Annotated in this window: 214 protein-coding genes, 4 tRNA genes and 1 other RNA gene (1 of these 219 only partly in view); 114 read left to right on the top strand and 105 right to left on the bottom strand. The window is 71.0% G+C overall.

Annotation, left to right across the window (positions count from 1 at the left end):
• The 3 genes from BLW09_RS11280 to BLW09_RS11270 form a co-directional block, all read left to right on the top strand.
• A protein-coding gene (locus BLW09_RS11280) for an aldehyde dehydrogenase family protein (protein WP_089912497.1) crosses the window boundary here: on the top strand, positions 1-1,053 show its 3' portion. The gene continues 453 nt to the left of window position 1, outside the view; only the last 1,053 of its 1,506 coding nucleotides appear in the window; its start codon lies beyond the left edge, outside the window; the stop codon is at positions 1,051-1,053.
• Positions 1,050-1,910 (top strand): aldehyde dehydrogenase family protein, encoded by an 861-nt coding sequence (locus tag BLW09_RS11275; RefSeq protein WP_089912494.1) that lies wholly within the window; start codon positions 1,050-1,052, stop codon positions 1,908-1,910. The genes BLW09_RS11280 and BLW09_RS11275 overlap by 4 nt, the downstream gene beginning before the upstream one ends.
• An 87-nt stretch (positions 1,911-1,997) precedes the next feature.
• On the top strand, positions 1,998-2,591 hold the full coding sequence (locus BLW09_RS11270) for an SGNH/GDSL hydrolase family protein (protein WP_089912491.1): 594 nt from the start codon (positions 1,998-2,000) through the stop codon (positions 2,589-2,591).
• Between the two features lie 106 nt (positions 2,592-2,697).
• On the opposite strand, the gene BLW09_RS11265 is transcribed toward BLW09_RS11270, so the two are convergent.
• The 9 genes from BLW09_RS11265 to BLW09_RS11225 all read right to left on the bottom strand — a co-directional run bounded on the left by BLW09_RS11265 (position 2,698) and on the right by BLW09_RS11225 (position 12,866).
• Complete coding sequence (locus BLW09_RS11265) at positions 2,698-4,212, bottom strand: PucR family transcriptional regulator (RefSeq protein WP_089912489.1); 1,515 nt, start codon at positions 4,210-4,212, stop codon at positions 2,698-2,700.
• The gene (locus BLW09_RS11260) at positions 4,209-5,237 is read right to left on the bottom strand and encodes a DUF917 domain-containing protein (RefSeq protein ID WP_089912486.1); all 1,029 of its coding nucleotides are present in this window, start codon (positions 5,235-5,237) and stop codon (positions 4,209-4,211) included. Before BLW09_RS11260 ends, BLW09_RS11265 begins: the two co-directional genes overlap by 4 nt.
• Positions 5,238-5,272: 35 nt before the next feature.
• Positions 5,273-6,424, bottom strand: coding sequence for a DUF917 domain-containing protein (locus tag BLW09_RS11255; RefSeq protein ID WP_089912483.1), 1,152 nt, complete (start codon positions 6,422-6,424; stop codon positions 5,273-5,275).
• Complete coding sequence (locus tag BLW09_RS11250; RefSeq protein ID WP_089912481.1) at positions 6,421-7,515, bottom strand: DUF917 domain-containing protein; 1,095 nt, start codon at positions 7,513-7,515, stop codon at positions 6,421-6,423. The genes BLW09_RS11255 and BLW09_RS11250 overlap by 4 nt, the downstream gene beginning before the upstream one ends.
• Complete coding sequence (locus BLW09_RS11245) at positions 7,512-9,065, bottom strand: hydantoinase/oxoprolinase N-terminal domain-containing protein (RefSeq protein ID WP_089912478.1); 1,554 nt, start codon at positions 9,063-9,065, stop codon at positions 7,512-7,514. Before BLW09_RS11245 ends, BLW09_RS11250 begins: the two co-directional genes overlap by 4 nt.
• A 44-nt stretch (positions 9,066-9,109) precedes the next feature.
• Positions 9,110-10,495, bottom strand: coding sequence for a purine-cytosine permease family protein (locus BLW09_RS11240; protein ID WP_089912476.1), 1,386 nt, complete (start codon positions 10,493-10,495; stop codon positions 9,110-9,112).
• 215 nt (positions 10,496-10,710) lie between these two features.
• On the bottom strand, positions 10,711-11,985 hold the full coding sequence (locus tag BLW09_RS11235; RefSeq protein WP_089916822.1) for a M20/M25/M40 family metallo-hydrolase: 1,275 nt from the start codon (positions 11,983-11,985) through the stop codon (positions 10,711-10,713).
• A gap of 56 nt (positions 11,986-12,041) precedes the next feature.
• A complete protein-coding gene (locus tag BLW09_RS11230; protein WP_089912473.1) occupies positions 12,042-12,578 on the bottom strand; it encodes an O-acetyl-ADP-ribose deacetylase in 537 nt (178 codons plus the stop codon).
• A 9-nt stretch (positions 12,579-12,587) separates the two neighbouring features.
• Positions 12,588-12,866 carry a metal-sensitive transcriptional regulator gene (locus tag BLW09_RS11225; protein ID WP_018190392.1) on the bottom strand — a complete coding sequence of 93 codons (279 nt, stop codon included), beginning with the start codon at positions 12,864-12,866 and terminating at the stop codon, positions 12,588-12,590.
• 194 nt (positions 12,867-13,060) lie between these two features.
• Between BLW09_RS11225 and BLW09_RS11220 the strand changes: the two genes are divergently transcribed.
• The 3 genes from BLW09_RS11220 to BLW09_RS11210 all read left to right on the top strand — a co-directional run bounded on the left by BLW09_RS11220 (position 13,061) and on the right by BLW09_RS11210 (position 16,280).
• On the top strand, positions 13,061-13,489 hold the full coding sequence (locus BLW09_RS11220) for an RbsD/FucU domain-containing protein (protein ID WP_089912470.1): 429 nt from the start codon (positions 13,061-13,063) through the stop codon (positions 13,487-13,489).
• 113 nt (positions 13,490-13,602) lie between these two features.
• Positions 13,603-13,950, top strand: a complete 348-nt coding sequence (locus BLW09_RS11215; RefSeq protein WP_089912466.1) for a DUF6804 family protein — start codon at positions 13,603-13,605, stop codon at positions 13,948-13,950.
• Between the two features lie 170 nt (positions 13,951-14,120).
• On the top strand, positions 14,121-16,280 hold the full coding sequence (locus BLW09_RS11210) for a DEAD/DEAH box helicase (protein WP_089912463.1): 2,160 nt from the start codon (positions 14,121-14,123) through the stop codon (positions 16,278-16,280).
• An 85-nt stretch (positions 16,281-16,365) separates the two neighbouring features.
• Here the strand turns inward: BLW09_RS11210 and BLW09_RS11205 are convergent, their stop codons facing one another.
• Both BLW09_RS11205 and BLW09_RS11200 read right to left on the bottom strand, forming a co-directional pair.
• Entirely contained in the window at positions 16,366-16,566 is a 201-nt protein-coding gene (locus BLW09_RS11205; RefSeq protein WP_089912459.1) for a hypothetical protein, read from the bottom strand.
• A 43-nt stretch (positions 16,567-16,609) separates the two neighbouring features.
• Positions 16,610-17,002 (bottom strand): DUF3224 domain-containing protein, encoded by a 393-nt coding sequence (locus BLW09_RS11200; RefSeq protein ID WP_089912456.1) that lies wholly within the window; start codon positions 17,000-17,002, stop codon positions 16,610-16,612.
• Positions 17,003-17,078: 76 nt separating this feature from the next.
• Here BLW09_RS11200 and BLW09_RS11195 point away from each other — a divergent pair, with 76 nt between their 5' ends.
• The 4 genes from BLW09_RS11195 (at position 17,079) to BLW09_RS11180 (ending at position 20,273) form a co-directional block, all read left to right on the top strand.
• The gene (locus tag BLW09_RS11195; protein WP_089912454.1) at positions 17,079-17,693 is read left to right on the top strand and encodes a CYTH domain-containing protein; all 615 of its coding nucleotides are present in this window, start codon (positions 17,079-17,081) and stop codon (positions 17,691-17,693) included.
• A gap of 118 nt (positions 17,694-17,811) precedes the next feature.
• On the top strand, positions 17,812-18,840 hold the full coding sequence (locus tag BLW09_RS11190) for a 6-phosphofructokinase (protein ID WP_089912452.1): 1,029 nt from the start codon (positions 17,812-17,814) through the stop codon (positions 18,838-18,840).
• A gap of 86 nt (positions 18,841-18,926) precedes the next feature.
• Positions 18,927-19,850 (top strand): NADP-dependent oxidoreductase, encoded by a 924-nt coding sequence (locus BLW09_RS11185; RefSeq protein WP_089912449.1) that lies wholly within the window; start codon positions 18,927-18,929, stop codon positions 19,848-19,850.
• Positions 19,851-19,865: 15 nt separating this feature from the next.
• Positions 19,866-20,273, top strand: a complete 408-nt coding sequence (locus BLW09_RS11180) for a hypothetical protein (protein WP_089912446.1) — start codon at positions 19,866-19,868, stop codon at positions 20,271-20,273.
• Here the strand turns inward: BLW09_RS11180 and BLW09_RS11175 are convergent.
• The 3 genes from BLW09_RS11175 to BLW09_RS11165 form a co-directional block, all read right to left on the bottom strand.
• Positions 20,270-20,749, bottom strand: coding sequence for an acetyltransferase (locus tag BLW09_RS11175; RefSeq protein ID WP_089912444.1), 480 nt, complete (start codon positions 20,747-20,749; stop codon positions 20,270-20,272). The two genes, BLW09_RS11180 and BLW09_RS11175, sit on opposite strands and share 4 nt — an antisense overlap.
• A 34-nt stretch (positions 20,750-20,783) precedes the next feature.
• Positions 20,784-22,082: an alpha-hydroxy-acid oxidizing protein gene (locus BLW09_RS11170; protein WP_089912441.1), complete on the bottom strand. Its 1,299-nt coding sequence runs from the start codon at positions 22,080-22,082 to the stop codon at positions 20,784-20,786.
• A gap of 95 nt (positions 22,083-22,177) precedes the next feature.
• Positions 22,178-22,831: a LysR family transcriptional regulator substrate-binding protein gene (locus BLW09_RS11165; protein WP_089912438.1), complete on the bottom strand. Its 654-nt coding sequence runs from the start codon at positions 22,829-22,831 to the stop codon at positions 22,178-22,180.
• A gap of 33 nt (positions 22,832-22,864) precedes the next feature.
• Here BLW09_RS11165 and BLW09_RS11160 point away from each other — a divergent pair, with 33 nt between their 5' ends.
• Positions 22,865-23,257, top strand: coding sequence for a DUF5997 family protein (locus BLW09_RS11160; RefSeq protein WP_089912435.1), 393 nt, complete (start codon positions 22,865-22,867; stop codon positions 23,255-23,257).
• Between the two features lie 6 nt (positions 23,258-23,263).
• Here BLW09_RS11160 and BLW09_RS11155 read toward each other — a convergent pair whose 3' ends face one another.
• Entirely contained in the window at positions 23,264-23,689 is a 426-nt protein-coding gene (locus tag BLW09_RS11155; RefSeq protein ID WP_089912433.1) for a DUF1622 domain-containing protein, read from the bottom strand.
• A gap of 29 nt (positions 23,690-23,718) precedes the next feature.
• On the opposite strand from BLW09_RS11155, the gene BLW09_RS11150 reads away from it, so the two are divergent.
• Positions 23,719-25,221, top strand: a complete 1,503-nt coding sequence (locus BLW09_RS11150; RefSeq protein ID WP_089912430.1) for an SDR family oxidoreductase — start codon at positions 23,719-23,721, stop codon at positions 25,219-25,221.
• A gap of 40 nt (positions 25,222-25,261) precedes the next feature.
• Positions 25,262-27,337 carry an amino acid transporter gene (locus tag BLW09_RS11145; RefSeq protein ID WP_231946794.1) on the top strand — a complete coding sequence of 692 codons (2,076 nt, stop codon included), beginning with the start codon at positions 25,262-25,264 and terminating at the stop codon, positions 27,335-27,337.
• A 186-nt stretch (positions 27,338-27,523) separates the two neighbouring features.
• Here the strand turns inward: BLW09_RS11145 and BLW09_RS11140 are convergent, their stop codons facing one another.
• The 3 genes from BLW09_RS11140 to BLW09_RS11130 are packed head-to-tail and all read right to left on the bottom strand — an operon-like array spanning position 27,524 to position 29,144.
• Positions 27,524-27,790, bottom strand: a complete 267-nt coding sequence (locus BLW09_RS11140; protein WP_089912426.1) for a DUF6510 family protein — start codon at positions 27,788-27,790, stop codon at positions 27,524-27,526.
• Positions 27,787-28,536, bottom strand: coding sequence for an FAD-binding oxidoreductase (locus tag BLW09_RS11135; protein ID WP_089912422.1), 750 nt, complete (start codon positions 28,534-28,536; stop codon positions 27,787-27,789). Before BLW09_RS11135 ends, BLW09_RS11140 begins: the two co-directional genes overlap by 4 nt.
• Positions 28,537-28,550: 14 nt before the next feature.
• Positions 28,551-29,144, bottom strand: a complete 594-nt coding sequence (locus BLW09_RS11130) for a sulfite oxidase-like oxidoreductase (RefSeq protein WP_172824200.1) — start codon at positions 29,142-29,144, stop codon at positions 28,551-28,553.
• Between the two features lie 79 nt (positions 29,145-29,223).
• On the opposite strand from BLW09_RS11130, the gene moaA reads away from it, so the two are divergent.
• Both moaA and BLW09_RS11120 read left to right on the top strand, forming a co-directional pair.
• Positions 29,224-30,315 carry a GTP 3',8-cyclase MoaA gene (gene moaA, locus BLW09_RS11125; RefSeq protein ID WP_089912419.1) on the top strand — a complete coding sequence of 364 codons (1,092 nt, stop codon included), beginning with the start codon at positions 29,224-29,226 and terminating at the stop codon, positions 30,313-30,315.
• Positions 30,308-30,553 (top strand): MoaD/ThiS family protein, encoded by a 246-nt coding sequence (locus tag BLW09_RS11120; protein WP_089912416.1) that lies wholly within the window; start codon positions 30,308-30,310, stop codon positions 30,551-30,553. Before moaA ends, BLW09_RS11120 begins: the two co-directional genes overlap by 8 nt.
• A gap of 81 nt (positions 30,554-30,634) precedes the next feature.
• Here BLW09_RS11120 and BLW09_RS11115 read toward each other — a convergent pair whose 3' ends face one another.
• The 9 genes from BLW09_RS11115 to BLW09_RS11075 all read right to left on the bottom strand — a co-directional run bounded on the left by BLW09_RS11115 (position 30,635) and on the right by BLW09_RS11075 (position 39,237).
• Complete coding sequence (locus BLW09_RS11115; RefSeq protein WP_089912413.1) at positions 30,635-31,690, bottom strand: sulfate/molybdate ABC transporter ATP-binding protein; 1,056 nt, start codon at positions 31,688-31,690, stop codon at positions 30,635-30,637.
• Positions 31,687-32,502 carry an ABC transporter permease gene (locus tag BLW09_RS11110; RefSeq protein ID WP_089912410.1) on the bottom strand — a complete coding sequence of 272 codons (816 nt, stop codon included), beginning with the start codon at positions 32,500-32,502 and terminating at the stop codon, positions 31,687-31,689. Before BLW09_RS11110 ends, BLW09_RS11115 begins: the two co-directional genes overlap by 4 nt.
• Before the next feature lie 19 nt (positions 32,503-32,521).
• A complete protein-coding gene (modA, locus tag BLW09_RS11105) occupies positions 32,522-33,352 on the bottom strand; it encodes a molybdate ABC transporter substrate-binding protein (protein ID WP_089912407.1) in 831 nt (276 codons plus the stop codon).
• Entirely contained in the window at positions 33,349-33,753 is a 405-nt protein-coding gene (locus tag BLW09_RS11100; RefSeq protein ID WP_089912404.1) for a TOBE domain-containing protein, read from the bottom strand. Before BLW09_RS11100 ends, modA begins: the two co-directional genes overlap by 4 nt.
• A 35-nt stretch (positions 33,754-33,788) precedes the next feature.
• Positions 33,789-34,202, bottom strand: coding sequence for a molybdenum cofactor biosynthesis protein MoaE (locus BLW09_RS11095; RefSeq protein WP_089912402.1), 414 nt, complete (start codon positions 34,200-34,202; stop codon positions 33,789-33,791).
• Positions 34,199-35,221 (bottom strand): bifunctional molybdenum cofactor biosynthesis protein MoaC/MoaB, encoded by a 1,023-nt coding sequence (gene moaCB, locus BLW09_RS11090; protein WP_089912399.1) that lies wholly within the window; start codon positions 35,219-35,221, stop codon positions 34,199-34,201. The genes BLW09_RS11095 and moaCB overlap by 4 nt, the downstream gene beginning before the upstream one ends.
• On the bottom strand, positions 35,218-36,447 hold the full coding sequence (locus tag BLW09_RS11085) for a molybdopterin molybdotransferase MoeA (RefSeq protein WP_089912397.1): 1,230 nt from the start codon (positions 36,445-36,447) through the stop codon (positions 35,218-35,220). Before BLW09_RS11085 ends, moaCB begins: the two co-directional genes overlap by 4 nt.
• A gap of 90 nt (positions 36,448-36,537) precedes the next feature.
• The gene (locus BLW09_RS11080; RefSeq protein WP_089912394.1) at positions 36,538-37,668 is read right to left on the bottom strand and encodes a ThiF family adenylyltransferase; all 1,131 of its coding nucleotides are present in this window, start codon (positions 37,666-37,668) and stop codon (positions 36,538-36,540) included.
• A gap of 42 nt (positions 37,669-37,710) precedes the next feature.
• On the bottom strand, positions 37,711-39,237 hold the full coding sequence (locus tag BLW09_RS11075; protein WP_089912392.1) for a molybdopterin-dependent oxidoreductase: 1,527 nt from the start codon (positions 39,235-39,237) through the stop codon (positions 37,711-37,713).
• Between the two features lie 72 nt (positions 39,238-39,309).
• Between BLW09_RS11075 and BLW09_RS11070 the strand changes: the two genes are divergently transcribed.
• From BLW09_RS11070 to BLW09_RS11060, 3 genes are all read left to right on the top strand, one after another.
• Positions 39,310-41,913 carry a DEAD/DEAH box helicase gene (locus BLW09_RS11070; protein WP_089912390.1) on the top strand — a complete coding sequence of 868 codons (2,604 nt, stop codon included), beginning with the start codon at positions 39,310-39,312 and terminating at the stop codon, positions 41,911-41,913.
• Between the two features lie 158 nt (positions 41,914-42,071).
• Positions 42,072-43,286 carry an inorganic phosphate transporter gene (locus BLW09_RS11065; protein WP_089912388.1) on the top strand — a complete coding sequence of 405 codons (1,215 nt, stop codon included), beginning with the start codon at positions 42,072-42,074 and terminating at the stop codon, positions 43,284-43,286.
• Positions 43,283-43,615, top strand: a complete 333-nt coding sequence (locus tag BLW09_RS11060; RefSeq protein ID WP_089912386.1) for a peptidase — start codon at positions 43,283-43,285, stop codon at positions 43,613-43,615. The genes BLW09_RS11065 and BLW09_RS11060 overlap by 4 nt, the downstream gene beginning before the upstream one ends.
• 22 nt (positions 43,616-43,637) lie before the next feature.
• On the opposite strand, the gene BLW09_RS11055 is transcribed toward BLW09_RS11060, so the two are convergent.
• Entirely contained in the window at positions 43,638-44,915 is a 1,278-nt protein-coding gene (locus BLW09_RS11055; protein ID WP_089912384.1) for a uracil-xanthine permease family protein, read from the bottom strand.
• Positions 44,916-45,120: 205 nt separating this feature from the next.
• Here BLW09_RS11055 and BLW09_RS11050 point away from each other — a divergent pair, with 205 nt between their 5' ends.
• The 6 genes from BLW09_RS11050 (at position 45,121) to BLW09_RS11025 (ending at position 51,226) form a co-directional block, all read left to right on the top strand.
• On the top strand, positions 45,121-46,476 hold the full coding sequence (locus BLW09_RS11050) for an NCS2 family permease (protein WP_089912380.1): 1,356 nt from the start codon (positions 45,121-45,123) through the stop codon (positions 46,474-46,476).
• 94 nt (positions 46,477-46,570) lie between these two features.
• Positions 46,571-46,858, top strand: coding sequence for a hypothetical protein (locus tag BLW09_RS11045; protein ID WP_089912375.1), 288 nt, complete (start codon positions 46,571-46,573; stop codon positions 46,856-46,858).
• A gap of 22 nt (positions 46,859-46,880) precedes the next feature.
• A complete protein-coding gene (gene trmB, locus BLW09_RS11040; RefSeq protein ID WP_089912372.1) occupies positions 46,881-47,564 on the top strand; it encodes a tRNA (guanosine(46)-N7)-methyltransferase TrmB in 684 nt (227 codons plus the stop codon).
• Positions 47,565-47,616: 52 nt separating this feature from the next.
• Positions 47,617-48,999 carry an aldehyde dehydrogenase family protein gene (locus tag BLW09_RS11035; RefSeq protein ID WP_089912369.1) on the top strand — a complete coding sequence of 461 codons (1,383 nt, stop codon included), beginning with the start codon at positions 47,617-47,619 and terminating at the stop codon, positions 48,997-48,999.
• A gap of 189 nt (positions 49,000-49,188) precedes the next feature.
• Positions 49,189-50,754 carry an aspartate ammonia-lyase gene (locus BLW09_RS11030; protein WP_089912365.1) on the top strand — a complete coding sequence of 522 codons (1,566 nt, stop codon included), beginning with the start codon at positions 49,189-49,191 and terminating at the stop codon, positions 50,752-50,754.
• 118 nt (positions 50,755-50,872) lie between these two features.
• Positions 50,873-51,226, top strand: a complete 354-nt coding sequence (locus BLW09_RS11025; RefSeq protein ID WP_089912362.1) for an ABC transporter substrate-binding protein — start codon at positions 50,873-50,875, stop codon at positions 51,224-51,226.
• Here the strand turns inward: BLW09_RS11025 and BLW09_RS11020 are convergent.
• The 7 genes from BLW09_RS11020 to BLW09_RS10990 form a co-directional block, all read right to left on the bottom strand.
• Positions 51,178-51,411 (bottom strand): hypothetical protein, encoded by a 234-nt coding sequence (locus BLW09_RS11020; RefSeq protein WP_157696933.1) that lies wholly within the window; start codon positions 51,409-51,411, stop codon positions 51,178-51,180. The two genes, BLW09_RS11025 and BLW09_RS11020, sit on opposite strands and share 49 nt — an antisense overlap.
• 213 nt (positions 51,412-51,624) lie before the next feature.
• Positions 51,625-51,909, bottom strand: coding sequence for a hypothetical protein (locus BLW09_RS11015; protein WP_089912357.1), 285 nt, complete (start codon positions 51,907-51,909; stop codon positions 51,625-51,627).
• 116 nt (positions 51,910-52,025) lie between these two features.
• Positions 52,026-52,238 carry a hypothetical protein gene (locus BLW09_RS11010; RefSeq protein ID WP_089912354.1) on the bottom strand — a complete coding sequence of 71 codons (213 nt, stop codon included), beginning with the start codon at positions 52,236-52,238 and terminating at the stop codon, positions 52,026-52,028.
• A gap of 104 nt (positions 52,239-52,342) precedes the next feature.
• Positions 52,343-53,260, bottom strand: coding sequence for an alpha/beta fold hydrolase (locus BLW09_RS11005; protein ID WP_089912351.1), 918 nt, complete (start codon positions 53,258-53,260; stop codon positions 52,343-52,345).
• 30 nt (positions 53,261-53,290) lie between these two features.
• Positions 53,291-54,166: a fumarylacetoacetate hydrolase family protein gene (locus tag BLW09_RS11000; RefSeq protein WP_089912348.1), complete on the bottom strand. Its 876-nt coding sequence runs from the start codon at positions 54,164-54,166 to the stop codon at positions 53,291-53,293.
• 18 nt (positions 54,167-54,184) lie between these two features.
• Positions 54,185-54,949 (bottom strand): glycosyltransferase family 2 protein, encoded by a 765-nt coding sequence (locus tag BLW09_RS10995; protein WP_089912345.1) that lies wholly within the window; start codon positions 54,947-54,949, stop codon positions 54,185-54,187.
• 48 nt (positions 54,950-54,997) lie between these two features.
• Positions 54,998-56,563 (bottom strand): DNA-3-methyladenine glycosylase 2, encoded by a 1,566-nt coding sequence (locus BLW09_RS10990; RefSeq protein WP_089912343.1) that lies wholly within the window; start codon positions 56,561-56,563, stop codon positions 54,998-55,000.
• A gap of 63 nt (positions 56,564-56,626) precedes the next feature.
• Between BLW09_RS10990 and BLW09_RS10985 the strand changes: the two genes are divergently transcribed.
• A complete protein-coding gene (locus BLW09_RS10985) occupies positions 56,627-58,024 on the top strand; it encodes an FAD-binding oxidoreductase (RefSeq protein ID WP_089912341.1) in 1,398 nt (465 codons plus the stop codon).
• A gap of 183 nt (positions 58,025-58,207) precedes the next feature.
• Entirely contained in the window at positions 58,208-58,582 is a 375-nt protein-coding gene (locus tag BLW09_RS10980; RefSeq protein ID WP_089912339.1) for an FKBP-type peptidyl-prolyl cis-trans isomerase, read from the top strand.
• Positions 58,583-58,711: 129 nt separating this feature from the next.
• On the opposite strand, the gene BLW09_RS10975 is transcribed toward BLW09_RS10980, so the two are convergent.
• On the bottom strand, positions 58,712-59,152 hold the full coding sequence (locus BLW09_RS10975) for a carboxymuconolactone decarboxylase family protein (protein ID WP_089916815.1): 441 nt from the start codon (positions 59,150-59,152) through the stop codon (positions 58,712-58,714).
• A gap of 41 nt (positions 59,153-59,193) precedes the next feature.
• On the opposite strand from BLW09_RS10975, the gene pdxR reads away from it, so the two are divergent.
• The 4 genes from pdxR to rpsO all read left to right on the top strand — a co-directional run bounded on the left by pdxR (position 59,194) and on the right by rpsO (position 62,569).
• Positions 59,194-60,717, top strand: a complete 1,524-nt coding sequence (pdxR, locus tag BLW09_RS10970) for a MocR-like pyridoxine biosynthesis transcription factor PdxR (RefSeq protein ID WP_442911292.1) — start codon at positions 59,194-59,196, stop codon at positions 60,715-60,717.
• A gap of 7 nt (positions 60,718-60,724) precedes the next feature.
• Entirely contained in the window at positions 60,725-61,321 is a 597-nt protein-coding gene (locus BLW09_RS10965; protein WP_089912333.1) for an acyl-CoA-like ligand-binding transcription factor, read from the top strand.
• Between the two features lie 77 nt (positions 61,322-61,398).
• Positions 61,399-62,166: a VOC family protein gene (locus BLW09_RS10960; RefSeq protein ID WP_089912330.1), complete on the top strand. Its 768-nt coding sequence runs from the start codon at positions 61,399-61,401 to the stop codon at positions 62,164-62,166.
• 133 nt (positions 62,167-62,299) lie between these two features.
• On the top strand, positions 62,300-62,569 hold the full coding sequence (gene rpsO, locus BLW09_RS10955) for a 30S ribosomal protein S15 (RefSeq protein WP_018190446.1): 270 nt from the start codon (positions 62,300-62,302) through the stop codon (positions 62,567-62,569).
• 128 nt (positions 62,570-62,697) lie between these two features.
• Here the strand turns inward: rpsO and BLW09_RS18935 are convergent, their stop codons facing one another.
• Together BLW09_RS18935 and BLW09_RS10950 are read right to left on the bottom strand one after the other, a co-directional pair.
• On the bottom strand, positions 62,698-62,865 hold the full coding sequence (locus BLW09_RS18935; RefSeq protein WP_157696932.1) for a multidrug transporter: 168 nt from the start codon (positions 62,863-62,865) through the stop codon (positions 62,698-62,700).
• 118 nt (positions 62,866-62,983) lie between these two features.
• Positions 62,984-64,177 carry a low temperature requirement protein A gene (locus BLW09_RS10950; protein ID WP_231946792.1) on the bottom strand — a complete coding sequence of 398 codons (1,194 nt, stop codon included), beginning with the start codon at positions 64,175-64,177 and terminating at the stop codon, positions 62,984-62,986.
• A gap of 18 nt (positions 64,178-64,195) precedes the next feature.
• On the opposite strand from BLW09_RS10950, the gene BLW09_RS10945 reads away from it, so the two are divergent.
• The 3 genes from BLW09_RS10945 (at position 64,196) to BLW09_RS10935 (ending at position 67,997) form a co-directional block, all read left to right on the top strand.
• Entirely contained in the window at positions 64,196-64,630 is a 435-nt protein-coding gene (locus tag BLW09_RS10945) for a VanZ family protein (RefSeq protein WP_089912325.1), read from the top strand.
• Positions 64,627-65,385 (top strand): fructosamine kinase family protein, encoded by a 759-nt coding sequence (locus BLW09_RS10940; protein ID WP_089916811.1) that lies wholly within the window; start codon positions 64,627-64,629, stop codon positions 65,383-65,385. The genes BLW09_RS10945 and BLW09_RS10940 overlap by 4 nt, the downstream gene beginning before the upstream one ends.
• Before the next feature lie 323 nt (positions 65,386-65,708).
• Positions 65,709-67,997, top strand: coding sequence for a polyribonucleotide nucleotidyltransferase (locus BLW09_RS10935; RefSeq protein WP_089912322.1), 2,289 nt, complete (start codon positions 65,709-65,711; stop codon positions 67,995-67,997).
• Positions 67,998-68,187: 190 nt separating this feature from the next.
• On the opposite strand, the gene BLW09_RS10930 is transcribed toward BLW09_RS10935, so the two are convergent.
• On the bottom strand, positions 68,188-68,652 hold the full coding sequence (locus BLW09_RS10930; protein WP_089912319.1) for an Lrp/AsnC family transcriptional regulator: 465 nt from the start codon (positions 68,650-68,652) through the stop codon (positions 68,188-68,190).
• A 184-nt stretch (positions 68,653-68,836) separates the two neighbouring features.
• Between BLW09_RS10930 and pdhA the strand changes: the two genes are divergently transcribed.
• Genes pdhA through BLW09_RS10915 form a run of 3 tightly spaced genes read left to right on the top strand, consistent with a single transcriptional unit; the run spans position 68,837 to position 72,377 of the window.
• On the top strand, positions 68,837-70,012 hold the full coding sequence (pdhA, locus tag BLW09_RS10925; protein WP_089912316.1) for a pyruvate dehydrogenase (acetyl-transferring) E1 component subunit alpha: 1,176 nt from the start codon (positions 68,837-68,839) through the stop codon (positions 70,010-70,012).
• Positions 70,009-71,019: an alpha-ketoacid dehydrogenase subunit beta gene (locus BLW09_RS10920; RefSeq protein WP_089912313.1), complete on the top strand. Its 1,011-nt coding sequence runs from the start codon at positions 70,009-70,011 to the stop codon at positions 71,017-71,019. Before pdhA ends, BLW09_RS10920 begins: the two co-directional genes overlap by 4 nt.
• Positions 71,019-72,377: a dihydrolipoamide acetyltransferase family protein gene (locus tag BLW09_RS10915; RefSeq protein ID WP_089912310.1), complete on the top strand. Its 1,359-nt coding sequence runs from the start codon at positions 71,019-71,021 to the stop codon at positions 72,375-72,377. Before BLW09_RS10920 ends, BLW09_RS10915 begins: the two co-directional genes overlap by 1 nt.
• A gap of 86 nt (positions 72,378-72,463) precedes the next feature.
• Here the strand turns inward: BLW09_RS10915 and dapD are convergent, their stop codons facing one another.
• Positions 72,464-73,474, bottom strand: a complete 1,011-nt coding sequence (gene dapD, locus BLW09_RS10910) for a 2,3,4,5-tetrahydropyridine-2,6-dicarboxylate N-succinyltransferase (RefSeq protein ID WP_089912307.1) — start codon at positions 73,472-73,474, stop codon at positions 72,464-72,466.
• A 17-nt stretch (positions 73,475-73,491) separates the two neighbouring features.
• Between dapD and dapE the strand changes: the two genes are divergently transcribed.
• From dapE to BLW09_RS10895, 3 genes are all read left to right on the top strand, one after another.
• A complete protein-coding gene (gene dapE / locus BLW09_RS10905) occupies positions 73,492-74,589 on the top strand; it encodes a succinyl-diaminopimelate desuccinylase (protein WP_089912304.1) in 1,098 nt (365 codons plus the stop codon).
• Positions 74,558-75,823 (top strand): hypothetical protein, encoded by a 1,266-nt coding sequence (locus BLW09_RS10900; protein ID WP_089912301.1) that lies wholly within the window; start codon positions 74,558-74,560, stop codon positions 75,821-75,823. The genes dapE and BLW09_RS10900 overlap by 32 nt, the downstream gene beginning before the upstream one ends.
• 68 nt (positions 75,824-75,891) lie before the next feature.
• Positions 75,892-76,065, top strand: a complete 174-nt coding sequence (locus BLW09_RS10895) for a DUF3117 domain-containing protein (protein ID WP_018190460.1) — start codon at positions 75,892-75,894, stop codon at positions 76,063-76,065.
• A gap of 64 nt (positions 76,066-76,129) precedes the next feature.
• On the opposite strand, the gene BLW09_RS10890 is transcribed toward BLW09_RS10895, so the two are convergent.
• Complete coding sequence (locus BLW09_RS10890; RefSeq protein ID WP_089912297.1) at positions 76,130-76,762, bottom strand: O-methyltransferase; 633 nt, start codon at positions 76,760-76,762, stop codon at positions 76,130-76,132.
• 97 nt (positions 76,763-76,859) lie between these two features.
• On the opposite strand from BLW09_RS10890, the gene BLW09_RS10885 reads away from it, so the two are divergent.
• From BLW09_RS10885 to BLW09_RS10875, 3 genes are read left to right on the top strand one after another with little or no spacing between them, the layout of a single operon-like run.
• On the top strand, positions 76,860-77,222 hold the full coding sequence (locus BLW09_RS10885) for a twin-arginine translocase TatA/TatE family subunit (protein ID WP_089912294.1): 363 nt from the start codon (positions 76,860-76,862) through the stop codon (positions 77,220-77,222).
• A gap of 46 nt (positions 77,223-77,268) precedes the next feature.
• Complete coding sequence (locus BLW09_RS10880) at positions 77,269-78,642, top strand: MFS transporter (protein ID WP_089912291.1); 1,374 nt, start codon at positions 77,269-77,271, stop codon at positions 78,640-78,642.
• A complete protein-coding gene (locus tag BLW09_RS10875) occupies positions 78,629-80,128 on the top strand; it encodes a pyridoxal phosphate-dependent decarboxylase family protein (protein ID WP_089912288.1) in 1,500 nt (499 codons plus the stop codon). The genes BLW09_RS10880 and BLW09_RS10875 overlap by 14 nt, the downstream gene beginning before the upstream one ends.
• Positions 80,129-80,228: 100 nt before the next feature.
• Here the strand turns inward: BLW09_RS10875 and BLW09_RS10870 are convergent, their stop codons facing one another.
• Genes BLW09_RS10870 through BLW09_RS10860 form a run of 3 tightly spaced genes read right to left on the bottom strand, consistent with a single transcriptional unit; the run spans position 80,229 to position 83,212 of the window.
• On the bottom strand, positions 80,229-81,389 hold the full coding sequence (locus tag BLW09_RS10870) for an Mrp/NBP35 family ATP-binding protein (RefSeq protein WP_089912285.1): 1,161 nt from the start codon (positions 81,387-81,389) through the stop codon (positions 80,229-80,231).
• Positions 81,382-81,903, bottom strand: a complete 522-nt coding sequence (locus BLW09_RS10865) for a DUF1003 domain-containing protein (protein ID WP_089912281.1) — start codon at positions 81,901-81,903, stop codon at positions 81,382-81,384. The genes BLW09_RS10870 and BLW09_RS10865 overlap by 8 nt, the downstream gene beginning before the upstream one ends.
• On the bottom strand, positions 81,890-83,212 hold the full coding sequence (locus tag BLW09_RS10860) for a magnesium transporter MgtE N-terminal domain-containing protein (protein ID WP_089912278.1): 1,323 nt from the start codon (positions 83,210-83,212) through the stop codon (positions 81,890-81,892). Before BLW09_RS10860 ends, BLW09_RS10865 begins: the two co-directional genes overlap by 14 nt.
• Before the next feature lie 77 nt (positions 83,213-83,289).
• Here BLW09_RS10860 and BLW09_RS10855 point away from each other — a divergent pair, with 77 nt between their 5' ends.
• Positions 83,290-83,952 carry a general stress protein gene (locus BLW09_RS10855; protein WP_089912274.1) on the top strand — a complete coding sequence of 221 codons (663 nt, stop codon included), beginning with the start codon at positions 83,290-83,292 and terminating at the stop codon, positions 83,950-83,952.
• Positions 83,953-84,001: 49 nt separating this feature from the next.
• Here BLW09_RS10855 and BLW09_RS10850 read toward each other — a convergent pair whose 3' ends face one another.
• Entirely contained in the window at positions 84,002-85,609 is a 1,608-nt protein-coding gene (locus BLW09_RS10850; RefSeq protein ID WP_442911270.1) for an aminopeptidase P family protein, read from the bottom strand.
• A gap of 68 nt (positions 85,610-85,677) precedes the next feature.
• Here BLW09_RS10850 and BLW09_RS10845 point away from each other — a divergent pair, with 68 nt between their 5' ends.
• Together BLW09_RS10845 and BLW09_RS10840 are read left to right on the top strand one after the other, a co-directional pair.
• Entirely contained in the window at positions 85,678-86,550 is an 873-nt protein-coding gene (locus BLW09_RS10845) for a PHP domain-containing protein (protein WP_089912268.1), read from the top strand.
• 61 nt (positions 86,551-86,611) lie between these two features.
• A complete protein-coding gene (locus BLW09_RS10840) occupies positions 86,612-87,739 on the top strand; it encodes a hypothetical protein (protein ID WP_089912267.1) in 1,128 nt (375 codons plus the stop codon).
• A 132-nt stretch (positions 87,740-87,871) separates the two neighbouring features.
• Here the strand turns inward: BLW09_RS10840 and BLW09_RS10835 are convergent, their stop codons facing one another.
• Entirely contained in the window at positions 87,872-89,344 is a 1,473-nt protein-coding gene (locus BLW09_RS10835; protein WP_089912264.1) for a DEAD/DEAH box helicase, read from the bottom strand.
• Positions 89,345-89,469: 125 nt separating this feature from the next.
• Here BLW09_RS10835 and BLW09_RS10830 point away from each other — a divergent pair, with 125 nt between their 5' ends.
• Entirely contained in the window at positions 89,470-90,186 is a 717-nt protein-coding gene (locus tag BLW09_RS10830; protein ID WP_089912260.1) for a ferritin-like fold-containing protein, read from the top strand.
• 172 nt (positions 90,187-90,358) lie between these two features.
• Here BLW09_RS10830 and BLW09_RS10825 read toward each other — a convergent pair whose 3' ends face one another.
• A complete protein-coding gene (locus tag BLW09_RS10825; RefSeq protein ID WP_089912257.1) occupies positions 90,359-90,661 on the bottom strand; it encodes a hypothetical protein in 303 nt (100 codons plus the stop codon).
• Between the two features lie 10 nt (positions 90,662-90,671).
• Complete coding sequence (locus tag BLW09_RS10820; protein ID WP_089912254.1) at positions 90,672-90,896, bottom strand: DUF3107 domain-containing protein; 225 nt, start codon at positions 90,894-90,896, stop codon at positions 90,672-90,674.
• A 107-nt stretch (positions 90,897-91,003) separates the two neighbouring features.
• Here BLW09_RS10820 and BLW09_RS10815 point away from each other — a divergent pair, with 107 nt between their 5' ends.
• Together BLW09_RS10815 and BLW09_RS10810 are read left to right on the top strand one after the other, a co-directional pair.
• Positions 91,004-94,201, top strand: coding sequence for a UrvD/REP family ATP-dependent DNA helicase (locus BLW09_RS10815; protein ID WP_089912251.1), 3,198 nt, complete (start codon positions 91,004-91,006; stop codon positions 94,199-94,201).
• Positions 94,198-97,557, top strand: coding sequence for an ATP-dependent DNA helicase (locus tag BLW09_RS10810; RefSeq protein WP_089912248.1), 3,360 nt, complete (start codon positions 94,198-94,200; stop codon positions 97,555-97,557). The genes BLW09_RS10815 and BLW09_RS10810 overlap by 4 nt, the downstream gene beginning before the upstream one ends.
• Here the strand turns inward: BLW09_RS10810 and BLW09_RS10805 are convergent.
• Positions 97,488-98,567 carry a phosphotransferase gene (locus BLW09_RS10805; protein WP_089912245.1) on the bottom strand — a complete coding sequence of 360 codons (1,080 nt, stop codon included), beginning with the start codon at positions 98,565-98,567 and terminating at the stop codon, positions 97,488-97,490. The genes BLW09_RS10810 and BLW09_RS10805 overlap by 70 nt on opposite strands.
• A 60-nt stretch (positions 98,568-98,627) precedes the next feature.
• Between BLW09_RS10805 and nudC the strand changes: the two genes are divergently transcribed.
• Both nudC and BLW09_RS10795 read left to right on the top strand, forming a co-directional pair.
• A complete protein-coding gene (nudC, locus tag BLW09_RS10800; RefSeq protein WP_089912242.1) occupies positions 98,628-99,647 on the top strand; it encodes an NAD(+) diphosphatase in 1,020 nt (339 codons plus the stop codon).
• On the top strand, positions 99,644-101,410 hold the full coding sequence (locus BLW09_RS10795; RefSeq protein WP_089912238.1) for an ATP-dependent helicase: 1,767 nt from the start codon (positions 99,644-99,646) through the stop codon (positions 101,408-101,410). Before nudC ends, BLW09_RS10795 begins: the two co-directional genes overlap by 4 nt.
• Here the strand turns inward: BLW09_RS10795 and BLW09_RS10790 are convergent.
• Positions 101,355-102,191: a hypothetical protein gene (locus BLW09_RS10790; protein ID WP_089912234.1), complete on the bottom strand. Its 837-nt coding sequence runs from the start codon at positions 102,189-102,191 to the stop codon at positions 101,355-101,357. The two genes, BLW09_RS10795 and BLW09_RS10790, sit on opposite strands and share 56 nt — an antisense overlap.
• A gap of 78 nt (positions 102,192-102,269) precedes the next feature.
• Positions 102,270-103,619, bottom strand: coding sequence for a zinc-dependent metalloprotease (locus tag BLW09_RS10785; RefSeq protein ID WP_089912231.1), 1,350 nt, complete (start codon positions 103,617-103,619; stop codon positions 102,270-102,272).
• A gap of 204 nt (positions 103,620-103,823) precedes the next feature.
• Between BLW09_RS10785 and BLW09_RS10780 the strand changes: the two genes are divergently transcribed.
• The 4 genes from BLW09_RS10780 to BLW09_RS10765 all read left to right on the top strand — a co-directional run bounded on the left by BLW09_RS10780 (position 103,824) and on the right by BLW09_RS10765 (position 109,874).
• Positions 103,824-104,963, top strand: a complete 1,140-nt coding sequence (locus BLW09_RS10780; protein WP_089912228.1) for a YlbL family protein — start codon at positions 103,824-103,826, stop codon at positions 104,961-104,963.
• Positions 104,964-105,049: 86 nt separating this feature from the next.
• A complete protein-coding gene (locus tag BLW09_RS10775; RefSeq protein ID WP_231946791.1) occupies positions 105,050-107,989 on the top strand; it encodes a UPF0182 family membrane protein in 2,940 nt (979 codons plus the stop codon).
• A 218-nt stretch (positions 107,990-108,207) separates the two neighbouring features.
• Complete coding sequence (locus BLW09_RS10770; protein WP_089912221.1) at positions 108,208-109,401, top strand: ROK family transcriptional regulator; 1,194 nt, start codon at positions 108,208-108,210, stop codon at positions 109,399-109,401.
• On the top strand, positions 109,401-109,874 hold the full coding sequence (locus BLW09_RS10765) for a hypothetical protein (RefSeq protein ID WP_089912219.1): 474 nt from the start codon (positions 109,401-109,403) through the stop codon (positions 109,872-109,874). Before BLW09_RS10770 ends, BLW09_RS10765 begins: the two co-directional genes overlap by 1 nt.
• Positions 109,875-109,890: 16 nt before the next feature.
• On the opposite strand, the gene BLW09_RS10760 is transcribed toward BLW09_RS10765, so the two are convergent.
• Positions 109,891-111,030, bottom strand: coding sequence for an ROK family transcriptional regulator (locus BLW09_RS10760; RefSeq protein ID WP_089912216.1), 1,140 nt, complete (start codon positions 111,028-111,030; stop codon positions 109,891-109,893).
• Between the two features lie 128 nt (positions 111,031-111,158).
• On the opposite strand from BLW09_RS10760, the gene BLW09_RS10755 reads away from it, so the two are divergent.
• On the top strand, positions 111,159-113,495 hold the full coding sequence (locus tag BLW09_RS10755; RefSeq protein WP_231946790.1) for a S1/P1 Nuclease: 2,337 nt from the start codon (positions 111,159-111,161) through the stop codon (positions 113,493-113,495).
• A 32-nt stretch (positions 113,496-113,527) separates the two neighbouring features.
• On the opposite strand, the gene BLW09_RS10750 is transcribed toward BLW09_RS10755, so the two are convergent.
• Positions 113,528-113,601: transfer RNA gene (locus tag BLW09_RS10750), tRNA-Met, on the bottom strand.
• A gap of 119 nt (positions 113,602-113,720) precedes the next feature.
• Between BLW09_RS10750 and BLW09_RS10745 the strand changes: the two genes are divergently transcribed.
• Genes BLW09_RS10745 through BLW09_RS10710 form a run of 8 tightly spaced genes read left to right on the top strand, consistent with a single transcriptional unit; the run spans position 113,721 to position 120,150 of the window.
• Positions 113,721-114,803 (top strand): response regulator, encoded by a 1,083-nt coding sequence (locus BLW09_RS10745; protein WP_089912213.1) that lies wholly within the window; start codon positions 113,721-113,723, stop codon positions 114,801-114,803.
• The gene (locus tag BLW09_RS10740) at positions 114,800-115,813 is read left to right on the top strand and encodes an ATP-grasp domain-containing protein (RefSeq protein ID WP_089912210.1); all 1,014 of its coding nucleotides are present in this window, start codon (positions 114,800-114,802) and stop codon (positions 115,811-115,813) included. The genes BLW09_RS10745 and BLW09_RS10740 overlap by 4 nt, the downstream gene beginning before the upstream one ends.
• A complete protein-coding gene (locus BLW09_RS10735) occupies positions 115,810-116,598 on the top strand; it encodes a PHP domain-containing protein (RefSeq protein WP_089912207.1) in 789 nt (262 codons plus the stop codon). Before BLW09_RS10740 ends, BLW09_RS10735 begins: the two co-directional genes overlap by 4 nt.
• On the top strand, positions 116,595-116,777 hold the full coding sequence (locus tag BLW09_RS10730; RefSeq protein WP_089912204.1) for a hypothetical protein: 183 nt from the start codon (positions 116,595-116,597) through the stop codon (positions 116,775-116,777). The genes BLW09_RS10735 and BLW09_RS10730 overlap by 4 nt, the downstream gene beginning before the upstream one ends.
• Entirely contained in the window at positions 116,770-117,162 is a 393-nt protein-coding gene (locus BLW09_RS10725; RefSeq protein WP_089912201.1) for a response regulator, read from the top strand. The genes BLW09_RS10730 and BLW09_RS10725 overlap by 8 nt, the downstream gene beginning before the upstream one ends.
• A complete protein-coding gene (locus tag BLW09_RS10720) occupies positions 117,159-118,937 on the top strand; it encodes a sensor histidine kinase (RefSeq protein WP_089912198.1) in 1,779 nt (592 codons plus the stop codon). Before BLW09_RS10725 ends, BLW09_RS10720 begins: the two co-directional genes overlap by 4 nt.
• Complete coding sequence (locus BLW09_RS10715) at positions 118,934-119,770, top strand: carbon-nitrogen hydrolase family protein (RefSeq protein ID WP_089912196.1); 837 nt, start codon at positions 118,934-118,936, stop codon at positions 119,768-119,770. The genes BLW09_RS10720 and BLW09_RS10715 overlap by 4 nt, the downstream gene beginning before the upstream one ends.
• The gene (locus tag BLW09_RS10710; protein ID WP_089912193.1) at positions 119,770-120,150 is read left to right on the top strand and encodes a hypothetical protein; all 381 of its coding nucleotides are present in this window, start codon (positions 119,770-119,772) and stop codon (positions 120,148-120,150) included. The genes BLW09_RS10715 and BLW09_RS10710 overlap by 1 nt, the downstream gene beginning before the upstream one ends.
• 54 nt (positions 120,151-120,204) lie before the next feature.
• On the opposite strand, the gene BLW09_RS10705 is transcribed toward BLW09_RS10710, so the two are convergent.
• Positions 120,205-121,401, bottom strand: coding sequence for a pyridoxal phosphate-dependent aminotransferase (locus BLW09_RS10705; protein WP_089912190.1), 1,197 nt, complete (start codon positions 121,399-121,401; stop codon positions 120,205-120,207).
• A gap of 147 nt (positions 121,402-121,548) precedes the next feature.
• Here BLW09_RS10705 and BLW09_RS10700 point away from each other — a divergent pair, with 147 nt between their 5' ends.
• The 4 genes from BLW09_RS10700 (at position 121,549) to BLW09_RS10685 (ending at position 126,160) form a co-directional block, all read left to right on the top strand.
• Complete coding sequence (locus BLW09_RS10700; RefSeq protein ID WP_089912188.1) at positions 121,549-123,294, top strand: trypsin-like peptidase domain-containing protein; 1,746 nt, start codon at positions 121,549-121,551, stop codon at positions 123,292-123,294.
• 124 nt (positions 123,295-123,418) lie between these two features.
• Positions 123,419-124,462, top strand: a complete 1,044-nt coding sequence (locus tag BLW09_RS10695) for a glycosyltransferase family 2 protein (RefSeq protein ID WP_089912185.1) — start codon at positions 123,419-123,421, stop codon at positions 124,460-124,462.
• A gap of 2 nt (positions 124,463-124,464) precedes the next feature.
• A complete protein-coding gene (locus BLW09_RS10690) occupies positions 124,465-125,283 on the top strand; it encodes a CDP-alcohol phosphatidyltransferase family protein (RefSeq protein ID WP_089912183.1) in 819 nt (272 codons plus the stop codon).
• A complete protein-coding gene (locus BLW09_RS10685) occupies positions 125,276-126,160 on the top strand; it encodes a glycosyltransferase family 2 protein (RefSeq protein WP_089912181.1) in 885 nt (294 codons plus the stop codon). The genes BLW09_RS10690 and BLW09_RS10685 overlap by 8 nt, the downstream gene beginning before the upstream one ends.
• A gap of 26 nt (positions 126,161-126,186) precedes the next feature.
• Here the strand turns inward: BLW09_RS10685 and BLW09_RS10680 are convergent, their stop codons facing one another.
• The 6 genes from BLW09_RS10680 to BLW09_RS10655 all read right to left on the bottom strand — a co-directional run bounded on the left by BLW09_RS10680 (position 126,187) and on the right by BLW09_RS10655 (position 130,478).
• Positions 126,187-127,185, bottom strand: a complete 999-nt coding sequence (locus BLW09_RS10680; protein ID WP_231946787.1) for a hypothetical protein — start codon at positions 127,183-127,185, stop codon at positions 126,187-126,189.
• Between the two features lie 27 nt (positions 127,186-127,212).
• Positions 127,213-127,521: a helix-turn-helix domain-containing protein gene (locus BLW09_RS10675; RefSeq protein WP_089912178.1), complete on the bottom strand. Its 309-nt coding sequence runs from the start codon at positions 127,519-127,521 to the stop codon at positions 127,213-127,215.
• Positions 127,522-127,669: 148 nt separating this feature from the next.
• A complete protein-coding gene (locus BLW09_RS10670) occupies positions 127,670-127,987 on the bottom strand; it encodes a hypothetical protein (protein WP_231946785.1) in 318 nt (105 codons plus the stop codon).
• Positions 127,988-128,113: 126 nt separating this feature from the next.
• On the bottom strand, positions 128,114-128,848 hold the full coding sequence (locus tag BLW09_RS10665; protein WP_089912175.1) for an ABC transporter ATP-binding protein: 735 nt from the start codon (positions 128,846-128,848) through the stop codon (positions 128,114-128,116).
• Positions 128,849-129,712, bottom strand: a complete 864-nt coding sequence (locus BLW09_RS10660) for an ABC transporter permease (protein ID WP_089912172.1) — start codon at positions 129,710-129,712, stop codon at positions 128,849-128,851.
• 73 nt (positions 129,713-129,785) lie between these two features.
• Positions 129,786-130,478 carry a phosphocholine cytidylyltransferase family protein gene (locus BLW09_RS10655; protein ID WP_089912169.1) on the bottom strand — a complete coding sequence of 231 codons (693 nt, stop codon included), beginning with the start codon at positions 130,476-130,478 and terminating at the stop codon, positions 129,786-129,788.
• Between the two features lie 383 nt (positions 130,479-130,861).
• On the opposite strand from BLW09_RS10655, the gene BLW09_RS10650 reads away from it, so the two are divergent.
• From BLW09_RS10650 to BLW09_RS10640, 3 genes are read left to right on the top strand one after another with little or no spacing between them, the layout of a single operon-like run.
• Positions 130,862-131,860 (top strand): ABC transporter ATP-binding protein, encoded by a 999-nt coding sequence (locus tag BLW09_RS10650; protein WP_089912167.1) that lies wholly within the window; start codon positions 130,862-130,864, stop codon positions 131,858-131,860.
• Positions 131,836-133,413, top strand: a complete 1,578-nt coding sequence (locus tag BLW09_RS10645; protein ID WP_231946784.1) for a hypothetical protein — start codon at positions 131,836-131,838, stop codon at positions 133,411-133,413. Before BLW09_RS10650 ends, BLW09_RS10645 begins: the two co-directional genes overlap by 25 nt.
• A 57-nt stretch (positions 133,414-133,470) precedes the next feature.
• Positions 133,471-133,749 (top strand): DUF3039 domain-containing protein, encoded by a 279-nt coding sequence (locus BLW09_RS10640; RefSeq protein WP_018190512.1) that lies wholly within the window; start codon positions 133,471-133,473, stop codon positions 133,747-133,749.
• Between the two features lie 24 nt (positions 133,750-133,773).
• Here the strand turns inward: BLW09_RS10640 and BLW09_RS10635 are convergent, their stop codons facing one another.
• Entirely contained in the window at positions 133,774-135,090 is a 1,317-nt protein-coding gene (locus BLW09_RS10635) for a nicotinate phosphoribosyltransferase (RefSeq protein ID WP_089912160.1), read from the bottom strand.
• A 71-nt stretch (positions 135,091-135,161) separates the two neighbouring features.
• Between BLW09_RS10635 and murI the strand changes: the two genes are divergently transcribed.
• From murI to BLW09_RS10615, 4 genes are all read left to right on the top strand, one after another.
• Positions 135,162-135,980, top strand: coding sequence for a glutamate racemase (murI, locus tag BLW09_RS10630; protein ID WP_089912157.1), 819 nt, complete (start codon positions 135,162-135,164; stop codon positions 135,978-135,980).
• Positions 135,981-136,008: 28 nt separating this feature from the next.
• Positions 136,009-136,764: a ribonuclease PH gene (rph, locus tag BLW09_RS10625; protein WP_089912154.1), complete on the top strand. Its 756-nt coding sequence runs from the start codon at positions 136,009-136,011 to the stop codon at positions 136,762-136,764.
• Positions 136,765-136,766: 2 nt separating this feature from the next.
• On the top strand, positions 136,767-137,360 hold the full coding sequence (gene rdgB, locus BLW09_RS10620; protein WP_089912151.1) for an RdgB/HAM1 family non-canonical purine NTP pyrophosphatase: 594 nt from the start codon (positions 136,767-136,769) through the stop codon (positions 137,358-137,360).
• Between the two features lie 72 nt (positions 137,361-137,432).
• On the top strand, positions 137,433-138,335 hold the full coding sequence (locus BLW09_RS10615) for a cation diffusion facilitator family transporter (RefSeq protein ID WP_089912149.1): 903 nt from the start codon (positions 137,433-137,435) through the stop codon (positions 138,333-138,335).
• 44 nt (positions 138,336-138,379) lie between these two features.
• On the opposite strand, the gene BLW09_RS10610 is transcribed toward BLW09_RS10615, so the two are convergent.
• From BLW09_RS10610 to BLW09_RS10595, 4 genes are all read right to left on the bottom strand, one after another.
• Positions 138,380-139,156 (bottom strand): DedA family protein, encoded by a 777-nt coding sequence (locus tag BLW09_RS10610; protein WP_231946783.1) that lies wholly within the window; start codon positions 139,154-139,156, stop codon positions 138,380-138,382.
• Between the two features lie 68 nt (positions 139,157-139,224).
• Positions 139,225-139,306 (bottom strand) — tRNA-Leu (locus BLW09_RS10605).
• Between the two features lie 16 nt (positions 139,307-139,322).
• A complete protein-coding gene (locus BLW09_RS10600; RefSeq protein ID WP_089912142.1) occupies positions 139,323-140,360 on the bottom strand; it encodes an LLM class flavin-dependent oxidoreductase in 1,038 nt (345 codons plus the stop codon).
• Positions 140,361-140,422: 62 nt separating this feature from the next.
• Positions 140,423-141,688: an MFS transporter gene (locus tag BLW09_RS10595; protein ID WP_089912139.1), complete on the bottom strand. Its 1,266-nt coding sequence runs from the start codon at positions 141,686-141,688 to the stop codon at positions 140,423-140,425.
• 67 nt (positions 141,689-141,755) lie between these two features.
• On the opposite strand from BLW09_RS10595, the gene prfB reads away from it, so the two are divergent.
• From prfB to BLW09_RS10565, 6 genes are all read left to right on the top strand, one after another.
• Complete coding sequence (gene prfB, locus BLW09_RS10590) at positions 141,756-142,868, top strand: peptide chain release factor 2 (RefSeq protein WP_089912136.1); 1,113 nt, start codon at positions 141,756-141,758, stop codon at positions 142,866-142,868.
• A 100-nt stretch (positions 142,869-142,968) separates the two neighbouring features.
• Complete coding sequence (gene ftsE / locus BLW09_RS10585; protein WP_089912133.1) at positions 142,969-144,051, top strand: cell division ATP-binding protein FtsE; 1,083 nt, start codon at positions 142,969-142,971, stop codon at positions 144,049-144,051.
• Positions 144,048-144,953 (top strand): permease-like cell division protein FtsX, encoded by a 906-nt coding sequence (gene ftsX, locus BLW09_RS10580; RefSeq protein ID WP_089912130.1) that lies wholly within the window; start codon positions 144,048-144,050, stop codon positions 144,951-144,953. The genes ftsE and ftsX overlap by 4 nt, the downstream gene beginning before the upstream one ends.
• Positions 144,954-145,043: 90 nt before the next feature.
• Complete coding sequence (gene smpB / locus BLW09_RS10575; protein ID WP_089912127.1) at positions 145,044-145,520, top strand: SsrA-binding protein SmpB; 477 nt, start codon at positions 145,044-145,046, stop codon at positions 145,518-145,520.
• 29 nt (positions 145,521-145,549) lie between these two features.
• Positions 145,550-146,290 (top strand): tyrosine-protein phosphatase, encoded by a 741-nt coding sequence (locus BLW09_RS10570; RefSeq protein ID WP_089912124.1) that lies wholly within the window; start codon positions 145,550-145,552, stop codon positions 146,288-146,290.
• A gap of 82 nt (positions 146,291-146,372) precedes the next feature.
• Complete coding sequence (locus tag BLW09_RS10565) at positions 146,373-147,053, top strand: DUF5666 domain-containing protein (protein ID WP_231946782.1); 681 nt, start codon at positions 146,373-146,375, stop codon at positions 147,051-147,053.
• Positions 147,054-147,083: 30 nt separating this feature from the next.
• Here the strand turns inward: BLW09_RS10565 and BLW09_RS10560 are convergent, their stop codons facing one another.
• Positions 147,084-147,752 carry an SIMPL domain-containing protein gene (locus BLW09_RS10560; RefSeq protein ID WP_089912117.1) on the bottom strand — a complete coding sequence of 223 codons (669 nt, stop codon included), beginning with the start codon at positions 147,750-147,752 and terminating at the stop codon, positions 147,084-147,086.
• Between the two features lie 128 nt (positions 147,753-147,880).
• Between BLW09_RS10560 and ssrA the strand changes: the two genes are divergently transcribed.
• Positions 147,881-148,275: a transfer-messenger RNA gene (gene ssrA, locus BLW09_RS10555) on the top strand.
• Positions 148,276-148,521: 246 nt separating this feature from the next.
• Positions 148,522-149,112 carry an RNA polymerase sigma factor gene (locus BLW09_RS10550; RefSeq protein WP_089912114.1) on the top strand — a complete coding sequence of 197 codons (591 nt, stop codon included), beginning with the start codon at positions 148,522-148,524 and terminating at the stop codon, positions 149,110-149,112.
• 799 nt (positions 149,113-149,911) lie between these two features.
• On the opposite strand, the gene BLW09_RS10545 is transcribed toward BLW09_RS10550, so the two are convergent.
• From BLW09_RS10545 to BLW09_RS10525, 5 genes are all read right to left on the bottom strand, one after another.
• Positions 149,912-152,254 carry an arylsulfatase gene (locus BLW09_RS10545; RefSeq protein WP_089912111.1) on the bottom strand — a complete coding sequence of 781 codons (2,343 nt, stop codon included), beginning with the start codon at positions 152,252-152,254 and terminating at the stop codon, positions 149,912-149,914.
• Positions 152,255-152,333: 79 nt separating this feature from the next.
• Entirely contained in the window at positions 152,334-153,263 is a 930-nt protein-coding gene (locus BLW09_RS10540) for an HAD family hydrolase (RefSeq protein ID WP_089912109.1), read from the bottom strand.
• A 65-nt stretch (positions 153,264-153,328) separates the two neighbouring features.
• On the bottom strand, positions 153,329-154,711 hold the full coding sequence (locus BLW09_RS10535) for a DUF2252 domain-containing protein (protein ID WP_231946781.1): 1,383 nt from the start codon (positions 154,709-154,711) through the stop codon (positions 153,329-153,331).
• A gap of 16 nt (positions 154,712-154,727) precedes the next feature.
• Positions 154,728-155,093, bottom strand: coding sequence for an META domain-containing protein (locus tag BLW09_RS10530; RefSeq protein ID WP_089912104.1), 366 nt, complete (start codon positions 155,091-155,093; stop codon positions 154,728-154,730).
• A 63-nt stretch (positions 155,094-155,156) separates the two neighbouring features.
• Positions 155,157-156,152, bottom strand: a complete 996-nt coding sequence (locus BLW09_RS10525) for a hypothetical protein (RefSeq protein ID WP_089912101.1) — start codon at positions 156,150-156,152, stop codon at positions 155,157-155,159.
• 303 nt (positions 156,153-156,455) lie between these two features.
• Here BLW09_RS10525 and BLW09_RS10520 point away from each other — a divergent pair, with 303 nt between their 5' ends.
• From BLW09_RS10520 to BLW09_RS10515, 3 genes are read left to right on the top strand one after another with little or no spacing between them, the layout of a single operon-like run.
• Complete coding sequence (locus BLW09_RS10520) at positions 156,456-156,956, top strand: DUF6325 family protein (RefSeq protein ID WP_089912098.1); 501 nt, start codon at positions 156,456-156,458, stop codon at positions 156,954-156,956.
• Between the two features lies 1 nt (position 156,957).
• Positions 156,958-157,113 carry a hypothetical protein gene (locus BLW09_RS19070; protein ID WP_172824199.1) on the top strand — a complete coding sequence of 52 codons (156 nt, stop codon included), beginning with the start codon at positions 156,958-156,960 and terminating at the stop codon, positions 157,111-157,113.
• 11 nt (positions 157,114-157,124) lie between these two features.
• Complete coding sequence (locus tag BLW09_RS10515) at positions 157,125-159,491, top strand: arylsulfatase (protein ID WP_089912095.1); 2,367 nt, start codon at positions 157,125-157,127, stop codon at positions 159,489-159,491.
• Positions 159,492-159,554: 63 nt separating this feature from the next.
• On the opposite strand, the gene BLW09_RS10510 is transcribed toward BLW09_RS10515, so the two are convergent.
• From BLW09_RS10510 to BLW09_RS10490, 5 genes are all read right to left on the bottom strand, one after another.
• Complete coding sequence (locus BLW09_RS10510; protein WP_089912092.1) at positions 159,555-160,223, bottom strand: copper resistance CopC family protein; 669 nt, start codon at positions 160,221-160,223, stop codon at positions 159,555-159,557.
• Positions 160,224-160,227: 4 nt separating this feature from the next.
• Positions 160,228-160,962 carry a YcnI family copper-binding membrane protein gene (locus tag BLW09_RS10505; RefSeq protein WP_089912089.1) on the bottom strand — a complete coding sequence of 245 codons (735 nt, stop codon included), beginning with the start codon at positions 160,960-160,962 and terminating at the stop codon, positions 160,228-160,230.
• Positions 160,963-161,063: 101 nt separating this feature from the next.
• On the bottom strand, positions 161,064-161,681 hold the full coding sequence (locus BLW09_RS10500; protein ID WP_231946780.1) for a hypothetical protein: 618 nt from the start codon (positions 161,679-161,681) through the stop codon (positions 161,064-161,066).
• 81 nt (positions 161,682-161,762) lie between these two features.
• On the bottom strand, positions 161,763-162,593 hold the full coding sequence (locus BLW09_RS10495; protein WP_089912085.1) for an alpha/beta fold hydrolase: 831 nt from the start codon (positions 162,591-162,593) through the stop codon (positions 161,763-161,765).
• Positions 162,590-163,606: an adenosine deaminase gene (locus tag BLW09_RS10490; protein WP_089912083.1), complete on the bottom strand. Its 1,017-nt coding sequence runs from the start codon at positions 163,604-163,606 to the stop codon at positions 162,590-162,592. The genes BLW09_RS10495 and BLW09_RS10490 overlap by 4 nt, the downstream gene beginning before the upstream one ends.
• A gap of 80 nt (positions 163,607-163,686) precedes the next feature.
• Between BLW09_RS10490 and BLW09_RS10485 the strand changes: the two genes are divergently transcribed.
• A complete protein-coding gene (locus BLW09_RS10485) occupies positions 163,687-164,142 on the top strand; it encodes a ribosomal maturation YjgA family protein (protein ID WP_089912081.1) in 456 nt (151 codons plus the stop codon).
• Here BLW09_RS10485 and BLW09_RS10480 read toward each other — a convergent pair.
• From BLW09_RS10480 to hisN, 4 genes are read right to left on the bottom strand one after another with little or no spacing between them, the layout of a single operon-like run.
• The gene (locus BLW09_RS10480) at positions 164,045-165,025 is read right to left on the bottom strand and encodes an NAD(P)H-quinone oxidoreductase (protein ID WP_089912078.1); all 981 of its coding nucleotides are present in this window, start codon (positions 165,023-165,025) and stop codon (positions 164,045-164,047) included. The two genes, BLW09_RS10485 and BLW09_RS10480, sit on opposite strands and share 98 nt — an antisense overlap.
• A complete protein-coding gene (locus tag BLW09_RS10475) occupies positions 165,025-166,281 on the bottom strand; it encodes an ABC transporter permease (RefSeq protein ID WP_089912075.1) in 1,257 nt (418 codons plus the stop codon). Before BLW09_RS10475 ends, BLW09_RS10480 begins: the two co-directional genes overlap by 1 nt.
• A gap of 3 nt (positions 166,282-166,284) precedes the next feature.
• Positions 166,285-167,220, bottom strand: coding sequence for an ABC transporter ATP-binding protein (locus tag BLW09_RS10470; protein WP_089912072.1), 936 nt, complete (start codon positions 167,218-167,220; stop codon positions 166,285-166,287).
• 10 nt (positions 167,221-167,230) lie between these two features.
• Positions 167,231-168,046, bottom strand: coding sequence for a histidinol-phosphatase (hisN, locus tag BLW09_RS10465; RefSeq protein ID WP_089912069.1), 816 nt, complete (start codon positions 168,044-168,046; stop codon positions 167,231-167,233).
• Positions 168,047-168,105: 59 nt separating this feature from the next.
• Between hisN and BLW09_RS10460 the strand changes: the two genes are divergently transcribed.
• The 3 genes from BLW09_RS10460 to BLW09_RS10450 all read left to right on the top strand — a co-directional run bounded on the left by BLW09_RS10460 (position 168,106) and on the right by BLW09_RS10450 (position 169,810).
• Complete coding sequence (locus BLW09_RS10460) at positions 168,106-168,462, top strand: hypothetical protein (protein ID WP_089912066.1); 357 nt, start codon at positions 168,106-168,108, stop codon at positions 168,460-168,462.
• Positions 168,463-168,580: 118 nt separating this feature from the next.
• Entirely contained in the window at positions 168,581-169,657 is a 1,077-nt protein-coding gene (locus BLW09_RS10455) for an AI-2E family transporter (RefSeq protein ID WP_231946779.1), read from the top strand.
• Positions 169,658-169,734: 77 nt separating this feature from the next.
• Positions 169,735-169,810: transfer RNA gene (locus BLW09_RS10450), tRNA-Lys, on the top strand.
• Between the two features lie 760 nt (positions 169,811-170,570).
• Here BLW09_RS10450 and BLW09_RS10445 read toward each other — a convergent pair.
• The 6 genes from BLW09_RS10445 to BLW09_RS10425 form a co-directional block, all read right to left on the bottom strand.
• The gene (locus tag BLW09_RS10445; protein WP_089912060.1) at positions 170,571-171,692 is read right to left on the bottom strand and encodes a fatty acid desaturase family protein; all 1,122 of its coding nucleotides are present in this window, start codon (positions 171,690-171,692) and stop codon (positions 170,571-170,573) included.
• A 99-nt stretch (positions 171,693-171,791) separates the two neighbouring features.
• On the bottom strand, positions 171,792-171,962 hold the full coding sequence (locus tag BLW09_RS19065) for a hypothetical protein (protein WP_172824198.1): 171 nt from the start codon (positions 171,960-171,962) through the stop codon (positions 171,792-171,794).
• Between the two features lie 57 nt (positions 171,963-172,019).
• Complete coding sequence (locus BLW09_RS10440; RefSeq protein ID WP_089912056.1) at positions 172,020-172,862, bottom strand: NAD(P)-dependent oxidoreductase; 843 nt, start codon at positions 172,860-172,862, stop codon at positions 172,020-172,022.
• A 58-nt stretch (positions 172,863-172,920) separates the two neighbouring features.
• Complete coding sequence (locus BLW09_RS10435) at positions 172,921-174,219, bottom strand: RNA polymerase sigma factor (RefSeq protein WP_089912053.1); 1,299 nt, start codon at positions 174,217-174,219, stop codon at positions 172,921-172,923.
• Between the two features lie 14 nt (positions 174,220-174,233).
• Positions 174,234-174,575, bottom strand: coding sequence for a YciI family protein (locus BLW09_RS10430; RefSeq protein ID WP_089912050.1), 342 nt, complete (start codon positions 174,573-174,575; stop codon positions 174,234-174,236).
• 101 nt (positions 174,576-174,676) lie between these two features.
• Positions 174,677-176,074 (bottom strand): MFS transporter, encoded by a 1,398-nt coding sequence (locus tag BLW09_RS10425; RefSeq protein ID WP_089912047.1) that lies wholly within the window; start codon positions 176,072-176,074, stop codon positions 174,677-174,679.
• 151 nt (positions 176,075-176,225) lie between these two features.
• On the opposite strand from BLW09_RS10425, the gene BLW09_RS10420 reads away from it, so the two are divergent.
• The gene (locus BLW09_RS10420) at positions 176,226-178,106 is read left to right on the top strand and encodes a glycoside hydrolase family 15 protein (protein ID WP_089912045.1); all 1,881 of its coding nucleotides are present in this window, start codon (positions 176,226-176,228) and stop codon (positions 178,104-178,106) included.
• On the opposite strand, the gene BLW09_RS10415 is transcribed toward BLW09_RS10420, so the two are convergent.
• The gene (locus BLW09_RS10415; RefSeq protein ID WP_089912042.1) at positions 178,027-179,160 is read right to left on the bottom strand and encodes a hypothetical protein; all 1,134 of its coding nucleotides are present in this window, start codon (positions 179,158-179,160) and stop codon (positions 178,027-178,029) included. The two genes, BLW09_RS10420 and BLW09_RS10415, sit on opposite strands and share 80 nt — an antisense overlap.
• A 341-nt stretch (positions 179,161-179,501) precedes the next feature.
• Here BLW09_RS10415 and BLW09_RS10410 point away from each other — a divergent pair, with 341 nt between their 5' ends.
• Positions 179,502-179,735, top strand: coding sequence for a hypothetical protein (locus tag BLW09_RS10410; RefSeq protein ID WP_157696931.1), 234 nt, complete (start codon positions 179,502-179,504; stop codon positions 179,733-179,735).
• A 115-nt stretch (positions 179,736-179,850) separates the two neighbouring features.
• Here BLW09_RS10410 and BLW09_RS10405 read toward each other — a convergent pair whose 3' ends face one another.
• Genes BLW09_RS10405 through BLW09_RS10375 form a run of 7 tightly spaced genes read right to left on the bottom strand, consistent with a single transcriptional unit; the run spans position 179,851 to position 188,323 of the window.
• The gene (locus BLW09_RS10405) at positions 179,851-180,912 is read right to left on the bottom strand and encodes a glycoside hydrolase family 130 protein (RefSeq protein ID WP_089912036.1); all 1,062 of its coding nucleotides are present in this window, start codon (positions 180,910-180,912) and stop codon (positions 179,851-179,853) included.
• Positions 180,909-181,934, bottom strand: a complete 1,026-nt coding sequence (locus BLW09_RS10400; RefSeq protein ID WP_089912033.1) for a hypothetical protein — start codon at positions 181,932-181,934, stop codon at positions 180,909-180,911. The genes BLW09_RS10405 and BLW09_RS10400 overlap by 4 nt, the downstream gene beginning before the upstream one ends.
• 41 nt (positions 181,935-181,975) lie before the next feature.
• The gene (locus BLW09_RS10395) at positions 181,976-182,899 is read right to left on the bottom strand and encodes a carbohydrate ABC transporter permease (RefSeq protein ID WP_089912031.1); all 924 of its coding nucleotides are present in this window, start codon (positions 182,897-182,899) and stop codon (positions 181,976-181,978) included.
• A complete protein-coding gene (locus tag BLW09_RS10390) occupies positions 182,896-183,873 on the bottom strand; it encodes a carbohydrate ABC transporter permease (protein ID WP_089912028.1) in 978 nt (325 codons plus the stop codon). The genes BLW09_RS10395 and BLW09_RS10390 overlap by 4 nt, the downstream gene beginning before the upstream one ends.
• A gap of 2 nt (positions 183,874-183,875) precedes the next feature.
• A complete protein-coding gene (locus BLW09_RS10385; RefSeq protein WP_089912024.1) occupies positions 183,876-185,168 on the bottom strand; it encodes an ABC transporter substrate-binding protein in 1,293 nt (430 codons plus the stop codon).
• A gap of 37 nt (positions 185,169-185,205) precedes the next feature.
• The gene (locus tag BLW09_RS10380) at positions 185,206-186,228 is read right to left on the bottom strand and encodes a LacI family DNA-binding transcriptional regulator (RefSeq protein ID WP_089912019.1); all 1,023 of its coding nucleotides are present in this window, start codon (positions 186,226-186,228) and stop codon (positions 185,206-185,208) included.
• Positions 186,229-186,235: 7 nt separating this feature from the next.
• The gene (locus BLW09_RS10375; RefSeq protein ID WP_089912016.1) at positions 186,236-188,323 is read right to left on the bottom strand and encodes a hypothetical protein; all 2,088 of its coding nucleotides are present in this window, start codon (positions 188,321-188,323) and stop codon (positions 186,236-186,238) included.
• A gap of 184 nt (positions 188,324-188,507) precedes the next feature.
• On the opposite strand from BLW09_RS10375, the gene BLW09_RS10370 reads away from it, so the two are divergent.
• On the top strand, positions 188,508-189,629 hold the full coding sequence (locus tag BLW09_RS10370; protein ID WP_089912013.1) for a baeRF8 domain-containing protein: 1,122 nt from the start codon (positions 188,508-188,510) through the stop codon (positions 189,627-189,629).
• A 236-nt stretch (positions 189,630-189,865) separates the two neighbouring features.
• Here BLW09_RS10370 and BLW09_RS10365 read toward each other — a convergent pair whose 3' ends face one another.
• Genes BLW09_RS10365 through BLW09_RS10355 form a run of 3 tightly spaced genes read right to left on the bottom strand, consistent with a single transcriptional unit; the run spans position 189,866 to position 192,431 of the window.
• Positions 189,866-190,372 (bottom strand): DUF2017 family protein, encoded by a 507-nt coding sequence (locus BLW09_RS10365; protein WP_089912011.1) that lies wholly within the window; start codon positions 190,370-190,372, stop codon positions 189,866-189,868.
• Positions 190,369-190,659 carry an ATP-dependent Clp protease adapter ClpS gene (gene clpS / locus BLW09_RS10360; RefSeq protein WP_089912007.1) on the bottom strand — a complete coding sequence of 97 codons (291 nt, stop codon included), beginning with the start codon at positions 190,657-190,659 and terminating at the stop codon, positions 190,369-190,371. The genes BLW09_RS10365 and clpS overlap by 4 nt, the downstream gene beginning before the upstream one ends.
• Positions 190,656-192,431 (bottom strand): glycoside hydrolase family 15 protein, encoded by a 1,776-nt coding sequence (locus tag BLW09_RS10355; RefSeq protein ID WP_089912005.1) that lies wholly within the window; start codon positions 192,429-192,431, stop codon positions 190,656-190,658. The genes clpS and BLW09_RS10355 overlap by 4 nt, the downstream gene beginning before the upstream one ends.
• Positions 192,432-192,460: 29 nt before the next feature.
• Between BLW09_RS10355 and BLW09_RS10350 the strand changes: the two genes are divergently transcribed.
• A complete protein-coding gene (locus tag BLW09_RS10350) occupies positions 192,461-193,837 on the top strand; it encodes a glucose-6-phosphate dehydrogenase (protein WP_197682022.1) in 1,377 nt (458 codons plus the stop codon).
• Between the two features lie 37 nt (positions 193,838-193,874).
• Here BLW09_RS10350 and BLW09_RS10345 read toward each other — a convergent pair whose 3' ends face one another.
• On the bottom strand, positions 193,875-194,297 hold the full coding sequence (locus tag BLW09_RS10345) for a hypothetical protein (protein ID WP_231946777.1): 423 nt from the start codon (positions 194,295-194,297) through the stop codon (positions 193,875-193,877).
• A gap of 180 nt (positions 194,298-194,477) precedes the next feature.
• Positions 194,478-194,696 carry a hypothetical protein gene (locus tag BLW09_RS10340; RefSeq protein WP_089911998.1) on the bottom strand — a complete coding sequence of 73 codons (219 nt, stop codon included), beginning with the start codon at positions 194,694-194,696 and terminating at the stop codon, positions 194,478-194,480.
• Positions 194,697-194,758: 62 nt separating this feature from the next.
• On the opposite strand from BLW09_RS10340, the gene BLW09_RS10335 reads away from it, so the two are divergent.
• Positions 194,759-195,913: an SLC13 family permease gene (locus BLW09_RS10335; RefSeq protein ID WP_089911995.1), complete on the top strand. Its 1,155-nt coding sequence runs from the start codon at positions 194,759-194,761 to the stop codon at positions 195,911-195,913.
• Between the two features lie 83 nt (positions 195,914-195,996).
• Here the strand turns inward: BLW09_RS10335 and BLW09_RS10330 are convergent, their stop codons facing one another.
• Positions 195,997-197,874, bottom strand: coding sequence for a YhgE/Pip family protein (locus BLW09_RS10330; RefSeq protein WP_089911992.1), 1,878 nt, complete (start codon positions 197,872-197,874; stop codon positions 195,997-195,999).
• Positions 197,871-200,792, bottom strand: coding sequence for an MMPL family transporter (locus BLW09_RS10325; RefSeq protein ID WP_089911990.1), 2,922 nt, complete (start codon positions 200,790-200,792; stop codon positions 197,871-197,873). Before BLW09_RS10325 ends, BLW09_RS10330 begins: the two co-directional genes overlap by 4 nt.
• Before the next feature lie 118 nt (positions 200,793-200,910).
• Here BLW09_RS10325 and BLW09_RS10320 point away from each other — a divergent pair, with 118 nt between their 5' ends.
• The 9 genes from BLW09_RS10320 (at position 200,911) to BLW09_RS10280 (ending at position 211,094) form a co-directional block, all read left to right on the top strand.
• Positions 200,911-201,597 carry a TetR/AcrR family transcriptional regulator gene (locus BLW09_RS10320; protein ID WP_089911986.1) on the top strand — a complete coding sequence of 229 codons (687 nt, stop codon included), beginning with the start codon at positions 200,911-200,913 and terminating at the stop codon, positions 201,595-201,597.
• Positions 201,598-201,632: 35 nt separating this feature from the next.
• The gene (locus BLW09_RS10315) at positions 201,633-202,550 is read left to right on the top strand and encodes an SGNH/GDSL hydrolase family protein (RefSeq protein WP_089911983.1); all 918 of its coding nucleotides are present in this window, start codon (positions 201,633-201,635) and stop codon (positions 202,548-202,550) included.
• A 158-nt stretch (positions 202,551-202,708) separates the two neighbouring features.
• Positions 202,709-204,181: an alpha,alpha-trehalose-phosphate synthase (UDP-forming) gene (gene otsA / locus BLW09_RS10310; protein ID WP_089911980.1), complete on the top strand. Its 1,473-nt coding sequence runs from the start codon at positions 202,709-202,711 to the stop codon at positions 204,179-204,181.
• Between the two features lie 34 nt (positions 204,182-204,215).
• Entirely contained in the window at positions 204,216-205,040 is an 825-nt protein-coding gene (gene otsB / locus BLW09_RS10305) for a trehalose-phosphatase (RefSeq protein ID WP_089911976.1), read from the top strand.
• A 72-nt stretch (positions 205,041-205,112) separates the two neighbouring features.
• Positions 205,113-206,807 (top strand): dihydroxy-acid dehydratase, encoded by a 1,695-nt coding sequence (ilvD, locus tag BLW09_RS10300; protein ID WP_089911974.1) that lies wholly within the window; start codon positions 205,113-205,115, stop codon positions 206,805-206,807.
• 53 nt (positions 206,808-206,860) lie between these two features.
• The gene (locus BLW09_RS10295) at positions 206,861-208,666 is read left to right on the top strand and encodes an acetolactate synthase large subunit (RefSeq protein WP_089911971.1); all 1,806 of its coding nucleotides are present in this window, start codon (positions 206,861-206,863) and stop codon (positions 208,664-208,666) included.
• A gap of 2 nt (positions 208,667-208,668) precedes the next feature.
• A complete protein-coding gene (ilvN, locus tag BLW09_RS10290) occupies positions 208,669-209,178 on the top strand; it encodes an acetolactate synthase small subunit (RefSeq protein ID WP_026307135.1) in 510 nt (169 codons plus the stop codon).
• A 72-nt stretch (positions 209,179-209,250) separates the two neighbouring features.
• Complete coding sequence (gene ilvC, locus BLW09_RS10285) at positions 209,251-210,279, top strand: ketol-acid reductoisomerase (RefSeq protein WP_018190579.1); 1,029 nt, start codon at positions 209,251-209,253, stop codon at positions 210,277-210,279.
• Between the two features lie 86 nt (positions 210,280-210,365).
• Positions 210,366-211,094 carry a copper homeostasis protein CutC gene (locus BLW09_RS10280; RefSeq protein ID WP_089911970.1) on the top strand — a complete coding sequence of 243 codons (729 nt, stop codon included), beginning with the start codon at positions 210,366-210,368 and terminating at the stop codon, positions 211,092-211,094.
• 13 nt (positions 211,095-211,107) lie between these two features.
• Here the strand turns inward: BLW09_RS10280 and BLW09_RS10275 are convergent, their stop codons facing one another.
• Positions 211,108-211,488: a DoxX family protein gene (locus BLW09_RS10275; protein ID WP_089911967.1), complete on the bottom strand. Its 381-nt coding sequence runs from the start codon at positions 211,486-211,488 to the stop codon at positions 211,108-211,110.
• A 149-nt stretch (positions 211,489-211,637) separates the two neighbouring features.
• On the opposite strand from BLW09_RS10275, the gene serA reads away from it, so the two are divergent.
• The gene (serA, locus tag BLW09_RS10270; RefSeq protein WP_089911963.1) at positions 211,638-213,230 is read left to right on the top strand and encodes a phosphoglycerate dehydrogenase; all 1,593 of its coding nucleotides are present in this window, start codon (positions 211,638-211,640) and stop codon (positions 213,228-213,230) included.
• A gap of 313 nt (positions 213,231-213,543) precedes the next feature.
• Here serA and BLW09_RS10265 read toward each other — a convergent pair whose 3' ends face one another.
• Complete coding sequence (locus tag BLW09_RS10265) at positions 213,544-214,185, bottom strand: TetR/AcrR family transcriptional regulator (RefSeq protein ID WP_231946775.1); 642 nt, start codon at positions 214,183-214,185, stop codon at positions 213,544-213,546.
• Between the two features lie 58 nt (positions 214,186-214,243).
• Between BLW09_RS10265 and BLW09_RS10260 the strand changes: the two genes are divergently transcribed.
• The 8 genes from BLW09_RS10260 (at position 214,244) to BLW09_RS10225 (ending at position 222,452) form a co-directional block, all read left to right on the top strand.
• Complete coding sequence (locus BLW09_RS10260) at positions 214,244-215,770, top strand: MFS transporter (RefSeq protein ID WP_089911960.1); 1,527 nt, start codon at positions 214,244-214,246, stop codon at positions 215,768-215,770.
• A gap of 73 nt (positions 215,771-215,843) precedes the next feature.
• The gene (locus tag BLW09_RS10255) at positions 215,844-216,899 is read left to right on the top strand and encodes a 3-isopropylmalate dehydrogenase (RefSeq protein WP_089911958.1); all 1,056 of its coding nucleotides are present in this window, start codon (positions 215,844-215,846) and stop codon (positions 216,897-216,899) included.
• A gap of 25 nt (positions 216,900-216,924) precedes the next feature.
• A complete protein-coding gene (locus tag BLW09_RS10250; protein ID WP_089911953.1) occupies positions 216,925-218,055 on the top strand; it encodes a branched-chain amino acid aminotransferase in 1,131 nt (376 codons plus the stop codon).
• A gap of 92 nt (positions 218,056-218,147) precedes the next feature.
• Positions 218,148-219,029, top strand: coding sequence for a ketopantoate reductase family protein (locus tag BLW09_RS10245; protein ID WP_089911950.1), 882 nt, complete (start codon positions 218,148-218,150; stop codon positions 219,027-219,029).
• Complete coding sequence (locus tag BLW09_RS10240) at positions 219,026-219,811, top strand: fumarylacetoacetate hydrolase family protein (protein ID WP_089911947.1); 786 nt, start codon at positions 219,026-219,028, stop codon at positions 219,809-219,811. Before BLW09_RS10245 ends, BLW09_RS10240 begins: the two co-directional genes overlap by 4 nt.
• Before the next feature lie 24 nt (positions 219,812-219,835).
• Positions 219,836-221,353, top strand: coding sequence for a glutamate--tRNA ligase (gene gltX, locus BLW09_RS10235; protein ID WP_089911944.1), 1,518 nt, complete (start codon positions 219,836-219,838; stop codon positions 221,351-221,353).
• A gap of 4 nt (positions 221,354-221,357) precedes the next feature.
• Positions 221,358-222,323: an NAD(P)/FAD-dependent oxidoreductase gene (locus BLW09_RS10230; protein WP_089911941.1), complete on the top strand. Its 966-nt coding sequence runs from the start codon at positions 221,358-221,360 to the stop codon at positions 222,321-222,323.
• A 57-nt stretch (positions 222,324-222,380) separates the two neighbouring features.
• Positions 222,381-222,452 (top strand) — tRNA-Gln (locus BLW09_RS10225).
• A gap of 43 nt (positions 222,453-222,495) precedes the next feature.
• On the opposite strand, the gene BLW09_RS10220 is transcribed toward BLW09_RS10225, so the two are convergent.
• Positions 222,496-222,825, bottom strand: a complete 330-nt coding sequence (locus BLW09_RS10220) for a ferritin family protein (protein ID WP_089911938.1) — start codon at positions 222,823-222,825, stop codon at positions 222,496-222,498.
• A 125-nt stretch (positions 222,826-222,950) separates the two neighbouring features.
• Between BLW09_RS10220 and BLW09_RS10215 the strand changes: the two genes are divergently transcribed.
• Positions 222,951-224,078: an FAD-dependent oxidoreductase gene (locus BLW09_RS10215; RefSeq protein ID WP_089911935.1), complete on the top strand. Its 1,128-nt coding sequence runs from the start codon at positions 222,951-222,953 to the stop codon at positions 224,076-224,078.
• Between the two features lie 114 nt (positions 224,079-224,192).
• Positions 224,193-224,582, top strand: coding sequence for a VOC family protein (locus tag BLW09_RS10210; RefSeq protein WP_089911933.1), 390 nt, complete (start codon positions 224,193-224,195; stop codon positions 224,580-224,582).
• Between the two features lie 7 nt (positions 224,583-224,589).
• Here the strand turns inward: BLW09_RS10210 and BLW09_RS10205 are convergent, their stop codons facing one another.
• Positions 224,590-225,198, bottom strand: coding sequence for a DUF1349 domain-containing protein (locus BLW09_RS10205; protein ID WP_089911930.1), 609 nt, complete (start codon positions 225,196-225,198; stop codon positions 224,590-224,592).
• Positions 225,199-225,237 lie beyond the last annotated feature (39 nt).

Raw genomic sequence — 225,237 nt, 5'->3', positions numbered from 1 at the left:
GTGGCCGCGCAGGTGATCCCGTGGAACTTCCCGCTGCTGATGCTGGCGTGGAAGATCGCCCCGGCCCTCGCCGCAGGCAACACGGTCGTGCTGAAGCCCGCCGAGACGACGCCGCTCACGGCGCTGCTGTTCGCCGAGATCGTGCAGCAGGCCGACCTGCCCGCCGGTGTCGTGAACATCGTCACCGGCGCGGGGGAGACCGGGCGCGACCTGGTCGCCCACCCGGATGTGGACAAGGTCGCGTTCACCGGCTCCACGGCCGTCGGGCGCGAGATCGCGCGCACCGTCGCCGGCACCTCCAAGAAGCTGACCCTGGAGCTCGGCGGCAAGGCCGCCAACATCGTCTTCGACGACGCTCCCATCGACCAGGCCGTCGAGGGCATCGTCAACGGCATCTTCTTCAACCAGGGCCACGTCTGCTGTGCCGGAAGCCGCCTGCTGGTGCAGGAGAGCATCCACGACGAGGTCGTCGAGCGGCTGAAGAGCCGCCTGTCGACATTGCGTCTCGGCGACCCGCTCGACAAGAACACCGACATCGGCGCGATCAACAGCGCGGAGCAGCTGCAGCGCATCCGCGAGCTGTCGGACATCGGCGAGGCGGAGGGCGCGGAGCGCTGGACGGCCGAGTGCGAGATCCCGGAGAACGGGTTCTGGTTCGCGCCGACGATCTTCGACAACGTGTCGACCAGCCACCGCATCGCCCGCGAGGAGATCTTCGGCCCTGTGCTGTCGGTGCTGACCTTCCGCACTCCGGCCGAGGCGATCGCGAAGGCCAACAACACCCCGTACGGGCTGTCGGCCGGCATCTGGTCGGAGAAGGGCAGCCGCATCCTGGCCGTCGCCGACAAGCTGCGCGCCGGTGTCGTCTGGGCCAACACCTTCAACCGCTTCGACCCCGCCAGCCCGTTCGGCGGGTACAAGGAGTCCGGCTACGGCCGCGAGGGCGGCCGTCACGGTCTCGGCGCGTACCTCGTGCCCGGCCGTTCGCTGCCCGCCGCCTCCGGCCTCCGCATCCCCGCCGTTCGCCCGACCCGCAAGGGAGCCTCCAAATGAGCCGCCTGGCCGTCCCCAAGACCTACAAGCTCTACATCGGCGGGAAGTTCCCGCGCAGCGAGTCCGGCCGCACCTACGAGGTCGTCTCGTCGAAGGGGGCGTTCCTGGCGAACGCGGCCAAGGCGTCCCGCAAGGACGCCCGCGACGCCGTCGTCGCTGCGCGCGCCGCCGTCTCCGGCTGGTCGGGCGCCACGGCGTACAACCGCGGCCAGGTGCTGTACCGGATCGCGGAGCTGATGGAGGGGCGTCGTGCCCAGTTCGTCGACGAGATCCAGAAGTCCGAGGGCGTCTCGGCGTCCGTCGCGACCGCGCAGGTCGACGAGGCGATCGACCGCTGGGTCTGGTACGCGGGATGGGCGGACAAGTTCGCGCAGGTCGCGGGCAACGCCAACCCGGTCGCCGGCCCGTACTTCAACATCTCCGTGCCGGAGCCGACCGGCGTCGTCGCCATCGTGGCGCCGCAGGACTCCAGCCTACTCGGCTTCACCAGTGCGGTCGCCCCGGCCCTGGTCGCGGGCAACACGGTCGTGGTGATCGCGAGCGAGCGCTTCCCGCTGTCGGCGATCAGCCTCAGCGAGGTGCTCGCGACGAGCGATGTGCCGGGCGGCGTCGTGAACATCCTGACCGGCTCGCCTGCCGAGATCGCGCCGTGGCTGGCCTCGCACGCCGACGTCAACGCGCTCGATCTGGTCGGCGCGGGCGAGCTCGACTGGGTGGACCTGCAGATCGCCGCGGCGGACACCCTCAAGCGCGTGCTGACGCCCGAGAACGGGCCCGATGCCGCCGCGCCGTCGCTCGACCGCATCGCCTTCTTCACCGAGACGAAGACGGTCTGGCACACCAAGTCGCTGCTGTAGGCGCCGCGCGCGGCGGGACCCCGGCCCGCATTCCTTCCCCTTGTCGCGGATGTGAGGGAGGATGGGGGCGAGGAACGGGGACACGGTATGACGGATGAGTGGAGACCCGAACGCGGTGAGCTGGCCCTCGTCGGCGACAGCCTGACGCAGGGCGGCGACTGGGATGCGCTGCTTCCCGGTGAGGCGGTTCGCAACTTCGGGATGGCCGGCGACACCACCGACGACGTCCTCGCGCGGCTCGGGGACGTGATCGACGCGCGGCCCGCGCTGATCGCCCTCCTCGTCGGCACCAACGACCTGGCCTGGCGCCGCTCGGTGGAGCACGTCGTCCGCAACGTCGAGACCATGCTGGTGACGCTCCGCAAGGAGCTGCCGGAGACGCGCATCCTGGCCCAATCGGTGATGCCGCGAGGGCACGAGTTCGCCGACCAGATCCGCGACATCAACCGGCACCTGTGGCAGTTCGCCCCGACCGTGCACGCCGGCTGGCTCGACCTGTGGCCGGCCATGGCGCTGGAGGACGGCGAGCTGAACCCCGCGTACACCGAGGACCGCCTGCACCTCAATGCCGAGGGCTACCGCGTGTGGGCCGGCGAGCTCATCCCCGCACTGGAGCGCCTCCGCGAGCTGCCGCCGTCGAGCCGCGCCATCACCCTCCCCGACCTCGGCGGCGCCGCCTAGCCCCCCACCCTCCTCACCCCGCCGTCGAGTCCGCGATCTTTGCACGCGACGCGCCGTGCGGGCGTGCAAAGTTTGCGGACTCGACGGTGGGGGGCAGGCGGACGGGTCAGCGGCGGAGCGCGCGGCAGGCGAGGTGCACGGCGAGGCGCGTCTCGGGGTCGGCGAGGTCGAGACCGAGCAGCTCCTGAGCGCGCGCGACGCGCGTGGAGACGGTGTTGCGGTGCAGACCGAGCGCCTCGGCGGTCGCCGCGATGCCCGACTCGTGGTCCAGGTACGCGGCGAGGGTCTCCACGAGCTCCGGCCCGCGGGCGAGAAGCGGGGCGAGCAGGGATTCCGCCGCGGGGACGAACGTGTCGCTCTCGGTCCACGACAGCAGCAGCTGCTCCAGTCCGAGTGCGTCGATCCGCACGAAGTAGCCCGTCGCCGACCGTCCGGCAGCGATGCGCGCGGCGTCCGAGGCTCCGTCGATCGTGGCGACGAGTCCCGCAGCGCCGCCCTCCAGCGTCCCGACCCCTGTCGCGACGTTGAACACGCGGCGGGCGGCCGTGTGCATCGCGAGCAGCGCCCGCACGCTCTCCTCGACCCGGCTCGGCGACGGCGGAGTGGCGAAGCTGAGCCAGCCCGTCACCCCGCGACCGCTCGTGGCGGCGTGCGAGTCGACGGGCAGCGCCGTCAGCTCCCGGGCCACCAGGCGCAGCAGCTGGAGGGTGTCGACGCGGGAGCGCCCGACCAGACGGAACCCCAGATGGTATCCGGTCGTCCGCCAGCCGCGCTCGAGCATCCGCTGCTCCAGCTCGGAGTCGCGGCTGTCGCGCAGCTCCAGGAAGTCGCGCAGCAGGCCGGAGGCGACCGCCGCATCGTTCACGTCGGCCACCTCGTCGATGAGGATGCGTGCGGCGACCGCGGGCATGGCCACCTCCGCTGCGACCGCCAGGGCGCTCAGCTGCGCGGCGCCGAGGCCCCGGCCGAAGACCGCCAGCCGGAGGCCGGCGCGGCTCGGGCTGTCCACCCGGACGGAGGCGGCGGACCCCTCCGGGAGTTCGACGGTGCTGATCCAGGGGCCGAAGTCGATCGCGGCGTGGACGGAGGCGGGCAGCGCTTCCCCCGCCTCCAGCAGCACGCCTTCGCCGTCGATCAGGGCGACGCCATGGCCCACGCTGGCGGAGAGGTGCCGAAGCAGATCCGCGAGGTTGTCCGCGTGGTACTCGATCGACTGCGCGACGCGCCGGACGTACCCGAGAGTGAGCGCGTCCCGTCCTTCGCGCAGCTCCCACCCGGCGCGGGCGAGCGCCATCGGGTCGGCCGCGCCGAGGAGCGCCAGCCCGAGGCGCTCCGCGAGGGAGCGGGTGCCCGCACCGAACCCCTCCGCCTCGGGGAGCACCAGCCCGCGGTAGCCGCGGTCGCGGACGCGGCGCACCAGCGCATCCTGCTGCCACGGCGTCGCCGGCGGCGGGACCGTGAGCACGGCGAGTCGTCCGTCTCCCTCGTCCGGCAGCCCGGACTCGTCCGCGGCGACGACGAGTTCACGCCACACGACGGACGGCTGCGCCCCCGCGATGGCGCGCAGTCCGCCGTTCGCGGGATGCGCGAACAGGGCCGCGAGGTCGAGTCCGTCGCTCACGCGTGCACCTCCAGTCCGCGCAGGCCGAAACCGGCGGGCGTGATGTGCCGCTCGCGGTCGGGGGAGGCGGTCCACCAGGCCGGGGCCGCCAGCGCGAGCACGATCACGTTGCGGGCGAGGGTGATCTCGTCGACCTGCAGCACGTCGCCCGAGACGGAGTCGAGCGCGACGATGATCTCCGGGCTCGCGGCGGTGGTCAGGCCGTCGCGCACGACGGCCAGCAGCTCCGATCGCGCCACGAGCCGCAGCAGGGCGCCGTCGTCGCCGTCGAGCTGGATGGCGCTGACGTACGGGTCCTCGACCGAGGCCTGGACGCCGCTCACCCGTCCCGTCGCGAGGAGCCGGGCGTCGATGGCCTCCGCGAGGGCGGAGGGGGCGAGGGTCCGGTCGGCGCTGCCGAGGCCGAGACGGAGGGCGCGCCCGGCCGTGCCGACCACCCCGTGCTCGACGAGATCGCCGACGGTGAAGCCGGCGACGAGCACGGCACCGGCGCCTCCCGCCTGGACGATGGCGGCGCGCACCTGACTCTCGACGTCCGCCGGCCGGGCGGTGTCGATCACGACGACGCCGCCTCCGGTGTCGCAGACCGCGACCACGCCGGGGACGGCGTCCACCAGCAGCGAGATCTGGTCGAGCCGGGGGAGCGCCCGGCCCATCAGGTCGGCGTCGACGAGGTCGAGGCGGTCGGCGAGGAGCAGCGGGCTGAGCCCGTTCATCCCGGCGCCCTCGAGCCCGCACACCGCGCTGGCGCGCACCCCGGTCCAGCGCTCGGCGGCCGCCAGCAGCGGCCCGAACGCGTCCGCCGCCGGGAGGCGCTCGGTCAGCAGGTAGGTCGACCCGGCGAACGCGACGGCGACGCACGGAGTGGCCGGGTCGAACGCGTCCGGCTCCCGCAGCACGATCGGCCAGATGGGGGCGTCCTGCACCATCAGCTCCAGCATCGTCGTGGCGCCGCCGCCCCCGGAGCCGAGCAGCGAGAAGCCCCGGGCGAGAGCCGGCAGGCTCTCCTGGCCGAGAGTTCTCATGTCCTCCAGCGTAGGCGGCGACGGCCGCGACGGCGTCAGACCAGCGCCCGCGCCGACTCGACCGGGACGAAGTCCTCGGTCAGCCCGAAGGCGCGCGGGCCGAACGCGGCGAGCGCTGCCGGCGTCCGCATCATCTCCGGGGTCGAGATGCCGAGCACCCGGACGCGCTGCCCGTACCGCAGCCCCTCCGTGGTGATCGGCTCTCCCGACTCGATGTCGGTGACGCAGATCAGGTCGGGGACGATCGCGACGAGCTCGCCGTCGCGGTGCGCCGTGAGGTTCTCGTTCTGGAAGCGGATCTCGAGCGTGCCGCCGGCGGCGCCCGCGCTGCCCGCGCCGCCCGACCCTGTGCCGTCCAGGGCGGAGATGGTCGCGCGTCCCTTCGCGAACCCCTCGGTGGTGCGGCGTTCCACGTCCGTGACCTTGCCGGCGAACAGCTCCCGGACCTCCGGATAGAGGGTCGTCGAGAGGGTGTGCGCGATCGCCTCGAACGGCGACCGGTGCTCCTCCCGCGCAACGCGGATGGCCCGCCCGAGGGCGAGCGCCATCGAAAGGGTGCGCGGGACGGCGGTGCGCTTCACGTCCGCACCGCTCATCGCGTACTCCGCGATGTGCCCGACACCGCCGAGCCGGATGGTGACGCCGCGCGCCAGCCACTCCATCTGCCGGTCGTCGTCGCCGGTGTCGATGATCACCGTCTCGCCGCGCTCGCCGGCCAGCGCCAGCGGGGAGCCGTGCACGCCGTAGACGGCGAAGGTCTCCATCGAGAGCTCGGGGAAGGCGCGGCCCATGCCGTCCGCATCCACGACGGGAAGACCGGTCTCGGCGGCGACGATGAGCGGGATCATCGAGTTGATCCCGCCGCACTCGATCGGCATGGTCGCGTCGGCGGAGCGCCCGAGGTGGGCCTCGAGCGTCCGCAGGGCGAGCGTCGGCTCGGTGCCGGCCGGGATCTTCTCGATCATCACGGTCGGCGCGCCCATCTGGGCGGTGGGGATGACGAACGTGTCGTCGGCCAGGTCGTCCGGATCCAGGATGGTGATGCCGCGGCCTCCGATGCCCCGCTCGCTCAGCACACGGGCGACGAGCATCTGGCCGATGTAGGGGTCGCCGCCTCCGCCGGTGCCGAGGAGGGTCGCCCCGCGGGCCAGGTCGGGGAGGTCGGCCGCGGTCAGCGTCCAGCTCACGCGGTCACCCCCTCGAGCACGCGCTCGGCCGTCCCGTCGAAGCGGTGCGAGGGCAGGTCGTAGCCGAAGTATCCGGGGCCGACCATGGCCAGCGCCTCGGCGCTGTGCCAGCGCGGGTCGCTCGGTGCGGCGATCACGCGAACGCGCTGCCCGTACCGCAGGCCCTCGGTGGTGATCGGCTCTCCGCTCTCGGCGTCGAGCACGATGATCAGGTCCGGCGTCGTCACGAAGACCTCGTCGCCGGACCGCGCGATCAGGTGCTCGTTCTGGAAGGCGAGGTCGAGCGAGGAGTCCGCGCCATCGATGCGGGCGCGTCCCCGGGCGAACCCGGCCGTGGTGCCGCGCTCCACATCCACCACCTTGCCGGAGAAGAACTCGCGCCCGCCGAGCAGCTCGACGGTCGCCGCGACCGCGTCGGTCTTCGCGGCACGCGCGGCGGTGATCCCGGAGCCGATGGCGAGGCAGTGCGCCAGCGAACCCGGCACCAGTGCCTGCCGGGCCACGGACCCGCTCATCGGGAAGCCGGAGATCATGATCGAGCAGCCCATCTCGACGCACGCCACCCGGGCGATGCGCTCGGTCCAGTGGTTGTCGGCGGTGTTCAGGACGCCGACGTTGCCCTTCTCATCGCCGAAGGCGAGCGGGGACGCCGTGACGCCGTACAGGGTCGGAAGCACCATCTGCAGTTCGGGGAAGGCGCGGCCCATGCCGTCCGCGTCGACCAGCGGCAGACCGAGCGCGGCGGCAGCGGCGACCGGGATGGTGGAGTTGACTCCGCCGATCTCGGCGCACGCCACGTGGGTCACCGGGCGGCCGAGGTAGGTGCCGAGCGCGTGGACGGGCGCGATCACCTCCTCGAGGCTGGGCAGCTTCTCGACCATGACCGTCGGGGCGCCCATCATCGCCACCGTGAGCACCAGGGCGTCGTCGGGCACCTCGTCGAGCGAGACGACCGTCACCGGGCCGTGCTCGGCGAGCGCCTGCGCGGCCAGCAGCGACCCGATGTAGGGGTCGCCGCCTCCTCCGGTCCCGAGCACGGCCGCGCCGCGCGCGAGCTCGCCGATCCGGTCGGCGGTCAGCGTCCAGCTCATACCCGCACCTCCATCGCCAGATCGCCGACGGCCTTGACCCGGATGCGCGTCGCGTTGCCGGGAAGGTAGGGGATGGGCACCTCGTCGAAGTCGACGATCGCGACCGACGTGGGGGAGGCGCCGGCCGCGATCGCCTTATCCACCGCCTCCGCCCGAACGGCGGCAATGGCCTCATCGCGGCGGCCGGGCTCGACGGCGTACACCTTGTCGATCTCGCCCCCGACCTGTGCGATGGATGCGCCGATCGCGTTCGCGACGGCGTAGTTGTCGGGCCGGTGCACGGCGCCGAAGATGGGCAGCTCCTCCGGCAGCAGGATGGACCCGCCGCCCACCGCCACGACGGGGATGGGGTCGGGCGAGGTGCGCATCCGGTCGACGGCCTCCGCGACGCGCTCGGCGATGCGGTCGAGCACGCGCTGCACGAATGCAGGATCGAGGTGGGCGACCTTCGCCGGGTCGCCGATGACGGCGCGGCCCGCCGCGACGGCGACGTCCGTCGCCGTCAGAGTGGACCCGCCGAAGACGAGGGCCTCGGAGGTCAGCCGGTAGCCGACGGACTCCGGACCGACCTCGGCCGTCTCGGTGTCGACGATGGACCCGCCGCCGATGCCGATCGAGAGCACATCCGGCATCCGGAAGTTGGTGCGGACACCGGCGACTTTGACCTCGTTCGCGGTCTCGCGCGGGAAGCCGTTGACCAGCAGGCCAATGTCGGCCGTGGTGCCGCCGATGTCGACGACCGCGCAGGTCGAGAGACCACTGGTCAGGGCGGCTCCGCGCATCGAGTTGGTGGGGCCGGAGGCGAACGTGGCGACCGGGTAGAGGCGCACGTAGTCCTCGTCCATCAGCGTCCCGTCGTTCTGGCTGAGGAAGATGGGCGCGTCGATGCCCTGCGCGCGGACGGCCGAGGTGAGGCCGTCGACGATCTCGGAGGCGAGCTCCCGCAGTGCCGCGTTGATGATGGTGGCGTTCTCGCGTTCGAGGAGCCCGATCCGGCCGATCTCGTGCGACAGCGAGATCGCGACGCCGTCGCCCAGCTCGTCGGCAAGGATCGCCGCGGCCTGCGTCTCCACGTCGTGGTTCACGGGCGAGAAGACGGAGGAGATGGCCACCGACCGCACCCCGTTCGCCGCCATGTCCGCCGCGATGCCCTTGAGCTCCGCGACGTCGATCGGCGAGATCGGACGGCCGTCGAACTCGTAGCCGCCGTGCGCGAGGTAGCTGCGGCCGCCGATGGCGCCGATGAGCGACTCCGGCCAGTCCACCAGCGGAGGCAGGGCACGGGTCGCGGGCAGGCCGAGGCGAAGCGCGGCGGTGGGCGCCAGGCGCTTCGCCTCGACGAGCGCGTTGATGAAGTGCGTCGTGCCGATCATCACCGCCTGGATGTCGTCGCCCCGGAAGTCCCGCGCCGCCCTCAGCGCTTCGATCGCGCTCACGATGCCGCTGGTGACATCCGGGCTCGTCGAGTTCTTCACGCCGGCCAGGGTGGTCCGGCCGTCCATGAGCACTGCGTCGGTGTTGGTGCCGCCGACGTCGATGCCGATATGCATGTTGTGTCGCTTTCTGTGGTGATGGGCGGTGCGGGAGCCGGAGCTCAGTTGGAGGCGATGGCCTCGGGGCCGGACGGGGAGTCGGCCGCGGGGACCGTCGCCGCGTCCTGCGTGCCGGCAGGCGCCTGGATCGTGGTCGCGCGGCCGACGCCGCGCACCCAGCCGAGCTTGCCGGCGACCGTGTAGAGCACGATCGAGAGCAGCAGCGACCAGATGGCCGGGATGCCCCAGGTCACGAAGTACCCGACCAGCGAGGAGACCAGCCACACCAGGAGGGTGACGGGGACGATCCGCGGTGCGTACTGGGGGAGGCGCCCGGTCGCGCGGGTCTCGTCGAGGTCGCCGCGCCAGCGCCGCACGAAGAAGTACTCGGCGACCATGATGCCGGCGATCGGCGGGAAGGCGACGCCGAGGATCGTGAGGAAGCCGGTGAACTGGGCGAGGATGCCCGCGGCCGCGAGCACCGAGCCGACGATGCCGAGCACGATCGTGGTGGTCACACGGTGCAGGTTCTTCGAGAACGCGGTGGAGATGAAGTTCACCAGTCCGAGCGTGGACGAGTAGAGGTTCCAGTCGTTGATCTTGAGCGTTCCGGTGATGACGATGATCAGACCGACGAAGCCGATCGACGACGTCACGATCGCGACGATGTCGCCGCTGGCCGCCGCGTGGGCGAGGAGGACGCCCGCCAGGCCGATCACGAACTCGCCGAGTGTGACGCCCAGCACGGTCTGCTTCACGACGTCTGCCCGGCTGCGGTTGAAGCGCGTCATGTCGGCGGTGATGATCGCGCCGACGATGAGGCCGCCCGCGACGATGCCCGTGCCCTGCCAGACCGACATCGTCGGCCCGGGCGCCGGCGATGTCATCAGCTCGCCGATGGAGTGCTTGCTCAGCTCGCTGATGATCGACCAGCCGACGAGGATGAGGAAGAGCGGGACGGTGATGTTCGCCAGCCACTGCATCCCGACGAAGCCGTACGCGACGATGGCGGTGACGGCCAGGCCGAACAGCAGGCTCCACACCCACACCGGCATGACGCCGGGCATGAGCACGTTCAGGGACTGGGCCGAGATGGCGGACTGGATGCCGAACCAGCCGATCAGGCTGATGCCGATCGCCAGGCCGACGAGGGAGGCGCCGATCTCGCCGAAGCCGGTCCAGCGCGCCAGGAGGGCCGTGTTGAGGCCCTCCTTCTGGCCGATGATGCCGACGATGCACATGATCACCTCGAGGATGATCGAGCCGAGGAGCAGGGCGAGCGCCGCCTCCCCGAAGGTCATCGAGTAGCCCAGGGTCGCCCCGAGCAGGAACTGCGAGAGAGCCGAGACCTGGCCGAAGCGCTGCACCGCGATCCCGAACCACGGCTTGCGCGCGTCGGGGGTCACACGGGAGAGGGCGAAGTCGTCGGCATGAGCTGTGCGTGCCATTGGGAGTCCTTCATACGGGTGGGAGGGGGACGGTTGCCCGAAACCGTAGTAACCGCGTCCCCCTCGACGGAATGTGCAACCCGCACGACTTCGCCGCCCACCTGTGCACCTCGCACACCCCCTCCCTCCATCCGCCCCACCGTCGAGTCCGCGATCTTTGTACGCGAAACGCCGCGGGAGCGTGCAAAGTTTGCGGACTCGACGGTGGGGTGAGGTCAGGAGGCGCGGAGGAGGGCGGTGTAGACGGCGATGCCGCGTTGCCAGGTGGCGACGTGGATCCGCTCGTCGCGCGCGTGCAGCGCGCCCCGCTCCTCGGCGCTCAGCTCGAACGGGGTGAACCGGTAGACCGCGTCGCAGATGCCGGTGAAGTGCCGCCCGTCGCTCGCGCCGAGCATGATGTACGGCGTCACGACGGCCCGCGGATGCACAGCGCCGATGGCGGCGGCGAGACGGTCCCACTCCGGCCCGTCGGCGGGGGAGACGGGCGACGGCTCGCTCGCATCCACGGCCTCCACGCGCACGGCGTCGTCGCGGATGGCCCTCCGGATGTGCTCCAGCGTCTCGGCGACGGAGGATCCGACGGCGATCCGCGTGTTCACGACCGCCTCCGCCGTCTCGGGCAGGGCGTTCGCGGCGAGGCTGCCGCGCAGCTGCGTCACCGCGGTCGTGGTCCGCACGATCGCACGCGTCTCGTCGCTCAGCCGCCCGAACACGACACGCAGCAGCGGCTGCAGGCGTCGGGCGCGCGTGAAGACCGCGCGAAGGGGTCCGGTCGCGTGCGCGCCGAGCGTCTCCACCATCCGCAGATTGGTCTCGGTCAGCCGAGCGGGGAACGGGCGGGCGTCGAGCCGGGTGATGGCACGTGCGAGACGGACCGTCGCGGTCGTCCTCGGGGGAGTGGATGCGTGCCCGCCGTGCTGCTCGACGGTGAGCCGGACGCTGGTGATGCCCTTCTCGCTCACGCCGACCACCGCGATGGGCGCCGTGACGCCGGGGAAGATGCGCTCGACGACCGCTCCACCCTCGTCGAGCACGAGCGCAGGGCGGATGCCGCGCTCGGCGAGCGCCGCGGCGATGGTCCGTGCGCCGGAGCCGACCGTCTCCTCATCGTGGCCGAAGCTGAGGTAGACGTCGTGCTCGGGCCGGAAGCCCTCCCGCACCAGCGCCTCCACCGCCTCCAGGATCGCGACGAGCGACCCCTTGTCGTCGATCGCGCCCCGCGCCCACAGCAGCTGCTGCTCTCCGGAGCCCGTCAGCTCAGCGCCGAACGGGGGATGCGTCCAGCCCTCGTCGGTCGCGGGGACGACGTCGTAGTGCGCCATCAGCACCGTCGGCGCTCCATCCTCCCGCCCGCGCCAGCGGTAGAGCAGGGAATGTCCGTGGCGCTCCTGTTCGAGCGCCGCGTGGAGCGCCGGGTACAGCTCGGGCAGGGCGGCGACGAACCGGTCGAACGCCGGCCAGTCGGTCTCCTCGACGGCGTTGCGCGACATCGTCGGGATGCGCAGCAGGGTGCGGAAGCGCTCCAGTGCCGCGGTGTCGGCCGCCGTCACTCGCCGGCCGCTTCCAGGAAGGCGTCGAACGCCTCGTCCGAGAACAGCACGAATCGGACGTGCTCGACCGATCCGACGCCGGAGGACAGCACGGCGCGGACGGTGCTGACGGCGATGCGCGCCGCGTCGTCCATCGGCCAGCCGTAGACGCCGGCCGAGATCGCGGGGAAGGCGAGAGTGCGGGCTCCGAGTTCGCGGGCGACGCGGAGGGAGGAGCGGTACGCGTTCTGGAGCAGCGGCGTGCGGTCTTCGCTGCCCGACCAGACGGGTCCGACCGCGTGGATGATCCACCTCGCCGCGAGGTCGCCCGCGGTCGTCGCGACGGCCTGACCGGTGGGCAGTCCGTCGGGGAGGGTCGTGGCGCGGAGTTCGCGCGTCGCCTCCAGGATGGCGGGGCCGCCGCGGCGGTGGATGGCGCCGTCGACGCCTCCGCCGCCGAGCAGCGAGCTGTTGGCGGCGTTGACGATCGCATCGACGGTCTCGTCGGTGATGTCGCCGCGCACGATGCGGATGAGCTCTTCGCGGTCCGTCATGGCTGCGTCTCAGCCGCGGTTGTTGGAGAGCTCGTAGACCTTGAGGAGCTCGACGATCGCGTCGTCGCGGGCGCTTCCGCCCTCCTCGAACATCTCCGAGACGTGGGTGCGGAGGTGATTCTCGACCAGGAGCTTGTTGAGCGACCCGAGCGACTTCTGGATGGCGAGGGACTGCGTGATGATGTCGATGCAGTAGTCCTCGTTCTCGATCATCTTCTCGAGGCCCCGGAGCTGGCCTTCGAGGATGCGCGTGCGGTGCAGCGCCCGCTTCTTGATGTCTGCGATCACCCCCTCAGGATAGTGCCGCAGGCGGCATACCCGGCGGGGGTACGAGGGGGTGTTCGCGCAGGGCATTCCGCCCTCACCTGCGCCCGGCGGACCGGCAGGTATCCCCCTAATGGGGGGGTGGGGGTGGACATACCGACGGGTCTATCCTCCACGTAGGGGTTGAGAAATATTCGTTTAACAGGAAAGGCCCGACTTTGCTGAAGAACCTCAGCCCGCTGCTGTCCGGTGCGCTCTTGAGTGCGCTCGACGCGATGCACGATGGCGCGACGCTTACCCTCGTCGGCAGCGGCTACCCGGAAGACCAGATGACCACACCCGTCGTCCACCTCGGTGACGACGTCACGACGGAGGCCGCCGCCGAGGCGATCCTCTCCGTGTTCCCGCTCGACCAGGAGAGTGCCTCGCCGATCGTGTTCCTCGATCTCGCCGACGAACCCTACGACGTGCCCGACGTCGCGTTCGCGGTGAACGGGATCGCGTCCGATGCAGAACTCCGCCGAGTCCCGATGACCCGCCTCGAACTCGAACCGTTCCTCGAGCTCGCCCGAAACTCCAGCGTCATGGTCCGCGTCGGATCCGACGCCCCGCCCTGCGCATTCCTGTTCCGCCGCGGAGTGCTGTAGCCAACAGCATCCCCGCACAGCACACAGCGTCGCCCGCCCGGCCGGAGAGAACGTCTCCGCACCCGGGCGGGCGCACCACGTCCGGCGCGCCGACTGCGTAGAGTGGACTCCCGATGCCCGCACCACACACTCCGCAGCAGCCCGCATACAACCGCGCCGCGCTGGTCCCCGGCCTGCTCGGGGCGATCGTGCTCCTCGCGGGTCTGGCCCTCATCGGCGGGGACTGGTACCTCTACGTGCGGTACGCCGTCAGCATCCTCGCGCTCATCCTGTGCGTGTTCGCCGGACAGGCGCGGATGTGGTGGTGGTTCGCGGGGCTCGTCCCGCTCGCCGTGGTCTGGAATCCGGTCTGGCCGCTGCCGCTCGGCGGTGTCGCGCTCCAGGGGCTCTCGATCGCGGGAGCCGTGGTTTTCGTCGCAGCAGCGGTCACGATCAAGATCCCCGCAGACACGCGTCGCTGAACGGCCGCGCATCCGGTAAAATGGGTTCTGCGCGGCCATCCTGCGTCGCGCTCCCGGCGTCACTCGCGGCGAATACGGTCCACTCGGCACCCGACCTCCCCGCCCCGCCGGCCTCACGCCAACACGGCGTCGCACCCTCCGGCAGCGCGCGACGCCTCTCCTGGAGGACCATGTCTCGTTCCGGTCAGCGCACCAGCCCGACCAGGCCGCAGCAGCGGAAGAACCGGCACGCCAACAACGACGGACTCATCCCCGTCCTCGCCCGCAAGGTGCGCGAGGTCGAGGCGAAGGCCGCCGACGGCAAGAAGCTCGGGCCGACGAACCGCACCAAGTTCCAGGTGATCGCGTTCCTGATGCGCGAGGAGCGCGCCAGGGCGAAGTCCGACCCGGAGCTCAGCGACGCCGCCCGCGCAGAACAGCTGAAGCGCCTCGACGGCATCGCGACCATCCTGGCCAAGACGGCGGCGCGCGACACGTCGCTGATCTCGCTGCTCGAGAGCGAGTCGCCGTCGACCGCCACCGCGCAGAAGATGCGCCGCGACTGGCTGCTCGAGTCCGGCACGGAGCTCTCGCCCGACGACCTGATCATCACGATCGAGCGGCCCGTGACCAAGCAGGACAGCGTCATCCCGCCGGAGCTGGCGGAGAAGCAGGTCGTCCCGCCCTCGGTCAAGGCGCGCCAGCTGTCCAACCCCTTCCTCGCGCCCGACTTCTCCCGGCTCAGCCCGGCCGCGCCGACCCCGCGCCGCCGCCTCGACTCGTGGGAGCTGCTCGGCCCGTTGTTCAAGTCGTTCGAGTACGGCGCGGGCGGTCAGGCGGCCAGCATGGACCTGCCGCCCGCTCCGCCGATCGACCGCTACTCGCCTCAGGGCCTGGAGCTGATGCACCACCAGTCGCGCTTCATCGAGAGCGTGCGCCTGGGGCACCGCAGCTTCCTGCTCGCCGACGAGCCGGGTCTCGGGAAGACGGCGCAGTCCGTCCTCGCCGCCTCCGTCGCCGGGGCGTACCCGCTTCTGGCTGTCGTGCCCAACGTCGTCAAGATGAACTGGGCGCGCGAGGTGGAGCGCTGGACGCCGCATCGCCGTGCCACGGTCATCCACGGCGACGGGGAGGGCCTCGACGCGTTCGCCGACATCGTCATCGTCAACTACGAGGTGCTCGATCGCCACCTCTCGTGGCTGAGCACCCTCGGCTTCAAGGGCATGGTCGTCGACGAGGCGCACTTCATCAAGAACCTGCACTCGCAGCGTTCGCGCCTGGTGCTGGGGCTGGCGGACGCCATCCGCTCGACGACCCCGGACCCGCTGATGATCGCGCTGACCGGAACGCCGCTGATCAACGACATCGACGACTTCAAGGCCATCTGGCAGTTCCTCGGCTGGATCGACGGCAACAAGCCGACCGCGACGCTGATGGAGCACCTGGAGGAGACCGGGCTGACCCCGGCCGACTTCGGCTTCTATGCCGCGGCCCGCGAGGCCGTGATCGACATGGGGATCGTGCGCCGGCGCAAGCTGGACGTGGCCTCCGATCTGCCGAGCCGTCGCGTCGTCGACCTGCCCGTCGAGCTCGACGACGAGCTGGGCCGCTCCATCCGCCAGGCGGAGAAGGAGCTCGCCGCCCGGCTGGTCACGCGCTACCAGCGCGCGGCGGCCGCCGGCCGTCCCGCCGGTTTCGAGGGCGACGACGACGCGCACAGGAAGCACCTCATCCGGCTCGTCGCGCAGTCCGAGCTGGAGGAGTCGAAGTCGGCGAAGTCCGGCGAGAACGTCTTCACCATGGTCCGGCGGATCGGTCAGGCGAAGGCCGGCCTGGCGTCGGACTACACGGCCCAGCTCGCCCGCTCGGTCGGCAAGGTGGTGTTCTTCGCCAAGCACATCGACGTGATGGATGCGGCGGAGGAGGCGTTCGCCGCCCGCGACCTGAAGACGATCTCGATCCGCGGCGACCAGTCCGCGCTGTCCCGGCAGAAGGAGATCGACGCGTTCAACAACGACCCGGAGGTCGCGGTCGCCGTCTGCTCGCTCACCGCGGCGGGCGTCGGCCTGAACCTGCAGGCGGCGTCGAACGTCGTGCTCGCCGAGCTGTCGTGGACCGCCGCCGAGCAGACGCAGGCGATCGACCGCGTGCACCGCATCGGTCAGGAGGAGCCGGTCACGGCGTGGCGGATCATCGCAGCGCAGACGATCGACTCGAAGATCGCCGAGCTCATCGACGCGAAGCAGGGGCTCGCCGCGCGGGCCCTCGACGGCAGCGATGTCGAGGTCGGCTCGGCCGACTCCGTGCAGCTCGACGCCCTCATCCACCTGCTCGAGGACGCCCTCGCCTGACCCGAGTCCCGCCCCTCACACCGACAGCTCCTGAGTTTTTCGCGTTCCGGACGCCGAATCCGCGGAAAAACTCAGGAGCTGTCGGCTAGGCGATCTCGGCGTCGTCGGGGTCGATGGGAACCGGACGGTCGTCGTCGGGGAGCAGCTCGTCGTCCTCGTCGTCGACGACCGGCACATCCTCCGGGTCGTGGATGACGGGCTCCGGCTCGTAGTCGGTCTCCTGCGCCTCGCGGAAGTCGTCGAGGTCCTCGTCGTCTCGGTGCTCACGTCCTCTGGGGTCGCTCATGCCCCAACGGTACCGCCGGGCGGTGCGGGCGTGAAGGGCGGTCTCAGTCGAGCTCGAAGACGAAGAACGCCCCGCGGTCGTCGTGCTCGATCCGCGCCCGTCCGCGGAACCCCGCGAAGTCGTCCGTCCCGGTGCCCGGCACGATGTTCCCGAACGCGGAGCTGTCGTCGGGATGCTGCAGCGCGCCGTGGTGCACGGTGAACGACCCGGACCTCCCGTCGTCGAGCCGGCCGGTGATCCGCTCGGCGGCGAGGTAGCCGCGGCCGCCCTCCTCGGTGCCGGACGAGACGAAGTGCGCGACCGACTCGCCGACCAGTCCCTCGGTGTAGGTCTTCCGCATGACGACGGCGCCCACCCAGTCGCCGTCGATGCCCGCTAGGTCGGCCGGCTCCCATCCGGTCACGTCGAAGCGGGCGGTGATCGTCTCTGAGGTCATGCGTCCACCGTAGGCGACGCAGCGGGCTGTCCTCTTGTAATTTCGCGACAGACGAATTGTGGGCTAGACAGGGGATATGCCCCACCACTCCCAGACAGAGATCGAGCGGAAGTACGACGTCGACGCCGAGGCGCGGCATCCTCTGCTCGTGGGCGTCGGCGCGGTCGCGGTCCAGGGCGAGCCCGAGCGGCACGAGCTGGTGGCCACCTACTTCGACACGGCCGACCTCGCCCTCGCTCAGCACCGGACCGCCGTGCGCGTCCGCCGCGGCGGCCACGACGCCGGCTGGCACGTCAAGCTGCCGGCCGACGAGGGCCGGACCGAGCTGCACTGGGAGCTGACGGACGGCGACGAGCCTCCGGCCGAGCTGCGCGCGTACCTCCGCGAGGTCATCGGCGACGAGCCGCTCATCCCGATCGCCCGGGTCACCAATCAGCGCGACAGCGTCCTGCTGCAGGATGCGGCGGGCTTCGAGGTGGCGGAGCTCACCGACGACCACGTGCACAGCGAGAACCTCCGCACCGGCGGGGCGCAGGAGTGGCGCGAGTGGGAGGTGGAGCTGCTGAGCGGCGCCCCCGACACCCGGCAGCGCCGCACCGCGCTCCTCGACGAGATCGAGGAGCGCCTGCTCGCCGCGGGCGCGCGTCCATCGGCGAGCTCGTCGAAGCTGCAGCGCGCGCTCGGACTCTGAGACGCGACGGTCTACCCCGGGGCCGTTTACCACCCGCCGCAGCCGGCGTCCAGTGCGATTTTGTGCAGCCCGCCGGGTCCGGGCATGATTCAGGGGACGCCTTGAGAAACGGAGCAGCATGAAGATCGGCATCCTCACCAGCGGCGGCGACTGCCCGGGCCTGAACGCGGTCATCCGCGGCGCGGTCCTGAAGGGCGACCGCGTGTACCGCTCCGAGTTCGCCGGCTTCCGCTACGGCTGGCGCGGTGTGGTCGACGGCGACATCATGCCGCTCGACCGGCACAGCGTCCGCGGCCTGTCCCGCCAGGGCGGCACCATCCTCGGCTCCAGCCGCACCAACCCGTTCGAGGGCGACAAGGGCGGCCCGGAGAACATCCAGCGGATGATGGACGAGAACGGCATCGACGCGATCATCGCCATCGGCGGGGAGGGCACCCTGACCGCGGCTCGCCGTCTCACCGACGCGGGTCTCAAGATCGTCGGCGTCCCGAAGACGATCGACAACGACCTCGCCGCCACCGACTACTCCTTCGGCTTCGACACGGCCGTCGAGATCGCCACCGAGGCGATCGACCGCCTGCGCACGACGGCCGAGTCGCACCAGCGCTGCATGGTCGTCGAGGTCATGGGCCGTCACGTCGGCTGGATCGCGCTCCATTCGGGCATGGCGGGCGGCGCCCACGCCATCCTCATCCCCGAGCAGCCGCAGTCCATCGAGCAGATCTGCGAGTGGGTCGAGTCCGTCCGCGACCGCGGCCGCGCGCCCGTCATCGTCGTCTCCGAGGGATTCCACCTCGACACGATGGAGGAGGCGCACTCGCACAAGGGACTGGACGCGTTCAACCGACCACGCCTCGGCGGCATCGGCGAGATGCTCGCACCGCTGATCGAGGAGCGCACCGGCATCGAGTCGCGCGCCACGGTGCTCGGCCACATGCAGCGCGGCGGCGTCCCGAGCGCCTACGACCGCGTGCTCGCCACGCGCCTCGGCATGGCGGCGGTGGATGCGGTGTACGAGGGCCGCTGGGGCTCGATGGTGTCGCTGCGCGGCACCGATGTCGTCAACGTCTCGATCGCCGACGCGACCGGTGGTCTGAAGACCGTTCCGGCGGCCCGCTACGAAGAGGCCGCCATCCTCTTCGGCTGAGTGCTCGCTGCACCCGCACCCCGCTCTCTGCTGTTCCGGGGGAGTCGGGGCTAGGCTCCGTGCTACCAGAGGGAAGGAGCCCGACCGTGCCGCGTTTCGTCCAGTTCGATGAGTTCGGCTCCCGCGACTACCTGCAGGTGGTCGAGCGGGAGAGACCGTGGGCCGGTCCGGGCCAGGTGCTGGTGCGCGTGATGGCCGCCGGGCTCAACCCGATGGACGTGAAGGCGTATCGCGACGAGCGGTCCGCCGCGCGGATGGGCGTCACACTGCCGAGCGGGATCGGCCAGGACTTCGCCGGGTTCGTCGAGGAGGTCGGCGATGGCGTGACGCACTTCGAGCTCGGCCAGGCCGTGCTCGGCACGGCGCCGTTCGCCGCCATCGCCGACTTCGTCGTGGTGGCGGAGGACGGCCAGGTGATCCCCAAGCCGGACCCTCTCACCTTCGAGGTGGCCGGCTCCCTCGGCGTCGTCGGCCGGACGGCCATGGCGAGCGTGCGCTCGCTGGGCATCCGCGAGCGCGACACGGTGCTGGTGAGCGCTGCCGCGGGCGGGGTCGGCGTTCTCGCCGCCCAGCTCGTCGTCCGCGCCGGCGCGACCGTGATCGGCACGGCGAGCGAGGAGAACCACGAGTTCCTCGAGTCTCTCGGCGTCATCCCGGTGACCTACGGCGACGGCCTCGCCCAGCGGGTGCGCGAGGCGCTCGACGACGACCGCGTCACCGCGGTGCTGGACAACCACGGTGCGGACACCATCGAGGCGGCGCTGGAGCTCGGCGTCCCGATCGAGCGCGTCAACTCCATCGCGGCGTTCGGACCGGCCGCGCACGGCGCGCAGAACGTCGGAGGCTCCGCCGGCACCAACGACGACCTCGCCGAACTGGCCGATCTGCTCGCCGAGAACGAGCTGGTGCTGCCGATCGACTCGATCTATCCCATCGAGCGGACCGTCGAGGCGTACGGCAGGCTCGAGGCCGGCCACGTGCGCGGCAAGATCGTCATCGTCACCGACTGAGCGTAAGGAGCATCCATGATCGCAGAGGACATCGCCCGGCAGCTTCGTGCCGCGGGCCTGCGCTGGCAGCCGGTGTCGGGCGACACGTTCGCCATCGACCGTCCCGGCATGGAGGGCGAGCGCTTCACCGTCAGCGAGATGACGATCGAGCCGCACCACTTCGACACGGGGACGATCCTCGGCTTCAACGGCACCACCGAGTGGGCGCTCGACTCGCTCGCGGTGGAGGACGCCCTGTGGATCCCGCGCGAGGACCAGCTGCGCGAGCTGCTCGGCGGCACGTTCCGGCACCTGGCGCGCACACCCGACGGCTACCGGGTTACCGTGGTGATCGAGGGGGAGGAGCGGTACTTCGAGCACGACGACGCCGCCACCGCGTACGCGCAGGCACTGCTGTCGCTGATCGGCGCGTCAGTCTCCTAGCGATGCAGGCTCGGCCGTGCGAGCCCGAGATGGAGCAGCGGATACGGACGCCCCGCCTCATCGGTCGCGCTCCGGCCGACGACCTCGAACCCGCGGGAGAGGTAGAAGCCGGCAGCCGACCCGTTCTGCTCGTTGACGTCGACGCGGACGACGCCCTGGTCGCGGATGGCGTGGTCGAGGAGCGCCTTGCCGATCCCTCCGCCGCGCTCGGCCGCATCGACGAACAGCATCTCCAGGGTGCCGTCGAGCACGCCGGAGAAGCCGACCGGTCGGCCGTCGCGCTCGGCGACCGACAGCGTCACGGCGGGGAAGTAGTCGGACGCCAGCCGTGCCTCGATCTCGTCGCGGTCCGCGGCGGAGAGGAAGTCGTGGGTCGCATCAACGGCTCGGCGCCAGATCGCCACGAGAGCCGGGTACTCGGCTGGCCCGGCGGAGGGCCGGATGCGGGCGGGCACACCGGTGGATGCGGACACCATGCGGGCTCCCTTCGGCGGATATCGGCCTTCCAGCTTACGGAATGACCGGCGCAGCAGCCGGAGCCAGGATTCCCGCATCCAGCTCGGCGACGCTGCGGACGCCGGCGAGGCCGAGCGTGATGTCGAGCTCGGCGATGATGTTGCGCAGCAGCTCCCGGACGCCGGCCTCGCCCGCGACCGCGAGCGCATAGGCGTACGGCCGGCCGATCGCGACCGCCCGCGCGCCGAGGGCCAGAGCGATCACCGCGTCCGCGCCTCCGCGGATGCCGCTGTCGAAGAGCACAGGTGCACGTCCGTCGATCGCCGCGACGACTCCGCGCAGCGCGTCGAGCGCCGCGATCTCCCCGTCGATCTGGCGGCCGCCGTGGTTCGAGACCTGCACCGCGTCCACTCCTGCGTCGAGCGCGCGACGGGCGTCGTCGGGATGGAGCACGCCCTTCAGCACGATCGGCAGCCGGGTGCGCTCGCGCAGGAAGGCCAGGTCGTCCCACGTCAGGGACGGGTCCGCGAACACATCGAGGAACGTCTCGACCGCAGCGAGCGGCTCGCCCGACCGCAGCTTCTCGCGCAGCGGTCCCGGATGGTGGCGCAGGATGCCGGCGAAGGCCGCGAGCGCCGCGGGCGTCGGCGTGGCGCGCGGTCGGACGGCCACCGCCGCCCGCTCCCGCACCAGCTGCCGGAAGACCGGATCGCTGGTGTACTGCGCGATCCCCAGCCCGCGGCTGAACGGCAGGTACCCGAGGGTCAGGTCGCGGGGCCGCCAGCCCAGGACGTGCGTGTCGAGGGTGACGACGATGGCCTCGCAGCCGGAGCGCTCCGCCCGCTCGACCAGGCTCGCCACGAGGTCGCGCGACGAGCTCCAGTACAGCTGGAACCAGCGGGAGGCGCCGCGCGCCGCGTCGTCCATGGCGGCGGCGACCTCCTCCATCGGCTGCGATGCCTGCGTGGAGAGCACGGCAGGGACGCCGAGGGCCGCTGCGGCGCGCGCGGCGGCCGCATCCCCTCCGCGCCGGGCGAGTTCCAGCACGCCGATCGGCGCGAGCAGCAGCGGCGTCGGGCGGCGGACGCCGAACAGCTCGACGGAGAGGTCGCGGGCGGACACGTCGCGCAGCACGCGCGGAACGATGCGTCGCCGCAGGAACGCCTCGGCGTTGGCGTCCGCCGTGCGTTCGAGCCCGGCGGACCCGGCGATGTACGCGAACGCCGCACGGCTCAGCCGGCGCTGCGCCGCCCGTTCCAACTGCGGGTACCCCACCGGGATGCGCGGGCGATGGCCGGCGACGCCGTCGCGGTAGATCTCGGACTGGGCGTCGCGCCCGGCGCTGGAGCTCATGGCTCCTATCCTCCATGAATCCGGTTGACGCAACACGCCCTCGGTAGGCGCGGCCGGACGGCGTGTCGTGCCCACTGGACCGGCGGAGAGGCGCGTCAGCGGCGGCGCGGGCGCTTGCGCGGAGTGGACGAGCGCGGCCCCGAGGGCGCACGGCCGCCGGACGGCGTGCGCGGGCTCCCCGCCTTGCGGCCGTCGGCCGCCTCGCGTGCCGCGATCTCCGGGTTGCGCGAGCTGTGGGCCGTGCGGCCCCGGACGATCCCGATGAAGTCGTCCACCAGTGGATGCTGCCCCTCCCGCGGCCAGGTCAGGCCGATGCGGCTCTGCGAGGCGTCCTCGAGGGGCAGCGCCACCACGTCCTTGCGACGGAGCGCCTTCGCGACCGACGCGGGCAGCAGGGCGATGCCGTCCCCCGCGGCGACGCTGCGCATGAGCGCCTCCGACGGCTCGCCCGTGACCCGCGGCTCGCCGTCGAGGTCGGCGATCCGGAGGTGCTCCTCCAGGGTGAGCAGGTGCTCGTGGTGCGCGACGACCACCACATCCTCGGCGTAGAGCGGGATGAGGTGGCGATCGTCGTCCGCCTCGGCGTCACGGGCGAACACCATGTCCGCGTCCCCGGCCGCGAGCACGGCGAGGGGATCGTCGCTCGGCCGCACCACGAGCTCCACGTCGGGGAGGCGCTGCTCGAACGCGCGCGTCCACTTGCCGACGGTGACACCGAGCGGGAAGGCGATCGCGAAGCGGGAGGGCACCTGACGAGGGTAGCGAACGGTAGCCTGGAGAACATGAAGGCGCAGACGATGAAACCGGCCACAGCGGCCAAGAAGCTCGGCATCTACCTGCCGGCGGCGCCCGACGACTTCCGCGACCGCGAGATCAGCCGGACCGAGCTGGATGCGCTGACCGCCGAGCCGCCGGAGTGGCTGAAGACGCTGCGCGCCGACGGGCCGCATCCCCGCGACGTCGTGGCCCGCAAGCTCGGTGTCTCCAACTCGGGCCTCGCCCGCGGAGGGGTGACCGAGGCGCTCACCACCGCTCAGATCAAGGACCTGCTGGCCGACCCGCCGCAGTGGCTGGTCGACGAGCGGGCGACGCAGGCGGCCGTCCGCGCCGAGAACGCGCGCGTCAAGCAGCGCGATGCCGAGCGCGCGGCGCGCTGGGCGGCCGAAGAGGAGTAGGCGGCCTCACGCCCCGCCGGGCTCCGGGCTGCCGTCCGGTGTGCGGGTCGCCGACCGCGCGGCCCGCGCGATCGTCTGCGGCCCCGTCACCAGAGCCCGCCGCCAGGGCGCGACGCCGTCGATCTCGACCTGCAGCGAGAAGCTCAGGATGGTGCGGATGAGGACGATGATCCCGAGCACCACCGCATCCGTCAGCGACGGCGTCGACGTCACGGTCTTCACCAGGTCGGCCGCGACGAGGATCTCGAGGCCGAGCAGGATGACGCCGCCGAAGCTCTCGCGCAGGGTCCGGAACGCCGCGGCCCCGCTGCGCTGACGCCGCCAGGCGACCAGCGACAGGCCGATCGCGACGAGGAGGCCGATGGCCATCGCGGCGACGCCGGCGAACTCGAACGCCGTACCGGTCGCCTCGAACAACGCGTGCGCATCCATGTGCTCATGGTGCCACGTAGAATTCTCCGGTGCCTCCCGAAACCCCGGCGTCCTCCGGCCTCGACCCCGATGAGCTCGCCGTCACCCTCCGCGTCCTCGGACAGCTGCATGAGCTGGACCAGGAGCACCCCGACTATGTGACCGTGCGCCGCGCGACCGCCCACATGTTCAAGGCGTCGAAGCAGGCCAGGAAGCGGCAGCTCCGCGAGCAGGTGCAGGCGGCCGACCGCGCCGTCATCGCCGCGACCGCCACCGGCGCGCCCGACCGCATCGACGACGAGACCCGTGGCCGCGAGCTGACCTCCGGCACGACGGCGTCGCACACCGCAGGCACGCTCATCACGCCGCGCGCCTGCTACATCTGCAAGCAGGACTACACCCAGGTCGACTGGTTCTACCACCAGCTGTGCCCGTCGTGCGCGGCGTTCAGCCACGCGAAGCGCAACGCGCGCACCGACCTCACCGGCAGGCGCGCGCTGCTCACCGGCGGCCGCGCGAAGATCGGCATGCACATCGCCCTGCGGCTGCTGCGCGACGGCGCGCACCTGACGATCACCACCCGGTTCCCGCGGGATGCGGTGCGCCGGTTCTCGCAGCTGCCGGACGCCGGCCGCTGGATCGACCGACTCCGGGTCGTGGGCATCGACCTGCGCGACCCCGCCCAGGTCATCGCCCTGGCGGACTCCGTCGCCGAGCGCGGGAGCCTCGACATCCTGATCAACAACGCCGCGCAGACCGTGCGGCGCTCGCCCGGAGCGTACTCGCTGCTCGCCGAGGCGGAGACGCAGCCCCTGCCCGACGGTCCGCTGCCCGAGCTCGAGACGTTCGGCCACACCGCCGATCCGCATCCCCTCGCCCTGGAGCGCTCGGTCGCGGCGCACCCGCTGCTGTCGGCGGCGGACGTCCGCGGGACGATCGCGGAGGTCGCCGGCGCCGCGGCGCTCACCGCCGACGACCTCGCGGCCGTCGCGATGGCCGCCGGCTCGTCGTCGCTCGAGAAGCACGCCGACGGCACCGCCATCGACGCGGGCGGACTGGTGCCGGATGTTGCGCACGTGAACAGCTGGACGCAGACGATCGGAGCGATCGACGCGCTTGAGCTGCTCGAGGTCCAGCTGTGCAACCAGACCGCTCCCTTCATCCTGATCGACCGGCTCCGCCCGTCCCTCGCCGCCGCCGGCCGCTCGTACATCGTCAACGTGTCGGCGATGGAGGGCGTCTTCGGCCGCCGCTACAAAGGCCCCGGCCACCCGCACACCAACATGTCGAAGGCGGCGCTCAACATGCTGACGCGCACGAGCGCGGCCGAGCTGTTCGAGACCGACGGCATCCTGATGACGGCCGTGGACACCGGATGGATCACCGACGAGCGTCCGCACCACACGAAGGTGCGGCTCGCGGAGGAGGGCTTCCACGCCCCGCTCGACCTCGTCGACGGCGCGGCCCGCGTCTACGACCCGATCGTGCGGGGAGAGGCGGGCGAGGACGTCTACGGTGTCTTCCTCAAGGACTACCGTGCCTCGGCCTGGTGAGCGCTACGCTGACGACGAAGGCATGAGCGGAAGGACGCCGATGTCGAGCACTCCGGGCCAGCAGACCCCCAGCAGCGGGGCGACCTCGGGCGACGCGACCTCGGGCGACGGCGCCCCGGTGCCGGTCCCGCGGGTCACGCCCCGCAGCGCCGTGCCCGTCCCGGGGCAGGCCCGCCCCGTCCCGGCGCAGGCGAAGGGCGGCAGGCTCCGCCACTGGCTGCTCACCGGCCTGGTGGATGAGCGCGGCACCCAGCAGGGTCCGCACGGCCGCAACCCCGAGCGCACGCACCCGTGGTGGCAGGTCATGTGCCTCACCGGCGTCGACTACTTCTCGACCCTCGGCTACCAGCCGGCCATCGCCGCGCTCGCCGCCGGCCTCATCTCGCCGTTCGCGACCCTGGTGCTCGTCGCCCTCACCCTGCTCGGGGCGCTGCCGGTGTACCGCCGGGTGGCGCGCGAGAGCTTCAAGGGCTCCGGCTCGATCGCCATGCTGGAGCGTCTGCTGCCCTGGTGGGCCGGCAAGCTGCTGGTGCTCGTCCTGCTCGGGTTCGCGGCGACCGACTTCATGATCACGATCACGCTGTCGGCGGCGGACGCCTCCGCGCACGCGATCGAGAACCCGTACACGCCGGAGTGGTTCCACGGCAACAACGTGCTGATCACACTGTTCCTGCTCGCGCTCCTCGGCGCCGTCTTCCTCAAGGGGTTCAAGGAGGCGATCGGCATCGCGGTGGTGCTCGTCGCGGTCTACTTGGCGCTGAACGTGGTCGTGGTGACCACCTCCATCGTGGAGGTGTTCCAGCACCCCACCGCCGTCGACGACTGGTGGAGTGCGCTGTTCCGGCAGAACGGCGACCCGCTCGTCGTGGTCGGCATCGCGCTGATCGTGTTCCCGCGCCTGGCCCTCGGCCTCTCCGGCTTCGAGACCGGCGTCGCCGTCATGCCGCAGATCAAGGGCCGTCCGGACGACGACCCGGCCTACCCGAAGGGCCGCATCCGCGGCGCGGGCCGGCTGCTCACGACGGCGGCGATCATCATGAGCGTCTTCCTCATCACGTCGAGCTTCACGACGACGCTGCTCATCCCGCAGAAGGACTTCCAGCCCGGCGGCCCCGCGAACGGACGTGCGCTGGCGTACCTCGCGCACGAGTACCTCGGCAACGGGTTCGGCACGGTCTACGACATCAGCACGATCCTCATCCTGTGGTTCGCCGGAGCATCGGCCATGGCCGGTCTGCTCAACCTCGTTCCGCGCTACCTGCCCCGCTACGGGATGGCGCCGCAGTGGGCGCGCGCGGTGCGTCCGCTCGTCTTGGTGTTCACGGCCATCGCGTTCCTCATCACCCTGGTGTTCGAGGCGAGCGTGGATGCGCAGGGCGGCGCCTACGCGACGGGCGTCCTGGTGCTGATCACCTCCGCATCCCTCGCGGTGACGCTGTCGGCCCGGCGGAAGCGGCAGCACAAGCGCATGGTCGCGTTCGGCGTGATCACGGCGATCTTCGTCTACACGACGGTGGACAACATCATCGAGCGGCCGGACGGCCTGCGGATCGCGACGCTCTTCATCCTCGCGATCCTGGTCGTGTCCATCGTGTCGCGGATCGGCCGGTCGTTCCAGCTGCGCGCCACGTCCGTCACCTTCGACGTGACGGCGCTCGACTTCATCCTCGAAGACGCCGAGGAGGGCGAGATCCGCATCATCTCGCACGAGCCGGACGTCGACACGGACAAGGAGTACGCGCAGAAGAACAAGGACGAGCGGAAGTTCAGCCACATCCCGCAGCGGTCGCGCACCATCTTCCTGGAAGTGCTGCCGTCGGACTCCTCCGACTTCGAGGAGGACCTGGAGGTGCAGGGTGTCGTCAAGCACGGCTACCGGGTGCTGCAGGTGCGCAGCGGCAACGTGCCGAACACGATCGCTGCCGTGCTGCTCGAGATGCGCGACATCACCGGGGTGGTGCCGGCGATCTACTTCGAGTGGACGGAGGGCAACCCGATCTCGAACATGTTCCGCTACCTGATCACCGGCGTCGGCGAGGTCGCCCCGGTGACCCGCGAGGTGCTGCGGGAGGCCGAGAAGGACGTCAAGCGCCGGCCGCTCGTCCACGTGTCCTGAGCCCGCGATTCGTCACGAACGGCGACCATTCGTCACGAATGGTCGCCGTTCGTGACGAATCGCGGGCTCAGGACACGTGCGCCCGAGCTAGCGACTCGTCACGAACGGCGGTCATTCGTCACGAATGGTCGCCATTCGTGGAGAATGGCGGCGGGTGGGGGCGAGAGAGGGAGAGCGGGAGCGCGGCTACTCGACCGCGAACTCCAGCCAGGCCAGGCCCCGCAGGTCGAGGCAGAGCCGTCCGGCGCGCTCCGCGGCGACCGCGAGCACGTCGCCGCAGACAGAACAGCGGACGACCAGCCCGTGCTCGTCCAGGTAGACGCGGCCACGGGCGACGACCGACTCGTCGCCGCAGTTGCCGCAGCAGCCGACCGCGGTGGTGACGTCGGCCGCGAAGACCTCCGACAACATCCCGGCCGCGGCGTTCCCGTCGAGGAAGTCCTGTTCCGTCATGGCGTGCCTCCGATGCCGCCGTAGCGCTCGGTGCGGATGCGCGCCGCCTCGTGACCCGCGTCGACGAGCCAGCCCGAGACCGCCTCGACGAACGGCGTGGAGCCGCAGATGAAGAAGGTGGGGGAGTCGGAGGCCGGGAGGGTGCGCTGCATCAGGCCTTCGGCGGTCAAGCGGGCGGGCGCGGGTGCGCCCTCCGGTGCCTGCCGCGTGTAGACGTAGTCGAGCTGGAGGGGCGCCGCGGTGTCGGCGGCCAGCGCTGCGAGCTCGTCCGGGTAGTACCCGGAGGCGGGGGAGCGCAGCGAGTAGAGCATCCGGAACGGGGCAGTGCTTCCGGCGGCCGCGTGCGCCCGCGCCATCGACATGAGCGGGACGACGCCGGAGCCGCCCGCGATCAGCTGCACGGGGGAGGTGTCGCCGTCGCGCCAGACGAACCAGCCGCCGACCGGACCGCGCACCTCCAGCTGGTCGCCGTCGGCGAGCCCGCGCACCAGGTAGGGGGAGACCTCGCCGTCGGCGAGCTCCTCCACGGTCAGCTCCAGCTCGTCGTCCGGAAGCTCACGCGGTTCGAGCGCTCCCCGTCCACCGCCGGAGGCGATCGAGTACGACCGCACCGCCTGGTATCCGTCGGGCGCCGTCAACCGGATGTCGACGTGCTGTCCCGCGAGGTGGCCGTGCAATCCGGGGATGCGCAGCCGGATGGTGCGGGCCGTCGGGGTCTCCATCCGCGTGGCGACGACGTCGGCCACCCGCCATACGCTGCTCACCAGTAGCGCTGTTCCTTCCAGGGGTCGCCGTGCATGTTGTAGCCGTTCTGCTCCCAGAAGCCGGGCTGGTCCTGCGGGAGCATCTGCAGCCCGTTGACCCACTTGGCGCTCTTCCAGAAGTACAGGTGCGGAACGAGCAGCCGGGCCGGACCGCCGTGCTCGGGGTCGAGGTCCTTGCCGTCGAAGCTGTGCGCGACCCACGCCTTGCCGCCGAGCAGGTCGGCCAGCGGCACGTTGGTCGTGTAGCCGCCGTAGCTGTGCGCCATCGTGTACTCGAACGAGGTGTCGACATCGGCGAACAGCGTGTCGAGGGCGACGCCCCGCCAGGAGGTGCCGAGCTTCGACCAGCTGGTCACGCAGTGGATGTCGGTGCTCACGTCCTCCTGCGGGAGCGCGAGGAACTCGTCCCAGCTCCAGCGGTGAACCTGGCCCTTCTCGGTGGTGATGGTGAACGCCCAGTCATCCTTGGCGATGCGGGGCGTCGGCCCGGCCGAGAGCACCGGGAAGCCCTCGGTCAGGTACTGACCGGGTGGCAGGCGGGGGTCGTCGGACCTGCGACGGCCCAGAAAGCCGGAGGAGATGATTCCCATGGGGGCAGCTTATTGCCGTGCGTGCCTCCGGGTCTACGACGGGCTCGGTGTTGCCGGGCGGGCGGTCTAGGGTGAAGTCATGACCGCCGTCAACCTGGGGCTCCCGCTGAGCGCGCAGCGCCAGGCCGCGCCGCCGACGGTCCCCGACACCGCGGGGCGGCCCGAGCATCCCGGCCTCCTCGACCGGTTCGGGCGTGTCGCCCGCGATCTGCGCGTCTCGGTGACCGAGAAGTGCTCGCTGCGCTGCACGTACTGCATGCCGGCGGAAGGTCTGCCCGCGATCCCGCGCGACGACCTGCTCAGCGCGACCGAGATCGCACGGCTGGTCGGCATCGGGGTCCGCGACCTGGGCGTTCGAGAGGTGCGGTTCACCGGCGGGGAGCCGCTGATGCGCGCCGACCTCGCCGAGATCATCGGCCGCTCGGCGGCGGTCGCCCCCGGGGTGGACCTGTCGATCACGACCAACGGCATCGGGCTGGACCACCGCATCCGGTCGCTGGTCGACGCCGGACTCACGCGCGTCAACGTCTCGCTCGACACCGTCGACCGCGAGCACTTCGCCCGCCTCACCCGGCGCGACCGGCTTCCGGCGGTGCTCGCGGGCATCCACGCCGCGCACGCGGCGGGACTCACTCCGCTGAAGCTCAACGCCGTGATGATGCGCGACACGCTCGACGATGCGGCCGACCTCCTCGCCTGGGCGCTGGAGAACGAGTGCCGGCTGCGGTTCATCGAGCAGATGCCGCTCGACGCGGACCGGTCATGGCTTCGCGAGAACATGGTGTCGGCCGAGGAGCTGCTCTCGGTGCTCGGCGAGCGCTTCACCCTCATCGAGGCGGGTCGCGACGACCCGCACGCCCCCGCCGAGGAGTGGCTCGTCGACGGCTGGGCGGTGGATGGGCTCCCCGCCACGGTCGGGATCATCGCGTCGGTGACGCGCTCCTTCTGCTCGGCCTGCGACCGCACCAGGATCACCGCGGAGGGCACCGTCCGCTCGTGCCTGTTCGGAGACGACGAGACCGACCTCCGCGGACTGCTCCGCGGCGGTGCCGACGACGCCGAGATCGCCCGGTGGTGGCGAGCGGCGATGTGGGGCAAGCAGGCCGGTCACGGGATGGACGCGGCCGGGTTCGCCCCGCCGGTGCGGAGCATGGGGGCGATCGGTGGCTGAGGTGCTCGTGCGCTACTTCGCCGCGGCCGAGGAGGCCGCCGGTCGACCGGAGGAGCGCGTCGAGGTCGCGGATGCGACGGTCGGAGGGCTGCAGGCCGAGCTCGTCGCCCGTTACGGCGAGCCGATGGAGCGCGTCGTGCGCTCCGGCTCGTTCCTGGTCGGCGGGGTCGTCTCGCGCGACCCGTCCCGCGAGCTCACGGCCACCGTCGACGTCCTCCCCCCGTTCGCCGGCGGCTGACCCCCTCCCACCGTCGAGTCCGCGATCTTTGCACGGTTTCGGGCGCCCGAGCGTGCAAAGATCGCGGACTCGACGGTGGGGTCAGGCGGGGTAGACGGTCACGGCGGAGGGCGGGACGTCGAGGGTCACGCGGTCGCCGATGCGCAGGCGGAGGTCGGCCACGTCGGCGGGCGGCACCAGCGCGTCGAGGCGGTCGGTGCGGACCCGGACGAGGTCGGCCTGCGGCTCGAGGCCGGTGACGATCGCGGGGATGCGGTCGGGGCGGTCCGCCTCCGTGAGGCGGGTCGACCCTGCGCCGGCCAGCACGCGAACGGCGGACGGGCGCACCGCCGCCAGCGCCGGAGCACTCACCGGAACGGCCGCGACGGCGGTGGCGCGCAGCCGCATCCCGTCGCCCGTCTCGATGCCCTCGGCCGTCCGGGCGCCCGTCAGCAGCGTCAGCCCGGAGAGCTCGGCGGTGAAGGGATGCCGTGGCCGCTCGAGCACCTGCCGCATCGGTCCCTGCTCCACCACGCGGCCCGCGTGCATGACCGCGACGCGGTCGGCGAGGAGGTAGGCGTCCAGCGCGTCGTGGGTGACGAGGACCGTCGTGCGTCCGGCCAGCACGCCGGCCAGCGTTCCCCTGAGTTCGGCGGCGACCCCCACATCCAGCGCCGACAGCGGCTCGTCGAGCAGCAGCAGCCGGGGCTCAGCGGCGAGCGCCCGCGCGACGGCGACCCGCTGCGCCTGGCCCCCGGAGAGCTCGGAAGGGCGCCGGTCGGCGAACTCCGCGGTGGCCGTCCTCCGCATCCACTCGTCCGCCCGGTCCGCCGCCTCGGCGCGGGAGGCGCCCGCCGACCGCGGCCCGAAGGCCACGTTCTCGCGGACGCTGAGGTGCGGGAAGAGCAGCGCGTCCTGCGCGAGCAGCGCGACGCCGCGGAGGTGCGGCGGCCGCCAGTCTCCCGGGAGGTCGAACAGGGTCTCGTCGCCGAGCGTCGCCCGGCCGTCGTCGGCGCGGAGCAGGCCGGCCAGCATGCCGAGCACCGTCGACTTCCCCGCGCCGTTGGGGCCGAGGAGAGCGAGGGTCTCGCCGTCGGCGACGGAGAGCTCGACCGCGACGTCCCGTGCCGCGAGGGATGCGGCCAGCCGGAGGCTCATGCCGTCCGCTGCCGGGCGTCGGCGCCGGTGCCCGCCCGGCGCGGGCGGAGGCCCTCGCCGGCCCCGTGGGCGACGGCCACGACGGCGATCGCGACGGCCAACAGGACGAGCGAGAGCGCGACGGCCGCATCCGGATCGGTCTCGCGCTGCAGGTAGATCTCCAGCGGCAGCGTCCTGGTCACCCCCTGCAGGCTGCCGGCGAAGGTCAGGGTCGCGCCGAACTCGCCGAGCGCCCGCGCGAACGAGAGGATCGACCCGGAGACGATCGCCGGCAGCACCAGCGGCAGCGTCACCCGGAACAGGACGGTGGACGGCCGGGCGCCGAGCGTCGCCGCCACCGCCTCGTAGCGCTCGCCGGCCGAGCGCAGTGCGCCCTCCAGGCTCAGCACGAGGAAGGGGAGCGCGACGAACGTCTGCGCGATCACCACGGCGGGCGTCGAGAAGGCGACAGCGATGGCGCCGCCGAGCAGGCCGCGGCGGCCGTACAGCGCGAGCAGCGCCAGGCCGCCGACGACCGGCGGCAGCACGAGCGGCAGCAGGACGACGGCGCGCACGACGCGGCGCCCGGCGAACGGCACCCGGGCGAGCACGACCGCTATCGGGACGCCGAGCACCAGGCAGCCGGCCGTGGCCAGCAGCGAGGTCCGCAGGCTGAGGAGCAGCGCATCCACCGACGACGGCGACGTGATGAGCGGGAGGAAGTGCGCCCAGTCGACGCGCGCAGCCATCGCGACCAGCGGGAGGACGATGAACAGGCCGCCGAGGGCGGCGACCACCACGATCCACCGCGGAACGCCCAGGCGCGTGCTCATCGCGTCGGCACCGCCGCGGTCACGGTGCGCCGAATCCGGCGGCGGAGAGCACCCGGCGCCCCTCGGGTCCGGTGACGAAGGCGACGAACGCCTTCGCCCCCGGGGCGTTCGGTGCGTGCGCCACCGCGGTGATCGGGTAGACGTTGACCGTCTTCGCCGCCTCCGGGAACGGTACGGACCCCACGGCCGAGCCTGCGCCCTTCACGTCGGTGGCGTAGACGATCCCGGCGTCCGCCTCTCCCGAGGTCACCTTGCCGAGGACGTCCGTCACCGAGGACTCCTGGCTCACCGGCGTCAGGGTCACGCCGGCCGATGCCTCGACCCTCGCGGTGGCGGCGCCGCACGGCACCTGGGGCGCGCAGACCACCGTCTTGACGCCGGGGGAGGCGAGGTCGGCGAAGCCGGTGATGTGAGCCGGATTGCCGCGCGGCACGGCGATGGCGAGCACGTTCGTGGCGAAGTCGGCGGGGGAGCCGCTGACGACCTGCGCATCCACCGCCTTGGCCATGTTCGCCTCGTCGGCCGAGGCGAACACGTCCGCCGGGGCGCCCGCGGCCAGCTGCGAGACCAGGTCGGAGGAGCCGGCGAACGAGAAGGTCACGGTCGTTCCGGGATGCGCCGCCTCGAACCGTCTGCCGAGCTCGGTGAACGTCTTCGTGAGCGAGGCGGCGGCGAAGACCGTCACGGTGCCGGTCACGTCCGCGGACGAAGGCGTGGAGGACGGGAGGGATGCGGCCGGGCCGCTGCAGCCGGAGAGTGTTAGGGCGCCGGTGGCCAGGACGGCGGCGGTCACCGCCGTCACGCGGGCGCGGCAGGCGCGACGCCCGGAGCGGGGCGGGCGCGCCGTCATCGGGCGACCGCCGGAGCCTCGACGATGACGTTCGTCGCCTTGATGACGGCCACCGCGACCGATCCGGGTTCGAGGCCCAGCTCGCGCACCGCTTCGCTGCTGATGAGCGAGACGACCCGGTGCGGGCCGCACTGCAGCTCGACCTGGGCCATCACGCGGTCCATCACGATGTCGGTGACGAGCCCGACGAAGCGGTTGCGCGCCGACCCCGCGACGCCCGACGGGTCGCCCGGCAGCACGGCGTTCTGCTTGGCGAGCTGCGCGAGCTCCAGGCCGTCGACGACCGTGCGGCCCGACTCGTCCTTCGCGCTTCCGAGCACGCCTCCGTCGATCCAGCGGCGCACGGTGTCGTCGCTCACACCGAGGTAGAGCGCGGCGTCTTTGATCCGAATCTGCGGCATGGATCTCATCCTATGACCGCAGATGCGGAAGCGGGCTACAGGCCGACCCACTCCGAATCGCCGTCGGTGAAGTGCTGACGCTTCCAGATGGGCACGCGGGCCTTGATGATCTCGACCAGTTCGGCGCAGGCGGCGAAGGCCTCGGCCCGGTGCGGGGCGGCGACCGCGGCGATCAGCGCGAGGTCGCCGATGGTGAGCGACCCGACGCGATGCTGCGCGGCGACCCGCAGTCCCGTGGTCCGCGCGACCTCCTCGCAGCACTCGCGGAGGAACGTCTCCGCCTCGGGATGCGCGCGGTAATCGAGCGAGACGACGCCCTTCCCGCCGTCGTGGTCGCGCACGATGCCCTGGAACGACACGACGGCACCGGCGTCGGAACGCCACACGAACTCCTCGACGGTCGAGGGGTCGAGGGGGTCGCCCGTGACGGCGGCCAGGATGTCGCTCATCCGTGATCCCCTCCCCGCAGCTGGTCGAGCAGGTGAGGAAGCAGGTCGTCCAGCACCGCGAGCCCGTCGGAGACGCCGCCGCGCGAGCCGGGCAGGTTGACGACGAGCGTTGACCCCGCGACGCCGACGACCCCGCGGCTGAGCGCGGCGAGCGGCGTGGCGGCCGCTCCGCGCGCGCGGAGCGCCTCGGCGACGCCGGGCAGCTGCCGGTCGAGCAGGGCCGCGGTCGCCTCCGGCGTCCGGTCGGTGGGGGAGACCCCGGTTCCGCCCGTCGTGATGACCACGCGCGGGCGCTCGGCGACCGCTTGGCGCAGGGCCGCATCCACGTCGGCGTCCGCGACGACGCGCACGTCGGCGGGCAGCCGGCGCTCGGCCAGCCAGGCGGAGATCGCCGGCCCGGTCGTGTCCTCGGAGACCCCGGCCGCGGCCCGGGTGGAGGCGACGAGCACGATGGCCGGTGCGGTGGCGGCGGGTGCAGCGGCGGCCGGTGCAGTGGCGGCCGGTGCGGTGGATGCGGGAGCGCCCGGTGCGTCCGCCTCCTCGCCGTCGCGCCTCCACTCGCCGCGCTTTCCGCCGCTCTTGGCGACCAGCCGGATGTCGGTGAGGGTGGCGGCCGGATCCACCGCCTTCACCATGTCGTGCAGGGTGAGTCCGGCGACCGCGACGGCCGTGAGCGCCTCCATCTCGACGCCCGTCCGCCCGCGCGTCCGGGTGACGACCTCGATGTCGATCGCTCCTGCCTCCGGGTCGAGCTCGAAGTCGACCCGGACGCTGTTCAGCGGCAGGGGGTGGCAGAGCGGGATGAGCTCGCTCGTGCGCTTCGCGCCGCCGATGCCCGCGATGCGCGCGGTGGCCAGCACATCCGCCTTGGGGAGGTCGTCGGCGGCCACCAGACGGATGACCTCCGGCGTCGTCAGGAACCGGCCGCGGGCCACCGCCTCACGGTCCGTCTCCGGCTTGCCGCCGACATCGACCATGCGGGCGCGGCCGTCGGAATCGAGGTGGGTGAGCTGCGTCATAGTGTCCAGACTGTCACGGCCGCGCCGGCGTCGAGCGCGTCGGCCTCGGCGGGCACATCGATGAGCACGTCGGCGCGGGCCATGCCGGCGACCAGGTGCGAGGACGGCCCGGAGACCGGCGACACCGCCCCCGAGGGGTCGAGACTGCCGCGGAGGAACTGCCGCTTTCCCGGCACCGACCGCAGGCCGTCGGCGAGCGTGGCCTCGACCGGGGGGACCGCGGGCAGTCCCGCCGCCGCGCGCAGCGGGTCGCGCAGGAACACGACGAACGACACCTGGGTGCTGACCGGGTTGCCCGGGAAGGCGAAGACCGGGACACCGCCGACGACGGCCGTCGCCTGCGGGGCGCCGGGCTGCATGGCCACGGTGGTGACGTCGGCGCCGTGGGGGAGCAGCACCTCGCGGACGACCTCGTACGCTCCGCGCGAGATCCCGCCGGAGGTGATGACGAGGTCGCTGCGGTGGATGGCGTCCTCGAGGATGCGCTCGAACGCGGCAGGGTCGTCGTCGCTGCTGGCGCGCACCGACACGACGGCGCCCGCCTCCTCGACCAGGGCGGCGAGGGCGATGCCGTTCGCGTCGAACACCTGGCCGAACTCCGGGGTGCCGGACCCGACGAGCTCTGTGCCGGTCGTGAGCACCGCCACGCGGAGCCGTGCCCGCACGCGGACGTTCGCGATTCCCGCTGCGGCGAGCGCCGCGAGGTGCCGCGGGCCGAGCCGCGTGCCGGCCGGGACGAGCACATCCCCGCGGCGCACATCGCTGCCGCGTTCGCGGACGTACTCGCCGACGGCGCGCGACCGGCGGATCTCGACGATCGCCCCGGCCAGATCGTCGTCGCGGCCGAGCACCAGCTCCGTGTCCTCCACCGGCACGATGGTGTCGGCTCCGGACGGGACGGGCGCTCCCGTCATGATGCGCAGCGCGGTCCCGGCGATCAACGTCATGGGGCTGGTGTGCCCGGCCGGGATGTCGCCGGACACCTCGAGCGCGACGGGGACCGACCGGATGTCGGCCGCGCGCACCGCGTACCCGTCCATCTGGGAGTTGCGGAACAGCGGGAGGTCGACCTCCGATCGCACCTCGTCTGCTGTCACGCGGCCGAGGGCGGCCTCGAGCGGGACGGTCTCGGCGGCCGGCTCTTCGGAGAGCGGCGCGAGCATCCGCGCGATGAGGCCGGCGTGGTCGTCGACGCTGCGCGGGTTCGCGGAGGGGTCGCGTGTCATGCGTTCAGTATCCCCCGTCCGTCCGCCGCGGATTCGTGCCGAATGTGCGGTCAGGGTCGCCCTTTCCGCACATTCGTGCCGAATCGCGGGTCAGTAGCGCGGCATCCCGGGGTCGACGTCGCGCGCCCACGCGTCGATGCCGCCGGCGAGCACCAGCCCCGGCATCCCGGCCTCGGCGAGCAGCCGACGCGCGGTCTCTGCACGGATGCCGTGGTGGCAGACGATGACCAGGGGACCGTCGGGCAGGCGTCCCGCCACGCCGGCCGGGTCGCGCTCGACCACGCCGAGCGGCACCAGCAGCGAGCCGGGCAGCTCGACGATGTCGGCCTCCCATGGCTCCCGTACGTCGAGCAGCGTGTGCGGCTCGCCCGCCCCCAGCCGCGCGTGCAGCTCGGCGGGCGACATCGTGTCGGTCACACCGCAGAACAGGTCGTAGTCGATCAGCTCCGTGATCGGGGCGGCCTGCGGGTCGCGCTCGTAGGCGAGCTCGCGGAACGTCCCGCGCAGGCCGTCGTGGATGACGACCCGGCCGAGCAGCGGCTCACCCGTCCCTGTGGCCAGTTTGATCGCCTCGCTGACCATCAGCCCGCCGATGACACCGCACACCGACGGAAGCGCACCCGCCTCGGCGCAACTGGCGACGCTGCCCGGCGCGGGCGGCACCGGGAAGAGGTCGCGGTAGGTCGGCCCGTGCGCCGCCCAGCTGAGGCCCGCCTGGCCGCCGGTCTGGTGCACGGCGCCCCACACGACGGGGATGCCGGCGAGCGTCGCCGCGTCGTCCACCAGATACCGGGTCGGGAAGTTGTCGCTGCCGTCGAGCACCAGGTCGAAACCGGCGAGGATGCCGGGGGCGTTCTGCGAGGTCAGCCGCTCGGCGTAGAGGCGCAGCTCCACCTCGTCGTCCAGCGCGCGCACGGCGTCGGCTGCGGAGTCCACCTTGGGCCGCCCGACGTCGCCGGGCGTGTGGATGGCCTGCCGCGGCAGGTTGCTCGGCTCCACCCGGTCGTCGTCGACGATCCCGATCGTTCCGAAGCCCGCCGAGGCGAGCAGGGGGAGCACCGCGGAGCCGAGACCCCCCGCGCCGACGACGAGCACGCGCGTGGCTCGGAGCCGGCGCTGGGCGACCGGCCCGAAGCCGGGCAGCTGCGCGGTGCGGGCGTAGCGGGCGGTCCGCTCGGGGGACAGCTCTGGGCCGGGTTCGACCAGGGGCGGGAGGGCCATGACCTCAGCCAATCACATCCCGGGCCGGCGTGGTCTCCGCTGTCACACCACGGTGACGCGCACGGTGTGCAACCCCGTCGCGCCGTCGGGGACGACGTCCCGCACGGCCGCCGTCTGCACCTTCCCGTTCGCGTCCGTCGCCCGCACCCGGAGGGTGTGAGCGCCGGGCGTCGCCTCCCACGCGAAGCGCCACTGCCGCCACGTGTCGGCGGAGATCGCGTCGGCGAGGGTCGCCTGCTGCCAGGGGCCGTCGTCCACCTTCACCTGCACAGCGCTGACGCCGACGTGCTGCGACCACGCCACCCCGGCGACCGCGACGGTCCCGGCCTTCACCTGCCGGCCCGCGGCGGGCACGTCGATCCGCGACGACAGCTTCACCGGCCCGCGCTCCGACCAGCCGCGCTCCGTCCAGTAGGCGGTGTGCCGGTCGAACCGGGTGACCTCGAGCGACACGACCCACTTCGTGGCCGACACGTAGCCGTACAGGCCCGGCACCACCATCCGCACGGGGTAGCCGTGCTCCAGGGGCAGCGGGCGGCCGTTCATCCCGACGGCGAGGATGGCGTTGCGCTCGTCGGTCAGCGCCTCGATCGGGGTGCTCGCGGTCCAGCCGTCCTGGCTGGTCGACAGCACCATGTCGGCGTCGGCCGACGGCTTCGCGCGGGCGAGCAGGTGCCGGATCGGGTAGCCGAGCCAGGTCGCGTTGCCGATCAGGTCGCCGCCGACCTCGTTGGAGACGCAGGTGAGCGTCGTCGTCGACTCCTCCAGCGGCAGTGCGAGGAGCTGGGCGAACGTCAGTTCGACCTCGTCCTCGACCATCCCGGTGATCCGCAGCTTCCAGTCGTCCGGCTGGATGCCGGGGATCTGCAGCGCGGTGTCGATCCGGTAGAAGTCGGCGTTCGGCGTGATGATCGGGGAGAGCCCCGGGATGTCGAACGACGCCCCCGGCGGGACGGGCGGGGCCGTCCGCGCCGGAGCGGGCAGCCGGATCGCGGCCCGCGTGGCGGAGGCCGCCCGGAAACCGCCGGCGATGACCTGGCCGGCGATCAGCGCCACCGCCCCGCCCGCGGCGGTCGCGGCGGTCGAGCCGACGAACCGGCGGCGCGTGACCCGCCCGTCCGGCGCGACGCGGGTCGGCTCGGTGTCGCGCAGCATCCGGATCAGCCATCCGAGAAGCAGGATGGCGACCCCGGCCGCGAGCACCGACGGCAGCGCGTCCACGACGCTGTTTCCGGACCGCGTGACCGCTGCCAGCACGCCGACAGAGCCGCCGACCCCGATCAGGATGCGCCCCAGCGGCGGCCGCACGCGCTCCAGCCAGCCCGCGAAGCCTGCGCCGGCCACGACGACGACCGCCAGCGACACGATGAGGAACGCCTTGTCGCCGGTGCCGAACAGCCCGATGACGCCTTCCTTCAGCCAGGCGGGCGCCAGGTCGATGAGGAGCGCTCCGACCGTGAGGACCGGGCTGCCGTTCTGCACGACGACGGCGCTCACCAGCTCGGCGGCGCCGACGCCCGCGACGACGCTCGCGACACCGGCCCCGGCGGGCCGCCAGAAGTCGGACATGGAGTAAACCTAAGACCGCCGCCTGAGCGCGCGCCACGTGTGCGCGCCACGACGTGGGAGGCTGGGGGCATCATGTCCGATGCCTCGCCGTCCTCCTCCGCACGCCAGAGCCCCCGGCGACTCCGCCTCGAGGACATCCCCGGGTGGGCGGGGCCGGGCTCCGTCACCGAGGACGCCGTGTACGACACGTTCGTCGCCTGGGTGGAGGAGAGCGGCATCCGGCTGTACCCGGCCCAGGACGAGTCGGTGATCGAGGTCGTGGGCGGCGCCAACCTCATCCTGAGCACACCCACAGGCACCGGCAAGTCGCTGGTGGCCGTCGGCGCCCACTTCGCCGCCCTCGCCCGCGGCGAGCGCACCTACTACACCGCGCCGATCAAGGCGCTGGTCTCGGAGAAATTCTTCGCGCTCGCCGACATCTTCGGCGCGGAGAACGTCGGCATGACGACCGGCGACTCCGCGGTGAACCCGGATGCGCCCATCGTCTGCGCGACGGCGGAGATCCTGGCGAACCTCGCGCTCCGCCACGGGGACGAGACGCCGGTGGGGCAGGTCGTCATGGATGAGTTCCACTTCTACTCGGACCCCGACCGCGGCTGGGCCTGGCAGGTTCCGCTGCTGACCCTCCCGCACACGCAGTTCGTGCTGATGTCGGCCACCCTCGGCGACGTCACCGCTTTGGCCGACGACCTCGAGCGTCGCACCGGCCGCGCCACCGCGACCGTGACGGGCGTCGAGCGGCCCGTGCCACTGCACTACTACTACGAGGTCACGCCCGTCCACGAGACGATCGAGGACCTGCTGAGCACCGGTCAGGCTCCTGTCTACGTCGTGCACTTCTCGCAGCTCGCGGCGCTCGAACGCGCGCAGTCGCTCTCCAGCGCGAAGATCGCGACGCGGGAGCAGCGGGATGCGATCGCCGCGCTGATCGGCGAGTTCCGCTTCACGACGAGCTTCGGCAAGACGCTGTCACGCCTGCTGCGGCAGGGGATCGGGGTGCACCACGCGGGAATGCTGCCCAAGTACCGCCGGCTGGTCGAGCAGCTCGCCCAGCGGGGGATGCTGCGGGTCATCTGCGGGACGGACACGCTCGGCGTCGGCATCAACGTGCCCATCCGCACCGTGCTCCTCACGGCGCTCACGAAGTTCGACGGCACGCGGATGCGCCAGCTCAACGCCCGCGAGTTCCACCAGATCGCCGGGCGGGCGGGCCGCGCCGGGTACGACACGGCCGGCACCGTGGTCGCTCAGGCGCCCGAGCACGAGTCCGAGAACCTCAAGGCGCTGGAGAAGGCCGGCGACGACCCGAAGAAGCGCCGCAAGATCGTGCGCAAGAAGGCGCCGGAGGGCTTCGTCTCGTGGGGGGAGCCGTCGTTCCGGCGCCTGATCGAGGCGGAGCCGGAGACGCTGACCTCCTCCATGCAGATCACCAGCGCCATGCTGATCAACGTCATCGGCCGCGGCGGCGACGTCTACGGGCACGTGCGAGCACTGGTCTTCGACAACCACGAGCCGTGGAAGCGACAGCTGGCCCTGGCGCGGCGCGCGATCGAGCTCTACCGCTCGCTGCTGACCGCTGGCGTCGTCGAGGCGGTCAGGACCGCCGACGGCGTGGAGATCCGGCTCACCGTCGACCTGCAGCCCAATTTCGCCCTCAACCAGCCGCTCTCGCCGTTCGCACTCGCCGCGTTCGAGCTGTTCGACCGGGAGTCGCCCTCGTACGCGCTCGACATCGTCTCCGTGGTGGAGGCGACGCTCGACGATCCCCGGCCGGTGCTCTCCGCCCAGCAGTTCCAGGCGCGCGGGGAGGCCGTCGCCGCCATGAAGGCCGACGGCGTGGAGTACGAGGAGCGGATGGAGGCGCTGGAGGAGGTGACGCATCCCAAGCCCCACGACGTGCTGCTGCACGAGGCGTTCGCGACCTACGCGTCGAGCCAGCCCTGGGTCGCCGACTTTGCGCTCAGCCCCAAGTCGGTGGTGCGCGACCTCTACGAACGGGCGATGACGTTCGGCGAGTTCATCGCGTTCTACAAGCTCGCCCGGTCGGAGGGCGTCGTGCTCCGCTACCTCTCCGACGCCTACCGCGCGCTCAACCAGACCGTCCCGCTCGAGGCCCGCACCGAGGACCTGCGCGACATCGTCGAGTGGCTGGGCGAGCTGGTGCGCCAGGTCGACTCCAGCCTCCTGGACGAGTGGGAGGAGCTGGTGCACCCGGATGCCGCGAAGCACGCCGCCGAATCGGCCGAGCTGGCGCCTCCCGCCCCGCGGAACGTCACCACCAACCGCCGCGCGTTCTTCGTGCTGGTGCGCAACGAGCTGTTCCGCCGCATCCAGCTCGCCGCCCTCGATCGCGTGCCCGACCTCGGCGCGCTGGAGGTGGAGGCGGCCGCCCTCGCCGGCGGCGCTCCGCCGTTCACCGAGGCTCAGTGGGATGCGGCGCTCGAGGCCTACTACGCGGAGCACGACGAGATCCTCACCGATGCCTCCGCACGCTCGGCTCAGATGATCCTGGTCGACGAGAAGCCCGAGGGAGCCGACGGGATCTGGCGGGTCCGCCAGATCATCGCCGACCCCGAGGGCGACCACGACTGGGGCATCACCGCGGACGTCCCGCTCGAGGACTCCGCGCGCGAGGGCGTCGCGGTGATCCGGGTCACGGGAGTCGGGCGGTTCTAGCCCCGGGCACGGGGCCGCGGCGGGTTTGACCTGGCCCAGGCGTCATGTGAGTATCGTCACGGTGTCGAAACGCGCCAGGTCCCTTGCATGAACCTCCGATGAACGTTCGCGTCTGATCGTTCGCGTCGGGGGAGGCATCCCACACGAGAAAGAGAACGGTGGACCTCACCCTCATCGTCGTGCTGGTCATCGCGCTGGCGCTCTTCTTCGACTTCACGAACGGCTTCCACGACACGGCCAACGCGATGGCGACCCCCATCGCCACCGGCGCCATGCGGCCGAAGGTCGCCGTGGCCCTCGCCGCCGTGCTGAACCTCATCGGAGCATTCCTCTCGACGGAGGTCGCCAAGACCATCTCCGGCGGCATCATCAAGGAGGGCGACGGCGGTGTGCAGATCACCCCGGTGCTCATCTTCGCCGGGCTCGTCGGGGCGATCGTCTGGAACATGGTGACCTGGCTGTACGGCCTCCCGTCGTCGTCCAGCCACGCGCTGTTCGGCGGCCTGATCGGCGCAGCGATCGTCGGCGCCGGACTGCAATCGGTCGACTTCGTGGTGGTGCTCGACAAGGTCATCCTGCCCGCGATCATCGCCCCGTTCACGGCCGGTGTCGTCGCGTGGAGCGCCACCAGGCTGGCGTACTGGATCACCCGGCGCTACGACGGCCGGCCGGACGGTCGCGGCGGCTTCCGCTACGGGCAGATCTTCTCCTCCTCGCTCGTCGCCCTCTCGCACGGCACGAACGACGCGCAGAAGACCATGGGCGTGATCACCCTGACGCTCATCTCCGCCGGCCTCCAGCCGACCGGTTCCGGCCCGGAGATCTGGGTCGTCATCGCCTGTGCGCTCGCCATCGCGATCGGCACGTACTCGGGCGGATGGCGCATCATCCGCACCCTCGGCCGCGGGCTCACCGAGGTGAAGCCGGCGCAGGGATTCGCTGCGGAGACGAGCACGGCGGCCACCATCCTGGCCTCCAGCCACCTGGGCTTCGCGCTCTCGACCACGCAGGTCGCCTCCGGATCGGTGATCGGGTCCGGCCTCGGCCGCCGGGGATCGTCGGTGCGCTGGGGGACGGCGGGGCGGATCGCCATCGGCTGGCTGCTCACGCTGCCCTCCGCCGCGATCGTCGGCGCCGCGGCCGGGCTGCTCGCCAACCTCGGCCCCGTCGGCGTCGTCATCGACACCGTGGTCGGCACGGCGGTCGTCGTCTACATCTTCTGGCGCGCACGGCGCAACCGGGTGAGCAGCGAGAACGCCGTCAAGCCGCTGCCCGTGCAGGGCAAGAGCGAGGTCGCGGCGTCCGGCAAGGTCGTCAAGATCGAGAAGGTCAAGCCGCTCAAGAGGGATCGGCGCAGGAGGGAATCCGCATGATCGACTGGGCCTCCTTCGTCATCGTCTTCGGCGCCGCCCTCGTCGGCTCGTGCCTCGTCGTGGCGCTGTACGCGCTCGGGACCCGGCTGCTGGCCGCCGCGGGCCGCGCCCTGTTCGTCGAGCCGGTCGAGTTCACCGACGCGATCACGGTCCTCACCCCGGAGCGCGCTGCGAAGCTGCAGCGCAAGGCCGAGAAGGCCCAGAGGAAGAACCCGCTGAGCACCGGGCAGAAGCGGCTGGCGCTCACCGGCGCGTACGCGTGCTTCACCGGCTGCGGGCTGGCCGTCCTCTACGGGCTGTACCTGATCATCCCGTTCTTCCACCAGTAGGAGCGCCCGCCGGCGCCCTCTCTCAGTCCGTCCCGCGCAGCCGCGCGATCGAGGCCATCACGTGGTAGACGACGATCGCGGCGATGGCGCCGAGCGCGATCCCGTTGAAGGTCAGCTGGCCGAGGTTGAGGGTGAAGTCGCCGACGCCGATGATGAGCGCCGTCGCCGCCGTGAACTGGTTGACCGGCTTCGAGAAGTCGACCTTGTTGTCCAGCCAGATCTTGACGCCGATGATGCCGATGAGGCCGTACAGCGCCGTGGTGACGCCGCCGAGCACGCCGGCGGGGATGGTGTTGATCACGGCGCCGACCTTGGGGGAGAGGCCGAGGAGGACCGCCACGATGCCGGCGACCCAGTAGGCGGCGGTCGAGTAGACGCGCGTCGCGGCCATCACGCCGATGTTCTCGCCGTAGGTCGTCGTCCCCGAACCGCCGAAGAAGCCGGCGATCGTCGTGGCGACGCCGTCCGCGAAGAGCGCACGGCCGGTGAGGCGGTTGACCGACGGGTCCGTCAACTGCGCGACGCCCCGGATGTGCCCGACGTTCTCCGCGATCAGCACGAGCACGACCGGGAGGAACGCGGGGAGGATGCCCCAGGTCGCGGCGGGGGACGTGAACGGGTTGGCGGGCAGCGTGAACTGCGGGAAGCCGATCCAGGCCGCCTTCGCCACAGCGTCGAAGTTCACCTCGCCGACGATGACGGCGAATACGTACCCGACGGCGACGCCGAGGAAGATCGAGAGCCGCCCGAGCATCCCGCGGAACAGGACGGTGCACAGGATGACAGCGGCCAGCGTCACGAGGGCCGTGACGGGCGCCTGCATGAAGTTGTTCTTGGCCGCGGGCGCCAGGTTGAAGCCGATGAGGGCGACGATGGCGCCGGCGACCACCGGCGGCATGAGCCCGTCGATCCACCGCGTCCCCGTCGCCACGACGATGAGGCCGACGATCGCGAGCAGTACACCGGTGACGACGATCCCGAACAGCGCCGATGGCATCCCGTCGGCCTTGGTCGCCGCCACGATCGGCACGATGAACGCGAACGACGAGCCCAGGTAGCTGGGCAGGCGGTTGCCCGTGATGACCAGGAAGAGCAGCGTGCCGACGCCCGAGAACAGCAGCGTCGTCGCCGGAGGGAAGCCCGTCAGCAGCGGCACCAGGAACGTCGCGCCGAACATGGCGACGACGTGCTGGGCGCCGAGCCCGATCGTGCGCGGCCAGGTCAGTCGTTCGCCGGGGAGCACGATCTCGTGCGCGCCCACCTTCTTGCCGTCACCGTGCAGCGTCCAGGGCAGTGCCATGCGTGTCCTTCAGAGGTCTCGAGTCGGAATAGGCTTGGTGCTGCGCATTCGCGCACTACTCGACGAACCTGAGTCTTCGCCGGGCCACCGCCCACCGATCCTACGGGAGTCCACCATTTCCGCATCGACCAGCGCGCCCACCTCCACGGGGCGCTTCGACCGCTTCTTCGAGATCAGCGCCCGCGGCACGACGTGGGGCACGGAGGTGCGCGGCGGCGTCCTCACCTTCGTGACCATGGCGTACATCGTCATCCTGAACCCGCTCATCCTGGGCGGGACGAAGGATGTGGTGGGCCACACCCTGGGGACCTCCCAGGTGGCCGCCGTCACGGCGCTCAGTGCCGGCGTGATGACCGTGCTGTTCGGTCTGGTCGCACGTCTGCCGTTCGCCTTCGCGGCCGGCCTGGGCATCAACTCGTTCCTCGCCGTGAACGTGGTCAAGATCCTCACCTGGCAGGAGGCGATGGGCCTCGTCGTCATCAACGGCGTGATCATCGTGCTGCTGTCGGCGACCGGTCTGCGGAAGCTCATCTTCAACGCCGTCCCCGCCCAGCTGAAGACCGCGATCACGGTCGGCATCGGCCTCTTCATCGCCTTCATCGGCTTCGTGGACAGCGGCTTCGTGCGCACCACGACGCTCTCGTCGCCGCCCGTCCAGCTCGGTGAGGCCGGATCCATCGCGACCCTCCCGACCATCACCTTCCTCATCGCGCTGATCATCATGGGCGTGCTGATGGCCCGCAAGGTGAAGGGCGCGCTGCTCATCGGGATCGTCGCGGCCACCGTGGTCGCGATCATCGCGGAGGCCATCTGGCACGTCGGCCCGTCGATGGGCAAGAACCCGGCCGGCTGGAACCTGACCGTCCCGCAGCTGCCGACCTCGCTCGTGTCGCTGCCCGACCTCAGCCTCGTCGGCCAGGTGGACCTGTTCGGCGCGTTCGGCCGCATCGGCGCCCTCGCCGCGATCATGCTCATCTTCACCCTCGTCTTCACGAACTTCTTCGACGCCATGGGCTCGATGACCGGACTGGCGCGCAGCGCGGGTCTCGCGAACGAGGACGGCACCTTCCCGCGCCTGCAGCCCGCGCTCATCGTGGAGGGTGTCGGCGCGATTGTCGGAGGCGGCACCTCGTCGTCGTCCAACACGGTGTTCGTCGAGTCGGCCTCCGGTATCGGCGAGGGAGCGAAGACCGGCTTCGCCAGCGTCATCACCGGTGCGCTGTTCCTGCTCGCGATGTTCTTCACCCCGCTGACCCAGGTGGTCCCGCTGGAGGTGGCCGCTGCGGCCCTGGTGGTCGTCGGCGCCCTGATGGTGGTGCAGATCAAGCACATCGACTTCACCGAGTTCTCGGTGGTCCTGCCGGTGTTCCTGACGATCATCATCATGCCGCTGACCTACTCGATCGCGAACGGGATCGGCGTCGGATTCATCAGCTGGGTGCTCATCCGCTCGCTCGCCGGGAAGGCGCGCGAGATCAGCCCCCTGCTCTGGATCGTCGCCGCCGGCTTCCTGATCTACTTCGCGCGCGGCCCGATCGAGGGACTCCTCGGGCAGGTCTGACCTCCCGAATCCTCAGGAGGGGGAGGGACGCCTCAGGGGGGAATCGGGGGTTACCCCGATACCGTGGCGCGAGACGGATCGCTTGGATGGACTCATGACCACCACCACTCCGTACCAGACCGCTGCTCCCGTCCGCACCCTCAGCATCACGAGCTTCGTCCTCGGGCTCGCCTCGATCGTGTTCGGCTGGACCTTCGTCGCACCCGTCGCCGGCCTCGTCGTCGGGATCCTGGCGCTGGGCCGCGAGCCGCTGGGCAAGACGTTCGCGGTGTGGGGCATCGTGCTCAACGCCGTGATGCTGGCCGGCGTCGCATTCTTCGCCCTCCTGGCCCTCGTCGGGATGGGGATCGGCGCCATCGCCCTGCCGTTCGCCTGGCTCTGAGCCGATCGGGGACAATGGGGGGATGGAACCATCCCCCCTCGTCCGCCCGCGCAGCTTCGTGGTGCGCGGGCGCAAGACCGAAGCCCAGACGCGCGCGATCGAGGAGCTGTGGCCGAGCTTCGGCGTCGACTTCGACGGCTCGCCGCTCGACCTCGACGCGATCTTCGGGCGGACGGCGCCCCGGGTCGTCGAGATCGGCTTCGGCAACGGCGAGAACCTGCTGACCCTGGCGGAGCGCCACCCGGACCGCGACTTCCTCGGCATCGAGGTGCACGGCGCCGGCATCGGCCGTGTGCTCGGCGCGATCCGCGATCGTGGGCTGGCGAACATCCGCATCGTGCGGCACGACGCGGTCGAGGTGTTCGAGCGCGGACTGCCCGGCGGCTCGGTGGATGAGATCCTCGTCTTCTTCCCCGACCCCTGGCCCAAGGCCCGTCACCACCGGCGCAGACTCATCCAGCCGGAGGTCGCCCGGCTCCTCGTCCGGGCGCTCGCGCCGGCGGGCGTGCTGCGGCTGGCGACCGACTGGGAGCCGTACGCCGAGCACATGATCGAGGTGCTCGACGCCGAGCCGGGACTCGTGAACCTGGCTGGCGCTGCGCACTTCGTGCCGCGTCCGGACGACCGTCCCGTCACGAAGTTCGAGCGGCGGGGCGAGCGCCTCGGCCACGCCATCTTCGACCTGGCCTACCGTCCGGCCCGCTGATCGCGGCCCGCTGATGCCGGCTCCGGGAGCACGGGGTTCGTAGGATGGGCGCATGACGCATGCGCGCACGGTCGACGAGCTCCGGTCCGCTTTCGAACGAGGGGTCACCAAGCCGCTCGCGTGGCGTCTCGGCCAGGTGCGGGCCCTGCGGCGCATGCTCACCGAGCGCGCGGCGGAGTTCGAGGACGCGCTGCTCTCCGACCTGGCGAAGAACCCCACGGAGTCGCAGATCGCCGAGCTGGGGTTCGTCGTCGGCGAGATCGACCACACGCTCGCGCACCTGCGGCGCTGGCTGCGGCCGAAGCGGGTGCGGGTTCCCGGCGCCCTCCTTCCGGCGCGCGCATCCACGGTGCTCGAACCGGTGGGCGTGGTGCTCGTCATCGCACCGTGGAACTACCCCGTGCAGCTGCTGCTCGCGCCGCTGGTCGGTGCCCTCGCGGCCGGCAACGCCGTCGTGCTCAAGCCGAGCGAGCTCGCCCCCGCCACCTCCGCGGCGATGGCCCGGCTCATCCCGCAGTACCTGGATGCGCGCGCGGTCGCCGTCGTCGAGGGCGGTGTCGAGGACACCACCGATCTGCTCGCGCAGCGCTGGGACCACATCTTCTACACCGGCAACGGCCGCGTCGGCCGCATCGTCGCCGCGGCGGCGGTCGAGAACCTCACGCCGGTGACGCTGGAGCTCGGCGGCAAGTCGCCCGTCTACGTGGATGACACCGTCGACATCGCCGCCGCCGCGCAGCGCATCGCGTGGGGCAAGTTCATGAACGCGGGCCAGACCTGCGTCGCGCCCGACTACGTGCTCGCCGAACGCTCCATCGTGCCGCGTCTCACCGAGGCCCTGCGCGAGGCGGTCCGTGACCTCTACGGCGACGATCCCGCGCAGAGCCCGGACTACGGCCGCATCGTCAACGATCGCCAGTTCGAGCGGCTGGCCGGGATGCTCGGCTCCGGCACCACCGCGGTGGGCGGCGATCATGACGCCGCGTCGCGCTACCTCGCGCCGACCGTGCTCACCGACGTCGGCCCGGAGTCTCCCGCGATGGCGGAGGAGATCTTCGGACCCATCCTGCCGATCCTGCCCGTCGACGGGCTCGACGACGCCATCCGCGTCATCCGTGCGGGGGACAAGCCCCTCGCCCTGTACGTCTTCACCACCAGCGCGACGACCCGGCGGCGCATCCTGACCGAGACGAGCTCCGGCGCGGTCGGCTTCAACGTCCCGGCCGCGCACCTCGCCGTCGCCGGGCTGCCCTTCGGCGGGGTCGGCGAGAGCGGCGCGGGCGCGTACCACGGCGAGCGGTCGCTGCGGACGTTCAGCCACGAGAAGGCGGTGCTCAGCAAGCCGCTCAGCCCCGACACCCTCCGGCTGATCTACCCGCCGTACACCGAGGCGAAGGACCGCTTCGCCCGGGGTCTGCTGCGCAAACTGGGCTGAACCGGAGGCGATCGGGAGCCATGGACACCGTGTCGAAGGAGGGGGGAGATGGGGGACAGATCGTCCACCGGGCCCGATGTGCCCGGGGGTAGGCTCGGCACTGCCGGAGGCCACGAACGTCCGGCGCCAGAGAGTCATGCCAACGCACAACGAGAGGCAACGGTGCCAACCGTGAACCCGACAGCAACCATGGACGAGTCCAAGACATCCCCCATCCCCGTCGTGACCCCGTCCGGACCCGCGATCGTCGACGCGTCCGAGAACGTCTCCGACGTCCCCACCCCCAGCGCGGACGGACGGCCGACCCGCATCGAGACCGACTCCCTGGGGAGCCGGGAGATCCCGGCCGACGCCTACTGGGGAATCCACACCTCCCGCGCCCTGGAGAACTTCCCGATCGCGAAGCGCCCGATCTCCGTCTACCCGGACCTCATCGTCGCCCTGGCCAGCGTGAAGCAGGCCGCCGCGCGCGCCAACGCCGAGATCGGCGTGCTGGATGCGCACACGGCCGAGCTGATCGACCGCGCCTGCCAGCTCATCATCGACGGCCGTTACCACGACCAGTTCGTCGTCGGCGTCATGCAAGGAGGCGCGGGCACCTCCACGAACATGAACGCCAACGAGGTGATCGCGAACATCGCCCTCGAGCTCGACGGGCACGAGAAGGGCGACTACTCGCACCTGCACCCGATCGACGACGTCAACCGCAGCCAGAGCACGAACGACACCTACCCGACCGCGATCAAGATCGGGCTCACCTTCGCCCTCGGGCACCTGCTCGACGAGCTCGCCCTGCTGCGCGACTCCTTCGCGGCGAAGGCGGCCGAGTTCCGCAACATCCTCAAGGTCGGCCGGACGCAGCTGCAGGACGCCGTTCCGATGACGCTCGGGCAGGAGTTCCACGGCTTCGCCACCACCCTGACCGAGGACCACGCCCGCCTCACCGAGACCAAGTGGCTGCTGGCCGAGATCAACCTCGGCGCGACCGCGATCGGCACCGGCATCACCGCGGATCCGGGGTACGCAGCGGCCGCCGTCCGCCACCTCAACGCCATCACCGGCCTGAATCTCGAGACCGCCCCCGACCTCATCGAGTCGACCAGCGACGCCGGCGCGTTCATGTCGTTCTCCGGCTCCCTCAAGCGCAGCGCGATCAAGCTGTCCAAGATCTGCAACGACCTCCGGCTGCTCTCCTCCGGACCCCAGGCGGGTCTCGGCGAGATCAACCTGCCGCCGCGGCAGGCCGGCTCCAGCATCATGCCGGGCAAGGTCAACCCGGTCATCCCGGAGGTCGTCAACCAGGTGGCCTTCTCGGTCGCAGGCGCGGATGTGACGGTCACGATGGCGGCGGAGGGCGGCCAGCTCCAGCTCAACGCCTTCGAACCCGTCATCGCGCACTCGCTGCTGCAGAGCATCACGTGGATGGCCCAGGCGTTCCGCACGCTCCGCATCAACTGCGTCGACGGCATCACCGCCAACGAGGAGCGCCTCGGCGCCATGGTCGGATCGTCCGTCGGCGTCATCACGGCGCTCACGCCGCACATCGGCTACGCCGCGTCGGCCGCCCTCGCCAAGTCGGCGCTGCTCACCGGCCGCAACGTCGCCGACCTCGTCGTCGAGGCGAAGCTGATGAGCCGCGAGGAGGTCACCCGGCTGCTGTCGCCGGCCCGCCTGAGCGGACTCGAGGTCGTCACGACGGCCATCCCGGTGATCCAGGCGGACGCCATCCGCGAGGCGCGCTCCGATACGGAGTGACCTCGGGTTCGCCTCGCCCGTCATCGTTCTCAGACCCGTTCGTCTACTCCTATGGACGGATGTCCGGCTTCCCCGTGTTACAGCGGGTTCGGGCCGGCTCCGCCGGAGGGAGAGACGGATGCCGCAGGACGAAGGACGGATCGTGGACCGCTTCCTGCGGTCCCTCGAGCGGGCGCCGGGCGTGCGCGTCGTGGATGCCGACGGGCTGGTGCTGCAGGTGACGGCCCCCGACGGCCGCATCGTGGAGGTGCGGGTGGAGGAGGAGGCGCTGCTGGCCAACGCCCGCGAAGTCGCGGCCGACAGCACGCTTCACGGCCTCGCGGGCTCCGACACGCTCGACCGGTCGTTCACGTTGTTGTTCCTGCACCTGCAGACGGCGGTCACCGACAGCTCCCGTCAACCGGCCCGGCTTCGGTGCACGGCTCAGGGTGTGGTCCCGGACGATGGGCGCATCGGCATGCTTCCCGCGTAGCGGTAGCCGGCCCGCGCAGGCCAGCCGGACGCGTCACTGAGCAGGAAGACATCGACGACCCGGCCACCCTGCGCGTCCACCGCTGCGACGCGCACATGGGGCGGCGGCGCCGCGTGGTCGGTGACCGGGAGGCTGACCTCCTTCACGACGCCGTCGTGGAACAGCTCGGCACGGAATTCGGTCACGTCGTCCATCCTCCGCACGGTACGGGGGCCGGATGCGCGCCGAAAGACAGCCGGGAGTAGAGCGAAAGGTGCTGTCTAGGCTCATCGACTGCCGACTGCGAGGGTGATGGCAGTCGTCCACAGAGGTCGTCATGCCTGACATGACGACAAGGGTGCCGGCACCGGGGAATCTCGCTGCGCCGAGTGCCGGCACCCGACCTGATCCGACCGGCGTCAATCGGACGGGGCGGGACCGGCGGGCGGGGAGCCGTCCGCCGGGAGTTCGTCCGTGCTCTGCGGCACGGTGGATTCGTACAGGTACACGGCGTGCTGCGGAGTCCCACGGAACTCGGAGAACACATAGACGTCGACGACCGCCGCGCCACCGATCTCCGAAGGCCGACGGATGCGATTGGGCGGTCTTCTGGCGAGGGCGGGCACCGTCAAGGAGGTCTCGCTGCCGTCACGGGCGATGAGGATGCAGGTGAGCATCCATCCGTCCGCATGGTCGTCGCTCATGCTGCGACCATAGGACGGTCGGCGGGCGCTGGTCGATCCCCATTCGGAGGGGGAGTGCACGCCGGTGCCGTCCGCGGCGTCCCGCTCGTGGCGCGGCGGACGGCACCGGAAGAGAGTCAGTTGAAGGGCGCCCATTCGTCAAGGTCGTACTCGAGCTCGACGCCGTCGTAGAGACGGACCCGCCACACGTGGCTGTTGCCCCCGACGTACTGGCCGCGAGCAGTCTCCATCGACCATTCACCGTCGCCGACGCGTTGCCAGCGGATCATGCCGACGTGTTCGCGGAGCCGCGGAGCGTGCGGCGGGTGAAGGAAGTCGTCTTCAGACATTGATCCATACCATCCCCCTCGCTGCCCTCTCATGGTGGCTCAGCGGGAGAAAGAGTCACTACCCCCAAATGTGGGGCCTAGGCTTTTGGCCGGAGGGCCGGCCGTCACCGCCCCCTGGACTCGGCCTCGCGGAACAGGGCGATCATGTCGCGCCCGAGCTGGTGGGGTGCGGTCTCGCACGGGCTGTGCCCGGTGCGGTACACCGCGAGACGAGCACCCAGTGCTTCCGCGTTCGCGGCGTGCAGGTGGGTGGGCCAGAGGTCGTGGTCGCCCGTGACGACGAGCAGCGGGATGCCGCTGGCCGCGACGCGTGCGCGCACGTCCGGAACGCGCTTCATCAGACCGACGATGTCATCGACGCTGGAGCGGCGGGTGAGCGCGAACCGCGACCGCACGAACGCCAGCCGGCTGTCGGAGACCCTGTTCTTGTTCGTCGTGATGCCCCAGATCATCAGGCTCGCGCCGATGCGGGCCGTCGCGAACCAGCTGAGCACGCCGATGATCCGCACCCCGCGGAAGGACTGGCCCGGCTCGGGCGGCGCTGTCAGGAGGGTGAGGGAGCGGAACAGCTCGGGGTGCTCGACCAGCGCCAGCTGCGCCAGGATCCCCGCGAAGGAGTAGCCGAGCACGTGCGCCGGGCGGCCGTCACGGAGGAAGGCGACGACATCCGCCACGAGCAGGGGGTAGGTGTAGTGGCCGCCCGGCACCGGACCGGCATCCGCCGACTCGTACTGCCCGGCCAGGTCGAAGCTCTGCACGTAGTAGCCGGCCGCCACGAGGATGGGCGCCAACAGGTAGAAGTCCTCTTTCGAGCCGGTCACACCGGGGATGAGGACGACGCGCGGGTCGGCGGGGTCGCCGAGGGCTGCGACCGCCAGCTCGCCGCTGGGGGCGCGGAAGCGGGAGAAGACCGTGCCGACGGGTGCGACCGACCAGTCGATGTCGGGCAGGGCGGCATCGAGGCGCGCGGCCTCGTCGTCCCCACCCGTGACCGGGCGCCTCTCTCCGATCGACACAGGCATTACGCTAACGCACCTGGCGCGGCAGGTGGCTCAGGTGACGCGGCAGTACGTCGTGAGGTACCCGATCCCGCCGATGGAGACCGTCACCGTGGAGCGGTCGCGGAGGAAGACGGGCGGGTTCCGGGAGTAGCCTGCACCACCCGGGCTCCCGGTCGAGATCAGGGTTCCCGGCGGGATCGTGGCCGAGCGGGAGAGGAACTCGATCAGCTCGGGGACGCTGCGGACCATATCGGCCGTCGAGGCATCCTGCAGGATCGCACCATCGACGTTCGTGGTCAGCCAGAGGTCCTGCGGGTCGGGGATCTCGTCCGCCGTGACGACGACGGGGCCGGTGGGCGTGAACCCGTCGAACGACTTGCAGCGCGACCACTGCGCCTCCGAGAACTGCAGGTCGCGCGCGGTGATGTCGTTCACCACGGTGTAGCCCCAGACGTAGTCCAGGGCGTCCTGCACGGAGACGTTGCGCGCCGGACGGCCGATGACGACCCCCAGCTCGGCCTCGTAGTCCACCTGGGTCGAGAGATCGGCCGGCCACGTCGTGGTGCCGCCGTGCCCGGCAAGCGAGTTGGGCCAGAGGTTGAAGACGGTCGCGGCCTTCTCGCTGCGCAGCTTCAGCTCGGAGGCGTGCGCGGCGTAGTTCGCGCCGATCGCGATCACGTGCGGCGGGCGCAGGATCGCGGAGGCGTGGCGCAGCTCGTGGACGGCCGGCAGCTCGCGGCCATCGACCTCCGCGGCTGCGACCACCGAACGCACTTCGGCAAGACCCTCGTCACCGCGCTCGATCAGCTCCTGCAGGTCTCTCGGCGGCCGCGCCATCACCTCGTCGAGGAAGAGTGCTCCGTCTCCGATGACGGCGGCCAGGCGAGGCCTGGGATCTGCGGCGGTGCTGAGGTGCGAGAATCTCACCGATCCAGGCTATCGGTTTCAGGCGACCGCGCCCGGTGCGTCCCTCTCACGCTCGTGCTCCAGGCGGCGCCGCGCGGCGCGACGGCGCCAGGGCGACTGCTCCGGAAGATGCATGCTCAACGTCGTGTACGCCCAGTGCAGGCGGCGTCCGAACCCGCGCCAGGTCGAGAACGGCCGGGCGGAGATGCCGACAGTGAGCCGGTCGTCATAGCGGACAACGGTGTCGAGGCTGAGGTGGATGGCGAGGTCGAGATCGTCGTGGATGTCGCCGCGGTCGCGGTGGACCCGCGCACGCACATCCAGCCAGACCTCGCGGCGCATGGCGAAGTTCGAGCCGAAGATCGGCGGGTTGCCGAGCCAGATCCCCATCGACCAGAAGTAGCCGCCGATGTAGAGCACCTGCCCGATCCCGGCGACGACTGTGTTCCCGTCGTAGAACACACCGCGGCCGGTGAGGACGCCGACCTCCGGCGCATCCACCAGCTCGGCCTCGATGTGGAGCAGCCAATCGGCCGGGGGACGGGAGTCGGCGTCGAGCCGGGCGATGATGTCGCCGGTCGCCGCGTCGTACCCGGTGGATGCGGCGGGCCAGATCCCGCGGTGCGGCTGGTCGATCACGCGCGCGCCTGCCGCCCGTGCGACGTCCGCCGTTCCGTCGCTGCTGCCGTTGTCGACCACGATGATCTCGTCGGCCGGGCGCAGCTGTGCGGCCAGGCCGCTGAGGCAGCGGGTGAGCATCTCGGCGTCGTCGAGGGCCGGGATGACGACGGAGATGGTCGGCACCCGGCAATCCTACGCGTGCCGTGAAGCGGGGAGAGGGAGCCCGCCGGGCTAGGCGCGCCACAGGTGCAGGCCCGCGTAGCTGCGCCAGGGAGCCCACCGGGCACCGTGCTCTGCGAGGCCGCGTGGATCCGCCGGGAGGCCGAGCCGCGCGGCCCCCTGCCGCAGGGCGAGGTCGCCGGTGAGCAGGATGTCCGGGCTCCCCAGCACACGCAGGGCGACGTAGCCGGCCGTCCACGGGCCGATTCCGGGCAGCGCCATCAGTCGCTGTTCGAGGTCGTCGCGCGACTCGCCGACGTCGATGCGGAGCCGCCCGCCGGCCAGCGCCTCGGCGACGCCGATGATCGCGTCCACCCGGCGGGCCGGACCACGGAGCACGTCGCGACCGCGCTCGGCGATCGCGGCGGCGGTCGGGAACAAGCGGGTGAAGGCGCCCCCGCCGGGCACAGGCAGGTCGAGCCGCTCGCCGAGGGCGTCGGTGAGCCGGGTGAGCGCGGTCCGGGCGGCGGCCACCGAGACCTGCTGCCCGATCAGGGCGCGGAAGACGATCTCCTCCGCATCCACGGCCCCCGGAACGCGGAGGCCGGGCGCTGCGGCGACGCTGGGAGCGAGCGCGGGATCGGCGGCCAGCACGGCGTCGATGGCCTCCGCGTCCGCGTCGAGGTCGAGGAGGCGCCGCACCCGTGCCACGAGCGGGGCGAGATCGGCGACATCGGCGAGGGAGGCGTCGCACTGCACGGCGGGGGCCGCGGCCGTGCCGGCGAGGGCCAGCCGGACGACCGCTGGACCGTGCGGGAGCCGCAGCGTCCGGGCGTACCAGGCGCCGTCGGCGCCGGCGGTCTCCATCCCGTCGATCGCGCGGGCCGCCAGGAAGCCGAGCACCGACGCGCCGTCGAACGGTGCGCGGGCGGGCAGCCGCAGACTCAGGCTCACGGTGCCCGGCTCGCGGTGCGCGGCGGCGGGGGAGCGCCGGGCGGCGGTGCGGATGGCGCCGGGTGTCAGCCGGTACACCTCGCTCATCGTCTCGTTGAACTGCCGGACGCTGCGGAAACCGGCGGCGAAGGCGACATCGGTGATCGGCAGATCGCTTCCCGTCAGCAGCAGGCGGGCGGTCTGTGCGCGATGGGCTCTGGCGAGCGCCAACGGCCCTGCGCCGAGCTCCGCGGTGAGCACGCGGTTCAGGTGACGCGGGGTGTAGCCGAGCCGATGGGCGAGACCCGGGACGCCCTCCCGCTCGACCGTCCCGTCCGCGATGAGGCGCATGGCCCGGGCGGCGAGGTCGTCGCGGATGTTCCATTCGGGAGAACCGGGGACGGCGTCCGGGAGGCAGCGCTTGCAGGCGCGGAGCCCGGCTTCGTGCGCCGCCGCTGCTGTGAGGTAGAAGGTGACGTTGCCCGGCTTCGGCGTGACCGCCGGGCAGCTGGGGCGGCAGTAGATGCCGGTGGTGTGCACGCCGGTGATGAACTGCCCGTCGAAGCGCGCGTCCTTCGCGCTCATCGCCCGGTAGCGCTCGGCGAAGACCGGGTCGGCCAGGGGGCCGTCCGGCGTCGCCGTGGCGACGGGCCGGGGGTGCTGCAGCGTGGTCATGTCCTCCAGCGTGACACCCCCCGCCGACATCCGATAGCGGAAATCGGACACGAGCGCGGACGTGGTGCCGCCGCCGATCGCTAGCCTGAGGGGATGGACGTACTCGACTGGCTCGCGGCCGCGCTCGGCGAGGAGGCCGTCGACGCCGGCGCGCTGACGACCGATCCCGCACTCCTGGATGCCGCCCGCACCGATCGCTCGGGCTGGGTGGCCGATGGGCGCCCGCTCGCCATCGTGACGGCGCGGACGGTGGAACAGGTGCAGGCCACCCTGCGGGCGGCGAGCGAGTTCCGCGTCCCCGTCGTCCCGCGGGGCGCGGGCACCGGTCTGGCGGGCGGCGCGAACGGCACCGACGGCTCCATCGTGCTCGACGTGTCCGCCCTGAACCGGATCGTCGAGATCTCGGCCGACGATCAGCTCGCCGTCATCGAGCCCGGCGTCGTCAACAGCGACCTCAATGCGGCGCTGGAACCCTACGGCCTCTTCTTCGCGCCCGACCCGGCCAGCAAGGCCGTCTCGACCGTCGGCGGCAACATCGCGACCAACGCAGGCGGGCTGCTCTGCGCGAAGTACGGCGTCACGCGGGAGGCCGTGCTGGGGCTCGACGTGGTGCTCGCGGACGGACGCCTCATCCACACCGGGCACCGCACCGTCAAGGGTGTCACCGGCTACGACCTGACAGCGCTCTTCGTCGGCTCGGAGGGGACCCTCGGCGTCATCGTCGGCGCCACGGTGCGGGCCCAGCCCATCCCGCCGGGCGAGCCGGTGACCCTCGGTGCGCTGTTCTCCGACGTCACGGCGGCGGCGCAGGCCTCCGCGCGGATCACGGCGGCCCGGCTGCGCCCGGCGGTGATGGAGCTTCTCGACGCCCCGGCGCTGGAGCGCATCGCGGCATACCTCGGCCCGGCGACGATCGAGGACGCGTTCGGCGCGACCGGCGGCGCGGCCTACCTCCTCGTCCAGTTCGACGGCGCGACGGCGGCGGCAGACGCGACGGCCGCCGGCGACCTGCTGGCGGAGACGGGCGGGACGGTCCGGGTCGCGGCCGACTCCCAGGAGGGGGAGCGGCTGCTGGCGATCCGCCGCGCGTTCCACCCGGCGCTGGCCTCCTCCGGCGAGGTGCTCATCGAAGACGTCGCGGTCCCGCGGTCGCGGATGCCCGAGATGTTCGCGGCGATCGAGCGCATCTCCGAGCGGTACGGCATCCCCATCCCCACCGTCGCCCACGCCGGCGACGGCAACCTGCACCCGAACTTCGTCTACACGGGCGACACGGTGCCCGACGCGGTCTGGGATGCGGCGAACGACCTGTTCCGGACCGCCATCGCCCTCGGCGGGACGCTGACCGGCGAGCACGGCGTCGGCGTCCTCAAGCGCCGCTGGCTCGCGGACGAGATCGGACCGGACTCGTACGAGCTGCAGGTGAAGCTGAAGTCGGTGTTCGACCCGCTCGGCATCCTCAACCCGGGCAAGGTCTTCGGCGGGGCCTGACGCCCGCACCCGCCCTTAACAGACTCGACCCCCGGTGGTGCGGCGATGCCTGCAGCGCTCCCGGGGGATCGAGTTATGCGTCAAGGATGCCCCCGGTGCGGTCGGAACGCAACCCCCGATCGCGACTGCGCGGTGAGCGAACGCGCTTTGACGCGGCACCCCGGCACCGGTTGGATGGGAGGCATGGCAGAGAACACCAACCAGAAGCCGGACGTCGACGCCCCCGAGGGGCCGGCTCCGGAGACCCTCGAGATCGTCGACATCGTCGAGGGCACCGGCCCCGAGGCCACCCCCGGCGCGAAGGTCGACGTGCACTACCTCGGCGTCGAGTACGAGACCGGCGAGGAGTTCGACTCCTCCTGGAGCCGCGGCCAGTCGATCAACTTCCCGCTGAACAACCTCATCAAGGGCTGGCAGGAGGGGATCCCCGGCATGAAGGTCGGCGGTCGCCGCAAGCTCACCGTCCCGCCGGCGCTCGCGTACGGCCCCGCCGGCGGCGGTCACCCGCTGTCGGGCAAGACCCTGATCTTCGTGATCGACCTGCTCGGCGTCAGCTGACCTCGGCTGACTCCGAACCTCTCGTCGGAAACGGAGGGGATCCCGGCCACGGCCGTGGTGATCCCCTCCGTTTTCTGCGTCTCGGGGTGCTCAGCGGGTGAATCTCCTCCCTTTCGCGCGAGCGGCGGATCAGAGGGCGGGCGGCTGCATCCGGGTCGGGATGGCGATGCGGTTCCAGATGTTGATGGTCGCGATGGCCAGCAGCACGTTCGCCAGGCCCTCCTCGCCGAACTCGTCCAGCGCTCGCTGGTAGAGATCGTCGGGCACGCCGTCCTCGTGGATGAGCGTCACGGCCTCGGTGAGCTCGAGCGCGACGCGCTCGCGGTCGGTGAACCACGGTGACTCGCGCCAGGCCGAGACCGCGAAGACCTTGCGGAGCGGGACGCCGCGTCCCTGCAGATCGACCGAGTGCATGTCGACGCAGTAGGTGCAGCCGTTGATCTGCGAGGCGCGGAGCTTGATGAGGTCGCCGAGGGGCTCCTCGACCTTTCCGCCGACGTAGCCGTCGAGGTTGATGACCTTGCGGTAACCCTCGGGGACGATGGTGGGGAGTTGGATGCGTTCTGTCATGTCCTCCACGGTAGGAACCGGATTGGCTGCGGGTAAGATCCATTCCGATCGATTCCGATGAGGCCATTCGTCGAGCTCCGGAGGGCATCCTGGAACTGCATGTCGCGATCGGCGGGCGGGGTGACCGCGCGGACCGCATCTACCGCCAGCTGCGCGACGCGGTCGTGGACGGCCGGCTGCGCCGCGGAGAGAAACTGCCGGCGACGCGCGAGCTCGCCGAGCGGCTCCAGGTCTCCCGCTCGACCGTCGCGACCGCGTACGAACGGCTGACCGCCGAGGGGTACCTGGCCGCGCGGGTGGGTGCCGGGACGTTCGTCGCCTACACCGGTGCGCCGGGAGGCGCGGGAGCTGCATCCCGCCGCTCTCCGTCCGGGGCCGCCGTGCCCGGCGCCGCCCGGCCGAACGCGACCTGGAGCGACCTCGACGACCCGCTGTGGACCGAGCCGCGCCCGATCGCCTACGACTTCAGCATCGGGGCGCCCGATCCCGCCCTCTTCCCGCTGGAGACCTGGCGCCACTACGTGACGGCCGAGCTCCGCGGCGGCTTCGCCCGCTCGGCCCTCTACGCCGACCCGGCCGGCGTCGAGCGGCTGCGCGAGGGGATCGCGCGCCACCTCGCCCTCGCGCGGTCGGTGGACGCCGGGCCGGGTGACGTGCTGGTGACCAACGGCGCCCAGCAGGCGTTCGACCTGCTCGCCCGGGTGCTGCTGACCCCGGGCGACACCGTGGTCGTCGAGGACCCCGGCTATCCGCCCGTCCGCCAGCTGTTCGAGACGACGGGGGCCCGCGTCGTCCCGGTGCCGGTCGACGAGTTCGGGCTCCGCGTCGACCTGCTGCCGTCGGCGCGGTTGCTGTACGTGACGCCGTCGCACCAGTTCCCGCTCGGCGGTGTGCTCCCGCTCGAGCGTCGGGTCGCCCTGCTGGAGTGGGCGGCCCGCAACGACGCCGTCGTCATCGAGGACGACTACGACAGCGAGTACCGGTTCGGTGCGCGGCCGCTCGACCCGTTGCAGCGACTGGATGCGGACGGCCGCGTCGTCTACGTCGGTACGTTCTCCAAAACGATGGCACCGGCGCTGCGGCTCGGCTTCGTCGTCGCGCCGCCGAGCCTCCTGCCCGCGCTGCGGCACGCGAAACGGCTGAGCGACTGGCACAACGACGTGGTCACGCAACGGGCGATGGCGCGATTCCTCGACTCGGGCGGGTTCGCGCGGCACGTCCGGTCGGCGACCCGCGTCTACGAGCAGCGGCATGCGGAGCTGGTCCGTGCCGCGGGGGAGCTGCTGCCGGGCCTCCGCCTCGTCCCGTCCGTCGCCGGCCTCCATCTCGCGCTGCTCGCGGACGGCGCGGACGGCGACATCGACGGCCGCCGCGTCGCCGACCGGGCCGCGGTCGCCGGCGTCGCGGTGCAGCCGGTGTCGCGGTTCCGCGTCGGCGCTGGACCGGACGGCCTGCTGCTCGGCTTCGGCGGCATCCCGGTCGAGCAGATCCCGGACGGGCTGCGCACGCTCGCGCAGGCCGTCGAGCGCGTGCGGGCCTCGTCGCCGGGCGAAGCGGTGCCATGATCGGAGGATGACCTCGCCTGATGCGCCACCGCCGCGCCGTCGCGGACGCCCGGCCGACGTCGACCCAGAGTCGGTGGCCCTCCTGGCGCTCCGCCACTTCGACGAGCACGGGTACGAGCAGACGACGATGGACGACATCGCGCGGCTCGCCGGTATCGGGCGGAGGACGCTGTTCCGCTACTTCCCGAGCAAGCCCGCCCTGGTCTGGGGCGGTGTCGAACCGGTGGTCGGGCGGATGCGCGCGGTGCTCGACGCCGCCGGGGACGACGAGCCGCTGCGCGAGGTGCTCGCGCGCGCGGCGACCGAGTCGCTGACGCTGACGCCGGAGGCGGAGGAGGCCACGCGGCGCCGCATGGCGCTCATGGGGACGCATCCCGCCCTGGTCGGGTTCGGCCTCACCGCCATCGCGGCGAACCGCGGCATCCTCGTCGACTTCCTCGCCCGCCGCCTCGGCGCCGACCCGGACACACTGCGCGTGCAGGTGCTCGCGGACGCGATCGGCTCGGCCGACTTCTCCGCGCTGCTGTGGTGGGCCCGCCACGACGACGGACCGCCCGGACCGGTCGTGGTCGCCGCGATCGACGAGGTGCTGCGCGGCGTCTGAGCCGCATCCTGCTGTTCGGCCGCACCGCGTCCGATCCGCTCTCGCCGCCCTGGGCGGCGGCGAGTAGCGTGAGGCCCATGCCGATCGAAGACGCATTCCCGCAGGGCACGCCGGTCTGGGTCGACCTCCAGAGCCCGGACCAGCCCGCCGCCGCCACCTACTACCGGTCGCTGTTCGGCTGGGATGTCTCGGCCCCGTCGGCCGAGTCCGGCGGGTTCTCGCTCGCCCGCACCCGCGGCGTCCCTGTCGCCGCGCTGGGACCGCTGCCGTCGGAGGATGTCCCGACGATGTGGACGGTCTACTTCTCCGTCGACGACCTGACTGCAGCGGCGGAGGCGGTCACCACTGCGGGAGGGACGGTGCTGCTGGAGCCGGGGGAGCCGGTCGCCGGCATCCGGCTCGCCATCGTCTCCGACCCGGCTGGCGCTGTGTTCGGTCTCTGGCAGCGGAAGGAGCAGGGCGACCCCTGGCTGCGCGACGAGCCCGGCGCGGTGGACTGGCTGGAGCTGGTGGCCGCCGACCCGGCGTCGACGTTCCCGTTCTACGAGTCGGTGCTCGGCGTCGGCATCAGCGAGACGCGGGTGGGCGACGAGCCATACGGGCTGTTCGACGTCGGCGAGACCAGCGTTGCGGGGGCCTACCGGTCGGACGGCGCCGAGCCCGCGCACTGGCTCGTCTATTACAACGTCGCCGACCTGGATGCGGCGATCGTGCGCGCGACGGAGCTCGGCGGCACGCTGCGCACCGAGCCGCTCTCCGCTCCCGGTGTCGGCCGGTGGGCCGAGATCGTCGATCCGCAGGGAGCCGGATTCGCCCTCCTCGAGCCGGAACCCGAGCCCTCCTGAGGAGCGGCCGCGGGGCGGGGATGCTCCGGATGCTCTGGTAGACTCTTCCAGTTGCCGTCTAACGGCCGCGGATCAAGAGAGCCCAGGCATACGGCCCCGGGCACCGCGCAACGAGCAGAAAGGGGATCCCTCTATGGCGCTGGATGCAGACACCAAGAAGGCGATCATCGAAGAGTACGCGACCCACCCCGGTGACACCGGATCCCCCGAGGTCCAGGTCGCGATCCTGACCAAGCGGATCAAGGATCTCACCGAGCACCTCAAGGAGCACAAGCACGACCACCACTCGCGTCGTGGCCTGCTCCTCCTGGTCGGTCAGCGTCGCCGTCTCCTCGGCTACCTGTCGGACATCGACATCAACCGCTACCGCTCGCTGATCGAGCGTCTCGGTCTTCGTCGATAACCGCAGCCGGAAGCCGGCGTCTTCGACAGACACCGCGAACTTCTTACGGACGGGCCGTCACCTTCGGGTGGCGGCCCGTTCTGCATTGTCCGCGCGGCGTTGCCCCGCCCGGCCGGTGACGGTGCGGGTCAGCGGTGGCCGGGTTCGGCTCCCGGCCGCACCTCGGCGTCGTCGCGCACGTCGATCCGGCGACGGCCCTCTGCACCCTCGCTGACCTCGATGCGCGGGTCGGCGTCGCTCTCGTCGGCCTTCGGTGCGGTCGTCAGCTGATCGGCGCGTTCGTCTCGGTGGCTCATCCCACGACTCTCCCGCGCCGCTCCCTCACCCGCAAGGCCCCCCTCCATGCCGAAGATTTGCGCCAAATGTGCGTTATCGCGCCGCCAGAACCGAGATTTGCGCCAAATCTGCCGATGTTCAGTCGCGCGGTTCGGGAGGTGTGCGCGCGGCGAGCGAACGGTCCAGGAGGGTGACCGCGACGAGCGCGGCGGCGACGAGCGCGATCCCGATCGTCACGCCGACCAGGCCGATCGCCGGCGACGCCAGCGGCAGGAGCAGCACGAGCGCGATCGCGACGAACGTCTTCAGCGGTCGGATGACCACCTCCGGCACCAGGGGAGCGTGCAGCACGTAGAGCATCAGCAGGAACACGGCGACGGGAACAGCGATCGCGTACTCGGCCGCCGTGTTCGACACCTCCGAGTGCGCCGCGCCGGCCTGCACCGCCACCTCCAGCCCGGCGCCGAGGGCCGCCAGCGACGCGAACACGAAGTAGTGGCCGTAGCCCCAGTAGAACGAGCGGTTGCGGTGCGAGCGCAGCCCCTCGCCCGCCGGCTCCAGGAAGTACAGCCACCACAGGGCGAACAGCAGCACGAGGGCCGCCACCGCGATCCACACCAGCGCCGCGGAGAAGCCGGACTGGGCGAGCGCGTTCTGCACCCCGATCGCCGAGGCCGATACCGACTCGCCGAGCACGATGATCGTGAACAGCCCGTACCGCTCGGCGATGTGGTGCGGATGCCAGCTCGTCATCCCGGGGCGCTCCGCCCACAGCGGCACTGCCAGTTCGAGCAGCGCGCCGAGCACGAACGTCGCGACCGCGAGCTGGCTCGGCAGGAAGCCCCAGGCCACCCACAGCACCTGCACCGCCGAGACGCCCACCGCGTAGCGGATCGCGGTCTTCCGGCCTTCCGGAAACTCGACGGCCGCCCGCACCCATTGCGCGACCAGCGCGAAGCGCATGATCAGGTAGCCGACGATGATGGCCGTGAAGTTCTCGTGGTCGAACGCGGCGGGCACGCCGGCGGCGAGCACGAGGACGCCGCCCATCTGCACGAGGGTCATCAGCCGGTAGGGCACGTCGTCGGTGTCGTAGGCCGACGCGAACCAGGTGAAATTCATCCACGCCCACCAGATGGCGAAGAACACCATCAGGTACAGCGGCAGGTGATCGAGGATGGTCCCCGTCTCGCCCGCGTGCGCCAGCTGCCCGGCCACCTGAGCGATGGCGACGACGAAGGTCAGGTCGAACAGCAGCTCGAGCGGGCTGGACACCCGGTGTCGTTCGTCGGTGGAGCGGCCGGTCATCCGGATGCGGAAGGCACTGGTCATGTGCGCCAGCATAGGAGGATGCGCCGCCGTCCCGTGCTCCCCGCCGTGATCGCCGTCTACCTGGCGGCCGTCGCGTGGATCACGCTGAACCCGGCGCCGGGGAACCCCGCCGGCAACCCCCTCCTGCGGTCTCTGCTGCGCGCGGTGTCGGCGGTTCCCGGCCTCGGCTGGGTGGACTACGCGGCGGCGGAGTTCTCGGCCAATGTGCTGATGTTCGTGCCGATGGGTCTGCTGTTCACGCTGCTGCTCGGCCGCTGGCGCTGGTGGCTGGCGGTGACGATCGGCATCGGAGCCACCCTCATCATCGAGTTCGTCCAGCTGTTCCTCCCGGCGCGGTTCAGCGACCCGAGCGACCTGCTCGCGAACACGCTCGGGACGCTCGTGGGCGTCGGGATCGCGTTCCTTATTCCTGCGGCCCGGGACGGACGTAGGGTGGCCGCGTGGAGACGGTGACGAAGGAGCGGGCGGACGCACCCGCCGGATTCTTCGAGGCGGAGGCCGCCGGGCTCCGCTGGCTCGGGGAGCCGGAGACGTCCGGGGGAGCGCGCGTGGTACGCGTCGCGTCGGTTCGCCCCGGGCGGATCGAGCTGGAGCGGATCCGCGAGACGCGGGCGAGCGCGGAGGTCGCCCGCGCCTTCGGTGCGGCGCTCGCCGTGACGCACGCGGCCGGTGCTCCCGCGTTCGGCGCGCCGCCGGACGGCTGGGACGGCCCGCTCTTCATCGGCAAGCGCCCCCTACCGATCGCGCACGAGACGAGCTGGGGCCGGTTCTACGCCCGCGACCGGGTGCGGCCGTACCTCGAGATCGCGGTGGATGCGGGGAGCGTCACCGCCGACCAGCTGCCGGTGATCCGGGAGGCCGTCGATCGCGTGGAGTCGGGGGAGTTCGACGACGACGAGCCGCCCGCGCGCATCCACGGCGACCTGTGGACCGGCAACCTGCTCTGGGACGCCCGCGGCGGCGTGCTGATCGACCCGGCGGCGCACGGCGGTCACCGCGAGACCGACCTCGCGATGCTCGCCCTCTTCGGCGCTCCGCACCTCGACGAGCTCGTCGCCGGCTACGACGCCGCCCGGCCGCTGCGCCCGGGGTGGCGCGACCGCGTCCCACTTCACCAGCTGCACCCGCTGGCCGTGCACGCCGCCGGCTACGGGCCGTCGTACGGCCGGGCGCTCACCGACGCGGCGCTGGCGACGCTCGCGCTCTGAGCGCGCCGGGAGGGCGCACCGCTCTCTCTCGGCTCCCGACTGATAGGATGCTGGTGGTCGGCCGAACGCCGTCCATCCAACTCAATACCGAGAAGGAACCCGGAGCAGGCTGGCAGGAGCTGGTCCTCGGTGGTGGTATCCGGATGCGGTGGCAGCGAGAGCGGCCCGCAACCGTGTATTTCTACTGATGGCCAGACGGGCTCAGCCCACGCGACCCGCATGGGATGCCGCGTACACGCGAAGTGTCGAACTGCCTGTTCCTGCTCCTTGAATGAAGTCGCGTCCACACGGGACAGCGACGTTAAACAAAGGAGACAGACCTCTTGGAAGGTCCTGAGATCAAATTCGCCGAAGCCGTTCTCGACAACGGCCGTTTCGGCACCCGCACCGTCCGGTTCGAGACCGGACGCCTCGCCCAGCAGGCGCAGGGCGCCGTCGCCGCCTACCTCGACGAGGAGACCATGCTGCTGAGCGCGACGAGCGCCAGCAAGCACCCGAAGGACAACTTCGACTTCTTCCCGCTGACCGTCGACGTCGAGGAGCGCTCGTACGCCGCCGGCAAGATCCCCGGCTCGTTCTTCCGGCGCGAGGGCCGCCCCTCCACCGAGGCGATCCTGGTGTGCCGTCTGATCGACCGGCCGCTGCGCCCGTCGTTCGTCGAGGGCCTCCGCAACGAGGTGCAGATCGTCATCACCGTCCTGAGCATCGCTCCGGACGAGTTCTACGACGCGCTCGCCATCAACGCGGCCAGCGCCTCCACGCAGATCTCCGGTCTGCCGTTCTCCGGTCCGATCGCCGGTGTGCGCCTCGCGCTCATCCCCGGCAACGGCACCCACGAGGACCAGTGGATCGCGTTCCCGAAGGCCGAGCAGCTGAAGGAGGCCGTGTTCGACCTCATCGTCGCCGGCCGCGTCCTCACCAACGAGGACGGCTCCGAGGGCGACGTCGCGATCATGATGGTCGAGGCGGAGGCCACCGAGAACAGCTGGAACCTCATCCAGGGTGGAGCGGTCAAGCCGAACGAGGAGATCGTCGCGCAGGGCCTCGAGGCGGCCAAGCCGTTCATCCGCCAGCTCGTCGGCGCTCAGAACGTCATCGCCGAGCAGGCCGCGAAGGCGATCGCCGAGTACCCGGTGTTCCTGCCCTACTCGCAGGAGACCTACGACAACGTCGCCGGCCTCGCCTACGACGAGCTCGTGAACGTCTACCAGATCGCCGACAAGATCGAGCGCCAGAACGCCGACGACGCCCTCAAGGAGCGCGTCAAGGTCGCCCTCACCGAGAAGGTGGAGGCCGGTGTGCTCCCCGCCGAGGTGCTGACGCAGTTCTCGGCCGCCTACAAGTCGGTCTCGAAGGTCGTCATGCGCGGCCGCGTGCTGCGCGAGGGCATCCGCATCGACGGTCGTGGCCTCACCGACATCCGTCCGCTCGACGCCGAGGTGCAGGTCATCCCGCGCGTCCACGGTTCGGCGATCTTCCAGCGCGGCGAGACCCAGATCCTGGGCGTCACCACGCTGAACATGCTCAAGATGGAGCAGCAGATCGACTCGCTCTCGCCGGTGACGCACAAGCGCTACCTGCACCACTACAACTTCCCGCCCTACTCGACCGGTGAGACCGGCCGCGTCGGGTCGCCGAAGCGTCGCGAGATCGGGCACGGCTTCCTGGCCGAGCGCGCCCTCGTGCCGGTCCTGCCGAGCCGCGAGGAGTTCCCGTACGCGATCCGTCAGGTGTCCGAGGCCCTCGGGTCCAACGGCTCCACCTCGATGGGCTCCGTCTGCGCCTCCACCCTGTCGCTGCTGAACGCCGGTGTGCCGCTGCGCGCCCCGGTCGCCGGCATCGCGATGGGCCTGATCTCCGACGTCGTCGACGGCGAGACCCGCTACGCGGCCCTCACCGACATCCTGGGCGCGGAGGACGCGCTCGGCGACATGGACTTCAAGGTCGCGGGCACCAGCGAGTTCGTCACCGCGATCCAGCTCGACACGAAGCTCGACGGCATCCCGTCGTCGGTGCTCGCCGGCGCGCTGAAGCAGGCGAAGGACGCCCGCACCACCATCCTGAGCGTGCTCAACGCCGCCATCGACCGTCCGGACGAGATGGCCCCGACCGCGCCCCGCGTGATCTCGGTCCAGATCCCGGTCGACAAGATCGGCGAGCTGATCGGCCCGAAGGGCAAGACGATCAACGGCATCCAGGACGAGACCGGCGCCGAGATCTCCATCGAGGAGGACGGCACCGTCTACATCGGCGCCACCGACGGCCCCTCGGCCGAGGCGGCCCGTGCCCAGGTCAACGCGATCGCGAACCCCACCAACCCGGAGGTCGGCGAGCAGTTCCTCGGAACCGTCGTCAAGATCGCCGCGTTCGGCGCGTTCGTCTCGCTGCTCCCGGGCAAGGACGGCCTGCTGCACATCTCCGAGGTCCGCAAGCTCGCCGGTGGCAAGCGCGTGGAGAACGTCGAGGACGTGCTCTCGGTCGGACAGAAGGTCCTGGTCGAGATCACCAAGATCGACGACCGCGGAAAGCTGTCGCTCGCCCCGGTGATCGCGGAGGAGGCCGCTGAGGCCCCCGCCGAGGACGCCCCCGTCGAGGCTCCCGCGGAGGCGTAAGCACCCGCACCTCACCGAAGGCCGCGCCGACCCTGTCGGCGCGGCCTTCGTGCGTCCCGGCCCCCTGATCCGCTCCGCCCCGTCCCACACCAACAGCTCCTGAGTTTTTCGCCCCGGTGCGGCGCGTCGACCGGAAAAACTCAGGAGCTGGTGGTGGGGGAGCTGGTGGTGGGGGAGCCCGCGGCGGGGATCAGGCGTCGCGGGTGAGCAGGGGGCGGAGACGGTAGGGGATGAGCTCGCCCATGTCGAGGGAGGTCTCCGCACGGTCCACACCCTCGGTCGACTGGATGATGCCGGTGATGCGGAAGAGGTCCTCCGCGTCGACGCAGACCACCCGCAGCAGTAGGTCGGACGGCCCGGAGAGTCCGTGCGCCTGCACGATCTCGGGGATGGCAGCGAGGCTCTCCACGACCGCCGCCAGCCGCTGCTGCCGGACATGCACGTTCACGAAGGCAGCCAGCGGGTACCCGGCGACCCGGGCGGAGATGCGCCGCTCGAACGACAGGAATGCGCCGCTGCGTTCCAGCTCGGCGACCCGGGCCTGGACCGTGTTGCGGCTGAGTCCCAGCCGGTCGGCGAGCGACACGTTCGTCGATCGCGGGTCGTCCGCGAGGGCCAGGAGGATGCGGCGGTCGGTGTTGTCGAAGCTGCGCATAGTGTGAAACCTAGCAGGGCAGCACTCGGCTGAACAGTGCATCCTGCACGGTCGACACGCCGATGGTTGTGCGCGCTGATCCCGCAGCGTAGCCTTCCCTCTAATTCCGGCGAAGGGGCCGGAAGCCGGTCGTGCGCGCCACAAGCTGCGTCGGCCGGGCGCGAGAGTGAAGGTTGCGTGAACCGTGACGATCGACAATCAGCCCGCCACCCGCCGGGGCGGCTCCCACACGGACCTCGGCGCCATCGACGAGCTCCGGCTCGGCGACGCAGGACTCGGCGACCTCGGACTCGTCCGCCTCCTCGACGCCCACGGCGTCCGTCACGAGGACGACCGGTACGACGCCTGGGTCTCGGACATCGGCACGGACCAGCTGCTCGCGTTGTACGAGGACATGCAGGTCATCCGGCGCATCGACGCAGAGGCGACCGCGCTCCAGCGCCAGGGCGAGCTCGGACTCTGGCCGCCGCTCCTCGGCCAGGAGGCCGCCCAGATCGGGTCGGGACGCGCTCTGCGCGCCGACGACTTCGTCTTCTCCAGCTATCGCGAGCACGGCGTCGCCTACTGCCGGGGCGCCGGTCTCGTCGACCTGCTGCGCGTCTGGCGCGGCACGACGCAGAGCGGCTGGAACCCGTACGACATCAACATGGCCACCCCGCAGGTCATCATCGGCGCGCAGACCCTCCACGCGACGGGATACGCCCTCGGCATCCAGGCGGACGGCACGGACGCCGTGGCGGTCGCCTACTTCGGCGACGGCGCCACCAGTGAGGGGGATGTGAACGAGGCCCTGATCTTCGCGGCGACGTACGCGGCCCCCGTGATCTTCTTTTGCCAGAACAACCAGTACGCGATCTCCGAGCCGGTGTCGCTGCAGGCGCAGCGCCCGATCGCCGACCGCGCGCCCGGCTTCGGCGTGCCGAGCGTCCGCGTCGACGGCAACGACGTGCTCGCGGTGCTGGCGGTCACCCGGGCCGCCCTGGACCGTGCCCGCACGGGAGGCGGCCCGACCTTCATCGAGGCGGTGACCTACCGGATGGGCCCGCACACGACCGCGGACGACCCGACCCGTTACCGCGACGCCACCGAGCTCGACGAGTGGCGCGGCAAGGACCCGCTTGCCCGGGTGGAGGCGTTCCTCGACGCGCAGGGCGCCCTGACCGAGGAGCGCAGGCAGGCGGTCGCCGCGAAGGCGGACGCCGTCGCCGCCGAGATGCGGGCGGGCATCACCACACTCGCCGATCCCGACCCGCTCACGGTCTTCGACAACGTGTACGCCGAGCCGCACACCGGTCTCTCGCGCCAGCGCGACCACTACTCGCGCTACCTGCGCACCTTCGTGGGGAGCGACGGACGATGACCTCCCTGAGCATGGCCAAGGCCATCAACGCGGGCCTCCGGCGCGCGCTGGCCAACGACGACCACGTCGTCCTCATGGGCGAGGACATCGGCACGCTCGGCGGCGTCTTCCGCGTCACGGACGGCCTGCAGACCGAGTTCGGGCCGCGCCGGGTGATGGACTCGCCCCTGGCCGAGTCCGGCATCGTCGGCACGGCGGTCGGAATGGCGTACCGCGGGTACCGTCCGGTGGTCGAGATCCAGTTCGACGGCTTCATCTATCCGGCTTTCGACCAGATCGTCAACCAGGTGGCGCGCATGCACTACCGGACGCAGGGGGCGGTGCGGATGCCGATCGTCATCCGCGTGCCGTTCGCAGGCGGCATCGGGTCGGCCGAGCACCACTCCGACTCGCCGGAGGCGTACTTCGCGCACACCGCCGGACTGCGGGTGGTCAGTCCGTCCGATCCGCAGGACGCCTTCACGCTCATCCAGCAGGCCATCGCATCCGACGACCCCGTGCTGTTCTTCGAGCCGAAGCGCCGCTACCACGCCAAGGGCGAGGTGGACGAGGACGCTCCGCTCGCGGACGCGCGCCCGATGGGAACCGCACGGGTGCTGACGCAGGGGACCGACGTGACACTGGTCACCTACGGCGGTCTGGTGCAGCTGGCGCGGGACGCGGCCGTGGCCGCGGGCGACGACGGCGTCTCGGTGGAGGTCGTCGACCTGCGCTCGCTGTCGCCCCTCGACCTGGACACGGTCGTCGCCTCGGTCAAGCGCACCGGCCGCCTCGTCGTCACGCACGAGGCCGCCCTCTCCGGCGGACTGGCCGCCGAGATCTCGGCGTCGATCACGGAGCGCTGCTTCTACCACCTGGAGCACGCGCCGGTGCGCGTGACCGGCCACGACATCCCGTACCCGCCCGCCCGGCTCGAGTCGGCGCACCTGCCCGACCTCGACCGCATCCTCGACGGGATCGACCGTGCCATGGACCGGCCGAACTCGCTGAGCGGAGTGGAGGACTGATGGCCGTCCGCGAGTTCGCGCTGCCCGACCTCGGCGAGGGTCTGACCGAGTCGGAGCTGGTCGCGTGGAAGGTCGCCGTCGGCGACACCGTGCAGCTCAACCAGATCATCGCTGAGGTGGAGACGGCCAAGGCACTCGTCGAGCTGCCGGCGCCGTACGACGGACGCGTCGCTCGGCTGTTCGTCGAGCCGGGCGTGACGGTCGCCGTCGGCGAGCCGCTCGTCGCCTTCGAGGTGGATGCAGGGGAGGCGGCAGCCGATGCTCCCGTCGCGCCTGCGGCGCCTGACGCGGCTGGTGCTCCCGCTCCGTCCGCGGGCGGCCTGTCGGCGGACGGACGCGAGCCGACGCTGGTGGGCTACGGCGCCCGGCCGGAGTCGGGTGCGCGCCCCGCGCGGCGGGCCCGGCCGGGGCTGGCTGCCACGGCTCCCGCGCCCGTCACTCCCGCGGCCGCCGCGCCCGCGCCCTCGACCACGGCCACTGCGCTCGCGGAGCGCCCGCGCGCGACGCCGCCGGTGCGGAAGTTCGCGCGCGAGCTCGGGGTCGACCTCGCCTCCGTGGCCGGGTCCGGCGACCGCGGGCTGATCACGCGCGGTGACGTCCAGCTGTACGTCGACCAGCACACGACGGATTCTGCGGGGCCGACGGTGGAGGCCGGGTCGCGCGAGAAGCGCATCCCGATCCGCGGCGTGCGCAAGGCGACCGCCGACGCGATGGTCCGCAGCGCGTTCGGCGCACCCCAGGCGACCGTCTTCCTGACGGTGGACGTGACGCCGACGATGGAGCTGATCGCCCGGCTGCGGGAGCGGGCCGAGCAGACCGAGGCGCGCCCCGGGCTGCTCTCCGTCGTCGCCAAGGCGCTGCTGCTCGCGGTGCGACGTACTCCGGAGGTCAACTCCCGCTGGGACGATGCGGCCAACGAGATCGTGGAGGCGGAGTACGTGCACCTCGGCATCGCGGCGGCGACCCCGCGCGGGCTGATGGTCCCGGTCATCCGCGACGCCGACCGTATGACCCTGGGCGATCTGTCCGGCGCGATCCGCAGTCTCGCCGAGACCGCGCGGGCGGGACGGACCGCCCCGGCGGACCTCAGCGGGGGCACGATCACGATCACCAACGTCGGCGTGTTCGGGGTGGATGCGGGAACGCCCATCCTCACGCCCGGCGAGGCGGCGATCCTCGCGGTCGGCGCCGTGCGTCGTCAGCCGTGGGAGCACGACGGCGGTATCGCGCTCCGTCAGGTGCTCACGCTCGCCCTGACGTTCGACCACCGGATCGTGGACGGAGAGCAGGCCTCCCGCTTCCTCGCCGACATCGGCCGCATCCTGGCCGACCCCGCCTCCGTCCTCACCCTCGTCTGACCGCCCACCGTCGAGTCCGCAAACTTTGCACGCCAGGGGCCGTGCAAACGTGCAAAGTTTGCGGACTCGACGGTGGGGAGGCTGGGTCAGGCGTGCAGGGCGGCGTTGAGGGTGACGCCGGTGCCGGCGCGGCGGAGCACCTCGACGGCGCCCGTGAGGGAGTTGCGGCGGAACAGCAGCCCGGGCTGGCCGGACAGCTCGGCGGCCTTGACGGTACGGGGGCGGCCGTCGGCGGTCGGCGCGTCGCCGACGAGCACGACCTTGGTCCCCGCGGTCACGTACAGGCCCGCCTCGACGACCGAGTCGTCGCCGATCGAGATGCCGATGCCCGAGTTGGCGCCGAGCAGCGCCCGCTCGCCGATCGAGACGCGGTGCGTCCCGCCGCCGGACAGCGTCCCCATGATGGATGCGCCGCCGCCGATGTCCGAGCCGTCTCCGACGACGACGCCCTGCGAGATGCGGCCTTCGACCATCGACGAGCCGAGCGTGCCGGCGTTGAAGTTGACGAATCCCTCGTGCATCACGGTGGTGCCGGGGGCGAGGTGCGCACCGAGGCGCACGCGCGACGCGTCGGCGATGCGCACGCGATCCGGTGTCACGTAGTCGAGCAGGCGCGGGAACTTGTCGATGCCCGCCACCTGGATGCCCGCCCGCTGCAGACGCGGACGGAGCCGGTCGAGGTCGGCCGGGTTCACCGGCCCGGCGTTCGTCCAGGCGACGGTGGGCAGGTGCGCGAACACGCCGTCGAGGTTGAGGCCGTTGGGCTGCACGAGCAGGTGCGACAGCAGGTGCAGGCGCAGGTAGGCGTCCGGCGTGGAGGCGGGAGGCGCATCCAGCTCGATCTCGACGGTCACGATGTCGACGCGCACCGCGCGACGCGGATCGTCGCCCGCCAGCTCCTCGAGCTCGGCCGGGGCGATCCAGCGGTCGCGGCCGGCGGGAAGCCTGCCGAGCTGCGGCTCCGGGAACCAGGTGTCGAGCACGGTGCCGTCGGCGGACACCGTCGCGAGTCCGTACCCCCAGGCCGAACGGAGATCGGCCGAACGGACATCGGCGGAACGGCGCACGGAGGCATTTTCAGGCACGGCAGAGGGCATGCCCCTAGGTTAGTAGAGTGCAGATCAGCAGCGTCCCCCTCGACCTGACCGCTTCGTCCATCGACCTCACGCGTCAGCTGTGCGACATCGAGTCCGTCTCCGGAGGTGAGCGGACGCTCGCCGACGCGATCGAGTCCGCTCTCGCCGAGCTGCCGCATCTGGAGGTCATCCGCGACGGCGACGCGATCGTCGCGCGCACGAACCTGGGGCGCGGCCGGCGCGCGCTCATCGCCGGCCACATCGACACCGTCCCGCTCAACGACAACCTGCCGACCCGGTTCGAGGAGCACGACGGCATCCGCTACCTCTGGGGCCGCGGCACCGTGGACATGAAGGCCGGCGTCGCTGTGCAGCTGAAGCTCGCCGCAGAGCTGACCGACCCCTCCGTCGACGTCACGTGGATGTGGTACGACCACGAGGAGGTCAACGCCGAGCTGAACGGCCTCGGCCGCCTGGCCCGCAACCGTCCCGACCTGTTTGTCGGCGACTTCGGCATCCTGGGCGAGCCGAGCAACGGCGTCGTGGAGGGCGGCTGCAACGGCAACCTCCGCGTCGAGGTTCGTACGTACGGCCTGCGCGCCCACTCGGCGCGCGGCTGGGTGGGCGACAACGCCATCCACAAGGCGGCTCCGATCCTCGACATCCTCGCCGGATACCAGGCGCGCGAAGTCGAGGTCGACGGGCTCGTCTACAAGGAGGGGCTCAACGCGGTCGGCATCTCCGGGGGAGTGGCCGGCAACATCATCCCCGACGAGTGCATGGTGCACATCAACTACCGGTTCGCTCCGTCGCGCTCGTCGCAGGAGGCCATCGAGCACATGCACGAGCTGTTCGGCGACTACGAGATCACCGTCGTCGACCGGGCCGACGGCGCCCGCCCCGGCCTGGATGCGCCGCTCGCGCAGGAGTTCGTCGCCGCGGTCGGCGGTGTGGCGAAGCCGAAGTACGGGTGGACGGACGTTGCCCGCTTCAGCGCCATGGGCATCCCCGCGGTCAACTACGGCCCGGGCGATCCGCTGAAGGCCCACGCCGACGACGAGCGCGTCGACGTCGAGCAGATCATCGCGGTCGAGGAGGGGCTGCGTGCCTGGCTCACCGGCAGCGGCGCCCGCTGACTCCACCGCGCTGCGGGATGCTCCGGGCGGCCGGGCGGCCGTCCGCGGGCGCTGGTGGACGCTGTGGTGGGTGCAGGTCCTCCTCGTCTATCTGGGTGCGCGCGCGGTCACGACCGTCATCCTGCTGAGCTTCGCCGCCGCAGAGGGCGCGAACGCCTGGACGAGCGCGTCGCCCGACTACTTCTCGTTCGCCAACCTCTGGGACGGGCGCTGGTACGAGATCGTCGCCGGCTCGGGGTACCCCGCAGCGCTGCCGACGAGCGACGGCGTGCACGTGAGCGAGAACGCGTGGGCGTTCCTGCCCGGCTACCCGGGACTGGTCGACGTCGTCATGTTCCTGACCCGGCTGCCCTGGCCGATCGCGGCGGTGCTGGTGTCGTTCGCGGCGGGCGCCGGGGCCGCGCTGGTCTTCTCCCGGCTGATGCGCCGCGTGGGGCTGGGCGCATCCACGAGTCTGTTCGCCGTCGTCCTGTTCTGTGTCGCGCCGGTCTCTCCGCTGTTCCAGGTCGCGTACGCCGAGTCGCTGTACATCCTGCTGCTCGCGACCGCCCTGCTCCTGCTCGTCGAACGGCGGTACGGCTGGCTGTTCCCCGTCGTGCTCGCGATGGCGTTCACCCGCCCGTCGGGCCTCGCGTTCGCGCTCGCGGTCGCGCTGCACGTCGGCTACCGGTGGCTGCGACGACGAGAGGACCCGTTCCCCGTGCGCGAGCGCGTGCTCAGCGTGGCGCTCGCCGTCTTCAGCGGGCTCGCCGGGCTCGCCTGGCCGGCCATCGCCGCCATCGGGACAGGATCGCTCACCGCGTACACGGACACGGAGCTCGCCTGGCGCTCCGCCTACATCGGGTACACCCATCTGGTGCCGTTCGCGCCCTGGTTCCAGGGGGCCGACTGGTGGGCGAGCGCGATGCTCGGCATCCCCGGCTGGGTGGGCATGGTCGCGCTGGTCGTCATCGTTGCGCTGTTCGGCATCCTGCTGTTCTCCCCGGCGGTGCGGAGACTCGGGGTCGACCTGCGGTTCTGGGTCGCCGCCTACTCGCTCTACCTCCTCGCCGTGTTCTTCCCGCAGTCGAGCACCTTCCGGCTGCTGATGCCGCTCTTCCCGCTGCTGGGCGCGCTCGCCCTGCCGCGCAGCAGGGTCTACCGGGTGGCGATCGTCGCGCTGTTCATCGCCCTCCAGGTCGGCTGGGTCGCCATCTGCTGGTACATCGACGGATACGATTGGTCACCTCCCTGATCCCTCCGATTTCCGCACGTCGGCAACGATGTCGGATAATAGGAGGACATCCACGAAAGGGGAGCTGCATGGCGGCCATGAAGCCGAGGACCGGGGACGGGCCGATGGAGGCTGTGAAGGAGGGACGGCTCATCATCGTGCGTGTGCCGCTCGAGGGTGGGGGACGATTGGTGGTCTCCGTCAACGATGCGGAAGCCAAAGAGCTCCACGATGCGCTTGCGAGCGTGGTGACCTCCGCCTGACCAATGCTGTAACGAGAAGGGCCCCGATCTCATCGATCGGGGCCCTTCTCGCATGTTCGGCCGTCTAGGGCGCGAGCTTGGTGATCTGCAGCAGGCCTTCGCCGGCCGGCGACAGGGCGCTGATGACCGCGCCGGACGCCGAGGTCTCGGTGATGAGCGTGCGGAAGCCGGTGGCGACCTCGTCGCGCGCGGCCGGGTCGGCGACGCGCCCGCGCCAGAGCGCCCGGGCGACGAGCACCGTGCCGCCGGGACGCACGAGACGCAGTCCGTGCTCGACGTACTCGATGACCGACTGGGGGTCGGCGTCGATGAAGACGATGTCGTAGGAGTTCTCGTTCATCCGCGGCAGCACCTCGAGTGCCCGGCCGGGGATGAGACGCACCCGGTTCGACGGCAGCCCGGCCTCGGTGAAGAACGCGCGAGCGTGCTGCTGGTACTCGACCTCGACGTCGATGGAGGTGAGCTGTGCATCCGTTCCGCCCGTGAGCAGCCACAGGCCGGAGACGCCGACGCCGGTTCCGATCTCGACCACGTTCTCGGCGCGCGTCGCCGCGACGACGACGGCCGCCTGGGCGCCGGTCGCGGGCGAGATCGGTTCGATGCCCAGTTCGAGCGACTGCTGCCGTGCCCGGGCGATCACGTCGCTCTCGACGACGATGTCGTCGGCGAATCTCCAGTTCGAGTCCTTGTCTGACACAGCTCTCCCGTCGATCGGCCTCGGGCGCGGGCCTGTTCTCAGGATACGGCGGGCTCATGCGGCATCCGTGCAGGCATCGCCGCGATACCCTGGAAACGTGTTCGGGCTGACCTTCGACAAGCTGCTGATCGTGGCGGTGATCGCGGCGTTCGTCATCGGCCCGGAACGTCTGCCCGCCTACGCCGCGAAGCTCGGTCAGCTGGTGCGGTCGCTTCGGGATTTCGCCAACGGCGCGAAGGACCGGATGCGGGATGAGATGGGCCCCGAGTTCGACGAGGTCGACTGGAAGAAGCTCGACCCCCGCCAGTACGACCCGCGCCGCATCATCCGCGAGGCGCTGCTCGAGGACGGCCCGGAGGCCGCCGGCGCGATCAAGCCCGTGACGCAGTCGGCCTATGCCCAGCGGAAGATGCCGCTGACGGCGGGAGCGATCCCGCCGTACGACACCGAGTCCACCTGACGCGGCGCGGCGGGCTGCGCGGGCGCGCATCCACTACGCTGCGGACATGATCGCAACGGAGCAGTCGCTGAGCAGAGCGACCGTCGCGCGGTACGCCGTCGGTTCGCTCGGCACGGGCGGTTTCGCCACGCTGCCCGGGCTGGTGCTCGTCTACTACCTCACCGACTCGCTGGGCGTCGCCGCGCTCGTCGCGGGCGTCGTCGTGACGGTGGCCAAGGTGTGGGACGTGGTCATCGACCCGGTGATCGGAGCCAGGAGCGACCGGATGCTCGCGGTGCGCGGCTCCCGCCGGCCGATGATGCTGCTCGGCGCGCTGGCCCTGCCGGTGTTCTTCCTCCTCACCTTCGCCGTCCCGCCCGGGACGCCCACCGCGGCGGCTGCCGTATGGGTGCTGCTCGCGTTCGTGCTGACGGCGACGGCATTCAGCCTGTTCCAGGTGCCGTACATCGCGCTCCCGGCGGAGCTCGCGTCCGGTTACGACCAGCGCACGCGCCTGCTGACCTGGCGGGTGGTGGTGCTGACCTTCGCCATCCTGCTGTTCGGCGCGGGCGGCCCCGCGCTGCGGTCGCTCGGCGGAGGGAACACGTTCGCCGGGTACGTCCTCATGGCCCTGGTCGCCGGTGTGGCGATCGGCGCCGGGATGCTCGTGTCCGCGTTCGTCGCACCGCGCGGTCTGCCCGCGGGCGGGTCGCTGCCGCGCGAGAGCATGATCGCGACGGTCCGGGCGAACTACGCGGCAGGGGTGCGCGTGCTGCGCGACAGCCAGCCGTTCCGCGCTCTGCTGCTGACCTTCCTGCTCCAGGGACTGGCCACCGGCCTGATGCTCGCCGGGGCCAACTACGTCGCGACCTGGGTGCTGCACTCGGAGGACGCCGTGACCTTCCTGTTCGTGGCGCTCATCGGCCCCGCGCTCATCGTGACGCCGCTCTGGGGCGTCGTCGCGCGCCGCATCGGCAAGGAGCGCGGGTTCGTGATCGCGAGCGTGGTGTTCGGGCTGGCGGCCCTGTCCATGGTCGCGCTGCTGTGGGCGCCCGGCGCCTGGGTCTACGCGCCCGTCGCCCTGGCCGGCGCCGGGTATGCGGGCATGCAGTCCCTGCCGATGGCCATGCTCCCCGACGTGATCTCGCACGACGCTCGCCGCAACGGCGAAGGCCGCGCCGGCACGTTCGGCGGCATGTGGACGGCGGGGGAGACCACCGGGATGGCCCTCGGCGCGACCGCGCTGAGCATCGTGCTCGCCCTGAGCGGGTACGTCTCGCGCAGCGCGGCGGTCGCCGAGGCGGGGGCATCGCAGCCGTCCAGCGCCGTCGCCGGGATCGTCCTGAGCTTCAGCCTCGTTCCCGCGATCATCATCGCGATCAGCCTCGTGCCGCTGGCGCGGTACCGGCTCCGGAAGGGAGACATCGATGGCGTCGTTTGATGCTGCGGCCATCCTCAACCGCCTCGCCGCCCTGCGCGAGGCGGACGCGCCGACGCACGGCGGGCGGGTGCTGAGCTACGTCTACGACTCCGGGATGCCGGAGATCGACGAGCTGGCGGCGGAGGCGATGCGGCTGGTGCAGCCGGTGAACGGGCTGGACCCGACCACGTTCACCTCGGTCGCCGTGATGGAGCGCGAGGTCGTCGGGTTCGCGCGCGAGCTGTTGCACGGCGGCGACGACGTGGTCGGCTCGGTGACCTCGGGAGGGACGGAGTCGTGCCTCCTCGCGGTGAAGACCGCCCGCGACGTCTGGCGGGCTGCGGGAGGCACGGGGACGCCGCGCCTGCTCGCGCCGGTGACCGCGCATGCCGCGTTCCAGAAGGCCGCGGCGCTGTTCGACCTGACGCTGGACCTCGTGCCGGTGGACGCGCGCACCGGGCAGCTGGACGCCTCCCGCCTGATCGAGCGCATCGGCCCGGATGTCGCACTCGTCGTGGTCTCGGCTCCGTCGTACCCGTACGCGACGCTCGACCCGATCGAGGTGGTCGCGGCCGCCTGCGAGGACGCGGGCGTGGCCTGTCACGTGGACGCGTGCATCGGCGGCTGGATCCTGCCGTTCTGGCGGGCGACGGACGGTTCGGCGCTGCCGGCGTGGGACTTCCGGGTGCCCGGCGTGACGAGCGTCTCGGCCGACCTCCACAAGTACGGGTACGCCCCGAAGGGCGCCAGCGTGCTGCTCCAGCGGGGGAGGGACCGGCAGCGGCGCCAGTACTTCGCGACGACGGGCTGGCCGGGCTACCCGGTCGTCAACTCCACGCTGCTCGGGTCGAAGTCGGCCGGGTCGCTCGCGGCGTCGTGGGCCATCATCCAGGCGCTCGGTGCCCGCGGGTTCGCGCGTCTCGCCGAGTCGTGCCGCCGGGCCACCCGCGGGCTGCAGGACATCGTCGGCGACATCGAGGGGCTGCGGGTGCTCGGCGACCCGACCGGTCCGCTGCTCGCCGTCACGACCGACGAGTCGGTGCCGTCCGAGCGTCGCATCGACCCGCACCACTGGGCGGACCGAGTCCGCCGCCGCGGCTGGGTGCTGCAGCTGCAGCCCGGACTGGTGCAGCCGGACGGCACCCGCCTGCCGCACACGACGCATCTCACGATCACCCCGGTGACGGAGGGACGGATCGACGAGCTGGAGGCCGCCCTGCGCGGCGCGGCGGACGAGGCGCGCGGCGTCCCCCCGGTCGACGCGGATGCGGTGCTCGCATCCCTGCCCGGCGACCTGCTCGCGGGGCTCGCGGCCGGCGACGTCGAGCTCGACTCGGCGACGGCCGCGCAGCTCCTCACCTCGATCGGTCTCGCGGGAGGCGCGACCCCCGGCCTGCCCGACGACCAGGCGCCGCTGCTCGCGCTCGTCTCGGCGCTCCCGCGCCCGATCACGGAGCGCCTCCTCACCGAGCTCCTCGCCCGCGCCGTCGAACCTCCCGACGCCTGACCCGCCTCCCCGGCAATCCCCGCCGTCGAGTCCGCAAACTTGCACGCTGTGGGCGCGTTGGGCGTGCAAAGTTTGCGGACTCGACGGTGGGGGGCCGGGGTCAGCGGACGGAGAGGCCGAGCTTGCGGCCGGCGAGGCCGCGGGAGCGGGTGGCCAGGCGGTCCGCGACGGCGCGGATCGCGGCGGCCGCGGGATCGGCCGGATCGGTCACCACGATGGGCGCGCCGGTGTCGCCCCCGGCCCGCAGCGGGATGCTGAGCGGAACGCTCGCGAGCAGCGGCACCTCGTCCTCCTGCCCGGCCGAGAGCCGGCGCGCCACCTCGGCTCCGCCGCCCGAGCCGAACAGATCGAGCACGCTGCCGTCCGGCTGCACGAGCCCGGCCATGTTCTCGATCACCCCGATGACCCGCTGGCCGGTCTGCCGGGCGACGACGCCGCTGCGCTCCGCCACGTCCGCCGCGGCCGGCTGCGGTGTCGTCACCACGAGCACCTCCGCGCCGGGCAGCAGCTGACCGACCGAGATCGCGACGTCGCCCGTACCCGGGGGCAGGTCGAGCAGGAGGACGTCCAGATCGCCGAAGTAGACGTCCGAGAGGAACTGCTGGATGGTCCGGTGCAGCATCGGCCCGCGCCAGGCGACGGCCGCCGAGGCCGAGTCGACGAACATTCCGATCGAGACGACCTTCACGCCGTAGGCGACCGGAGGAAGGATCATGTCGTCGACGCGCGTGGGCCGCGGTGCGACGCCGTTCTCGTCCGTCAGCCCGAGGATGCCGGGGATGGAGAAGCCGTGGACGTCCGCATCCACGATCCCGACTCGCAGCCCGCGCTCCGCCAGCGCGACGGCCAGGTTCGCCGTGACGGTCGACTTGCCGACGCCGCCCTTGCCGCTGGTGACCGCGTAGACGCGGGTCAGCGACTCGGGGCCGAACTGCTGGCCGCGCGCCGGCCGGCCGGCGCGCAGCCGGTCGGTCAGGGCGCGGCGCTCCGCGGGGGTCATCACGGAGACGTCGACGGCGACCTCGGTCACGCCCGGGACCGCGGCGGTCGCCGCGCGCACATCCCGCTCGATCGAGTCGGCCGCCGGGCAGCCGACGATGGTCAGCTTGATGCCGACCTCGGCACGACCCTGCGCATCCACCGCGACGCCGCCCACCATGTCGAGCTCGGTGATCGGCTTGCGGATCTCGGGGTCGAGCACCGCGCCGAGCGCGCTCCGGACGGCTCCCGCGAGGTCGACGACTCCGTCGGGCTCAGGCACGGGCCTGCTCGCCGTCGCCCGCGTCGCCCCTCTCGAGGTCTTCGAGCAGCGAGCGGAGCTCGGCGCGGATGAAGTCCTTCGTCGCCATGTCCTTCACCGCGAGCCGCAGCGCGACGACCTCGCGCGCCAGGTACTCGGTGTCGGCGAGGTTGCGCTCCGCGCGCTGCCGGTCCTGCTCGATCTGCACGCGGTCGCGGTCGTCCTGACGGTTCTGCGCGAGCAGGATGAGGGGAGCGGCGTACGAGGCCTGCAACGACAGCACCAGGGTCAGGGCGATGAAGCCGAGGGCAGCGGAGTCGAAACGCCAGGCGTTCGGCGCGAGGGTGTTCCAGCCCATCCACAGCACGACGAAGACCGTCAGCCCCAGCACGAACCAGGGCGTGCCCATGGCCCGTGCGATCCACTCGGTGAACCGGCCGAACCGGTCGCGCGACTCCACCGGGCTGCGTCGCAGCACCGGCGTCCGGAGTCCCTTCGGGGCGTCGAGCCCCGCGTCCTGCCTACCTCCTGCCACCTCCGCCCCTCCTTCCGTTCACGATGCGGATGCTTCCGGTCTCGTCGGACGGCGCCGTGCGTTTCACGGGCTCGTCCTCGTCTTGACTTCGCCAGTCGTCGGGGAGCAGATAGTCGAGGATGTCGTCGATGGTCACCACCCCGACGAGACGATGCTTGTCGTCGACCACGGGGACCGAGACGAGGTTGTAGGACGCGAGGATGCGCGACACCTCGGCGGCGGAGGTGTCGGCGGTGACCGGCTCGAGGCTCGGGTCGAGCAGGGTGCCGAGACGCACGTGCGGCGGGTAGCGCAGCATGCGCTGGAAGTGCACGACGCCGAGGAACCGGCCCGTCGGCGGCTCGTACGGCGGCAGGGTGACGCACACGGCGGCGCCGAGCGCCGGCGCGAGCTCGTGGCGGCGGATCAGGGCGAGGCCCTCCGCGACGGTGGCGTCCGCCGAGACGATGATGGGCTCGGTCGTCATCAGACCACCCGCGGTATCGGGGTTGTAGCTGAGGAGCATGCGGACGTCCTCCGCCTCCTCCGGCTCCATCAGCTCCAGCAGGTGCTCGCCGCGCTCGTCGGAGAGCTGCGCGATGAGGTCGGCCGCGTCGTCCGGCTCCATCTGGTCGAGCACGTCGGCCGCGCGATCGTCGTTGAGCTGGGCGAGGATCTGCACCTGCTCGCTCTCGGGCATCTCTTCCAGCACGTCGGCGAGGCGGTCGTCCGGCAGCTCCTCCGCGACCTCCAGCATCCGCTGCTGGGGGAGGTCGAGGAGGGTGTTCGCGAGGTCGGCGGGCTTCAGCTCCGAGTAGGTGGCGATGAGCTGCTCGGCGGACTGCGCCTCACCGAGCTTCTGCTTCTCGCGCACCTCGTTCCAGGTCACGAAGGTCGTCGCGCCCTTGGCGAAGGGGGAGCCGCCCGCCTTGGGCTTGCGGACGAACAGCTGGCTGACCGCCCAGTCGCCCGTCTCCGTCTCCTCGATCGCGACATCCTCGATGGTGGCCTCGCCGCCGCCGTCGGCGAAGACCACGCGGCGGCCGAGAAGCTCGGCGATCACGCGCACCTCGCCGCCGCGCTGCTCGAACCGGCGCATGTTGATGATGCCGTTGGTGATGATCTGCCCGCTGCCGATGCTGGTGACCCGCCCGATGGACAGGAACACGCGGCGCTTCCCGGGGATCTCGACGATCAGCCCGACGACGCGGGGCGGGTCGTTCTTGCGGTAGACGACCAGCACGTCTCTGACCTTGCCGACCCGGTCTCCGACGGGGTCGAACACGGTCGTCCCGGCGAGGCGGGCGACGAAGACTCTGGGCGAACTCACTCTATTAACCTAGCCCTCGCAGGTGAACGACGGCTGTTTCCTGTGCCCTCCCGAAGCCTGGATGGAACAATGGGGGAATGAGCACACCGGGGCTGAACAACCAGCGCAACCGCATCCTCTTCCCGACCCTCCCGCGAGGCGAGGTCGTCGCCACCTTCGAGAGCTACCCCGAGGCGCAGCAGGCGGTCGACGTCCTGGCCCGCGCCGACTTCCCCGTGGACAAGGTCTCGATCGTCGGCAGCGACCTCAAGAGCGTCGAGCGCGTCACTGGAAAGCTGACCTGGGGACGCGTCGCGCTGGCGGGCGCTGCGTCCGGCGCGTGGCTCGGCATCTTCTTCGGACTGCTGCTCATCATCTTCTCGCCGTCGGTCAGCCTCGCGTTCGTGCTCGCCGCCCTGCTGCTCGGCGCCGGCTTCGGGATGCTGTGGGGCATCGTCTCGTACGCCATCAACCGGCGGAGGCGCGACTTCACGTCGATCCAGCAGGTGATCGCGACCAGCTACTCGGTGCTCGTCGACTCCGATCTCGGCAACCGCGCGCGCAACCTGCTGGCGAGCGGCGGAGCGGAGGAGCCTGCCGCCGCACCGGGCTGGACGCCGCCCGCGCAGCCGCAGCACCCGTCCGACCCGCCGCCCGCGCCGCCCGCGTCGGCGCCGCCCGCCGCTGCGCCGCCCGCCGCTGCGCCGCCCGCCGCTGCGCCGCCCGCCGAGGGCGAGCGCCCGCCGGCACCCCCCGCGTGAGACGGAACGGCGCCGCCTCGGAGCGGCGCCGTTCTCGCCCTCAGCGCCCTCAGCGCTGCGAGAGCCGCCGCACCCATGCCTCCACATCGTCGGCCGTGCGCGGGATGCCGGCGGAGAGGTTCTCCGCGCCGTCGTCGGTGACCAGGATGTTGTCCTCGATCCGGACGCCGATGCCGCGGAACCGCTCGGGGACCGTCAGGTCGTCGGGCTGGAAGTAGAGCCCCGGCTCGATCGTGAACACCATGCCCGGCTGCAGAACGCCGTCCAGGTAGAGCTCCCGGCGGGCCTGTGCGCAGTCGTGCACGTCGAGCCCGAGGTGATGGCTCGTCCCGTGCACCATGTAGCGGCGGTGCTGCTGGTTCTCGGGCTCCAGGGCCTCCTCGGCGCTGACGGGGAGGAGACCCCACTCGGCGGTGCGCCGCGCGATGACCGCCATCGCCGTCGCGTGGATCTCGCGGAACCGGATGCCGGGGCGCACGATCGCGAACGCCGCGTCCGCCGCCTCCCGCACGGTCTCGTAGATCAGGCGCTGCGTCTCCGTGAACGTGCCGTCGATCGGGAAGGTGCGGGTGATGTCGGCCGTGTAGTAGCTGTCGAGCTCGACCCCCGCATCCAGCAGGATGAGGTCGCCGGGCACCACGGGGCCGTCGTTGCGCGTCCAGTGCAGGATGCACGCGTGCGGTCCGCTCGCCGCGATCGTGTCGTACCCGACCGCGTTGCCGTCGGCGCGGGCGCGGCCGTAGAAGACGCCCTCCACCAGCCGCTCGCCGCGCGGGTGCGCCGTGATGCGCGGGAGGTCGGCGATCACGTCGTCGAAGCCGCGGGCCGTCGCCGCGACCGCCGCGCGGAGCTCGGCGATCTCGTCGTCGTCCTTCACCAGGCGGAGCTCGGAGAGGTCGCGGGCCAGCCGGTCGTCGTCCGCGTGGTCCTCCGGGTCGAGCTCGGCGTCGGTGCCATCGCCCGCGGTGTCGGCGTCCAGGAGCAGGCGGGCCGCATCCACCTCGTCGGTGATGGCGCGGTCGGCCTCGCGCAGCACGAGGGTGTCGCCGTCGACCGCGTCGAGCACGGAGCGCACCTCGGCGATGCCGCGCGTCTCCAGCGCGAGGTCGCCGGCGACCTGCGCGAGCGACGGGCGGGGACCGATCCAGAACTCGCCGATCTCCGGGTTCGCGTAGAACTCGTCGGAGTCGCGGCCGGCTCGCTCGCGGAAGTACAGCGTCGCCTCGTGGCCGGATGCCGTCGGCTCCATGACCAGGACGCTGCCCGGCTCGGAGTCCGACCCCCAGCCGGTCAGGTAGGCGAAGGCCGAGTGCGCGCGGAACGGGTAGTCGGTGTCGTTCGAACGCTGCGCGAGGCGCCCGGCCGGGATGATCAGGCGCTTGCCCGGGAACAGCTCGGACACGCGGGAACGGCGGGCCGCCGCGTACTGCGCCTGACGTCGGGGCGCAGGCACGACCTCCGGACGCTCGGCCCAGCCGGAGCCGATGTACTCCCGGAAGGCGTCGGAGCCGGGAGTGGTGGAGCGGTTCTGCGTCGCCCGGGGAGCCTCGTCGGACTCGGCGGCCGCGGGTTCTGCAACGACGGGTTCTGCAACGACGGGTTCTGCAACGACGGGTTCTGCAACGACGGTCTCTGGCGTGGTCGGCTGGGAGGACATGAGATCCATTCTTCCACCCGCAGGCCGCCATGCGCCCGGCCGGTCAGCGCCCTCCTAGGATGGTCACCATGGCTGATGCGCGGCGGTTCCGAGGTCCCGTCGACCTGCACACGCACTCCAGCGTGTCCGACGGGACGCAGACCCCGGCCGAGCTGATCCGCGCCGCCGCCGACGCGGGGCTGGGCACCGTCGCCCTGACGGATCACGACTCGACGGCCGGCTGGTCCGAGGCGGCGGCCGAGTCCGCCCGCGCCGGCATCACCGTCATCCCCGGGATGGAGCTGTCGACCCGCATCGAGTTCGCGAGCGTCCACATGCTCGGCTACCTCTTCGATCCGTCGGACGAGGCGCTCATGGCCGAGACGCGCCGCATCCGCGACGGCCGCATGCGCCGGGCCGAGGACATGGTGCGCCGCATCTCCGAGGACTACGACATCACCTGGGCCGACGTGCTCGCGCAGGCGACGGAGGGCGCGACGGTCGGGCGGCCCCACATCGCGGACGCCCTCGTCGCCCGCGGGCTGGCCTCGGATCGCAGTGCGGCCTTCGAGGGCATCCTGCACTGGCGGAGCGGATACTTCCAGCCGCACTACGCGCCGGATCCGCTGACCGGCGTCCGTCTCATCCGCGGGGCGGGCGGGCTGCCCGTGCTCGCGCATCCCGCGACGGGAGGCCGCAGCCGGGTCATCCCGGAGGACCGGCTGCGGCGCCTCGTCGACGCCGGACTGTTCGGTCTGGAACTGGACCACCGTGAGAACAAGGCCGACGGGGTCGAACGCCTGCGAGAGCTGGCGGCGCGCTACGGCCTCCGCATCACGGGGTCGAGCGACTATCACGGCGCGGGAAAGCCGAACCGGTTGGGCGAGAACACCACCGATCCGGCCGTGGTCGACGCGATGATCGAAGAAGCGACAGGCGCGGCGCCTTTCTACGCTCCGTGAGCACCACGACGTAGCCTGGTCCCCGGAGACGATCGGGGCGAGAAGGATGCGAGGTGCGCGGGTGAGACGGTTCTGGCGAGGATCGGCGGCCGCCGCCGCCCTGACGGCCGTCCTCGTGGTCGCTGCCGGTGTCGCGCCCGCGAACGCCGACGGTTACCCCTCATGGGACGACGTCCAGGCCGCGAAGAACAACGCGAGTGCGGCCCAGGCGGAGGTCGACCGGATCAACGGGCTGCTCACCACCCTGCAGACAGCGGCGAACGCCGCGGGCGATCTCGCCGTGAAGCGGCTGGGGGAGTACGGAACGGCGGAGACGGCGCTGCAGACGGCGACCGCCAAGGCACAGAGTCTGGCCGAGAAGGCCCAGGAGGCGTCGGCCGAGGCGGATGCGCTCAAGACGCAGAGCGGGAGGCTCGCCGAGCAGCTCACCCGCGCCGGCACGTCATCCGTGTCGTTGCGGCTGTTCCTCAGCCCGAACGCCGCGCGCTCCGACTCGCTGCTGTACCAGCTGGGTGCTGTGTCGAAGCTCGCCGACCAGGCCAGCTCGCTGTACGCCCGGGCGAATGCGCAGAGGAACCTCGCCGCGTCGCTGAGCGAGCAGGCGAGCAGCGCCCAGAAAGTCCGCGATCAGCTCGCGGTGGAGGCGAAGAAGGCGCTCGAGGCGGCGACCGCAGCGAAACAGGCCGCCGACGCCCAGCTCGCGGACCAGAAGCAGCACGCAGACACGCTGTACGCCCAGCTGGCGACCCTGAAGAACACCGAGGCGTCCGTCGAGAAGTCCTACGCCGAAGGTCAGGCCGCCGCTGCGGCTGCCGCGGCCGCCGCGAACCCGGGCGGAGGGTCGGACGGTTTCGCTCCGCCGCCCGGCATGGTGGTCGACCCGGCAGGCGCCCAGGCGTACGCCGCCAGCCGCCTGTCCGCCTTCGGCTGGGGCGGTGACCAGATGGGCTGCCTGATCAAGCTGTGGAACCACGAGTCCGGGTGGCGCGCAGACGCCTACAACACGTCGAGCGGCGCCTACGGCATCCCGCAGGCGTGGCCCGCGAGCAAGATGTCGTCGGCCGGCCCGGACTGGCTGACGAACCAGAACACCCAGGTCAATTGGGGGCTCGACTACATCAACCGCGCTTACGGCTCCCCGTGCGCCGCGTGGACCTTCGAGATGAGCCACGACCCCAACTGGTACTGACCGCGTCCCCGCTTCCGTCCCCGTCCCCGTCCCAAGCGAACAGCTCCTGAGTTTTTCGCTCCGATCCGGCCGGATCGGGCGAAAAACTCAGGAGCTGTCGGTGCCGGAGGCCGGGGTCAGTCGGAGCCGGGGTCAGTTGGCGGGGGTGGTGGCGGAGCCGCCGCGCGAGCGACGACGGCGACGGCGCGGGGCGCTGTTGCCGTCGCGGTGCTGCGATCCGCCGCCGTCGTGCGTGCCGGCGGCGGGGGCCTTCGCCTCGCCGCCTTCCGGCGTGGAGCCTTCCGGGGCCGTCGAGCCCTGGGGCGAGCCCTGGCCGGAGCCGCGCGTGCGCCGGCGACGGTTGCTGCTCGAACGCTCGCCACTGTCCGGGCCGGTGGAGTCGGTGCGGCCCCCGCGCGACTCCGGCGCCTTCACGGCCGGGGTCGGCTTGAGCCGGCCCTTGACGCCCTGGGGGATGTCGAGGTCGGTGTACAGGTGCGGCGACGACGAGTAGGTCTCGGTCGGCTCCGGCTGCCCGAACTCGAGCGCCTTGTTGATGAGGGCCCACTTGTGCAGGTCCTCCCAGTCGACGAAGGTCACGGCGATGCCGGTCTTGCCCGCGCGGCCGGTGCGCCCAGCGCGGTGCAGGTAGGTCTTCTCGTCGTCCGGGATGGTGTGGTTGATGACGTGCGTCACGTCGTCGACGTCGATGCCGCGGGCGGCCACGTCGGTGGCGATCAGGATGTCCTTCTTGCCCGCCTTGAACGCGGCCATGGCACGCTCGCGCTGCTCCTGGTTGAGATCGCCGTGCACGGCGGCGGCGTTGAATCCGCGGTCGTTGAGCTCCTCGACCAGCTTGGCGGCGGCGCGCTTCGTCCGGGTGAAGATCACGGTCTTGCCCCGGCCCTCCGCCTGGAGGATGCGGGCGATGACCTCGTCCTTGTCGAGCGAGTGCGCGCGGTAGATCAGGTGCTTGATGTTCGCCTGGATCTGGCCCTCGTCCGGGTCGGTCGCACGGATGTGGACCGGCCGGGTCATGAACCGGCGCGCGAGCGCGACGATCGGGCCCGGCATGGTCGCCGAGAAGAGCATGGTGTGGCGCGTGGCCGGCGTCTGCGCGAACAGCTTCTCGATGTCCGAGAGGAAGCCGAGGTCGAGCATCTTGTCGGCCTCGTCGAGCACCATCTCCTGCACGTTGCCGAGGTTCAGCAGGCGCTGACCGGCGAGGTCGAGCAGACGGCCCGGGGTGCCGACGACGATCTGGGCGCCGCCCTTCAGCTGGGCGATCTGGCCCTCGTAGGCCTTGCCGCCGTAGATGCTGGCGATGGAGGTCGGGCGTCCGGCGGCGGCCGTCTCGAGGTCTTCGTAGACCTGGATGGCCAGCTCTCGGGTGGGCACGACGACGAGCGCCTTCACGCCGGGCTCGGGGTTCGGGCCGAGCCGCTGGATGAGGGGGAGGCCGAAGCCGAGGGTCTTGCCCGTTCCGGTCTTCGCCTGGCCGATGATGTCCTGACCGGTGAGGGCGAGAGGGATGGTCTGCGCCTGGATGGGGAACGGCTCGATGATGCCCTTGGCGGCGAGCTGATCCACCATGTCCTGGTCGATGTTCAGTTCTGAGAAAGTCACTGGTGAATTGCCTGTCGATTCGATTGGAGTGTCCACGCCCTGTTTCTCTGTCGCAGGCGTAGGGCCGTCGATCCTGCGCCGACGGCGTCCCCAGCCTACTGGACGGTCCCGATACACTGCTGAGCGTGTCGACTTGGTTCACCCGGCGACGGCCTTCCGTCGAGCTCCCGCGCCTGACTCCGCGGGCGCGCTCGCTGCCGACCGTGCGCGTGGACCTGCACGAAGTCATGCCGGACCTGCTGCCGTATCTGGGCCAGGCGGCCTACCTGCAGCTGGAGCAGTTCGAGACGCTGTCGCGCGTCGCGGCCGAGGCCGGCGACCTGCACGACAAGGGCCTCATCTCCGCCGCGGCGGGTCACGCCCTGTCGAAGCACCAGGGGATCGTGGCCGAGATCCGGCGCCGTGGCGACGACCCGGCCGACGCGATGAAGCCGTTCGCCGATGAGATCGAGGGCTTCAGCGCGCTCATCGTCGGGGCGGACTGGCGAGAGACGCTGCTCTCGGCGCTGGTGACGGGCGGGCTGCTCGACGACTTCTTCATCCGGCTCGCTGCGGGCCTGCCCGGCGACGTCGGACCGCGTCTCGCGCACCTGCTCGGCTCCGAGTCGGGCCAGGAGGGCGTGCTGGAGGTGCTGCGCGGGCAGATCGCGGCCGACCCGCTGCTCGCGTCGCGCCTCGCGATGTGGGGCAGGAGGCTCGTCGGCGACACGCTGCTCGTCGCCCGGTCGGCCCTGCACCTCTCGGGCAACCGCGCCACCGACGACGCGCGCATCGAGCCGATCTTCACGGAGTTGATCGCCGCGCACACGCGCCGCATGGACGCGCTCGGCCTGACCGCGTAGCGTTCCCGCGCACCATTCGGCACGAATTCGCGCCATTCGGCCCGAAATCGCGCCATTCGGCACGAATCGCGACGTTCGGCACGAATCGCGACGTTCGGCATTCGGCACGAATTCGCACCGTTCGGCACGAAATCGCGCCATTCGGCACGAAATCGCTAGCGGGTCGGCAGCGTCAGCGGGCGACGGCGCCCTTCGCGAGCGCGTGCAGCATCCGTTCGTCGTTCGCGGCACGGATGCGGCCGATCAGCAGGTCGGCGACCGCGACGATGAGCGCCGTGCCGAGGAGCGTGATCCACCAGATCCAGCCGCCGTCCCACTTCAGGCCGGCCCAGGTGAGCGCCACCCAGAGCACGGCCGACGAGACGAAGCCGACGGCCGGGATCAGGACGGAGCCGTGCGTGTGACGGTTCGGCAGCAGATAGCGTCCGGCCAGGCCGATGATGGCCCCGCCGAGGACGACGAAGAGCAGTTCCACGAGTGGGAGGTTAGCCGACGAAGCCGATGCGGCGCGATTCCTCGGTGCCGAGCTCCACGTAGGCGATGCCGGCGGTCGGGACCAGGTAGAGACGGCCCTTGTCGTCAGTCAGTTGCAGCAGTCCCGTGCCGCTGGCCAGAGCGGTCTGCACCTGCCCGGCCAGCTCCTCGGCCGACTGCGACGACTCGAAGTTGAGCTCGCGGGGGGCGTTGACGATTCCGATGCGGATCTCCACTGAGGTGCCTTTCGAGTCTGACCGGCGGGTGTGAGTTCAGACTACGGCACACGGCTCGCGGCCCCCGCTCGCGTTCTCTGTCGGCGGACGCCGATAGCGTGAAAGCCATGATCGCTCGAGGCTTCCGGATGCGCCCTTCCGGCACCCTCGCCTCCGCGTCGGCCGCGGGCCGCGCACCGCTCGACGGCTCGCAGTCGGAGGTGCTGCTGCTCCCCGACGGTTCCTCCGCCGCCGTGCTCGGCGCCCCCGGCACGGGCAAGACGACGACCCTGGTGGAGGCGCTCGCCGAGCGCGTGCTCGACCGCGGTTACCGGACGGACGAGGTGCTCGCCCTGAGCGCATCGCGCGCAGCGGCGACGGCGCTCCGCGACCGCATCGCCCTGCGCGTCGGCGTGCCGACGCAGGGACCTCTCGCCCGCACGGCGACCTCTCTCGCGTTCCAGCTCGTCGGCGAGCGGGCGCGTCGGATCGGGGCGGAGCCTCCCCGCCTGCTCACGGGCGGCGAGCAGGACCAGATCATCGCCGAGCTGATCAGCGGCCACCTGGAGGACGGAACGGGTCCGGTCTGGCCGGAGCCTCTCGTGGAGGAGGTGCGGACGCTGCGAGGGTTCCGCACCGAGCTGCGCGAGCTCATGGCGCGGTGTGCCGAACGGGGCGTGACCCCCTCCCGCCTGTCCGAACTCGGCGCGATCACCGGCCACGACGAGTGGCGCGCGGCCGCCCGCTTCATCGCCGAGTACCAGCTGGTGGTCGACAGCTACCGCGGCGGGTTCGTGGACTCGGCCGAGCTCATCGCCTCGGCGGTCACGGTCATCGCCGAAGGCAGCTCCCTCGACGGTCTGCGCGCCGTGTTCGTCGACGACCTGCAGGAGGCGACGGTCGCGACCCTGGCCCTGCTGCGGGCGCTGGCGGAGCGCGGCGTCGCCGTGATCGCGTTCGGCGACCCGGACGTCGCCTCCACCACGTTCCGCGGAGCCCAGACCACGGCTCTCGGCCAGTTGGAGGCCCGCATCGGGGTTCCGGTGACGCGCTTCGTGCTCACGACCGCGCACCGCCAGACGCCCGCTCTGCGGGAGCTCACCGCGCGGGTGACGGAGCGGATCGGCACGGCGGCGGCGGGCGTGCAGCGTCTGGCTTCGGCGGGGCGCGAGGAGCCATCCGGCGACCACGACGGGATGGACGCGGCGGACGCGGCTGACGGGACGGACGCGTCGGAGCGCCGCCCCGAAATCGTCCGGATCGTGGCCGTCTCCGCCCCGTCCGAGGCGTCGAGGCTGGCCCGCAAGCTGCGCGAGCGTCATCTGCTCGACGGCGTGCCGTGGAGCTCGATGGCCGTCGTCGTACGCTCCGGGGCCCACGTCCCCGCGCTGTCCCGCGCCCTGGCCGTCGCCGAGGTGCCCACGACGACGAGCATCGCCGGCCGGCCGCTGCGCGACGACTTCGCCGCCCGCCAGCTGATCACGATCGCCGGCGTGCAGCTCGGCGCGATCGAGCTGACGCCGGCCGTCGCCACCGAGCTGCTGATCGGGCCGTTCGGCGGACTCGACAGCGTCAGCCTGCGGCGGCTGCGCCTCGCCCTCCGGCAGGAGGAGCTGGCCGGAGACGGCAATCGGCCGGGAGACGAGCTGCTGGTGGAGGCTCTGCAGCATCCCGCCCACCTGGCGACGATCGACGCGAGCCCGGCCCGCCGCGCGGGGCGGCTGGCGGAGACGCTGCGGTCGGGTCGCGAGAAGGCCGCCGGCGGGGCCTCCATCGAGGAGCTGCTCTGGCACGTGTGGGAGCGCAGCGGTCTCGCCGCCCGGTGGCTGGAGCACTCGGCGCGGACCGGCATCGTGGCGGACGAGGCGAACCGTCACCTCGACGGCGTCGTGGCGCTGTTCACCGCCGCCCGGCGCTTCGTCGAGCGCTCTCCGGAGCGCCCGGCCTCCGACTTCGTCGTCGAGCTGCTCGGCGCCGAGGTCCCGGAGGACACCCTGGCGGCCCGCACTGCTGGCGACGCCGTCCTGGTCTGCACGCCGAGCGCGACCGTCGGGCGCGAGTTCGAGGTCGTCGTGGTCGCCGGCCTGCAGGAGAGCGTCTGGCCGAACCTGCGCCTCCGGGGTTCCCTGCTGCACCCGCAGGACCTCGCCGACGCGGTCGAGGGCCGCGCCACCGAGACGGAGGACGAGCGCGCGGAGGTGCTCGGCGACGAGCTGCGGATGTTCGCGCTGGCGGTCTCGCGCGCCCGCGGCCAGGTGATCCTGACCGCGACGGCGAACGACGACGAGCAGCCGTCGCCGTTCCTCCGGCTCGCGGCCGAGCTGGCCGTCGACGACACCGACGACGGCGCCCATCCGCTCTCCCTCCGCGGGATGGTCGGCCGGCTGCGCCGCCGTCTGGCGACGACGGGCGCGCCGGACGCGGCCGAGGCGCTCGCGCGGCTGGCGGACGCCGACGTGGAGGGCGCCGATCCCGCCTCCTGGTACGGCTTGCTGGAGCCGTCGACCACCGAGCCCCTGGTCGACCTCGACGACCCCGAGGCGGTCGTCCGGGTGTCGCCGTCCCGGCTGGAGACGTTCGAGAAGTCCCCGCTCGCCTGGTTCGTCGACACGATGGCGGCCTCGCCGAGCGGCCTCGCCGCCGGCATCGGAACCGTCGTGCACGCCGTGATGGAGGAGGCGAGCACGAGCGAGGACCGCGATCTCAGCGTCGAGCGGCTCTGGCAGGGCATCGAGCGCCGCTGGGACGAGCTGGCGTTCGAGTCGCCGTGGCTGGAGGAGAAGGAGCGGAGGCGAACCAGGACGCTCACGGCGGGCGTGTCGGAGTACCTCCGCGACTTCGAGCGCGCCGGCGGCGTGCTGCTCGGCTCGGAGGGAGCTTTCGAGCTGCGGCTCGGCCGCGCGCTGGTCCGCGGCACGATCGACCGGGTCGAGCGCACGCCGGACGGCACGGTCGTGATCGTCGACCTCAAGACCGGCAATCGCACGCCCTCCGCGGCCGAAGCCGCGGAGCACGCGCAGCTGGGCGCGTACCAGCTGGCCCTGGAGCACGGAGCGGTCGACGAGGCCGCCGACCTGCCGTCCGGCGGGGCAAAGCTGCTGTTCGTCGCCAAGGGCGTCCGGGGCAAGGGCTATCGCGAGGTCGCGCAGGACCGGGTCGACGACGAGGGCCTCGCCCGGCTGCGCGAGCGCGTCGCGCGGGCGGCGGACGGCATGGCGGGAGCGACCTTCGCCGGTGTCGTCGACCTGGGCGAACGCGACCCGCACGGGTCGTACGAGTACCGCATCCACCTGGTGCCTGCGGTGAGCGCGGGAGGGGGAGCATGACGGACGAAGCGACGCACGTCGACGACGGCCTCCTGGAGTGGGCGACCGAGCAGGCGGAGCTCGACCTGGTCGAGCAGGCGTTCTCACTGGCCGAGACGGAGCAGGAGCGACCGCGTCCCACCCGGGCGCTGAGCGCGGTGGAGATCGCGGACGCCCTCCACCTGCCCACCCCGACCCCGCAGCAGCAGGCGGTCATCGAGGCGCCGCTGCGGCCGGCGATCGTGGTGGCGGGGGCCGGCAGCGGCAAGACCGAGACGATGGCCAACCGCGTGGTCTGGCTGCTGGCCAACGGTCACGTGCGGGTGCCCGAGATCCTCGGCCTGACTTTCACCCGCAAGGCGGCGGGCGAGCTCGCCGGCCGCATCCGCACACGCATCGAGCAGCTGGTCGCCTCCGGCGTGACCGAGGTGGAGTTCGACCCATTCGACGCCCCATCGGTCGCCACCTACAACGCGTTCGCGAACGCGATCTTCCGTGAGAACGCCCTGCTGATCGGGCGGGAGCCCGAGTCTGCTGTGCTCAGCGAGGCGTCGGCCTGGCAGCTCGCGCGCCGTCTCGTCGTGGCCAGCACCGACGACCGCCTGGTCGAGCTCGACCGGGGCGTCGAGGCGGTCACGACCGCCGTCGTGACGCTGAGCCGGGCGCTCAGCGAGAACGTCGCCGATCCCGACGAGGTCGAGCGGATGGTCGGGCAGTTCGGCCGCATCGCCGAGCTACCGACGGGCAACGGCCGGGTGAAGGAGCTGTACGCCTCCGTGCGTTCCGCCGTCGTCGCGGTCGGCTCGCTTCCTCCGCTCCTGGACCTCGCCCGCGCGTTCGCCGAGGAGAAGCGCCGCCGCGGGTTCGTGGAGTACTCCGACCAGGTGGCCCTCGCGCTGGATATCAGCGAGCGCCTCCCTGCCGTCGTGGCCGACTACCGGCGCCGCTACCGGGTGGTGCTGCTCGATGAGTATCAGGACACCTCGGTCGTCCAGACCCGCCTGCTCTCGACGCTGTTCGCCGGGCAGCCGGTGATGGCGGTCGGCGACCCGCACCAGTCCATCTACGGCTGGCGCGGAGCCAGCGCGGCCAACCTCGGCCGGTTCTCCGCCGACTTCACCGGCCGCCGCACCGGGGCGGAGGGCGCAGCGGACGAGTACGCACTGAGCACCAGCTGGCGTAATCCGACCCGGGTGCTCGACGCGGCGAACACCCTCGTCGAGCCGCTGACGGCCGAAGCGCCGGTGCACGTCGAGCGCCTGCAGCCACGCCCGGGCGCCGACGCCGGAGAGCTGACGGCCGTGTTCGAGCAGACGGTCGCCGACGAAGCCGAGACGGTGGCGCGCTGGTTCGGCGACCGGCTCCGCGAACGCGACGCGGACGGCCTCCCGGCCAGCGCGGCGATGCTCTGCCGGTCGCTGAAGAAGATCGACGTGTTCACGTCGGCGCTCGCCCGCCACGGCATCCCGTATCACGTGCTCGGGCTGGGCGGTCTGCTGGAGCAGCCGGTCATCGCCGACCTGGTGAGCGCCCTGCGGGTCATGCACGATCCCACCGCCGGCTCCGAGCTGATCCGCCTGCTGACCGGCGCGAAGTGGCGCGTCGGCCCGAAGGACATCGCCGTGCTGCGCGACGTGGCGTCCTGGCTCGCCGAGCGCGACCACCGCCATCAGCGACTCGACCCCGAGCTGCGCGACCGGTTGCGCCGCTCCGTCGCGGGGGAGGAGTCGGCCTCCCTGGTGGATGCGCTGGACTTCGTGGTCGAGGCGCCGGACGGGCACGGCCGGCTGGAGGGCTTCAGCCCCGCCGGCCTCGCACGGCTGCGCGACGCGGGCCGCCGGCTCGACCATCTGCGGTCCCGCGTCGGGCTCGACCTGCTCGACCTGGTCACGCTGGTGCAGCAGGAGCTGCTGCTCGACATCGAGGTCGCGGCGAACGAGACGGCCCAGCTCGGTCAGGCGAGCCTCGACGCCTTCGCCGAGCAGGTGGCCTCGTACCTCGCCGCGGACGACCAGGCGACCCTCGGGTCGTTCCTGTCGTGGCTCGCCGAGGCGGAACAGCGCGACAACCTGGCCCCGCGCAGCGAGGAGCCGGAGCCCGGCACGGTGCAGATCCTCACCATCCACGGGGCGAAGGGCCTCGAGTGGGATGTCGTGGCGGTGCCGCGCCTGGTCGACGGAGAACTCCCGGGGCCGCCGCAGAGCAGGAAGGGCTGGCTGGCGTTCGGGCAGCTGCCGAACGAGTTCTGCGGCGATTCGGCCGAACTGCCGGTGATCGCCTGGCGCACCGCAGAGACCCAGAAGGACGTCAACGACTCCATCGCAGCGTTCGAAGAGGAGAACCTCGCCCGGCACCTCGACGAGCAGCGCCGCCTGATCTACGTCGCGGTGACCCGCGCGCGGCAGCGCCTGCTGCTGTCCGGCTCCTACTGGTCGACCCAGACCAAGCCCCGTGGCCCCGGATCGTACCTGCTCGAACTCCAGGAGGCCGGACTGCTGCCGGCCGACGCCTTCCCCGACTGCGACGAGCCGGACGAGAACCCGCTCGCGCTCAGCGCATCCACCGTCACCTGGCCGCTGGAGCCCCTCGGCGCCCGCCGCACGCGCGTCGAAGCGGCGGCGGAGGCCGTCCGCCGCGCACGCGAGCGCGGCGCGGGCGACGGTGGGGTCTACGCGCGCGACCTCGACCTGCTGCTCGCCGAGCGCGCCCGGCGCGCGGAAGAGGCCGGCCTGGTGGAGCTGCCCGCGCGCATCCCCGCGTCGCGGTTCAAGGACTACGTGACCGATCCGGCGTCGGTGGCCGCGACCCTGCGCCGGCCGATGCCGGAGCGCCCGTACCGCCAGACCCGCCTGGGCACCCTGTTCCACCGCTGGGTGGAGGAGCGCTTCGGAACGGTGGCCGGCGCGACGGACGTGCTCGACGCCCACGTCGCCGAGCTGGACGACCTCGCGGGCGACGTGCTCGACGCCGAGCGCTTCGAGGAGCTCCGGGCGACGTTCGAGGCCAGCCAGTGGGCCGGGCGCCGCCCGACGGAGGTCGAGCTGGAGATCCACATCACCCTCGCGGGGCAGGTGGTCGTCTGCAAGCTGGACGCGGTCTATCCGGTGGAGGACGGCATCCACGACGTCCAGATCGTCGACTGGAAGACCGGCAAGGCGCCGCGGGACGCCGACGACCTCGAGCGGAAGCAGCTGCAGCTCGCCCTCTACCGGCTGGCGTACGCCCGGTACGCCGGGATCGACCCGGAGCGGATCGACGCCGTCTTCTACTTCGTGGCGGACGACACGGTCGTGCGACCGGAGCGGCTCTACGCGGAGGAGGAGCTGACGTCGCTCTGGTCGTCGGCCACCGGCTTCATCCCGCCGGAGCGTCCGTAGCCTCCCGCGTCCGTCCGGTCGCCCGGGGTGCGGTCGAGCATCGCCTCGACGTCGCCGACCGCCAGGATGGGACCGGTGGCCGTCGAGAGCGGGTTCATCGAGTTGCTGCGCACGCGGTCCACGAGCCCGTCGAGCATCTCCACGGCGTCGTCGACGATCGTCTGGTCGCGGACCTCGCGGCCGTGGAGCAGCCACCTGGCGACCTCGAGCTCGGCGTACAGCATGGCGCGCTGCGTGAACTGGCGGTCGGTGGCGACCTGCCGGGTCGACGCGTAGGCGCCGAGGGCGCCGTCGGTCGCGTCGGGGTTCATCGCCAGCAGCCAGTGCAGGTCGCGGGCCGGGTCGCCGACACGCAGCGCCGACCAGCCGAGCACCGCCGTGACGACGTCGTCCTCGACCAGGAAGGAGTCGGCCGTGAGGGAGCCGTTGATGACGGTCGGCTGGAACTGCCAGATCAAGTGGTCGGCCGCCGCATCCCGCCACCGGTCGCGCAGCGCGACCGGGAGGAGACCGGTGGATGCGGCCGACTCGATCACCGAGCCGGCCGCGGTGAGGCACTCGGCCGACGACATCACGGGAAGCCCGGCCTCACCGACGAAGGCGGTGGGGAGCGCGTGGATGGCCGCGATCGCGTGCCCGATGGACCCGGCCAGGCCGTCGCCCGGCGGGACGTCCTCGACCGCGATGTGCTCGCCGGGGAGGAAGTCGTAGACGACGGCGCGCGTACCGGCCACCGGCGCCTGGCCGAGGTAGCGGGGGACCTCGAACGGCAGACGGCTGCGGATGCCGGTCGTGAGAGCGCGCAGCGCGACGAGGTCGGCGCTCTGCTCGGTCTCCGCGATCTGGTTCGTCGGAACCCGCACGATGACGGTGGAGCCGTCCCGCGTCGTCAGCAGCGCCGAGTCGAACTCGCCTGCACCGCTCCGGGTGTAGCTGCGGGCGCCGGAGACGTCGAGGTCGGGGACGGCCGAGGTGGCCAGCGCGGCTAGAGTGAGATGGGATCTGGCCATGCACCTAGGCTAATTGGACCTCCCTGCGACGGCCGTCCGCCACGCCCCGAAAGGACCTCGATGTCGTCCGCCCCGACTCCCGCCCTTCCCCTCGCCGCCCTGCCCCTCTCGCGGCACGCGACCGACCGCGACCACGCCGCGCGCTCGCGTCCGGCGCTGTTCGACGAGCTCTGGGAGGAGCCGACGACGCGGGTGCTGGCGCTGTGGAAGGGGCGGGCGCTGCTCACCGCGGAGAGCGTGGCGGCCGCGACCCCCGCAGCCGACGGCTGGTCGGCTCCGGACGCCGGTCCGGCCGAGCTGGAGCTGCTGCCGGTGGACCGGGTCACTTCCGCGCTCATCCGGGTGTACCTCGGCCGCACGACGGTCGCCTCGGCGGCGGAGCCGGCAGGCACGGCCGTCGTGCTGCAGGTGCTGACCGACGCCGCGGCCCAGGAACTGGAGCCGGACGAGGCGCGCTGGGGCAACCTCCGGACGGTCGCGACGGCGCTGAGCGACCGCGACGCGGGCCTCTTCACCGAGGCGCTCGCGATGGCGAACTGGCACGCGACCCACACGCACTGCCCGCGCTGCGGTTCGCCGACGGTGGTGGAGCAGGCCGGCTGGGTGCGGCGCTGCCTGGAGGATGGCTCCGAGGTTTTCCCGCGCACCGACCCGGCGGTCATCGTGACGGTGCTGGATGCGGACGACCGCCTGCTGCTCGGCTCCAACGCGATGTGGGAGAACTCCCGTTACTCGCTGCTCGCCGGCTTCGTCGAGCCGGGCGAGTCGTTCGAGGCGGCGGTGGAGCGCGAGATGTTCGAGGAGGCGGGGGTCCGGGTCGTCGACGCCCGCTACAAGGGGTCGCAGCCCTGGCCGTTCCCGGCGTCGGTCATGGTCGGTATGACGGCGCGGCTGGCGGACGACCAGGCGGCGGGAGCCCTCGACCCGGACGGCGAGGAGATCCTCGACCTCCGCTGGTTCACCCGGGAGGAGCTGTGGGCGGCGCGCGAGCAGATCATCCTGCCGGGGCGGTCGTCCATCGCGCGCGCCCTGATCGAGGACTGGTACGGCGGCCCGCTCGACGAGCCGCCGGCGCCGTGAGCACCGCGCTCTCCGGCCCGGACGCCCTGCTGGCCGGGCTGGATGCGCAGCAGCGGGTGGCGGCGGAGGCCCTGTTCGGCCCGGTGTGCATCCTCGCCGGAGCCGGCACGGGGAAGACCCGGGCGATCACGCACCGCATCGCCTACGGTGTCGCCTCCGGGGCGTATGCGCCCGGGCGCGTGATGGCGTTGACGTTCACCGCGCGCGCTGCCGCCGAGCTCCGGGGCCGGCTGCGGCAGCTCGGCGCCGGGGGAGTGGCCGCGCGCACCTTCCATTCGGCGGCGCTCGCGCAGCTGAACTACTTCTGGCCCCAGGTCGTCGGCGGCCAGCTGCCCTCCGTGCTCGACGGCAAGGGGCGCATCCTCGGTCATGCCGCCGAGCGGCTGCGGCTGAGGGTCGACACGGCCACGCTGCGCGACGTCGCCGCGGAGATCGAGTGGCGCAAGGTCTCCGGCCTGAGCATCGAGCAGTACACGTCCGCCGGACGGCCGACGCCGGGGTCGTTGACGGCCGACCAGGTCGCCGCTCTGCTGCAGTCGTACGAGGACCTCAAGGACGAGCGCAAGCAGATCGACTTCGAGGATGTGCTGCTCGCCTGCGCCGGGATGATCGAGTCGGAGCCGGCGGTGGCTCTCCAGGTGCGCGAGCAGTACCGCTTCTTCGTGGTCGACGAGTTCCAGGACGTCTCCCCGCTGCAGCATCAGCTGCTCAGCCTGTGGCTGGGCACCCGGCGGGATCTGTGCGTAGTCGGCGACGCGAGCCAGACGATCTACTCGTTCGCGGGCGCGCGCAGCGAGTATCTGCTCGGCTTCGAGAGGGAGCATCCGGGCGCCACCGTCGTCCGGCTGGAGCAGAACTACCGATCCACCCCCGCCGTCATCGACACGGCGAACCGGCTGATGCGCGGCCGGTCGGGCGCACTCACCCTGCGCCCGGCCGAGGTCGCGGGGGGCACGCCGGCCGGCGAACCCATCAGCGAGCCCGCCGCCTTCGAGGACGACCGGGCCGAGGCCCGCGCCGTCGCCGGACGCATCGCCGCGGAGCTGGCCGCCGGCGCCCGGCCGGAGCACATCGCCGTGCTGTACCGCGTCAACGTGCAGGCGGCCGTGCTCGAGCAGGCGCTCGGCGATCTGGGCATCAGCTACCAGATCCGCGGATCGAAGCGGTTCTTCGACCTTCCGGAGGTGCGCCAGGCCGTCATGTCGCTGCGCGCCGCCAGCCTCGCGGCCACCGATGACCCGCTGTTCAAGTCGGTCAGCGACGTGCTGCGCTCGCTCGGCTGGTCGGTACAGCCGCCCGAGGCGCGCGGTGCGGTCCGCGAGCGCTGGGAGTCGCTGAACGCCATCATGGGCCTGGTGGACGAGCAGCCTCCCGAGCAGACCCTGCGCGGGTTCACCGACGAGCTGCTCGCCCGGCAGGCCGGTCAGCACGAGCCGACGATGTCGGCGGTGACCCTGGCCACCCTGCATGCGGCGAAGGGCCTGGAATGGCCGTCGGTCTACCTGATCGGACTCAGCGAGGGACTCGTCCCGATCAGCTACGCGAGCACGTTCGAGCAGATCGACGAGGAGCGCCGCCTGCTCTACGTCGGCATCACCCGGGCGCGGCGCTCCCTGCACCTCAGCTGGGCGGCGCGCGGAAACCAGCCGGGCCGCCCGTCGCTTCGGCAGCCCTCGCGCTTCCTGGCGGAGCTGCGCCCCGCCGCCGTCACGGCGGAAGGCCGAGACACCCGCAGGCGGGGTGCGGATCCCACGCGCCGCTGACCCAGTCTCCGCTGCCTGAGGGCAGCCGCCAGCTCGCCCCGGCAGGCGGCGACGGCGCGGTCCGTCCGCGCGCGGAGGCGATTCCCGCCAGCACCAGCGTGGCGGCCCGGGCGGCGACGAGGGCCGACACGATCGCGTCCTCGCCGCGTGGCGGCAGCGTGTGCAGCTGGGTGGCCATCGCCGGCCAGGCCGGGTCGGCGTCGGTGCGGTGCAGGTCGACGCAGCGCAGGCACGGGCCGGCGCCGGGACGCACGAACGGTCCGACCGTGATCCCGGCATCGCCGAACACGACCGGCAGGTGAGGGATGTCGCGGCGGAGCCAGCGCGCAGAGCGCTGCGGTTCGATCGCGTACGAGCCGAGGACGACCGCGGCTTCCGCGCGATCGACGACCGCGTCGTCCCAGGCGAGGCCGCCGCGCACCTCGGCGCCCGCATCGGTCAGCATGCGGGCGAGGGCCGTCGCCGTCGGTCCGGCCGCGTCGAGCACGACGAGGGGCGGCGCGTCCCGATCACGTTCCTCCGCTGCCTGCGACCCGCGCGGCCGGCCGAGCACCGGTGCGACGCGCTCCAGCAGCCTCGCCACCGCTCCGGGCGGCGCGCCGGCCCGCTCCGCGAGCAGCTGCAGGCCCTCCCGGGTGATCCCGCAGACCAGCGCGGCGATCATGCGCTCCTCTGCCGCGCTGATCCCGTCGAGCACGAGCACGGGGCGCTCCACACCGAACTGGAGGCTGTCCGGAGTGCGCCAGACGCGTTGGATGCGGGGGTCGAGTGCGAGGGTCATCCCCGCATCCTGCCGGACGCCGAGGTCGTGTCAGCGGTTGTCCACAGCCGCCGACGACGAGCCCCGGTCATCCACAGGTCAGCCCTCGGTCGGCCGCTCCCGGTCGTCGCGGAGGAGGTCCTCGATGGCCTGGTCGAGCGCGTCCTGCTCGGGCTGCTGACCGGTCGCGGTCGCGGTGAGGCGCGCGACCAGCGCGGACGGGTCGTCGAGGTCCGACGACTGCGGAAGGAGGTCGGGATGCGACCACAGGTCGTCGCGGGCGTCCATGCCGACCGCATCGGTCACGGCCTGCCACATCGCGGCGGCGTCGCGCAGCCGGCGCGGGCGCAGCTCCAGGCCGACGAGTGTCGAGAAGGCCGACTCCGCCGGTCCGCCCGACGCGCGGCGACGGCGGACCGTCTCGGCGATCGCGTCCGCGCGGGGGAGCAGGCGCGTTGCATTGGCGGTGACGACGTCCACCCAGCCCTCGACCAGCGCGAGCACGGTCTCGAGGCGCGCGAGCGCCTCCTGCTGCTCCTCCGTGCGCGGCGGGATCAGCCGGCCGCTGACCATCGCCTCGCGCAGCTCGTCGGGGTTCGACGGGTCGAAGTTCTCGGCCAGCGACTCCAGAGCGTCGGTGTCGATGGTGATGCCCTTGGCGAACGCGGTGATCTGCGTGATCAGCTGCAGGCGCAGCCACTTGGCGTGCCGGAACAGCCGGGCGTGCGCGAGCTCGCGCACCGCCAGGTACAGCTGGATCTGGTCGTCGGGGATGTCGAGGCCGTCGCCGAACTCCGCCACGTTCTGGGGGAGCAGCGCGGCCGTGCCGTCGGGCAGCAGCGGGATGCCGATGTCGCCTCCGGAGACGACCTCCTTGGAGAGCTGGCCGACCACCTGACCGAGCTGCATGGCGAACAGCGCGCCGCCGATGGAGCGCATGACCTGTCCGGCGTTCGCCAGCATGGCCTGCATCTCCTCCGGCGCCTGCTCGGCGAGCACGCGGGTGAGTGCGTCCGAGATGCTGAGCGCGACCGGCTCGGCCAGCTGGGTCCAGAGCGGCATGGTCTGCCGCGCCCACTCCGCGCGCCCGATCAGCTCGGGCGTCGCGCTGAGTCCGGCGACCCCGGTCGCCTGGTCGAGCCAGAGGGCGGCGACGTGGAAGGCCTGGTCGAGGGAGGCGCGCTCGGCGGGAGTGACCGCGTGAGCGCCCTCGGCGGCGAGCTGGCGCGCCTGCTGCTCGGCGATGTCCCAGTTGATGCCGCCGCCCGGATTCATCAGCGCGTTCTGCAGCTGTCCGAGCAGGGCCTGGATGCTGGCGGGGTCGTTCGGGAGGCCCGCAGCGCCGGCGAGGCGGCTCGGGTCGATCGATGCGCCGTTCCCCGACAGGAACTGGTTCAGCATGTCGCGGAACTCGTCGTCGTCCCGCTCCTCGTTCTGGTCGTCGGCCATCGTCGTTCCCTACTCCTCGAAGTGTGCCGGCCGTCCGGTGAGCAGCCGTCGGGCTCGGCTTCAGGCTTGTCATCTACGCTAGCCGCTGGCGCCGGGGTGCCGGGTGGGAATTGCCCTATGCTCGCATCCGGACCGTGCGCCTGTGGCGAACACGACCGGAAGGGCGTTCGCCGCCGCCGGACCACCTGACGAGAGGACGCCCCCGTGACGCTGTTCAGCGACGAGGACCCGACGCTGCCCGCCGAGGAGCGCGCCCGCGTCGCACCGCCCCGCCGCGTCATCGTCGGATGGGTCGCCATCGCCATCGCCGCCGTCCTCGCGCTGGTGCTCGCGCTCGTTCCTGCGCCGTTCGTCATCGAGCAGCCCGGACCCGTCTACAACACGCTCGGAACCGACGAGCAGGTGGGCGCGAAGGGCAGCGGCGACGCCAAGGAGCTCATCAGCATCCCGGACAAGAAGACGTACCCCACCTCCGGGTCGCTCGATCTGCTCACCGTCTCGGTCGTCGGCAACCCGGAGCAGCGCCCGTCGTGGCTCGAGATCGCCGGCGCCTGGTTCCAGCCGAGCAAGGCCGTGCTGCCCTTGGAGTCCGTGTTCCCGCCCGGCACGACCACCGAGCAGTCGAACGCCGAGAACGCCGCGCTCATGGTCGACTCGCAGCAGGATGCTATTGCAGCGGCGCTCAACGAGCTCGGCTACACCTTCCCCGAGAGCGTTGCCGTGAAGCAGCTGATCAAGGACACTCCCGCCGCCGGGGTCCTGAAGGTGGGGGACGAGATCGTCTCCGTCAACGGGGAGAAGATCTCCAGCGTCGACGAGCTCCGCGCCGCGGTGAAGAAGAACGGGACGTCCAAGCCCGCCGAACTCGGGATCGTGCGCGACGGCGCGGCGATGACGGTCTCGATCACCCCGACCGAGTCGCAGGGTCAGGTGGTCCTCGGCATCGGCGCCGGGATGGACTATACCTTCCCGTTCGACGTGAAGATCCAGCTCAACGATGTGGGCGGCCCGAGCGCCGGCCAGATGTTCGCGCTCGGGATCATCGACAAGCTGACGCCCGGCCCTCTCAACGGCGGCAAGCGCATCGCCGGGACGGGAACGATCGACAACACGGGCGAGATCGGTCCGATCGGCGGGATCCGGCAGAAGATGTACGCCGCGCGCGACGACGGGAAGGCCGACTACTTCCTCGCGCCCGCCGCGAACTGCGACGAGGTCAGCGGCCACATTCCGGCCGGACTGCGCGTGTTCGCCGTGAAGACGCTGGACGACTCGCTCAAAGTGCTGAAGGCCGTGCGCGAGGGATCGAGCATGTCCGGCCTCGCCACTTGCCCCGCCCGGTGAGTGCATGGTCGCGTAGCAGCGTTCTCCAAGCGTCTCTTGCCTAGGATGGGTCACATCCCCGCCACGCGAGACCAAGAAGGCCATACGTGAGTTCAACAGCAGCAGCTCGACCCGCAGGCCGCCGGCGCGCGGCCATCTGGATCACTCTCGGGGTGATCGTCGCGGTGGTCATCCTGTTCTTCGTCTTCGCAGGGCTGTACGCCGACATCCTCTGGTACGACCAGGTCGGCTACCTCCAGGTGCTCACCACCCAGTGGTTCGCGGGCATCGCCATGTTCTTCATCGGCTTCTTCGGGATGGCGCTTCCGCTCTGGCTGTCCATCCAGCTCGCCTACCGGCTGCGGCCGGTCTACGCCAAGCTCAACTCGCAGCTCGACCGCTACCAGCAGGTCATCGAGCCGCTGCGTCGTCTCGCGATGTACGGCATCCCGATCGTCTTCGGCATCTTCGCCGGGGTCTCGACGGCGAGCCGCTGGCAGACGGCGGCGCTCTGGCTGAACGGCACCGCCTACGGCAAGACCGATCCGCTGTTCCACCTCGACATCGGCTTCTACCTCTTCGCGCTGCCGTTCTACCGCAGCGCGGTCGGCTTCGCCTCCGCGGTCGTCCTGATCTCCCTGCTGGCGACCCTCGCCACCACCTACCTGTACGGCTCGATCCGGGTCAGCGGCCGCGAGGTGCGCATCTCGCGTGCGGCGCGCGTCCAGATCTCGGTGATCGCCGCGCTGTACCTCCTGCTGCAGGGCGTCAGCATCTGGCTCGACCGCTACGCCACGGTGACCGACTCCAACGTCAACGACATGATCAACGGCGCGGCGTACACCGACGTGAACGCCACGATCCCCGGGCGCGCGATCCTCGCAGGAGCGGCGGTCTTCGTCGCCATCCTGTTCGTGCTGACCGCCTTCATCGGCCGCTGGCGGTTCCCGATGGTCGGTACCGCGCTTCTCATCGTCGCCGCCCTGGTGGTCGGTGCGATCGTGCCGTGGGTTGTCCAGCGGTTCCAGGTCGACCCCAGCCAGAAGACGCTGGAGTCGCCGTACGTTCAGAAGGGGATCGACTACACCCGCGAGGCCTACGGGCTCAGCGACATCGAGACCATCCCCTACAACGCGAAGACCACCGCCGAGCAGGGCGCGCTCCGTCAGGACGCCCAGACCACCGCGCAGATCCGCATCCTCGACCCTGCCGTCGTCAGCCCGTCGTTCCGCCAGCTGCAGCAGTTCCGGCAGTACTACGCCTTCCCCGAGAAGCTGAACGTGGACCGCTACGAGGTCGGTGGCACCCAGCAGGATGCGGTGGTCGCCGTCCGCGAGCTGCAGCAGTCCGGTCTCGGCGGCACGCGCAACTGGTTCAACGACACCATCGTCTACACGCACGGCTACGGACTGGTCGCCGCCTACGGCAACCAGCGCTCTCCCGACGGCCAGCCGGTCTTCATGGAGTCCGGCATCCCGACCACCGGGACGCTGGGCACGTACCAGCCCCGCATCTACTTCGGCGAGCAGTCGCCGACCTACTCGATCGTCGGCGGCCCGAAGGGCGGGAAGGCGGTCGAGCTCGACTACCCCGGCGGCTCGGACGGCGCGCAGCAGACCTACACGACGTTCAGCGGCAACGGCGGCCCGAAGCTCGACAACATCTTCAAGCGGCTGGTGTACGCGCTGAAGTTCCAGGACGAGCAGATCGTGCTTTCGGACGCGGTCAACAGCAACTCGCAGATCCTCTACGACCGCGACCCGATCAAGCGCGTGCAGAAGGTCGCCCCGTACCTCACCCTCGACACGCAGGCCTACCCGGCGGTCGTGGACGGGCGCGTCAAGTGGATCGTCGACGGCTACACGACGAGCGACCAGTTCCCGTACTCGCACGTCGGCAGCCTCAGCGACGCGACGGCGGACAAGGACACCCCGAAGCCCGCATACGCGTTCGACGACATCAACTACATCCGCAACTCGGTGAAGGCCACGGTCGACGCCTACGACGGCTCGGTCACGCTGTACGCCTGGGACACCACGGACCCTGTGCTCAAGACGTGGGAGAAGGTCTTCCCGACCACCGTCAAGCCGGTGAGCGACATGAGCGCGCAGCTGATGAGCCACGTGCGCTACCCGTCCGACCTGTTCAAGGTGCAGCGGTCGGTGCTCGGCCAGTACCACGTCGACGACGCCGGCTCGTTCTACTCCCGCGAGGACGCCTGGACGACGCCGAACGACCCGACCTCGCCGTCGAGCAACCCGGCCTTGCAGCCGCCGTACTACCTGACGATGAAGATGCCCGGTCAGGACGCCCCGGCGTTCTCGCTGTACTCGACCTTCATCCCGGCGGGCACGAGCGAGTCGAGCAGGTCGGTGCTCAAGGGCTATCTGGCGGTGGATGCGGATGCCGGCGACACGAAGGGGAAGGTCTCGTCCGGCTACGGCAAGCTGAGACTCCTCCAGCTGCCGTCGAGCGACACCATCCCGGGTCCCGGACAGATGCAGAACCAGTTCGACTCCGATCCGACCGTCTCGCAGCAGCTGAACCTGCTGCGCCAGGGGAAATCGGAGGTCATCAACGGCAACCTGCTGACCCTGCCGGTCGGTGGCGGCCTGCTCTACGTGCAGCCGGTCTACGTCCGGTCGTCGGGGGAGACCAGCTACCCGCTGCTGCAGAAGGTGCTCGTCGCTTTCGGCGACAAGATCGAGTTCGAGGACACCCTGGATCAGGCGCTGGATGCGCTCTTCGGCGGCGACTCGGGTGCGACGGCCGGTGACAACAACGTGCCGACCGAGGGTGGTGGAACCGGCGGTCAGACCGGCGGCGGGACCACCGGCGGCGGCGAGCAGACCGGGGGAGGGACCGGCGGCTCCGCGGCAGGCAACACGGCCCTGCAGGAGGCGCTGCAGCGCGCGAACCAGGCGCTCAGCGACAGCCAGGCCGCTCTCAAGTCCGGCGACTGGACCGCATACGGCGAAGCCCAGAAGCGTCTGCAGCAGGCGATCTCCGACGCCGTCGCGGCGGAGGGGCAGCCCGCCGCCAAGTAGTCCGCCGCAGCGAACGGCTGAGACGGCCCGTGCGTTCTCGCGCGGGCCGTCTCGCGTTCCGTGACCGACCCGTGTGGATACCGAACGTCGGAGCTCCGCGCCCCGCTGTCGGCGATCCGAGCCGCCGTATGCTCGGCCGCCGTGCGAAGTACGGAATCCGACAAGACGAATGCCGCAGACTCTTGCGCCGACTTTGATTGTCAGCTTTACTAACAAACATGTCGATCGACCTGGCCAAGCGCACCGCCGCCGCCGATCGGGGTGCGCCGTCCGACCACGGACTCGTCCCCGGCCGGGCCCTCCGCCCGCGGACGAAGGTGCTGCCGGAGCACGCGCGCGGCCACAACCGCTCGCTCGTGCTGCAGTCGCTGTACCGCTCCGGCCGGGTCAGCCGGGCCGATCTCGCCCGGACGACCGGCCTCACCCGCGTCACGATCTCAGACCTCGTGGGGGAGCTGATCGCCGAGGGGCTCGTGGTGGAGCTCGGCCAGCGCGACGACGCCCGGCCGGGAAAGCCCGCCGTCCTCCTCGACGTGAACCGCGGCGCGACCCAGATCATCGGCGTCGACCTCAGCGAGCACGCCGTCTTCCGTGGCGCCGTCCTCGACATGGACGGCCGCATCCTGCAGACCGCGGAGGTCGAGCTCGCCGGGAGCCGCGGGGAGGAAGCGACCGCCAAGGTGCTCGCCCTCGTCGACCGTCTCGTCGCGGCGACCACGGCGCCCGTGCTCGGCATCGGCATCGGGTCGCCCGGCATCGTCGAGGCCGACGGGGTCGTGGCGACCGCCCCGAACCTCGGCTGGGTCGACGAGCCGCTGCAGCACCGGATCGCCGAGCGCACCGGACTCCCGGTCTTCGTCGCGAACGACGCGAACGTCGCCGTCCTGGCCGAGCACGGCTTCGCCGACGCGCAGGGCGACATGATGCTCGTCAAGGTCGGCCACGGTGTCGGCTCCGGCCTGCTGGTCGCCGGCGCGCTGGTCTTCGGCAGCCGCTTCGCCGCCGGCGAGATCGGCCAGGTCATGGTCGGCACGGATGCCGGGCCGGAAGCGCCGTACGACCGCGAGCGCTGCCTGGAGGCGTGGCTGGCCGTTCCGCGGCTGGAGTCGCGCGTGGCCGCCGCCGAAGCGGTCGGGGCGCCGACGGAGCCGGTGCTGCGAGAGGCCGGCCAGCGCCTCGGCGTCGCCCTCGCGCCCATCGTCGGAGCGCTGAACCTGTCGGAGGTCGTCCTCGCCGGTCCGGAGGAGCTGCTCGACGGGGTGCTCCTGGACGCGGTGCGCGAGACCCTCCGCAATCGCACGATGGCGGGCTTCCACTCCGGCGTCACGGTCCGGATGACGAGTCAGGGTCGCGACATCGTGCTGCGCGGGTGCGTCGTCATGGTGCTGTCCGCGCAGCTGGGGGTGTCGTGATGACGCTGCTCGCCGACGCGGACCTCGACGTCGATGCCGCACTGTCGTTCCGGTTCGCCCCCGGAGTGCAGGACAGGCTCGCCGCGTTCCGGGGGCGGTGCACCGTCGTTCGGCTGGCGACGCTCGACAACGAGGTGCTGGGCGTTCCACGGTGGTACACGCTGCAGGAGGCGTGGGCCGAGCCGGGGAGCGCCACCGCGGCATCCTGGTCGGGCAACCCGGTCGTCGCGGTCGGGCCGTCGGACGACCCCGAGCTGGTTCTCGCCACGGGGACGCCCGTCGTGGTGGTCGGCGCGGACAACGCGGCCGCCCGGTGGACCCGGCAGGTCGTGGATGCGGTGCGGGCGACGTGCCGTTCAGTGCTCGTGGTGGACATGGGCGGGCGTCCCGATCCCTCGTACGCCGACATCGCGACGTACGGATTCGACCGCCGTCACGGGGCCGCGCTGCTCGGACTGCTGACCGGCCGCTGACCTGCCGGTGATCCCGTCAGCGCGCCCAGCTGACCCCGAGCGCCGACTTCAGCGCGTACTGCGCCGCCCCGCGGTAGGGGTGCTCCTGCGGAACGCGGGCGTACCGGAAGCTGAGCGGCATGGCCGCCTTGACGGGATGCCGGGCCGCCTCGGCGCGCAGGTGGCCGATGAACTCCGGCCCGAGGCGAGGCGCAGCACCGCCGAGCACGATGTTCGGGACGTCGAGCGCCGCGGCGACGAGCAGGAGGGCGCGGGCGAGCACGCGCGCGCCGTCCGCGATCCGTTCCCGGGAGTCCGGAGCGGCGGCGAGGGCGGCGAGGTCGAGGGCCTCGAGGTCGGTGCCGTGGGGGAGTCCGAGCAGACTGGTCACCGAGACGACCTCCTCGAGGCAGCCGCGGTTGCCGCAGGCGCAGAGCGGCGCTTCCGGCCCGAACAGCACGGGCACGTGGCCGATCTCGCCGGCGCGGTGGGCGGCGCCGCTGACGACCTCGCCGTCGATGATGACGGCCGCACCCACTCCGGTGCTCAGTGAGACGAACAACTGGTTCGCCCCGAAATCGTCCGACGTGATCGCGTCGGCGATCGCCTCCGCGTCGGCGTCGTTGATGAGGTGGATGGGCGCATCGACGATCCCGGAGAGCTCGCGTGCGAGGTCGACATCCGTCCATCCCAGCTGCACCGACTCGCGGATCAGCGTGCCGTCGGCGATGCCGGGGACCTGGACGCCGACCGCCACGATCCGCGCCGAGGTGGAGGCGACCAGCCGTCGCGCGACGGAGCGCACGTCCTCGAGGGACCCGGGGGTCGCCGCACGGTGCGTGACCGTGGCGAGCTCGTCGCCCAGCAGGTCGACGACTGCGCCGCGGACGAGTCCCGGCTGCACGAGCAGGGCGAGCAGGACGTGATTCTCGGCGGCGATGCGGAGGGTGGTCGCGCGCTTCCCCCCGGTGCTCTCGGCGAGCTGCCCTTCGATCACGAGTCCGTCGGCGATGAGCCCGGCGAGCAGGGAGGAGACGGTCGCACTGGTCAGCCCGGTGCGTCGAGCGATGGCCGCCCGGGTCGCCGTGCCGTTCCCCGACAGCACGAGCTGCAGGGCGGTCGTGAGATTCCGCTCGCGGACGGCGGCCTGCGTCGCCTTGCCGTGCTCCTCTGCCACTGTTCTCCCCGCCGTGTCGTTGCGTCATGACACTAGCGAATCCACGATTCCCCCGTTCACCCGGCGGGGCTATCCTGGCGGCGCCCGCGTCCGGCGACGACCGCGTGGGCGAGGGGATGGGGGACGAGATGGACATCCTGGGCGCCGACAGCAGCTTCGCGAGCCTGTCGACAGCGGATCTGCTCGAGGCGCGCGACCTCTACCACTGGCATCTCCTCAACAAGAAGAACGTGGTGGGCACCGCCGTCGGACTCTCCCTGATCCGGAAGAGCGATCCGTGGCCGGTCGGCGAGCGGCCGGATGCCGGAGGAGGCGTCCGCGCAGCGACGCGGGCGCCGGTGCGCGGCGAGCGCACCTTCGACAACTCCGAGGTGCGGGACTACTCGCGCCCGTGCATCCTGGTGCTGGTCGACGCGTGGATCCCCGCGGACCGCTTCGGCTCCGGTGCGGAGCAGGAGTCGCCGGAAGAGCTGGTGCCGAGCACGCTGTACCTCCCCGACGGGCGCACGGTCCCGGTCTGCGTGGTCAAGGTGACGCCCTCCGCCCCCGACGCCTCCGTTCTTCCGCCGCGCACCTGGCCGGCGTCGCGCATCGGGGGCGGCTTCCCGCTCGTCAGCGAGAGCCAGGGCGTGCAGAACCTGGGCAGTGTCGGCACCCTCGTGACGGACGGGCACACCGTGTTCGCGCTGACGAGCCGTCACGTGACCGGGCCGGGGGGGAGCCCTGTCTCGAGCTTCCTCGGCGGATCGCTCTCCGTGGTTGGCCGGGCGAGTGCGCGCCACCTCACCCGACGGCCGTTCGCCGAGGTGTACCCGCAGTTCTCCGGCCGCCGCACCTTCGCGACGCTCGACGTCGGCCTGGTCGAGGTGGACGACGTCACGGCCTGGACGTCGCAAGGCTACGGACTCCCGGCGGCGGGCGCGCTCGCCGACCTCAACGAGCTGAACATCGGCGTCCGGCTCATCGGTGCGCGCGTTCGGGCCTTCGGAGCCGCCTCGGGCGAGCTGCACGGCCGTATCGCGGCGCTCTTCTACCGCTATCGCAGCCGCGGGGGCTTCGACGACGTGACCGACTTCCTGATCGCGCCGGACCCCGAGGCGGCCGGGGATGCGGATCCGGGCGCGGGGGAATCGCGCCCGGGCGATTCCGGCACGGTGTGGTACCTGGTTCCGGCGGGCGACGCTCCGCTCCGCCCGATCGCGGTGCAGTGGGGCGGGCAGGGCTTTTTGGGCGCGTCGGGGGCGGGCTTCGACTTCTCGCTCGCCACCAGCCTCAGCGCCATCCTGCGCCTGCTGGATGTGGAACTGGTCGTCGACTACAACACCGGCCCCCAGCCCTACTGGGGGAAGACCGGCCACTACACGATCGCGACCTTCGCCTGCGAGCGGGCGACGGATGCGAAGCTCCGGACACTGCTGACCGTCAACACGGACAGGATCAGCTTCAGCCTCGCGGGCCTCGGCCACGGCGCCATCGACACGACGACCGTCCAGGCCAAGAGGAACGGCGGCTTCGTCCCGCTCGCCGACGTGCCGGACCTGGTCTGGAAGAACCTGCCGGGCGCGGTGAAGGGCGGCCGCGACACCGCGTTCCGCACCGGGCCGGAGCATCCGAACCACTTCGCCGACATCGATCAGCTCCTCGACGGGACGACGCTCCGGGCGCGCTGCGTCGAGGATCCGGCGAACGTCTCCGTTCCGGTGTGGCAGGACTACTACACACGGCTCGGGCACACCGAGCCCGACAAGCGCGGGCTGCTGCCGTTCCGCGTCCAGCAGTTCTTCGACGAGCTGGTCGCGGCGGTGCGGGCGAAGGACGTCGTCCGGTACGTCGCCGCCGCGGGTCTCGTCGCGCACTACGTCGGCGACGCCTGTCAGCCGCTCCACGGCTCGTTCCTCGCCGACGGCCTCGAGGATGGCACGGGGAAGGGCGTCCACTCCGCCTACGAGTCCACGATGATCGACCGCCACGACGTCGAGATCGTGTCGGGGATCGCCCGCGCGCTCGACGGAGCCGCCCTGCCGCCGCTGGTGACCAGCGGCGCGGAGGCAGCGGTCGCCGTCGTCCGCCTGATGGACCGGTCGGCGACAGCCATCGACCCGCGTGCCCTCGTCAGCGCGTACGCCGCCGTCGCGACGAAGCCCGGCGACTCCACGGTCCGGGTCACGGACGCGCTGTGGACGGCGTTCGGCCCGCTCACGATCGGTGTGCTCGCCGACGGCGCGCTCACTCTGGCGATGCTCTGGCAGAGCGCCTGGAAGGCGGCGGGAGGGGATGCCGCGTTCTCCTCCGGTGCCCTGACCGCGGTCGACACGGCGGCGCTCCAGGCGCTGTACGAGGATCCGGCGTTCGTCCCGTCGCTCACCCTCGACGAGATCGGCCCGGTGCTGCAATCCGCGCCGTCGAGCGGACGCTCCCGCACCTCGGGCGCGCGGCGGAAGACCGCGCAAAAAAAGACCCCCTGATCAGAGAATCCCTGATCAGGGGGTCTTACCGGTTGCGGGGGCAGGATTTGAACCTACGACCTCTGGGTTATGAGCCCAGCGAGCTACCGAGCTGCTCCACCCCGCGGCACAAGAAGAAACTCTAGCACGGGATCGGAGGGGTGGGAAATCGCGAACACCCGCCCGGGCGCGTCCTGTCCTGTGGACCGGCCGTCCTACTAGAGTCGATCCGAGATAGGGGATGCGATGGCGAGTGTCGTGACGAAGTACCGGGTGGTCGTGGTCGAGGACGACCCGGACGTGGCCTTCTTCATGAAGACCGTGCTGGAGAAGCGAGCCGATGCGGTCGCGATCGCGGTCACGGACCCGTCCGTCGCCCTGGCCCGGATCGCCGAGTTCGAACCGGACCTCGTCATCACCGACATCGAGATGCCCGGCATCACCGGCCTCGACCTGCTCAAGGAGCTCCGCGCCGAGTATCCGGGGATGCCGGTCGTCGTGATGACCGCGCACGTCTCGGTCGACTACGCGGTCTCCGCACTCCGGGCGCAGGCCGACGAGTTCCTGAGCAAGCCCGTCGCGTCGGCGGAGCTGGTCGCGATCGTGAACCGGCTCGCCGCCGAGGGGCGGATCAAGCGCGCTGCCGCCCGCCGCCAGGTGGTGCTCGCCGTCGGCGCGCACCCGGACGACGTCGAGATCGGCGTCGGCGGCATCCTCGCCGCCCACCGCGACGCGGGGAACGAGGTCGTCATCCTGACCCTGTCGCGGGGCGCCCGCGGCGGAGACGCCAACGACCGCCAGCACGAGTCCCTCGCGTCCGCCGAGCTGCTGGGCGCCCGGCTGTTCCTCGAAGACCTCGAGGACACCCACATCTCGGCGGCCGACCCGACGGTCGGGATCATCGAGCGCGTCGTCGCCGAGATCCAGCCGGACATCGTCTACACGCACTCGTCCCACGACCGGCACCAGGACCACCGGGCGGTGCACGCCGCGACCAACGTCGCCACCCGTTCCGTGCGCACCGTGTGCTGCTACCAGAGCCCGTCCGCCACCATCGACTTCCGGCCCACCCGCTTCGTCCCGATCGACGGGTTCACCGACACCAAGCTCCAGCTCCTCGACTGCTTCCGCTCGCAGACCGAGTTGCGCGGCTACCTCGAGCCCGACTTCGTGCTCGCGACGGCCCGCTACTGGTCGCGCTTCGGCGGCGGCAAGAACTGCGAGCCCCTCGAGGTGATGCGCGACACCGCCGACATCTCGGTGCCCGCCTCCGCCATCCACTCCGACGCCCGCATCGCCGGGAACCGACTGAACAGGACCGCTGAATGACCGATTCCCCCCGTACCCGCGTCCTGGTGACGGGAGCAGGCGGCCCCGCCGGCGTCGCGGTGATCCGCTCGCTGCTCGCCCGGGACGACGTCGACGTGTACGCCGCCGACATGGACGGATGGGCCAGCGGTCTGTACCTGGTGGAGGAGGGGCGCAGGCGGATCGTGCCGCCGGGGCGGTCGGACGGCTTCGTCGACGCGCTCATCGCGATGAGCCGGGCCGACGGCATCGACGTGCTGTTCTCGACGGTCGACGTCGAGCTCCCCGGGCTCGCCGCTCGCCGCGACGAGCTGGAGGCGGTCGGGACGAAGCTGGCCGCGCCGTCGCACGACACACTGGTCACCTGCCTCGACAAGTTCGCCCTCGTCCAGCGGGTCGGCGACCAGGCGCCCGTCCCGGTCACGCGGCTGCTGAACGCGGAGGGAATCGGCGCCGACTGGACCTTCCCGGTCATCATCAAGCCGCGCAGCGGCGCCGGATCCCGCGGTGTCCGTCTCATCGCGGACCGCGGCACCCTGGAGGCGCTCGGCACCGACGAGAGCATCATCATCCAGGAGAACCTGCCGGGCGAGGAGTTCTCCGTCGACGTGCTCGCCGGGCTCGACGGTGGCGTCATCGCGGCGGTCCCGCGGTCGCGGGAGCGGGTCGACTCCGGCGTCTCGATCGCCGGGCGCACGGTACGGCGGCCGGAGCTCTCGGACACCGCGGCCGCGGTGGCCCGCGCGATCGGTCTGACCGGCGTCGCGAACGTGCAGCTGCGCTACAGCTCCGAGGGAACCCCGGCGCTCCTCGAGGTGAATCCGCGCTTCCCCGGTGCCATGCCGCTGACGATCGCGGCGGGCGTCGACATGCCGTCCCTCCTGCTCGACCTGGTGCTCGGCCGGCCCGTGCCGTCCGCGGTCGACTTCGAGGAGCTCGCGAACGTGCGCTTCCTGGAGGACGTCTTCCTGGCCCCCGCCGACGTGCTCGTCTCCGAGAACGCGGCGCACGCGGAGGGCCTGGAGGAGTGAGCGTGACGGAGGCGGGCCGGCTGCCCGCTCTGCTCCAGGGCGACTTCCACGTCCATTCGACGTTCTCGGACGACGCCCGCAGCACGCTCGCGGAGAACATCGCCGCCGCGTCCTCTGCCGGGCTCCGGACCATCCGCCTCACCGACCACGTGCGCGCCTCGACCACCTGGGTGCCGGAATTCCTCTCCGCCGTCGCGTCGGAGCCGGTGCCCGACGGACTGACCGTCCTGACCGGGGTGGAGGCCAAGCTGCTGGATGCGTCCGGCGCCGTCGACACTCCTTCCGGGCTGGTCGTCGGGCCCGGGGGCGTCGATGCGGTCGTGATCGGCGACCACCAGTTCCCGGGGACCGACGGCCCGTGGTCGCCCACCGCGACGCGCGAGCGGCTCGATGCCGGCCTGGCGGTCGACGATGCGCTCGACCTGCTCATCGAGGGCAGCATCCGCGCCATGGAACGCACGCCGCACGCGCAGCTGGCGCACTGGTTCTCGATCCTGCCGAAGGTCGGCCTCGACGAGGCTCAGCTCGGCGATGAGCGCCTCCTGGCCTGGGCCCAGGCCGCCGCGGCGACCGGGACCATCGTCGAAGTCAACGAGAAGTGGAACTGCCCGGGCCCGGACGCCATCGCGGCGCTGCTGGACGCCGGCGCCCGCATCGTCGCCTCCACCGACAGCCATGTCGCCACGGACGTGGGACGCTACGAGCGCGTCCCCGCCCTGCTCGCCGAAGCCGCGGATCGAGCGGCCGCAGAACGGCCGGCCGCAGAACGTGAGGACGCACGGTGAACGCTGCCCGACACTCCGCAGAACCGCCCGCCGAACTCCCCGCGGGGCTTCGCGAGCGCATCCAGGACGAACTGGAGCGCGACCGCCGTTGGGAGTACCGCCTCCCCGTCTATGGCGGCATCGCCCTCCTGGTCCTCGCCGCGATCGTGGTCGTCCGGACGGTGTTCCTCCATGTCTGAACGCCAGAAGCGCGTCGTGATCGCGGACGACGACGACGACATCCGCGGCCTGATGACCATCGCCGCCAACCGCGCAGGGGTGCAGATCGTCGCGGCCGTCGACAACGGCTCCGCCGCCCTCGCGGCCGTCCAGGCGGGCGGGATCGACCTCGCCGTCCTCGACATCTCGATGCCCGGACTCAACGGGGTGGAGGTGGCCGAGGCGATCCGCGCGGACGACCTCACCCGCTCGACGCTCATCCTGATGGTGTCCGCGTCCGTCCAGCTGCTCACCGACCGCGGGGTCGTCGCCGACCGGTCGGACAGCTTCATCGTGAAGCCGTTCAGCCCGCGCGTGCTGTCGACCCGCATCCGGGAGATGCTCGATCTGGGGGAGCCGGCATGACCCTCGACCGCTGGCTCAGCCGGCTGCCGCTCGACTCGCCGTCCGCCTTCATGAAGCAGGTGCCGACGATCGTCGGCTTCGGCATCGCCGTCGTCATCGCCGTGCTGCCGAACGGCGTGCCGGTCACCAACACCTCCGAGTTCGTGGCCGGTGTCGTGCTCGTGGCCGTCGCGTCGGTCCTCTCGCTCGTGGTGCCCTGGCGGCGGCTCGCGCCGGAGTGGGCCGTCGTCGTGCCGACGTTGTCGCTGCTCGCGGTCGGGCTGCTCCGTCTCGGGACGGGGTCGTCGGCGTCGCCGTTCGTCGTTCTGACCCTGCTTCCGTTCGTCTGGATCGCCTCCGAGGCGGGGCGGATCAACATCCTGATCGCGTCGCTCACGACCTTCGTCGTCCTCCTGGCGCCCCTGGTGGTGGACGGGGCCACCCGGTCCCCGGGCGACGTCGTCCGGGCGTTCTTCTCCCCGGTCATCTACCTGATCGTCGCCATCGTGATCAACGAGATCGCCCACCGGATGCGGGTCCAGCTCGCTGCGGCGCGGGAGGCGGGCGAGCGGCAGGAGACGCTGCTTGCTCAGGCGGTCACCGCGCAGGACGAGCTGGTGCTCAACGAGGCGCGGCTGAAGACGGCGAACCGCCTCATCCAGAGCATCTGGAACGCGGTGACCGAGCAGTCCGTCATCGGCACCGACCTGGACGGCCTCATCGACGTGTGGAACCCCGGCGCCGAGAAGATGCTCGGCCTGACCGAGAAGCAGGTGCTCGACGGCAGGCACCACATCACCGACTTCCACCTCCCGTCGGAGCTGGCGGAGCGGCTGCAGGACATGGATGCGCGGTTCACGACGGTCGCGACCACCGACGAGTTCTCCGCGCTGGTGGACACGGTCCGTGCCGGCTCCGCCGACGTCCGCGACTGGACGTACGTGCGCCCGGACGGCAAGCGCGTCGTCGTGCAGGTGGCGGCGACCCCGCGCCTCGACGAGAACGGCCACCGGGTCGGTTTCATCTTCGTGGCGACGGACATGACGGAGGCGCGCGAGTTCGCCCGCCTCAAGGACGAGTTCGTCGGCCTCATCTCGCACGAGCTGCGGACGCCACTCAGCTCGATCCTCGGGTATCTGGAGCTGCTGCGCGACGACGACGAGGATCCGCTGTCGGAGGAGCAGCTGCAGTACCTGGCGGTCGCCGAACGCAACGCGCACCGGCTGCTCCGCCTCGTCGGCGACCTGCTGTTCACCGCGCAGGTGGAGTCCGGGCGCTTCCCGCTCGACATCAAGGACGTCGAGCTCAGCAGCGTCGTGTCCGCGTCGGTGGAGTCGGCCCGCCCGGCCGCCGCCAACGCCGGGGTGACGCTCGTCGCCGAGGTGCCCGATCACACGGTGGCCGTGCGCGGGGACACCCTGCGGCTCGGTCAGGCGGTCGACAACCTGGTCTCGAACGCGCTCAAGTTCACGCCCTCCGGCGGCACCGTCACGGTGGCTCTGCGCTCGGACGGCGCCCAGGCCGTGATCGCCGTGACCGACACCGGTATCGGCATCCCGGCCGTCGAGCTCAGCCAGCTCTCGCAGCGCTTCTTCCGCGCATCCACCGCGACCCGCAACGCGGTGCCGGGCGTCGGGCTCGGCCTCACCATCACGAAGGCGATCGTGACCGCCCACGGCGGCCGCCTCGACATCGCCAGCGAGGAGGGGGTGGGCACCTCGATCAGCATCGTCCTCCCCGTCGAGACGCCGGCGGCCGTGACCGGCGCCATCCCGCGTGTGGAGGTGACGCCGTGACCGACCGGCCGGCAGAGCTCACGATCGACGACAGCACGATCGCCGTCGCCGTCGCCCAGTTCGCACCAGGAGACGACCGGGTGCGCAACCGGGACACGGCGGCCGGGCTGATCGCCGTCGCCGCGTCCCGCGGCGCCCGCCTCGTCATCCTGCCCGAGTACGCCTCCTACTTCACCGATCCGCTCGGGCCGTCGTTCGCCCGCAACGCCGAGCCGCTCGACGGCGAGTTCGTCGGGGCGCTGACCGCAGCGGCACGCGAGCACGGGCTGTTCGTGGTGGCGGGGCTCGTCGAGCGCACGGACCAGTCGCATCGGTTCTCGAACACCCTCGTCGCGGTGGGGCCGTCCGGCGACGTGCTGGCGACCTACCGCAAGCAGCACCTCTACGACGCGTTCGGTGCGAAGGAGTCGGACTGGGTCGTGCCCGGCGAGCTGGACGAGCCGCAGACGTTCGCGGTGGACGGCGTAACCGTCGGCCTGCAGACGTGCTACGACCTGCGCTTCCCGGAGGTGACGCGGCGCCTGGCCGACGCGGGCGCCCAGCTGGTGGCGGTGCCCGCCGAGTGGGTGCGCGGTCCGCTGAAGGAGTTCCACTGGTCGACGCTGCTCGCGGCCCGCGCCATCGAGAACACCCTGTACGTCGCGGCGGCGGACCATCCGCCGTCGATCGGCGTCGGCTCGAGTGCGATCCTCGATCCGATGGGCGTCACCCTGGCCGGTCTCGGCGACACCACCGGCGTCGCTGTCGCGGAGGTGTCGACCGCACGGGTGCGCGAGGTGCGGGAGCGCAACCCCGCCCTCGCTCTCCGCCGTTACCGGGTGACCCCGCTCTGATGGCGACGACGCACGACTTCTTCCTCGCCGGGGACCCGGAGCAGGGCCGCGGCATCGTCGTCGACGCCCTGCGCGCACAGGGCTTCTCGGTGACGCCCGCGCCCGACGGTGCGTTCGCCGTGCAGCGGGGGAGCACCGCCATGACCGTGCTCTTCGGCGGTCTGTCCGGGTCGCAGCTGCGGATCACCTTTATGCTGCGCTTCCTGACCGATCAGCAGGGAGGCCTGGTCGCCCGGCTGTCGCGCGACCAGGTGGGCGCGGCGGTGAGCGGAGGGGCGATCGGAGCCTCGAAGGCCACGGCCGTGTTCGAGCAGTGCGTCGCCGACATCGGCGGCCGGCTGCGGGCCGCGCACCTGTTCGCGGGCGAGCGCCGCCGGTGACGGCGCGCTGAAGCGGGCGAACGGCTCAGCGGTTCATGGGGCCGGAGCCGCGGTTCACGGGGCCAGCGCCGCGAGCCGCCGTGCCGCCTCCTCGAGCACCTCGATCCGCTTGCAGAACGCGAACCGGACCAGGGATGCGGTGCGCGCCGCGTACTCGCCGCGGCTGAACGCGCCGAGCGGCACGGCGACGACACCGGCGAGCTCCGGCAGCCGCCGGCACAGCTCGACGCCCTCGGGGAAGCCGAGCGGCGCTGCGTCGGCGACCACGAAGTAGGTCCCGTCCGAGGGGAACACGCCGAAGCCGGCCGCCGAGAGCCCGGCGGAGAGCACGTCGCGCTTGTGGGCGAGAGCGTCGGCGATGCCGGTGAAGTAGGCGTCCGGCAGCCGGAGTCCCGCCGCGATCGCCGGCTGGAACGGCGCCCCGTTCACGTAGGTGAGGAACTGCTTCACGGCGAGGACGGCGGTGACGAGCTCGGGAGGCGCCGTCAGCCAGCCGACCTTCCATCCGGTCGTGTTGAAGGTCTTCCCGCCGGACGAGATCGCGATGGTGCGCTCGCGTGCGCCCGGCAGGGACTCGAGGGGGATGTGCTCCGGCCCGAACGTGAGGTGCTCGTAGACGGAGTCGGTGATGATCAGGGCGTCGTGCCGTTCGGCCAGCTCGACGACGGTCGTGAGCGTCTCGCGGTCGAGCACCGTTCCCGTTGGATTGTGCGGCGTGTTCACGAGGATGGCGCGCGTGCGGTCGGTCACCGTCTCGCGCAGGCGGTCGAGGTCCGGCCGGAATGCCGGGGGCTCCAGCGGCACGGTGCGGTGGACGCCGCCCGCCAGGGCGATCACGGCGCCGTACTCGTCGTAGTAGGGCTCGAAGGTGACCACCTCGTCGCCCGGTTCGAGCAGGGCGAGCAGCGTCGCTGCGATGGCCTCCGTCGCCCCCGCGGTGATGAGCACCTCGCGGTCCGGGTCGAGGTCGAGACCGTAGAAGCGCTTCTGGTGCTCGGCGACGGCCAGACGCAGGTCGGCGATGCCCATCCCGGGCGGATACTGGTTCTCGCCGGAGCGGATGGCGGCCACCGCGGCTTCCAGCACGGCGGCGGGGCCGTCCTCGTCCGGGAACCCCTGACCGAGGTTGATCGCCCCCGTGCGCGCCGCCAGCGCACTCATCTCGGCGAAGATCGTCGGCCGCACGGAGCCGTCCGCCCCGAGCAGCCCTGCACCAGCGGCGGCGCGCCGCCAGCCTCCCGTGATCGTCATAGGACAACGCTACGGCCTTACTCGCATCCAACCCATTGGGTACGTTGGGGAGAGTCATCGACATGCAGAAGGTCGCCCACAGCAACGGCAAATAGAACGCCCAGGTTCGCATCCCAAGCTGTCTGTGCTTGGAAGGAGCAACACACCATGACCGACACCCCGAACACCCCGGAGCCCGCGAAGCCCCAGCACGACGCCGACACCGACGCGGTCGTGGATGCTGCCGGCACTGAGCACACCGAGCACACCGAGGCAGCGGCCCCCGCGGCCCAGACCGAGACCCCCGCGGCGGCCCCCGCGGCCCCGACGGCTCCCGCGGAGCAGGCACCCGCGACGCAGGAGCCTGCGTCCGGCGCAGGCTGGACCGCTCCGGCGGCGCACACTGCGGGCGACCCCGGCGCGCAGCCGACGGTGCCGCAGCCGACCGCCGCGCAGCCGACCGCCGCGCAGCCGACCGTTCCGCAGCCGACCGCCGCCCCGCAGCACCAGACCCAGCCCACGCAGCCCCAGCCCTACGGTCAGCCGTACGGCCAGCAGCAGCCGCACTACGGCAACGGCGCCTTCGGCCAGCCCGCAGGATACGGCCAGCAGCCGCAGCAGCCGCCCTACGCTCCCAACGCCCACCAGCAGGGCTACGCGGGCGCACCGGGCGCCGGGACCGCCACGGCCCCGGCGAAGCCCGCCAAGCGCGGCAGCACCGGCCTGATCATCGCGACCCTCGCCATCGGCGCACTCGTCGGCGGCATCGCCGGCGCCGGAGCGGGCGTCGGCATCTACGCCGCCACCAACGGAGGCAACGCGACCATCAAGACCGTCTCCGGCCCGCAGAACATCACCGTGAACGACGCCAACGACGCCAGCACCATCACCGCGGTCGCCGCCAAGGCGTCCCCGAGCGTCGTCACCATCTCGGTGAGCGCGTCCAGCTCCGGCGGAACCGGCTCCGGCATCGTCCTGACCTCCGACGGCTACGTGCTCACCAACACGCACGTCGTGACGCTCGACGGCCAGGCCGCCAACGTGAACGTGACGGTCACCGACAACGACGGCAAGATCTACACGGCCAAGGTCGTCGGCACCGACCCGACCACCGACCTCGCCGTCATCAAGCTGGACAAGGCGTCCGGCCTCACCCCGATCAGCTGGGGCGACTCGAGCAAGCTCAACGTCGGCAACACGACGGTCGCCATCGGCGCGCCGCTCGGCCTCTCCGGCACGGTCACCGACGGCATCGTCAGCGCGCTCAACCGCAGCATCAGCATCGCCTCGTCGGCCGCTCCGAAGGACGACTCCAACAACGGTGGCGGCAGCCAGAACCCGTTCAACTTCGACTTCCCCGGCCAGGGTGGTCAGCAGCAGCAACAGCAGAGCTCCGGAACGATCTCGCTCCCGGTCATCCAGACCGACGCGTCCATCAACCCGGGCAACTCCGGCGGTGCGCTGCTCAACAGCAAGGGTGAACTGATCGGCGTCAACGTCGCCATCGCCAGCGCGGGTGGGTCGAGCTCCGACGGCTCGCAGTCCGGCAGCATCGGCGTCGGCTTCGCCATCCCGTCCAACCTCGCCAAGCGCATCTCCGACGAGATCATCAAGAACGGCTCCGCCTCGCACGGCCTCCTGGGCGCGTCGGTCGCCGACGCGAGCACGGACAGCAAGGCGACGACCGTCGGCGCCCTGATCAAGAGCGTCACCGGCGGCGGCGCCGCAGCGGGAGCGGGCCTCCAGGCCGGCGACATCGTGGTGAACCTCGACGGCACCCCGATCACCGACGCTACCGACCTGACCGCTCAGGTCCGGGCGCACGCGGCCGGCTCGAAGGTCGACGTCACCTACATCCGCGACGGCCAGACGAAGACCGCGACCGTCACGCTGGGGTCCCTCCCGGCGGAGTGATCGAGCACGCGCAGAAGGGCCGTCCCGCGACCGCGGGGCGGCCCTTCTGCGCCCATCCGCCTCCCGGCTCCGCTGCAGGCCCGGCTGATAGGCTCGACGCCGACCCGCTACAGCGAAGGACCAGATGCCGGACGACATCGTGAACACCCTCCCCGGTGTCTCGTACGTGATGCCCGTGCTCAACGAGGTGACCCACGTGCGGGCCGCCGTCGACAGCCTCCTGGCGCAGGACTACGCCGGCCCGTTCGAGGTCACCATCGCCCTCGGGCCGAGCATGGACGGCACCACCCAGCTGGTCGAGGAGCTCGCTGCGGTCGACGACCGCATCCGGGTCGTCGACAACGTGGTGGGCTCGACGCCCGCGGGGCTGAACCTCGCCATCCGCGAGTCGCAGTACCCGATCGTGATCCGGGTCGACGCCCACAGCGTCCTGCCGCCCGACTACGCCAGGGTCGCCGTCGAGACGATCCTGGAGACGGGCGCCGACAACGTCGGCGGCCTGATGGATGCGCAGGGCACCACCGACTTCGAGCGCGCCGTCGCCCGCGCGTACGGCAGCCGCGTCGGCCTCGGCGGGACGAAGCTGCACGTCGGCGGCGAGGCCGGCCCGGCCGAGACCGTGTACCTCGGCGTCTTCCGCCGCGATCGGCTGATCGAGGTCGGCCTCTTCGACGAGGAGATCAAGCGCGGTCAGGACTGGGAGCTCAACCGGCGTCTCCGCACCACCGGCGGGACGGTGTGGTTCACGCCGCGGCTGAAGGTCACCTACCGACCGCGCCCGAACCTCTACCGGCTGGCTCGCCAGTTCTTCTCCACCGGCATCTGGCGCGGCGAGCTCGCCCGCCGCTTCCCGGCCTCGAACGGGCTGCGCTACTTCGCTCCGCCGGTGATGGTGCTGGGTGTCGGCATCGGCACGCTGCTCGGCCTCGCCGGCATCGTCCAGGCGGCGCTGGGCGCGGCTCCGTGGCTGCTCTGGGGCTTCGCCGTCCCGGCGCTGTACGTCGTGATCGTCGTGGTCTCCGCGCTGCTCTGGGGTCGGCGTGACGGTTTTCGCCCGTTCCTGTGGTTTCTCGTAGTCTTGCCCTGCATCCACTTCAGCTGGGGGATCGGCTTCATCCTCGGATACCTGTCGCTCACCCGCAACATCACGTCCCACACGGGAAGGTAGGCATGACCGCACCCGGACCTGCGGCGCACGGCGCCCGTCCGTCCTCGATCGCCGAGCTGAAGGCTGTCGCGCAGCCTCCGGAGGTGCGCGGACGCCGCAACGCCGAGCACTGGACGGCCTCGCTGTACCTCCGCAACCTGTCGCCCTACCTCACCTGGGTGCTGCTCAAGACGTCGATCTCGGCGAACGGCGTGACGGGTCTGATGATCCTGACGGGATGGGCAACCGCGGCGGCGCTGCTCATCCCCGGGATCGCCGGAGCGGCGCTCGCCCTCGTGCTCGGCCAGCTGCAGATGCTGGTGGACTGCTGCGACGGCGAAGTGGCGCGCTGGCGGCGCACGTCGTCGCCCGCGGGCATCTTCCTCGACAACGTCGGCCACTATTCGACCGAGACCCTGATCGCGATCGCGCTCGGCATCCGTGCTGCGGGCTACCCGCTGGAGACGCCGGAGGACTTCCTCTGGACGAACCTCGGAACGCTGCTCGCCCTGGTGATCGTGCTCAACAAGGCGCTCAACGACATGGTGCGGGTGGCGCGGGCCAACGCCGGCCTGCCGAAGCTGGCCGACACGCAGTCGGAGTACGCGCCGACCCACGGCCTCATCGCGACCCTGCGGCGCGCAGCGAAGTTCCTCCCGTTCCACCGCCTGTACCACTCGGTGGAGCTCACCATCCTGATCTTCGTGTTCTCGATCGTCGGCCTGTTCATCGGCGCGACCTTCGCCGACCGCATCCTGCTGTGCGCGCTCGTCCCGCTCTCGATCCTCGCGCTTGTCGGCCACTTCGTGACCATCATGGCGTCCCGGCGGGTCCGTGGCTGAGCTGCCCGCGGTCGCGGTCGTGGTGCTCACGCAGGGCGCCCGGCCGGTGGAGCTGCGGCGCGGTGTGGAGTCGGTGCTCGCCCAGGAGGGCGTCAGCACCGACATCGTCGTGGTGGGCAACGGCTGGGATCCGGCGACGGCCGATCCGGCGCTGCCGGACGGCGTGCACGTGCTCGCTCTGCCCGAGAACGTCGGCATCCCGGCCGGACGCAACGCGGGGGTTCCGCTGGTGCACGGGGAGTGGCTGTTCTTCCTCGACGACGACGCCGACATCCCGTCGCGCACGTTCCTGGCGGACGCTATCGCCAAACTCCGCGCCGATCCCGGCATCGGGATGCTGCAGCCCCGGCTCCGGGTGCCCGACGGCACGCAGCCGCCCCGGCGCTGGATCCCGCGCATCCGCAAGGGCGATCCGGAGCGGTCCAGCAACGTGTTCGCCGTGCTGGAGGCGGCCGTCGTCCTTCCGCGCGCCGTCTTCGAGCAGGCCGGCGGGTGGGCCGACCCGTTCTTCTACGCGCACGAGGGCATCGACCTGGCCTGGAAGGTGTGGGATCAGGGGAAGCGGGTCTGGTACGCCGGCGACCTCGTGGCCGAGCATCCGTCCGTCTCGCCGACCCGGCACTCGTACTACTACCGGCTCAATGCGCGGAACCGGGTGTGGCTGGCGCGCCGCAACCTGCCCGCGGTGCTCATTCCGCTCTACGTGGGGTCGTGGACGGGGATCCAGCTGCTGCGCTGGTTCCGCAAGCCCGCCGTCCTGCGCGCGTGGTTCGGCGGCTGGGCGGAAGGGTGGCGCACCGACCCGGGGGAGCGACGCCCGTTGCGCTGGCGAACGGTCGCACGGATGACCGCCGCCGGGCGTCCGCCGATCGTCTAGGGCCGCTCCTCAGGCGAGCCCCGCGGTCAGCCCGCTCGGCGCCGGTCTCCGTCGGCCGCGTCCGCAGCCTCGCCCGTGCGATCCGCATCCGGGAGTCCGCGAGGCTCCGGCTCCGATGCGCCGGCCTCGATGACGAACGGGCCGCGCGGCAGATCGGACCGGGACGGGTCGCCGTGTTCATGCTTCCGCCGGCCGCCGCGGGGCAGAGCTCCGCGCAGCGCCGTCCCGACCCGCACGACCCGGGTGCCGGTCGCCGTGCCGAGGCGGCGGACCGCACCCGGGCCCTCCACCGGCGTGAGGACCTCGGGGATGATCAGCGGGACAGGACCGAAGGCGAGACGTGCGTTCTGCACTACGCGGCGCCCGAGGATGTGGTTCCCGGTGCCGCCGATGACGGCGCCGACCCCGAACGGGATGGCGCGGGCCAGGATGCTGGCACCGCCGCGTACGGCGAACTGGCGGATGAAGACATTCTTCAGGCGGTCGACCAGGGGGCCGACGACCATGCTCGGCAGCGTGGACGTGACCAGTTCGCCCCAGTAGGCGGTGCGGGTCACGCCGCCTCCGCCGAACTGGCCGGCGAGCTGACGCACGAGATCGGAGCCCTCCTTGCCGAGCATCATGGTGAGCACCAGAGCTCTGGCGCGCTCGGGGTCGTCGACGGCGATGCCGTGCAGCTCGCTCATCGACTGCGCGTAGAGCGCGGTCGCCTCGAGGAAGCCCGCCGTCTCCAGCCCCGAGAGGGCGAGGGTGATGCCGGTGCCGATCGCGGGGATGACGGCCGTGGCTCCGACCGCGGCCCCGCCACTCGTGACCGCGGCGAGGTACCGCCGTTCGAGGATGCGGGCAAGCTCCTCCGCGGAGGCGTCCGGGTGGCGGCGGCGGATGCTGCGCAGGTGCGCCACCACGACGGGCCGCTGGATGCCGAGGAAGCGGTCGAGTGTCGTATTGACCGCGCGCGGAGTGTCCCCGCCCTGCGACGGTCCTCCGGTGACGGAGATGATCGGTTGCTGCTTCTTAGCCATCTCCTCAGAGTGTAGGCCGGTTCCAGATCAAGACGACCCGGGGTTCCCCTCGCGTGCGATCAGATAATCCTGGGCCGACAGGACGCGAACGTCGCTCGGCAGGTGTTCGGCCGAGATGTCCTGGGTCAGTGTGGACACGTCCGTCCCGAGCACGGCGGCGATGCGCATCATCGTCAGGAGGCTCGGGTTCGCGCCGCCGCGTTCGATCTTGCCGAAGTTGGTCACATGCATGGCGGCGAGACTCGCGATCGCCTCCTGGCTGAGGCCCAGACGGACCCGGGCCTGACGGATGCGGTCGCCGAGCAGGAGGGCGGCGGTCCCTGCGGGGTTCTTCATAGTCATCAGTGAAGAGCCGGACGGCTCTGTGCTCCAGAGCACGAGCACCCCGAACCACGGACCTCTCGCGTTGGTCACAGAAAATGCAGGTGATGCCTGCGTTCGCCGGGAGCTCTCCGGGCCGCTCGTGCGACCCGGAGAGCCCGGGTCACAGGCTGATCTGCCAGAGGTACTCGCGGCCGTCGGGCGGGAACCAGCGGACGACGAGCACGGTGTCGCGTGCGGGCTCACGGCCGGACACGCTCGCCCGGACGGCCTCCCCGGGCGATACGGAGGTGGGCGGGCTGACCCGCAGGCTCGCGCTCCCCGCGACGCTCACGGTGACGCCGCTGAGCGTCTCGCGCCCGGCATTGATCAAGCGGTAGTGGGGTGCCGTGGAGCGGTCGACCCGCCACGGGACGCGGTACGCCAGGCGGCGCGGACGAGGGGCGGGAGAGGGGCTGCGAAGAAACCGGAGACGATTCATGCGACGACGCTAACCAGCCCCTCCGACGCTCGACGCCCCGAAATCGGGCACGAACACCACTTCCGGGGACAACCCGCCCAAATCTTTTCTGGGGACGGTTCCGCCCCTGTGGAGAAGGCCGCAGCGTCAGGTGCCGTAGTCGGAGTTGTAGAGCTCCAGGACATCCCCGATCGGGCCGTCGAGCACGAGCGCGCCCTTGTCCAGGTACAGGCCGCGTTCGCAGAAGCGCCGCAGGTCCTTCTCGTTGTGCGAGACGAAGAACAGGGTCCGGCCGCCCGCGAGCAGCTCCTCGATCCGCCGGTAGCACTTCTCCCGGAAGCCGCGGTCGCCCACGGCCAGCACCTCGTCGACGAGGAGCACCGGCTCCTCCAGCTGCGAGATGACGGAGAACGCGATGCGCACCTTCATGCCGCTCGACAGGTGCTTGTACGGGGTGTCGACGAAGTCGCCGATCTCGGCGAAGTCGATGATCTCGCCGAACCGCTCGTCGATCTGGGAGCGCGTCATGCCGTGGAGGCCGGCGGTCAGATAGACGTTGTCGCGCACCGTGAGGTCGTCCACGAACCCGCCGGTGATCTCGATCAGCGGGGCGACGCCGTCGCGAACGGTGACCGTCCCCTCGTCCGGCAGCATCACCCCGGCGACGAGCTTGAGAAGCGTCGACTTGCCCTGTCCGTTGCGGCCGACGACGCCGATCGCCTCGCCCGGCTGCACGTCGAAGCTGACGTTGCGCAGCGCCCAGAAGTCGTCGGGGCGCACCCGGCGCTGACGGGTGGAGAAGAGGTCCTTGAACGAGCGGCGGGCGCCGCGATTGCGGCGGAAACGGACGCCGAGACCCTCGACGGCGATGACGGGGGGCACTCAGATCTCCTTCAGGATGTCGCGCTCGAAGTGCTTGAAGACGAGCCAGCCGATCCCCAGCAGCACGAGAGACATCGCAGCGCTCACCCCGACCAGGAACCAGTCCAGCTCCTCGGCGAAGAACGCCGAGCGATAGAGACTGAAGATGCCGGTGAGCGGGTTGAACGCCGACCAGAAGTGCAGCGAGAACAGCACATCCGTCTGCGCGCCAGGATGCTCGGTCAGGTAGGCGGCACAGCGGCGCGCGGCGACACCGGCGCCGCATCCACCCGGGAGGTCTCGCGCGCTGTAGATGATGGGGGAGGCGTAGAAGAGGAAGCGCAGCGCCAGCTTCACCGCGCGCTCCAAGTCGCGGAAGAACACCACGAGCGGCGCCACGATCAGCCCGACGCCGATCGTCAGCACCGTCTGGATGAGGATCGCCACCGGGAAGAGCAGGACATCGACGTTGAGCCGGGCACCCGTCAGGACGGCGAAGAAGGCCAGAACCGGGAGCGAGAGCAGGAACTCGATGCCCTTGGATGCGACGATCCGGTTGACCCAGATGGTCCGCGGGATCATCGTCGAACGGATGAGCTTCGCCTCGCGGATGAACGCCCGCGTGCTGTCCGAGACAGCGCCGTTGAACCACATCCACGGCAGGAGGGCGGCCAGGAGGAAGACGATGTACGGGTTCTCGCCGACGTCGCGCTTGAAGATGACCGTGAAGACGAACCAATAGATCGCGCTCATGACGAGCGGATCGAGGATCGACCACAGATAGCCGAGCACGCTCGTCGAATAGCGCACGCGGAGATCGCGCTTGGTCAGCAGCCAGAGCGAGTGCCGGTAGCGCGAGAAGGGCGAGCGCTGCGCAGGGCGCACTTCAGTCGGGATACTGGTCACGAGAACCCATCGTATTGATCGAAGCCGCGTGAAAGCTCACGCCGACATCCGACTATACGAAAAGATTCGCGCGCTCCAGGTCCTCCTGGAAGTCGACCTCGACGGCGTACAGGTCGGAGATGTCCACCGGCTCGACCAGCATGCGGTCCTGCTCGATGGCCAGCTCGATGCCGCGCTCGAAGTAGTCCTGGTCGCCGACGCGCTGCAGCTGGCGGAGCAGGGCGGCCTTGTCGCCGGAGGAGACGTAGTTGATGCCGACCGCCTCGCCGAGACCACCCTTGACCGTCTTCGACAGCTCCTGGATGTAGCCCTCTGGCCCGGTCGTGTACTTGACCTCCTCGTCGGCGACGGACGAGGTGTTGACGGTGACGAAGGTCTGGTCGCGGGCCACCATGGCCGCGCCGCGCACGAGAACGGCCGGGTCGAAGACCACGTCGCCGTTCATCCAGAGCACACCGCCGGGACCCGACGCCTGGAGGGCGCGCATGAGGCTCTTCGACGTGTTGGTCTGGTCGTACTGCTCGTTGTAGACGAACTGGGCGTCGGGGAACGCCTCGATGATGTGCTCCAGCTTGTAGCCGACCACGATCGTCACCTGGGCGTCCTTGCCGAAGGCCGCGTGGATGTTGTCGAACTGCTGCTGCATGATGGTGCGGCCATCGTTCAGCTCGGTCAGCGGCTTCGGAAGGCTTCGTCCGAGTCGGCTTCCCATTCCGGCCGCGAGAATCACTACCTGGGTCGTCACAATCATCTCCTTGGTCCTACGCGAACCCGGCCGTCTGCTGCGCCCTCATCGGTCGCCGCCGGCCTCGCCCGGGAGAAGGTCACCCAGGATTCATCCGCGCTTACGCGTTTAGACACCCCGTTATGCCTCCCACAGGCTACCGGGGGACAGGCACGGGCGGCAGGGGTTGACGGATGTCGTTGTTGGGTCGTTATGTTCCTCACAGGACTTTCGGAGCAGACCGATCGCCTCACGCTCGTGCGGGGGGTACGCAGGCGCGCGGGTGTTGGTACGTTAGCGGGGTGAGTTCCGAGCACGCGCGTCCCCAGAGCACCGAGCCCGAGGAGGACCGGGCGGCGGAAGCGGCGGAGACGGCTGAACGGAACACGCAGAGGGGGGACACCATGGCGGAGGCCGCAGAGCCGACGACCGCGGAGGGCGGGGCCCAGACCGGCTCCGTTCCACGGGCGAAGCGCGCCCCGGCGAAGACGGCTGCGGCCGCCGCCGGGACGAGCACGCGCGCACCGCGGACACGAACGACCGCGGCGAAGCCGCGACAGACCACACGCACGAAGACCGAGACGGCCGCCGCGAGCGCCGCCCCGACCGTCGCGCTCGACGCGCCGGAGCCGGTGGACACCCGGCCGACGGTGCTCACGATCACCGGCGTGCAGAAGCGCTACGGCGACACGGTCGCCGTCGACGGAGTGAGCCTCGACATCCGGGAAGGCTCCTTCTACGGGATCGTCGGGCCGAACGGCGCGGGGAAGACGACCACTCTCTCCATCGTCACCGGACTGCTCCGGCCGGACGCCGGCCGCGTTGTCGTGCACGGCGTCGACGTCTGGGCCGAGCCGGTCAGGGCCAAGCACATCATCGGTGTGCTTCCGGACAAGCTCCGGCTGTTCGACCGCCTCACCGGCGCCCAGTTCCTGCGCTACGCGGGCACGCTGCGCGGTCTGAGCGCCAAGACCGTCCGGGCGCGCACCGGCGACCTCGCCGCCGCCTTCGGCATCGAGGACGCCCTCGACCGTCTGGTCGCCGACTACTCCGCGGGCATGACCAAGAAGATCGCCCTCGCCGCCGCGATGATCCACTCGCCGCGACTCCTGGTGCTGGACGAGCCGTTCGAGTCGGTCGACCCGGTGTCGGCCGCGAACATCATCGATATCCTGCAGCGCTACACCGCAGCGGGCGGCACAGTCGTCGTCTCCAGCCATGGCATGGACATGATCCAGCGCGTGTGCGACAGCGTCGCGATCATCGTCCGCGGGCAGGTGCTCGCTTCCGGGACCATCGACGAGGTGCGCGGCGAGCAGACGCTCGAGGAGCGCTTCGTCGACCTGGCCGGCGGTCGCAAGGCAGCGGAAGGCATGGAGTGGTTGCACAGTTTCTCGGACTGAAGCTGCGGATCATGGGCAACGCCTTCCGGCGGACCCCGTGGCAGGTCTTCGGCCTGGTGATCGGGCTGCTCTACGGAGGGTTCATCACCGTCATCGTCGTCGGCTCGCTGGTCGCCGCACGCCTCGTCTCCGATGTGGCGGCGACGCACAGCGTGCTGGTCGTCATCGGCGCGGTCGTGCTCGCCGGCTTCGCCCTGCTCCCGCTGCTGTTCGGCGTCGACGACACGCTCGACCCGCGCGAGTTCGCCCTGTTCGGCATCCCGAACCGGTCGCTCGCCACCGGGCTGCTGCTCGCCGGGCTGCTCGGCATCCCGTCGCTCGTGCTCGTCATCTGCGCGGGGGCGACCGTCGTCACCTGGTCGCAGAACGCCGGGACGGTGCTGGTCGCGCTGATCTCGGCGGTCATCGTCGTGCTCACCTGCATCCTCGCCTCCCGTGTCACCACGGCGATCGCGCACTCGATGCTGTCGACGCGTCGTTCCCGGGAGGCGGGAGGCGTGATCGGCATCCTGCTCCTCGTGCTGATCGGCCCCGTGCTGCTGCTGCTCGTGACCGTCGACTGGGGCCGCGACGGCCTCGGAGCGCTCGGGGGCGCGGCGGGGTGGCTGGCCTGGACGCCGCTCGGCGCCATGTGGTCGGCGCCCGGTGCCGCTGCGGAGGGCGACTGGGGCGTTGCCGTGCTGCAGCTCATCATCGCGCTCGCGACCCTCGGCCTGCTCTGGCTGGCCTGGACCGCGCTCGTCGCCCACGTCGTCGCGTCGCCCGAGCGCGAGCAGCGCTCCAAGGCGTATCACGGCCTCGGCTGGTTCGACCGGCTGCCCGGCGGCCCGACCGCCGCGATCGCCGCGCGCTCGATGACGTACTGGGGGAGGGACGCGCGCTACTGGGTGTCGATCGTCCTCCTCCCGGTCATCCCGGTCGCGGTCGTGGTCGCCCTGGCGCTCGCCGGACTCCCGTGGCATTTCATCGCCCTGGTGCCGCTGCCGCTGGTGTGCCTCTTCCTCGGCTGGAGCATCCACAACGACCTCGCCTACGACAGCACCGCGATCTGGCTCCACCTCGTCTCGGGCACGCGCGGCATGGCCGACCGTGCCGGCCGGATGTTCCCGCCGGTCGTGGTGGGCATCCCGGTCCTGGTGGTCGGATCCATCGCGACGACCGTCGTCTTCGGCGACTGGGCGGTGCTTCCGTCGGTGGCGGCGCTCAGCGGCGCGATCCTGGTGATCGGCCTCGGCCTGTCCAGCATCTCGTCGGCGCTCTTCCCGTACCCCGCGACGAAGCCGGGCGACAGCGCGTTCACCCAGCCGCAGACCTCGGGTGCGTCGGCGGCGCTCGTCCAGTCGCTCAGCTTCTTCGCGATCCTGATCCTGGCCTCGCCCGTGCTGGTGTTCCTCGTCCTCGGCCTCACGGTCAACGCGTTCTGGCTGGCGATCGCCCCGGTCGCCGCCGTACTGATCGGCTTCGCCACCCTGTTCTTCGGGATCTGGCTGGGCGGTCGCGTGTTCGACCGCCGCGGGCCGGAGATCATGGCCTTCGCGAACCGCAACGACTGAGGTGCGCGCTCGCGCGCTCCCGGCCGCATCCACTCACGCGGCGTCTAAACTGGTGCCATGAACGAAGCGAGCATCTCCGAGCCGGGCGGCCAGCCGAGCGGTGGCGGGGCGACGACGCTCGACCGCGAACTCGAGGAGCTCCTGCAGAACCAGGAGCCGGGGGACCACGAGCGCTTCTCGCACTACGTCAAGAAGGAGCAGATCCTCGAGTCGGCGCTCACGGGCAAGCCGGTGAAGGCGCTGTGCGGCAAGATGTGGACGCCGAACCGCGACCCCGAGAAGTTCCCGGTGTGCCCGACCTGCCGCGAGATCTACGAAGGCCTCCAGGGCGAGTAGCCGCCCCGCCCGCGATCGTCCGGCTCAGCCGAAGATGGTCGGCAGCACGGGGTCGCCGCGGCCCAGGCGGAACGCCTCGTCCGGCAGCTCCGCCATGGCGAGCGCACGGTGGTCGCGCGCGCGGCGCGTCCCCTCGACGCCCAGATGCTCGCGGTGCACCTCGCCGTCGGTGATCAGCGGCACCAGGAGGTCGCGGCCGCTGTCGTCCGGCGTGTCGCCCTTCTCGACGATGTGCACCACCTCGGCCACGGCCGTCCCGCGTGCGTCGAGCCGGCGGATCGGGTGCTTGCGGCCACCGATGCTGGCCTTGCCGTCCGACTTCTTCGCGACGGAGATCCACTCGCCGCCGTCTCCGCTGCGGTGCGCGACGAGCTTGTAGACCATGCCGGACGCGGGATGCCCCGATCCGGTCACGACCGAGGTCCCGACCCCGTACGAGTCGACCGGCGAGGCGGCAAGCGCCGCGATCGTGAACTCGTCGAGGTCGTTGGTGACCGTGATGCGGGTCTTCGTGGCGCCGAGGGAGTCGAGCTGCTCGCGCACCTGCTTCACCAGCTTCGGCAGGTCGCCGGAGTCGAGTCGCACAGCGCCGAGCTCCGGACCGGCCACCTTCACGGCGGTCTCGATCGCCTTCCCGACATCGAAGGTGTCCACGAGGAGCGTCGTCCCGGGGCCGAGCGCATTCACCTGCGCCCGGAAGGCGTCCTCTTCGGAGTCGTGCAGGAGCGTGAAGGCGTGCGCCGCGGTCCCCATCGTCGGAACGCCCCAGGTGCGGCCGGCTTCGAGGTTCGAGGTGGCGGAGAACCCGGCGATGAAGGCGGCGCGGGCGGCGGCCACGGCCGACCGCTCGTTCGCGCGGCGGGATCCCATCTCGGCGAGCGGCCGTCCGCCCGCGGCGGCGACCATCCGGGCGGCGGCCGAGGCGACGGCCGAGTCGTAGTTGAACACGCTCAGCAGCAGGGTCTCCAGGATGACGCCCTCGGCGAAAGGGGCGTCCACGATGAAGAACGGCGAACCCGGGAAGAACAGCTCGCCCTCGCGGTAGCCGCGGATGGTGCCGGAGAAGCGGTAGTCGGCGAGCCAGTCGATGGTCTCATCGCGCACCACGTGGTTGTCGCGCAGGAACTGCAGCTCGGCGTCCTGGAACCGGAACTGCTCGATGAGCTCCAGCAGCCGCCCGGTGCCGGCGAGCACCCCGTAGCGGCGGCCGGCGGGGAGGCGCCGGGTGAACGCCTCGAACACGCATTCGCGGTCGTGCGTCCCGGCGAGGAGCGCGGCGTCGAGCATCGTGAGCTCGTAGCGGTCGGTCAGCAGGGCGGAGGACGCGGCTCTCTCGGTCACGCCGCCCAGCCTACCCACGCCGGGGCATGCCCACGCCGGGCAGCGCGGAGGGACGGGTAGGCTGGAGTGCTGTGACGGATGCGCCGATTGGGATCTTCGACTCGGGTGTCGGCGGGCTGACCGTCGCCCGGGCGATCCGCGATCAGCTGCCCAACGAGTCCCTGCTGTATGTCGGGGACACCGCGCACTCCCCGTACGGCCCGAAGTCGATCGCCGACGTGCGCCGCTATTCGCTCGAGGTGCTCGACTTCCTGGTCGACCAGGGCGTGAAGATGCTCGTCATCGCCTGCAACACCGCATCGTCCGCCATGCTGCGGGATGCGCGCGAGCGCTACGACGTGCCCGTGATCGAGGTGATCCAGCCGGCCGTCCGCCGTGCCGTCTCCGCGACGCGCACCGGCCGGGTCGGGGTCATCGGGACCGTCGGCACCATCGCCTCCCGTGCGTACGAGGATGCGTTCGCCGCCGCGCCGACGCTCCAGCTGTTCACGCAGGCGTGCCCGCGTTTCGTGGAGTTCGTGGAGGCGGGCGTCACGAGCGGCGAGGAGGTGCTGCGGGTCACCGCCGAGTACCTCCAGCCGCTCCGCGAGGCGGACGTCGACACCCTGGTGCTCGGCTGCACGCACTACCCGTTCCTGAAGGGCGCGATCTCGTACGTGATGGGCGAGTCCGTGTCGCTCGTGTCGAGCGACACGGAGACCGCAAAAGACGTCTACCGCACGCTCGTCGGCCAGGGGCTCGAGCGGCGCTCGCCGCTCCCGCCGACCATCCACTACGAGGCCACCGGGTCGGACGCCGACACCTTCTTGCGCCTCGCCCACCGGTTCATCGGCCCCGAGGTCTCGCGTGTCGATCTGGTGCACACCGGCGTCATCGACCTCCCGCTCTGACCATCCACCCACCCACCGAGGAGACCTCGTGACCGACATCACCCGCGCCGACGGGCGCACCCCCGACCAGCTGCGGCCCGTGACCATCGAGCGCGGCTGGAGCCGCCAGGCCGAGGGCTCCGCGCTCATCTCCTTCGGCAACACGCGCGTGCTGTGCACCGCCTCGTTCACCAACGGCGTCCCGCGCTGGATGTCGGGCAAGGGCCGCGGATGGGTCACCGCCGAGTACGCCATGCTCCCGCGCTCCACCAACGAGCGCATGGACCGGGAGTCCGTCAAGGGACGCGTCGGCGGGCGCACGCACGAGATCAGCCGCCTGGTCGGCCGCAGCCTCCGGGCCGTCGTCGACATGAAGGCGCTCGGCGAGAACACGATCGTCCTCGACTGCGACGTGCTGCAGGCCGACGGCGGGACGCGCACGGCCGCGATCACCGGCGCCTACGTCGCCCTCGCGGAGGCGCTGGAGTGGGGTCGCGAGCACCGCTTCATCGGCCAGAAGGCGACGCCGCTGATCGACTCCGTCTCCGCCGTCTCCGTCGGCATCATCGACGGCAGCCCGATGCTCGACCTGGCCTACGTCGAGGACGTGCGCGCCGAGACCGACATGAACGTCGTCGTGACCGGACGCGGCCTCTTCGTGGAGGTGCAGGGAACGGCCGAGGGCGCCCCGTTCGACCGCGGAGAGCTCAACGCGCTCCTCGACCTCGCGCTGGCCGGCACGACCGAGCTCGCGGGCATCCAGGCGGCGGCGCTCACCCCGGCCGCGGTGGGGGCGGAGGGCTGAGCGTGGTCCGCGTCGTCCTCGCAACGCACAACCAGCACAAGGCCGCCGAATTCCAGCAGATCCTCGGCCGCGAGGTGCCCGGTCTCGAGATCGTCGCCTACGACGGCCCCGAGCCGGTGGAGGACGGCGTCAGCTTCGAGGAGAACGCTCTGATCAAGGCACGGGCCGCCGTCGCGCACACCGGGCTGCCCGCCCTCGCCGACGACTCGGGCATCTGCGTGGATGTGATGGGCGGCGCCCCCGGGATCTTCTCCGCCCGCTGGGCGGGCTCGCACGGCGATGCCGCCGCGAACCTGCAGCTGCTGCTCGACCAGCTCGCCGACATCCCGGACGCCGATCGCTCCGCGCACTTCACCGCGACGCTGGCGCTGGTCACCCCGGACGGCGAGCCGACCGTCGTCCAGGGCATCTGGCCGGGCAGCATCGCGCGGGCGCCGCGCGGGCGGAACGGGCACGGCTACGACCCGATCTTCGTGCCGGACGGCCACGACGTGACGGCTGCGGAGCTGGAGCCGGCGGCGAAGAACGCGGAGAGCCACCGGGCGCGCGCGCTCTCGGCCATCGTCCCCGCGCTGCAGGCGCTCGGCGAGAGCTGAGAACGGCACTCATTCCCATCTAGCCCCACCCCCTGGCGACGCGGGCGACTTCTATCTACCGTAGAAGGCGAGATGAGTCACGACCACGGCCACACCGCCAACCGCAACCGCCTGCTGATCGCCATCGGCATCGTGGCGGTCGTACTCGTCGTCGAGGTCGTCGGCGCGTGGGTGAGCGGCTCCCTCTCGCTGCTGGCCGACGCCGGCCACATGCTCAGCGATCTCGCCGGGCTGATCATCGCGCTGATGGCGACCATCGTCGCCGCGCGCCCGGCGACGGACCGACAGACTTTCGGCTTCCGCCGTGCGGAGGTGTTCGGCGCGCTCATCAACGGCCTCATCCTCGTCGTCGTCGCGGTCACGGTCACCGTCGGAGCGATCGGCCGCCTGGTGGGCGGCGCGACCGAGGTGCACAGCGTCCCGATGCTCGTCGTCGCGGTGATCGGCCTCGTCGCGAACTTCGGGGCGCTGCTGCTGCTCCGGCCCGCCGCCGGACACTCGATCAATATGCGCGGGGCGTATCTGGAGGTGTTCGGCGACCTGGTGGGGTCCGCCACCGTCATCGTCGCGGCCGTGGTCATCCTGCTCACCGGCTTCACCCCGGCCGACGCGATCGCGTCGCTGCTGATCGCCGCGCTGATCGTCCCTCGTGCGTTCGTGCTGCTGCGCGACGTGGTGCGGGTGCTGAGCGAGGCGGCGCCGGCGGACACGGATGTCGCCGAGATCCGGGACCACATCCTCGGGACGGCGGGGGTCGTCGCGGTCCACGACGTGCACGTCTGGGCGATCACCTCGGGGGCGCCGGTGTTCAGCGCGCACGTGGTGTGCGAGCCGGCGGTGTTCCGCGAGGGCCGGACGGGCACCCTGCTCGACGAACTGTCCGGCTGTCTGTCGAAGCACTTCGACGTGGAGCACTCCACCTTCCAGCTGGAGCCGGCGGAGCACGCCGCCCACGAGGACGAGTTCCACCGCTGACCCGCTGACCCGCTGACACGGGCCGGATGGGCGCGCCCGGCGGGTCAGGCCTCGGGGTGCGTGGGAGCGGGGGCAGGCTCCTCGACCGCCGCGGGAGCGGCCGAATCCTCCGCGGCCTTGCGCTTCGACTTCCGCAGCGACTGGAAGTAGTGGAACAGCGTCGGCACCAGGGTGATGACGACCGCGCCGATCAGGATGACATCGATGTAGCTGGAGACGAAGTTCGCCACCGGCGGGATGTAGCCGATCAGATAGCCGAAGAACGTCAGCCCGGCGCCCCACAGCAGCGCGCCGAGGGCGTTGTACAGCGAGTACTTCTTGTAGGACATGTGGCCGACGCCCGCGGCGACCGGCGCGAAGGTGCGCACGATCGGCACGAACCGGGCAACGATGACCGCGAGTGCACCGAAGCGCTCGAAGAACTGGTTGGTGCGCCGCACGTTCTCCATCGAGAACAGTCCGGTCTCCTTGCGTTCGAAGATCCGAGGGCCGGCCTTGTGGCCGATCAGATACCCGGCCTCTCCGCCGAGGAACGCCGCGAACGCGATGGCGAGGCAGACCCACCAGATGTCGACGCCGAACACCAGGGAGGTGTGCGTCAGCAGCCCCGAGATGATCAGCAGCGTGTCGCCCGGAAGCAGGAAGCCGACCAGCAGACCGGTCTCGGCGAAGACGATCCCGCAGACCACGAGGAGCGCCCAGGGACCCGCCGAATGGATGATGGTGTTCGGGTCGAGCCACGGGATGAGGCCGGCGTGATGGATCACGGTACTCCAGGAGGGATCGGTGGGAAAGCTGAGCCCGAGTTTAGCGTCGGCCATGCGCTGGAAGCTGCACGAAGCGTGCGAATTCGGGCCTGCCCGGAAAGATCATCCTGGGGTCGTACGGGTGCGGGAGAAGGGACTCGAACCCTCACGCCGTGAAGCACAGGAACCTAAATCCTGCGTGTCTGCCAGTTTCACCACTCCCGCAGTGCGCTGGGCGCGGCTACGACATTAGCTCATGGACGCGCGGGGCGACCTCCGTGCCGTACAGCTCGATGGATCGCATCAGGTCGTCGTGGGGGAGCGTCCCGTTGCTCATCTTGATGTCGAAGCGGGAGGCGCCGAGCCCCTTCGCCGCGTAGGCGATCTTCTGCGCGACGGTCTCGGGCGAGCCGACGACGAGCGCACCGTCCGGCCCGGCCTCGTGCTCGAATCGGGCGCGCGAGGCCGGCGGCCAGCCGCGCTCACGGCCGATGCGATTCGTCATCACCTCGTAGTGCGGCCACAGGATGTCCTTGGCCTCCTGGTCGGTCTCTGCGATGAAACCGGGGGAGTGCACGCCGATCGGGAGGCTCGTGTCCTGCCCGAACTGCTCGAGGGCCTTGCGGTACAGTTCGGCGAGCGGCTGGAACCGCATCGGGCCGCCGCCGATGATGGCGAGCACGAGCGGGAAGCCGTAGTGCGCCGCACGCACAACCGACTCCGGGCTCCCACCCACGCCGATCCACGTCTTCAGCAGGCCGCGCTCGACGTGCGGGTACACCGACTGCCCATCCAGGGAGGGGCGCAGTTCGCCCGTCCAGGTGACCGGCTCCTGCTTGCGCACCTCGGCGAACAGGCTCAGCTTCTCCTCGAACAGCTCCTCGTACTTCGCGAGGTCGTAGCCGAACAGCGGGAACGACTCGATGAACGAGCCGCGGCCGAGGATGACCTCTGCGCGACCGCCGGAGATGCCGTCGAGGGTCGCGAACCGCTGGAACACGCGCACCGGGTCGTCCGAGCTCAGCACCGTCACGGCCGATCCGAGGTGGATGCGCTCCGTCTGCCCGGCGATCGCCGCGAGCACGACCTCGGGCGCCGAAACGGCGAAGTCCTCGCGGTGGTGCTCGCCGACGCCGAAGAAGTCGAGGCCGACGCGGTCGGCCTGCACCCCCTCCGCCACGACGTTGCGGAGCGTCTGCGCCTGCGACAGCGGCGTACCGTCCGCATCCAGCGTCACGTCGCCGAACGTGTCGATCCCGAGTTCCAGCTTCCCGGCCATGTCATCCCTCGATTCATGCGTTTGCATGGATGCAAACGCCTCACCGGCCAGGGTATTCCGCGTCAGGCGGGCCGGGGGCGACGTGGGACGTAGCGCGGGATGTAGCGGGCCAGCATGCCCGCGCCGACCAGCCCCAGGACGCCCATGACTCCGCTGGCGAACGAAATCGAGACGAGCGCCGTCAGCAGCGAGACGACCAGGGGAGCGGCGGCCTGGCCGGCGTCGGCCGAGAACCGCCAGGCACCGAGGAAGGGCGCGGGCCGGTCCTTCGGCGCGAGGTCCGCCCCGAGCGTCATCACGATGCCGGAGCCGATGCCGTTCGCCACCGAGAGGAACAACGAGACGCCGATGTACCAGGCGACCGCGGAGCTCAGGTCGTGCGAGAAGGCGAGCACCAGGAAGCCGAGGCCGAGGCCGAGCATGGACGGGATGGCGCTCCACATCCGCCCGAACCGGTCCATGATCTGCCCGCTGGCGTAGAAGAGGGCGAAGTCGACGGCGCCGGCGAGACCGATGATGAGCGCGGTGTTCGACTCGCTCAGTCCGATGGACACGGCCCACAGCGGCATCAGAACGGTGCGGGCGGAGCGGATCGCCGCCACGAGCGAGACGCCCGCGCCCATCCGGATGAGCACCTCGCGGAACGACCAGATCGTACGGAACAGCCCGTGGGTGCGCTCCTCCGCCTCCTCCTCGCCGGTCGTCACCTGGGCGCCGGATTCGTCGGTGACCCGCGCGGACGGCCCGAACATCTTCTCGGGGTCCGGGAGTGCCAGCAGCACGACGACCGAGCCGAGGCAGCTGACGATGAAGATCCAGAACACGGACTGCGTGGACGCCGTCGCCGCGATGACGGCGGACGCGATGAGCGGGCCGATGAACCATCCGCCGCGGAAGATGCCGCCGAGGGTGGACAGTGCCCTGGCGCGATAGCGAGCGGGAACGTACGAGGTCATGAACGCGTGGCGGGCGAGGGCGAACACGGCGGTCGCGATGCCGACCAGGAAGATTCCGGCCATCAGCACCCAGTAGTTGGGCGCCAGCAGGCAGATCGCGACGCCGACGATCGCGACGACGGCTGCGCCGATCATCGAGGTGCGCTCGCCGACGCGCGACACCACCCATCCGCTCGGGATGTCTCCGATCAGTTCGCCGAGCATCACCATCGAGGCGATGAAGCCGGCCATCGCCAGGGTCGCACCGAGGTTGCCTGCGGCGACGGGGATGATCGGGATGATCGCGCCCTCCCCGATCGAGAAGAGGAGCGTCGGCAGGAAGGCGGCGAGGGCGACGGAGCGGAAGGAGAAGGGGCGCTCGTCGGAAGTCATTTCGTTAACACCGTACAACTTCCCGCTCGGGTGACTCACCTGACCGCCCGGTAGGCTGGAGGGCGACATGATCGAACTCGACCTCTCCTCCCAGATCGCCGACCTGCGATCCACCTTCGCCGACATCACCGCGGTGGTCGACGTCGACCGGCTGCGCGCCGACATCGCCGACCTGAGCGAGAAGGCGGGAGCCCCCGACCTCTGGGACGACACCACGAACGCCCAGAAGGTGACGAGCGCGCTCAGTCACCGCCAGTCGGAGCTCGCGCGCATCACGGCGATCGAGCGCCGTCTGGACGACCTGGAGGTGCTGGTCGAGCTCGCGAACGAGGCGGAGGACGAGGAGTCGGCCGCCGAGGCGCGGGCCGAGCTGCAGTCGCTGCAGACCGCGCTCGGCGACCTGGAGGTGCAGACGCTGCTGAGCGGCGAGTACGACAACCGCGCGGCCATCGTGACCATCCGCTCCGGCGCAGGCGGCGACGACGCCACCGACTTCGCCGAGATGCTCATGCGCATGTACCTGCGCTGGGCGGAGCAGCACAAGTACCCGGTGAAGGTCATGGACACGTCGTATGCGGAGGGCGCTGGCATCAAATCCGCGACCTTCGAGGTGGATGCGCCCTACGCGTTCGGCACGCTGTCGGTCGAGGCCGGCACCCACCGCCTCGCGCGCATCAGCCCGTTCGGCTCGGCCGACAAGCGGCAGACGTCCTTCGCCGCAGTGGAGGTCATCCCGCTGATGGAGGAGGCGACGGAGGTCGAGGTCCCGGAGGGCGACATCCGCGTGGATGTGTTCCGCTCGTCCGGCCCCGGCGGCCAGTCGGTCAACACCACCGACTCCGCGGTGCGCATCACCCACCTCCCGACCGGCCTCGTCGTCTCGATGCAGAACGAGAAGTCGCAGATCCAGAACCGTGCCGCCGCCATGCGCGTGCTGCAGACCCGACTCCTGCTGCTGCAGAAGGAGGAGGAGGCCGCGAAGAAGAAGGAGCTCGCCGGCACGATCACGGCGAGCTGGGGCGACCAGATGCGCTCCTACTTTCTCTACGGCCAGCAGCTGGTGAAGGACCTCCGCACCGGCTACGAGTCGGGCAACCCGAGCGCCGTCTTCGACGGCGACCTCGACGGCTTCATCGCGGCGGGCATCCGCTGGCGCGCGGGCAACAAGTCCGGGGAGTAGAGCCGGAGGTCGTCTTGCTGGGGCGCGGAACGGCGGGGTTGTGCCGCACGGGCATGTCGCTACTGCGGATCGGGGCGGGACTGCTTAGTCTCAAGGGGTCATGATCCGGTTCGAACACGTATCCAAGCAGTACCCGGGCACAGCGCGCCCGGCACTCAACGGCATCAACCTCGAAGTGCTGCGCGGAGAGTTCGTCTTCCTCGTCGGCGCCTCGGGTTCCGGCAAGTCCAGCTGCCTGCGCCTCATCCTCAAAGAGGAGAAGCCGACCAAGGGCAAGATCCACGTGCTGGGGCAGGACCTCGGCACGATCTCGTCGCGCAAGGTGCCGTACTTCCGCCGCAACATCGGTGTCGTCTTCCAGGACTTCCGGCTGCTGCCGAACAAGAACGTCTTCCAGAACGTCGCCTTCACCCTGCAGGTGATCGGCAAGTCGCGGGGCTTCATCCAGGAGGCCGTGCCCGACGTCCTGAAGATGGTCGGCCTCGACGGCAAGGCGCAGCGCCTGCCGCACGAGCTCTCGGGTGGTGAGCAGCAGCGCGTCGCGATCGCCCGGGCGGTGGTCAACAAGCCGCAGGTGCTCCTCGCCGACGAGCCCACCGGAAACCTCGACCCCGCGACGAGCGCCGGCATCATGGCCGTGCTCGAACGCATCAACGCCGGCGGCACCACCGTCGTCATGGCCACGCACGAGGCCGCGATCGTCGACCAGATGAAGCGACGCGTCATCGAGCTCGTCGGCGGCCAGATCGTCCGCGACGAGCGCCACGGCGGATACGGCTTCACCGCCGCGATCCCGGTGGCGCAGCCGCTGGAGCGCGACGAGCCGGTCTCCGACGCGACACCCGTGTTCGCGGGAGCGGCCGCCGCGGCGCCCGCAGCGCCTGCCGCGCCGATGACCCGGCCGAACGCACCGACCTCGACCCCAACGGCCCCGGTGGCGGTGCCGCAGCCGCAGCAGGCGCCGCAGACGCCGGCTCACCAGCCGCAGCACGCGCAGCCCGCCGAGCAGCCGCGGCCGGCCGCCTATCCGGCCCCGGTGCAGTTCGCGACCGCCCCGGTCCCGCCGGCGCCCGCGTCGGAGGAGCTGCCCGAACACCTGAACTTCACGGCGAACCTCGACCTCAGCGGACTCCGCGAGGACGCCGACCGTGACGGCGACCAGAATGTGGGGCCGACGAAATGAGATTCGGACTCATCTGGTCGGAGGTCGGCAACGGCCTCCGCCGCAACCTGTCGATGGTCGTGTCGGTCATCCTCGTCACGTTCATCTCGCTGACCTTCGTCGGCACCGCCGTCCTGCTGCAGATGCAGATCGGCCAGATGAAGACCTACTGGTACGACCGCGCGCAGGTCGCCGTGTACATGTGCACGACGACGGACAACTGCGCGAGCGGGCCGGCCACCGACCAGTCCATCGAGGCGGTCAAGAAGCAGCTCGAGTCGCCCGAGCTCGCCCCGTACATCCAGAAGTTCTACTTCCAGGACCAGAAGCAGGGCTACGAGCAGTTCAAAGAGCAGTTCAAGGGCAACCAGATCGCCGACTTCGTGACGCCGGACATGATCCCGCAGACGTTCTGGGTGAACCTGAAGGATCCGAACCAGTCGGCCGTGCTCACCGAGACGCTCTCCGGGTCGGCGGGCGTGCAGAGCGTTGTCGACCAGCGGAGCTACCTGGACCAGATCTTCAGCATCCTCAACGCCGCCAGCTACACCGCGATCGGCATCGCGGCGCTCATGCTCGTGGCCGCTGTGCTGCTGATCGCCACGACCATCCGGCTCTCCGCATTCTCGCGAAGGCGGGAGATCGGGATCATGCGGCTCGTCGGCGCCTCCAACCGCTTCATCCAGACGCCGTTCATCATCGAGGGCGTGATCGCCGCGCTCGTCGGGTCGATCCTCGCGTCGGTCGTAATCGCGCTCGGCGTGCAGTTCTTCGTCCGCGGGTACCTCAGCCAGCGCATCCAGTCGATCAACTTCGTCGGGATGGAGCAGGCTTGGCTGGTGATCCCCATCCTCGTCGTGATCGGCGTGGTGCTGGCCGCGGCGTCCGCCAACTTCGCCATCAAGCGGTATCTGAAGGTCTGAGCCGCGCCCGGGAGACCGGCGAGGCGATAGACTGGTCCGCTGCCCGGCACCGCGCCGGGCGATGACCGTCGCCGATGTGAGGAGCGAGCTGTGCCGAAGGAACGGGGCCAGAAGGTCGTGGCCACCAATCGCCGGGCGCGCCACGACTACACGATCGAGGACACCTTCGAGGCGGGCCTCGTGCTCACCGGGACCGAGGTGAAGTCGCTGCGGATGGGACGGGCGTCCCTCGTCGACGGCTACGCGTTCGTCGACGGCGGAGAGGCCTGGCTCGACGCCGTGCACATCCCCGAGTACGCCGACGGCACCTGGAACAACCACGCACCGCGCCGCAAGCGGAAGCTGCTGCTGCACAAGGCCCAGATCCTCAAGATCGAGAACAAGGTCAAGCAGGGCGGCTACACCATCGTGCCGCTGTCGATCTACTTCAACGACGGCCGCGCGAAGGTCGAGATCGCAGTCGCCAAGGGCAAGCGCGAGTACGACAAGCGGCAGGCTCTGCGGGAGCGTCAGGACCAGCGCGAGGCGCAGCGGGCGATGTCCACGCGCAACCACCTGGGCGAGTGACCGTTCCGGCGGAGTGACAGACTGAGGTCATGGACTCCACCGCTCAGCGCATCCCGATCGCAGGAACGTACAACTTCCGGGATGTCGGCGGCTACCCGGCGGCGGGCGGCACCACGCGCCGCGGAAAGCTGTACCGCGCCGACGCGCTCGGCCGGATCGGACGACCCGGGCGGGAGGCGCTGCGCGAGCTGGGCATCCGCATCGTGATCGACCTGCGCGACGACTTCGAGGTGGAGGCGCTGCCCGACGACCTGGACGGACTGGATGTCGAGGTGCTGCGGCTGCCGGTGTTCGAGGGCTCCGGCGCCTCGGCGGCCACCGTCGGTGCGACCATCGTGCACCTGTACGACAAGATCGTCTTCCAGCACACCGACGTGATCGTCCGTGCCTTGCGCGAGATCGCGGACACGGGGGAGGAGGCGGTGGTCGTGCACTGCACGGCGGGCAAGGACCGCACCGGCATCGTCGTGGCGCTCGCCCTGCTCGCCGTCGGTGTCGACCGCGAGACCGTCGTGGCCGACTACGCGCTCACCGAGGACAACCTGCGCGGGCCGTGGCTCGAGGGGATGTTGGAGCTGGTCCGCGGCTACGGGGTCGAGGTGACGCCCGATCTGCGGATCATCCTCGGCGGCAGTCCGCGGGAGGCGCTGGAGACCACGATCGACCGGATCGAGGAGCGCGCGGGCAGCGTTCGGCAGTACCTGCTCGACGCCGGGCTCGACGAGGTCGAGCTGGCGATGCTCCGCTCCGTGCTCGTCGAGCCGGCCTGACGCGCAGCACCCGCCGGGATTCTCATCGGACCCATAACCGCTTCCCAGCGCGAACAGGGCTCACGGCTGCTTTCATATGAACATGAGCAACACACCGCCCACCGATCCCACCGAGCCGCTGCCGGCTTCCCCGGGCTCCACGCCGCCGCCTGGTCCGCCTGCGTCGGCTCCGGGTCCCGCGGCTCCGGGCACGGCGGTACCGGGCACGGCAGCGCCGGTTGTCACCGAGCCGTTCTACAAGCGGCACGGACTGGCGTTCGCGATTTCGACGCTCGTGCTCTCGATCGTCGTACTGCTCGGGCTGGTGACGGCCGGCTCCTTCGCGGTCGCCAGCGTGGTGTCGCACATGGGCGAGCGGGCCATCTCGCGCGTCATCCCGGGGCAGGGTCATGGGCAGCCGGGAATGCCCGGGATGCCGGGGATGCCGGGCGACGGCGATGACAACGGCAGCGGCGGCGGCCAGCAGGGCGGCGACCAGAAGGGCCGCGTGCTCGTGCGCGGCACCATCGTCTCCATCTCGGGGGACACCTGGACCATCGACCGCGACAGCGGCTCGTCGGTCGAGGTGCGGGTGACGTCGTCGACGGTGTTCGGCACGCCGATGAAGTCGGCGTCGAAGTCGGACTTCGCGAAGGGGGACGAGGTGATCGTCATCGCGAAGCGCGCCGACGACACCGTGACCGCGACACGCGTGCTCAAGCTGGACGCGTTCCCCACCCGTCCGCCGTCGACGCCGGGCACGCCGCAGACGCCCGGATCCTGATCCCCGCAGCCCGGCAGCAGGCGGCACCGGTCAGCTGGCGGAGAACCGCGCGTGCACCTGCACCGCGATGGTCAGCTCCTCCGGCTTGAGCGACAGGGTCGCCCCTCCGGAGTCGGCGGACACCGCGCGGGCGAACAGCGGCTGCGGCGGCTGCCCGGGCGCCGACCCGTCGCCGAGCATGCCCGGGTCGCTGAGCGCGAGCGGCTTCACCGTGGTGAGCCCGAGACTCGTCGCGTACACCGTCGCCTTCGCGACCGCGTTCTCCACCGCCCGGCGCCGCGCCTCCTGCGTCAGAGTCTGCCGGCGCGCCTCCGTCAGCGACCAGGTGACGCCGTCGACCGCGACGCCGTCGAGCAGCGACACCACCCCGACCCAGTCGGACAGGGCGGCCAGGTCGCTGAACCGCGCGTCGATCCCGACCTCCGCATGATGCACGACGTCGAGCCGGCGACCGTCGTTGCTCCACGGGCGATCGCCCCAGACCCGGAGCTGGTCGGAGGACCACTGCGTGACGGGACCGCTCTGCGGGTTGTGGAGCTCCCGCAGCTCGCTGCTGAGCTGGAGCTGTCGCTGCGTCGTGAGCGCGAGCACGTCCTCGCGCGACGGCCCCTCGTAGGTGACCCGCAGCCGCGCGGCACCGCGCTCGGCCGGGTGACGCAGCTCGTATTCCCCTTGGACGGTGATGATCGTGTCGGCCATTCCCCGATGGTGGCATAAACAGCGAAGGGGCGATGTTGTACTATGAGTAGCTGCCCGCCTGGTCGGGCAAACTGGTATCTGGACAACTCAACAGCGCGTGACAGCGACCCGGCCGACAGGCCGCGCATGGGGATGATCGGTTTCGACATTGTCTGCGTGACTGTGAGAAGCGGGTCGAGGATGCATGGTTATCTCGTTAACGATCCATGCGAAAAAATAAGTGCCAATAACAAGAGCACTGTCTCGGCCAAGGCCGACTTCGCCCTCGCGGCGTAAGTTCACCTCCGCCATTTGAGAGACCGTCAGTCCGGGAATCGTTCCCTACCCGGATCCTGGCGTCAGCTAGGGGACTTGCTTCTGCGTTGAGCATCAGGGCGCAGAGGGACTTCCACTGATACTGGGTCCGTCGGAGCAGGTGCCAATGACAAGCTCCGGGACCGAGAAAGCGACTTCATTGGCTACGCCCGTAGAAGGCACATGACCACAGCAGTGGACGGGGGTTCGATTCCCCCCATCTCCACCATCAGGTCGCTGTCACGCGTTGCTTGAGATCCGCGTCATTCCGCGGAAGTCGGGGCCTTTTCCGCTTGCGGAAGAGGCCCCGTTTTTCCGCTGGACCATCGGCTTACGGGCGCCCCGCCTGCCGACCGGCTGCCGACCGGCTTGCGGACGGAGGCCCATCTCGGTTTGACCGTTTGCTTCTTTGTCGTCGCGTTCGTAGCTCGCGGATGGTTGGGAACCGTTTCGCGTCGTCGGACATTATCTAAGTGTGACGACAGAAGACACCGGCGAGGGGGCATTGCTGGCGCGCGTACGTGCAGGCGATCCCGACGCCTTCGGGGAGTTGTTCGATCTGCACCGCGATCGCGTGTTTCGGCAGGCGCGGAGAATGACTAACTCGGCACACGACGCGGAGGATGTAACCGGCATGGTCTTCCTCGAGGCCTGGCGGCGGCGCGACTCGTTGCGGGACGTCGATGGTTCGGTGATTGGGTGGCTGCTGGTCACGGCGAACAACGTCAGCCGGAACCTCGCTCGCGCGAGCCGCCGCTACCGGCACGTACTTGCCGGTCTCCCAACGCCTGAGCAAATGCCCGACCACAGCCACCTTGTTGACGCTCGGCTCGACTCTGACCGTCGGCGGGTCGCCCTGCACGGTGCTCTTTCTCGTTTGCCGCGCCGGGACCAGGACATTCTCTCGCTGTGCGTCATCGAGGAGCTCAGCACGGCGGACGCTGCCGCGGCGTTGGACGTAGCGCCGGGGACGGTGAAGTCTCGTCTCTCTCGGGCGAAGGTACGTCTAGCAGCTTTGCTCGCTGAATCCACCGACTTCGCATCGACCGAGGGAGGTCTCCGATGAACGACGACGAACGTTTCGACGAGGGACGTAGCGCCGCATGGCGTCGGGCTGTCGTCGAGACAGCACGCAGAGACCAGACTCGGGCTGGTGGTCGCAATCGGGTGGGCATGGTGGTCGGCTTGGTGGTCGCCGCCCTCGTTGTGTCGGGTGGAGGAGTCGCATACGCGCTCAACTCCAATCTGCTTGAGTCGGCGCCCTTAGCGACAGCCAGCCCAACGCCGATCCAGCGGGAGACCCCAAGCGTGACCTCCGCGCCGACCCCTCCACCAACCTCGGTTCCCACCGCTGACGTTGGGCGCCAAAACGCAATTGAGGCGTGCACCGCCCTGCAAGAAATGTTCACAGTGAGCGGGACGTCCGAAGCAGAGACGAAGTCCACCGCTGCGAGGCTAGGCGCACAGGTTGTAGAAGCGGCCGAAAGGGCGCAGGCGGCTGACGTTCAGTGGAGTGGTACCTCCCAGACGCTGATCGCTGCCCAAGGGGCACTCATCGCCTACCTCGATAACAACACCCCCGAGGGAGTCCATCTTCTCGAATCCACAGCAGCGCAAGCAGGCACTACCTGTTCCGAGCTCGGCGTCACAGTCAAGTTGGAGGAATAGCCGCCGCCCGGTGAATGATCCGCTTACGTGCGTGCGGACGGAGGTAGCCCGTGCCTACACTTTGCCCACACTTTTCTGACGGGGGTTCGATTCCCCCCATCTCCACCATCAGGTCGCTGTCACGCGTTGTTCCGGATCCCACCTGCTCTCGCCGCGACGTGCACCTCGGCGCGCGACGCAGGCGGTCGGTCTGCTCGTCAGTCCCGGGCGAATGCCATCGCCGCCTCTTGCGCGAGGTCGACGAACGGCTCGCCGCTGACGTCGACGGCGACGCGCTGGATGGTGCCGCCCGTGAAGGGCCACGGAGACTCTCCCGCGTAGTCGGAGGTGACCGGCTCTGCCGAATCCTTCCCGACGTTGAGACCTTCCCCCGCGATGGAGAACTTCCCGGGCTGCGTCCTGATCGTCGCCGAGCCGACATCGTCCGTTCCGATGTGGAGCGTCAGCGTGCCCTCCGCGGGCATGGTTCCCGGTGTCATGTCGAAGCTGGCCGACAGGACCACCCGGCCGCTCGGCACGGGACGATCCGATTCGACGATCTGCTCCTCCATCCCCACCCAGTTGTAGACGTACTTCAGCCGGCCGTCCTTGATGTACAACGCGTGCCCGCCGAAGCGGGCGCCGTGCGAGAACAGCACACCGGTCGCGTCGGGGCCGTCGATGTCGACCTGCGCGGCGATCGTGTACGACCGGTTCCGGATGTTCGGCGCCACCGCCTCCGGAACCTCCGAGCTGCCGGGATAGAAGATGTACCGGTTGCGCGGTTTCGCTATCTGCGGCCGCTCGGTGCCGAGGATCTCCACCGCGTTCCGGTTCTCCAGAGGCAGTGCGTTGTACATGCCGGCCTGCACCCACCACAGCGAGATGAGCTCGCGGAGAAGGTCGGGATGCTCGGCCGCGACATCGTGCACCTCGCTCGGGTCCGAGGCGGTGTCGTACAGCTCCCACTCCTGCGCCTCGTAGTCGGCCCACGCGTCGGGTGCGGCAGGGGACACGGCGACCGCCTTCCAGCCGTCCCTCCACAGCGCCCGGGTGCCGCCCATCGAGTAGAACTGCGAATGCTTGCCGGTGTCCGCCTCGGCGTCCGCGAAGGAGGCCTCGAACGCGACACCTTCGATCGGGTACTGCGTGTACCCCTTGAGCGTCTCGGGCGGTTCGATGCCGAGTGAGTTGTAGATCGTGGGCACGATGTCGATCGCGTGCGTGTACTGGTGTCGGCTTCCGCGGTCGGTGATCTTCGCGGGCCAGGACACGATCATGGGGTCCGCCGTTCCCCCTTCGAAGTTGGAGTACCGCTTCCACAGCTTGAACGGGGTGTTGAAGGCCCACGCCCATCCGGTGGGGTAGTGGTTGTACGTCAGCGGGCTGCCGAGCACGTCGAGGTACTTCAGATTGTCCTCGATGCGGTCCGGGATCCCGTTGAAGAGCTTGTTCTCGTTGACGGAACCGTTCGGACCGCCCTCGCCCGAGGAGCCGTTGTCCGAGACCAGGACGATCAGCGTGTTGTCTGCCTGCCCGCTCTCGTCCAGGTAGTCGAGCAGACGCCCGATCTGGTGGTCGATGTGGCTCAGAAAGCCGGCGTAGACCTCTGCCATCCGGGCGAAGAGGCGCTTCTCGTCGTCGTTCAGCGAGTCCCACGGCCGCACGGTGTCGAGCTCGGGCCACGGTGTGCCGTTCGAGCTGGTGCGGTCCGCGTACGGGTTGATCGGCGACAGTTCCGCGTTCTCCGAAACGACGCCGAGCGCCTTCTGCCGCTGGAAGACCTCTTCGCGGTACGCCTCGTATCCCATGTCGAACCTGCCGGCGTAGCGGTCAGCCCACTCCTTCGGTGCGTGATGCGGAGCGTGCGTGGCACCCGGGCAGAAATAGAGCAGGAACGGCTTGTCGGGCGCGACCGCTTTCGCGTCGCGGATGAACGAGAGCGCCTTGTCGGTGATGTCGACGCTGAAGTGGTAGCCCTCTTCGGGAGTGGCCGGCTGCTCGACCGGGTGGTTGTCGTGCACCAGGTCGGGGTACCACTGGTTCGTCTCGGCGCCGAGGAAGCCGTAGAACCGCTCGAAGCCGCGGCCCAGCGGCCACTGACGGCGCACAGACGCGAGATTCATCTCGTCCTCGGGTGTGAGGTGCCACTTGCCGACGGCGTACGTGTTCCATCCCCGCTCGCCGAGGACTTCGGCGATGTTGCCGCACTCGAACGGGATGTGCCCGCTCGAGTTCGGGAAGCCCGCGGCCGCTTCCGTGATGCTGCCCATGCTGTTGGTGGTGTGGTTCCGGCCGGTCAGAAGGCAGGAGCGGGTCGGCGAGCACAGGGCCGTCGTGTGGAAGTTCGTGTAGATCAGGCCGTTTCCGGCGATCCGGTTGATGTTCGGGGTCTCGATGAGGCCGCCGAACGGCTCCATCGCGGAGAAACCGACGTCGTCGAGCACGATGTAGAGCACGTTGGGTGCGCCCTCCGGTGCCGTCGGCTGTGCGTACGGACCCCAGTCCGGGGTGGACTTGGTGATGTCGAGATTGATGACGCCCCTGAACGGAGTACCCATTGTTCTAACCCCCAGTCGGTTGACGCGCTCATTCTTGTCCGCGGCGGCCCGTGTGCACCAGGGGCGATCCTGGTGAAGGTCATTCGGGGAAGACGCTGGCCCAGTCGTCCTTGACGCTCACGACCGTGAAGCTGTCGGTGTGGGCGCTGGCGAGCGCATCCTCGGCCCCCGTGTCGTAGGGGAGATCGCCGCGGCCTGTGTCGTCGTCGTGGTGGATCAGCAGACTGAGGCTGCGGGGATGCTTCTGCACGTACTTCAGCATCGGCATGTCTCCGTTGGAGTTCCCGACGGCGAGGAGAGGTCGTTTGCCGATCCGGCTCCAGATCCGCACCGGCTTCTCCGGTCCGTCGTCCAGGAAGCCGAACGTCGAGCCGTATCGCACCTCGCCCTCCTCGTAGACGAGGCCTACGGCCGAGCCGACGACGCGTTCGGGCGGGATTCCGTAGTTCGCGACGGTCATCGGCCGCATGAAGTCGCGGTCGCCGCCGGAGACGATGTAGCACGCGAATCCGTTGGCCTCCAGATACCGCAGGAGCTCCACCATCGGCTGGTAGACGACCCTGTTGTACGGGCGGCCCAGCGTCGGGTGGCGTGCGGTCCGGTAGAACTCGTGGACGGCGTCCTCGTACGCCTCGACGCTCATGCCCTCCGTCACTTTCAGAAGAGCGCCGACGATCTGATGAAGGTCGGCGTCGTCGCCGGCGTAGTGCTTGTCGATGGCGGTGCCGAGCCACGAGAAGTCCCCGGCAAGCACCGACCGGTACGGTTCGTCCTCGGCCAGCGACGGATCGGCTCTGGCCGCTGCCGCCCATTGCTGAACGATGAAATGCAGCTGCGTCGGCATCGGCTTCTCGGTCCACAGCGTCCCGTCGTTGTCGAACACGGCGACGCGCTCCTCGACGGGGACGTGATCGGGGCCGTCTCCCGCGGTGGAGCTGACGAAGGAGACGATCTCCCGCTTGGTCGGCGAGTTCACCCAGGACGGCAGGTCGTCCGACTTCGTTTCCATATGGCTCGGCATACGCCCTCCCTGATCGTGTACGTCGCCCCCGGTTCAGCGCCGCTGAAGGGCCTTCACTGTGAGAACCGGCCGTCGGCCACCGCCTGGCCGACAGTCAGATAGTCCGCGTACGCCTGGTCCGCGTAGGCGAAGGCCCAGGCGACGACCGCGGCGTCGAATGCCGTGCCGCCGCCGAGGTAGCCCGAGATGAACGGGGCGTCGGGCGACTGGGCGTGGGCGCGCGCGAGGACGGTGCCGCAGGCGTCGACGTAGTCGGCGAAAGGCCGGAATCCGAGCGTCTCCGTGTCGATGGACACGTTCTGGTCGCGGAACTGCCGGATGTAGTACGCATGCCCGTCCTGCGTGACATAACCGAGGAACGGGTCGCTCACGGCCTGCAGCACGCGCTGGTTGGCGACGACACGGTGACCGTGCTCAGCGGAGTGGGCGTGATCGTCGAAAGCGGGAGCGCATCCCGCGGGAGCGCCGCCGAACTCCACCACGACGGACTCGGTCGCTTCCTTCACCTGAAGCACCAAGGACTCGCCGGCCGGCCCCGAGAGCACGATGATGTAGCACCGCGTCCCCACGCTGCCGACGCCGACGACCCGGCGCACGGCATCCGTCGCGGTGTACTGGGACAGGAGCAGCGCGATGTCGGCGGAGACGGTGGTGACGTACTCGCGCGCGATCGCGAGCACCCTGCGTTCGGTCGCCTCGGGGATGTGGGTGAGTCGTGGCGGACTCTCGATGATCGCCGTCGTGCCGTCGGGGGCGCGTTCGGTGATCTTGCGCACCACCCGCTCCGACGTGCGGCGGGAGGCCTCCGCGATCGCGCGGTCGAGCACCTTCTGCGAGCTCGCTGCCCGCCGGCCTCCGCGGACGTCCGCGCGCAGGTAGTAGCGTTCCAGCGCGCCCAGCGCGGTGAACTGCCTCATCGCCGTGCGGTAGGCGGCGGCCGCCTCGGATGCCGCCCTCTCGGCCTTCGCCTCCGAGAATCCTCGCTGGCGCGCAGCGATCACCACGCTCGTGACGAAGCGCTTCACATCCCACTCCCACGGCCCGTAGGCGGCCTCGTCGAAATCGTTGAGGTCGAAGACGAGCCTGCGCTCCGGTGAGGCGAAGATGCCGAAGTTGGCGACGTGCGCGTCGCCGCAGATGGTCGCGTCGATGCCCGTGCGGGGTTCGTCGCGCAGGTCGGCCGCCTGGATGGCGGCAGAACCGCGGTAGAAGGCGAAGGGGTTCTCGGTCATCCGCTCGAGCCGGAGCGGGATCAGCTCCGCGACGCGGTGCTCGTGCTGCCGGCGGAGGACGCCGACGGGATCGCGATCCTTCGCCGGCGCATACGTCGCATGGATGCTGCGCGGCACCCGCTCGCGAGCCCGCCTTCCCGCGTCGTACAGGCCGGCTGCGGACCGGACTGCGTCGTGATCGAAGCGGAGGCGACCGGTGTCCACAGAACTCATCCCCGGCTCAGCGCCGCTGGAGGGTCCCGATCTTGGTATCGCCGGATCGGTAGACGGTGAGGGTGTTGCCGTCGACCTTCGCCGTTGCGGCGAGGTTGAGCCACGGGGTGACCCCTTCGCACGCCTTCAGCGTCGAGGCGAAGGGCCCGAACGTGAACGTGTCGCCGGAGATGCTGCCCTGACCCTTGAGCGGGTTGCAGCCGTCGGTACCCGAGAAGGAACCATCGGACTTGATGGTCAAGGAGGGCTTCCCGGGTGCGACCTGACCCCAGTCGCCGGTGAACGAGGAACCGGACGAGGAGCACCCGGCGAGGACGATCATGGTTGCAACGGCAGCGATGGCGAATCCCGCTCGCGCGAATCGAGTGCTCATGCCCAGACCCTAGTGGAGCGGGTTCCCGCGCGACCAGATCCGAGTCCCACCGCCCACGTCGGCTCATCGCCGTTCCACCGCGTCGTCCGCGTGCCGAAGCGGGATCTCGGCGCGCATCGCGCCTCGGCGGACACGCGTCACCAGAAGGAGGGAGGCCACGGCGACAGCCAGTATCACGCCCGTGACGATGACGACGAGGCCCCACGAGACGACCTGCCAGCCGGGGAATGCGGCGAGGGAGGCCCACTCGATGCCGTAGGCGCCGGCGGCCGCGATCGGGAACGTGAACGACCAGAAGCCGAGCGTGAAGGTGAGCCTGCGATAGCGGGGGAGGAGCGCGAGTTGTTGCAGCGCCATGAGCACCAGCAGCCCCAGAAGCACGGTGGAGACGAGGTCGGCCTGCTCGCCATTGATCGTGAACCAGGCGGTTCCGGCCACGGCGGGTGGTGCGAGCAGGATCGCGCAGGTGGGCGTGAGCGCGTCGGGAAGAGGGGCGAAGAACGCCAGTCTCGCCAGGAGCACGGTCGAGATGACGATCCAGAAGAAGACGCCGACGCCGAAGGCTCCGATCGCCATCCCGGGCAGACCGATCCTGGACGACGTGGTCGCCGCGATCAGGCCCGCCGCCACGGTCGGCAGCAGATAGCCGCCGTGGAACGCCTCAGGGGGCAGGCTGCCGCTGTGCCAGAACGCCAGCACCCAGCCGGCGAACGCCGCGGCGACGATGATCGCAACGATGACGACGACGCTGCCGGCGATCGGCACGAAGCGGTACAGATCGGCGCCGAGCAGCATCCCGACGACAGGGACGAGCGCGGCGATGGGGCCCTGCGCGGGATGCCTCAACTGCTGTCGCAGGGTCTCGGCGCTCCTGGCGCCGCGGCGCAGGTGCGCGACGATGAGCCAGATCCAGGAGACGGCGACGACCACCCAGAGTGCCTGCCCGATGGGTTCCGGGACGCCCAGGAGGCGGGCAGCCACGGTCCAGATGGTGGCGAGCCCGGCGAGGCCGAAGGCGATCGCGAGGGTGTTGAGCGGGATGCGCTGCGCGGCGCTCATCACTGCGCCGCCGACGACAGTTCTTCATCGATGCGGAGTACGGCGAATTCGCGATGCCCGCCGATCGGAGCCCTGGCCATTCGTTGGTCCCTTCGACGATCGCCGGTTGCGGCGATGGAGTACGGAATGTGCCCGCGGTGGCCTCTGTGCGATGGTCGCGGTCACGAGGGGACGGTATCGCCTCCGCCCGGTCGTGCGCGACATCGGGCGGCTTCCCGCAGCCCTCGAGTACTGCCTGTCCACGGTGGGACCTTCCCTGCGACACTGACCCCGGAAATGACCGGACCAGTGAGAGGGACACCCATGACCGACGACAGTGACTCCGTCGCACCGATCGATTTCGTGATCATCGAGTTCCCGCCGGGGCAGCAGAATTTCTCCGGCGAGGTGATCGACGAGCTCCTGGCGCTCGTCGACGCCGGCACCATCCGCCTCGTCGACGCCATCGTGCTCGTCAAGGACGAGGACGGCTCCGTCGAGGCCGTCGAGCTGTCCGAGCTGGAGGGCCCGTCGGCCCTCGCGACGCTCGCGGAGCAGCTCGCCGACTTCCTCGCGGAGGCGGACATCGCCACCCTGGCCGAGGCGATGGAGCCGGGCAGCGTCGCCGGCGCCATCGTCTACGAGAACGTGTGGGCGGCTCCGTTCGCGGCGGCCGCACGCAGGGCCGGCGGGCGGCTCATCGCGGATGGGCGCATCCACAGCCAGGACATCGCCGACGCCCTGGAGGCGGAGGCCGAGCTGGAGGCCGCAGAGGACTTGGAACAGCAGGAACAGCGGAAAACGCAGGAAGAGCAGGGAGTCTGAGATGTTGAGACCAGCACGAGTGGGGCGCGTCGGCGTCGTCCGCGCCCCCGTCGCCAAGGCCGCCGTCGTCACGCGCGCCGTCACACCGGGCCCCGCGCCCGTCGCAAAGGCCGCCGTCGTCGGCGCCGCCCTGACCCCGCGCCGCCGGCGCATCTGAGAGGAGCCGTCATGACCGTCGACCGCGCAGCGCGCAGCGTCCTCCCCATCCCGGACCGCCCTGCGCCCGGGCTCACCACCTACGACGCGAAGGATCCGGAGACGTCGTACCCGCCGATCACCCCGCTGCGGCCGCCCGAGGGTGCGCCCAACGTGCTGGTGATCCTGCTCGACGACGTCGGGTTCGGGGCATCCAGCGCCTTCGGCGGCCCGTGCGCCACGCCGAACGCCGAACGGCTCGCCGCCAACGGCCTGAAATACAACCGGTTCCACACGACCGCGTTGTGCGCGCCGACGCGGGCAGCCCTGCTCTCCGGGCGCAACCACCATTCGGTGGGCATGGGCAGCATCACGGAGACCGCGACCTCCGCGCCAGGCAACAGCTCGCTGCGGCCGAACACCAAGGCGCCGCTCGCGATGACCCTGAAGCTGAACGGGTACTCCACGGCGCAGTTCGGCAAGTGCCACGAGGTGCCGGTGTGGCAGTCGTCGCCGATGGGACCGTTCGACGCCTGGCCGTCCGCCGGAGGCGGTTTCGAGACCTTCTACGGCTTCATCGGCGGAGAGGACAACCAGTGGGACCCGGCCCTCTACGACGGGACGACCCCCGTCGAGCCGCCGGCCACTCCCGAGGAGGGGTACCACCTCACGGAGGACCTCGCCGATCACGCCTCCACGTGGATCCGGACGCAGAAGGCGCTCATGCCGGACAAGCCGTTCTTCGTGTACTTCGCGCCGGGAGCGACGCACGCGCCGCACCACGTGCCGAAGGAGTGGGCGGACAAGTACGCCGGGAAGTTCGCCGGCGGCTGGGACGCGCTGCGCGAGCAGACCTTCGCCCGGCAGAAGGAGCTCGGGGTGATCCCGGCCGACGCCGAGCTGACGCCGCGCAACGCGGAGATCCCGGCGTGGGACGACATGCCGGACGAGCTGAAGCCCGTGCTGGAGCGCGAGATGGAGGTCTACGCCGGGTTCCTCGAGCACACGGACCACCAGGTCGGACGGGTGCTCGACACCGTCGAGGACCTCGGCATCCTCGACAACACGCTGATCTTCTACATCATCGGCGACAACGGCGCATCGGCCGAGGGCACGCTGAACGGCGCTTTCAACGAGATGGCGAACTTCAACGGGATGGCGGCCCTCGAGACGCCGGAGTTCCTGCTCTCCAAGATGGACGAGTTCGGCAGCCCGAGCTCGTACAACCACTACGCCGTCGGCTGGGCCTGGGCGATGGACACGCCGTTCCAGTGGACGAAGCAGGTCGCATCGCACTGGGGTGGCACCCGTAACGGGACGATCGTGCACTGGCCGGAGCGCATCACCGACAAGGGTGGTCTGCGTTCGCAGTTCACGCACTGCATCGATGTCGCGCCGACGGTGCTGGAGGCCGCCGGGCTCCCGGAGCCCACGTTCGTGAACGGGGTGCAGCAGTCGCCGATCGAGGGCACCAGCATGATCTACAGCTTCGACGCCGCGGACGAGCCGGAGCGGCACGAGCTCCAGTACTTCGAGATGTTCGGCAACCGCGGCATCTACTTCAAAGGCTGGAGCGCCGTGACGAAGCACCGGACGCCCTGGAACCTGCTGGGCGGCACCGTCCCGGCCTTCGACGACGACGTGTGGGAGCTGTACGACGGCAGCACCGACTACAGCCAGGCGCGCGACCTGTCCGCTGAACAGCCGGATCGGCTCCACGCGCTGCAACGGCTCTGGCTGATCGAAGCGGTGAAGTACAACGTGGTCCCGCTCGACGACCGCACCGCCGAACGGATCAGCCCGCAGCTGGCCGGGCGGCCGGTCCTCGTGCAGGGGAACAGCCAGCTGCTGTACCCGGGCATGGGGCGGCTCTCCGAGAACAGCGTCATCAACCTCAAGAACCGGTCCTTCTCGGTGACGGCCGAACTGGAGATCCCGGACGGCGGGGCCTCCGGGGTCGTCGTGGCCCAGGGCGGCCGGTTCGGCGGATGGGCGCTGTACCTGGTCGACGGGGTCGCACGGTTCACGTACAACGTCCTCGGCATCCAGCTCTTCACGACAGAGGCCGGGGAGCCCGTACCGGCGGGGACGCGGCAGGTCCGGGCCGAGTTCGCCTACGACGGCGGCGGTCTCGCGAAGGGTGGGAACCTCACGCTCTACTACGACGGCCGCGAGGTCGGGTCCGGCCGGATCGCGGTGACCCAGCCCATGGTCTTCTCTGCCGACGAGACGACCGACGTCGGCTACGAGGCGGGGACCCCGGTGTCGCCGGACTACACGACCGCCACGAGCAAGTTCACTGGACGCATCCGCTGGGTGCAGCTCGATGCCGGCCTGGACGACAACGACCACTTCATCGACGACGACGAGCGCCTGCGGGTGGCGATGGCTCGTCAGTGACGCGGGGGAGTGGAGGCTCCGCGCCGGCGGACGACGGTCGGGTCGTCCGCCGGCGCGAAGCGGTCAGACCGTTCCGTCCGCTCCCGGGTCGCCGCGGTGCCTCCGGCCCGTGAGCACGACCACGAGCACCCCGATCAGGGCGAGCACCACGATCCCGACACCGATGCCGATCACCAGCCCGATGCTCCCGGAATCGGAGGCGGCGCTCGCCGCGGGGGCGGGCGTCGAGGTCGCGGCACTGGTGCTCCGTCCACTCGCTGCTGCGGCCCCGGCCGCGCACGCGGGCGGCCCAGCGCTGCCCGGCGCAGCGGTCGTCCCCGCCGGCGGCTGATAGGTGAACGGGATCGTCCCGGAGACGGTGTGCCCGTCGGCCGAGACGATCTGCCACCTCAGTGTGTACGGCCCCGGCGCACCGAGAGCCACCGGAGCGGTGACGGTGCGGTCGGCGATGGCGGGGCATCCCGTCTCGTAGTGGCGGTTCGCCGCGTCGGTGACCTGCACCAGCGACGACGAGCCGTCGCCGGCGAGGTCGAGAACCCGGTCGTTGAAGGTGAGGGATGCGCTTTCGAGCGGCGTCGACTGGGTCGAGCCGGCCGACGGCGTGCTCTGCACGAGGTAGTCGTGGGCATCGGCCGCCGTGGCCGGGATCACGGCGAGCAGGGCCGCCAGCGCGACTCCGGTCAGGGCGGAGAGCGCCGCCGGCCGCGGCCGACGACGTGGTGCCGAGGTCACGGCCTCAGCCCCGCGGAACCGTCGCGGTGCCGCGACGGGTGAGCGCGAACACCGCCACGATGAGCGCCACCGCTCCCAGCGCCAGCCCGCCGATCCCGAGACCGATCGCGACGGCGTCGCCCGCCGCGGAGGTCGCCGTCGGGGCCGGTGCCGTCGGTGCGCTCGTCACCAGCGGCCCGGCGGCGCCGTCCTCCGCGGGCGGCGCGTCGTCGATGTACAGGGTCGGGGCGGGGTGCTCCGGCTCCTTCCCGTCGGCGGGCGTCTTCTCGTCCCAGTCCACGACGGTGCCGTCCGAGTACGTCTGGTGGGTGGGCAGCAGCACGCTGCCGGTGTCGGGCACCGCTCCGGCCGAGATCACGAACTGCTGGAACTCGCCGGGCGCGACCTGCACGCCCGGGTCGGCGGTCCAGGTCACCTTCACGGGCGCCTCGGTGATGGTTCCGTCATCCGTCTTCACCGGCTTCGGCAGCTTCTCGGTGACGACCTGGGTCGTCCAGCCGGTCAGGGGCTGGTAGGAGACCGAGGTGAACGGGGTGTCGGTGGGGAGGTCCACTTCGAGCTTCACCGTGCCGGCGGTGGCCGACTCGGTGGGCACCTTGAAGGTGAGGGTGGCGTAGCTGCCAGGCTGCGCCTGGTCCGGGTTCACCCGGACGTGGGCGCTGGCGGCCAGGGGGAAGGAGAGGGCGACGGCGGTCGCGGCCACGGTGGCGGCGGCGCCCAGGAGGAAACGCGTGTTCATGGGATGGGTCCGATTCTCGACCGCGGACAGCGGTCGGGTAGGCAGTTGGATGGGAAGGACCGCGAAAGCGGCAGACCTCTGCCCGGCGAAGAGCGGAACGCTCAGGCCGGGCCCATCAGTGCCGGGGGACCCCGGTGGCGGAGACGGCCGAGCACGACCGTACGGGCTGGAAGGACGACCGGGACGGTCTCGACCCGCATCGGCGGCACCGGCACATCCACCACGGCCGCGACGACCAGGAGCCGTCGCAGCGAGAACGCGGTGAACTCGGAGACGGCGGTGAAGACCCGCTCGCCGTACCGGAGCGCGAGCACGGTCAGGGCGGCCGCACCGGCGTGGGCCAGCCACATCCACGGTGCGCCCAGCGACATGGCGGCCATGGGAGCGGACGGCATCGGCACGGCGCCGTCGGTGACCATCGTGAGGTGCGATCCGGGATGGAGGTGGCCGGTGGCGCCGGCGAAGTGCGCGGACGGGCTCAGCGAGAACAGCGCGTGGAACAGGAACTGGCTGAGCGCGACGGAGGAGGCCGATCGCCACAGGGCGGACCGCTTCCCGGCGAGGACGATGCAGCCGAGCCCGGAGAACACCAGGCTCAGCGTCAGCGCGACCGCGCTCGGGGGGAGACCGCCGCCCGCGACGTGGAACAGCGCGGCGACGAAGGTCGCGAAGCCGGCGGCGATGAGGCCGCGAGCCACACGTGCGCTGCGCGTAGACATGTCACTCCGTCGAAGGTGGGGGCGGTTCGAGTCTACCCACAGGGGATGCGGCGGCCGGCCCGTCCGAGGGCGGGCTCGCCGCTAGGCCGGCGTCTGGGCCAGCGCCCAGTCGAGCGTCACGCCGAGGGCCGTCAGGACCGAGACGTGGCCGTCGCGCGGGCGGATCCAGAGCTCGGCGTCGGGGAGGCGTTCGAGGAGGGATGCGGCGTGCTGGGGAGGGACGACGCGGTCGGAACCGCCCTGCACCAGGAGGACGGGAGGCCGGACGGCGCGGAGGTCGAACCCCCACGGCGACACGTAGGCGAGATCGTCGTCGACCTCGCCCGCGGGCCCTTCGGCGGCCCCAGCGCCCGCGTCGGCGCCGAGCGGGCCCCAGTCCGCGTTCAGCGTGTCGTAGTCGCGTGAAGTGAACGACTCCGGGTCGAACTCCGCGGTCTCTGCGAAGGCGAGCCGGGTCTCGCGGCCGGAGAGGGCGGCGCGCAGGGCGCCGGGGGATGCCATCCCGGAGAACCAGTCCGGGGAGCGGTCGAAGGGAGAGAGGCCCGCGAGCGTGACGATCGCGGTCACCCGGGCGGGGTCGAGGGCCCCCAGCGCCAGAGCGTGCGGGCCGCCGCCGGATGCGCCGACCGTCACGAACCGCTCGACGCCGAGCAGGTCGGCCACGGCGAGGACGTCGAGTGCCGCGTCGGCGATCGATCGCACCCGACGGACGTCCGAGCCGGGGTAGCCGGGACGGGTGACGGAGACGACGCGCATCCCGCGGGCCTCGGCCGCGGCGGCGACCGGCGCGATCACCGCGCCTGTCTGCGGAGTGCCGTGATGCCAGACGAGCACGGGGGCGCCGGGCGCGCCGCCGGTGTCGAAGAAGCGGAGCGCACGGCCGTCCGCCGTTCGGACATCCCGCCGGGTCATGCGCCCCAGCCGTCCAGTTCGGCGAGGAGCTCGGCCTTCCGCTCGTCCGACGCGAACGACGCCTCGATCGACGTGCGGGCGAACCGGCGGGCCTGGTCCGCGGTGAGGCCCAGGGCATCCCGCACCGCGGCGAAGTTCTGCCCGGCGTAGCCGCCGAAGTAGGCGGGATCGTCCGAGTTGACCGTGACGCGGACGCCCGCCGCATCCAGCCGGTGCAGGGGGTGGTCTCTCAGGTCGGGGGTCGCGCGCAGCCGCACGTTCGAGAGCGGGCACACCGTGAGCGGGATGCGCTCCTCGGCCAGGCGGGCCACCAGCTCCGGGTCTTCGATCGATCGGATGCCGTGGTCGATCCGCTCGGCGTGCAGCAGGTCGAGCGCCTCCCGCACATACGCAGGCGGGCCCTCCTCGCCGGCGTGCGCGACGGCATGCAGGCCCGCTGCGCGGGCACGGGCGTACACGTCCTCGAACAGCGATGGCGGATACCCCACCTCGGCGGAGTCCAGCCCGACGCCGACGATCCGGTCCGTACGGCGGAGCCCAGCGGTCAGGGCCTCCTCGGCCGAGGCGACCGGCTGATCGCGCAGGAAGCACAGGATGAGACCGCCGGACATCCCGAACTCGCGCCCGGCCTCGTCCAGGGCGTCGCCGATGCCGTCCACCACGTCGTCGAACGCGACGCCGCGCGCGGTGTGCGCCTGCGGGTCGAAGAACAGCTCGGCGTGCCGGACGCCCTGCGCGTGCGCGCGGCGGAGGTACCGTCTCGTCAACTCTGCGAAGTCCTCCCGCGTGCGCAGCACGGCCATCGTCGCGTAGTACAGGTCGAGGAACGACTGCAGGTCGTCGAAATCGTACTGCGCCGACAGTTCCTCGACCGTCGCATAGGGCAGGTCGACGCCGTTGCGGGCCGCGAGCTCGAATGCGAGCTCCGGCTCCAGCGTCCCCTCGATGTGGAGGTGCAGTTCGGCTTTCGGGAGGGCGTACAGGGCGTCGTCGGTGAGGGCGTCGTCGGTCATGCTCCGATCCTCCCACCGACGGACCGGGTTGCGTCGCGGGGATGACGCGGCACCTCCGAGCGGCCCGTTAGCCTCGCACAATGGGAACAGGTCGGCGTCGCATCCTCCTCGCAGCGGTGGGCGTCGCACTCGTCGTCGTCGGGCTCGCGGTGGCACGCGGGATGGACGGAGCGGTCGCCGCCTTCCTCGGCGATGCGCTGTACGCGGCCCTGATCGTCGTGGCGACCGCGTTCCTGGCTCCGCGGGCGCCCGCGCGGCTCGTGACCCTGGTCGCCTTCGCCGTCTGCGCCGCCGTCGAGCTCTTCCAGCTGACGGGCGTTCCCGCGGCACTGGCGGATGCGGTGCCCGCCGTCGCGCTCGTCCTCGGAACCACCTTCCAGTGGAGCGACCTGCTCGCCTACGCGATCGGCGCGATCGCGGCCGGAGCGGTGGATGCGGTCAGCCGACGCGTAACAGGATCTTCCCGCGGTGCGCCGACGACTCCATCCGCCGGTGGGCGGCCGCCGCATCCTCCAGGGGGAACACCGAGTCGATGACCGGGCGCACGCGCCCGTCGGCGAGCAGCGGCCAGACGTTCGCGCGCACCGCGGCGATGATCGTCACGCGCTCGGCGAGCGGCCGGGCGCGCAGCGTCGTGCCGTGGATGCTCGCCCGCTTCCGCATCAGCAGACCCATGTCGACAGCGGCCGGCGTGCGGTCGCGCACGGCGATCGAGAGGATGCGGCCGCCGGTCGCGAGGGCGTTCAGGTCGCGGGCGATGTAGTCGCCGCCGACGATGTCGAGCACCACATCCACCCCGCGACCGTCGCTGAAGGCGCGCGCCGCCTCCACGAAGTCCTGCCGCCGGTAGTCCACGGCCGCCTGCGCGCCCACCTCCCGGCAGAACGCCGCCTTCTCCTCGCTGCCCGCGGTCGCGATGACCTCCGCGCCGAATGCCCGGCCGAGCTGGATGGCCATGGTGCCGATGCCGCTCGACCCGCCGTGGACGAGCAGGGTCTCACCCGCCGCGAGCCGGCCGAGTTCGAACACGTTCGACCACACCGTCGCCGCGACCTCGGGAAGCCCGGCCGCCTCGACCAGGTCCACCTGGTCCGGCACGGGGAGCACGAGCCCCGCGTCGACCGTCACCAGCTCGGCGTATCCGCCACCGGGCAGGAGGGCGCAGACCCGGTCGCCGACGTTCCAGGCATCGACGCCGTCGCCGACCGCGTCCACGATGCCCGAGACCTCGAGTCCCGGCCAGTCGGGCGCGCCGGGCGGCGAGGGGTAGTAGCCGCGGCGCTGGCTCAGATCGGCGCCGTTGAGGCCTGCGGCGGCGACGCGGATGCGCACCTCTCCGGCGGCGGGCACCGGATCGGGGCGTTCGGCGATGGTCAGCACCTCCGCATCGCCGGGCTCGGTCACCACCACAGCGCGCATCAGGCGCCTCCCGCCGACCGCGTCGGCTCTGCGCGCTCCGTGCGGCGGCCCAGCACATCCCGGATCCGCACCTTGCTGGAGTACTCGATCGACCCGTAGCGGAAGAGCCTGACTGCGATGCGCAGCACGACCACCGAGAGCACGAACAGCTCGACGATGATGATGATCGCCTGCCACAGCGGGAGCGACCCGAAGGCGTTCAGGATCAGCGCCGTGATCGGCGCGGTGTACGGGAAGTACGCGAGCAGCTGCACGATCGGCGAGTTGGGGGAGCTGATGGCGAAGCCGGAGGCGTACAGGGGGATGACGACGGCGAAGATCACGACGGAGAACACCGGCGCCGCATCCTTCGCCGTCGGCATCACCGCGCCGACCGCGACCAGCGTCCCGGTGAACAGGGCGAAACCGCCGATCAGGATCAGCGCCCCGACGATCATCTTCTGCGGATCGAACACCAGCCCGCTCAGGTCGAAGTTCGGCAGCTGCAGCTGGTCGCGGAAGAACAGGTAGCCGATCAGCATCGGCAGCGCGAAGACCGCCAGCTGGATGAGGCCGATCGCGAAGAGGGAGATGACCTTGCCGAGCAGCAGGTTCGTCGGGTTGATCGTCGTCAGGATCATCTCCGTGACGCGGTTCTCCTTCTCCTCGAGCGTCGAGTTCAGCATCTGGTTGCCGAGGAACACGATGACGATGAAGAAGGCGGCGAGGAAGACGAGCGCCGGGAGGATCGCCTCGAAGCCGGGCGCGCGCTTGCCGTCGGCGAACGTCGTGGTCGAGGTCTTCACATCCCCGCGGAGCACGGCGACGTCGGTCGGGCTGTCCAGCTTCTGCTCGACGCTCGCCGACAGGAGCGACTCCGCGACGGCCGAGTACTTGCTGTTCTGGAACACGCCGGAGTCCTCGCCGTACACGCGGACGGTCTGCTTCGCGGGATCGGCCGGGTACGCGAAGTAGGCCGGCGTCCCGCCGATCTGGACCTCCTCGACGCCCTCCGCTTCCGACGTGATCCGCGTGCCGCCGTACTCCTTGGCGATGGTCGCGTCGATCAGACCGGAGTCGTCGGTGTAGAGGAACTCGAAGCGGGAGTTCTTCTGCTGGTCGGCGGTGTTCGCGGTCGACACGTTCGACGCGATGATCAGGCCGCCGAGGCCGAACACCAGGATCGGGATGATGAGGGTGATCGCCCAGAACCGCCGCTTCGTGATGGTGCGGCGGAACTCGAACGAGATGACGGTGCTCAGGTTGTGGCGGGCCATGGCTCAGTCCTCCTCCCGGCTCTCGGCGCCGTAGACCTCGACGAAGATGTCGTCGAGCGACTTCCGGGTGGGCGAGAAGCGGGAGACCCTGACGCCCGCATCCACCAGTCCGCGCAGGATGGCGGACGGGTCGGCGCCCTCCGCGGCCTCCAGCTCGGCGTGCCCGGCCTCGTCCGACAGGATGCGGTAGGTGGCGGAGTCGGGGAGGCGACCGCCGTCGTGGTCGACCTGGACGATCGTTCCGCCGAACTGCTCCTGCACCTCCTCGACCGTGCCGTACGCGCGGGCGACGCCGTCCTTCAGGAGAATGACGCGGTCGCACAGGCGCTCGACCTCCTCCATCTGGTGGGTCACCATCATGACGGTGGAGCCTGCGCGCTTCTGGTCGTCGATGATGTCCATCAGCAGTCGCCGGTTGACCGGGTCGAAACCCTTCGTCGGCTCGTCGAGGATGAGCAGCTCCGGCTCGTTCATGATCGTCACGCCCAGCTGCACCTTCTGCTGCTGGCCGCCGGAGAGCTTGTCGAGCCGCACCTTCTCCTTCTCGCCGATGCCGACGCGTTCGAGATACTCGCGCGACCACCGCCTGGCCTGTTCGGCGCCGAGGCCCTTGAGGCGCCCGAAATACACCATCACGTCGATGACAGACTCCTTCTTGTAGAGTCCGCGCTCCTCCGGCAGGTAGCCGAGGCGTTCGCCCGCCTCCGGGCTGAACGGCCGGCCGTCGATGTGCAGGACGCCCGCCGTCGGCTGGTAGATGCCGAGCAGTGCCCGGATCGTGGTGGTCTTGCCCGAGCCGTTGCTGCCGAGGAACCCGAAGGTCTCGCCGCGGCGGATGTCGAAGGACAGATCGCGGATCACCGTCGTGCGCCCGAAGTCCATCCGGAAGTTCGCGATGTGGACCAACGGCTCCGTCGTCGTGGGGGTCTGTTCGCTCATCGAAGCCAGCCTAGGCGAGCGGCCCGGCGTCGGCGAGGGCCTCCAGCAGGGCGGGGTGGAGCAGTCCGTTGGAGGCGAGCGACGACCCGTTGCCCGGGCCGGGCGTGCCGTCCACCGAGGTGAACGAGCCGCCGGCCTCCTCCACGATCGGGATGAGGGCGGCGAGATCGTAGGTCTTCACGCCGAACTCGGCCACCGCATCCACCAGCCCCTCGGCGAGCAGCATGTATGACCACATGTCGCCGTACGCCCGGTCGCGCCAGATGCGGCGGGTGAGCGCGATCAGCCGGTCGAGGTAGCCCGCTTCGTCCCACTGCGCGATGCTCTGGAAGCTGAGGGAGGCGTGCTCCAGGTCGGCGACACCGGAGACCCGGATGCGACGCGGCTCGGCGCCGGGCGCATCCGTCGTCCACGCTCCGCCGCCGGCCACGGCCCACCAGCGGCGGCCGAGGGCGGGGGAGCTGACCACGCCGACGCGGGGGACGCCGTCGACCGCGAGGGCGATGAGCGTGCCCCAGACCGGCACGCCGCGCAGGTAGTTCGCGGTGCCGTCGATGGGGTCGACGATCCACTGGCGGGCACCGTCGCCCTCCGTGCCGTACTCCTCGCCGAGGATGCCGTCGGCCGGGCGCTCGGCGGCGATGGTCTCGCGGATGGCGCGCTCCACCGCCAGATCCGCCTCGGTGACCGGCGACCGGTCGGGCTTCGTCTCGACGTGCAGGTCGCGGTCGCGGAAGTGCGTCAGTGAGATGCGATCCGCCTCCTCTGCGAGCCGGAGGGCGAGGTCGAGATCGGCGGCGAGGGCGGGGGATGCGGTGTCAGGCACGATCCGAGCCTAGCGTCGCGCCCTTGGCAGGTGACCTGCCCGCGGGTAGGAGTGGACGCATGAGAAAGATCGTGTACGCGGGCTCGACGTTCTATACCGGAGATGCGCTCGCGGAAGCGCTGCTGGACTATGCGCGGGCGCTGGCCCGGCACGGCATCGCCGACACGATCTTCGTGCCGGGGCGCACGATGCAGGGGGAGACCGACGAGGTCGAGCTCCTCCTCGGGCCGGCCAGCCAGATCGTGAGCGAGCCGGTCGAGCTGGTCGGGGAGGAGATCGACGACGACGAGCTCCTGTCGCGGCTGCGCACCCTGACCGCGCAGCTGGCGCCGCACAAGCCGGCGGCCGAGCCGGCCGACGGCTCCGGCGGCTCCGACGACGAGGGGGAGCGCCGGACCTTCGACGACATGCTCTGAAGCGCGCTGCCGGACGTTCTGCGCTCGGCGGAGCTTGTTGGCCGGTGCCCGCTCCCAATACGCTCGCGGTAGCCCTGCGGGGCGGAGCGGAGGCACCATGCGTTTCATCCGGAGACCCGTGAGCGCGCGAGAGCGCGTCGCCGCCCCGGAGCCGCTGCTGCGGCGCAGCCCTTTCCTGTTCGGCTACCTCATCGCCCTCGGCGCGATCGGCGCGGTCGCGACGGGCTACATGCTGTACGGGCTGCGCTCCATCATCTTCTCCGTCTTCCTCGCGATGTTCGCGACGGTCGGCCTCGACCCGCTGATCCGCTGGTTCCAGCGGAGAGGGATGCCGCGTGTCTGGGCGATCGTGACCGTCATCCTGATCATCGTCGCCGTGCTGGTCGCGATCATCTGGGTCGTGGTCCCGCTCATCGTGCAGCAGATCTCGTTCCTCGCGACGGCCGTTCCGCAGGAGATCACCAAGCTGCGGGCGGAGGGCTGGTTCGACACCGTCAACCAGGCCAGCAACGGCGTGGTCGGCCAGATCGTCGGCTGGATCTCGGAGCAGGTGCAGAACCCGCAGACCTGGGCCACCATCGGCAACGGGCTCGTCGGGTTCGGCCTGTCGGTGCTGAACGCGGTGACGACCGGGTTCTTCATCGCCATCCTCACCATCTACTTCATCGCCTCGTACGACTCCACCAAGCAGGCCGCCTACCGCCTGGTGAGCCGTTCCCACCGCGACCGGTTCGAGAGCTACGCCGAGCGCATCCTGCAGAACTTCGGCAAGTACCTGAGCGGGATGGTGGTGCTGGCGTTCTGCAACTCGGTCTTCAGCCTCATCCTGCTTCTCGTCACCGGGGTGCCCGGCGCCTTCCTCATCGCGCTCGCCGCGTTCTTCATCACGCTCATCCCGCTCATCGGGACAGTGCTGACGACGGCGGTCATGTCGGTGCTGGCGTTCATCCACTCGCCGGTCAGCGGCGTCGTCGTGCTCCTGCTGATGCTGGTCTACATGCAGGTGGAGGCGTACATCCTCACGCCGCGGGTGATGGGGAAGGCGGTGCAGGTGCCCGGATCGGTCGTCCTGATCTCCGCGCTCGCCGGCTCCACGCTGTTCGGCCTGCCCGGGGCGCTCGTCGCGATCCCGATCTCGGCGGGCATCATCCTCATCATCAAAGAGGTCGTGATGCCCCGGAAAGAGCTCCGCTGAGCCGAGCGATCCTCGATTGGCGGGAACCGCGAAACGGATGCTAATGTTGAGCCTCGGTTCGGGAAACCGGATCGGATGCGCCTCTAGCTCAATCGGCAGAGCAATTGACTCTTAATCAATGGGTTCAGGGTTCAAGTCCCTGGGGGCGCACCAGCGAAAAGCCCGGTCGCACAGCGTGCGACCGGGCTTTCCTGCGTCCGCGCTCCACTCGCGCTACCGAGTCGTGAGCCATTGCCGGAATCCGCGTCGAATGGTGACGTGATGCCGCAACTCGGTCACTCGGTGGTCGACGCGACCTGGCGGAGTTCGAAGAGTGACAGGCCAACGGGTCCTTGCTCGGCCGCGCGTGCCCTCTCGCCGGCTACTCCACCATGCCACGGGCGTGAGTGACCACCACCGATAAGATGCCTCATCAGTCGCCGCCCCTCCGGTGCGGAGCAGGTGGCGCGTAGGCGCCCGTCCCGCGCCTTCGATCCCGCAGTGCGATGAACAGGTAGCACCCGGCGACCGCCCAGGCCCAAAGCGTAGCCAGAAACCATGGCCACCAGTTCGGGATACCGCGAATCGCGTAACTCACTCCGAGTGCTCCGCACGCTGCGCCGAGAATTCCCCACAGTACCGCGTGGATGATTCGAGGACGCCCGAAAGCCCATCGAACCCAGCGGGGAAAGCTACCCATGCTCATGCTTCCATTCCTGGCGGGTTGTAGTCGGGCGCGAAAATTAGCGAGTTCGTCGCGACCTTACAGAGGTCCCGTCACCTGTTGGGACGAGGGGATCGACGGATCGTGACGAGGCCCCTCAGATGATGTCGAGAAGAGCACAGAGCCGGACACGCCCCGCACGCCCGCGCCACCGAGTCGTGAGCCGTTGGCGGAATCCGCGTCGAATGGTGACCAGATGTCGCGACTCGGTCACTCGGTGGTCGACGCGACCTCGCGCAGCTCCAGGAGGGGGCAGGCGAACGGGTCCTTGTCGCCGAGGCCGACCTGGTTGATGTGGCGGGTGACGATGGCGTAGGAGTGCAGGAGGGTCGTCTCGGTGTAGCGGGTGCCGTTCGCGTCGCAGAAGGCGCGGATCATCGGCGCCGCCCGGCGGAGGTGCGGCCGGGGCATCGAGGGGAACAGGTGGTGCTCGATCTGGTAGTTGAGCCCGCCCATCAGGAAGTCGATGGTGCGTCCTCCGCGGATGTTCCTGCTCATCAGCACCTGCCGGCGGAGGAAGTCGAGCTTCATGTCGTGGGGCACCAGCGGCATCCCCTTGTGGTTCGGCGCGAACGACATCCCCATGTAGAACCCGAACAGCCCGAGCTGCACGCCGAGGAAGGCGGCCGCCTTGCCCGGCGGGAGGACGATGAGCACCAGCGTCAGGTAGCCGATGATCCGGATGGCGAGGAAGGAGATCTCCACGGCCCGCCGTCGCAGGACTCCGTGGGCGAAGACGCGGCGCACGCTGGACGCGTGCAGCGAGAGACCTTCGAGAAGCAGGATGGGGAAGAAGAACCAGCCCTGGTGGCCGATCAGCCAGCGCAGCGGCCGCGAACGCTTCGCCTCCACCTGCGCCGCGGTGAACGAGATCACCGGGAGTTCGATGTCGGGGTCGGCGCCCACCTGGTTCGGGTTGGCGTGGTGCCGGGTGTGCTTGTGCTGCCACCAGCCATAGCTCATCCCGACGAACAGGTCGCCGACGATGAGGGAGATCCAGTCGTTCCAGCGGCCGGAGCGGAAGATCTGCCGGTGGGCGGCGTCATGGCCGAGGAAGGCGATCTGGGTGAACACGAACGCGAACACCACGGCGGTGACGAGCTGCCACCAGCTGTTCCCGATGAGCACGAACGCGATGATCATGGCGGCCGTCACGACCGGGACCAGGATGATCTTGGTCCAGTAGTAGCCGTAGCGCCGGCGCAGGAGGCCGGCCTCGCGCACCTGCGTCGCGAGCTCCGAGTAGCCTCCGTCTCGCCCGGCCGAGCGCGCGGCAGTCGGGCGTACGGCAGTCAGGCGTGCTGCCGTCGAGGGGATGGACGGTTGCGTCATGGCGGACCCCGAATCGTTGCGAGTCGCGCCGGGGTCTCGGACGCTGGTGAGAAAATTCTACGCCGCGCACCGCCGATGTGGACGGGTGCGGGCAACCTCTCAGGTGCGGTTGCGCTTCGACAGTGCGGAGCGCCGGACGAACCCGATCACCAGCGTGGCGATCACCAGGACGATGCCGATGATCCCGAGCCACAGCAGCCCCTTGATGGCGAAGCCGACGATCGCGAGGATCACCCAGAGCACGACGAGAACGATCACCAAGATGAGCATGCCCCGACCGTACTCCGCGGACGCGAGGAAGGAACCCGTCCGGCCGGGAGAAAAGGCTCAGCGGTCGCGCGCGATCACGGAGAAGTCCGTGTCGCCGAGGCCCGCATCCACTGCCCGCTGGAGCTCGGCGGCCACCAGGGCGGCGGCCGGGAGAGGAGCATCGGCGGTCGCGATCATGAGGCGGAGGTCTTTCGCGAGGAGGGCAGCGGAGAACTGCGTGTCGTCGAAGTCGCCGGACGCGACCACGGGTCCCTTCATGCCGGCGATGGGTGCGATGGTCGTGAGGGGCAGCATCGAGAGCACCTCGTCCGTAGAGAGCCCGCCCGCGCGGCCCAGCCGGAGCGATTCGGTCAGCGCCTCCATCGAGATGGCCAGGGCGAGGTTGGCGACGAGTTTGGCCGCGGCCGCCTTCTCGGGGCTGTCGAATGTCCGGATCTTGTCCGGGTCCGCCCACAGGGCGACGACACCGCGGGCGTCGCGCACCGCGTCGTGCTCGCCGCCGATCAGCACCGCGAGGCTGCCGGCACGCGCCGGGGCGAGCGACCCGACGACCGGCGAGTGGATGTAGCGCACGCCCGCGTCTGCCGCCCACGCGGCGAAGTCGGCCGCGTCGGAGGGAGCGACGGTCGTGATGTCGACCCACAGGGCCCCGACCGGGATCGGGAGCGACGACTCCATCACCGTCTCCCGGACCGCCTCCGGCCCGAACAGGACGGTGATCACGACGTCCGCACCTTCGACCGCTGCGGCGGCTGAGGGAGCGATGCGGGCGCCGCGGCGCCCGACGGCTTCGGCCGGTTCGGGGGAGCGGTTCCACGCGGTGACGCGGTGACCGTTGTCGATGAGGTGGGTGACCAGCTCGCGGCCCATGCGGCCGAGCCCGAGGAAGGCGATGTCCATGGCCCCACTGTGCGCCTGCGGCCGCGCAGACGGAAGGGGGCCGAGCGAAGGGGCCGGGTCAGTCGCGCCGGGTGAGCGCATCCCTCTGGCCGAGGAGGAACGCGCGCTCCGCGTCGCCCCCGCACAGCGAGGCGGCGACGGCGTACTCCTCCGCCGCCTCACGGGTGCGGCCAGCACGTCGCAGCAGCCCCGCCCGCACGCCGTGCAGCAGGTAGAAGCCGGCGAGCGTCTCGCGCAGCGGGTCGAGCGCGGCCAGGCCCGCGTCGTTCCCCTCCACTTCGGCCACGGCGACGGCGCGGTTCAGGGCGACGACGGGAGTGGGGGAGGTGCGCAGCAGCTGGTCGTACAGGGCGACGATCTGCGGCCAGTCGGTGTCCGCGGCGGTCGGGGCGTCGTCGTGCACCGCCTGGATGGCCGCCTGCAGCTGGTACGGACCCGGTCGTCCCCGGGCCAGGCACCTGCGCACCAGGTCGTGACCCTCGGCGATCTGCGCCGCGTTCCAGCGGGTGCGGTCCTGCTCGGGGAGCGGCACGAGCGCGCCATCGGCGTCCACCCGGGCGTCGCGGCGCGCATCCACCAGGAGCAGCAGCGCGAGGAGACCGAGCACCTCCTCCTCGTCCGGCAGCAGGGAGCGCAGCTCACGCGCCAGGCGGATCGCCTCCGTGCACAGGTCCTCCCGAACGAGCCGGTCGCCTGCGCTCGCCGCGTAGCCCTCGCTGAAGACGAGGTAGACCACCGCCAGCACCGACCGCAGCCGGGTCGGGAGGTCGACCGCGGAGGGGATGCGGTACGGGATGCGCGCGTCGCGGATCTTCGCCTTCGCCCGCGAGATGCGCTGCGCCATCGTGGCCTCCGGCACGAGGAACGCCCGGGCGATCTCGGCGGTCGTGAGGCCGCCGAGCAGCCGCAGCGTCAACGCGACGCGGGCCTCCGGCGACAGGGCGGGGTGGCAGCAGGTGAAGACGAGCCGGAGGCGGTCGTCCGCGATCGCATCGGCGTCTCCGTCGGTGTTTCCACCCGAGTCGGCGCCGGAGTGGGCGTCGGCCGTGTCATCGCGGGTCAGCCGCCCGAGCAGGACGGCCTCCGCCTCCTTCTCGCGCCCCACCGCGTCCCGCCGCAGCCGGTCGATCGCGCGGCGGCGGGCCGTCGTGATGATCCAGCCGGCGGGCGCCGGCGGGATCCCGTCGCGCGGCCAGCGCTCGAGAGCGACGGCGAAGGCGTCCTGCACCGCGTCCTCGGCGCGATCGAGATCGCCGAAGACGCGGTACAGCACCGAGACGGCGCGGCCGTACTGCTCCCGGAAGACGAGTCCGACCGCGGCGGCGTCCGGCCCGGGGGTGGTCGCTTCGTCCTCCATCCGACGGGCTCCGGTCAGCCCGCGAAGGGCCGCACCTCCACCGGCAGAGTGGAGGCGATGGCGAGGCGCCTGCCCCACTCGAGGGCGGCATCCAGGTCGGGCGCCTCGACGATCGTGAAGCCGCCGAGATGCTCCTTGCCCTCGGCGAACGGGCCGTCGGTGACGAGCACCTCGCCGTCCTGCGGGCGGAGCACGGTGGCCGACGAGACCGGGAGGAGGCCGTTGGAGAACACCCAAGCGCCGGCCGCACGGATGTCCGCGTTGAGCGCGTCGAGGTCGCGGCCGATGGCGGCAAGGGCCTCGGGCGAGGGGATGGGGCCGTCCGGCTGGTAGACGCTGAGCAGGTACTGGGTCATGATCGTGATCCTCTCCGGAGCACCGCCGATGGGTGCTCTCACCGTCTACACGAACACCCTGCCGCATTCTCGACAGCGGCGGCGGAATCCGTTTCGCGGGATCACCCCGGCGCGCGGCGGTGGCGGTCCTCCGGCAGGAAGATCGCAGCGATCAGGCCGCCGACGCCGAGGATCGCCAGAGCGCCCATCGCCGTGCCGTAGGCCGCGCCGCCCGCGTCGATGTTGGCCACGAGGATGGTGCCGGCGATCGCCGTTCCGAGTGTCGATCCGAGGTTGGACACGCTCCGCGACAGCCCGGAGATCTCGCCCTGCGCCTTCTCGGGGAACGCAGACTGGACGACGTTCACCGACGGCGTCAGCATCAGGCCGAGCCCCGCGCCGATCAGGAACAGCCCGGGCACGAACGACCACTCGGTCGTGCTCACCGCCACGAGCCAGATGAGGAGCACCACCCCGGCGAGGCAGAGCACGAACCCGGTCAGGATGAGGTCGCGCTGCGAGAAGAGCTTCGCCAGCCGTCCCGCCACCAGCGAGGTGAGGAGGAGTCCGACCGTCGCCGCGGTGAAGATGACGCCGGTCTCGATCGCGTTGTGGCCGCGCACCACCTGCAAGTAGGCGGACACGGTGAACGACGTGCCCATCAGCAGCACCCACTGCACGTTCTGGGTGATCAGCGCGATGTTCGACACCCGGTTCGCGAACAGCGCGGTCGACAGCAGCGCCTCTTTGCCTGCGCGCTCCCGCCTCCGCACCCACCAGAAGAACAGGAAGAGGATGACGAGCCCGGCGACGACGAGCGCGATCATCAGAGGGACGCTGGAGTCCGCCGCGAGGATGCCGAGCACCAGCACGAACAGGCCGAGGGCGGAGAGCACGGCCCCCACGACGTCGAAAGGCCGGCCGGGGTCGGCGGGCACCGGGTCGGTCAGCCGCCGGCTGAGAAGCAGGATGACCACGATGATCAGCGTCTGGAACAGGAAGGCCGCCCGCCAGCTGATCGCGCTGGTGATCAGGCCGCCGATCAGCGGGCCGGCCGCGGCGCCGATGCCGCCCAGCGCGCTGATGATGCCGAAGGCCCACGCGCGCGTCGCGATGTCGGGCAGGTAGAGCGTGGTCAGGATGTACACCGGCGGGATCAGCAGAGCCGTCCCGACCCCCTCCAGGAGGCTGTTGCCGAGGATGAGGGCCCATAGCCCGGGCGCGAACGCGCTGATGATCGCCCCGGCGCCGTAGACGATCAGCCCCAGCGTGAAGCAGCGCTTCCGGCCGATCTTGTCGGTGAGCTTGCCCGCCGGGATCATCAGCGCCGCCATCGTCAGCAGGAAGAGCGTGATGCTGACCTGGATGCCCTGGACCGTCGTGTCGAGGTCGCGGGACATGTCGTTGATCATCACGTTCATGTTCGAGCCGGCGAAGCTGCAGATGAACTGCGCGAGTGCGAGCGGCGCGATCAGGCGCCGGACCGATGCGTGCGAGACGCCGACGGCTGCTGCGGTCATGGTGACCTCCGATCGGGAGGGCGGACTCCGCCCGGATGGTAGCTCCGCAGGTGGGGCTCCGGGCAGACGGCAATCGGCCGGATTCCCGTCTCGCCGGTCGCGTGCCCGCGGGGTTACCATCCCGCCATCGACTCGAGGGGGCATCACGATCATGGCCGCAGACGAGCACGCGTACCCCGATATCGCCGATCACGGTCTGATCGGCGACCTGCAGTCGGTCGCCCTGGTGTCCACCACGGGCTCGATCGACTGGTTCTGCGCTCCCCGCTTCGATTCGCCCGCGGTCTTCTCGTCGCTCCTCGACCGGGAGAAGGGCGGGTTCTTCCGGCTCGGGGCGGAGGACGAGGGGATGCGCGTCCGGCAGATGTACTTCCCGCAGACGGCCGTGCTGATCACCCGCTTCCTGTGCCCGTCGGGGGTCGGGGAGGTGATCGACTTCATGCCGGTCGCCGACGAGCCGACGATCGCGACCGACAACCGGGTCGTGCTGCGCGGCATCCGCGTCGTCCGCGGCGAGCTGGACTTCCGGATCGAGTGCCGGCCGCGGTTCGAGTTCGGCCGCCGTCACCACACGGCGAGCGTCGCCGACGGCGGCGTGGTGTTCGAGGGCGACGGCGTGCGGGCATCCCTCAGCGGACTGACCGCCGACGAGCTCGCCGGAGTGGACCTCTCCGCCGGCGACGTCGACGCGACGATCACGGTGGCCGCGGGTGATCTGCGGCTCTTCGTCTTCCAGACCGCACCAGAACCGGGAGCGGAGCCCCTCTCGACGGACACCGGGCAGGCGGTGTTTCGCGAGACGGTCGCGTTCTGGCGCGACTGGCTGCAGCGCAGCACGTACTCGGGCCGGTGGCGGGAGGCGGTCGAGCGTTCGGCCATGGTGCTGAAGCTGCTGCAGTACGCCCCGAGCGGCGGCCTCGTCGCCGCGCCGACGGCCGCCCTGCCCGAGCAGCTCGGGGGAGTGCGCAACTGGGACTACCGCTATACCTGGATCCGCGACGGCTCGTTCTCGGTGTTCTCGCTGCTCGCGCTGGGATACACGGAGGAGGCGATCTCCTTCGCGCTCTGGGTCGCCGACCGCGTGGCGGAGCAGGCCGGTGAGGGCTCCGGGCCGCTGAAGATCATGTACCGGATCGACGGCTCGTCCGACCTGCAGGAGCGCGAGCTCGAGGAGTTCGAGGGATACGCGGGGTCGCGTCCCGTCAACATCGGCAACGGCGCGGCCGACCAGCTGCAGCTCGACATCTACGGGGAGGCGTTCGACGCGCTCTACGCCACCGAGCATTATCGGCCGATCGGGCATCCCGGCTGGAGCACGCTGTGCGGCATCCTCGACTGGCTCGGCGCGAACTGGGACCAGCCGGACGAAGGCGTATGGGAGACCCGCGGCGGCCGCAAGGACTTCACCTACGGGCGCATCATGTGCTGGGTCGCGTTCGACCGGGCTATCGCGATCGCCCGGGAACGCGGTCTCCCCGCGCCCCTCGAGGCGTGGTTGCAGGCGCGCGACGCGATCTACGAGCAGGTGTTCACGCGCTGCTGGAACCCGGACCGGCAGGCGTTCGTGCAGTATCCCGGGACGGACGTGGTGGATGCGATCACCCTGCTGATGCCGCTCGTCGGCATGATCTCGCCCCAGGACCCGATGTGGCTGTCGACGCTCGACGCGATCACCGAGGAGCTCGTGACGGACAGCCTCGTCTACCGCTACAACCCGGCCGCGTCGCCGGACGGGCTGCCCGGGGCCGAGGGCACGTTCTCGCTGTGCTCGTTCTTCTACGTCAACGCCCTCACGGATGCGGGCAGGATCGACGACGCGCAGTACGCCTTCGAGAAGATGCTCACCTACGGCAACCACCTGGGTCTGTTCGCCGAGGAGATCGACCCGACAGGGTTGCAGCTGGGCAACTTCCCGCAGGCGTTCACCCACCTCGCGCTCATCCGGGCGGCGATCACCCTGGATGCTGCGCTCGACCGGCCGCGGATGCGGGAGACGCCTGCACGTCCGGCCTCGGGCCCGCGGCGCCGCTGACGCGCAGATAAACGATCAGCCAGGCGAAGACGACGATTCCGGCGACGAGCTCCGTCGCCGTGAGCACGTAGTAGCCGACGACGAAGAACACCAGGACGGCCACCACGGTCGCGAAGAAGACGTAGCCGAGCACGAAGAACGCCAGCGGAGCCTCCGGGAGCGCCGCCCGCACCCAGAAGACGACGAGTGAGAACACCAGCACCATGCCGACCGCGGAGGCGTTGTGCAGGATCTGCGAGACGTTCAGGGGGAACAGCCCGACCCCGGCGAGCAGCACCCCGATGAGGATCAGGCCGACCCGGACCCGGATGAGCGCCGCGCGACGCCGGTCGGCGACCGGATCGCCCTCCGACGCTGGAGGGAGGAACCGCGTGTCCGTGGCGTAGCGGGCCATGGCGGTGACGATGATCCCGGCGATGATGAGGGTCAGGTTGAACGACAGCGAGGAGATCGACTGCGTCATCCCCAGGGCGCTCAGGTGCAGCATCCACCAGTGCGGGTCGGGCGCGCTGAGCATGGCGGTCAGGATGCCGACGATGACGAAGGCGCCGAGCACGGTGGACAGCCGCAGCAGGCTCATATTCACCGCGGACAGGAACACGGCGTACCCGGTGACGGCCGCGGCAGTGGCCGCGAGCGCGGAGGCGGACAGGAAGTACACGGTCGCGTCCTGGAAGCCGTCGGCGAGCACCGTGCCGAGCACCAGCCAGCCGAGGAGCGCGATCACCCCGTGCGCGACGGCGATGGCGATGGTGTCGAAGACGTCGACCGGGGAGACCCCGGCGCGCGTCCGGTCGCCCGGGGTCGCGAACGGGGTGAACCCGTCGCGCATCCACAGCCTCCCGACGATGTAGCCGAGCACGGCGACGATCCCGCCGGCGTATGCGACGAACTGGCCGACCGAGTCCGGTCCGGCGATCGGCAGATCGCGCCCCCAGAACAGCGGCAGCGCGACGACCGCGGCGAGGACGAAGGCCGCGCCGCCGGCCACGATGGCGGCGCCCTCCGCTTTGAGCAGCGGAGTGCGCCGCGTCTGCCCATCGGTGTCGCCCATGTCACCACCTCGCCGGCCGGAACGCGCTCACTGTACCGCCGGCCCGAGCGCAGGCACCAGGCACGATCTCCGCTCCCGCTGGTCGGGCGATGCGCCGTCATGGTCCGGCGACGCGTTCGTCATCACTGATGAGAAGAACTTTTCTCCGAGTCGATGACGACGACCTCTCCGGACAGCCGGGATGAGGACATCAGTCGTCGCCGTTCAGCGAGGAACGGGCGTCTGGGCCACCGCCGCCTCCATCTGGGGCCTCACGGCCTGTCTTGCCGAGGAAGGGCGATTTCGTGTCTCTTGCAATTCGTACACGTCGGGGATCCCGGCTCTCCTTCGCTATGGTCTGCGTGCTGTCGATCGTCATCATCAGCATTGCCGCTCAGATCGTGCTCACGATCGTGAGCGAGAGTAAGGCGGCGGGCGTGATCAACGTCGTCACGTTCGGAGCTCTCTCGACGTTCTTCCTTCTCTTCGGGATACACAACAGAAGGAAGCGCCGCGCCCTGCACAGCACGGGCGGCTTCGTCTGTGCCGCGATATGGGCCGTCTACACGGTCTTCCTGATCGTCGGCGGCATGTAGGAATCGCTTCGCGACCGACAAGACGCTGGGCCGCTGGCGGGCGCCAGGCCGAGCGTCTTGTCGGCGCGTGGGGCGGATATCGCCTCTGTCGCGTGCTTCGGATCTGAACCGACGGTCAGCCGGCGGCGGGGTCCCGCTCCAGCAGTGCGACGCCGATCTTCGAGTCGGCCATTCCGTAGAAGACCCAGTCGCGGCCGTCCACCGTCTCGATCGCGGTCGGGAAGACCACGTTCGGAACGATGCCGCTGCGCTCGTCGTCCGTCTCGGCCGAGAGGATCGGCTCGGCGGTGCGGTCGAGCACCCGCCACGGCTCGTCGGCGTCGAGGATCATCGCGCCGGCGGCGTAGTTGACGTTCTTCTGCTGCGCTACCCCCGACTCCAGCCGGCCGGTGACGCCGTGGTGGATCAGCAGCCAGCCCTCGGGGACGCGCTTCGGGGCCGGGCCGGCACCGATCTTGAGCTCCTCGAACGGGAACTCGGGACCGGCGAGAAAACGGTTCTGGCGCCACCGGGCGAGCTCGCGCAGGTCGCGCTCCACGGCATCCACGGGGATGAACGCGATCCAGATGCTGGGCCGGCTCTCGCCCGCCGGAGGGTGCTCGCCCTCGCCCGGGCGGATCTCGCCCAGATCCCACACCGGGCGGTGCAGCACGGCGAAACTCGGCGTGCCGTCAGGGGCGGTGACCGGCTCGGGGAAGAACACCGTGTCCTTGTTGTGGAACAGCGAGAGGTCGATGCCGAGCTCGTCGTCGTACTCGAACGACACTGGTCCGAGCCGCCTCCAGGCGCGCAGGTCGTCGGAGACGGCGACGGCGGTGTGCGGCCCGAGAGGACCGTACGCGACGTAGGTCATGACGTGCAGCCCGAGCGACGGGATGAACGTGATCCGCGGATCCTCGACGCCGGCGTTGGACCGGCCGCGCTCGAAGGGGCGGTCCGGTTCGAGCACGACGCCCTGGCGTTCGACAGCGACGGGGACGCCGTCCTCCATGACCACGCGGGCGAGACCGACGCGCGAGACGTTGCCCTCCGCGACCAGGCGGGGGAGCAGGTACAGCTCGCCGTCGGGGCCACGGCCGGACGCGGGGTTCAGCACCCCCTCGGCCTCGAGCGGGTCGCCGGCGACGGGCGTCATCACGACACCCGCGCGCGAGAGTCGGTACGGGAACGCGCTCATGCGTCCACCTCCTTGTAGAAGTACAGTTCGCGGACCCCGGGAGGAGCATCCCACCCCTGGGCGAACGACCAGCGACCGTCGAGCTTCTGGAGTCCGCCCCAGGCGAGCGAGCCGCCGCGGTTGAGCTCCAGCTGCGTGAACGGGTCGTCCGGCCGGTAGAGCGCCTGCGCGGCGGCGAAGTCGCCGTCCGCGTCGGCGTAGAAGAAGTCGAGCACCAGGCGGTCGCCGTCGACGACGGCGCACGCCACCTCGAACAGGGAGCCCGAGAGCGGCGACAGATCGAGGTAGGGCTGCACCTCGAACCGCCACTCGAGGCCGTCCGCCGAGTGCCCGACCGTGGGCCGGCCCCCGCATCCCTCCGACAGGAACATGAGGTACTCGCCGCCGATGCGCACGGCCCGCCCGTGCTCGTCCCGCGGGATGACCGCTCCCTTCGCCCAGTACTCCGACACCTCGTAGGGCACCACGAGGCCGCGCTTCGTCCAGTGCTCCAGGTCGTCGGAGACCGCGCTCATGATGTCGACCGCGACCGAGCCGTCGTCCCGACGCCAGATCGCGTTGTAGAACAGCACGTATCCGGTGTCGAGCGCGTAGACCTTCGGGTCCTCGACGCCGAGCGTCTCGTTCGCGAGCGTCGGATAGACGATCGGGTTGGCCGGGGAGTCGTGCCAGACGCCGTCACGCCGGACCGCGTGTCCGATCCGGCTGGCCGTCGACTCCTTGCGCGGCGACGCCCGGTAGAACAGGTGCAGCTCGTCGTCCCGCTCGATCACGGTCGGGTTGAAGACCGAGTCGCTCGTCCATCCCACCCCGGTCGGGTCGTCCCACTGGCCCTCCGGGCGGAAGGTCAGTGCGTCGTCACGGACGAACGGGCCGATCGCCCAGTCCGGGCGCTCCGGATAGTGCGCCGAGAACTGGTCGGTTGAGATGCGGTCGGTGAGGGCGTTGGTGTGCGCGAGCGCCTCGCGGTAGCTCGCCAGCAGGGCGTCGTGCTCCGCCGGTGCGATGTGGACGGTGTCCATGGTCTCCCGTGTGGTTCGTTTCTGTGGATGGACGTGGTGGGTCAGCCCTTGACGGACGAGCCCAGATCGGTGGAGGTGAAGTAGCGCTGGAACACGATGAACAGCACGACGACGGGCGCTGCGAGCACCACGGCTCCGGAGAGAATGGCGCCGTACGGGTTCGCGGTGGATCCGGCGACCGTCGAGATGTAGTTCGCGAGCGAGACGGCCAGCGGCTGCAGGCTCGCCTCCTTGGTGATCAGGAAGGGCCAGAGGAACTCGTTCCACGGGCCGATGAACGTCAGCAGCAGCACCGTGACGAGCGCGGGGCGCACCAGGGGCAGCGCGATCCGCCAGAGCAGCCGGAACTCGCCGGCGCCGTCGACCCGGGCGGCGTCGAACAGCTCCTTGGGGAGCTGCAGGAAGTACTGCCGGAAGATGAGCACCGCCGCCGAGTTGATGGCGAAGGGCAGGATCATCCCGAGGTAGTTGTCGGCGAGCCCATAGTTGCGGGCGATGAGCACGTACAGCGGGATCATCAGCAGCTGGAACGGGATGGTCTGCACCAGCAGGGCGAGGGCGAAGGTGACCCCGCGTCCGCGCCACTGCAGCACGGCGAGCGAGTAGCCCGCGAGGACGCCGAACACGACGGTGCCCAGCAGCACCCCGCCCGTGAAGATCCCCGAGTTCACCAGACCTGTCAGCAGGTTGATGCGCGAGTTGATCTCGGCATAGTTCTGCAGCGTCAGGTTGGCCGGATTCGGGAAGGCACCGGCGATGGACGTGTCTGGCGCCGTCTGCAGCGACCCGACCAGCATGTAATAGAACGGGAACAGGAACGCGATGGCGCCGAGCGTGAGCACGATGCCCTGCAGGATCGTCTGCCCGCGGCTCAGTCGCCGCGGAGTCCCCAGGTCCTTCCGTCGCCTGGTGCGCGCCGGCCTGGCCGGCCGCGGTGCGGGCCGTGGTGTGGTCTCTGTGGTCATGACTCGTTCCTCCCTCCGACGAACCGGTTCTGCAGCCAGCCGATGATGAGCACCCCGATCACGAGGATGACCCCGATCGCGGAGGCGTAGCCCGGGTGACCCTGCTGGATGCCCTGCTGGTAGATCAGCAGGACGGGCGAGGCCGATCGGCCCTCCGGCCCGCCGCCACCGGTCAGCAGGTAGGGCTCGGTGAACAGGTTCGCACCGGTGATGGTCGCCAGCAGCAGGACGAGGACGGTCGCCGGGCGCACGCCCGGCACGGTCACCGACATGAACTGGCGGATCTTGCCGGCCCCGTCGGTCGCCGCCGACTCGTACAGCTCCGTCGGCACGTTCTGCAGGGCGGCGAGGTACAGCAGGATGTAGAAGCCGAGACCCTTCCAGGTCACGTAGATGGCGATGGAGGGCATGGCGAGAGCCGGATTGGACAGCCAGCTCGGGCTCGGCGCCAGCGGCCCCAGGATCTGGTTGACGAGCCCGTTCTGCCCGAACAGGAACAGCCAGACGGCGATCGTCGCGACGCTCGCCGTCACGTAGGGCACGTAATAGCTCACCCGCAGGAAGGTGCGGAACCGGACGATGCTGTTGAGCCCGGAGGCGAGCAGCAGCGACAGGATGACCGTGAGCGGCACGTTGATGATCAGGAAGATGCCGACGTTGACGAACGACTGCAGCACCTGGGGGTCGGTGAACGCCTGGATGTAGTTGTCGAACCCGACGAACGGGCGGTCCACGTTCGCACCGGGCGCCGCGAAGAAGTAGTCGAAGAACGACATGTACACGGCGAAGCACAGCGGGAACGCGAAGATCGCGATGACGAAGACCAGATAAGGCGCGCTGAACAGCCAGCCCAGCGGGTTGGTGCCCAGGATGCGCTGGATGAGCGGGGGCCGGTGCGTGCGCCCCGACCCGGCGGCGGGCGTGGTGCCCGCCGCCGGAGGTGCGCCCGCGGTGCCGCGAACGGAGGTGCTCATGGCTACTTCTGCGCCTGCAGCTTGTCGATCTTCTCGGCGGCGGTCTTGAAGACGTCCTCGACCGATCCGCTGCCGTTCACGACGGCCTTCGTGTAGGCGTCACGCAGGGCCTGCATCTGCGCGATGGTGTTCGTGCCGGTCGGGTCGTCCACCGTGTGGGCGCTCTGCGCACCGAACTCCTTGTACGCGGGGTGCGATGCGAAGTACGACGCGTAGGTCGTGGCGAGGTCCTTGCGGATGGGCATCTGGCCGCTCACGTCGAGCAGCTTGCCGTCCTGCTCCTGGCTGGTCGCGAACTTGATCACATCCCACGCGGTGCCCTGGTTCTTGCACGAGGTGTACATGCCGATGTTCTTCGCGTCCGGGAACGTGTAGGTCTCGTCCGCCGACGTGCCGTCCTTGGTCGGGACCGGGACGGAGCCCCACTGCACCTTGTCGCCGTAGTACGCGATCGCCCAGGGGCCGACGATGGCCATCGCGGCCTTGCCGTCCTGGAACGCGTCGCCCTGGTACTGCTCCTTGCCGGCGAGCCCGTCACTGTAGATGGTCTTCCAGAAGTTCGCGACATCCAGCGAGTCCTGGCTCGTGATCGTGGCCTTGCCGTCCTCGATGAAGGTCTTGCCGCCGGTCTGCGCGGCGAGGAGCGGCAGGTAGTCGAAGTTCACCTGGAAGAACTCGCTGGTCGGCGCGGGGTAGATCGCGTACGGGGCAGCGCCAGAGGACTTGATCTTCTGGGCGGCGGCCAGGAACTTGTCGTAGGTCGACAGGTCGGGGTTCTCGGCGTCGAGCCCGGCCTTCTGGAAGATGGCCTTGTTGTAGAAGATCATGACGGGGTTCTGCTTCCACGGCATCTGGTAGTAGTCGCCGTCAGCCGACTTGTACTGCGCCGCCGCGTCGCCGCTGCGCGCCTCGATGTACTTCGCGCCGTCAGGGAACTTCGACAGGTCGACGAGGCCGCCCTGCTTCTGCCACTGGCCGGTCGCGGCCGGGAGGTTGTTGAACACGAGGCACGGCGTGGTGCCCGCGGTGATGGCCGCGCCGATGACCTCTTCCGTGCTCTTGCCGGCCGGCACCTCCTGCGCCTTGATCTTCTCGTCCGGGTGCGCGGAGTTCCAGGCGGAGACCATCGCCTTGCCCCACTGCACCTCCTGGGTGTTGTTCGAGTACCAGATGGTGATCGGGCCGTGCGCCTTCATGGCGTCACCGCCGCCGCCTCCGCTCGAGCCGCACGCGGCCAGGGTGCCGGCGACGATGCCGGCGGTGAGGAGGGAGATGGCGATTCTACGCTTTCGCATGTCTTTGCCTTTCGGTGGATAGGGGGGTGGGGGTGGGTCAGCCGGCCGACGGCGGGGCGGTGGAGGCGCGCACCACCAGCCGCGCGGGCGGCAGTGCCACGTCGCCGGGCTCGCCGTCCTCCACCAGCCGCAGCAGCGCGGTGGCGGCGGCGGTTCCCCAGCCGGCCGGGTCGTTGTCGAGGGTGGTGAGGGAGGGGTAGACGAACGACCCGATGTGCGAGCCGTCCAGTCCGGTGATGGAGAGCTCGGCCGGGAGGTCGAGCCCTCGCTCGTGGGCGACGCCCATTCCCGCGATCGCCATGGGGTCGTTCCCGTAGACGATCGCGGTCGGGCGGTCCTCTGTCTCGAGCAGGGCCTTCGTGGCCTCTGCGCCCTGCTCGGGAGAGAAGTCTGTGGTGACGACGACGGGCGTGATCCCGGCCGCGGCCGCGGCGAGCTCGAAGCGCTCCCGCCTGCGGAGCCCGTGCAGCATCCGCTCGTCGCCCGAGACGTGGGCGATGCGCCGGTGGCCGAGCTGCACGAGGTGCTGGACGAGGTCGTCGATGCCGGCGTCGTAGTCGCGGGTGATGACCGGGAACGGGCTGCCGCCGGGCGGTTCGCCGAGTGAGACGGCGTACGAGCCGAGCCGCGAGATCAGTGGGATGCGATCGTCCGCGGCCAGCAGGTCGGTGAGCAGGAACCCGTCCACGCGCTTGTCGGCGACCAGCCGCTCGTAGGCGCGCTCCTCTGCGGCGCGATCGGGAACGACGGTCAGCACGAGGACGTTCCCGCGCTCGGCGAGCACGGTCTCGACGCCGGCGATGAACGACGCGAAGAACGGGTCGACCTCGATCGTCCGCGGTTCGCGCCGCAGCACCAGCCCGAGGGCGTACGCGCGCCGCGTGCTGAGCCCCCGGGCGCCGGGATGCGGTGTCCAGCCGAGCTCGCGGGCGGTCCGCAGGATGCGCTCCCGCGTCTCGCTCGCGACCCCGGGCCGCGCGTTCAGGGTCAGCGACACGAGCGACTTGCTGACGCCCGCTGCGCGGGCGACGTCGTTGATCGTGACGTTGGCGGGACTCATGCCGGGCTCACTTCGGGCTCACCGTGGTGAAGCCGCCGGGGAGGACCACGACGATGCCGTGGGCTCCGACGGTCTGCGTGCGGCCGACCTGGCGGCCGGAGGCGTCGTAGCTGGTCGCGGTGACCGGTCCGGTCGCGGCCAGCTTCTGCGGCACCGGCAGCTTCGTCGCATTGACGTAGACGTCGAGGCTGCTGCTGCCCGTGAGCCCGAGGTGGGAGACGATCGGCTGGACGAGCACCGCATCCAGCCGGGCGGTCCCGGAGACGCGCGCGGTCAGCGCGGTGGCCTGCGCGGGCACAGGGACCGCGAGGGTCTGCGGCAGCAGGAAGACGGGGCTGGGCGCGATGCCCTGCTCCCCGGCGCGGACGTTTTCCGTCCGGCCGAGCGGCAGCGTCAGGCGGCCGACGGATGCGGTCCAGGAGGTCGTCCCGGCTCCGCCCGGGCCGAGGTCGGCGATCGGCAGGATGCGGGCGGCCGGGTGCCCGGCCGGGAGGGTCAGGGTGACCGACGAGCGGTCGGACGCCTGCAGGTAGGCGCCGCCCGACCAGTTCGCGGATCCCGTCCAGGCGGAGGGAGGCGTGACGGTGGTCACGGTGCCGGTCGTTGTGCCGGATTCCGCCTCGACCACCGTCAGGCCCTGCGTCGCGGTAGTGCGGGTGAGCGCGGTCGCCGCGCGGGCGATGGCCGGGTGCGCATCCAGCGCGAGCATCGTCAGCTGGGTGTGGATGGCCGACTCCGCGCCGCAGTTGCGGTTGACAGTGCCGTCGGCGGCGATGCCGTCGACGCAGACCCCGGTGGCGGGGTCGTAGGCCGCGACGCCGGCGCGGTTCGCCCCGAAGAACCAGGCGGCCTGGGCACCGGCCAGCGCGGCGAGGCCGCCGGCCTTTGTGGCGTCGGCCGCGGCGACGAGACCCTCGACCCGCGAGTCGACGCCGTACGCGATCTGCGTGCGGTCGGCCGGCGTCGGGGTCCACCCGTTGTCCGGTCCGCCGGAGGCGAGCAGCTGCGCGGTGAACTGCGCGAGGTCGGCTGTCGCACTGCGCTGCAGCGAGGCATCGCCGAGTGTGGTGGACGCTGCGGTGAGCGCCGCCGGCTGCATCCCGGCCCACGCGTGCCAGAAGGTGGGGGAGTTCGCCTCGGGCAGGAGGGCTCCGAACGGCCACTGGCCGATGCCGCCGCTTTGCAGCTTCGCGATGCCCTCGGAGTAGTGCGCGAGCGCGGTGCGCGCCGCCGTGTCCGCCGGACGGGCGGCGACGTAGGCGCTCAGTCCGAGCACCGCCTCGGCCGTCGCCCCGGCGCTACCGACGATGAGCCAGCCGGGAACGGTGACGCCGTTGGCGACCTGCGTGTGCGGGTACTGGGCGAGCGACTGGCGGCCGAGCGCACCCAGCGCCAGCTGCATCCGGTCGCCGAGGAACGACGCGAAGGCCGGGTCGGCGTCGCGGAAGCCGGCGTAGCCTTCGCCGAGCGCCCACACGGTCCGCGCGAGCCAGAACGACTCGGCCGAGTCGGACGGGTCCGGCAGCTCCTTCGGGATGGCGGACGGGTTGAGCGTGCCGTCGTGCTGCTGCCAGAGCACCACGTTGCCGGCGTTCGGGCCGTCCGCGGTCTGCAGGTAGGTCAGCGAGCGCAGCAGCTCGTAGGCGGCCGTCCGGCTGGATGCCGTTCCGTTCTGCTTCCAGTCGCGCAGGTAGACGACCGCGGCGCGCGAGATGTCGTCGGCGTCGTAGGCGCCCTGGGCGTACCAGCCGCGGGCGGCGTCCGTGATCGGCCCGCCGCCGACCCGGTGGAAGGTGCCGTCGGCCTGGCGGTCGGCGTACACCCAGGGGGCGCGGGCGACCGGCTCCTCGGCGGCACGGTAGGTGGTGTGGCCCGCGACGCCCGCGAGGAGCGGGACGTCGTCGAGCAGGAAGTCGAGGTGAGCCAGGTTGGTGAGCTTCGGCGCGGCGGCGTCGGCGCCCGCGGACGTGCTGCCGGCGGCCGCCGGAGCGGTCGTCGCCGCCTGCGCGGGCAGGCCGACGGCGGTCACCGCCATGGCTGCACCCAGCGCGAGAGCGAGCGCGGCTCGCGGCATCTTCAGTTCTCGGTTACGCATCGTCGCGGACCCCTCATGGTGAAGCAGCCTCGAGCCGAGGCCGTCGTCTAAACCGGTTTAAAAGACGGTAGGCCTGGAGTCCGCGAAAGTCAATGTGAGTCTTGTGAACGCTCCGTCGCACGACGAGACTGGCGGCACCTACCGCGATCGATCCACGCCACGACGGCGGGGCAGGAGGACTCCCGTGGAGTACAAGGACATCCCGACCCAGGCCGACGTCGAACGGATAGCCGGCTTCCGGCAGCCCGGATGCGTCAGCATCTACCTGCCCACCGGGACGACGCCGGCGGAGGCGGACCGTGCCCGCATCGAACTCAAGAACCACCTGGCGTCCGCCCAGCGCGCGCTCGAGAAGCTCGAGGTGCCGCGGCAGCGCGTCCAGACCATCCAGGCGGAAGGGGAGCGGATCCTGGAGGACCGCGACTTCTGGCGGTACCAGTCCCGATCCCTCGCGGTGTTCCTCGACGGGGAGCTGGCCGAGACGTTCCGGCTCCCGAACCGGTTGACGACCGCGTGCGAGATCGCGGACCGCTTCTACGTGAAGCCGCTGCTGCGCGCGCTGACCTTCCCGCAGACGGCGCTGATCCTCGCCCTCGCCGGGAACTCGGTGCGGCTGCTGCGCATCACCCCCGACCGGCCGCCCGAGCGGATCGACGTGCCGGGGATGCCGAAGGATGCGGCGGACGCCGTCGGCCTGGCCTCCATCAGCGGCCGGCAAGCGGACGGACGCATCCAGGGCTCGGAGGGTCACAAGGTGCGGATGCTGGAGTACGTGCAGGCGATCGAGCGCGCCCTCCACCCGCTGCTGGCCAACTCGACGGAGCCGCTCATCCTGGCCGCCGCTGAGCCGTTGATCGGCATCTTCCGGGGAGCGGGAGAGCATCCCCACCTCGTCCCCGAGGTGATCGCGGGCAACCCTGAGGACAAGACCGACGAAGAGCTCGCGGCGGCTGCGCGTGCCGTGCTCGACCGGCTGTACGCGAGCAAGGTGGCCGCCCTCCGCGAGACCTACGAAGCCCGGGTCGCGGCCGGGACGGCGCTGGTCGACCTCAGCGACATCGCCCGCGCTGCGACGTTCGGCGCGGTCGAGTCGCTGATCATCGACATCGACCGGCGCGTGCCGGGAACGGTGGACGAGGAGACGGGCGTGATCACGTTCGCGGACGACGACGCGCCGGGGGAGTACGGCGTCGTCGACGAGATCCTCCGTCGCGCGCTCGGCTCCAAGGCGAAGGTCTACGCACTGCGTGCGGAGGACGTTCCTGGAGGAGGCGCGGCTGCGGCCGCGATCCGCTTCCCGGTCTGACCACGCTCCCGTTCGTCCTCCCTCTCCAACGCCCTCGGAAACGGAGGTCATCGGGTCGGGTTCCGCTCGCATCCCCTCCGTTCCCGGCGAAACGGCCGATCGCCCGGGCGTTTCTCCTCCGTTCCGCGCATCGGAGGAAACGGAGGAGAAACGGCACGACACGCCGACGGATCGCGAGATCGGGAGGCTGTGAGACCCGCGTCGGCCGCATCCACCTCCGTTTGCGGCGGCGCGGGTCAGCGGCGCGGGCGGACGGCCAGCACCAGGAACTCCTGCACCGCGGCGAGCCAGTCGTACACGGCACGCTGCATCGCCGACTCCTCATCGTGGATGTCGCCGTCGTCGCCGTCCTCATGGATGCCGAGACGCGCCGCGAGCACCAGCCGGAGGTCGGTGATCGTCCGCAGCCACGCGCTCGCCTCTGCGTCGTCGAGGGCGACCTCCGTGCGCCGCCCGGCCGGCTCCCCGATGGTCCGCGCCATCAGCCGCGCGTTGTGCTCCTTGCGGTCGGCGAGACCCTCCGCGGTGAACCGGCGGAACTCCGCCGACGCCTCCGGATCGTCCGGGTACGCGTCCGGCAGCAGGCGTCCGAGCGCCGGATCCGCCTGCGGGCCCTCGGGGGACGCCGCGGCCCGCGCGAGCTGGGCGGCCTCGTCGGCCAGCGACAGCAGCAGCCGCGCCTCATCCGCCGTGAAGGATGCCACCACCCGGCCGTCGCGCCGCCTCCGGTGGAACGGGATCACGCGTCCGCCTTCTGCAGTGTCGCCCACAGGCCGTACTCGTGCATGGCCTCCACGTGCCGTTCCATCTCCTCGCGGGTGCCGGTCGCCACGACCGCTCGGCCCTCGGTGTGGACGAGCATCATCCGGCGCTCCGCCTCCGCTCGCGGGAAGCCGAAGTAGGTCTGGAAGACGTAGGTCACGTAGCTCATCAGGTTGACGGGGTCGTTCCAGACGATCGTCACCCACGGCGAGCCCAGTTCGAGGAGTTCGTCGGTTCCGACCTCCTCGAGGGTGCCTGCGTCGGTCATCCGCTCGCCCCCACGATCGCGTCCGCCGCCCGCACCAGCGCCAGGTGGGTCAGCGCCTGCGGTGTGTTGCCCGCGTGAGAGCGCCCGTCGACGTCATATTCCTCGGAGAGCATACCGACGTCGTTCGCCAGGCCGACCAGCCGGTCCATCAACCGCGTGGCGTCGTCGAGCCGCCCGGATCGGGCGTACTGCTCGACCAGCCAGAACGAGCAGGCCAGGAAGGGATGCTCGCCCGGCGGGAGCCCGTCCACCCCGGACTCGGTTCGGTAGCGGAGCAGCAGGCCGTCGCGCAGCAGGTCCTCCTCGAGCGCGCGAACCGTCCCCAGCATCCGCGGGTCGTCCGCATCCACATAGCCGACCTGAGCCAGCTGGAGCAGGGAGGCGTCGACCGCCGTGGTGCCGTAGTGCTGCACGTACGTGCCGCGGTGCTGGTCCCATCCGTTCGCCTCGATGTCGGCGCGGATGGCGTCGCGCTCCCGCTTCCACCGCTCGACCGGCCCATCCAGCCCGAACTCCTCGACGCCGCGGATCGCGCAGTCGAACGCCGCCCAGACGAGCGCGCGCGAGTGCGTGAACTGCTGGGGCTTGTCGCGGATCTCCCAGATGCCGTGGTCCGGGTCGCGCCAGTGCTGCTCCAGGTACCCCATGAGCGCGCGCTGCAGGGCCCACGAGAACCGGGTCTCCGGGTTGCCCGCTCGGCGGCCGTGGTCGAGGCCGAGCATCACCTCGCCGATCACGTCCGCCTGGAACTGGGTGGATGCGCCGTTGCCGATGCGCACGGGATGCGCACCCTGGTATCCGGGCAGGCTGTCGATGATCCGCTCGGCGAGGTCGCGCTCCCCGGCGAGGCCGTACATGATCTGCACGTCGCCCGGATCGCCCGCGATGGCCCGGAGCAGCCAGTCGCGCCAGTGGTCGACGTAGTCGTTGTAGCCGTGGGTGAGCAGCACGCCGATGGTGAGCGACGCGTCCCGCAGCCACACGTAGCGGTAGTCCCAGTTGCGCTGACCGCCGAACGACTCGGGGAGGGACGTGGTCGCGGCCGCGACGATGCCGCCGGTCTCCAGGTGCGAGAGGGCCCGGAGCAGGAGCAGCGACCGCACCACCTCGTCGCGGTAGGGCCCGTCGTGGGCGCAGCCGCTCGCCCACTCTGTCCACCACTCGCGGGTGTGCTGCAGCGCGGCCTCGACGTCGAGCGCGGGCGGCGGCTCGCGGTGCGAGGGGAACCAGGTGAGGACGAGGTCGACGGTCTGCCCGGCGCGCACGGTGAACGTCGACTGGTGGGAGTGGTCGGCCGCGTGCAGCTCCGCACCGCGGACGACGATCGCGTCGGGTCCGGCGACGGCGATGAGGGCGTGCGGGCGCTCCTCCTTCTCCTGGCGCACCCACGGGATCGCGGTCGCGTAGCCGAAGCGGATGCGCAGGTCCTGGTGCATGCGGACGGTGCCGCTGACGCCGCGGACGCGCCGGATGATGTCGGCCCGGTGATCGCCCATGGGCATGGCATCCACGACCTCCACCTCGCCGTCCGCGGTGCGCCACCGCGTGACGAGGATCATCGTGTCCTTCTCGTAGTGGCGCGTGCTGATGGCCGAGGCGTCCTCCGGTGCGACCAGCCAGCGGCCGTGGTCCTCCGTGCCGAGCAGGGCTCCGAACATGGACTGGGAGTCGTAGCGCGGGAGGCACAGCCAGTCGATGCTTCCGTCCTTCCCGACGAGCGCCCCGGTGAAGCAGTCACTGATCAGGGCGTAATCCTCAATGGGGAGCGACATATTCCCAGTATGGACGTACTGTGAACGGCATGACGCAGTCCGTGGACACTCTTGTGATTCTCGGAGCATCCGGCGACCTCACGTCACGGCTCCTCCTCCCCGCCATCGGACAGCTGCTCACCGATCAACCGGACCGCGCGTTCGCCCTGGTCGGTTCGAGCAGCGACGACCTCGACGACGACGCCTGGCGGAAGATCGTCACGGCGTCGTTCGCGACGGTCGACGCGAAGGGGGATGCGGTGGAGCGCCTGCTCGCCGGCACCCGCTACGTGAAGGGCGACGCCACGAGCGCTGACGACCTGAAGTCGCTGCTCGCGAGCGTCGATGGCGTCCCCGCCCTCTACTTCGCGCTGCCGCCTGCCGTGACCGCGAAGGCCTGCGACGCGCTCGGCACCTTCGACCTGCCGAAGGGGCTGACGCTCGCGCTGGAGAAGCCGTTCGGAACGGACCGCGAGAGCGCCATCCGTCTGAACGCCCAGCTGGCGCGGCTCGTCCCCGAGGACCAGATCCACCGCGTCGACCACTTCCTCGGTCGTTCCAGCGTGCTGAACATCCTCGGCGTGCGGTTCGCCAACAGCATTCTCGAGCCGCTCTGGGACGGCCTGCACATCCAGCGCGTCGACGTGATCTACGACGAGACCCTTGCCTTGGAGGGACGCGCTCGCTATTACGACGGCGCTGGGGCGCTGATCGATATGATCCAGAGCCACCTGCTCCAGGTCATGGCGGTGCTGGCGATGGAGCCGCCGTCGACGCTGGGCGAGGCCGACCTGCGCGACGCGAAGCAGCTCGTGCTGCGGGCGACGAAGGTGTGGAACGGCGACCCGGTGACCGCCAGCAGGCGAGCCCGCTATGCGGCGGGCGAGATCGACGGCACGGCGCTGCCCGCATACGCGGACGAGAGCGGCGTCGACCCGGCGCGCGAGACGGAGACCCTCGCCGAGGTCACGCTGCAGGTCGACACCTGGCGGTGGAAGGGCGTGCCGTTCACGCTGCGTTCCGGCAAGGCGCTCGGCGGTCGCCGCCGCGAGATGGTGATCACGTTCGTGCCGGCCCAGCATGTTCCGACCGGGATGACGGGGGCCAGGGAGCCTGCCCAGCTCCGGCTGATGTTCGCGCCGGACTCGATGGCGTTCGACATCAACATCAACGGGACAGACAACCCCTACGAGCTGGAGCGCGCGAGCCTGACCGCGGACTTCGGCCCGGGGGCGCTGCTGGCCTACGGCGAGGTGCTGGAGGGCATCCTCGACGGGGATCCCACGCTCTCGGTCCGGGCGGACACGGCCGTCGAGTGCTGGCGCATCGTCGAGCCGGTGCTTGCCGCCTGGCACGACGGGCGCGTCCCGCTGGAGGAGTATCCGGCCGGTTCAGAGGGTCCGGAGGACTGGGCGCCGCTCGGCTGACGCTGCGGTGCGGCGTCGGCTCGGCCGATGCCCGGTGTCAGGCCGCGGAGCGGTGCGAGACGACCGGGAATTCGCCGGTGACCGGCTTGCGGAGGTCCGTCCACTGCGTGATCGGGGCGGGCTCCCAGCCGAACGCGGCGGGCTCCGCCGCCGGTGCAGCCGCCACGGCGACGTCCGCCTCGGCGGCGGGCGCAGGCGCGGTATCAATGCGCTCGGCCGTGACGACGACCGTCTCGTTGGTGACCGGGCCGTCCGCGACGGCGGCGGCGAGGTGCTGCGGCTCCGTGAGGCTCTCGCCGGCCTCAAGCCGACGGCGGGCCTCGGCGATCGCGGCCGCGATGCCGACGGAGACCGACTGGGCGAGGATCGAGTGGAAGATGGTGTCGGTGTCGTCGTGAGCGCGGCGGACCACGGTCCACTCGCCCTTCTCGCCGATGAGCTCGGCCACCTTGGTGTGCACGAGCTCGAGGACCTGAGCGTCCGTCAGCTGAGGTACCGGGGCCGCCGGGACTGCCGCAGCGTGTCGCCTCCGACCAAACATCGCGCACCCCTTCCAGGTTCACCGTCGTCTACAAGTGTCCTGGACATCCCGGGTGCGACCCGGCGCAACACGCCGGGGATTTCGGCGGAAATCAGCGGGTCAACGCCCTTTTCGCGACGCGAGGGGGGTGGATTCGCGCTCGGAGGCCTCCTTGGACTCCTGCAGCACCGCTCCGATCGCCAGCGTGAGCGAGATCGCGGCGTTGATCCACATCAGCGGGATGCGCCAGTCGCGCGGTCCGTTCTTGGACGACTGGATGGTGGTCCACAGGCCGATCGCCGCACTGATCACGGCTCCGTTGAAGAGGTACTTGCGCATGCCGTTCCTTTCAGGGTCGCCCCGTAGCGTACGCTTCCAAAGTCGGGACCGGGAGGAGGAGGATGCGCACCGCAATCGTGGGCGCCGTGCTCCTCGTGCTCGGCGGTATCGCCGTGGCCACCGGGCTTCTGCCCGTCCCCGAAGCCGTCGAGCTGTGGGACCGCGTGTGGCCCATCCTGCTGTTCGTCGTGGCCATCACCGTCGTGACCGAGCTGGCCGCCGAGGCCGGTGTCTTCACCGTCCTGGCGCAGCAGACGGCACGCTGGGGACGCGGTCGCGCCTGGGTGCTGTGGCTGCTGGTCGTGGTGGTGGCCGCGCTCAGCACGATCTTCCTGTCGCTCGACACCACCGCCGTCCTGCTCACGCCGGTTGTCATCGTGATGGCGCGGCACGCCGGGCTGAACCCGCTGCCGTTCGCGCTGACGACCGTGTGGATGGCGAACGCCGGCTCCCTGCTGCTCCCGGTGTCCAACCTCACCAACCTGCTGGCCCAGCACGCGATGGGCGACCCCACACCCGCGGCCTTCGCCGCGCTGATGCTGGCGCCCGCTCTGGTCGCGATGATCGTGCCAATGGTCGTCGTCTTCGTGATCGCCCGGAAGTCGCTGCTCGTGCGCTACGAGACCGGCGAGGAGGACGGCATCGAGGATCGCGTGCTGTTCTGGATCTCGGGCGCCGTCGTCGTCGCGCTGGTCCCGCTCCTCGTCTCCGGCCTGCCGGTGTGGCTTCCCACGAGCATCGCCGCCGTCGTTCTCGGCGTCGTCTTCCTGGTGCGCCGCCGCTCCGTGCTGCGCTTCGGCTTGGTGCCGTGGCAGCTGGTGCTGCTGGCATCCGGCCTGTTCCTGTTCATCGAGGCGCTGCACGCCGCCGGCCTCGCCACTCTCATGGCGACGGTCTCGGGAACGGGGGAGTCGCCCCTCGCGCTGCTGCGGCTATCGCTGACGGGCCTGGTCGGCGCGAACGCGATCGACAACCTGCCCGCCTACCTCGCCCTGGAGCCGGTGGCGGACAGCCCGGCGCGCTTGGCTGCGCTGCTGATCGGCGTCAACGCCGGCCCGCTGATCACGCCGTGGGCGTCGCTCGCCACGCTGCTGTGGCACCAGCGGCTGACGTCGTTCGATGTGGAGATCCGCTGGAGCCGGTACATGCTCCTCGGGCTGATCGTTGCGCCGGTGACCGTCGTGCTCGCGACGCTTGCGCTCTCCGCGACCGTCTAGCCATCCGACCGTCTAGCCATCTGTGGGGCGCGACACGCCGTCATCCGTCGCCCGGAACGGCATGTCGCGACCCCCGGATGCCGCTACTCGGCCGGGAGCAGCTGCGCGGCCCGCACGACCCGGCGGCGCGCCACCGCGATCAGCGCGAGGGCGAACCCGAAGGCAGCCCAGAGCAGCAGTCCGCCGAGACCGCGCCAGGCGTCCGCCGAGCCGTCGATCGCTCCCTGGAGCGCAGTGATGACCGGTGCCGTCGGCAGCCAGGGCAGCGTGGCGTCGAAGAAGCCGGGGGCGGTCGACACGATCCCGGAGGCCAGAGTCACCACCACGACCAGCATCGAGAGGAACCGCCCGACACCGCCGAGGAGGGCGACCAGGCCGTGGTTCACCGCGGCGAAGGCGATGCCCGCCGCCGCGGCGAGCCCGGTGAATCCGAACCAGTGGCCCGCATCGAGCGCGAGCGCCGGAGCGAGGACCGCGGAGACGAGCACCCCCTGTACGACTCCCAGCGCCGCGGCCGGAAGGAACCCGTCGAGGGCGATCAGCCCGGCTGCGCGTGAGGTGAGGAGGGCGCGGCGCGAGAGGGCCTGCAGCACCAGGAAGGTGGCGAGCGCGCCGAGCCACAGGGCGACGGACGCGAACAGCGGGATGCTCGCGGTGCCGAACGCGGTCTGGCCGGAGGCCTTCTGGGTGACCGGCTCGGCGGCGACCTTCGCGAGGCTGGTGCGTTCTCCGCTGTCGTAGCTCGGGAGCTGCGCGACCGCGCTGTGCAGGCCGGACGCGAGCGAGGCGGCGCCGGAGGCCGACTGGTCGGCGCCGGAGGCGAGCGCGGGGATGCCGTCGCTCAGCTGCGTCACCGCGGTCGCGAACTGCTGTGCGCCGTCCGCCGACTGGGAGGCGCCCGATGCGAGCTTCTGCGCGCCGGCGGCCGACTGGGCGACGCCGCCGGTGTACTGCCCGAGCTGGCCTGCGAAGGTCTGCGTACCAGTCGCGAGGCCGGCTCCATAGGCCTGTGCTGTATTGAGGTCTTTCAGCTGAGCCGACAGCTGGGCGCACAGGGCGCCCACGGCCGGGTCCGCCGGCGGCGCGCAGTTCTGCGCGACCGCCGCATTGATCCCGTTCGTGGCCGTGGTGAGGCTGGAGGACATGGTGGCGGCCGTCCCGGCGAGCTGTTGTGCCCCTCCGTCGACCGCGGCGCCGTTGGACGCGAGCGTGTTCAGTCCGTCGGCGAGCCCTGACGTGCCGTCCGACAGCTGCGAGATCCCGTCGGCGAGGGAGGTCCCCCCGGTCGACAGCTGCGCCGCCCCGTCGGCGAGCTGGTGCGTCCCGCTCGCCAGCTGCGTGAGACCGCTGGTGAGCTGGTCGGCACCGGTCGCCGCCTTCCCGAGCTGCTCGCCGAGCGTGTTGAAGCCGACGTAGACGTTCTCGATGTAGGTGGAGGTCAGCTGCTTGTTGAGCACGGAGGTCGCCGTCGTCGTCACCGCCTGGCTGATCGCCGGGTCGACCAGCTTCGAGTCGGGGCTGGTGCGGACGTCGATGGTGGCCTGCGTGGCGTCGGAGGCCGCGCCGGCGGTCGAGGTCGCCGCCTTCGAGAAGTTCTCCGGGATGGTGACCACCGACACGTACTCGCCGGTGCTGATGCCCTTGTCGGCATCCTTCTTGTCCGTCAGCACCCAGGTGAAGTTGTCGTTCTTCGAGTCGAGCAGCCCGGCCGAGAGCTGCCGTCCGAGCGGCACGGTCTGCCCGTTGATCTTCACCGGCTGGTCGAGGTTCACGACGGCGGCCTTCACATCGTGCAGCCGCTCGGTCGGGTTCCACAGCGCCCAGACCAGCAGGCCGCCGATGGTGATCGGCACGAGCAGGAGGCCGACGACGGTCAGCCAGGTGACGCGCTTGTCGGAGCGCATGCGCTCGAGCGAGAACAGTGAGCGCGGCCGACGGAGGCGGGAGGAGGGGGTGGTCATCGGGCGTTCGCCTTCTCGAGGTGGGCGCCGTGCTCGGCGCGGTCGGGGTCGGTGAGGTCGGGGGTCGCGACGCCCGGGGCGGCGTCGGCGGAGAGATCGACGGAGGTCGGCTCAGCGCTCTCCGGAAGCAGGTCGTCGAGGCCGGCGGGCTCGACGCAGCTCACGACGAGCGCGAACGGGCGCTCCTCCACCCGGGCGCGGCTCAGGGCGGCGGTCAGCTCGGCGCGGATGCGGCGGCGCTCGACCGGGTCGGTCACCGCGTCGACGGCGTCGAGGGCGAGCAGCTGCGGACGGCCGGCGAGCGCGTGCCGGATGTCCTCCACCGGCGTCTCGGCCGCATCCAGCCGGACGATGGCGGTGCGCGAGCGGACCGCGGCGCCCCGCACCGGGAGCACCAGGCCGGCGACCTTGACGGTTCCGCCGTCGACGGGCGTCCGTCCGGTGACCGCCATCAGGAGCGCGACGGCCGCCGTGCGGTCGCCGCCGTGCACGACGAGCACCTCGCCGTCGGCGAGACGGAACGACACGTCGCCGACCAGCCGCCTCTTGCGGGTGCTGACGGAGAGCCCGTCGGCCGCGGCGACCAGGTTCTCGCCGCCCTCCGGCCAGTTCGCGAGCTCCAGCTCCTTCTGCAGGCCGTCGCCCTCCACGTCGAAGGAGGGCAGGATGCGGTCGAGCCAGCGCGGCATCCACCAGGCCTTGTCGCCGAGCAGCTGGAGCACTGCCGGGACGAGCGTCATGCGGACGATGAACGCGTCGACGAAGACGCCGACGGCGAGTCCGAGCGCGATGGGCTTGATGGAGGTGTCGCCCTCGGGGACGAAGGCGGCGAAGACCGAGATCATGATGATCGCGGCCGCCGTGACGACCTTGGCCGAGCTCACGAACCCGCTCTGGATGGCGCGCCGGGCGTCCCCGCCGTGCACGTAGTCCTCGCGGATGCGGCTGACCAGGAACACCTCGTAGTCCATCGCGAGGCCGAACAGCACGCCCATCAGGATGATCGGCATGAACGAGATGATCGGCCCGGTCTTGTCGACGTGCAGGGCGTCGGCCAGCCAGCCCCACTCGAACACGACGGTGACCGCGCCGAACGCGGCGCCCACCGAGAGCAGGTAGCCGAGGGCGGCCTTGATCGGCACGGCGATCGAGCGGAACACCATCGTGAGAAGGATGAGCGAGAGCCCGACGACGAGGATGCCGAAGGGGAGCAGCGCGCCGGCCAGGCGCGACGAGACGTCGATCTGGGCCGCCGTGTTGCCGGTGACCTTCAGGTCCACCCCGTACTCGTCGAGGAAGTGCTGGTGCTTCGCCCGGATCTCGGCCACCAGGTCGGCCGTCTTCTGGTCGTCGGGACCGGTGGTCGGGACGACCTGGACGATGCCGGTGTCGGCGGTCGCGTTAGGGGTGGCGAGCGGCACGGAGGCGACCCCGGGGAGGTCGGCGATCTCGTTCCCGATCTTCGTCATGAGACCGACAGGATCGGTGCTGGAGATGATCGATCCCGTCACGATGAGGGGACCGTTGTACCCGGGGCCGAAGTGCTCGGAGACGAGGTCGTAGGCCACCCGCGCCGGGGCGCCCTGGGGCTGCGAGCCGGCGTCCGGCAGGGCGAGCCGCAGCTGCAGGGCGGGCAGCGCGGCGATCCCGAGCGCCACGATGACGGCGACGACGGTCACGATCGGGAAGCGGATGACGGCGCGCACCCAGCCGCGGAAGAACCCGGGCGGGATGTCGGCCTTCGCGGCGTGTGCGAACGACGGGGCGGATGCATCCGCCGGCTGGGGGGAGTCGGCCGTGGCAGGCACGTCGTCGGCGCCCGTGAAGTCGGCGCCCGCGGACTCGGCGGTGCTCGCCTTCGCCCGCCGCTTCGCCGCACGGGCCGCCGCGCGGCGACCAGGGGTCAGCCGTGCCCCGGCGAAGCCGAGCAGGGCGGGCGTCATGGTGAGGGCCACCAGCACCGCGACCGCGACGCCGACGGAGGCGGCGATGCCCATCGTGGTCAGGAAGGGGATGTTCGCGACGGCGAGTCCGGCCAGCGCGATGATGACGGTAATGCCGGCGAACAGCACCGCCGACCCGGCCGTCGCGACCGAGCGCGCGGCGGACTCCTCCGGAGGAACCCCCGACTTCAGCTGTGCCTGGTGCCGGGAGATGATGAACAGCGAGTAGTCGATGCCGACAGCGAGCCCGAGCATCAGGGCGAGCATCGGCGTCGTCGACGAGATGGAGCCGAACAGCGTCGCGATGAAGATCAGGCACATCGAGATGGCGACGCCCAGGATCGCGGTGAGCAGAGGCATCCCGGCCGCCAGGAACGACCCGAACGTCAGGATGAGCACGACGAGCGCGATGAGCACGCCGATGAGCTCGATGACGGAGAGGGTGGGCAGGTTCTGCGAGAACAGCTGACCGCCGACCGCCGATTTCGCGCCGTCGGGCAGTTCTTTCTTCAGTTCGGCGCCGGCGTCGGTGATCGCCGTCTTGGTCTCGGCGGTGACCGTGGTCATCTGTCCCTTGAGCTGGACCGTGATGATCGCGGCGGACCGGTCGTCCGAGATCAGGTTCTTGACCTGGGTGGAATAGGGGGAGCTGACGCCGGAGACGCCGTTCACATCCTTCAGGTGGTCGACCGTGTCCTCGATCGGCTGCCGGATGTCGCTGTCGTCGACGGTCTGCCCGTCAGGGGCCACGACGACGATCTGCGCGGTCGTCCCGCTCACCTGCGGGAAGGTGCGGCTCAGCGTGTCGAGCGCCTCCTGGGACTCGGTGCCCGGGATGCTGAAGCTGTTGTCCGTGCCCTGGTTGAACAGCAGAGCGCCGCCGCCGAGGAGGGCCAGCAGGCCGATCCAGACGATGACGACGAGGGTACGGGCGCGGTAGGCCCAGCGGCCGACCGAATACAGGAGCGAGGACACGCGTTCTCCAGTGGATGAGTACCGAAAAGGGTGAGGGGGTTCGATACACCTTTGTATCCGTACACGACCGTATCGGATACACTCCTGTATCGACAGCTCCCTTCAGGAAGGTTTCAGCTTGGACAGCACGACTCTCAGTGATGGCGCAGCCAGCGGGGTCGCCGAGGACATCCCGGCCGAGTCCGCGCGGCGGCAGCGCACCCGCGCCCGCCTGCTCGACGCGGCGTTCGATGTGTTCGCGGAGCAGGGCGTCCGCGCCGCCAGCGTCGAGACGATCGCGGAGGCCGCCGGTTTCACGCGCGGCGCGTTCTACTCCAACTTCTCCAGCAAGGAGGAGCTGTTCTTCGCTCTCATGGAGCGCGAGAAGACGATGCGGCTGGAACAGCTCAACACCGGCGTCGCGCAGTTCCTCGCCCCGCTCGTCGGCCCGGACGGGGCGGGTCTCGACGACGACGATGTGCTGCAGACCATCACGCACATCCTCGAGCTGCAGTCCGACGACCGGCGCTGGTGGCTCGTGCAGGCCGAGTTCCAGCTCATGGCGCTGCGGGACCACACGATCGCGGCCGACTACCTCCGCTACCACGACGAGTTCTTCTCCGACCTCACCGAGATCGTCGTCGCCGCGCTCGACAGCGCCAGGAGACGCTTCACCATCGACCCGGAGGAGGCCGTGCGCGTGATCGCCGAGCTGTGCGCGAGCGGCGAGGCCCGCGCCGTGCTCGCGGGCGACGAGCGGACGTTCACCGAGCGGCTGTCGGAGTCGGTGCCGGCGATCCTGCTTGCACTGACGGAGCGCGTCTGAGCGTTCGCCAAGCGTCGGCGACTACCCTCGATGGGATGCGACCCGAAGCACCCCGGACCTCCAGCGCGCCCCGCCGCGCGCCGCGCTCCTCGCGTGCGCTCCGCGCCGTCGCCCTGGTCGCCGCGGCAGGCGTCCTGACCGTGCTGACGGCGTGCTCCTCGGCGCCGACGAGTGCCGAGCCGCCGCGGGCGGTGTCCTCGGCGGTGCCGACGCCCACCGCGACGCCCGACCCCTTCCCGAAGGAGCCGCTCACCCCGTCCACCCGGTACGTCGCCCTCGGCGACTCGTTCGCCGCGGGCATGGGCGGCGGCGACGAGAAGGGCAAGTGCCGAGTGAGCCCCTCGAATTACCCCGCGGTGTTCGCCCGCGAGTCCGGCGTGGACCTCGTCGTGAACGCCGCCTGCGCCGGAGCCACCACCTCCGACCTCCTCAAGCACCAGCTCAGCGCGCTGGACGACCGCACCGACCTCGTCACCGTGAGCATCGGCGGCAACGACCTCGGCGTCGCCGCGATCGCGGGGGACTGCGCAGCGGGGAAGGCCGCCGCCTGCCGCAACGAGGTCACGGCAGCGCTCTCCCTGCTGAACGTCCTGCCCGACCGCCTCGACACGGTCTACAGCGCCATCGCGCAGTCCGCCCCCAACGCGCGCATCGTCGTCACCGGCTACACCCTCCTCTACGACGCGTCCGACCCGAACGCCCCCGACTTCGGCACCGCCGCCGCGATCAACGCAGCCACCCTCGGCCTCAACGAGGTGATCCGCCAGGCGGTCGACCAGCAGCGGGCCGACGGCAAGGCGATGACATATCTGCCGGTCGACTTCGCCGGGCACGCGATCGGCGACAGGAAGCCGTGGCTCAACACGACCGGTCCCGACGTGTTCCACCCGACCGCCGCGGGCTACGCGGAGTACGCGAGCCGGCTCATCCAGCTGCTGGGCCAGGCGCACTAGGCGGACCGCCCCTGAGCGGGCTCGGAGGACGCTGGTACCCTGGCAGGTGCCACATCCCGACCCCTCGAGGGAGTTGACCCACCATCACCGCGACGCCTGAATCGACGACGACCACCGCGAGCACCACCACGAACGACGACACGTACGACCTGGTCATCGTGTCCAACCGACTGCCCGTCGACCGCGTGGTCGACGAGAGCGGGAACGCCGACTGGCGGCCATCGCCCGGCGGCCTGGTCGCGGCGCTCGAGCCGGTGATGCGCTCGCAGGACGGCGTCTGGATCGGCTGGGCCGGCGTCGCGGGCGAGGAGATCGAGCCCTTCGAGGCCGGCGGCATCAACATCCTGCCCGTCCCGCTCTCCGACCAGGAGCTGCAGGAGTACTACGAGGGCTTCTCCAACGACACCCTGTGGCCGCTGTACCACGACGTCATCGCCCAGCCGAGCTACCACCGCGAGTGGTGGGAGAGCTACGTGAAGGTCAACCGCCGGTTCGCGCAGGCGGCCGCCTCGGTCTCCGCCCCCGGCGCCGTCGTCTGGGTGCACGACTACCAGCTGCAGCTGGTCCCCGCGATGCTGCGGGAGCTACGGCCGGACCTGGTGATCGGGTTCTTCAACCACATCCCGTTCCCGCCGTACGGCATCTACTCTCAGCTGCCGTGGCGCCGCCAGATCATCGACGGCCTGCTCGGCGCGGACGTGATCGGCTTCCAGCGCGTCGCCGACGCCGGCAACTTCTCGCGTGCGGTCCGGCGGCTGAAGGGCTTCGAGACCCGCGGCCCCATCATCGAGGTGCCGATCGACGCCGACGACCCCGAGGCCGGATCGCACCGCCACGTCACCACCGACCGCCGAGGTGGACTGGTGCGCACGGTGCTGGCCCGCGCGTTCCCGATCTCGATCGACGCCGACCAGTACCAGGAGCTCGCCAGGCGGCCGGAGATCCAGGCCAGGGCACGCGAGATCCGCGAGGAGCTCGGCAACCCCGAGAAGATCATGCTCGGCGTCGACCGTCTCGACTACACCAAGGGGATCGGTCACCGGCTGAAGGCGTTCGGCGAGCTGCTCGAAGAGGGCAGGCTGAACGCGGAGGACGTCACGCTGGTCCAGGTCGCCAGCCCCAGCCGTGAGCGCGTCGAGACCTACCGTCAGCTGCGCGACGAGATCGAGCTGACCGTCGGCCGCATCAACGGCGACTACTCGACGCTGGGCCACACGGCCATCGCGTACCTCCACCACGGGTACCCGCGCGAGGAGATGGTGGCGCTGTACCTCGCCGCCGACGTGATGCTCGTCACCGCACTGCGCGACGGCATGAACCTGGTGGCCAAGGAGTACGTCGCAACGCGCGTGGACGAGGACGGCGTTCTCGTGCTCAGCGAGTTCGCGGGCGCCTCCGACGAGCTGCGGCAGGCCCTCCTGATCAACCCGCACGACATCGAGGGGCTCAAGGAGACCGTCCTGCAGGCGCTCGCCATGCCGCGCCGCGACCGCACACGGCGGATGCGCGCGCTGCGCAAGAAGGTGCTCACGAACGACGTCGCCCGCTGGTCGGCGTCCTTCCTCGACGCGCTGACCCGCAGCGCGCACGGGGACCACCCGCTGCAGAACCCGCCGGTCAACCGGCGCTGAGCCGCATCCACCCCACCCTCCCGCAGAAAGACCCATGACCGACACCGCCTCGCACCGCCCGCCCGCCTCCGCCATCGCCCTCGCTTCTGCGCTCCAGGAGCTGGCGCGGACGGATCGGCTGCTGCTCGCCCTCGACTTCGACGGCACGCTCGCGCCGTTCGTCGACGTGCCGCGCGGCGCCCGCGCGCTGCCCGAGTCGAAAGCAGCGCTCGACCGGCTCGAGCACCTGCCGGACACGTGGGTCGCCTACGTCTCCGGACGGCCGCTGTCGAGCCTCGAGACCGTGACGGAGGCCGACGAGGACGCCCTGCTGGTCGGCTCGCACGGCGTCGAGATCCGTTTCGGCCGCGACGGCGTCAGCCTCGATCTCGACGCCCGGGAGCAGGACACCCTGGCTCGGCTCGGCGCGGCGCTGCAGGCGCTGGTCGACGACATCCCGGACACCAAGCTGGAGACGAAGCCGGTCGGGTTCGGGGTGCACTATCGCCGGGTGTCGGCCGGACGCGGACCGGAGGTCGTCGCCCGCGCCCGCGAGGCCGCCGCGGCGGTGAGCGACGAGCTGACCATCCGTGACGGCAAGGACATCATCGAGTTCTCCATCCGCGGCGCGGACAAGGGCGACGGCGTCGAGCGCCTCCGCGAGTACACGCACGCGACCGCCGTGCTCTTCGCCGGCGACGACGTCACCGACGAGGACGGCTTCGCTGTGCTGCACCCCGAGCGCGGCGACGTCGGGATCAAGGTGGGCGCGGGGGAGACGGCCGCGCAGTACCGCGTCGCCGACGAGCGCGCGATCGCCACCCTGCTCGGCCTGCTGGCGCAGGCGCGTGAGGCGCACCTGAAGTCGTCAACAGACTGACGCCAGATCGGGTTGTCCACCGGTCGCCGACGCATGGTCGGAGCGGCATTCGAGACGTCCTAGAGTTGTTCCATGCCAGAAGTCGATTGGAAGCCGCGTTCGCGCGTCGTCACGGACGGGATCGAAGCCACCACTAGCCGCGGGATGCTCCGCGCCGTCGGCATGGGAGACGAAGACTGGGAGAAGCCGCAGATCGGCATCGCCAGCTCGTGGAACGAGATCACGCCATGCAACCTCTCGCTCGACCGCCTCGCGCAGGGCGCCAAGGAAGGCGTGCACGCGGGCGGCGGGTACCCGCTCCAGTTCGGCACCATCTCCGTCTCCGACGGCATCTCGATGGGCCATGAGGGCATGCACTTCTCGCTCGTGTCGCGCGAGGTCATCGCCGACTCGGTCGAGACCGTCATGATGGCCGAGCGCCTCGACGGCACCGTCCTGCTGGCGGGATGCGACAAGTCGCTCCCCGGCATGCTGATGGCGGCGGCCCGCCTCGACCTCTCCGCTGTCTTCCTCTACGCGGGCTCCATCGCCCCCGGCTGGGTGAAGCTCTCCGACGGCACGGAGAAGGACGTCACGATCATCGACTCCTTCGAGGCGGTCGGCGCGTGCAAGGCCGGCAAGATGAGCGAAGAAGACCTCAAGCGCATCGAGTGCGCCATCGCCCCGGGCGAGGGCGCCTGCGGCGGCATGTACACGGCCAACACCATGGCCTCCGTCGCCGAGGCGCTCGGAATGAGCCTTCCGGGCTCCGCCGCGCCGCCGTCGGCCGACCGTCGCCGCGACTACTACGCGCACCGCTCCGGCGAGGCCGTCGTGAACCTGCTCAAGAAGGGCATCACCGCGCGCGACATCCTGACGAAGGAGGCGTTCGAGAACGCCATCGCCGTCGCCATGGCGTTCGGCGGCTCGACCAACGTCGTGCTCCACCTCCTCGCGATCGCGCACGAGGCCGAGGTCGACCTCACCATCGACGACTTCAACCGCATCGGCGACAAGGTCCCGCATATCGGCGACCTGAAGCCCTTCGGCAAGTACGTGATGAACGACGTCGACCGCCACGGCGGCGTCCCCGTCGTCATGAAGGCCCTGCTCGATGCGGGTCTCCTGCACGGCGACTGCCTCACGGTGACGGGCAAGACCGTCGCCGAGAACCTCGCCGAGATCAACCCGCCCGCCCCGGACGGCGAGGTCATGCGCTCGCTCGACAACCCCATCCACCCGACGGGCGGCATCACGATCCTCAAGGGCTCGCTCGCGCCCGAGGGCGCTGTCGTCAAGACGGCCGGCTTCGACGCCGAGGTGTTCGAGGGCCCCGCGCGGGTCTTCGAGCGCGAGCGCGCCGCGATGGACGCGCTCACCGAGGGCACCATCAAGGCAGGCGACGTCGTGATCATCCGCTACGAGGGCCCGAAGGGCGGACCGGGCATGCGCGAGATGCTCGCCATCACCGCCGCCATCAAGGGCGCAGGCCTCGGCAAGGATGTACTACTATTGACGGACGGACGATTCTCAGGCGGCACAACCGGCCTGTGCATCGGCCACATAGCACCCGAAGCGGTGGACGCAGGTCCCATCGCCTTCGTGCGCGATGGTGATCTGATACGGGTCGATATCGCGGCTCGCTCCCTCGACCTACTTGTCGACGAGTCTGAGCTGACCGCCCGCCGTGAAGGCTGGGCGCCTCTTCCCCCGCGCTATACCCGTGGCGTTCTCGCGAAGTTCTCCAAGCTCGTGCGCTCCGCAGCTGAAGGAGCCGTCACCGGGTAGGGGCCGTTCGCACCACCACCGACCACCGCAGTATGTAAGGACTGATGACAGGCATGTCCACGGATGCAACCCCCAGCAGTGTGTTGCCGTCCGCGACGCCGGGCAAGGCGTCGCCCGAGATCCTGACCGGCTCCCAGTCGGTCGTCCGCACCCTCGAGCTCCTCGGCGTCACCGACGCCTTCGGGCTCCCCGGGGGTGCCATCCTCCCCATCTACGACGCGATTATGGACTCCACCCGGATCCGTCACGTCCTCGTCCGTCACGAGCAGGGCGGCGGTCACGCCGCCGAGGGCTACGCGGTGGCGTCCAACAAGGTCGGGGTCGCCATGGCGACCTCCGGCCCCGGCGCCACCAATCTCGTCACGGCGATCATGGACGCGCACATGGACTCCGTCCCCGTGGTGTTCATCACCGGCCAGGTGTTCTCCACCCTGATGGGCACGGACGCGTTCCAGGAGGCCGACATCGTGGGCATCACGATGCCGATCACCAAGCACTCCTTCCTGGTGAAGGACGTCGAGGACATCCCCTCGACGATCGCGGCGGCGTACCACATCGCCGGCACTGGTCGTCCCGGTCCCGTCCTCGTCGACATCACCAAGGACGCGCAGCAGAACACCGCTCCGTTCGTGTGGCCCCCGAAGGTCGATCTGCCGGGCTACCGGCCGATCACCAAGGCCCACGGCAAGCAGGTCCTGGCAGCGGCCCAGCTGCTCGCCGAGGCCAAGAAGCCCGTGCTCTACGTGGGCGGCGGAGTGATCCGCGCCCGCGCGTCGCAGGAGCTGTTCGAGCTCGCCGAGGCGACCGGCGCGCCGGTCGTCACCACGCTGACCGCGCGCGGCGCCTTCCCGGACACGCACAAGCAGCACCTCGGCATGCCCGGCATGCACGGCACGGTGCCCGCGGTGCTCGCGCTGCAGGAGTCGGACCTCATCATCTCGCTCGGTGCGCGGTTCGACGACCGGGTCACCGGCAACACCTCGCTGTTCGCGCCAAACGCGAAGATCGTGCACGTCGACGTCGACCCTGCCGAGATCTCCAAGATCCGTGTCGCCGACGTCCCCATCGTCGGCGATGCCAAGGACGTCATCGTCGATCTGACCGCCGCGTTCCAGGACGCGACCCGCTCGGCGGCGCCCGACCTCATCGAGTGGTGGACCTACCTGAACGGGCTCCGCGAGGAGTTCCCGCTCGGGTACACGCCGACGACCGACGGGCTGCTCGCTCCGCAGTACGTCATCCAGCGGATCGGTGAGCTCACCGGCCCGGAGGGCGTCTACACGGCGGGCGTCGGCCAGCACCAGATGTGGGCCGCGCAGTTCATCAAGTACGAGCGGCCCAACTCGTGGCTCAACTCCGGCGGCGCCGGGACCATGGGCTACTCGGTGCCGGCGGCGATGGGCGCGAAGGTCGCCCAGCCCGACCGCGTGGTGTGGGCGATCGACGGCGACGGCTGCTTCCAGATGACCAATCAGGAGCTCGCCACCTGCACGATCAACGACATCCCGATCAAGGTCGCGATCATCAACAACTCGTCGCTCGGGATGGTGCGGCAGTGGCAGACGCTCTTCTACGACGGCCGCTACTCCAACACCGACCTCAACACGGGCCACGACACCGTGCGCGTCCCCGACTTCGTGAAGCTGGCGGAGGCGTACGGCGCCCTCGGCATCCGCGTCACGAAGGAGGAGGAGGTCGACGCCGCCATCAAGCTGGCGCTGGAGACCAACGACCGCCCGGTGGTGATCGACTTCGTCGTCAGCGCCGACGCCATGGTGTGGCCGATGGTCCCGCAGGGCGTCAGCAACAGCTACGTCCAGTACGCCCGCGACCACAGCCCGTCGTTCGGAGGGGAGTGACCATGAGCACGCACGTTCTGAGCCTCCTCGTGGAGGACAAGCCGGGTCTGCTGACCCGCGTGGCGGGGCTGTTCGCCCGTCGCGGGTTCAACATCCACTCGCTCGCGGTGGGGACCAGCGAGGTCGACGGGCTGTCGCGCATCACGGTCGTCGTCGACGTCGAAGACCTCCCGCTCGAGCAGGTGACCAAGCAGCTCAACAAGCTGATCAACGTCATCAAGATCGTCGAGCTCGACCCCGCGCAGTCCGTTCAGCGCGAGCACCTGCTCATCAAGGTGCGGGTGGACAACTCCACGCGTTCCCAGGTGCTCGAGGCCGTCAACCTCTTCCGCGCCCGCGTGGTCGATGTCGCGACGGATGCGCTGGTGATCGAGGTCACCGGCGACAGCGGGAAGACCCAGGCGCTGCTCAAGGTGCTCGAGCCGTACGGCATCAAGGAGATGGCCCAGTCGGGCCTGCTCGCGATCGGCCGCGGCGGCAAGTCCATCACCGAGCGCGTCTTCCGGAACTGAGCCCGCCGCTCGGCGGACCGACCAATTCACACACGACTTCACACACGACCCAACCAGCAAGGAGAAGCAGCAGTGGCTGAGATCTACTACGACAACGACGCGGACCTCTCGATCATCCAGGGCAAGAAGGTCGCCGTCATCGGTTACGGCTCGCAGGGCCACGCGCACGCGCAGAACCTCCGCGACTCGGGCGTCGAGGTCGTCATCGGCCTCAAGGAGGGCTCGAAGTCGAAGCCGAAGGCCGAGGAGGCGGGCTTCCGCGTCCTCAGCGCCTCCGACGCGGCGGCCTGGGCCGACGTCATCGTCATCCTCGCGCCGGATCAGGTGCAGCGTCACCTGTACGCCGACGACATCAAGGACAACCTGCAGGAGGGCAACGCCCTCGTCTTCGGCCACGGATTCAACATCCGCTTCGGCTACATCGAGGCGCCGGAGGGCGTCGACGTGATCATGGTCGCACCGAAGGGCCCCGGCCACACGGTGCGCCGCGAGTACGAGGCCGGCCGTGGCGTCCCCGTCATCGTCGCCGTCGAGAAGGACGCGTCGGGCAACGCCTGGCCGCTCGTGCTCTCGTACGCGAAGGCGATCGGCGGCCTCCGCGCCGGCGGCATCAAGACGACCTTCACCGAGGAGACCGAGACCGACCTCTTCGGCGAGCAGGCCGTGCTCTGCGGCGGCGTCTCGCAGCTCGTCCAGTACGGCTTCGAGACCCTGACCGAGGCCGGCTACCAGCCGCAGGTCGCCTACTTCGAGGTGCTGCACGAGCTCAAGCTCATCGTCGACCTGATGTGGGAGGGCGGCATCGCCAAGCAGCGCTGGAGCGTCTCCGACACGGCCGAGTACGGCGACTACGTCTCCGGACCGCGCGTCATCGACCCGCACGTGAAGGAGAACATGAAGGCGGTGCTCTCCGACATCCAGGACGGCACCTTCGCCAAGCGCTTCATCGCCGACCAGGACGCCGGCGCCCCGGAGTTCCTGGCCCTCCGCAAGAAGGGCGAGCAGCACCCCATCGAGGCCACCGGCCGCGAGCTGCGCAAGCTCTTCGCCTGGAACGCGTCGAACGACGACGACTACGTCGACGGCGAGGTCGCGCGCTGATCGCGGCCCGCGCCTCGTAACCGCACCGCAGTAGTCTCAGGGTGCCGCACGCGACGCGTGCGGCACCCTTCTGCGTCAGGAGCCACATGGGCATCGCCGTCGAGATCGCCGTCCAGGACATCGCCGGCGTGCGCGTGGCCCTGGCGGAGGGCGCCGACCGCGTCGAACTGTGCAGCGCGCTCGGGATGGGCGGTCTCACCCCGTCCGCCGCGCTCATCACCGGCGCGGTCGCCGAAGCGCGCGCGGGCGGCCGCGACGGGTTCGTCCACGTCCTCATCCGCCCGCGCGGCGGCGGGTTCGTCTACGACGCCGACGAGCTGGCGCTGACCATCGCCGACGTGCGCTTCGCCCGCGACGCGGGCGCGGCGGGGGTCGTCGTCGGCGCCCTCGACGACAGTGGCGCCGTGGACGCGGAAGCCGTCGCCGCGATCCGCACCGCCGCCGGTCCGCTCGCCGTGACGTTCCACCGGGCGATCGACGTGTCGCCCGACCCGCTCGCGGCGGCCGAGCAGCTGGCCGGACTCGGCGTGACGCGCATCCTCACCTCCGGAGGCGCAGAGCGGAGCATCGACGGCGTCCCTGTGCTGCGTCAGCTGGCGGATCGCGTCGGCGGCCGGGTGCAGGTCATGGCGGGAGGGGGAGTGCGCGTCGACGACATCCCCGCGATCGCGGCGACCGGGGTGGATGCGGTGCACCTCTCCGCGCGCGACGGCGTGCAGGGTTCGCCGAGCGGCCCGGGCGGGGGCGCGGCGACCTATGACATCACGGACGCCCGGATCGTCCGCGCGGCCGTGGAGGCCGCGGCGCGGGGGTAGCCCCCCCCGGCCGCTACAGCGCGCAGAACACGCAGAGGGCGATCAGCACGATCTGCAGGACCAGCCGCGGGACGAGCGGCGTCGCGAAGACGCCGAACCGCTCCGTCTTGCCCGCGGCGTAGGCGTTGGCCGGGAACACGGCGATGAGGAAGACGGCCAGGCAGATCGCGGCGGGCACCCGGGTGGCCGGGATCAGGAGGCCGATCCCGCCCAGGATCTCGCAGACACCGGTGATCGCGACCAGGATGCCCGGCCGGACCACGCGCAGGGCCGGCGGCACCATCGCCGCCATGCCGCGCGCCGGGCCCGGAACGAAGTGCAGCGTCCCCATCGCGACGAACACCACCGCGAGAAGGATGCGGACGATGAGCTGTGCGATCTCGAGAAGTGTCACCGTGCCATCCTCTCCTGTGGTTGTCCACAGGTGGCGTAACGCGGCGAAAGGGGGCGGTGGCCGCCCGCTAGAGTTAAGCCGTTCCGCGCCCCACCGACCGTGGCGCCGTCCTCCCAAGCCAGCCCTCGCCCTCTGTAAGGAACTGCCACGTGACAAAGCCGGTCGTCCTGATCGCCGAAGAACTCTCGCCCGCCACCGTCGACGCCCTGGGGCCCGACTTCGAGATCCGCTCGGTGGACGGGACCGATCGGCCGGCGCTGCTCGCGGCGGTCGCCGACGCCGACGCCATCCTGGTGCGCTCCGCGACCAAGGTGGACGCCGAGGTCATCGCCGCCGCACCGGTCCTCAAGGTCATCGCCCGCGCCGGCGTCGGGCTCGACAACGTCGACATCAAGACGGCGACCAACGCCGGCGTCATGGTCGTCAACGCGCCGACGTCGAACATCATCTCGGCCGCCGAGCTCACGGTCGGCCACATCCTGAGCCTCGCCCGCCACATCCCCGCCGCGCACAACGCGCTCGCGCAGGGACAGTGGAAGCGGTCGAAGTACACCGGCGTCGAGCTGTACGAGAAGACCATCGGCATCATCGGCCTCGGCCGCATCGGTGCTCTGATCACCGCGCGCCTGCAGTCGTTCGGGACCAACGTCATCGCGTACGACCCGTACGTCACGAGCGCGCGGGCCCAGCAGCTGGGCGTCCAGCTGGTGACGCTCGACGAGCTGCTGGCGCAGTCCGACTTCATCACCATCCACATGCCGAAGACGCCGGAGACCACCGGCATGATCTCCGACGACCAGCTGGCCCTGATGAAGAAGACGGCGTTCATCGTCAACGTGGCCCGCGGCGGCCTGATCGACGAGGATGCGCTTTACCGCGCCCTGACCACCGGCACGATCGCGGGCGCCGGGCTCGACGTCTTCGTCTCGGAGCCGCCGCAGGACTCCCCGCTGCTCGCGCTCGAGAACGTCGTGGTGACGCCGCACCTGGGCGCATCCACCGACGAGGCGCAGGAGAAGGCGGGCGTCTCGGTCGCGCGCTCGGTGCGGCTTGCGCTGTCGGGCGAGCTGGTGCCCGACGCGGTGAACGTCGCCGGCGGCGTCATCGACCCGTACGTGCGCCCCGGCATCCCGCTCGTCGAGAAGCTGGGCCAGGTGTTCTCCGGGCTCGCGAGCAGCCCCGTGACGAGCGTCGACGTCGAGGTGCGCGGCGAGCTCGCCGACTACGACGTCAGCGTGCTGAAGCTCGCGGCGCTGAAGGGCATCTTCACCAACATCGTCAGCGAGACCGTGTCGTACGTGAACGCGCCCCTGCTCGCCGACCAGCGCGGCATCGAGGTCCGCCTCATCACCGACTCGGTGAGCGAGGAGTACCGCAATCTGATCACCCTGCGCGGCGCCCTGAGCGACGGTTCGCAGATCGCCGTGTCCGGCACGCTGACTGGCCCGAAGCAGATCGAGAAGATCGTCGGGATCAACGGCTACGACGTGGAGGTGCCGGTCGCCGAGCACCTCGTCGTCATGGTCTACGACGACCGTCCCGGCATCGTCGCGGTCTACGGCCGCGAGTTCGGCGAGGCGGAGATCAACATCGCGGGCATGCAGGTCGCCCGGACCTCGGCCGGAGGCAAGGCGCTCAGCGTGCTCACCGTCGACTCGCGCGTGCCGGACGGCCTGCTCGAGAAGGTGCGGCTCGCGATCGACGCCGACCTCATGCAGGAGATCGACATCACCGAGTCCTGACGGCCGCCGGGCGGGTCTCCGGCGGCCACCGCCGGAGATCGGCCTCCCACGGTCGGAGATCGGCCTCCCACGGTCGGAGATCGGCGCCCGATCGCGCCGGAACTCCATCCGGACCGCGTTCCGTCGGAGATCTGCGGCGCTTTCTCCGACGCTAGGTCCGGTGTGCGCGTGTGCGGTTTACGCGCGCGTCCGGTTTACGCGCGCGTCCGGTTTACGCGCGCGTCCGGTTTACGCGCGCGTCCGGTTTACGCGCGCGTCCGGTTTACGCGCACGTCCGGTTTACGCGCGCGTCCGGTTTACGCGCGCGTCCGGTTTACGCGTCCCCGGCGAACCGGCGGATCAGAGCGACCAGATCGTCGATGTCCGTCTCGTCCCTGAGCACGTTGTTGGCCGCGGGAAGCAGGGCGGTGTTGTAGTACATCCCGTCGCCGATCAGCATGATCGTGCGCGCCACCAGCGGGTCGCCTACCGCCTCCTGCAGCACCTCCAGCCAGCGCCGCTGCGCGCTCGCGAGGGCGTCGCGCGCCCGCGGGTCGGCCGCCTGCGCCAGCCGGGCGATCGCGACGATCGCGCGCTCGAAGCGGGAGTCGGTGGGGATCGACGTCCGGAGGAAGTAGTCCACCGGGCCGTCGGGGGCCGCCCGCATGGCGGCGAGGTCGTCGTCGATGAGGGCCGCGAAGCGGTCGAGCACGCCGGCGGCCAGCGCCTCCTTCGACGCGAAGTGATAGAGCAGCCCGCCCTTCGAGACGCCGGCGCGGGCGGCGACGGCGTCGAGGGTCGCGGCGCGCTCGCTCTGCTCGGCGAGCAGCTCCTCGAAGGCGTCGAGCACGCGGTCGCGCGCGGAGACCGGAGCCGCCGGCGCCCCCGTCGACGCGACGCCTCCGCCGGACGCTCCAGGCGCGGGCGACGCGGCGCCGGGCGATGCGGGGGAGGGGGACGCTGGCGCGGACGGCATGCCTCCATGGTAGCGGGACCGCTTTGCGACTGTACCGTCCAGACGGTACAGTTACAGCATGACCACGACACCGACCCTCCCGACCCCGTCGATCACGCGTGCCGGCGTGCGCGGTTGGGCGGCGCTCGGCGTCCTCATGCTGCCGACGCTGCTCGTCTCCGTCGACAACACCGTGCTCAGCTTCGCCCTGCCCGCCATCTCCGAGGCGCTGCGCCCGTCGGCGACCGGGATGCTGTGGATCGTCGACATCTACCCGCTCGTTCTCGCGGGCCTCCTCGTCGCCATGGGCAGCCTCGGCGACCGCATCGGCCGTCGCCGGCTGCTGCTCATCGGCGCCACGGGCTTCGCCGTCGTGTCGGCGGTGGCCGCCTTCGCGCCGACCGCCGAGCTGCTCATCGCCGCACGCGCGGCTCTCGGCGTCTTCGGCGCCATGCTCATGCCGTCCACCCTGTCGCTGCTGCGCAGCGTCTTCCTCGACCGGGAGCAGCGCCGGCTGGCGATCGCGATCTGGGCCTCCGGCTTCGCGGCAGGCTCCGCCCTCGGCCCGATCGTCGGAGGAGTGCTCCTGGAGCACTTCTGGTGGGGGTCCGTGTTCCTGCTCGCGGTGCCCGTCCTCATCCCGCTGCTCGTGCTCGCGCCCCTGCTGGTGCGCGAGTCGCGTGACCCCGCGCCCGGGCCGGTGGATGTGCCCGGCATCGTCCTCTCGCTCCTGACCATGGCGCCGATCGTCTACGGCATCAAGGCGCTGGCGGTCGACGGCTTCTCGCCCGTCGCCGTCCTCGCGATCGGGGTGGGCGCCGCGAGCGGCGCGTTGTTCGTCCGGCGGCAGCTCCGCCGCCCGGTGCCGATGCTCGACATGCGGCTGTTCACCCGTCCCGCGTTCAGCGGAGCCGTCGTCGTCAACCTGCTCAGCGTCGTGTCTCTCGTCGGCTTCCTGTTCTTCGTATCCCAGCACCTGCAGCTCGTGATCGGGCTGACGCCGCTGCAGTCCGGGCTCGTGCTGCTCCCCGGGCTGCTCACGATGATCGTGGCCGGGCTCGTCGTCGTCCCGATCGCCCGCCGCATCCGGCCGGGCGTCGTGATCGCGGGAGGGCTGACCTTCTCCGCTGCGGGCTACCTCCTGGTCGCCCTGACCGGAGGCGGAGCGCCGTGGGGCGTCCTGCTGGCCGCGTTCGTGCTCCTGGGCGCGGGCATCGGCGGGGCCGAGACCGTCTCGAACGAGCTGGTGATCTCGACCGCTCCCGCCGCGAAGGCGGGCGCCGCGTCGGCGGTGTCGGAAACGGCGTACGAGCTGGGAGCCGTGCTCGGCACAGCCACTCTCGGCACCCTGATCACGGCCTCCTACCGGGCGACCCTCGTCGTTCCCGACGGGCTGACGGCCGCGCAGGCGGACGCAGCGGGGGAGACGCTGGGCGGCGCGGTCGCCGTCGCGGCGGGTCTGCCGGACGCGCTCGGCGAGCAGCTGCTGGCGTCGGCCAGAGCGGCGTTCGACAGCGGGGTCGGGCTCACCGCGGTGATCGGCATCGGCCTGGTGGCGACCGCCGCCGTCGTCGCCCTGATCACCCTGCGTCACGTGCGCTCCTGAGCGCCCGTCGATGTCGTGCCGCGGCGATAGGGTGGCACTACCGGTTCCCACCATCGACCAGCGCAGGAGTGCCATGTCCCGTACCGTCAAGCTCGCCGTCATCCCCGGGGACGGGATCGGTCCGGAGGTCATCGCCGAGGCCGTCGCGGTGCTCGACGCGGTGACGGAGGGGAGCGGGCTCTCGTTCGAGAAGACGCACTTCTCGCTCGGCGCCGACCGCTACCTGGCGACGGGTGATGTCCTGACCGACGACGACCTGGAGGCGATCAAGAGCCACGACGCCATCCTGCTCGGCGCGGTCGGCGGCGTCCCGGGCGACCCGCGGCTGGCCGGGGCGAACATCGAGCGCGGGCTCCTGCTGAAGCTGCGGTTCTCGCTCGACCACTACGTGAACCTGCGTCCGACGACGCTCTTCCCCGGCATCGCCAGCCCGCTGGCGAACCCGGGCGATGTCGACTTCGTCGTCGTGCGCGAGGGGACGGAGGGCCCGTACGTCGGCAACGGCGGCGTCATCCGGCAGGGCACGCCCCACGAGATCGCCAACGAGGTGTCGGTGAACACCGCGTACGGGGTCGAGCGGGTGGTGCGCTACGCGTTCGAGCAGGCCGGGCAGCGGAGGCGGAAGCTCACCCTGGTCCACAAGACCAACGTGCTCACCTTCGCCGGCTCCCTCTGGAAGCGGATCGTGGATGCGGTGGCCGCCGAACACCCCGACGTCACGGTCGACTACCTCCACGTCGACGCGGCCACGATCTTCCTGGTCACGGATCCTGCTAGATTCGATGTGATCGTCACGGACAACCTCTTCGGCGACATCCTCACCGACCTCGCGGCCGCGATCAGCGGCGGCATCGGGCTGGCGGCCTCGGGCAACATCAACCCGGCCGGGGCCTTTCCGAGCATGTTCGAGCCGGTTCACGGATCGGCCCCCGACATCGCCGGCCAGCAGAAGGCCGACCCCACCGCCGCCATCCTCTCCACGGCACTCCTGCTCCGCCACCTCGGCGAGAAGGAGCTCGCCGGACGCGTGGAGCAGGCGGTGACCGCCGACCTCGCCGCCCGCACGGGCGCTGCGCGAACGACCTCCGAGATCGGCGCAGCGATCGCCGCACGAGTGGCGCAGAATTGAATCACCGTCGCATAAAGGACCTGTCATGACTTCGACCAGCATCTCCCTCACCAGCGGACCCACCGAGACCTCGGGCCTGCTCTGGAACGTCACCCGCAACGAGGCCGCGCGCGATGCGGCCACCCGGGCCGAGATCCTCGCGGATCCCGGCTTCGGCAACCACTTCACGGACCACATGGTCGACATCTGCTGGTCCGCGAAGGGCGGCTGGCACCGTCCGCGCGTCTCTCCCTACGGACCCATCCAGCTGGAGCCGTCGGCCGCGGTGTTCCACTACGCGCAGGAGATCTTCGAGGGGCTCAAGGCCTACCGCCACGAGGACGGCTCGATCTGGGGCTTCCGCCCGGAGGCGAACGCGGCCCGCATGCAGCGCTCGGCGTACCGCCTGGCTCTTCCCGAGCTGCCGGTCGAGCACTTCCTCGACTCGCTCAAGCAGCTCATCGCCGTCGACGGCGACTGGGTGCCGGACGCACCGGAGACCAGCCTGTACCTCCGTCCCTTCATGTTCGCCAAGGAGGCGTTCCTCGGCGTCCGCCCGGCCAACAAGGTCGCGTACTACCTGATCGCGAGCCCGGCCGGCGCGTACTTCCCGAGCGGCGTCGCCCCGGTGTCCATCTGGCTGTCCGACCGCTGGTCGCGTGCGGGCAAGGGCGGAACGGGTGCGGCGAAGACCGGCGGCAACTACGCCTCCAGCCTGCTGCCGCAGTCGGAGGCGTACGAGCACGGCTGCGCCCAGGTGCTCTTCCTCGACTCGGTCGAGGGAAAGTACCTCGAAGAGCTCGGCGGGATGAACGTGGTGCTGGTGCGCAAGGACGGCACGCTGATCACTCCGGAGTCGGACAGCATCCTCGAGGGCATCACCCTCGACTCCGTGCTGCAGCTGGCCCGCGACCGCGGTCACGCCGTGGAGCGCCGCAAGGTGACGCTCGACGAGTGGCGCGACGGCGTGGAGTCGGGCGACATCGTCGAGGTGTTCGCGTGCGGCACCGCCGCGGTGATCACGCCGATCGGTGAGCTCAAGTCGGACACCTTCACGGTGGGCGACATCACGGCGCCTCCCGGCGAGCTGACGATGTCGCTGCGCCAGGAGCTGACGGACATCCAGTACGGCCGCGAGCGCGACCGCCACAACTGGATGTACCGCCTCGACGCGTAATTCCTCCCGCGAGGTGCTCGTCGTTGCCGTCGACACGCCGTGAGGCGCCGCAACGTCGAGCACCTCGCGCGGGCTGACGAGGGGAGTCTGCGGTGACGGAGGGTGACGGGACGGTCTTCGCGGTCGTCGGACCGGGCGCGGTCGGCGGCCTGCTGGCCTGGCTGCTTCACCGGGCCGGACACGAGGTCGTCGCAGTCGGCCGACCGGCGACGGTCGAGGCGATCCGTCGCGACGGAATCGAGGTGCGCAGCGAGCTGTTCGGCGACGGCGTCGAGCGCGTCCACGCGGCGACCGAGGTGCCTCCCGGCGCCAGCGTCCTGCTCGCGACCAAGGCCTTCGGTCTGGATGACGTGCTCGCGGGCATCACGGCCGCCGGGCCCACCGAGGTGATCTCGTTCCTCAACGGCGTCGAGCACATGGAGCCGCTGCGTGCGGCCCTGCCCGGCGTGCCGGTCGCTGGCGCATCCATCGCGGTGTCGGCACTGCGCGCATCCACCACCGTGATCGACCACCGGAGCCCGTTCGTCCGGATCGAGGCGCCGGACGCGGCCGCCGGCTTCGCCTCGGTGCGCGCGCTCACCGACGCGGGCCCCAGCGTGCGCGTCGGCGGCTCCGAGGCCGAGGTGCTGTGGGCGAAGTTCCGGCTGCTCGCCTCGCTCGCCCTGCTGACCTCGTACTGGCGGCAGCCCGCCGGCTCGGCGTTGAGCGAGGATCCCGAGCTGACCGAGGGCGTCGTGCGGGAGGTGGTCGCCTGCTCCGCGGCCGAGGGCGTACCCGCGTCCGAGCTCGAGCTCGTGCGGGCCCTGCGCAGCGTCCCCGGCGGGATGCGGACCTCCCTCCAGGAAGACCTCGCCACCGGCGCGCCCAGCGAGCTCGACGCCCTGGGCGGGGCGCTGCTCCGCATCGGGGAGCGGCACGGCATCCCCACCCCCTCCCTTGCCCGCATCCTGTCGGCGCTAGGCTCGGACGCGTGAAGATCGCACGTTTCAGCCACACCCGCGAAGGCTCGTCGACCCCGGCCATCGACTACGGCATCGTCGACGACGACGCCCTGGTCGTGCTCGCGGGCGACCCGATGTTCGTCGGATTCGAGACCACCGGGGAACGCGTGCCGCTGGCGAAGGTCGGCTCACTGCTCGCGCCGGTCATCCCGCGCTCGAAGGTCGTCGCCGTCGGCAAGAACTACCGCGAGCACGCCGCCGAGATGGGCGGAGAGGCGCCGGGCGAGCCGCTGCTGTTCCTGAAGCCGAACACGGCCGTGATCGGCCTCGGCGATGCGATCGTGGTGCCGCCGCAGTCGGAGCGCGTCGACTACGAGGGCGAGCTGGCCGTGGTGATCGGGAAGATCGCCCGCAACGTCCGCGCCGAGAACGCCGCTGAGCACATCTTCGGGTACACCGTGGCGAACGACGTGACCGCGCGCGACCTGCAGGAGAAGGACGGCCAGTGGACGCGCGCGAAGGGCTTCGACACGTTCTGCCCGCTCGGCCCGGTCATCGAGACCGAGCTGGCTCCGGACGCCGTGCTGCGGACCCGCCTCAACGGCGAGCTGAAGCAGGAGGCGCCGATCTCGGACATGGTGCACGACATCCCGTCGATCGTGGCGTACGCGTCGAGCGTCTTCACGCTGCTCCCCGGCGACGTCATCCTGACCGGCACTCCCTCCGGCATCGGCCCCATGAAGGCCGGCGACACGGTCGAGGTGGAGGTCGAGGGCGTCGGATCGCTGGTGAATCCGGTGCGCGCCCCGAAGTAGCCTCCCCGGTAGGATCGAAGACGTATGTCTGACTCGATCGCACACCCGTTCTCCGAGGCCACCGGCGCCGATGTGCGCGTGCGCTTCTGCCCGTCGCCGACCGGAACCCCGCACGTCGGCCTGATCCGCACCGCCCTGTTCAACTGGGCGTACGCGCGCCACACGGGCGGCAAGCTGGTGTTCCGCATCGAGGACACCGACGCCGCCCGCGACAGCGAGGAGAGCTACCATCAGATCCTCGAGGCGCTGCGCTGGCTGCGGCTCGACTGGGATGAGGGCATCGACGTCGGAGGCCCGCACGGCCCGTACCGGCAGTCGCAGCGGTACGGCATCTACAGCGACCTCATCCAGAAGCTGCGCGATTCCGGCCACATCTACGAGAGCTTCGCCACGGCGGAGGAGATCGAGGCGCGCAACGTGTCGCTCGGCCGCGACCCGAAGCTCGGCTACGACAACTTCGAGCGCGACCTCACCGACGCGCAGAAGGCCGCCTACCGCGCCGAGGGCCGCGAGCCGGCGCTGCGCCTGCGCGTGCCGGACGACGACCTCAGCTTCGACGACCTGGTGCGCGGCGAGATCACCTTCAAGGCCGGATCCTTCAGCGACTTCGTCGTCGTGCGCCCGAACGGCCACCCGTTGTACACGTTCGTGAACCCGGTGGACGACGCCCTGATGGGCATCACCCACGTGCTCCGCGGCGAGGACCTGCTGTCGTCGACCCCGCGCCAGATCGCGCTCTACCACGCGCTGATCGACGCCGGCGTGACCACCTTCGTCCCGCGGTTCGGCCACCTGCCGTACGTGATGGGCGATGGCAACAAGAAGCTCTCCAAGCGCGACCCCGAGTCGAACCTGTTCCACCACCGCGACCGCGGCTTCATCCCCGAGGGCCTGGTCAACTACCTGGCGCTGCTCGGCTGGTCGCTGACCCACGACCGCGATGTCTTCTCGCTGGCGGAGATGGTGGCGGCGTTCGACGTGGAGGACGTCAACCCGAACCCGGCCCGCTTCGACCTGAAGAAGGCGGAGTCGATCAACGGCGACCACATCCGGCTGCTGGATGTCGCCGACTTCGCCGAGCGCACCATCCCGTATCTGGCCTCGGCCGGTGTGGTCCAGGAGCCGCTGACGCCCGCCCAGCACGAGGTGCTGACGAAGGCGGCGCCGCTCGTGCAGGAGCGCGTGCAGCTGCTGGGCGAGACGCCCGGCATGCTCGGCTTCCTGTTCACCGACGCCGCATCCCTGGCGGTGGAGCCCGACGCGCGCGCCTCGCTCCCGGCCAATGCGGGCGAGGTGCTGGCCGCCTCCCTCGGCGCTCTTGAGCTGGTGCCCGAGTCCGAGTGGAACCACGAGGCGATCGAGTCCGCGCTGCGCGACGCCCTGGTCGAGGGGATGGCGCTGAAGCCGCGGGTGGCGTTCGGCCCGCTGCGCGTCGCGCTGTCCGGTCGCCGGGTGTCGCCGCCGCTGTTCGAGTCCATGGAGATTCTGGGCAAGGCGGAGACCATCGCGCGGCTCGACCGGCTGTCGGCGGACCTGGGGTAGCGCGATGACCGGTGTGCCCGCGGCGTCGGCTCTCGAGCCGTCCTACGAGGTCGTCGTCATCGGAGGGGGCCCTGCGGGGTTGTCCGCGGCCCTGAACCTGGCCCGCGCCCGGCGGCGCGTGCTCGTGGTGGACGGCAACCGTCCCCGCCACGCGGCCACGCTGCTCGCCCACGGCTTCCTCACGCGCGACGGCGTCAGCCCGCTGGAGCTGCGCCGGATGGGCCGCGAGGAGGTGGACGCGTACGACAACGCGACCGTGGTCTTCGCCCAGGTCGGCGCGGTCTCGGTGGAGGGTGACGGATTCCGGGTCACCGGCCGCGGCGTGCGGGGCGGCGCGGATGTGGATGTGCGCGCCGACACCGTGGTCGTCGCGACCGGCGTGACCGAGACGATGCCGGCCATCCCGAGCATCCGCGCCTTCTACGGCACGCAGCTGCACAGCTGCATCGAGTGCGACGGTTTCGAGTCGGCCGGCCGGCCGCTCGCCCTGATCGGCGAGACCGACGACCTGGCCGAGCGCGCGCTCCTGCTCACCCAGTGGACGGACGACCTGATCGTGTTCACGAACGGCGTCGCACCGATCGGCGAGGCCGAGGAGGGCACGCTCGCCCGCTTCGGCGTGCGGGTCGAACGCCGCCCGATCGAGGACGTGGTGGGGGAGAAGGGCATCATGACCGGCGTCCGGCTCCAGGACGGCACGGTCATCGAGCGGGCCGGCGGGTTCCTCCGCCCGGTGTGGTCGCCCTCCCTGTCGTTCGTGGATGCGCTGGACCTCGACAGCGACGCCGACGGCTACCTGTTGACCGACGCGGACGGGCGCACGTCGCTGCCCGGGGTGTACGCGGCGGGCGAGACGACGGCGCCCGGCCCGCAGCAGCTGATCGTCGCTGCGGGCTCCGGTGCGGTGGTCGCGGCGGCCGTCAACCGCGACCTCATCGGGCTCTCGATGGAGGACGCACCCGTTTTGTAGTCCGGCCTGCCGGTAGGCTAGAGTTGTTTCTCGTGCCCGGACTACGGTTCAGGCCGGTGGGGTATGGTGTAATTGGCAACACGGCTGATTCTGGTTCAGTTGTTCTTGGTTCGAGTCCAGGTACCCCAGCAAGCGAAGCCCCGGTTCTCCCGGGGCTTTTTTGCTGCCCGCGTCAGCCCTGCGGTGCGTCCTCCGCTGCCTCTTCGGCCTCCTCGCCGTGCTTCACGATGTCGCCGTCCTGGAACAGGATGCCCTTCGCGGTCTCGCGCCACTGGGGCTTCGCCCGCAGCAGGAATTCGAGTTCCATGCTGAAGTGCTTGTACTCCTCCGCGAGCGAGTCCAGCATGATCGCCCGCGCGGCCTCGTCCTTCTCGACGGCGATGCGCTGCTCGTACCAGCCGATCGCCTCCGCCTCCTCGGACAGGCTCGCGCACATCCGTGCGAACGTCCGCGTCTCCTCGCTGAGCTCGCTCGGCGGCTCGTGGTACTGATCGGTCGACATCGTCGGTGTCCTTCCGTCGTGGTGACCCCATCCAAGTCCGAATCCCGCGTGCCTCAAGGGGCGCCGGCTGCGAAAGGGCAGAGGCACGGCGGAGCTCGTGGTCGGCCGCTCGATAGGGTGGCGGCATGGCAACGAGTGTGATCGTCATCGGCGCCGGGGTCGTCGGCGCGGCGACGGCCTGGTCGCTGGCGCGCGAGGGCGCCTCCGTACTGCTGCTGGAGGCGTTCGAACGCGGCCACGATCGCGGATCCTCGCACGGGGCGACGCGGATCTTCCGCCACGGCTACGCAGAGCAGGACTACGTGGAGCTGTCGGTCCGCGCGCTCCAGGGCTGGAAAGAGCTGGAGCGCGCGACCGGCCGCACGCTGCTGGACGCGACGGGCGCGCTCGACCACGGCGACCCGGCGGCGCTGAAGGCGATCGCCGCGGCGCAGGATGCGGCCGGGCTGCCGTATGAGCGCCTCACGGCGGCGGAGGCCGAGGTCCGCTGGCCGGGCCTCCGGTTCGAGGAGCACGTGCTGTTCAGCCCCGGCGGAGGCCGGTTGCGGGCGGCGGACGCGGTGGAGTCCTTGCTCGACGCGGCCGAGCGGGCCGGGGCGCAGCTCCGCTTCGGCGCCCGCGTGACGGCGGTGGACGAGTCCGGCGACGGCGTGACGGTCACGGCCGGCGACGACGCGCACACGGCCGACGCGGTGGTCGTCGCGGCAGGGTCGTGGACGCCGCTCCTCCTGCGCCCGTGGCTGGCCGCGAACGGCGTGGAGCTGCCGACCGTCCGGGTGACCGAGGAGCAGCCGGCGCACTTCCCGCTGCTGCCCGGCCCGGCGGACACGGAGAGCGCATGGCCCAGCTTCGTGCACCATCCGACCCGGGATGGGGTGGCCGGCGCCTACGGGCTGCTGACACCCGGAGAGGGCGTCAAGGTCGGCTTCCACGGCGTCGGACCGGAGATCGACCCGGACGCCCGCGACCGGAGCATCGATCCCGATCGGCTGGAACAGCTGCAGCGCTACGTGGCGGAGTGGGTGCCGGGCGTGGACGCGACGCGTCCGGAGGGCATCAGCTGCCTGTACGACAGCACCGAGCAGGAGGACTTCGTGCTCGACCGCGTCGGCCGGGTCGTGATCGCGACCGGGTTCTCCGGCCACGGTTTCAAGTTCGGCCCGGCGCTGAGCGACGTGCTCGCCCGCCTGGCGCTGCACGGCGAGAAGGCCGCCCCGCGTTTCCGCGTCGCGGTCGCGCCGCCCGGTCCGTAGCCTGGAGCATGTAGGCGCATCCAATCGTCTCGCCACCCCTCGCCGCCACCCCTCGCCGCTACCCCTCGCCGCCGCCCCTCGCCACACCGCGTCGGATGCGGCAGGATGTCGCGCATGACGGACACGGACGGCGCTGGCATCGTCGGCGTCAGCACCATCGGCATCCCGGTCTCGGACCAGGATCGGGCTCTCGCGTTCTACCGCGATGTGCTCGGACTGGAGGTCCGCGTCGACGCGCCGCTTCCGCAGATCGGCGGGCGGTGGATCATGCTCGCGCCGCCGGGTGCCGCGGTGTCCGTGTCCCTGGTGCCCGCGAAACCGGATGCTCCGGCGGGGGTGGAGACGGGCATCCGGTTCGAGGCGGTCGACGCGGAACGGGCGCACGAGACGCTCGCCGGCTCCGGTACGGAGGTCGGCGAGCTGCTCCGCTGGCCGGGCGTCCCGGCCATGTTCGCGGCGCACGACCCCGACGGCAACCGGTTCGAGGTGGTCGAGCGCGCCTAGATCGCGCTCACTCCCCGTTGCGGAGGTCCGCGAGCCGTTCGTGCCGGAGGACGATCCGGTCGAAGGTCGCCGTGCAGGTGTCGCCCATCGGCGCCTGCGACAGGAAGCCGACCCTCCAGGCGCCCGCGCCCGGCGCGAGCCGGAACAGGCGGACGAAGTCCCACCGGATGCCGTCCGCCGACGCGTGGAAGGCCCAGGCCTCCCCGACGCGGGCGACGCGCAGGAACACCTCGCCGCTGCTCACGAGCGTGCTGTTGCCGTCGTCGGAGTACCGGTCGGTGACGACGCTCACCACCATCGGCCGGCCCTGAGGCGAGTACTCGAAGCACAGCTTCGCCCAGTGGTCGTCGTCGCTCCACAGCACGAGCGCGCCCGCATCGAAGGTCGTGCGCGGGGATGCGACGCGGACGCGCGCGGACAGCGTGAAGTCGCCCGCCGGAGCGTCGAACACGAGAGCGGTCGCTGCGTGCTGCGCATGCTCCCCGAGCGGGTCGTTGGACCAGTCGACACCCGCGGCAGCCGTCAGGGCGAGCGCCTCCGTGGAGGCGTCGTAGTCGGCGTCGCCGGGCGTGTGGGTCCAGGAGAGCTCGGGCAGGGCGGGGATGCTGATCGGCATACGAGAACGCTACGGCACGCGCCCGTCATAGGGTGGCGG

The organism is Leifsonia sp. 21MFCrub1.1, assembly GCF_900107895.1.
GTDB classification, from domain to species: Bacteria; Actinomycetota; Actinomycetes; order Actinomycetales; family Microbacteriaceae; genus Leifsonia; species Leifsonia soli.
Note: the sequence above shows the minus strand (reverse complement) of the source record. Positions and strands in the feature narration are given on the sequence as shown.

What these genes read in the sequence shown, in the direction of transcription:
- BLW09_RS11275 (WP_089912494.1), top strand. Translation starts at nt 1,050, where the DNA reads ATGAGCCGCCTGGCCGTCCCCAAGACCTACAAGCTCTACATCGGCGGG.
- BLW09_RS11270 (WP_089912491.1), top strand. Translation starts at nt 1,998, where the DNA reads ATGACGGATGAGTGGAGACCCGAACGCGGTGAGCTGGCCCTCGTCGGC.
- BLW09_RS11260 (WP_089912486.1), bottom strand. Translation starts at nt 5,237, where the DNA reads ATGAGAACTCTCGGCCAGGAGAGCCTGCCGGCTCTCGCCCGGGGCTTC.
- BLW09_RS11250 (WP_089912481.1), bottom strand. Translation starts at nt 7,515, where the DNA reads ATGAGCTGGACGCTGACCGCCGACCGGATCGGCGAGCTCGCGCGCGGC.
- BLW09_RS11245 (WP_089912478.1), bottom strand. Translation starts at nt 9,065, where the DNA reads ATGCATATCGGCATCGACGTCGGCGGCACCAACACCGACGCAGTGCTC.
- BLW09_RS11240 (WP_089912476.1), bottom strand. Translation starts at nt 10,495, where the DNA reads ATGGCACGCACAGCTCATGCCGACGACTTCGCCCTCTCCCGTGTGACC.
- BLW09_RS11235 (WP_089916822.1), bottom strand. Translation starts at nt 11,985, where the DNA reads ATGTCGCGCAACGCCGTCGAGGAGACCGACTGGCCGGCGTTCGACCGG.
- BLW09_RS11230 (WP_089912473.1), bottom strand. Translation starts at nt 12,578, where the DNA reads ATGACGGACCGCGAAGAGCTCATCCGCATCGTGCGCGGCGACATCACC.
- BLW09_RS11215 (WP_089912466.1), top strand. Translation starts at nt 13,603, where the DNA reads ATGCCCGCACCACACACTCCGCAGCAGCCCGCATACAACCGCGCCGCG.
- BLW09_RS11210 (WP_089912463.1), top strand. Translation starts at nt 14,121, where the DNA reads ATGTCTCGTTCCGGTCAGCGCACCAGCCCGACCAGGCCGCAGCAGCGG.
- BLW09_RS11205 (WP_089912459.1), bottom strand. Translation starts at nt 16,566, where the DNA reads ATGAGCGACCCCAGAGGACGTGAGCACCGAGACGACGAGGACCTCGAC.
- BLW09_RS11200 (WP_089912456.1), bottom strand. Translation starts at nt 17,002, where the DNA reads ATGACCTCAGAGACGATCACCGCCCGCTTCGACGTGACCGGATGGGAG.
- BLW09_RS11195 (WP_089912454.1), top strand. Translation starts at nt 17,079, where the DNA reads ATGCCCCACCACTCCCAGACAGAGATCGAGCGGAAGTACGACGTCGAC.
- BLW09_RS11190 (WP_089912452.1), top strand. Translation starts at nt 17,812, where the DNA reads ATGAAGATCGGCATCCTCACCAGCGGCGGCGACTGCCCGGGCCTGAAC.
- BLW09_RS11180 (WP_089912446.1), top strand. Translation starts at nt 19,866, where the DNA reads ATGATCGCAGAGGACATCGCCCGGCAGCTTCGTGCCGCGGGCCTGCGC.
- BLW09_RS11175 (WP_089912444.1), bottom strand. Translation starts at nt 20,749, where the DNA reads ATGGTGTCCGCATCCACCGGTGTGCCCGCCCGCATCCGGCCCTCCGCC.
- BLW09_RS11170 (WP_089912441.1), bottom strand. Translation starts at nt 22,082, where the DNA reads ATGAGCTCCAGCGCCGGGCGCGACGCCCAGTCCGAGATCTACCGCGAC.
- BLW09_RS11160 (WP_089912435.1), top strand. Translation starts at nt 22,865, where the DNA reads ATGAAGGCGCAGACGATGAAACCGGCCACAGCGGCCAAGAAGCTCGGC.
- BLW09_RS11155 (WP_089912433.1), bottom strand. Translation starts at nt 23,689, where the DNA reads ATGGATGCGCACGCGTTGTTCGAGGCGACCGGTACGGCGTTCGAGTTC.
- BLW09_RS11145 (WP_231946794.1), top strand. Translation starts at nt 25,262, where the DNA reads ATGTCGAGCACTCCGGGCCAGCAGACCCCCAGCAGCGGGGCGACCTCG.
- BLW09_RS11140 (WP_089912426.1), bottom strand. Translation starts at nt 27,790, where the DNA reads ATGACGGAACAGGACTTCCTCGACGGGAACGCCGCGGCCGGGATGTTG.
- BLW09_RS11130 (WP_172824200.1), bottom strand. Translation starts at nt 29,144, where the DNA reads ATGGGAATCATCTCCTCCGGCTTTCTGGGCCGTCGCAGGTCCGACGAC.
- moaA (WP_089912419.1), top strand. Translation starts at nt 29,224, where the DNA reads ATGACCGCCGTCAACCTGGGGCTCCCGCTGAGCGCGCAGCGCCAGGCC.
- BLW09_RS11115 (WP_089912413.1), bottom strand. Translation starts at nt 31,690, where the DNA reads ATGAGCCTCCGGCTGGCCGCATCCCTCGCGGCACGGGACGTCGCGGTC.
- BLW09_RS11110 (WP_089912410.1), bottom strand. Translation starts at nt 32,502, where the DNA reads ATGAGCACGCGCCTGGGCGTTCCGCGGTGGATCGTGGTGGTCGCCGCC.
- modA (WP_089912407.1), bottom strand. Translation starts at nt 33,352, where the DNA reads ATGACGGCGCGCCCGCCCCGCTCCGGGCGTCGCGCCTGCCGCGCCCGC.
- BLW09_RS11100 (WP_089912404.1), bottom strand. Translation starts at nt 33,753, where the DNA reads ATGCCGCAGATTCGGATCAAAGACGCCGCGCTCTACCTCGGTGTGAGC.
- BLW09_RS11095 (WP_089912402.1), bottom strand. Translation starts at nt 34,202, where the DNA reads ATGAGCGACATCCTGGCCGCCGTCACGGGCGACCCCCTCGACCCCTCG.
- moaCB (WP_089912399.1), bottom strand. Translation starts at nt 35,221, where the DNA reads ATGACGCAGCTCACCCACCTCGATTCCGACGGCCGCGCCCGCATGGTC.
- BLW09_RS11085 (WP_089912397.1), bottom strand. Translation starts at nt 36,447, where the DNA reads ATGACACGCGACCCCTCCGCGAACCCGCGCAGCGTCGACGACCACGCC.
- BLW09_RS11080 (WP_089912394.1), bottom strand. Translation starts at nt 37,668, where the DNA reads ATGGCCCTCCCGCCCCTGGTCGAACCCGGCCCAGAGCTGTCCCCCGAG.
- BLW09_RS11075 (WP_089912392.1), bottom strand. Translation starts at nt 39,237, where the DNA reads ATGTCCGACTTCTGGCGGCCCGCCGGGGCCGGTGTCGCGAGCGTCGTC.
- BLW09_RS11070 (WP_089912390.1), top strand. Translation starts at nt 39,310, where the DNA reads ATGTCCGATGCCTCGCCGTCCTCCTCCGCACGCCAGAGCCCCCGGCGA.
- BLW09_RS11060 (WP_089912386.1), top strand. Translation starts at nt 43,283, where the DNA reads ATGATCGACTGGGCCTCCTTCGTCATCGTCTTCGGCGCCGCCCTCGTC.
- BLW09_RS11055 (WP_089912384.1), bottom strand. Translation starts at nt 44,915, where the DNA reads ATGGCACTGCCCTGGACGCTGCACGGTGACGGCAAGAAGGTGGGCGCG.
- BLW09_RS11045 (WP_089912375.1), top strand. Translation starts at nt 46,571, where the DNA reads ATGACCACCACCACTCCGTACCAGACCGCTGCTCCCGTCCGCACCCTC.
- trmB (WP_089912372.1), top strand. Translation starts at nt 46,881, where the DNA reads ATGGAACCATCCCCCCTCGTCCGCCCGCGCAGCTTCGTGGTGCGCGGG.
- BLW09_RS11035 (WP_089912369.1), top strand. Translation starts at nt 47,617, where the DNA reads ATGACGCATGCGCGCACGGTCGACGAGCTCCGGTCCGCTTTCGAACGA.
- BLW09_RS11030 (WP_089912365.1), top strand. Translation starts at nt 49,189, where the DNA reads ATGGACGAGTCCAAGACATCCCCCATCCCCGTCGTGACCCCGTCCGGA.
- BLW09_RS11025 (WP_089912362.1), top strand. Translation starts at nt 50,873, where the DNA reads ATGCCGCAGGACGAAGGACGGATCGTGGACCGCTTCCTGCGGTCCCTC.
- BLW09_RS11015 (WP_089912357.1), bottom strand. Translation starts at nt 51,909, where the DNA reads ATGAGCGACGACCATGCGGACGGATGGATGCTCACCTGCATCCTCATC.
- BLW09_RS11010 (WP_089912354.1), bottom strand. Translation starts at nt 52,238, where the DNA reads ATGTCTGAAGACGACTTCCTTCACCCGCCGCACGCTCCGCGGCTCCGC.
- BLW09_RS11005 (WP_089912351.1), bottom strand. Translation starts at nt 53,260, where the DNA reads ATGCCTGTGTCGATCGGAGAGAGGCGCCCGGTCACGGGTGGGGACGAC.
- BLW09_RS10990 (WP_089912343.1), bottom strand. Translation starts at nt 56,563, where the DNA reads ATGTCGGCGGGGGGTGTCACGCTGGAGGACATGACCACGCTGCAGCAC.
- BLW09_RS10985 (WP_089912341.1), top strand. Translation starts at nt 56,627, where the DNA reads ATGGACGTACTCGACTGGCTCGCGGCCGCGCTCGGCGAGGAGGCCGTC.
- BLW09_RS10980 (WP_089912339.1), top strand. Translation starts at nt 58,208, where the DNA reads ATGGCAGAGAACACCAACCAGAAGCCGGACGTCGACGCCCCCGAGGGG.
- BLW09_RS10975 (WP_089916815.1), bottom strand. Translation starts at nt 59,152, where the DNA reads ATGACAGAACGCATCCAACTCCCCACCATCGTCCCCGAGGGTTACCGC.
- BLW09_RS10965 (WP_089912333.1), top strand. Translation starts at nt 60,725, where the DNA reads ATGACCTCGCCTGATGCGCCACCGCCGCGCCGTCGCGGACGCCCGGCC.
- BLW09_RS10960 (WP_089912330.1), top strand. Translation starts at nt 61,399, where the DNA reads ATGCCGATCGAAGACGCATTCCCGCAGGGCACGCCGGTCTGGGTCGAC.
- rpsO (WP_018190446.1), top strand. Translation starts at nt 62,300, where the DNA reads ATGGCGCTGGATGCAGACACCAAGAAGGCGATCATCGAAGAGTACGCG.
- BLW09_RS18935 (WP_157696932.1), bottom strand. Translation starts at nt 62,865, where the DNA reads ATGAGCCACCGAGACGAACGCGCCGATCAGCTGACGACCGCACCGAAG.
- BLW09_RS10950 (WP_231946792.1), bottom strand. Translation starts at nt 64,177, where the DNA reads ATGACCAGTGCCTTCCGCATCCGGATGACCGGCCGCTCCACCGACGAA.
- BLW09_RS10945 (WP_089912325.1), top strand. Translation starts at nt 64,196, where the DNA reads ATGCGCCGCCGTCCCGTGCTCCCCGCCGTGATCGCCGTCTACCTGGCG.
- BLW09_RS10930 (WP_089912319.1), bottom strand. Translation starts at nt 68,652, where the DNA reads ATGCGCAGCTTCGACAACACCGACCGCCGCATCCTCCTGGCCCTCGCG.
- BLW09_RS10920 (WP_089912313.1), top strand. Translation starts at nt 70,009, where the DNA reads ATGACCTCCCTGAGCATGGCCAAGGCCATCAACGCGGGCCTCCGGCGC.
- BLW09_RS10915 (WP_089912310.1), top strand. Translation starts at nt 71,019, where the DNA reads ATGGCCGTCCGCGAGTTCGCGCTGCCCGACCTCGGCGAGGGTCTGACC.
- dapD (WP_089912307.1), bottom strand. Translation starts at nt 73,474, where the DNA reads ATGCCCTCTGCCGTGCCTGAAAATGCCTCCGTGCGCCGTTCCGCCGAT.
- BLW09_RS10895 (WP_018190460.1), top strand. Translation starts at nt 75,892, where the DNA reads ATGGCGGCCATGAAGCCGAGGACCGGGGACGGGCCGATGGAGGCTGTG.
- BLW09_RS10880 (WP_089912291.1), top strand. Translation starts at nt 77,269, where the DNA reads ATGATCGCAACGGAGCAGTCGCTGAGCAGAGCGACCGTCGCGCGGTAC.
- BLW09_RS10875 (WP_089912288.1), top strand. Translation starts at nt 78,629, where the DNA reads ATGGCGTCGTTTGATGCTGCGGCCATCCTCAACCGCCTCGCCGCCCTG.
- BLW09_RS10855 (WP_089912274.1), top strand. Translation starts at nt 83,290, where the DNA reads ATGAGCACACCGGGGCTGAACAACCAGCGCAACCGCATCCTCTTCCCG.
- BLW09_RS10850 (WP_442911270.1), bottom strand. Translation starts at nt 85,609, where the DNA reads ATGTCCTCCCAGCCGACCACGCCAGAGACCGTCGTTGCAGAACCCGTC.
- BLW09_RS10845 (WP_089912268.1), top strand. Translation starts at nt 85,678, where the DNA reads ATGGCTGATGCGCGGCGGTTCCGAGGTCCCGTCGACCTGCACACGCAC.
- BLW09_RS10815 (WP_089912251.1), top strand. Translation starts at nt 91,004, where the DNA reads ATGATCGCTCGAGGCTTCCGGATGCGCCCTTCCGGCACCCTCGCCTCC.
- BLW09_RS10810 (WP_089912248.1), top strand. Translation starts at nt 94,198, where the DNA reads ATGACGGACGAAGCGACGCACGTCGACGACGGCCTCCTGGAGTGGGCG.
- BLW09_RS10805 (WP_089912245.1), bottom strand. Translation starts at nt 98,567, where the DNA reads ATGGCCAGATCCCATCTCACTCTAGCCGCGCTGGCCACCTCGGCCGTC.
- nudC (WP_089912242.1), top strand. Translation starts at nt 98,628, where the DNA reads ATGTCGTCCGCCCCGACTCCCGCCCTTCCCCTCGCCGCCCTGCCCCTC.
- BLW09_RS10790 (WP_089912234.1), bottom strand. Translation starts at nt 102,191, where the DNA reads ATGACCCTCGCACTCGACCCCCGCATCCAACGCGTCTGGCGCACTCCG.
- BLW09_RS10785 (WP_089912231.1), bottom strand. Translation starts at nt 103,619, where the DNA reads ATGGCCGACGACCAGAACGAGGAGCGGGACGACGACGAGTTCCGCGAC.
- BLW09_RS10770 (WP_089912221.1), top strand. Translation starts at nt 108,208, where the DNA reads ATGTCGATCGACCTGGCCAAGCGCACCGCCGCCGCCGATCGGGGTGCG.
- BLW09_RS10765 (WP_089912219.1), top strand. Translation starts at nt 109,401, where the DNA reads ATGACGCTGCTCGCCGACGCGGACCTCGACGTCGATGCCGCACTGTCG.
- BLW09_RS10755 (WP_231946790.1), top strand. Translation starts at nt 111,159, where the DNA reads ATGGACATCCTGGGCGCCGACAGCAGCTTCGCGAGCCTGTCGACAGCG.
- BLW09_RS10745 (WP_089912213.1), top strand. Translation starts at nt 113,721, where the DNA reads ATGGCGAGTGTCGTGACGAAGTACCGGGTGGTCGTGGTCGAGGACGAC.
- BLW09_RS10740 (WP_089912210.1), top strand. Translation starts at nt 114,800, where the DNA reads ATGACCGATTCCCCCCGTACCCGCGTCCTGGTGACGGGAGCAGGCGGC.
- BLW09_RS10725 (WP_089912201.1), top strand. Translation starts at nt 116,770, where the DNA reads ATGTCTGAACGCCAGAAGCGCGTCGTGATCGCGGACGACGACGACGAC.
- BLW09_RS10720 (WP_089912198.1), top strand. Translation starts at nt 117,159, where the DNA reads ATGACCCTCGACCGCTGGCTCAGCCGGCTGCCGCTCGACTCGCCGTCC.
- BLW09_RS10710 (WP_089912193.1), top strand. Translation starts at nt 119,770, where the DNA reads ATGGCGACGACGCACGACTTCTTCCTCGCCGGGGACCCGGAGCAGGGC.
- BLW09_RS10705 (WP_089912190.1), bottom strand. Translation starts at nt 121,401, where the DNA reads ATGACGATCACGGGAGGCTGGCGGCGCGCCGCCGCTGGTGCAGGGCTG.
- BLW09_RS10700 (WP_089912188.1), top strand. Translation starts at nt 121,549, where the DNA reads ATGACCGACACCCCGAACACCCCGGAGCCCGCGAAGCCCCAGCACGAC.
- BLW09_RS10695 (WP_089912185.1), top strand. Translation starts at nt 123,419, where the DNA reads ATGCCGGACGACATCGTGAACACCCTCCCCGGTGTCTCGTACGTGATG.
- BLW09_RS10690 (WP_089912183.1), top strand. Translation starts at nt 124,465, where the DNA reads ATGACCGCACCCGGACCTGCGGCGCACGGCGCCCGTCCGTCCTCGATC.
- BLW09_RS10680 (WP_231946787.1), bottom strand. Translation starts at nt 127,185, where the DNA reads ATGGCTAAGAAGCAGCAACCGATCATCTCCGTCACCGGAGGACCGTCG.
- BLW09_RS10675 (WP_089912178.1), bottom strand. Translation starts at nt 127,521, where the DNA reads ATGAAGAACCCCGCAGGGACCGCCGCCCTCCTGCTCGGCGACCGCATC.
- BLW09_RS10670 (WP_231946785.1), bottom strand. Translation starts at nt 127,987, where the DNA reads ATGAATCGTCTCCGGTTTCTTCGCAGCCCCTCTCCCGCCCCTCGTCCG.
- BLW09_RS10650 (WP_089912167.1), top strand. Translation starts at nt 130,862, where the DNA reads ATGGCGGAGGCCGCAGAGCCGACGACCGCGGAGGGCGGGGCCCAGACC.
- BLW09_RS10640 (WP_018190512.1), top strand. Translation starts at nt 133,471, where the DNA reads ATGAACGAAGCGAGCATCTCCGAGCCGGGCGGCCAGCCGAGCGGTGGC.
- BLW09_RS10615 (WP_089912149.1), top strand. Translation starts at nt 137,433, where the DNA reads ATGAGTCACGACCACGGCCACACCGCCAACCGCAACCGCCTGCTGATC.
- BLW09_RS10610 (WP_231946783.1), bottom strand. Translation starts at nt 139,156, where the DNA reads ATGGCCGACGCTAAACTCGGGCTCAGCTTTCCCACCGATCCCTCCTGG.
- BLW09_RS10600 (WP_089912142.1), bottom strand. Translation starts at nt 140,360, where the DNA reads ATGGCCGGGAAGCTGGAACTCGGGATCGACACGTTCGGCGACGTGACG.
- BLW09_RS10595 (WP_089912139.1), bottom strand. Translation starts at nt 141,688, where the DNA reads ATGACTTCCGACGAGCGCCCCTTCTCCTTCCGCTCCGTCGCCCTCGCC.
- prfB (WP_089912136.1), top strand. Translation starts at nt 141,756, where the DNA reads ATGATCGAACTCGACCTCTCCTCCCAGATCGCCGACCTGCGATCCACC.
- ftsE (WP_089912133.1), top strand. Translation starts at nt 142,969, where the DNA reads ATGATCCGGTTCGAACACGTATCCAAGCAGTACCCGGGCACAGCGCGC.
- ftsX (WP_089912130.1), top strand. Translation starts at nt 144,048, where the DNA reads ATGAGATTCGGACTCATCTGGTCGGAGGTCGGCAACGGCCTCCGCCGC.
- BLW09_RS10570 (WP_089912124.1), top strand. Translation starts at nt 145,550, where the DNA reads ATGGACTCCACCGCTCAGCGCATCCCGATCGCAGGAACGTACAACTTC.
- BLW09_RS10565 (WP_231946782.1), top strand. Translation starts at nt 146,373, where the DNA reads ATGAGCAACACACCGCCCACCGATCCCACCGAGCCGCTGCCGGCTTCC.
- BLW09_RS10560 (WP_089912117.1), bottom strand. Translation starts at nt 147,752, where the DNA reads ATGGCCGACACGATCATCACCGTCCAAGGGGAATACGAGCTGCGTCAC.
- BLW09_RS10545 (WP_089912111.1), bottom strand. Translation starts at nt 152,254, where the DNA reads ATGGGTACTCCGTTCAGGGGCGTCATCAATCTCGACATCACCAAGTCC.
- BLW09_RS10540 (WP_089912109.1), bottom strand. Translation starts at nt 153,263, where the DNA reads ATGGAAACGAAGTCGGACGACCTGCCGTCCTGGGTGAACTCGCCGACC.
- BLW09_RS10530 (WP_089912104.1), bottom strand. Translation starts at nt 155,093, where the DNA reads ATGAGCACTCGATTCGCGCGAGCGGGATTCGCCATCGCTGCCGTTGCA.
- BLW09_RS10525 (WP_089912101.1), bottom strand. Translation starts at nt 156,152, where the DNA reads ATGAGCGCCGCGCAGCGCATCCCGCTCAACACCCTCGCGATCGCCTTC.
- BLW09_RS10520 (WP_089912098.1), top strand. Translation starts at nt 156,456, where the DNA reads ATGACCGACGACAGTGACTCCGTCGCACCGATCGATTTCGTGATCATC.
- BLW09_RS19070 (WP_172824199.1), top strand. Translation starts at nt 156,958, where the DNA reads ATGTTGAGACCAGCACGAGTGGGGCGCGTCGGCGTCGTCCGCGCCCCC.
- BLW09_RS10515 (WP_089912095.1), top strand. Translation starts at nt 157,125, where the DNA reads ATGACCGTCGACCGCGCAGCGCGCAGCGTCCTCCCCATCCCGGACCGC.
- BLW09_RS10505 (WP_089912089.1), bottom strand. Translation starts at nt 160,962, where the DNA reads ATGAACACGCGTTTCCTCCTGGGCGCCGCCGCCACCGTGGCCGCGACC.
- BLW09_RS10500 (WP_231946780.1), bottom strand. Translation starts at nt 161,681, where the DNA reads ATGTCTACGCGCAGCGCACGTGTGGCTCGCGGCCTCATCGCCGCCGGC.
- BLW09_RS10495 (WP_089912085.1), bottom strand. Translation starts at nt 162,593, where the DNA reads ATGACCCGGCGGGATGTCCGAACGGCGGACGGCCGTGCGCTCCGCTTC.
- BLW09_RS10490 (WP_089912083.1), bottom strand. Translation starts at nt 163,606, where the DNA reads ATGACCGACGACGCCCTCACCGACGACGCCCTGTACGCCCTCCCGAAA.
- BLW09_RS10485 (WP_089912081.1), top strand. Translation starts at nt 163,687, where the DNA reads ATGGGAACAGGTCGGCGTCGCATCCTCCTCGCAGCGGTGGGCGTCGCA.
- BLW09_RS10480 (WP_089912078.1), bottom strand. Translation starts at nt 165,025, where the DNA reads ATGCGCGCTGTGGTGGTGACCGAGCCCGGCGATGCGGAGGTGCTGACC.
- BLW09_RS10475 (WP_089912075.1), bottom strand. Translation starts at nt 166,281, where the DNA reads ATGGCCCGCCACAACCTGAGCACCGTCATCTCGTTCGAGTTCCGCCGC.
- BLW09_RS10470 (WP_089912072.1), bottom strand. Translation starts at nt 167,220, where the DNA reads ATGAGCGAACAGACCCCCACGACGACGGAGCCGTTGGTCCACATCGCG.
- BLW09_RS10460 (WP_089912066.1), top strand. Translation starts at nt 168,106, where the DNA reads ATGAGAAAGATCGTGTACGCGGGCTCGACGTTCTATACCGGAGATGCG.
- BLW09_RS10445 (WP_089912060.1), bottom strand. Translation starts at nt 171,692, where the DNA reads ATGACGCAACCGTCCATCCCCTCGACGGCAGCACGCCTGACTGCCGTA.
- BLW09_RS19065 (WP_172824198.1), bottom strand. Translation starts at nt 171,962, where the DNA reads ATGCTCATCTTGGTGATCGTTCTCGTCGTGCTCTGGGTGATCCTCGCG.
- BLW09_RS10440 (WP_089912056.1), bottom strand. Translation starts at nt 172,862, where the DNA reads ATGGACATCGCCTTCCTCGGGCTCGGCCGCATGGGCCGCGAGCTGGTC.
- BLW09_RS10435 (WP_089912053.1), bottom strand. Translation starts at nt 174,219, where the DNA reads ATGGAGGACGAAGCGACCACCCCCGGGCCGGACGCCGCCGCGGTCGGA.
- BLW09_RS10430 (WP_089912050.1), bottom strand. Translation starts at nt 174,575, where the DNA reads ATGACCCAGTACCTGCTCAGCGTCTACCAGCCGGACGGCCCCATCCCC.
- BLW09_RS10425 (WP_089912047.1), bottom strand. Translation starts at nt 176,074, where the DNA reads ATGACCGCAGCAGCCGTCGGCGTCTCGCACGCATCGGTCCGGCGCCTG.
- BLW09_RS10420 (WP_089912045.1), top strand. Translation starts at nt 176,226, where the DNA reads ATGGCCGCAGACGAGCACGCGTACCCCGATATCGCCGATCACGGTCTG.
- BLW09_RS10415 (WP_089912042.1), bottom strand. Translation starts at nt 179,160, where the DNA reads ATGGGCGACACCGATGGGCAGACGCGGCGCACTCCGCTGCTCAAAGCG.
- BLW09_RS10405 (WP_089912036.1), bottom strand. Translation starts at nt 180,912, where the DNA reads ATGAGCGCGTTCCCGTACCGACTCTCGCGCGCGGGTGTCGTGATGACG.
- BLW09_RS10400 (WP_089912033.1), bottom strand. Translation starts at nt 181,934, where the DNA reads ATGGACACCGTCCACATCGCACCGGCGGAGCACGACGCCCTGCTGGCG.
- BLW09_RS10395 (WP_089912031.1), bottom strand. Translation starts at nt 182,899, where the DNA reads ATGACCACAGAGACCACACCACGGCCCGCACCGCGGCCGGCCAGGCCG.
- BLW09_RS10390 (WP_089912028.1), bottom strand. Translation starts at nt 183,873, where the DNA reads ATGAGCACCTCCGTTCGCGGCACCGCGGGCGCACCTCCGGCGGCGGGC.
- BLW09_RS10385 (WP_089912024.1), bottom strand. Translation starts at nt 185,168, where the DNA reads ATGCGAAAGCGTAGAATCGCCATCTCCCTCCTCACCGCCGGCATCGTC.
- BLW09_RS10380 (WP_089912019.1), bottom strand. Translation starts at nt 186,228, where the DNA reads ATGAGTCCCGCCAACGTCACGATCAACGACGTCGCCCGCGCAGCGGGC.
- BLW09_RS10375 (WP_089912016.1), bottom strand. Translation starts at nt 188,323, where the DNA reads ATGCGTAACCGAGAACTGAAGATGCCGCGAGCCGCGCTCGCTCTCGCG.
- clpS (WP_089912007.1), bottom strand. Translation starts at nt 190,659, where the DNA reads ATGACCGACGCAGGCACCCTCGAGGAGGTCGGAACCGACGAACTCCTC.
- BLW09_RS10355 (WP_089912005.1), bottom strand. Translation starts at nt 192,431, where the DNA reads ATGTCGCTCCCCATTGAGGATTACGCCCTGATCAGTGACTGCTTCACC.
- BLW09_RS10350 (WP_197682022.1), top strand. Translation starts at nt 192,461, where the DNA reads ATGACGCAGTCCGTGGACACTCTTGTGATTCTCGGAGCATCCGGCGAC.
- BLW09_RS10340 (WP_089911998.1), bottom strand. Translation starts at nt 194,696, where the DNA reads ATGCGCAAGTACCTCTTCAACGGAGCCGTGATCAGTGCGGCGATCGGC.
- BLW09_RS10335 (WP_089911995.1), top strand. Translation starts at nt 194,759, where the DNA reads ATGCGCACCGCAATCGTGGGCGCCGTGCTCCTCGTGCTCGGCGGTATC.
- BLW09_RS10330 (WP_089911992.1), bottom strand. Translation starts at nt 197,874, where the DNA reads ATGACCACCCCCTCCTCCCGCCTCCGTCGGCCGCGCTCACTGTTCTCG.
- BLW09_RS10315 (WP_089911983.1), top strand. Translation starts at nt 201,633, where the DNA reads ATGCGACCCGAAGCACCCCGGACCTCCAGCGCGCCCCGCCGCGCGCCG.
- otsB (WP_089911976.1), top strand. Translation starts at nt 204,216, where the DNA reads ATGACCGACACCGCCTCGCACCGCCCGCCCGCCTCCGCCATCGCCCTC.
- ilvD (WP_089911974.1), top strand. Translation starts at nt 205,113, where the DNA reads ATGCCAGAAGTCGATTGGAAGCCGCGTTCGCGCGTCGTCACGGACGGG.
- BLW09_RS10295 (WP_089911971.1), top strand. Translation starts at nt 206,861, where the DNA reads ATGTCCACGGATGCAACCCCCAGCAGTGTGTTGCCGTCCGCGACGCCG.
- ilvN (WP_026307135.1), top strand. Translation starts at nt 208,669, where the DNA reads ATGAGCACGCACGTTCTGAGCCTCCTCGTGGAGGACAAGCCGGGTCTG.
- BLW09_RS10280 (WP_089911970.1), top strand. Translation starts at nt 210,366, where the DNA reads ATGGGCATCGCCGTCGAGATCGCCGTCCAGGACATCGCCGGCGTGCGC.
- BLW09_RS10265 (WP_231946775.1), bottom strand. Translation starts at nt 214,185, where the DNA reads ATGCCGTCCGCGCCAGCGTCCCCCTCCCCCGCATCGCCCGGCGCCGCG.
- BLW09_RS10260 (WP_089911960.1), top strand. Translation starts at nt 214,244, where the DNA reads ATGACCACGACACCGACCCTCCCGACCCCGTCGATCACGCGTGCCGGC.
- BLW09_RS10255 (WP_089911958.1), top strand. Translation starts at nt 215,844, where the DNA reads ATGTCCCGTACCGTCAAGCTCGCCGTCATCCCCGGGGACGGGATCGGT.
- BLW09_RS10250 (WP_089911953.1), top strand. Translation starts at nt 216,925, where the DNA reads ATGACTTCGACCAGCATCTCCCTCACCAGCGGACCCACCGAGACCTCG.
- gltX (WP_089911944.1), top strand. Translation starts at nt 219,836, where the DNA reads ATGTCTGACTCGATCGCACACCCGTTCTCCGAGGCCACCGGCGCCGAT.
- BLW09_RS10230 (WP_089911941.1), top strand. Translation starts at nt 221,358, where the DNA reads ATGACCGGTGTGCCCGCGGCGTCGGCTCTCGAGCCGTCCTACGAGGTC.
- BLW09_RS10220 (WP_089911938.1), bottom strand. Translation starts at nt 222,825, where the DNA reads ATGTCGACCGATCAGTACCACGAGCCGCCGAGCGAGCTCAGCGAGGAG.
- BLW09_RS10215 (WP_089911935.1), top strand. Translation starts at nt 222,951, where the DNA reads ATGGCAACGAGTGTGATCGTCATCGGCGCCGGGGTCGTCGGCGCGGCG.
- BLW09_RS10210 (WP_089911933.1), top strand. Translation starts at nt 224,193, where the DNA reads ATGACGGACACGGACGGCGCTGGCATCGTCGGCGTCAGCACCATCGGC.
- BLW09_RS10205 (WP_089911930.1), bottom strand. Translation starts at nt 225,198, where the DNA reads ATGCCGATCAGCATCCCCGCCCTGCCCGAGCTCTCCTGGACCCACACG.